This is a genomic window from Paenibacillus canaveralius (assembly GCF_047238265.1).
In the GTDB taxonomy this organism is placed as follows: Bacteria; Bacillota; Bacilli; order Paenibacillales; family NBRC-103111; genus Paenibacillus_F.
In genome coordinates this window covers 4056686-4287371 of the sequence record NZ_JBDFMM010000001.1, presented here as the reverse complement: position 1 = coordinate 4287371, position 230686 = coordinate 4056686, and the positions used below count along the sequence as shown (strand labels likewise).

General features: G+C 55.5%; 198 protein-coding genes and 4 pseudogenes (2 of these 202 cut by a window edge). 176 read left to right on the top strand and 26 right to left on the bottom strand.

Features of this window, described 5'->3' with window-relative positions; translation table 11 throughout:
- On the top strand, window positions 1-497 hold the 3' portion of the coding sequence (locus ABC395_RS19300) for a hypothetical protein (protein ID WP_413005547.1). The gene continues 172 nt to the left of window position 1, outside the view; 497 of the gene's 669 nt are visible here — the last part of the coding sequence; its start codon lies off the left edge, out of view; the stop codon is at window positions 495-497.
- A 102-nt stretch (window positions 498-599) separates the two neighbouring features.
- Here the strand turns inward: ABC395_RS19300 and ABC395_RS19295 are convergent, their stop codons facing one another.
- Window positions 600-992, bottom strand: coding sequence for a TIGR04086 family membrane protein (locus ABC395_RS19295; RefSeq protein ID WP_413005546.1), 393 nt, complete (start codon window positions 990-992; stop codon window positions 600-602).
- A gap of 119 nt (window positions 993-1111) precedes the next feature.
- Here ABC395_RS19295 and ABC395_RS19290 point away from each other — a divergent pair, with 119 nt between their 5' ends.
- Entirely contained in the window at window positions 1112-2440 is a 1329-nt protein-coding gene (locus ABC395_RS19290) for an ArsB/NhaD family transporter (protein ID WP_413005545.1), read from the top strand.
- An 83-nt stretch (window positions 2441-2523) separates the two neighbouring features.
- Window positions 2524-3213, top strand: a complete 690-nt coding sequence (locus ABC395_RS19285; RefSeq protein ID WP_413005544.1) for a DUF421 domain-containing protein — start codon at window positions 2524-2526, stop codon at window positions 3211-3213.
- A gap of 125 nt (window positions 3214-3338) precedes the next feature.
- Here ABC395_RS19285 and spoVB read toward each other — a convergent pair whose 3' ends face one another.
- Window positions 3339-4910 carry a stage V sporulation protein B gene (gene spoVB, locus ABC395_RS19280; protein ID WP_413005543.1) on the bottom strand — a complete coding sequence of 524 codons (1572 nt, stop codon included), beginning with the start codon at window positions 4908-4910 and terminating at the stop codon, window positions 3339-3341.
- A 182-nt stretch (window positions 4911-5092) separates the two neighbouring features.
- Here spoVB and ABC395_RS19275 point away from each other — a divergent pair, with 182 nt between their 5' ends.
- The 6 genes from ABC395_RS19275 (at window position 5093) to ABC395_RS19250 (ending at window position 12128) form a co-directional block, all read left to right on the top strand.
- Entirely contained in the window at window positions 5093-5788 is a 696-nt protein-coding gene (locus ABC395_RS19275) for a post-transcriptional regulator (RefSeq protein WP_413005542.1), read from the top strand.
- Window positions 5789-5900: 112 nt separating this feature from the next.
- Window positions 5901-7133, top strand: a complete 1233-nt coding sequence (secD, locus tag ABC395_RS19270) for a protein translocase subunit SecD (RefSeq protein WP_413005541.1) — start codon at window positions 5901-5903, stop codon at window positions 7131-7133.
- Window positions 7123-8043 carry a protein translocase subunit SecF gene (gene secF / locus ABC395_RS19265; protein ID WP_413005540.1) on the top strand — a complete coding sequence of 307 codons (921 nt, stop codon included), beginning with the start codon at window positions 7123-7125 and terminating at the stop codon, window positions 8041-8043. The genes secD and secF overlap by 11 nt, the downstream gene beginning before the upstream one ends.
- A gap of 91 nt (window positions 8044-8134) precedes the next feature.
- Window positions 8135-9088: a cation diffusion facilitator family transporter gene (locus tag ABC395_RS19260; RefSeq protein ID WP_413005539.1), complete on the top strand. Its 954-nt coding sequence runs from the start codon at window positions 8135-8137 to the stop codon at window positions 9086-9088.
- Window positions 9089-9135: 47 nt separating this feature from the next.
- A complete protein-coding gene (gene recJ, locus ABC395_RS19255) occupies window positions 9136-11598 on the top strand; it encodes a single-stranded-DNA-specific exonuclease RecJ (protein ID WP_413005538.1) in 2463 nt (820 codons plus the stop codon).
- Window positions 11599-11612: 14 nt separating this feature from the next.
- Window positions 11613-12128 carry an adenine phosphoribosyltransferase gene (locus ABC395_RS19250; protein ID WP_413005537.1) on the top strand — a complete coding sequence of 172 codons (516 nt, stop codon included), beginning with the start codon at window positions 11613-11615 and terminating at the stop codon, window positions 12126-12128.
- A gap of 91 nt (window positions 12129-12219) precedes the next feature.
- Here the strand turns inward: ABC395_RS19250 and uraA are convergent, their stop codons facing one another.
- Window positions 12220-13476, bottom strand: coding sequence for a uracil permease (uraA, locus tag ABC395_RS19245; RefSeq protein WP_413005536.1), 1257 nt, complete (start codon window positions 13474-13476; stop codon window positions 12220-12222).
- Between the two features lie 236 nt (window positions 13477-13712).
- Between uraA and ABC395_RS19240 the strand changes: the two genes are divergently transcribed.
- The 4 genes from ABC395_RS19240 to ABC395_RS19225 all read left to right on the top strand — a co-directional run bounded on the left by ABC395_RS19240 (window position 13713) and on the right by ABC395_RS19225 (window position 19098).
- A complete protein-coding gene (locus ABC395_RS19240; RefSeq protein ID WP_103993357.1) occupies window positions 13713-15899 on the top strand; it encodes a RelA/SpoT family protein in 2187 nt (728 codons plus the stop codon).
- A gap of 39 nt (window positions 15900-15938) precedes the next feature.
- The gene (gene dtd / locus ABC395_RS19235) at window positions 15939-16382 is read left to right on the top strand and encodes a D-aminoacyl-tRNA deacylase (RefSeq protein WP_413005535.1); all 444 of its coding nucleotides are present in this window, start codon (window positions 15939-15941) and stop codon (window positions 16380-16382) included.
- A 130-nt stretch (window positions 16383-16512) separates the two neighbouring features.
- A complete protein-coding gene (locus ABC395_RS19230; RefSeq protein ID WP_413005534.1) occupies window positions 16513-16686 on the top strand; it encodes a hypothetical protein in 174 nt (57 codons plus the stop codon).
- 429 nt (window positions 16687-17115) lie between these two features.
- Window positions 17116-19098 carry an FAD-dependent oxidoreductase gene (locus tag ABC395_RS19225; RefSeq protein ID WP_413005533.1) on the top strand — a complete coding sequence of 661 codons (1983 nt, stop codon included), beginning with the start codon at window positions 17116-17118 and terminating at the stop codon, window positions 19096-19098.
- 171 nt (window positions 19099-19269) lie between these two features.
- On the opposite strand, the gene ABC395_RS19220 is transcribed toward ABC395_RS19225, so the two are convergent.
- Window positions 19270-20055 (bottom strand): phosphodiester glycosidase family protein, encoded by a 786-nt coding sequence (locus tag ABC395_RS19220; protein ID WP_413005532.1) that lies wholly within the window; start codon window positions 20053-20055, stop codon window positions 19270-19272.
- Window positions 20056-20293: 238 nt separating this feature from the next.
- Between ABC395_RS19220 and ABC395_RS19215 the strand changes: the two genes are divergently transcribed.
- From ABC395_RS19215 to ABC395_RS19195, 5 genes are all read left to right on the top strand, one after another.
- Window positions 20294-20599: a winged helix-turn-helix transcriptional regulator gene (locus tag ABC395_RS19215; RefSeq protein ID WP_009674280.1), complete on the top strand. Its 306-nt coding sequence runs from the start codon at window positions 20294-20296 to the stop codon at window positions 20597-20599.
- Between the two features lie 482 nt (window positions 20600-21081).
- Entirely contained in the window at window positions 21082-22371 is a 1290-nt protein-coding gene (hisS, locus tag ABC395_RS19210; RefSeq protein ID WP_413006771.1) for a histidine--tRNA ligase, read from the top strand.
- A complete protein-coding gene (gene aspS, locus ABC395_RS19205) occupies window positions 22368-24152 on the top strand; it encodes an aspartate--tRNA ligase (RefSeq protein WP_413005531.1) in 1785 nt (594 codons plus the stop codon). The genes hisS and aspS overlap by 4 nt, the downstream gene beginning before the upstream one ends.
- Window positions 24153-24356: 204 nt before the next feature.
- On the top strand, window positions 24357-25112 hold the full coding sequence (locus tag ABC395_RS19200; RefSeq protein WP_413005530.1) for a tRNA threonylcarbamoyladenosine dehydratase: 756 nt from the start codon (window positions 24357-24359) through the stop codon (window positions 25110-25112).
- Window positions 25113-25156: 44 nt separating this feature from the next.
- Window positions 25157-26719 carry an S-layer homology domain-containing protein gene (locus ABC395_RS19195; RefSeq protein WP_413005529.1) on the top strand — a complete coding sequence of 521 codons (1563 nt, stop codon included), beginning with the start codon at window positions 25157-25159 and terminating at the stop codon, window positions 26717-26719.
- 149 nt (window positions 26720-26868) lie between these two features.
- Here ABC395_RS19195 and ABC395_RS19190 read toward each other — a convergent pair whose 3' ends face one another.
- From ABC395_RS19190 to ABC395_RS19175, 4 genes are all read right to left on the bottom strand, one after another.
- Window positions 26869-28065, bottom strand: a complete 1197-nt coding sequence (locus ABC395_RS19190; protein ID WP_413005528.1) for an MFS transporter — start codon at window positions 28063-28065, stop codon at window positions 26869-26871.
- A gap of 35 nt (window positions 28066-28100) precedes the next feature.
- On the bottom strand, window positions 28101-29156 hold the full coding sequence (locus ABC395_RS19185) for a Gfo/Idh/MocA family protein (RefSeq protein WP_413005527.1): 1056 nt from the start codon (window positions 29154-29156) through the stop codon (window positions 28101-28103).
- A gap of 61 nt (window positions 29157-29217) precedes the next feature.
- Window positions 29218-30075, bottom strand: coding sequence for an HAD-IIB family hydrolase (locus ABC395_RS19180; RefSeq protein WP_413005526.1), 858 nt, complete (start codon window positions 30073-30075; stop codon window positions 29218-29220).
- Window positions 30059-31390, bottom strand: coding sequence for a DegT/DnrJ/EryC1/StrS family aminotransferase (locus tag ABC395_RS19175; protein WP_413005525.1), 1332 nt, complete (start codon window positions 31388-31390; stop codon window positions 30059-30061). The genes ABC395_RS19180 and ABC395_RS19175 overlap by 17 nt, the downstream gene beginning before the upstream one ends.
- A 103-nt stretch (window positions 31391-31493) precedes the next feature.
- Here ABC395_RS19175 and ABC395_RS19170 point away from each other — a divergent pair, with 103 nt between their 5' ends.
- From ABC395_RS19170 to ABC395_RS19145, 6 genes are all read left to right on the top strand, one after another.
- Window positions 31494-32483 carry a LacI family DNA-binding transcriptional regulator gene (locus ABC395_RS19170; RefSeq protein ID WP_413005524.1) on the top strand — a complete coding sequence of 330 codons (990 nt, stop codon included), beginning with the start codon at window positions 31494-31496 and terminating at the stop codon, window positions 32481-32483.
- A 325-nt stretch (window positions 32484-32808) separates the two neighbouring features.
- Window positions 32809-34170, top strand: a complete 1362-nt coding sequence (locus ABC395_RS19165; protein ID WP_413005523.1) for a spore germination protein — start codon at window positions 32809-32811, stop codon at window positions 34168-34170.
- Window positions 34157-35245, top strand: coding sequence for a GerAB/ArcD/ProY family transporter (locus tag ABC395_RS19160; protein ID WP_413005522.1), 1089 nt, complete (start codon window positions 34157-34159; stop codon window positions 35243-35245). Before ABC395_RS19165 ends, ABC395_RS19160 begins: the two co-directional genes overlap by 14 nt.
- Window positions 35242-36345: a Ger(x)C family spore germination protein gene (locus ABC395_RS19155; RefSeq protein WP_413005521.1), complete on the top strand. Its 1104-nt coding sequence runs from the start codon at window positions 35242-35244 to the stop codon at window positions 36343-36345. The genes ABC395_RS19160 and ABC395_RS19155 overlap by 4 nt, the downstream gene beginning before the upstream one ends.
- Window positions 36346-36437: 92 nt before the next feature.
- Window positions 36438-37742, top strand: coding sequence for a replication-associated recombination protein A (locus tag ABC395_RS19150; RefSeq protein WP_413006770.1), 1305 nt, complete (start codon window positions 36438-36440; stop codon window positions 37740-37742).
- A gap of 60 nt (window positions 37743-37802) precedes the next feature.
- Window positions 37803-39284 carry a potassium/proton antiporter gene (locus ABC395_RS19145; protein WP_413005520.1) on the top strand — a complete coding sequence of 494 codons (1482 nt, stop codon included), beginning with the start codon at window positions 37803-37805 and terminating at the stop codon, window positions 39282-39284.
- Between the two features lie 406 nt (window positions 39285-39690).
- Here the strand turns inward: ABC395_RS19145 and mnmA are convergent, their stop codons facing one another.
- On the bottom strand, window positions 39691-40773 hold the full coding sequence (mnmA, locus tag ABC395_RS19140; RefSeq protein ID WP_413005519.1) for a tRNA 2-thiouridine(34) synthase MnmA: 1083 nt from the start codon (window positions 40771-40773) through the stop codon (window positions 39691-39693).
- Between the two features lie 249 nt (window positions 40774-41022).
- On the opposite strand from mnmA, the gene cymR reads away from it, so the two are divergent.
- The 20 genes and pseudogenes from cymR (at window position 41023) to ABC395_RS19040 (ending at window position 60451) form a co-directional block, all read left to right on the top strand.
- Window positions 41023-41442 (top strand): cysteine metabolism transcriptional regulator CymR, encoded by a 420-nt coding sequence (cymR, locus tag ABC395_RS19135; protein WP_009676580.1) that lies wholly within the window; start codon window positions 41023-41025, stop codon window positions 41440-41442.
- Window positions 41443-41458: 16 nt separating this feature from the next.
- Window positions 41459-42601, top strand: coding sequence for a cysteine desulfurase family protein (locus ABC395_RS19130; RefSeq protein ID WP_413005518.1), 1143 nt, complete (start codon window positions 41459-41461; stop codon window positions 42599-42601).
- 56 nt (window positions 42602-42657) lie between these two features.
- A complete protein-coding gene (locus tag ABC395_RS19125; RefSeq protein ID WP_413005517.1) occupies window positions 42658-43185 on the top strand; it encodes a PRC-barrel domain-containing protein in 528 nt (175 codons plus the stop codon).
- Between the two features lie 14 nt (window positions 43186-43199).
- Window positions 43200-43397 (top strand): hypothetical protein, encoded by a 198-nt coding sequence (locus tag ABC395_RS19120; protein ID WP_009676575.1) that lies wholly within the window; start codon window positions 43200-43202, stop codon window positions 43395-43397.
- Between the two features lie 57 nt (window positions 43398-43454).
- Window positions 43455-43592, top strand: coding sequence for a hypothetical protein (locus ABC395_RS19115; RefSeq protein WP_413005516.1), 138 nt, complete (start codon window positions 43455-43457; stop codon window positions 43590-43592).
- Between the two features lie 49 nt (window positions 43593-43641).
- On the top strand, window positions 43642-44712 hold the full coding sequence (locus tag ABC395_RS19110; protein ID WP_413005515.1) for an AI-2E family transporter: 1071 nt from the start codon (window positions 43642-43644) through the stop codon (window positions 44710-44712).
- A 408-nt stretch (window positions 44713-45120) separates the two neighbouring features.
- A complete protein-coding gene (locus tag ABC395_RS19105) occupies window positions 45121-47370 on the top strand; it encodes an ABC transporter ATP-binding protein (protein ID WP_413005513.1) in 2250 nt (749 codons plus the stop codon).
- The gene (locus tag ABC395_RS19100; protein ID WP_413005511.1) at window positions 47354-47887 is read left to right on the top strand and encodes a DUF1854 domain-containing protein; all 534 of its coding nucleotides are present in this window, start codon (window positions 47354-47356) and stop codon (window positions 47885-47887) included. The genes ABC395_RS19105 and ABC395_RS19100 overlap by 17 nt, the downstream gene beginning before the upstream one ends.
- 611 nt (window positions 47888-48498) lie before the next feature.
- Entirely contained in the window at window positions 48499-51126 is a 2628-nt protein-coding gene (alaS, locus tag ABC395_RS19095) for an alanine--tRNA ligase (RefSeq protein WP_413005509.1), read from the top strand.
- Between the two features lie 114 nt (window positions 51127-51240).
- On the top strand, window positions 51241-51501 hold the full coding sequence (locus ABC395_RS19090; RefSeq protein ID WP_009676594.1) for an IreB family regulatory phosphoprotein: 261 nt from the start codon (window positions 51241-51243) through the stop codon (window positions 51499-51501).
- Window positions 51502-51553: 52 nt separating this feature from the next.
- On the top strand, window positions 51554-51964 hold the full coding sequence (gene ruvX, locus ABC395_RS19085) for a Holliday junction resolvase RuvX (RefSeq protein ID WP_103993380.1): 411 nt from the start codon (window positions 51554-51556) through the stop codon (window positions 51962-51964).
- A gap of 12 nt (window positions 51965-51976) precedes the next feature.
- Window positions 51977-52279, top strand: coding sequence for a DUF1292 domain-containing protein (locus ABC395_RS19080; protein WP_103993381.1), 303 nt, complete (start codon window positions 51977-51979; stop codon window positions 52277-52279).
- Window positions 52276-52572, top strand: coding sequence for a DUF1292 domain-containing protein (locus ABC395_RS19075; protein WP_413005506.1), 297 nt, complete (start codon window positions 52276-52278; stop codon window positions 52570-52572). The genes ABC395_RS19080 and ABC395_RS19075 overlap by 4 nt, the downstream gene beginning before the upstream one ends.
- An 84-nt stretch (window positions 52573-52656) precedes the next feature.
- Window positions 52657-53178, top strand: coding sequence for an endolytic transglycosylase MltG (locus ABC395_RS19070; protein ID WP_413005504.1), 522 nt, complete (start codon window positions 52657-52659; stop codon window positions 53176-53178).
- A complete protein-coding gene (mltG, locus tag ABC395_RS19065) occupies window positions 53069-53737 on the top strand; it encodes an endolytic transglycosylase MltG (protein ID WP_413006769.1) in 669 nt (222 codons plus the stop codon). Before ABC395_RS19070 ends, mltG begins: the two co-directional genes overlap by 110 nt.
- A gap of 13 nt (window positions 53738-53750) precedes the next feature.
- Window positions 53751-54683: a peptidase U32 family protein gene (locus tag ABC395_RS19060; RefSeq protein ID WP_413005503.1), complete on the top strand. Its 933-nt coding sequence runs from the start codon at window positions 53751-53753 to the stop codon at window positions 54681-54683.
- A gap of 11 nt (window positions 54684-54694) precedes the next feature.
- Complete coding sequence (locus ABC395_RS19055; RefSeq protein ID WP_413005501.1) at window positions 54695-56035, top strand: peptidase U32 family protein; 1341 nt, start codon at window positions 54695-54697, stop codon at window positions 56033-56035.
- Window positions 56036-56196: 161 nt separating this feature from the next.
- Window positions 56197-58347: a methyl-accepting chemotaxis protein gene (locus ABC395_RS19050; RefSeq protein ID WP_413005499.1), complete on the top strand. Its 2151-nt coding sequence runs from the start codon at window positions 56197-56199 to the stop codon at window positions 58345-58347.
- Window positions 58348-58479: 132 nt separating this feature from the next.
- Window positions 58480-60168 (top strand): annotated as a pseudogene (locus ABC395_RS19045) (penicillin-binding transpeptidase domain-containing protein); the annotation flags it as partial.
- A 34-nt stretch (window positions 60169-60202) separates the two neighbouring features.
- Window positions 60203-60451, top strand: a complete 249-nt coding sequence (locus tag ABC395_RS19040; RefSeq protein WP_413006768.1) for a penicillin-binding transpeptidase domain-containing protein — start codon at window positions 60203-60205, stop codon at window positions 60449-60451.
- On the opposite strand, the gene ABC395_RS19035 is transcribed toward ABC395_RS19040, so the two are convergent.
- Complete coding sequence (locus tag ABC395_RS19035; RefSeq protein WP_413005497.1) at window positions 60439-61743, bottom strand: ATP-binding protein; 1305 nt, start codon at window positions 61741-61743, stop codon at window positions 60439-60441. The two genes, ABC395_RS19040 and ABC395_RS19035, sit on opposite strands and share 13 nt — an antisense overlap.
- Before the next feature lie 293 nt (window positions 61744-62036).
- Between ABC395_RS19035 and ABC395_RS19030 the strand changes: the two genes are divergently transcribed.
- Window positions 62037-62861, top strand: a complete 825-nt coding sequence (locus ABC395_RS19030) for a lipoate--protein ligase family protein (protein WP_413005495.1) — start codon at window positions 62037-62039, stop codon at window positions 62859-62861.
- Window positions 62862-63306: 445 nt separating this feature from the next.
- Here ABC395_RS19030 and ABC395_RS19025 read toward each other — a convergent pair whose 3' ends face one another.
- Entirely contained in the window at window positions 63307-64035 is a 729-nt protein-coding gene (locus ABC395_RS19025; protein WP_413005493.1) for an alpha/beta hydrolase, read from the bottom strand.
- 227 nt (window positions 64036-64262) lie between these two features.
- Here ABC395_RS19025 and pdhA point away from each other — a divergent pair, with 227 nt between their 5' ends.
- The 5 genes from pdhA to ABC395_RS19000 all read left to right on the top strand — a co-directional run bounded on the left by pdhA (window position 64263) and on the right by ABC395_RS19000 (window position 70495).
- A complete protein-coding gene (gene pdhA, locus ABC395_RS19020) occupies window positions 64263-65330 on the top strand; it encodes a pyruvate dehydrogenase (acetyl-transferring) E1 component subunit alpha (protein WP_413005491.1) in 1068 nt (355 codons plus the stop codon).
- A gap of 140 nt (window positions 65331-65470) precedes the next feature.
- Window positions 65471-66451 carry an alpha-ketoacid dehydrogenase subunit beta gene (locus ABC395_RS19015; protein ID WP_009673352.1) on the top strand — a complete coding sequence of 327 codons (981 nt, stop codon included), beginning with the start codon at window positions 65471-65473 and terminating at the stop codon, window positions 66449-66451.
- 51 nt (window positions 66452-66502) lie between these two features.
- Complete coding sequence (locus tag ABC395_RS19010; protein WP_413005488.1) at window positions 66503-67840, top strand: dihydrolipoamide acetyltransferase family protein; 1338 nt, start codon at window positions 66503-66505, stop codon at window positions 67838-67840.
- Window positions 67841-67844: 4 nt separating this feature from the next.
- On the top strand, window positions 67845-69260 hold the full coding sequence (gene lpdA / locus ABC395_RS19005) for a dihydrolipoyl dehydrogenase (protein WP_103993394.1): 1416 nt from the start codon (window positions 67845-67847) through the stop codon (window positions 69258-69260).
- Between the two features lie 254 nt (window positions 69261-69514).
- Window positions 69515-70495, top strand: coding sequence for a diguanylate cyclase (locus ABC395_RS19000; protein WP_413005486.1), 981 nt, complete (start codon window positions 69515-69517; stop codon window positions 70493-70495).
- Between the two features lie 114 nt (window positions 70496-70609).
- Here the strand turns inward: ABC395_RS19000 and ABC395_RS18995 are convergent, their stop codons facing one another.
- Genes ABC395_RS18995 through ABC395_RS18985 form a run of 3 tightly spaced genes read right to left on the bottom strand, consistent with a single transcriptional unit; the run spans window position 70610 to window position 73801 of the window.
- Window positions 70610-71995, bottom strand: a complete 1386-nt coding sequence (locus ABC395_RS18995; protein WP_413005484.1) for an ABC transporter substrate-binding protein — start codon at window positions 71993-71995, stop codon at window positions 70610-70612.
- A gap of 43 nt (window positions 71996-72038) precedes the next feature.
- Complete coding sequence (locus ABC395_RS18990; protein WP_413005482.1) at window positions 72039-72860, bottom strand: carbohydrate ABC transporter permease; 822 nt, start codon at window positions 72858-72860, stop codon at window positions 72039-72041.
- The gene (locus tag ABC395_RS18985; protein ID WP_413005480.1) at window positions 72857-73801 is read right to left on the bottom strand and encodes a carbohydrate ABC transporter permease; all 945 of its coding nucleotides are present in this window, start codon (window positions 73799-73801) and stop codon (window positions 72857-72859) included. Before ABC395_RS18985 ends, ABC395_RS18990 begins: the two co-directional genes overlap by 4 nt.
- A 365-nt stretch (window positions 73802-74166) precedes the next feature.
- Here ABC395_RS18985 and ABC395_RS18980 point away from each other — a divergent pair, with 365 nt between their 5' ends.
- The 8 genes from ABC395_RS18980 (at window position 74167) to ABC395_RS18945 (ending at window position 82901) form a co-directional block, all read left to right on the top strand.
- Entirely contained in the window at window positions 74167-75498 is a 1332-nt protein-coding gene (locus tag ABC395_RS18980) for an ABC transporter substrate-binding protein (RefSeq protein ID WP_413005478.1), read from the top strand.
- Between the two features lie 100 nt (window positions 75499-75598).
- A complete protein-coding gene (locus ABC395_RS18975; RefSeq protein ID WP_413005476.1) occupies window positions 75599-76486 on the top strand; it encodes a carbohydrate ABC transporter permease in 888 nt (295 codons plus the stop codon).
- A gap of 1 nt (window position 76487) precedes the next feature.
- Window positions 76488-77330 carry a carbohydrate ABC transporter permease gene (locus ABC395_RS18970; RefSeq protein WP_009673303.1) on the top strand — a complete coding sequence of 281 codons (843 nt, stop codon included), beginning with the start codon at window positions 76488-76490 and terminating at the stop codon, window positions 77328-77330.
- A 20-nt stretch (window positions 77331-77350) separates the two neighbouring features.
- Window positions 77351-79129, top strand: coding sequence for a cache domain-containing sensor histidine kinase (locus tag ABC395_RS18965; RefSeq protein ID WP_413005474.1), 1779 nt, complete (start codon window positions 77351-77353; stop codon window positions 79127-79129).
- A complete protein-coding gene (locus ABC395_RS18960; protein ID WP_413005472.1) occupies window positions 79099-80520 on the top strand; it encodes a response regulator in 1422 nt (473 codons plus the stop codon). The genes ABC395_RS18965 and ABC395_RS18960 overlap by 31 nt, the downstream gene beginning before the upstream one ends.
- Window positions 80411-80725 (top strand): helix-turn-helix transcriptional regulator, encoded by a 315-nt coding sequence (locus tag ABC395_RS18955; protein ID WP_413005470.1) that lies wholly within the window; start codon window positions 80411-80413, stop codon window positions 80723-80725. The genes ABC395_RS18960 and ABC395_RS18955 overlap by 110 nt, the downstream gene beginning before the upstream one ends.
- A 23-nt stretch (window positions 80726-80748) precedes the next feature.
- On the top strand, window positions 80749-82386 hold the full coding sequence (nagZ, locus tag ABC395_RS18950; protein ID WP_413005468.1) for a beta-N-acetylhexosaminidase: 1638 nt from the start codon (window positions 80749-80751) through the stop codon (window positions 82384-82386).
- A 236-nt stretch (window positions 82387-82622) separates the two neighbouring features.
- Window positions 82623-82901, top strand: coding sequence for a hypothetical protein (locus tag ABC395_RS18945; protein WP_413005467.1), 279 nt, complete (start codon window positions 82623-82625; stop codon window positions 82899-82901).
- Window positions 82902-82922: 21 nt separating this feature from the next.
- On the opposite strand, the gene sda is transcribed toward ABC395_RS18945, so the two are convergent.
- Window positions 82923-83060: a sporulation histidine kinase inhibitor Sda gene (gene sda, locus ABC395_RS18940; RefSeq protein ID WP_009673311.1), complete on the bottom strand. Its 138-nt coding sequence runs from the start codon at window positions 83058-83060 to the stop codon at window positions 82923-82925.
- Between the two features lie 399 nt (window positions 83061-83459).
- Between sda and ABC395_RS18935 the strand changes: the two genes are divergently transcribed.
- The 4 genes and pseudogenes from ABC395_RS18935 (at window position 83460) to ABC395_RS18920 (ending at window position 86916) form a co-directional block, all read left to right on the top strand.
- A complete protein-coding gene (locus tag ABC395_RS18935; protein ID WP_413005465.1) occupies window positions 83460-84233 on the top strand; it encodes a sporulation protein in 774 nt (257 codons plus the stop codon).
- 29 nt (window positions 84234-84262) lie between these two features.
- Window positions 84263-84688 (top strand): hypothetical protein, encoded by a 426-nt coding sequence (locus tag ABC395_RS18930; protein WP_413005463.1) that lies wholly within the window; start codon window positions 84263-84265, stop codon window positions 84686-84688.
- 179 nt (window positions 84689-84867) lie between these two features.
- Window positions 84868-85420, top strand: a pseudogene (locus ABC395_RS18925) (cysteine hydrolase family protein).
- Window positions 85421-85467: 47 nt separating this feature from the next.
- Window positions 85468-86916 carry a nicotinate phosphoribosyltransferase gene (locus ABC395_RS18920; protein WP_413005461.1) on the top strand — a complete coding sequence of 483 codons (1449 nt, stop codon included), beginning with the start codon at window positions 85468-85470 and terminating at the stop codon, window positions 86914-86916.
- Between the two features lie 108 nt (window positions 86917-87024).
- Here the strand turns inward: ABC395_RS18920 and ABC395_RS18915 are convergent, their stop codons facing one another.
- A complete protein-coding gene (locus ABC395_RS18915; protein WP_413005459.1) occupies window positions 87025-88350 on the bottom strand; it encodes an MFS transporter in 1326 nt (441 codons plus the stop codon).
- A 236-nt stretch (window positions 88351-88586) separates the two neighbouring features.
- Between ABC395_RS18915 and ABC395_RS18910 the strand changes: the two genes are divergently transcribed.
- Both ABC395_RS18910 and ABC395_RS18905 read left to right on the top strand, forming a co-directional pair.
- Window positions 88587-89348: an NAD-dependent protein deacylase gene (locus ABC395_RS18910; protein WP_413005457.1), complete on the top strand. Its 762-nt coding sequence runs from the start codon at window positions 88587-88589 to the stop codon at window positions 89346-89348.
- A gap of 139 nt (window positions 89349-89487) precedes the next feature.
- Complete coding sequence (locus tag ABC395_RS18905; protein ID WP_413005455.1) at window positions 89488-91110, top strand: phosphodiester glycosidase family protein; 1623 nt, start codon at window positions 89488-89490, stop codon at window positions 91108-91110.
- Between the two features lie 419 nt (window positions 91111-91529).
- On the opposite strand, the gene namA is transcribed toward ABC395_RS18905, so the two are convergent.
- The 4 genes from namA to ABC395_RS18885 form a co-directional block, all read right to left on the bottom strand.
- The gene (namA, locus tag ABC395_RS18900; protein ID WP_413005454.1) at window positions 91530-92540 is read right to left on the bottom strand and encodes an NADPH dehydrogenase NamA; all 1011 of its coding nucleotides are present in this window, start codon (window positions 92538-92540) and stop codon (window positions 91530-91532) included.
- Between the two features lie 88 nt (window positions 92541-92628).
- Window positions 92629-93375: an amino acid ABC transporter ATP-binding protein gene (locus tag ABC395_RS18895; RefSeq protein WP_413005452.1), complete on the bottom strand. Its 747-nt coding sequence runs from the start codon at window positions 93373-93375 to the stop codon at window positions 92629-92631.
- 9 nt (window positions 93376-93384) lie between these two features.
- Window positions 93385-94062, bottom strand: a complete 678-nt coding sequence (locus tag ABC395_RS18890) for an amino acid ABC transporter permease (protein ID WP_103993414.1) — start codon at window positions 94060-94062, stop codon at window positions 93385-93387.
- A 31-nt stretch (window positions 94063-94093) separates the two neighbouring features.
- The gene (locus ABC395_RS18885; RefSeq protein ID WP_413005450.1) at window positions 94094-94936 is read right to left on the bottom strand and encodes an amino acid ABC transporter substrate-binding protein; all 843 of its coding nucleotides are present in this window, start codon (window positions 94934-94936) and stop codon (window positions 94094-94096) included.
- A 101-nt stretch (window positions 94937-95037) separates the two neighbouring features.
- On the opposite strand from ABC395_RS18885, the gene ABC395_RS18880 reads away from it, so the two are divergent.
- The 17 genes and pseudogenes from ABC395_RS18880 (at window position 95038) to ABC395_RS18800 (ending at window position 122600) form a co-directional block, all read left to right on the top strand.
- Window positions 95038-95433: a YvaD family protein gene (locus ABC395_RS18880; protein ID WP_413005449.1), complete on the top strand. Its 396-nt coding sequence runs from the start codon at window positions 95038-95040 to the stop codon at window positions 95431-95433.
- Window positions 95434-95897: 464 nt separating this feature from the next.
- Window positions 95898-96914: an NAD-dependent epimerase/dehydratase family protein gene (locus ABC395_RS18875; RefSeq protein ID WP_413005447.1), complete on the top strand. Its 1017-nt coding sequence runs from the start codon at window positions 95898-95900 to the stop codon at window positions 96912-96914.
- A gap of 2 nt (window positions 96915-96916) precedes the next feature.
- Window positions 96917-97987, top strand: coding sequence for a dihydrodipicolinate synthase family protein (locus ABC395_RS18870; RefSeq protein WP_413005446.1), 1071 nt, complete (start codon window positions 96917-96919; stop codon window positions 97985-97987).
- Window positions 97988-98681: 694 nt separating this feature from the next.
- Window positions 98682-99362: an L-serine ammonia-lyase, iron-sulfur-dependent subunit beta gene (sdaAB, locus tag ABC395_RS18865; RefSeq protein ID WP_413005444.1), complete on the top strand. Its 681-nt coding sequence runs from the start codon at window positions 98682-98684 to the stop codon at window positions 99360-99362.
- Window positions 99359-100246, top strand: a complete 888-nt coding sequence (gene sdaAA, locus ABC395_RS18860) for an L-serine ammonia-lyase, iron-sulfur-dependent, subunit alpha (protein WP_413005442.1) — start codon at window positions 99359-99361, stop codon at window positions 100244-100246. Before sdaAB ends, sdaAA begins: the two co-directional genes overlap by 4 nt.
- A 468-nt stretch (window positions 100247-100714) precedes the next feature.
- Complete coding sequence (locus ABC395_RS18855) at window positions 100715-101644, top strand: ADP-ribosylglycohydrolase family protein (RefSeq protein WP_413005440.1); 930 nt, start codon at window positions 100715-100717, stop codon at window positions 101642-101644.
- Window positions 101645-101864: 220 nt separating this feature from the next.
- Window positions 101865-102578 carry a hypothetical protein gene (locus ABC395_RS18850; RefSeq protein ID WP_413005439.1) on the top strand — a complete coding sequence of 238 codons (714 nt, stop codon included), beginning with the start codon at window positions 101865-101867 and terminating at the stop codon, window positions 102576-102578.
- A 119-nt stretch (window positions 102579-102697) separates the two neighbouring features.
- A pseudogene (locus tag ABC395_RS18845) lies at window positions 102698-102901 on the top strand (SRPBCC domain-containing protein); the annotation flags it as partial.
- Window positions 102902-103049: 148 nt separating this feature from the next.
- Window positions 103050-103649 carry an excalibur calcium-binding domain-containing protein gene (locus ABC395_RS18840; RefSeq protein WP_413005437.1) on the top strand — a complete coding sequence of 200 codons (600 nt, stop codon included), beginning with the start codon at window positions 103050-103052 and terminating at the stop codon, window positions 103647-103649.
- 571 nt (window positions 103650-104220) lie between these two features.
- On the top strand, window positions 104221-104922 hold the full coding sequence (gene sigK, locus ABC395_RS18835; RefSeq protein WP_103993426.1) for an RNA polymerase sporulation sigma factor SigK: 702 nt from the start codon (window positions 104221-104223) through the stop codon (window positions 104920-104922).
- A 154-nt stretch (window positions 104923-105076) separates the two neighbouring features.
- On the top strand, window positions 105077-105595 hold the full coding sequence (locus ABC395_RS18830) for a DUF2569 domain-containing protein (protein WP_413005435.1): 519 nt from the start codon (window positions 105077-105079) through the stop codon (window positions 105593-105595).
- Between the two features lie 246 nt (window positions 105596-105841).
- Complete coding sequence (locus ABC395_RS18825) at window positions 105842-107278, top strand: exonuclease/endonuclease/phosphatase family protein (protein ID WP_413005433.1); 1437 nt, start codon at window positions 105842-105844, stop codon at window positions 107276-107278.
- 69 nt (window positions 107279-107347) lie between these two features.
- Window positions 107348-112186, top strand: coding sequence for a DUF6603 domain-containing protein (locus ABC395_RS18820; RefSeq protein WP_413005432.1), 4839 nt, complete (start codon window positions 107348-107350; stop codon window positions 112184-112186).
- On the top strand, window positions 112186-114552 hold the full coding sequence (locus ABC395_RS18815) for a hypothetical protein (protein WP_413005430.1): 2367 nt from the start codon (window positions 112186-112188) through the stop codon (window positions 114550-114552). Before ABC395_RS18820 ends, ABC395_RS18815 begins: the two co-directional genes overlap by 1 nt.
- A 29-nt stretch (window positions 114553-114581) precedes the next feature.
- Window positions 114582-118550, top strand: a complete 3969-nt coding sequence (locus tag ABC395_RS18810; protein ID WP_413005428.1) for a hypothetical protein — start codon at window positions 114582-114584, stop codon at window positions 118548-118550.
- Between the two features lie 36 nt (window positions 118551-118586).
- Complete coding sequence (locus ABC395_RS18805) at window positions 118587-120236, top strand: hypothetical protein (protein WP_413005426.1); 1650 nt, start codon at window positions 118587-118589, stop codon at window positions 120234-120236.
- A gap of 306 nt (window positions 120237-120542) precedes the next feature.
- Window positions 120543-122600, top strand: a complete 2058-nt coding sequence (locus ABC395_RS18800; protein WP_413005425.1) for a methyl-accepting chemotaxis protein — start codon at window positions 120543-120545, stop codon at window positions 122598-122600.
- Between the two features lie 510 nt (window positions 122601-123110).
- On the opposite strand, the gene ABC395_RS18795 is transcribed toward ABC395_RS18800, so the two are convergent.
- Window positions 123111-124922 carry a cache domain-containing sensor histidine kinase gene (locus ABC395_RS18795; RefSeq protein WP_413005423.1) on the bottom strand — a complete coding sequence of 604 codons (1812 nt, stop codon included), beginning with the start codon at window positions 124920-124922 and terminating at the stop codon, window positions 123111-123113.
- A 5-nt stretch (window positions 124923-124927) separates the two neighbouring features.
- Window positions 124928-126571, bottom strand: coding sequence for a response regulator transcription factor (locus ABC395_RS18790; protein WP_413005422.1), 1644 nt, complete (start codon window positions 126569-126571; stop codon window positions 124928-124930).
- A 207-nt stretch (window positions 126572-126778) separates the two neighbouring features.
- Between ABC395_RS18790 and ABC395_RS18785 the strand changes: the two genes are divergently transcribed.
- The 35 genes and pseudogenes from ABC395_RS18785 to ABC395_RS18615 all read left to right on the top strand — a co-directional run bounded on the left by ABC395_RS18785 (window position 126779) and on the right by ABC395_RS18615 (window position 158049).
- Complete coding sequence (locus tag ABC395_RS18785; protein WP_413005420.1) at window positions 126779-128152, top strand: ABC transporter substrate-binding protein; 1374 nt, start codon at window positions 126779-126781, stop codon at window positions 128150-128152.
- Window positions 128153-128227: 75 nt separating this feature from the next.
- The gene (locus ABC395_RS18780) at window positions 128228-129124 is read left to right on the top strand and encodes a carbohydrate ABC transporter permease (protein ID WP_413005418.1); all 897 of its coding nucleotides are present in this window, start codon (window positions 128228-128230) and stop codon (window positions 129122-129124) included.
- Between the two features lie 10 nt (window positions 129125-129134).
- A complete protein-coding gene (locus ABC395_RS18775; protein ID WP_413005416.1) occupies window positions 129135-130016 on the top strand; it encodes a carbohydrate ABC transporter permease in 882 nt (293 codons plus the stop codon).
- Window positions 130017-130150: 134 nt separating this feature from the next.
- A complete protein-coding gene (locus ABC395_RS18770; protein WP_413005414.1) occupies window positions 130151-131077 on the top strand; it encodes a dihydrodipicolinate synthase family protein in 927 nt (308 codons plus the stop codon).
- Window positions 131078-131147: 70 nt separating this feature from the next.
- Entirely contained in the window at window positions 131148-131825 is a 678-nt protein-coding gene (locus ABC395_RS18765) for an N-acetylmannosamine-6-phosphate 2-epimerase (RefSeq protein ID WP_413006767.1), read from the top strand.
- Between the two features lie 13 nt (window positions 131826-131838).
- Window positions 131839-132816 (top strand): ROK family protein, encoded by a 978-nt coding sequence (locus tag ABC395_RS18760; RefSeq protein ID WP_413005412.1) that lies wholly within the window; start codon window positions 131839-131841, stop codon window positions 132814-132816.
- 418 nt (window positions 132817-133234) lie between these two features.
- Window positions 133235-135883, top strand: a complete 2649-nt coding sequence (locus tag ABC395_RS18755) for an exo-alpha-sialidase (RefSeq protein ID WP_413005410.1) — start codon at window positions 133235-133237, stop codon at window positions 135881-135883.
- A gap of 185 nt (window positions 135884-136068) precedes the next feature.
- A complete protein-coding gene (locus tag ABC395_RS18750; RefSeq protein ID WP_413005408.1) occupies window positions 136069-137850 on the top strand; it encodes a sensor histidine kinase in 1782 nt (593 codons plus the stop codon).
- Window positions 137847-138506 (top strand): response regulator, encoded by a 660-nt coding sequence (locus ABC395_RS18745; RefSeq protein WP_413005406.1) that lies wholly within the window; start codon window positions 137847-137849, stop codon window positions 138504-138506. The genes ABC395_RS18750 and ABC395_RS18745 overlap by 4 nt, the downstream gene beginning before the upstream one ends.
- Window positions 138445-139707 (top strand): helix-turn-helix domain-containing protein, encoded by a 1263-nt coding sequence (locus ABC395_RS18740; RefSeq protein ID WP_413006766.1) that lies wholly within the window; start codon window positions 138445-138447, stop codon window positions 139705-139707. The genes ABC395_RS18745 and ABC395_RS18740 overlap by 62 nt, the downstream gene beginning before the upstream one ends.
- 200 nt (window positions 139708-139907) lie before the next feature.
- On the top strand, window positions 139908-140801 hold the full coding sequence (locus ABC395_RS18735) for a carbohydrate ABC transporter permease (RefSeq protein WP_413005404.1): 894 nt from the start codon (window positions 139908-139910) through the stop codon (window positions 140799-140801).
- 16 nt (window positions 140802-140817) lie between these two features.
- A complete protein-coding gene (locus ABC395_RS18730) occupies window positions 140818-141648 on the top strand; it encodes a carbohydrate ABC transporter permease (protein ID WP_103993443.1) in 831 nt (276 codons plus the stop codon).
- Between the two features lie 98 nt (window positions 141649-141746).
- Window positions 141747-143078, top strand: a complete 1332-nt coding sequence (locus ABC395_RS18725; RefSeq protein ID WP_413005402.1) for an ABC transporter substrate-binding protein — start codon at window positions 141747-141749, stop codon at window positions 143076-143078.
- Between the two features lie 92 nt (window positions 143079-143170).
- Window positions 143171-143656 carry a NanQ anomerase/TabA/YiaL family protein gene (locus ABC395_RS18720; protein ID WP_413005400.1) on the top strand — a complete coding sequence of 162 codons (486 nt, stop codon included), beginning with the start codon at window positions 143171-143173 and terminating at the stop codon, window positions 143654-143656.
- Between the two features lie 171 nt (window positions 143657-143827).
- Window positions 143828-144559 (top strand): metallophosphoesterase family protein, encoded by a 732-nt coding sequence (locus tag ABC395_RS18715; protein WP_413005398.1) that lies wholly within the window; start codon window positions 143828-143830, stop codon window positions 144557-144559.
- Between the two features lie 114 nt (window positions 144560-144673).
- Window positions 144674-145204 carry an HXXEE domain-containing protein gene (locus ABC395_RS18710; protein WP_413005396.1) on the top strand — a complete coding sequence of 177 codons (531 nt, stop codon included), beginning with the start codon at window positions 144674-144676 and terminating at the stop codon, window positions 145202-145204.
- A gap of 69 nt (window positions 145205-145273) precedes the next feature.
- Entirely contained in the window at window positions 145274-145624 is a 351-nt protein-coding gene (locus tag ABC395_RS18705) for a VOC family protein (protein ID WP_413005395.1), read from the top strand.
- A complete protein-coding gene (locus ABC395_RS18700) occupies window positions 145621-146355 on the top strand; it encodes a YdcF family protein (protein WP_413005394.1) in 735 nt (244 codons plus the stop codon). Before ABC395_RS18705 ends, ABC395_RS18700 begins: the two co-directional genes overlap by 4 nt.
- A 23-nt stretch (window positions 146356-146378) precedes the next feature.
- Window positions 146379-147425, top strand: coding sequence for a hypothetical protein (locus tag ABC395_RS18695; RefSeq protein WP_413005392.1), 1047 nt, complete (start codon window positions 146379-146381; stop codon window positions 147423-147425).
- A gap of 20 nt (window positions 147426-147445) precedes the next feature.
- Window positions 147446-147802, top strand: coding sequence for a glyoxalase superfamily protein (locus tag ABC395_RS18690; protein ID WP_413005390.1), 357 nt, complete (start codon window positions 147446-147448; stop codon window positions 147800-147802).
- A 106-nt stretch (window positions 147803-147908) separates the two neighbouring features.
- Window positions 147909-148988, top strand: coding sequence for a DUF418 domain-containing protein (locus ABC395_RS18685; RefSeq protein ID WP_413005388.1), 1080 nt, complete (start codon window positions 147909-147911; stop codon window positions 148986-148988).
- A 177-nt stretch (window positions 148989-149165) separates the two neighbouring features.
- Window positions 149166-149864, top strand: a complete 699-nt coding sequence (locus tag ABC395_RS18680; protein WP_413005386.1) for a cysteine hydrolase family protein — start codon at window positions 149166-149168, stop codon at window positions 149862-149864.
- Between the two features lie 302 nt (window positions 149865-150166).
- Window positions 150167-150748, top strand: a complete 582-nt coding sequence (locus ABC395_RS18675) for a DJ-1/PfpI family protein (RefSeq protein ID WP_413005384.1) — start codon at window positions 150167-150169, stop codon at window positions 150746-150748.
- A gap of 140 nt (window positions 150749-150888) precedes the next feature.
- Window positions 150889-151611: a stalk domain-containing protein gene (locus ABC395_RS18670; protein ID WP_413005382.1), complete on the top strand. Its 723-nt coding sequence runs from the start codon at window positions 150889-150891 to the stop codon at window positions 151609-151611.
- A 106-nt stretch (window positions 151612-151717) separates the two neighbouring features.
- Entirely contained in the window at window positions 151718-151894 is a 177-nt protein-coding gene (locus ABC395_RS18665) for a YHYH domain-containing protein (protein WP_231392012.1), read from the top strand.
- 165 nt (window positions 151895-152059) lie between these two features.
- Entirely contained in the window at window positions 152060-152401 is a 342-nt protein-coding gene (locus ABC395_RS18660; protein WP_413005380.1) for a hypothetical protein, read from the top strand.
- Window positions 152402-152484: 83 nt separating this feature from the next.
- Window positions 152485-152919: a transporter gene (locus ABC395_RS18655; RefSeq protein ID WP_413005378.1), complete on the top strand. Its 435-nt coding sequence runs from the start codon at window positions 152485-152487 to the stop codon at window positions 152917-152919.
- A 166-nt stretch (window positions 152920-153085) separates the two neighbouring features.
- Window positions 153086-154087: a phosphotransferase enzyme family protein gene (locus tag ABC395_RS18650; protein WP_413005376.1), complete on the top strand. Its 1002-nt coding sequence runs from the start codon at window positions 153086-153088 to the stop codon at window positions 154085-154087.
- Window positions 154088-154155: 68 nt separating this feature from the next.
- Entirely contained in the window at window positions 154156-154665 is a 510-nt protein-coding gene (locus ABC395_RS18645) for a GNAT family N-acetyltransferase (protein ID WP_413005375.1), read from the top strand.
- Between the two features lie 78 nt (window positions 154666-154743).
- A complete protein-coding gene (locus tag ABC395_RS18640; RefSeq protein ID WP_413005373.1) occupies window positions 154744-155157 on the top strand; it encodes a GNAT family N-acetyltransferase in 414 nt (137 codons plus the stop codon).
- A 36-nt stretch (window positions 155158-155193) separates the two neighbouring features.
- Window positions 155194-155676 (top strand): annotated as a pseudogene (locus ABC395_RS18635) (tetratricopeptide repeat protein).
- 15 nt (window positions 155677-155691) lie between these two features.
- Window positions 155692-155931: a hypothetical protein gene (locus ABC395_RS18630; protein WP_413005371.1), complete on the top strand. Its 240-nt coding sequence runs from the start codon at window positions 155692-155694 to the stop codon at window positions 155929-155931.
- Between the two features lie 154 nt (window positions 155932-156085).
- Complete coding sequence (locus ABC395_RS18625) at window positions 156086-156607, top strand: DinB family protein (RefSeq protein WP_413005369.1); 522 nt, start codon at window positions 156086-156088, stop codon at window positions 156605-156607.
- A 260-nt stretch (window positions 156608-156867) separates the two neighbouring features.
- Entirely contained in the window at window positions 156868-157440 is a 573-nt protein-coding gene (locus ABC395_RS18620; protein ID WP_413005367.1) for a histidine phosphatase family protein, read from the top strand.
- 39 nt (window positions 157441-157479) lie between these two features.
- A complete protein-coding gene (locus ABC395_RS18615) occupies window positions 157480-158049 on the top strand; it encodes a GNAT family N-acetyltransferase (RefSeq protein ID WP_413005365.1) in 570 nt (189 codons plus the stop codon).
- Window positions 158050-158252: 203 nt separating this feature from the next.
- On the opposite strand, the gene ABC395_RS18610 is transcribed toward ABC395_RS18615, so the two are convergent.
- Window positions 158253-159092, bottom strand: coding sequence for a helix-turn-helix domain-containing protein (locus ABC395_RS18610; protein WP_413005363.1), 840 nt, complete (start codon window positions 159090-159092; stop codon window positions 158253-158255).
- 227 nt (window positions 159093-159319) lie between these two features.
- Here ABC395_RS18610 and ABC395_RS18605 point away from each other — a divergent pair, with 227 nt between their 5' ends.
- From ABC395_RS18605 to ABC395_RS18505, 21 genes are all read left to right on the top strand, one after another.
- Window positions 159320-160951, top strand: a complete 1632-nt coding sequence (locus ABC395_RS18605) for an alkaline phosphatase (protein WP_413005361.1) — start codon at window positions 159320-159322, stop codon at window positions 160949-160951.
- Between the two features lie 217 nt (window positions 160952-161168).
- Window positions 161169-163928 (top strand): hypothetical protein, encoded by a 2760-nt coding sequence (locus ABC395_RS18600; protein WP_413005359.1) that lies wholly within the window; start codon window positions 161169-161171, stop codon window positions 163926-163928.
- A 217-nt stretch (window positions 163929-164145) separates the two neighbouring features.
- Window positions 164146-164475, top strand: a complete 330-nt coding sequence (locus tag ABC395_RS18595) for an Mpo1-like protein (RefSeq protein ID WP_413005358.1) — start codon at window positions 164146-164148, stop codon at window positions 164473-164475.
- 93 nt (window positions 164476-164568) lie between these two features.
- Window positions 164569-164985 (top strand): GNAT family N-acetyltransferase, encoded by a 417-nt coding sequence (locus ABC395_RS18590; RefSeq protein ID WP_413005357.1) that lies wholly within the window; start codon window positions 164569-164571, stop codon window positions 164983-164985.
- Window positions 164975-165499: a GrpB family protein gene (locus tag ABC395_RS18585; RefSeq protein WP_413005355.1), complete on the top strand. Its 525-nt coding sequence runs from the start codon at window positions 164975-164977 to the stop codon at window positions 165497-165499. Before ABC395_RS18590 ends, ABC395_RS18585 begins: the two co-directional genes overlap by 11 nt.
- Window positions 165500-165749: 250 nt before the next feature.
- Window positions 165750-166346, top strand: a complete 597-nt coding sequence (locus ABC395_RS18580; protein ID WP_413005354.1) for a DUF1572 family protein — start codon at window positions 165750-165752, stop codon at window positions 166344-166346.
- A 58-nt stretch (window positions 166347-166404) separates the two neighbouring features.
- Window positions 166405-167181: a GNAT family N-acetyltransferase gene (locus ABC395_RS18575; protein WP_413005352.1), complete on the top strand. Its 777-nt coding sequence runs from the start codon at window positions 166405-166407 to the stop codon at window positions 167179-167181.
- Window positions 167182-167223: 42 nt separating this feature from the next.
- Window positions 167224-167910 carry a DUF1361 domain-containing protein gene (locus tag ABC395_RS18570; protein ID WP_413005350.1) on the top strand — a complete coding sequence of 229 codons (687 nt, stop codon included), beginning with the start codon at window positions 167224-167226 and terminating at the stop codon, window positions 167908-167910.
- A gap of 48 nt (window positions 167911-167958) precedes the next feature.
- Window positions 167959-168531, top strand: coding sequence for a hypothetical protein (locus ABC395_RS18565; RefSeq protein ID WP_413005348.1), 573 nt, complete (start codon window positions 167959-167961; stop codon window positions 168529-168531).
- A gap of 149 nt (window positions 168532-168680) precedes the next feature.
- Complete coding sequence (locus ABC395_RS18560) at window positions 168681-169091, top strand: RidA family protein (protein ID WP_413005347.1); 411 nt, start codon at window positions 168681-168683, stop codon at window positions 169089-169091.
- A gap of 108 nt (window positions 169092-169199) precedes the next feature.
- Entirely contained in the window at window positions 169200-169649 is a 450-nt protein-coding gene (locus ABC395_RS18555; protein ID WP_413005345.1) for a hypothetical protein, read from the top strand.
- A 194-nt stretch (window positions 169650-169843) separates the two neighbouring features.
- Window positions 169844-170338 carry a GNAT family N-acetyltransferase gene (locus tag ABC395_RS18550; protein WP_413005343.1) on the top strand — a complete coding sequence of 165 codons (495 nt, stop codon included), beginning with the start codon at window positions 169844-169846 and terminating at the stop codon, window positions 170336-170338.
- A 78-nt stretch (window positions 170339-170416) separates the two neighbouring features.
- Window positions 170417-171106 carry a VOC family protein gene (locus ABC395_RS18545; RefSeq protein ID WP_413005342.1) on the top strand — a complete coding sequence of 230 codons (690 nt, stop codon included), beginning with the start codon at window positions 170417-170419 and terminating at the stop codon, window positions 171104-171106.
- Between the two features lie 169 nt (window positions 171107-171275).
- Window positions 171276-172265: a zinc-dependent alcohol dehydrogenase family protein gene (locus ABC395_RS18540; protein ID WP_413005340.1), complete on the top strand. Its 990-nt coding sequence runs from the start codon at window positions 171276-171278 to the stop codon at window positions 172263-172265.
- A 196-nt stretch (window positions 172266-172461) separates the two neighbouring features.
- Entirely contained in the window at window positions 172462-173817 is a 1356-nt protein-coding gene (locus ABC395_RS18535; RefSeq protein WP_413005339.1) for a TrkH family potassium uptake protein, read from the top strand.
- A gap of 247 nt (window positions 173818-174064) precedes the next feature.
- Window positions 174065-175015, top strand: coding sequence for an amidohydrolase family protein (locus ABC395_RS18530; protein ID WP_413005337.1), 951 nt, complete (start codon window positions 174065-174067; stop codon window positions 175013-175015).
- Entirely contained in the window at window positions 175012-176385 is a 1374-nt protein-coding gene (locus ABC395_RS18525) for a sugar ABC transporter substrate-binding protein (protein ID WP_413005335.1), read from the top strand. The genes ABC395_RS18530 and ABC395_RS18525 overlap by 4 nt, the downstream gene beginning before the upstream one ends.
- Window positions 176382-177251, top strand: a complete 870-nt coding sequence (locus ABC395_RS18520; protein WP_413005334.1) for a carbohydrate ABC transporter permease — start codon at window positions 176382-176384, stop codon at window positions 177249-177251. Before ABC395_RS18525 ends, ABC395_RS18520 begins: the two co-directional genes overlap by 4 nt.
- Before the next feature lie 11 nt (window positions 177252-177262).
- Entirely contained in the window at window positions 177263-178168 is a 906-nt protein-coding gene (locus ABC395_RS18515) for a carbohydrate ABC transporter permease (RefSeq protein WP_413005332.1), read from the top strand.
- Between the two features lie 246 nt (window positions 178169-178414).
- On the top strand, window positions 178415-178705 hold the full coding sequence (locus tag ABC395_RS18510; RefSeq protein ID WP_413005330.1) for a hypothetical protein: 291 nt from the start codon (window positions 178415-178417) through the stop codon (window positions 178703-178705).
- Between the two features lie 201 nt (window positions 178706-178906).
- Window positions 178907-179893 carry a cation diffusion facilitator family transporter gene (locus ABC395_RS18505; RefSeq protein ID WP_413005329.1) on the top strand — a complete coding sequence of 329 codons (987 nt, stop codon included), beginning with the start codon at window positions 178907-178909 and terminating at the stop codon, window positions 179891-179893.
- Between the two features lie 83 nt (window positions 179894-179976).
- Here ABC395_RS18505 and ABC395_RS18500 read toward each other — a convergent pair whose 3' ends face one another.
- Window positions 179977-185688 (bottom strand): carboxypeptidase regulatory-like domain-containing protein, encoded by a 5712-nt coding sequence (locus ABC395_RS18500; protein WP_413005327.1) that lies wholly within the window; start codon window positions 185686-185688, stop codon window positions 179977-179979.
- Window positions 185689-186108: 420 nt separating this feature from the next.
- Here ABC395_RS18500 and ABC395_RS18495 point away from each other — a divergent pair, with 420 nt between their 5' ends.
- From ABC395_RS18495 to leuS, 17 genes are all read left to right on the top strand, one after another.
- Window positions 186109-186984, top strand: coding sequence for a DUF421 domain-containing protein (locus ABC395_RS18495; RefSeq protein WP_413005325.1), 876 nt, complete (start codon window positions 186109-186111; stop codon window positions 186982-186984).
- Window positions 186985-187001: 17 nt separating this feature from the next.
- Entirely contained in the window at window positions 187002-187478 is a 477-nt protein-coding gene (gene spoVAC, locus ABC395_RS18490) for a stage V sporulation protein AC (protein WP_103993486.1), read from the top strand.
- A complete protein-coding gene (gene spoVAD, locus ABC395_RS18485) occupies window positions 187478-188494 on the top strand; it encodes a stage V sporulation protein AD (protein ID WP_413006765.1) in 1017 nt (338 codons plus the stop codon). Before spoVAC ends, spoVAD begins: the two co-directional genes overlap by 1 nt.
- Window positions 188495-188496: 2 nt before the next feature.
- Window positions 188497-188847, top strand: coding sequence for a stage V sporulation protein AE (gene spoVAE, locus ABC395_RS18480; protein ID WP_103993488.1), 351 nt, complete (start codon window positions 188497-188499; stop codon window positions 188845-188847).
- Window positions 188848-189288: 441 nt separating this feature from the next.
- Window positions 189289-190254 carry an AAA family ATPase gene (locus ABC395_RS18475; RefSeq protein ID WP_413005322.1) on the top strand — a complete coding sequence of 322 codons (966 nt, stop codon included), beginning with the start codon at window positions 189289-189291 and terminating at the stop codon, window positions 190252-190254.
- Window positions 190251-191498, top strand: coding sequence for a DUF58 domain-containing protein (locus ABC395_RS18470; RefSeq protein ID WP_413005320.1), 1248 nt, complete (start codon window positions 190251-190253; stop codon window positions 191496-191498). The genes ABC395_RS18475 and ABC395_RS18470 overlap by 4 nt, the downstream gene beginning before the upstream one ends.
- Window positions 191491-193758 (top strand): DUF4129 domain-containing transglutaminase family protein, encoded by a 2268-nt coding sequence (locus ABC395_RS18465; protein ID WP_413005318.1) that lies wholly within the window; start codon window positions 191491-191493, stop codon window positions 193756-193758. The genes ABC395_RS18470 and ABC395_RS18465 overlap by 8 nt, the downstream gene beginning before the upstream one ends.
- A gap of 264 nt (window positions 193759-194022) precedes the next feature.
- Window positions 194023-194523, top strand: a complete 501-nt coding sequence (locus ABC395_RS18460; protein ID WP_103994247.1) for a YqeG family HAD IIIA-type phosphatase — start codon at window positions 194023-194025, stop codon at window positions 194521-194523.
- 88 nt (window positions 194524-194611) lie between these two features.
- On the top strand, window positions 194612-195727 hold the full coding sequence (gene yqeH, locus ABC395_RS18455) for a ribosome biogenesis GTPase YqeH (RefSeq protein WP_413005316.1): 1116 nt from the start codon (window positions 194612-194614) through the stop codon (window positions 195725-195727).
- Window positions 195728-195803: 76 nt separating this feature from the next.
- Window positions 195804-196673, top strand: coding sequence for a shikimate dehydrogenase (gene aroE, locus ABC395_RS18450; RefSeq protein WP_413005314.1), 870 nt, complete (start codon window positions 195804-195806; stop codon window positions 196671-196673).
- A 14-nt stretch (window positions 196674-196687) separates the two neighbouring features.
- A complete protein-coding gene (gene yhbY / locus ABC395_RS18445; RefSeq protein ID WP_413005312.1) occupies window positions 196688-196984 on the top strand; it encodes a ribosome assembly RNA-binding protein YhbY in 297 nt (98 codons plus the stop codon).
- Between the two features lie 134 nt (window positions 196985-197118).
- Entirely contained in the window at window positions 197119-197706 is a 588-nt protein-coding gene (gene nadD, locus ABC395_RS18440; protein ID WP_413005310.1) for a nicotinate-nucleotide adenylyltransferase, read from the top strand.
- The gene (gene yqeK, locus ABC395_RS18435; protein ID WP_413005308.1) at window positions 197696-198262 is read left to right on the top strand and encodes a bis(5'-nucleosyl)-tetraphosphatase (symmetrical) YqeK; all 567 of its coding nucleotides are present in this window, start codon (window positions 197696-197698) and stop codon (window positions 198260-198262) included. The genes nadD and yqeK overlap by 11 nt, the downstream gene beginning before the upstream one ends.
- A gap of 145 nt (window positions 198263-198407) precedes the next feature.
- Window positions 198408-198755 (top strand): ribosome silencing factor, encoded by a 348-nt coding sequence (rsfS, locus tag ABC395_RS18430; protein ID WP_413005306.1) that lies wholly within the window; start codon window positions 198408-198410, stop codon window positions 198753-198755.
- Complete coding sequence (locus ABC395_RS18425; protein ID WP_413005304.1) at window positions 198752-199636, top strand: CvfB family protein; 885 nt, start codon at window positions 198752-198754, stop codon at window positions 199634-199636. The genes rsfS and ABC395_RS18425 overlap by 4 nt, the downstream gene beginning before the upstream one ends.
- Before the next feature lies 1 nt (window position 199637).
- Complete coding sequence (locus ABC395_RS18420) at window positions 199638-200426, top strand: class I SAM-dependent DNA methyltransferase (protein WP_413005302.1); 789 nt, start codon at window positions 199638-199640, stop codon at window positions 200424-200426.
- 425 nt (window positions 200427-200851) lie between these two features.
- The gene (gene leuS / locus ABC395_RS18415; protein ID WP_413005300.1) at window positions 200852-203299 is read left to right on the top strand and encodes a leucine--tRNA ligase; all 2448 of its coding nucleotides are present in this window, start codon (window positions 200852-200854) and stop codon (window positions 203297-203299) included.
- 322 nt (window positions 203300-203621) lie between these two features.
- Here the strand turns inward: leuS and comER are convergent, their stop codons facing one another.
- Window positions 203622-204452, bottom strand: coding sequence for a late competence protein ComER (gene comER, locus ABC395_RS18410; RefSeq protein ID WP_413005298.1), 831 nt, complete (start codon window positions 204450-204452; stop codon window positions 203622-203624).
- Window positions 204453-204694: 242 nt separating this feature from the next.
- On the opposite strand from comER, the gene ABC395_RS18405 reads away from it, so the two are divergent.
- The 7 genes from ABC395_RS18405 (at window position 204695) to holA (ending at window position 213924) form a co-directional block, all read left to right on the top strand.
- Complete coding sequence (locus ABC395_RS18405; RefSeq protein ID WP_413005296.1) at window positions 204695-205417, top strand: ComEA family DNA-binding protein; 723 nt, start codon at window positions 204695-204697, stop codon at window positions 205415-205417.
- A gap of 130 nt (window positions 205418-205547) precedes the next feature.
- Window positions 205548-206873, top strand: a complete 1326-nt coding sequence (locus ABC395_RS18400) for a homocysteine synthase (RefSeq protein ID WP_413005294.1) — start codon at window positions 205548-205550, stop codon at window positions 206871-206873.
- A gap of 8 nt (window positions 206874-206881) precedes the next feature.
- Window positions 206882-207394 carry a deoxycytidylate deaminase gene (locus ABC395_RS18395; RefSeq protein WP_413005293.1) on the top strand — a complete coding sequence of 171 codons (513 nt, stop codon included), beginning with the start codon at window positions 206882-206884 and terminating at the stop codon, window positions 207392-207394.
- Window positions 207395-207586: 192 nt separating this feature from the next.
- On the top strand, window positions 207587-210469 hold the full coding sequence (locus ABC395_RS18390) for a ComEC/Rec2 family competence protein (protein WP_413005291.1): 2883 nt from the start codon (window positions 207587-207589) through the stop codon (window positions 210467-210469).
- Window positions 210470-210846: 377 nt separating this feature from the next.
- Complete coding sequence (locus ABC395_RS18385) at window positions 210847-211380, top strand: RNA polymerase sigma factor (protein ID WP_254634720.1); 534 nt, start codon at window positions 210847-210849, stop codon at window positions 211378-211380.
- Window positions 211377-212387 (top strand): anti-sigma factor family protein, encoded by a 1011-nt coding sequence (locus ABC395_RS18380; protein WP_413005289.1) that lies wholly within the window; start codon window positions 211377-211379, stop codon window positions 212385-212387. The genes ABC395_RS18385 and ABC395_RS18380 overlap by 4 nt, the downstream gene beginning before the upstream one ends.
- Window positions 212388-212904: 517 nt before the next feature.
- Window positions 212905-213924 (top strand): DNA polymerase III subunit delta, encoded by a 1020-nt coding sequence (gene holA, locus ABC395_RS18375; protein WP_413005287.1) that lies wholly within the window; start codon window positions 212905-212907, stop codon window positions 213922-213924.
- 355 nt (window positions 213925-214279) lie between these two features.
- Here holA and rpsT read toward each other — a convergent pair whose 3' ends face one another.
- Window positions 214280-214552 (bottom strand): 30S ribosomal protein S20, encoded by a 273-nt coding sequence (gene rpsT / locus ABC395_RS18370; RefSeq protein WP_009675361.1) that lies wholly within the window; start codon window positions 214550-214552, stop codon window positions 214280-214282.
- A gap of 214 nt (window positions 214553-214766) precedes the next feature.
- Here rpsT and gpr point away from each other — a divergent pair, with 214 nt between their 5' ends.
- The 15 genes from gpr to ABC395_RS18295 all read left to right on the top strand — a co-directional run.
- Window positions 214767-215768 carry a GPR endopeptidase gene (gene gpr, locus ABC395_RS18365; RefSeq protein WP_413005285.1) on the top strand — a complete coding sequence of 334 codons (1002 nt, stop codon included), beginning with the start codon at window positions 214767-214769 and terminating at the stop codon, window positions 215766-215768.
- Between the two features lie 263 nt (window positions 215769-216031).
- Complete coding sequence (spoIIP, locus tag ABC395_RS18360; protein WP_413005283.1) at window positions 216032-217243, top strand: stage II sporulation protein P; 1212 nt, start codon at window positions 216032-216034, stop codon at window positions 217241-217243.
- Window positions 217244-217329: 86 nt separating this feature from the next.
- Complete coding sequence (locus tag ABC395_RS18355) at window positions 217330-217830, top strand: hypothetical protein (RefSeq protein WP_413005281.1); 501 nt, start codon at window positions 217330-217332, stop codon at window positions 217828-217830.
- Between the two features lie 91 nt (window positions 217831-217921).
- Window positions 217922-219739 (top strand): translation elongation factor 4, encoded by a 1818-nt coding sequence (gene lepA / locus ABC395_RS18350; RefSeq protein ID WP_413005279.1) that lies wholly within the window; start codon window positions 217922-217924, stop codon window positions 219737-219739.
- A 129-nt stretch (window positions 219740-219868) separates the two neighbouring features.
- On the top strand, window positions 219869-221020 hold the full coding sequence (hemW, locus tag ABC395_RS18345) for a radical SAM family heme chaperone HemW (RefSeq protein ID WP_413005277.1): 1152 nt from the start codon (window positions 219869-219871) through the stop codon (window positions 221018-221020).
- Between the two features lie 211 nt (window positions 221021-221231).
- The gene (locus ABC395_RS18340) at window positions 221232-221693 is read left to right on the top strand and encodes an N-acetyltransferase (RefSeq protein WP_413005275.1); all 462 of its coding nucleotides are present in this window, start codon (window positions 221232-221234) and stop codon (window positions 221691-221693) included.
- 136 nt (window positions 221694-221829) lie between these two features.
- Window positions 221830-222855, top strand: coding sequence for a heat-inducible transcriptional repressor HrcA (hrcA, locus tag ABC395_RS18335; RefSeq protein WP_103993514.1), 1026 nt, complete (start codon window positions 221830-221832; stop codon window positions 222853-222855).
- A 117-nt stretch (window positions 222856-222972) separates the two neighbouring features.
- Window positions 222973-223557, top strand: coding sequence for a nucleotide exchange factor GrpE (gene grpE, locus ABC395_RS18330; protein WP_413005273.1), 585 nt, complete (start codon window positions 222973-222975; stop codon window positions 223555-223557).
- 68 nt (window positions 223558-223625) lie between these two features.
- Complete coding sequence (gene dnaK / locus ABC395_RS18325; protein WP_413005271.1) at window positions 223626-225470, top strand: molecular chaperone DnaK; 1845 nt, start codon at window positions 223626-223628, stop codon at window positions 225468-225470.
- Between the two features lie 128 nt (window positions 225471-225598).
- Entirely contained in the window at window positions 225599-226723 is a 1125-nt protein-coding gene (dnaJ, locus tag ABC395_RS18320) for a molecular chaperone DnaJ (protein ID WP_009675385.1), read from the top strand.
- 201 nt (window positions 226724-226924) lie between these two features.
- A complete protein-coding gene (locus tag ABC395_RS18315) occupies window positions 226925-228268 on the top strand; it encodes an APC family permease (RefSeq protein WP_413005268.1) in 1344 nt (447 codons plus the stop codon).
- A 301-nt stretch (window positions 228269-228569) separates the two neighbouring features.
- Complete coding sequence (locus tag ABC395_RS18310; RefSeq protein ID WP_413005266.1) at window positions 228570-228743, top strand: YfhD family protein; 174 nt, start codon at window positions 228570-228572, stop codon at window positions 228741-228743.
- Window positions 228740-229111, top strand: a complete 372-nt coding sequence (locus ABC395_RS18305) for a hypothetical protein (RefSeq protein WP_413005264.1) — start codon at window positions 228740-228742, stop codon at window positions 229109-229111. Before ABC395_RS18310 ends, ABC395_RS18305 begins: the two co-directional genes overlap by 4 nt.
- 283 nt (window positions 229112-229394) lie before the next feature.
- Window positions 229395-230369, top strand: coding sequence for a 50S ribosomal protein L11 methyltransferase (gene prmA, locus ABC395_RS18300; protein ID WP_413005262.1), 975 nt, complete (start codon window positions 229395-229397; stop codon window positions 230367-230369).
- 8 nt (window positions 230370-230377) lie between these two features.
- A protein-coding gene (locus ABC395_RS18295; RefSeq protein ID WP_103993521.1) for a site-2 protease family protein crosses the window boundary here: on the top strand, window positions 230378-230686 show its beginning. 396 nt of this gene lie beyond the right edge of the window; the window shows 309 of its 705 coding nt (coding positions 1-309); its start codon is at window positions 230378-230380; the stop codon falls past the right edge of the window.

The window sequence follows — 230686 nt, the reverse complement described above, 5'->3', positions numbered from 1 at the left end:
AGCAGCTTGACGTTCGGATGGAACGCCCACACTTCCTGAACGGGAAAGAACAGGTAGAACGGAATGGCGATGATGTAGTTAATCATGACCGTATAGCAGAGCGCGTAGAAAAGGCTGTATTTTTTCTGATACGTATAAATCAGGATCGACACGATCATGAGGCAGGGAAATACGATCACATAAAAAATACTCGTAACCAGAGTGACGGTGTTGTTATAGAACAAGTGCTGGAAACCCGCGACGAAGTCTCCTTCGAGCCCATGTATTTTTGCCGTGAAATCGGCCGTGTAGTGCATTTTGGATTCAATCCAAAGCTCGACTTTATTGAAAAAGAGAATCGCCATGACCGCCGCAAAATGAAGGAAAAACTTCCGCTTTGTGAAAAAGTCCTGTACGAATGCTCCTGCAACGAGAAACGGATTTTTCCGCAGCGACAAATACAGGAGAACGTAGATGGAAATCACAATATATACGGTTGCGTGGGTCATGGATTGTAACGGATACATTGCATTTCCCCCTAAAATTGTAAAAGGTATAAGAGAACTAAGATATTATATCATAGTCGGAGTAGTAGGTGTGCAATTTCAGGGGCCGCTCCATTATTTACTGCCGGAATTCACGCCGATAACACCGCCCAGGGCGCCGGCAGCGAAAGCGAACCCGGCCAGGGTGAGCGTTTTCAGATCGAATGCGGTATCAACCGCAAGAAAACCGATAATCCAGACGATCAGCGCATAGAAAATACCCAGCATGCCGCCGTAATACCAGCCTTTGCGCCCCGCGCGTTTTCCCGCCACCCAGCCTCCGATAAAAACGGAAAGACCGTGTGTGATATAAGCCAGAGTAGAAAGCGAAGACTCCTGTGTCCGGCTGAGAAGCAGGATCAGCGAGGTTATTACGGTTCCCGCAACCAGCATAACGAACGCATAGAGAAGACCGGAAAGAAATGGTGATGATAAACGCACCTGGCTCACCTTATTAATCGGAATCATGACAGTATCCTCCCTTTCCCTTAGGAACATTTCGGTATCATCATTCTATGGGCCTGTTCATAAGAATAGTACAGGTTCCGCTTGTACGGCGGCCCGCGGGAAAGGGGGACGGGAACAAGATGCGTGAAATTTTGCAGGATGCCGGCTGGCAAGCCGCCGCCACCGTTGCCGCTGCCGTTGTCGCCCTGACGGTAGTCCTTCTGAGTCTGAAGTTTGTCCGCTTCCGTGCCTGGTTTCCGCTGGCTGGGGCAGCTGTCTTGTTGGCGGCCGGAATAGCCGGTTCTCCTGCCGCTGCGGTAGAGGCGGTCCCGTGGCGGGCACTTGCGCTTGCGCTGACTATGGGGATAATCGCCACAGCAGCCGAAGAAGCGGGCTGGCTCCAGCTGACGGCCGTAAGGTTTTACCGGCTCACTTCGGCGAATCCGCGGAAGATGCTGGCCGTGTCCATGATACTGGCAGCCTCGGCCTCGGCCCTTCTGGACGCTTTGACGGCCATGGCGGCTCTTCTGCCGCTTATGCTGGCTTTTACGAGAGCCTGGAGAATAACGCCTTCTCCGTTCGTTATCGGCTTGATGTTGGCCTGCAACCTCGGAAGCGGCCTCTCCGTTGCCGGAACCATGCCGGCCAGACTGATCGGAACAGCCGGCGGGCTTGGCCTGCCGGACGTCTGGCTCGTGCTTGGCCCTCTCCATGCCGTCCTGCTGGCTCTCGCTTATCTGATGATCCGGACGGTGTACGCCGATAAGCTGAATCTAGGCCCGGTAAGGCTGCGGGAGCTTCAAACCGCGGTTTCCGGCATGTCAGGAAACAGGGGAGACGCGCGGAATCCGGCCATCGCCCTGGGACTGATCCTGCTCGGTTATCTTTGTGCCGATCTGACAGGGATCGACCTGATATGGATTTCGGGAGCCGGAGCGGCCCTCGTAGTCCAATCGCTAATAAAACGAGAGGAAAGCCGCAAAAGTTTCGCGGCGGGCTTCGCTCCTCTGCTGGCGCTCACGGCCGGCTGGCTTCTTATCGCCGGCGTTTTCGTACGGACGGGCGTGCTCGATGCCGCGGCCGGCTGGCTGATGGCGCTAAGCTCGGGAGACGGGCAGTGGGCCGTGCTGTCCGTTCTGTGGATGTCCGCGGCCGGAGCCGCTTTATCGGACGGGACGGCCTGGACCGCTTTCGCCGTTCCCGTCGTTCAGAGTCTCGGCGGACAGCTGCAGGAAGTGTCTACGGAACACACGGGGAGACTCTGGTATGTCCTGCTTTCGGGCATCCACTTGGGCGCCAATGCGACAAGCTTCAGCTCTTTTTCCAGTCTGCTGGCCTTCGGAGTCGCCGCCGTGAGGAAGAACGGGCTGAGCTTCCGGGAATATGCAAGGATCGGCGTGCCGTTTTCTCTATTTTCACTTACCCTGGCATCCTTGTATTTAGTCGGATTCTGGTTTGGGAACAATTGAGTGGCCTCCACCCCGCATGAAGGGGAAGGGCGACGGTCAGACTACCGGGTAAACTCCGAGAACGAACGGTCCAGGAGGATACCATGGAACTGCTGACGATTTTTTTGCGCACCGTTATGATTTATTTTGTCGTTTTCGTCATGCTCCGCATTATGGGGAAGCGTGAAATCGGCAAGCTTTCGGTTTTCGATCTCGTGATTTCGATTATGATCGCGGAGATCGCCGTATTTGTACTGGAAGATGTGCGGATGCCCATGTCGAACGGAATCGTGCCGATGATTACACTCGTGCTCATTCAACTGCTGATGGCATTCATCACGCTCAAAAGCCAGCGTTTCCGCACATTATTCGAAGGCCGTCCCAGCGTCCTGATCGAACACGGGAAGCTGAACCGCGAAGAGATGCGCAAACAGCGCTATAACCTTGACGATTTGATGATGCAGCTCCGGCAGCATAAGGTCATGAACGTGGCCGATGTCGAATTCGCCATCCTGGAGCCGTCCGGCAAGCTGAGTGTGGTTGAAAAATACCATCCCAGCCGCAAGCCTGAAATGGGGCCGGTCGAGAGCGGACGCATCCGTTATGCGGGGCTGCCCGTAGCTCTGGTCATGGACGGCAAAGTCCAGGAGGACAATCTGCAAAAAGTGGGCCAGACCCGTTTCTGGCTCAAGAGCGAGCTTAAGAAGAAGGGAATATCCGACTTCAAGGAAGTTTTCTTCTGTTCTGTCGATCACCGGGGCTATTTGTACGTGGATAAAAAGGACCGGGTTTAAACGATGAAAAGCCGGACTGCACAACGATTTGTGCGTACCGGCTTTTCTCTTTTCCTCACCGCGCGAAGCTGCCAGCGCGCGGTGCTCGGCGTCACATGACGGTGGTCAACCGTGAAACGGGCGGGTCAAGATTTGCGGATGATCTTGCGGCCGAGCGTCAGCAGCCGGGACAAGTCGGACTTGTTGACGATTTTCAGAACCGTTACGGCGGCCAGATACGCGGTTAAGGCGGCAGCCGAGGCGAGCAGGAAACCGATGCCGGCCGGCTGGCTCGCAATGGCCCGGTAAACGGCGTAGCAGCATAAGGAGGCGATTCCCATGGCTGCGGACACTTTGGCCACGTCGCTGCCGCGCAGAGTAAACTTCAGATGACGCAGCACGCTTAGCCCGTGAAGGAAGGTGACCAGCACAATGTTCACACAGCTGGCCATAACGGCACCGAGTATGCCGAATTCCGGCTTGCTCGCCAGCCATACGATGAGCAGGAGCTTGACGAGGGAGCCGATCAGTGTGTTGACGAGAGCGCTGCCGGGTTTGTCCAAAGCCTGCAGGGCGGCCTGCAGAGGTGCCTGCAGGTAAATGAAAATCGCGACGGGCGCCAGCATTTTAAGCATTACGGCGATGTCCTTCTGCCCGTACATGATGAGACATAGAGGCTCGGCAAGCACGTACATGATGACGGCGAAGGGAGCGCCGGTTACTAACGCCAGCCGGAGCGACTGGTGCATGCGCTTGTGAATGGTTTTCAAATCCTTGCGTGCCGCCGCCTCGCTGAGCGAAGGAACGAGCGAAACCGAAAGCGAGGAGGTTAAAGCGCTCGGCAGCAGGATGATCGGGATAATCATCCCTTGAAGGGCGCCGTACTGCGCGGTCGCCAGTGCCGTAGCGATACCTGCGGCCGCAAGACTGTGGGCGATGAGAATAGATTCAAGCAGGTAGGAGCCCGCTCCCACAAGGCGGCTGGCCGTGATCGGCAGGGAAAGCGTCAGCAGACGGCGCAGCTGGGTCAACCGGCCTTGCGCGGCACTGGTGCCGATCTGCACCTTGTTTACCGGCCTGTTTTTGTTCCGCTGCAGCCTGTAATGAATGAGGAGAACGAGCATGCCCGCGATTTCACCGATGGTTACGCCGATCATGGCACCGGCGGCTGCCCAGGAAATTCCGTAGGGAAGCAGGGCGAAGGAGCAGAGCAGCACCATGACGATGCGTACCAGCGTTTCTATAGTTTGAGAAGTCGCCGTGGGGATCATGTCCTGCTTTCCTTGAAAATAGCCCCGCAGAACGGAGGATACCGCAATAATCGGTATAATCGGGCTCATGCAGAGAAAAGTAAAATAGACGCGTTCGTCCGTCAGCAGATGGGAAGTTATCCAGCGCGCTCCGAGAATGCAGACCGCGGTAAAAATTCCCGAAATGCCGACGGAAAGCGTGAGAGCGAGCTTGAGAATGCGCGACGAACGGCGGTAATTATGCTCCGCTTCCGCCTCGGCCACGAGTTTGGAGACGGCAAGGGGGATGCCTCCCGTAACGATCGTAAGAATAACGATCAGGAACGGCCAGCCCATCTGATAGAGGCCGACGCCTTCGGCGCCTATTACCCGGGGAAGCGTGATCCGCGGGATGAAACCGAGAATCCGGTTTACGATGCCTGCGGCCAGCAAAATCATCGTCCCTTTTAGAAAAGATTGCTTGGTCAACGTTAACTCCCTCTTCCGTAACGGGTTCTGTTAGAGGATATGCGGGCAATGGCCAAGCTCATGCCAAACTTTTTGGGGAGACGGGACCGGCCATGCAGGAAAACCTGTTTTTGTAAGCGAATATAGCAGGTAAGGAACAGAACGTGTACGTTGCCGTTACAGCAACTAAGGGGGGATAAGTTATGAATTCGGAAACGGACAAATTGGAGTCGGCACCTGCCGCAACGGAGCAATCCGGGGCCATGGAGGATGCCAAAGAACAAACGGGAGCCCCGCTATTGCCGGAAGGACTTCTGGAAGCGGAAGCGCTGGCCGAAGCGGAGCCCCCGGAAACGATGCTGAATCCCGAAGAGACAGATGTAGAAATAGAAGCGAACGACCCGGACGCACGTACAGAAAGCGGCGAAGCGGCGGAATATGACTTTGAAGCCGGAACAGACCCCGCGGGGGAAACGTCAACGGTTGTCGAAATCAGTACCGCGGAGGAAACGTCAGCGGCAGCAGAACCGGTGCAAGCGGTTGTGATCGACCCTGCGGATTCGTTTGCTGTGGAAGCGGAACCGGCATTCGACATGGCAGCCGAAAGCGAATTTCATACCGGGGATGCCCCAGGTATCAAGGAGGAAGAAGCCGAGCCCGAGCGCCTGAACGATCGGGAACTCAACGAGATGATCGAAGGCTTATGCCTGAGCAAGGCGGAGGAGTTCCAGATGATCGGTTACGAGCATGTCACCGGGGAAGAAATCTGGGAGTGCATAAACGACCGGTACAAGAAGAAAGGGACGCCGCCTCTTCATCAGGTTGTCAACGATATTTTGTCGCTTAAACCCAATCAGTTTATGAATTATTTGACGTTAAGCATGTATCGAAGGTCCTGATCGGCTTTTCGGGGCCTTTTTTTGTTTGGCGTGGTAAAAAACGTCAAATTGACTCGTTTTTCGCGTGTGGGTATAATAGGAATATTGAGTTGGGAAGGGAGATTATCAAGGCATGAATGTAAAACGGATCTCGGCGTTTTTCATAACCGTCATTGTCACGCTGGCCGTGATCGCAACGACGAGTCCCGGGCTTCTTGGCAAGATCAAGCTCGGTTTGGATTTAAAAGGAGGGTTTGAGATCCTCTACGTGGCTGAGCCGTTTACGGCCGGTCAGAAAGTAACCCCCGCAACGTTGAAAAAAGCGGCGGAAAGCATCGCGCAGCGCGCGGACAAACTCGGCGTAACGGAACCTGAAGTTCTCGCCGAAGGCGAAAACCGCATCCGCGTCCGTCTGGCAGGCGTCAAGAACGAAGATGAAGTACGCCAGAAAATTGGCAAACCGTCTTCCCTTACGTTCCGCGATCCGGAAGGCAACAACATGCTGATCGGTACGGATTTTGTCGAAGGCGGAGCCTCGGTCGGCTACGATCAGGCGAACCAGCCGGTGGTACAAATTAAGATGAAAGACCGCAGCAAGTTTAAAGAAGTGACTACAAAAATGGTAGGAAAGCCCCTGTCGATTTTCCTCGACGAGGAAAAGCTCTCCTCCCCGATGGTTAACACTCCGATCGATAGCGACGTAGCTACGATTACAGGAAGTTTCACTTTCGAAGAAGCGCAAAAACTGGCCGACACCATCAACCTCGGTGCCCTCCCTCTGAAACTGACGGAGAAATACACGCAGGTAGTCGGCGCCTCCCTCGGACTAATGTCTCTGGAGCAAACGGTCCGCGCGGGTATTATCGCATCCGTTATCATTCTGGTCTTTATGATTCTTCTTTACCGTCTGCCGGGTATTATCGCGGCCTTTACGCTTATCACGTATACTTGGCTGCTTCTCGTGCTGTTTGACTGGATCAACGCGACACTGACCCTTCCGGGGATTGCGGCGCTCGTGCTTGGGATCGGGATGGCGGTCGACGCCAACATTATTACGTACGAACGGATCAAAGAAGAAATCCGCAGCGGCAAGAGCATTCCTTCTTCGCTTAAAGCGGGTTCCAAAGCCTCTTTCCGTACGATTATGGACGCGAATATCACCAATATCATTTCCAGCCTTGTGCTCTACTATATCGGCAACGGGGCTATCAAAGGCTTTGCATTGACCACGATGCTCAGTATTATCGTGAGTATCTTGACGAACGTGTTCTTCTCGAGATTCCTCATTCACCTGCTCATTAAGGGCAATGTCTTTAAAAAGCCCGGCTATTTTGGCGTGAAGGAGGCGGAAATCCGTGAACTATAGTAACAAATTCAATTTTGTCAAACACCGGAACATCTTCTTCGCGATTTCCGGGGTACTCATACTGGCCGGTATCGTGACACTCCTGCTGTTCCAAATGAATTACGGCGTCGACTTTAAAGCGGGTACTTCCATCGACGTATCGGTGGGACAAGCGATCACCAAAGAAAAGGCGCAGGAAATTTACAAAGGCGCGGGCTTTGATCAGACGGTAACGATCGGCGGAGCCAACGGCGACCGCGTTTCCACCCGTTTCGATGAAATTTTGGGCAAAGAACAGGTCGATAAAATCAAGGCGGCTTTCGAAGCCCCTTATAAAGATAAGGTGTCCATGGAAGTCAACACCGTATCACCGGACATTGCCAAGGAACTTGCCATTAAAGCGATCATCGGTATTCTCATCGCAAGTGTGGCGATCAGCATCTACGTGAGTATCCGGTTCGAATGGAGATTCGCGTTAGCCGCCATTATTTCCATTCTTCACGATGCGTTTATCGTCGTCGCCATGTTTGCCATCTTCCGTTTCCAGGTCGATTTGCCGTTCGTGGCCGCCGTACTGACTACCGTCGGTTACTCCATCAACGATAAGATCGTTATTTTCGACCGGATTCGTGAAAACCTTCGTTTCGCCAAGCTGAAAACGCCGGAAGATTTGGAGAAGCTTGTCCATGACAGCACATGGCAAACGATGGCCCGGAACATCAACACGGTTCTTACCGTATTGATCGCAGCCGTCTGCCTCTTTATTTTCGGCAGCGAATCTATTAAATTATTCGCCCTGGCGAAAATTATCGGTCTGACAAGCGGAGCTTACTCTTCCATCTGTATCGCGAGCCCGCTGTGGTACCTGCTCAAAAGAAATTCGCTCGGCAACAAGCGCAAAGCCGCTCCAGCCGCAGCCGCAAAAGAATAAGCTCACTGCCGCGTGAATTCTTGTTCCCGCGGCTTTTCCTTGACATGAGATAGAAGCGTCACCCAGCAAACTATTCATTAGGAGAGTCGAAATGTCAGACGAACGATTTCAGAAAGCCGAAGTCGCCGCATGGATCGGAATAGGAGGCAATATCGGCCTTACGGTTCTTAAGGGTGTGGTCGGCGTGATGGCGGGAAGCCGCAGCCTTCTGGCGGACGCCGTTCATTCCGCTTCGGATACGGCGGGTTCATTCGCTTCGCTGCGGTGTCTGAAAGCGCCGGGAATTCCCGTCGACCATGGCCGCTCCTACGGCCGTGATAAAGCGGAATCCATAGCCGCTATTCTGATTGCGGTTATCATGACGATCATATCCGTGGAAATCAGCATGAATGCGGTGAAGGATATGGTCTCCGGTGTGCATAACGCGCCCCAAAGCTACGCGCTTATCGCCGTTATCCTTTCCCTTGTTTGCAAAGAAGTCATGTTCCGGTACAATTACTGGGTCGGGAAAAAGCTGGGCTTGCGCGATTTAGTGACGGGCACATGGGAACACCGTTCCGGCGTGTATTCTTCGATTATGACACTGGCCGGGGTAGGAGGCGCCCTGATCGGAGAAAAAATGGGCTGGGGTTTTATGTACTATCTGGACCCTGCGGCGGCTGTCGCCGTCACGCTTCTTATCGTTAAAAACAGCTACGGGGTGATTACCGACGCGCTGCAGAAAACGATGGACCGGGCCCTGCATCAGGAAGATGCGCGGGATATGATCGACGCCGTACAAGGCGTAAAGGGTGTTATTTCCGTAGAAGATCTTCGTGCCCGGGAGCACGGGCATTATGTTATTGTGGAGCTCAGGATCAGCGTGAACCCGCGCATTTCCGTTCTGGAAGGAAACGATATCGCCAGGTCGGTCAAATATCAGCTCATGAAAAAGTTTATTCATCTTTCGGATGTCACGATTCACGTATTTCCTTACGATTCGGGTTATCCCTACAAACAAGGTATCGATGCCGCCGCAACTGACAGCGCGCAGATGCTTCACTAACGAATACGTCAGCAAAAAAATCATTATGCAAGTTTAGGAGGAACAACGTGCTGGAATCCAAAGCAAGATGGCGGTTGGGCGCTGGAGACGAGGCCGTTGCCGGGCAGCTTTGCGATGCTCTCGGGATCGATCCGCTGCTTGCCAGGCTGCTTGTGCTGCGTGGAGTTAGCAGCGTTCCCGAAGCCGAACAGTTTCTCAGCGGGGGAAGCGGTCATTTTCACGATCCCTTCCTGATGGAAGGGATGGAAACGGCGGTCGGCCGGATCCGGTCCGCCCTCAACAGCGGAGAAAAAATTCGTGTCTACGGCGATTACGATGCGGACGGGGTCAGCTCGACGGCGCTTATGGCTCACCTGCTGCGCGGGCTCGGCGCCAATTTCGACACCTATATTCCGCATCGCGTCAAAGAAGGCTACGGTTTGAATAAAGGGGCCGTCGATCTCGCCAAAGAGCAGGGAGTGTCCCTCATTATTACGGTCGATACCGGCGTAAGCGCGGTAGAGGAAGTCGCTTATATTCAGGAACTCGGCATGGACGTCATCGTGACGGATCATCACGAACCGCCCGGCACGCTTCCCGAGCCGCTTGCCCTGATCAATCCCAAGAAAGAAACCTGCCCCTATCCGTTTAAGGGGCTTGCGGGTGTTGGGGTGGCTTTAAAGCTGGCCCAAGGGCTGCTGGGGCATCTCCCCGAAGAACTGCTGGAAATTGCCGCAATCGGTACGGTAGCGGATTTAATGCCGCTTCATGACGAGAACCGGCTTATCGTTAAGCTCGGATTGGAGAGAATGAGGAAGTCGGCTTATCCCGGACTGCGTGCCTTGATGGACGTCTCCGGTGTCGAGCGAGATACGGTAAATGCTACGCATATCGGATTCAGCCTCGCGCCCAGAATCAACGCCAGCGGCAGGCTGGAGCATGCCTCGACGGCACTGAAGCTTCTGGTGACGGAAGACGAAGCCGAAGCGGTATCGATCGCGGAAGAGCTTGATCTGCTGAACAAAGAAAGACAGTTCATTGTAGACGAGCTGACGGGACTTGCCAAGGCCGCCGTTCAAGAAGAACAGGACGGGGCTTTAAAGCGGGGAGAAACGCCCAAAAACTTTCTCGTCGTATCCGGCGAAAAATGGAATGTCGGCGTTGTCGGTATCGTGGCTTCGCGTCTGGTCGACACTTATTACCGTCCGACCATCGTGCTCAGCATAGATCCCGATACCGGGATGGCCAAAGGCTCCGCCAGATCCATTGCGGGTTTCGATATGTATCAGGCGCTGACGCACTGCGCCGATCTATTGGATCATTACGGCGGGCATCAGGCCGCTGCCGGCATGTCGCTTCGCAGGGAGAACATCGCCGAGTTTGAACGAAGGCTGAACGCGCTTGCCGGCGAATGGCTCAGCGCGGAAGATTTTATCCCGCTGCTTGCCGTCGATGCGGAATGCAGCCTCAGCGAGGTGCCCCTCGAATGCATCGAGGAGCTGGAGAAACTGGCTCCTTTCGGAGTAGGCAACCCGGCGCCGAAAATTTTGTTCAGCGGCCTCCGCCTCGATGAAATCAGGCTGATGGGCCGGGAGCGCCAGCATCTCAAGCTGGTTCTCACGGATGCCGCCGCCGAGATTGCGGCCGGAGTCGAGGCCGTGGGCTTCGGCAAGGGCTGGCTCGGCAGCCTGATGACGCCGCAGGCGCCCGTTGACATTGTCGGAGAACTCTCCGTCAATGAGTGGAACGGCGTGCGCAAGCCGCAGCTTATGCTGCAGGACTTGCGCATCCCCGCTCTCCAGGTCTTCGACTGGAGAGGCAAACCCGCCGCGCGCGTCGGCGAAGAGCTGGCCGCTCTTGGCGAGCGGCTCGCCGCCCTTCCGGGGCGCGGCTCCGCGCGGCCGCCGGCCCTTGTCCTCTTCGGGGAAGAGGACAGGGCCCCCGGCGCCGGCGGGCGTCCGGCAGGCCCCGTGTGGCGGTGCCTGCCGGACGGGAGCCTGGCGGCGGACAATGAAGCGGCCCGGGAACTTCAGTTCCCGGAGATGACCGACATTGTCCTCTGCACGGCTCCCCGCTCGCTCCCGCAGCTGGAGCGGGCGCTTGCGCAGGCGGACGGCTTACGCCGGTGCTATGCCGTCTTCGCCGATCCCGCGCCGCAGGACGGCGGCGCGATGCCGACGCGTGACCAGTTTAAAGCGGTCTACGCGTCGGTCAGGCAGCAGGGCATGTGGGATATGCGCAATCCCGCCCTGCTGCAATCGTTCAGCCGCCGGTCGGGCTTGTCGGCCGCGATGATCTCTTTCGTCCTCGATGTATTCGAGGAGCTTGGCTTCATCGAGAAAGCCGGAGGCGTCGTCCGGCCCGTAGCGGCTCCGTCCAAGCGAGACCTGACGACCTCAAGGAAATACCAGGAACGTCTGTCGCGCGCGGAAGTCGACCGCGTCTGCGTGTATACGTCCGCCAAAGAATTAAGCGACTGGATTGCAGGCTGCCGTTCACCGCGGCAGCTGTCATCCGCGCAACCCACATAAATGGAGGAATCCCCATGAATTTCAAAGAGTATATCCGCGTCATCGAAGATTTCCCGCAGCCGGGCATCCGTTTCAAAGACATCACGACCCTGCTGCAAAATGGGGCTGTATACAAAGAAGCGATCGACGAGATCGCCCGTTTCGTCAAAGACAAGCAAATCGATCTGATCGCCGGTCCGGAAGCACGCGGATTCGTCGTGGGTGCTCCTCTTGCCTACGCGCTCGGTGTAGGCTTCGTGCCCATCCGCAAGAGCGGCAAGCTGCCGGGCAAAACGATTGAGGCGGACTACTCCCTGGAGTACGGCAAAGACAAGCTGGCGGTTCATGACAATGCGATCAAGCCCGGCCAGCGCGTGCTGATTGCCGACGATCTGCTCGCCACGGGTGGCACTATCAAAACTTGCGTCAATCTGATTGAACAACTGGGCGGAGAAGTCGTAGGTTCGGCCTTCCTGATCGAGCTGACTTACTTGAACGGCCGCGACCAGCTGCCTGAGGGCAAAGATGTCTTCACATTGATCCAGTACTAAGCTTATGTTCCGATACAAAAAAAGCCTGCTCTCCGCAAGGAGAACAGGCTTTTTATAATGGACTGTATATCTTTGAAGCAGAGGCACGAATCTAGTCGTTTGAAAGCTTCAGCACCTCGACCAGTTTGAAGAAAAGACTGAGCACAATAGCGCAGACGGTCGCCAGAGCCATACCTTTCAGCTCAAAGGAACCGATTTTTAGCATCGCTCCGCTCAGACCGATGATCAGTACGATGGATGTCAAAATCAGATTAGTCGCCTTGGAATAATCGACTTTGCTTTCGACCAGCATGCGGATACCGGATGCGCCGATAACACCGAAGAGCAGGAGCGAGACGCCGCCCATAACCGGAGTCGGGATCGTCATGATCAGAGCGGCAAGTTTTCCGGAGAAGGAGAGCACGATGGCGAACAAGGCCGCGCCGCCGATGACCCAGGTCGAGTATACACGGGTGAGCGCCAGTACCCCGATATTTTCACCATAGGTCGTATTCGGTGTAGAACCGACGAAACCGGACAGGATAGTAGAGATCCCGTTCCCGAGCAGCGAGCGGTCAAGTCCCGGATCTTTGGACAAGTCCTTGCCGACGATATTGCCGGTTACGACGAGATGCCCGATATGCTCGGCGATCACGACAAGGGCCGCAGGCAGGATGAGCACGATGGAAGTCAGGTCGAACTGCGGGGTGTATACCTGCGGCAGAGCGAACCAGTTCGCTTCCGAAACCTTGGAGAAATCCACGATTCCTACGATGGCGGCCAGAACGTACCCGGCAATGATCGAAACGAGAATCGGAATGATTTTCATAAATCCGCGGAACAGGACGTTGCCCAGCAGAGCGATCAGCAGGGTAACGATGGAGACGAGCAGCGCTTTGCCGTCGAGGGGAGCGCCGTCCTTCGGCAGAAACCCTGCCATGCCTGCGGCGGTCGGGGCCAGTTCAAGTCCGATAACGGCGATGATGGCACCCATGGCGGCCGGAGGGAAGACGACGTCGATCCATTTCGTCCCGACCAGTCTGACCAGCAGGGCGACAAGGACGAAGACGATCCCGACGATGATGAAGCCGCCCAGCGCCGAATTGTAGCTTTTGGTGGCGAGCACGCCGAGCACCGGCGAAATAAAGGCGAAGCTGGAGCCCAGATAGGCCGGAATTTTTCCTTTACACAGAAAGATGTAGAGAAGTGTTCCGATCCCGTTCATCAGAAGTACGATGGCGGGGTTTACTTGAAACAGCGCGGGAACGAGAACAGTGGAGCCAAACATGGCGAACAAATGCTGAAGACTCAGCGGAATTGTTTTGCCCAGGGATGGCCGTTCATCAACCCCAATGGTACGGTTACTCATGTCCGAACATTTCCTCCTTTATCGCGTTTAAGCGATGATAGCTAGAGTTCCATCGACAAGTGTAGCAGATTTTCGGGATTCGTCTATAGCTTTTTTCGGACCGGAGGGAGATTTTGCGGAAAAAGGTCGCCATTTCCCGAATTTTCTTGTTTTGAGCGGGCTTGACAGTTGACGCAAGGCGCACAATTTAGGCATAATGAATAGAAATATCCATGTTTCGTAGAAAGGGTTTATTCATGGGAATAGAGCAGTTGCTGGAAAAGGCGGCACAGTATTTTAAAGAGACAGAACTCAACCGAATCAGAGAGGCGTACGAGTTCGCGGAACATGCTCATCACGGGCAGGTGCGCAAATCCGGAGAGCCTTATATTTTACATCCTCTGGCCGTTGCCGACATTCTGGTCGACATGCAGATGGACGTGACGTCCATTATTGCGGCTCTGCTTCATGATGTCGTGGAAGACACTACGGTTTCGCTCGAGGCCGTCCAAGATAAATTCGGCAGAACCTGTGCCATGCTGGTAGACGGATTGACCAAGCTGGAACGGATCAAATTTAAAACCAAAGAAGAGCAGCAGAACGAGAATTATCGCAAAATGTTCGTGGCGATGGCGCAGGATATCCGCGTCATTCTTATTAAGCTGGCCGACCGGCTGCATAATATGCGCACCCTGAAGTATCAGTCCGAAGAAAGCCAGCGCCGGATTGCCGACGAAACGCTCGAAATCTTCTGTCCGATCGCCCACCGGCTCGGTATTTCCGCCATCAAATGGGAAATGGAAGATATCGCGCTCCGTTATCTGAATCCCCAGCAGTATTACCGGATCGTCAATCTTATGCAGAAGAAGCGGACGGAGCGGGAGCAGTATATCGAGGACGTGATCCGCAATATCCAGGACAAGCTCCGCGAAATGGGCATCGAAGGCGATATTTCCGGCAGGCCCAAGCATATTTATTCGATTTACAAAAAAATGTCTTCACGCAACAAGCAGTTTAACGAGATCTACGATCTGATGGCCCTGCGCGTCATCGTGGACAACATTAAAGATTGCTACGCCGCGCTCGGAATTATCCACACGCTGTGGAAGCCGATGCCTGGGCGTTTCAAAGACTATATCGCCATGCCGAAGCCGAACATGTACCAGTCGCTTCATACGACGGTGATCGGCCCGAAGGGCGAGCCTCTCGAAGTCCAGATCCGGACCTGGGAGATGCACCAGACCGCCGAATACGGAATCGCGGCCCACTGGGCCTACAAAGAAGGCAACGGGTCCCCCGAGGGAACGTTCAGTGACAAGATGCAGTGGTTCCGTGAAATTCTCGAGCTGCAGAAAGAAACAGACAACGCGTCGGAATTTATGGAATCCATGAAGATGGATTTCTTTACCGATCTCGTTTTTGTGTTTACCCCCAAAGGGGAGGTTATCGAGCTTCCGGCGGGTGCGGTTCCGCTTGATTTTGCTTACCGCATTCATACGGAAGTCGGCAACCGCACCATCGGAGCCAAGATCAACGGCCGTATCGTGCCGCTGGACCACAAGCTCAAAACGGGCGATATCGTGGAAATCCTGACGTCCAAGCATTCCTACGGACCCAGCCAGGATTGGGTGAAAATCGCCCAGTCCTCGCACGCGCGCAGCAAAATCAAGCAGTGGTTCAAGAAAGAGAAGCGCGAGGAGAACGTGGCCAAAGGGCGCGAAGCCATCGAACGCGAGCTGAAGCGGCTGTCTTTCGACCCGCAGGCGCTTATGACGGACGAGAAGCTGCTGGAAGCGGCCAAGAAATTCGCTTTTAACGATATCGAAGATATGATGTCGGCTATCGGATTCGGCGGAATCACCGCCGCTCAGATTTGTACGAAGCTTACGGAGAAGCTCCGCAAAGAGAAGGAAGCGGAAGAAGCCCAGGCGATGGAACTGACCAACGAGGTCAAGGAAGTCAAGGCGGCTCCGCCCGAGAAGAAAAGCAGACCGGTCAGCGGCGTAAGGGTCAAAGGGGTGGACAACCTGCTGATCCGCTTCGCGAGATGCTGCAACCCGGTGCCGGGCGACGACATTATCGGCTACATCACGCGAGGCCGCGGGGTGTCGGTGCACCGGACGGACTGCACGAACATACCGGGTGAAAACACAGAGGAAGGAAACCGCGTCATCGAGGTGGAGTGGGCGGATTCCGTGGAATCGAATTTCCACGTGGAAATCGAAATCACGGGCCATGACCGCCGCGGCCTGCTGAACGAAGTGCTTCAGGTCGTTTCGGAAAGCAAAACGATGATTTCGGCGGTTTCCGGCCGTTCCGACAAGAACAAAATGGCCATGATTCACATGACCATCCTGATCCGCAACATCGAGCACCTTCATGCTGTCGTGGAGAAAATCAAGCGCGTGGAGGATGTATATTCCGTTCAGCGGATCATGCAGTAAACATACGGGCAAGGCACGTTCGGCAAGGAGAGTGGAATCATGAAAGTCGTGGTACAGCGCAGCAAGGAAGCGCAGGTTACGGTAGACGGGGAAATTGTCGGCCGCATCGACCGGGGGTTGATGCTTCTGGTGGGTGTAGGCCATGAAGATACGGAAGAGGACGCCAAATATTTGGCGGACAAGATCGCGGGCCTGCGCATTTTCGAGGATGAACAGGAGAAGATGAACTTTTCGGTGAAGGACATCGGCGGCAGCATTCTTTCCGTATCCCAGTTTACCCTGTACGGGGACTGCCGGAAGGGCAGAAGGCCGAATTTTATGGGAGCGGCCCGTCCGGAGCAGGCAGAAGCTTTGTACGATACATTCAACGATCTTCTCCGCGCTCAGGGGCTTCATGTGGAAACGGGCGCTTTCGGAAAAATGATGGACGTCGCCTTCACGAACTGGGGACCGGTTACACTTATTCTCGAAAGCAAAGCCTGATCCGGCACGGGGCCGGCATAATCCGTCAGCTCCCGGGACAGGCTAAAAGTCGAAGCCGTCGGCCGCAGGGGTGTCTTTTAGAGATAAATCTTCGCCGGCGTGCCACTAGACAGAGGAGCCTTCCTAAACCATGCGCCGATCCTTTAAAGAAAAGCAAATGACCCAGCCGGAGAGCCAGTTCGCTCATTCCGCTTATTCCGAAAGAATACGCGCCGGAGCGGAGCTGTCCGGGATGGAAGCGAGCGGGGAAATCGCCCCCGTGCAAGGAAGATTCAAACGGACGGCCAAAGTGCCGCCCCGTTAACGAGACCGGCCTCCCAGCGGAAGGCCGGTTTTCATTTTGCACGGATAAGAAGACCGCGGCGGCGCACCCGGCCATAAGCCTTTGTCCCCCTTGCAAAATATGTTACACTAGTCATGGTCATTTTTAGGAGGAAAAGAAGCTTTTTGCCGTTAAACGGAGACCGTTCGGCTTCATTCCCGTATAAGAAGAAGCGGTGCTTGAACTTTCCGCGGTTCCGGGGGGTTCAAATAAGTTCGCGGCCCTACAAAACCGATAGGTACACCAAGGCGGATAACGGGTTCAACTCCCCTACTCTCCGCTGTCCCTGGCGTAATCATATTAGTTCGGCAAAGCCGGAGAAGCTCCGGAACAAATCCATGCACAGAGGACTACATGGCCGGGACGCAAGCAGAAACGTAAGCAGTTGGAATACAATGAGGAAGGTGCCCCATGACAAAGAGTAAGAGCAATAATTCGAAGCATGCCGCATCAAAATCCTGGATCGTCTGGATGTGCCTGCTGATCGTGCTGACCGTAATCGCAGCCGCGGCCGCACTTTACTGGCAGTACCGCCATCACAACAAACCGAAGCCGATCGCTCAGCATACGCTGTCCGAAGTGAAGTCGGCGGCGAATCTGCAAAAGCAGTATGACGTGATCGTCGTCGGGACGGACCCCGAAGGCATAACGGCAGCGGTGTCCGCCGCCCGCAACGGGCAGAAGACCCTGCTGGTGGACGGGCACGACCGGGAAATTCTCGGCGGCCTGATGACGCTCGGATGGCTGAACAGCATCGACATGAACTATGTGCCGAACCCGTCCGTGCTCAATCCGCACGATGTGCTGAACAAAGGCCTTTTTTCCGAATGGTACAGTAAAATCGAAGGCGATTCCTTCAGCATTAACACGGCGGCGAACGCTTTCTACGATATGGTGCGCGGCGAGAAGAATATCGATCTGATGCTTAAACTTAAATCCATCGAGCCGCTCTTATCCAATCAGGGACAGCAAACCCGCGTAGAAGGCATCACCCTTACAAAAGAAGACGGAACGAAGCAGGAAATCCGTGCGAATGCGGTGATCGATGCGACCCAAGACGGCGATATCGCCGCTGCGGCGGGAGTACCTTTTACATACGGTCTGGAAGACCTCGGCAACAAAAACGCCAAAATGGCGGTTACGCTCGTATTCAAGCTGAAAAATGTGACCCCGGACGTCTGGTCCCAGATCAGCAAGCATTTGAAAACGGACGACGATCCGATGTCCGATGCGAACGAAGTCAGCGCATGGGGCTATAAGGAACTTTACAATTACCCGGCTCTCAACCCCGAACGCGTGAAGATGCGCGGTTTGAATATCGGCCGCCAGGACGGCGACATGGTTCTGATCAATGCGCTGCAAATTTTCAATATCGACGGTCTGGACGCGAAGTCGCGGGCCGAGGCATTTGAAATCGCGAAGAAAGAAATCCCGAACGTGGTCGCTTTCCTGAAAAAGAACTATCCCGAATTCGCGGGTGTCGAACTGGCGGGAACGGCTCCCGAGCTGTACGTGAGGGAAACGCGCCATATTCAAGGGGAGTACCGCCTGAATATTATCGACCTGCTGGAAAACCGCGACCAGTGGGACCGGATCGCTTTCGGTTCGTATCCGGTCGACATTCAGCGTCTGGCTCCGACGGACACCGGAATGGTCGTCACGCAGCCGGAGCAGTACGCGATTCCTTTCCGGAGCATCGTGCCCAAGAAGGTGGACGGGCTGCTCGTCATCGGGCGGGCCGCTTCTTACGACACGCTTCCGCACGGCAGCGCCCGTGTCATCCCGGTCGGCATGGCCGAGGGTGAAGCGGCAGGCGCCGCGGCCAAGCTCGCCAAGGATGCGGGCCTGAGCTTCCGCGAGCTCGCCGCTTCGAAGGAAAACGTGGCGAAGCTTCAGGAAATGCTGAACAAGCAGGGCATGGATCTGAAGCCGTTCAGCATGAAGCCGCAGCCTTTTATGACCCACAAGCAGTATGAAGGCCTTAAATCGGCCGTATCCATGTCCCTCGTGGGCGGCGGATATAAGAACGAGTTTGAGCTGGACAAAGTTTCAAACCCCCAGCGCATGGTGAACTACATCACCCGGATGAAGAAAATCATTCCGTCGGCTTACGGCGGCGACCCGAGCGGCTCGCTGAAAGGAATCGACGAGGAAGCGCGCAAGAAGTCCGCGCTGACGCTCGATCAGGCCGCGTATACGATGACGCAGGGACTGGGCATCGCCGTTCCGAAGGAAAGCGCCCTGGCCGAGCTTTCCAAACGAGGAATCGTGCAGGAATTGTCGCTCGCGACAATCAAGGACAAGCAGAACCTGACCAACGGCGATACCTTTATGCTGATCATGGATCTGCATAAATACGCCGAAAGCAAAGGCGCGAAACCTGCGGCGCAATAAGCGGGTCCGACATTGTAACGAAATTGTAACTTGATTTTCATCTGGGATTAATGTTCGCACCCTATACTAAATATCGACCCCCTTTACGATATAGATATCCATGGACAGTCTGCAGCTTCGTGCTGCAGGCTCTTTTCTTTTTTAGGCCGGGTTTCTCTTAAAAACGGATCGTTAATGCAGGGCGATCATCTGATAGATTTGCCGCTTGTCGCCGGGCAGGGAGGCCTGCGCCACCTTCAACTGCGAGGAGCCGTTGCCGTCGAGGAATACGCCGTCGACGAGTCCGCTTCTGCCCAGCGATCCCGCGATTGCGGCGCGGAACTGCTCGCCGGTGCACGGTGTAGGCGTTACGACGAGCCAGACGGCATTGCTCTTGTCGTACACCACGCCGGTCCGCATGCGGGCTTCGTTCAGCGCCGGCATATTCTCCTCCTTGGCGAGCTTGCGCCAATCGGCTTCGTTCTGCAGGCTCATGGAGATCCCGCCTTGGGCCCAGTAGCGGGTGCGGTCCGTCACCTGCAGCTCGGCCGCGTCGGACGCCTGCTGAACCGTAAACCGCCGGGCTGCGCCGTCCCAGACGAGGGTTCCCCGCTTATGACCGGTATTGAACCAGCCCGAGCCGTATTCGCCCTGCGCCCCCTTGACCGGGCGGTCGTTCATGACGGCGATGCTGAGCAGATTGCCCTGCCAGAAAAAGCCGCCGTTGATCCCGAACTCGGGCACCTCCATGATGTTGCCTTTCACGGCTTTAAGCGCGATCCGTTCGGGCTTCGTTTTCGCCACATGCAGCTCCACTCCGTTGGGCGCCGTTATTTGCGCATAGGCGTAAGCGGGAGGCGGAGGGCCTTGTTCTCCGGACTGATGGGCGAAGAGCAGGGTGACGGCAAAACTGGCCGCCGCGACGGCGCCGTAAATGACAAGCAGCTTGTCTAATCGGGCAAAAAAACGGGGAAGCATAGCCAACCCTCCTTCTGTTCGGCTCTACGATTCTTTTACTCTATGATCCTATTCTATGAGGGGGCCGCTAGAGTAGAACACGCATTTTTCAAATGCCTGAAAAAGGTGTAAATAAAAGACGGTCCGGCAGCGATTACACGGGTTCGGGACTGTAGGAGCCCGTCCGCGGGATATTAGCCGTATAGACTTACTTTTGACAAGTGACTATGGTAAGATGTTACTAAGGAGATGATGTCGCATGGCAGATTTTCATTTGTGTCCCAAATTCGAGAACGCGTTTGAGCTGCTTGGAAAACGTTGGACGGGATTGATCATCCGGGTCCTTTTGAGCGGTCCCAAACGTTTTAAAGATATATCCGATATGATACCGAGCATGAGCGACAGAATGCTGTCCGAGCGCTTTAAAGAGCTGGAGGCGGCGGGCATTCTGATCCGGCACGTATACCCCGAGACGCCTGTGCGGATCGAATACGAACTGACCGAGAAAGGCAAGGGCCTGGAGCCGGTCATGGACGAGCTGCAGAAATGGGCGGAAACTTGGTAAGGGAAAAGCTTGACTTTACCGGATGAGCCGATTACAATCATTTCTAACACAACCCTGAAAAACTTTGATCCGCTGAAGGGATGAAGTCGTTCGACTCCACGTACTCAGAGAGGGAAGCCCTGGCTGCAAGCTTCCTTATGATGGCCGAGCGTAAGACCTCCCGGAGGACAGTCGGTGAACAGAGGGCTGCTTGAGCTTGTTCCCTGGAACGTGCCGTGCAGACCGTTTCCCATTAGCCGATATGCGTAGACGGGCGTTAACCGTATGAAGCGAAAATCAGCCCGGCCGGACTTTCCGCGCCGCAGGCCGCCGATTTTCGGAATGTGGGTGGCACCACGGGTGATGGTTAGTTACTAACGTCTCTCGTCCCTTTGACCGTTTTGCGGTTTTAGGGATGGGGGACTTTTTTAATGGCAAAAAAAGCAGCATCGCAGACGCAGGACAATGGGGAAGTCGACAAGGAAGACAAGGAGGAAGCTCAAATGAGCATACAAAAGCCGAAGGGCACCCAGGATATTATGCCGGGTACCGTAGAAAAGTGGCAGGCGCTGGAAAGCAAAGCCCGCGACCTGTGCGGCCGGTTCCGCTACCGGGAAATCCGTACGCCGATTTTCGAACACACCGAGCTATTCTCCAGAGGTGTCGGAGAGACGACGGATATCGTAGAGAAAGAAATGTACACGTTCCAGGACAAAGGAAACCGCAGTATTTCGCTCCGTCCCGAAGGAACGGCCGGCGTCGTACGCGCGTATGTGGAAAATAAACTGTACGGGGAACCCGATATCAGCAAGCTCTTCTACATCGGTCCGATGTTCCGGTATGAACAGCCTCAGGCCGGACGCTACCGGCAGTTTCACCAGTTCGGGATCGAAGCTTTCGGCGGGGAGGATCCTTCGCTGGATGCCGAAGTCATCGCGTTCGGCTATACGTTTTACCGCGAACTGGGGATGACGGGCGTGTCCGTCGAGATTAACTCGGTCGGAACACCGGAGATCCGCGGGAATTACAAGCAAAGACTGCAGGCGTTCCTGGAGCCTCTCAAGGATAAGCTCTGCAAGGACTGCCAATCGCGGTTCGACCGCAATCCGATGCGGATTCTGGACTGTAAAGTCGATCAGAAGTATTTCGAAGGGGCGCCCGAGCTTCTGGACGATCTGGACGAAGCGTGCCGGACGCACTTCGAAGCGGTAAAACGCCATCTGACGGCGATGGAGATTCCGTTTACGATCAATCCCCGCCTCGTACGCGGGCTTGATTATTACACGCACACCGCTTTCGAATATAAAGCGGCGGGCATCGGCTCCATCGATACGATCGGCGGCGGGGGCCGCTACAACGGCCTCGTCTCCGAGATCGGCGGACAAGACCAGCCCGGCGTCGGCTTCGGCCTCGGCCTGGAGCGCGTTCTGCTCGTCCTGGAATCGCAGGGCGTGCAGCTTCCTCAGCCTCCGGGGCTGGACGTGTACCTGATCGGACTCGGTCAGGCGGCCGAAGACGAGATCGTGAAGCGGCTCTACGAGCTGCGTACGCACGGCATCCTGGCGGAGAAGGATTACCAGGGCCGTAAAATGAAAACGCAGATGAAATCGGCTGACCGCTCCGCAGCGCGTTTTGTCGCAATCCTGGGAGACGACGAGCTGGAACGCGGGGAAATAACGGTTAAAACAATGGCCACCGGCGAGCAGGAAACGATCAAGCTGGAGGAGTTTGCGGAAGTTATTTTGAAACGGACAAAGTCCGGAAACGAAAATGGAGGGGTTCAGTCATTATGATGCTCAAAACACATCATTGCGGGCAATTAACGAAAGCGAACATCGGAGAAACGGTTATTCTAAACGGTTGGGTACAGCGCCGCCGCGACCTGGGGGGCGTCTTGTTCATCGACCTGCGCGACCGCAGCGGACTCGTGCAAATCGTCTTCAATCCGGACTTCTCGGGCGAAGCGCTGGCAATCGGCGACCGCGCACGCAACGAATACGTGCTGGCGGTAAAAGGAACCGTCGTTGAACGTGACGCCGAAACGGTAAACACCAACCTGCAGACCGGCGAGATCGAAGTCCGGATCACGGAAATCGAAATTATGAACGCGGCTAAAAATCCCCCGTTTTTCATCGAAGACGGGATCGAAATCGACGAAACGCTGCGCCTGAAGCACCGCTATCTGGACCTTCGCCGTCCGGAAATGCAGCAGACACTCATGCTGCGTGCCAAAGCGGCCCGGATTTTCCGCAGCTTCCTCGACGAGAACGGCTTCCTCGATATCGAGACGCCGATCCTTACGGGCAGCACGCCGGAAGGCGCGCGCGATTACCTCGTGCCCAGCCGTGTGCATCCGGGCGAATTCTTCGCGCTGCCGCAGTCCCCGCAGCTGTACAAACAACTGCTGATGGTGAGCGGCCTGGAGCGGTATTACCAGATCGCGCGCTGTTTCCGCGACGAGGATCTTCGGGCGGACCGTCAGCCGGAGTTCACGCAGGTGGACATCGAGACGTCCTTCCTTTCCCAGGACCAGCTCCTGGACATGATGGAGCAGCTGCTCGTGCGTCTGTTCCGCGAAACGGTCGGTGCGGAAATCCAGACGCCGTTCCAGCGTCTGACGTATGCGGAAGCGATGGACAAATACGGCTCCGACAAGCCGGATCTGCGCTTCGGTCTGGAGCTGTCCACGGTGACCGATATCGTGGCGGACAGCGACGTAAAAGTGTTTAACATGGTCGCCAAAAACGGCGGCATCGTGAAGGCCTTGAACGCCAAGGGCTGCGGCGCGACGTGGAGCCGCAAAGAACTTGACGATCTCCAGCCGTTCGCATCCCGTTACGGCGGCAAGGGCTTGGCCTGGATCACCGTGAAGGAAGGCGAGTGGAAAGGGCCGATCGTCAAATTCTTCAAAGAAGAAGAGATCGCCGCTTTGACCGAGCGCCTCAACGTGGAAGAGGGCGACCTGCTCGTCTTCTCCGCCGACAAACCGAAAGTCGTGTACGACGTGCTGGGCAACCTTCGTCTGAAGGTCGGCCGCGATCTGGGTCTGATCGACGACAAAGCCTACAAATTCCTGTGGGTCGTCGATTTCCCGATGTTCGAGTATGACGAAGAAGAGAAGCGTTATGTCGCCATGCACCACCCGTTCACCCGTCCGAAGGACGAAGATCTGCACCTCTTCGAAACGGACCCGGGCCAAATGCGCGCCCAGGCTTACGATATCGTTCTCAACGGCTACGAAGTAGGCGGCGGCTCCATGCGGATTTACCAGCGCGACGTGCAGGAAAAAATGTTCGCGGCGCTCGGATTCACGCTTGAAAAAGCGAAAGAAAAATTCGGCTTCCTGCTTGAAGCGTTTGAATACGGAACGCCTCCGCACGGCGGAATGGCTTACGGCTTCGACCGTCTCGTGATGCTGCTTGCGGGACGCACGAACCTGCGTGAAACGATCGCCTTCCCGAAAACGGCGAGCGCGTCCGATCCGCTTACCGATGCGCCGAGTGCAGTCGACGAGAAGCAGCTTGAGCAGCTTTCCATCCGCATCGCGTTGAAACAACCGGCCGCCAAGGCTTAAAATTCCGGCAGCCGCGACGCTCTCCCGGCCGCGAAAAATTTTACAGGCCGCAGGGCAGTATAGAGGAAACAGGGAGGGACCTTCGGGTCCCTTTTTTCGGGCCGCACAGATAAAACCAAGCGCCCGACTTGACATTGACCATCGAATCAGGTCAAACTTAGCGTAAACCTATCATTTTGCAGCTGACAGAGGAGGAAATTCCGAATGCTTCATCAATTCTCCCGGACGGAACTTGCCATCGGACCCGAGGGGCTCCAGGTTATGAAAGGCAGCACGGTTGCCGTGCTCGGGATCGGCGGAGTCGGTTCCATAGCGGCGGAAGCCCTGGCCCGGACCGGAGTCGGACGAATTATACTGATCGATAAAGATGTGGTGGATATTACGAATGTGAACCGTCAGATTCATGCCCTTACGACGACGGTAGGTCAGCCTAAGGCCGAGCTTATGCAGGAGCGGATCAAGCTGATTAATCCCGAATGCGACGCCATCGCGCTGCGGATGTTCTACACGGAGGAAACGTATGAGCAGCTGTTTGACTACAAGCCGGACTACGTTCTGGACGCTTCGGATACCATTTCCTATAAGATTCATCTCATCAAACAGTGCCTGGAGCGCAAAATTCCGATGATCTCCAGCATGGGCGCGGCGAATAAAATGGACCCGACCAAGTTTCAGGTTGCGGATATTTCCAAAACGACGATGGACCCCATTGCCCGTGTTATCCGGACGAAGCTCCGCAAGGAAGGCATCAAAAAAGGCGTGAAAGTGGTGTTCTCCACGGAAGAGCCTAAGAAGCCGCGCGAAGATGTGACTCAGCGTATCGTTCCGGAGAATGCGCCGGAAATCCGTAAAGCGCAGCAGCCTCCGGCGAGCAACGCTTTTGTGCCGCCCGTTGCCGGTCTGATCATGGTCAGCGTATGTGTGAAAGATCTGCTGCATAATGCCGGTATCGACGTTTAAACGGCTTTCGAAGTCACAATCGCACCTAGAGAGGCAGGAAAGATATGGCTTGGAAAAAGGTTTTCCTCACTCTATCCGCATCGGCCGTGCTGACTTCGGCAGCGGGGCTTAGCCTGACGGCACAGGGACTGGCTGCGGAGGCGGATCGAGCCGGCGGGAAGAGGGCTGAAGTGCCGCAGGCGGGACAGGCTGCCGCAGTGGCGGAAGCGCAAGCGGCAGCCGCTCAGGCTGCGGCGCAATCAGGCGCTGCGATTGCTGCCGCTCAGCGGCCGGTTCCGGCCGCAGGCGGGGTCTTGGCAGCGCAGATACGACCGCAGGGCGCTGAAGCCCCGGCGCTGCCGGTGGTTCCCGCGGGTCAGGAAGGCCATGCAGCGGGGCCCCTGACGGCAGGTGCCGGTTCGGGTGTCCCCGGCATGGCGGCGCCCCAAGCTGCGGTCAGCGGCTCCGCGGAGCGGCCGGCCGCAGGCCGCCTCTACGCCGATGTGGCCCCGGATGACCGCAACGCGGACGCGATTGCGGATTTGGCTGCGCGGGGCCTCATCGAAGGAACGGCACCCGGCCGGTTCGACCCGGCCGGGGCGCTGACCCGCGAGCAGTTTGCCAAGCTGCTCGCATCCGCCTTCGGACTCGGAACGTCCGAAGGGCCGACCCCATTCGTCGACCTCGTGTCCTCGTGGTCGACGCCGTATATTTCGGCTGCCTATGCGGCAGGGCTTGTTGACGGCGTAACCGCCGTCAAGTTCATGCCCGCGCAGCCGGTAACCCGCCAGGCCGCCGCCGCGATGGTGTGGCGCTGGCTGGAGGCCCGGGGCATCGAGGCCCCGGCGGATGCGGCGGCCCGGAACGCCGGTGATGCGGACGTGTGGGCGCAGGCGTCCGTGCAGAACATCATGACGCTGGGGCTGCGCAGCGATTCGGGCGCCGGCTACGAACCGAAGCGCGTCATGACCCGCGGGGATGCGGCAACGCTTGTTTCGCGGGCGCTCGCTCTGCTGGAGAGAACGGCCGAGGAACGGGCGGCCAAAGCGGCTCGGCCGCTGACGGCAGACAAGGCGGCGAGCCTGATCCGGTACAACGAGCAGAAGACGTCGGAGCTGCTGCTGAGCCTCTTTGAGCATGAACTGGCTTCCCGCACGAAGCCGCCCTTTGAAGCGATCCAGCCTGCCCTCAGCCGGTATTATGCGGACCCGGGAAGCTGGAAAGCGTTCTATGAACGTCATCTGGGCGGGATTTACGAAGCCGTTGCCCTTTTTCCCGCCGCATCGATGCCGGGGCCTTCGTTTAAAATCGTCAGCGTGACGGACGACCGGGTCAAAGTACGGGGCAAGAGACCGGAAGGGGCTTACACGGATTCGGCCTTTCTGACTTATACGCTGCTCAAACGAAACGGGGGCTGGGTCATCGGCGGGCGCGAGGAAGAGAAGCTGACGGAGCCGTTTACCCGTGAAGAGGCGGAAGGAATTGTGGCCCGGTATTACAGAACGGGCGCAAGTCTGTTCGAACGGGAAGAGAGCGACCGTTATCTGTTTACCGTAACGGACAAAGGGGAGAAGCTGCGGTTATCCGTCAGCAAGTCCAAAGGAATTCTGGCGCTGGAAGAAAGCTGAATAACTCGCCGGCAGCCCCGCTTTTGGCAAATAAATTCGAATACATTTGTTAGAGATTGAATGTTAGAAGCCTTCATTCCGTTTTACGGCGGAGTGAGGGCTTTTTTTGCGCCGACCGAGTCTTTCCGGCAAGACGAAGAGCACGGACCTTACCGGTCCATGCTCTTGCCTGCGGGTTTATAGAAGCTGCTGCCCGTGTCTTTCAGCCGGAAGGAAATGAACCAGAGCAGCAGGGCCAGCCCGGCGAACAGAAACAGCGTAACCGGGAGTTCTTCCAGAGTCAGACTCCAGCCGACCAGAAGTGAAATAAGCGCCCCGCCCAGACTCGCGGCGGCGATAAAGTAGCTCGTTACCTCATCCACATGCCCCCGGCTAACGGAGGCCGCAAATGTAATCGCAACCGGAAACAGGGGAGCTGCCGCAATGCCTGTCAGAAAAATGACCGCCAGCACCAGGATGGCATCATGGAGAAAGGGGAACACGCCTAAAAATAAAATCAGACTCAGAGCGGAAATCTGCAGCATCGGCAGAGGGGGAATATTTTTCCCTTTGACGGCAAGCAATGTCCGGCCGACAACCATCGACGCCCAGAATACGGAAACTCCGATCAGGCTGTACGGTTCATATCCGCCGGCAATCATCAGCGAAGGCAGAAAGTTCGCATAGCTGGTTTCGATTCCGGCATATACGAAAGCGAACACAATGAGCAGCCCCAAGCTGCGCTTCTCCCTGATGGATGTGTTTCCCGGGAAAAACTCTTCCGTGCCGCTTATGGTTCTTTCGGGCCGGGGAAATCTCTGCTTCGGCCGGGCGACTGAAGTCAAGAACACCCATACCGCCAGCAGCACCATGATTGTAACGAGCAGGGAGGACAGGACCACAGGAAGCACGTCCTCGCCGGCCAGCAGATGGATAAGAATGGGGAAGAGCAGGGCGCCGAAGCCGAAGAACACCTCCAGCTTCGCCATCCCTGACTTGCCGCTTTCCCCTTGTCCTATAATCAGAGCTCCTACCGTCGTCTCCAGCGTGCCCGCCCCGTATCCGATGAGGAACCCGGTCAGAGAGAGCAGCTCCCACCTGTCGATCCACAGATAGCCGGCCAACGCGGCCCCGACCATACACAGACCGATCGTAATGACGCCGAACGGACCGAGCTTCTTGGAAAGAACGGGAGAGAACAGGACGCCGATGAGAAAACCGATAAACTGTACGGACAAGATCACAGAGATTTCCCGGGCCCCGATTCCGTATCTTGCAAAAAGATGAGGGGACAAACTGCCGATAAACACATGAACGACGCCAACCAGAAAATAAAAGGCGCAGCCCATCCAAAGGACGATTCGCATCGTCGGCCTCCTATCTGCGGAAGGCATTCAGGGGATTAGGCCTGCATCACAAGCGTGCCTGAAAGATCCTTCGCGTGTGTTTCGAAGAACAGATTCAGCGCAGCTTGAGAACGGTGTCCGTCCGCAAAGCTTGGCAGGCCTACCCGGCTATTCCGGAGAATGGCGTCCACCCATGCCATCTGTTCGATCCGGAAGGAATCCGCCCAGCCGTGAAACTCGCCCGCCGGGTCCGTCAACAAGGCGGGAGGGAGGTCGAAGCTTGTGGACGAGATTCCTTCCGTGATGGTATAGCTCAGTGGATCGCGTGTGTGGTAACGGAAATTTTTTTGGTGTCCGATCACCTCAATCCCAAACCCGCAGTCTTCCGGGGCCGTGCTCTTGGAGGTAATCATATGAATGAACACCTGATTACGGAGTTGTCCCAGGATTTCCGAATAGTCATCGACCTGGACTTCCCTGTTTTCTTTTTCCTTCACATTGGTGGCCATTTTGACGCGGATCGATTCGGGGCGGAACTCCGAACGGAACAGATGCCAGATCATATCGATCAGGTGTATGCCGAGATCGCCGAGTGCGCCGCTAGTCTGCTTGCTGGCTTCGCTGTCTCTCCAGGTGAAGGCTTTTTTTCTCAGCGCGCTGTCTTTCTTAAAAGAAATATTAAACGAAATGATGCCGCCGTGCTCGCCGCTGCGGATAAATTCCGTCAGGATGTGGACGAACGACAAATACCGGTAATTGAATCCCATCATGGCGATGGCATTGGCTTTCTCCGTAAAGTCCCGCATCGTCTGGGCTTCTTCAAGAGTGATGGCCATCGGTTTTTCGCACAAGACATGCTTGCCGGCAGCCAAGGCCTGCAGGGCATGATCCTTATGTTTGAAGTTAGGGGAGGCGACAATTATGCCGTCCGAGGAATCCAGCAGATCTTCGATCCGTTCGAAAGCTCGTCCGCCGAAGGTGGCTGCGAACCGCTCGCCTGCCGGCTGATTTATATCGTGAACGCCTGTAAGGACAGCTTCCTTGACCGTTGACAAAGCTTTGGCATGCGTCTTGGCAATATTTCCGGCTCCGATAATCCCAATTTTGATCATTTTGATTTCCTCTCCCTTATCCGTGGATATTCTCTCTGATCAAACACAGCGTTTCGAATCGTCAGCCTTCCGCCTGCAAGTGTTCTTGAAGCACATGAAGAATGCCTTTCACATAAGCCCCTTCGGAGACCAGGGGATGCAGGCCCTTGGCTTCCTCCGTCGCATTGTGAACCAGGTAGCCGTGCCGGACAGCCTGAAGCATAAGGAGATCGTTCCCGCTGTCGCCGAAAGCAAACGCACGCTCGGGCCCGACGCCGTACCGCTCCAGCATGAATCGCACGATCTCCGCCTTCCCGGTTCCAAGGGGAATGAAGTCCACGTCATAGCAGTCTTCCGGATCGCCCGCCAGAGGATTGCACCGGTTGATGTTGACGTCCAGCCGGTAACGGCCGGCCAAATGGCGGATATACTCGACCGCATGCCGGTCTGTTACGGGATCTTTTTGCCTATAGTAAAAATTCCATTTGAAGCGGGAACTGCCCAGTTGGGTCTGAGGAGTTAATTCCACGCCGTGTTCATGAAACAACCGCCGGACAACGGTGCTAACCGATTCTTCGGAGAACCCGCTGTTTGTGAGCCGGCTGTCCCACTGTTCGTCCCTCGTGCCGTAACGTTCCCGAGTCATATAGGTAAGTTCCGTCCCGAGGTCGCTTGCGATAAAGTGAGGAAAAATCCGGAATTTTCCTTTGTTCATTTTGTTTAAAATATCTTCCAGTTTACTGCCGCTTACCCAGCCGATCATCAATTCTCCTTCACGGCTTTTCCGTTCGATGAACGTTTCAAGCTCCTCGAGTTCCCTGCGGTGCTCTTCCAGCAAAACGTGCGGAAAATAAGTTTCGTCAAAGTCACAGAACACGAGGTGCTTCGGTTTCAGGGGATGTTCCAGCCGGACGAAGCTGTCTTTATACTCCAATAACACGTCGCAGTCCCTCCATCAGATGGTCTTGTTCTTCCCAGGTCAAATGCGGATACATCGGCAGATGCAGCAGCCGGCTGTGCGCCTGCTCCGTTTGCGGAAGCCGCGCATCCGTATAGCGGGTATTCACGAACGTGGTATTCTGCCTGTGGGACAAGACGGGATAGTAGATATCGGTTTCGGCCGAATACTTGTCCTTCAGCTCGCGCCGTACAAAGTCACGGTCTGCGCCCAGGATTTGAATGGGGAAGTGGTGCCAGACGTGGTCGTCCGACATGTCGGGCAGCCGGATTTTCTGGCTGTCGGCCAGCGGCTGCAAGCCTTGGCGGTACCGGTCGGCCAGAACCGTCCGTTTGAAGTTGTTCAAGGAAAGATGCTTTATCCGCTCGATCCCGATGGCGGCCTGCAGGTTATCCATCCGGCTGTTGTATCCGAAGTCTCTTACTTTGCGGTTCTTGACGTTGACCTCAAAGCCGTGATAACTGAACTGCAGGCACCGCTGCGCCGCTTCTTCATTGTCCAGAGCTATCGCGCCGCCTTTTCCGCATACGCCTACGTTCTTATAGGGATTAAAGCTCAGAATGAGGGCATCTCCCTCGCGTCCGAGTCCCGTTATGCCGATGGCTTGGCAGGCGTCTTCGACAATCAGCAGAGAGTACCGGTCCGCAAGTTCGCGGAGCCTTGCCATATCAGCCTTCTTCCCGTACAAATGCACCGGAAGGATAAACCGGCTCCGGGGCGTAATGGCTTCTTCCGTGCTTGCCGGATCGAGCGTATACGTGTGCGGGTCGATATCGGCAAAGACGGGGACGCCGCCTACGGCAAGCACGGCATTCTCGGTTGCGGCAAAGCTGTTGGCCGGCATAATAACTTCATCTCCGGGGCGGAGGCCCAAAGCGAGCAGAGCCACCATGGCCGCATCCGTTCCGCTGGAGGTGGCCACGATATATTTTTTTTGCAGGTAGCTGGAGAGGATTTCTTCAAAGCGATTGACATACGGTCCGCTGGTGAACTGCCCGGTCGGGAGCACCTCTTTCATGACCGCCAGGATCGCTTCCACTTCTTCTTCGGAAATCAGCCTGTTCAGAGGCAGGAAATCGACTTTTCCGGGAAATTGGGGAAGAGCGGAAAATAAAGATCGAATCCAAGTATGAATTGTAATTTTATTACCTGAATTGTATAATTTTTCTATTATCTTCTTGTTTACCAAATGATTCTCAAAGCAATCGGGCTCTACGTCACGTCCTGTTTGGATACGATTCATCAGATGAAGAAGGTCTTTGCTTGTTCCCTGATATTTATTTTTGGTGATCAGCATGGTTTTTTCCTCCGTTTCCTGAATTTATTATCAATTCCTATCCGTAATCATCGTAAATTATGAAATCGATGACAGGTCAAGACATTTTTTTGGAGGAAAATTTATGCCTACGATACAAGAAATCGCCAAGCTCAGCAAAGTATCGACATCCACGGTGTCGAGAGTCTTGAACAATCATCCGTACGTCTCCGAGAGAAAACGGAAGGAAGTACTGCGGGTTATTGAAGAAATGAACTACACGCCGCATTCCCTGGCCAGGGGGCTGCGTACCAACAGCTCCAAATTGATCGCCGTCTCCGTCCCCAAGGCGGATCATCCCTTTTTCGCCGGCCTGATCAAGGGAATCTCACTGCAAGCGCTGGAATTCGGCTACAAGGTGTGTGTATTTCAAACTTTTTACTGCAAAGAAAACGAGTTTCAGCTGATGAAGCTTCTTAAGAATAGGGAAGTGGACGGAATCATTCTTGGCGCACTGGAGAACATGTGGGACGATATCGCCCCTTACTTGAAGGGGGGCCCTATCCTCATGTGCAACGAATTTCATGAAACCGCATCGGTCCCGATTCTGTGCTATGACGAATTCAAAGCCGGTTATACCGCAGTGCGGCATTTAATCGACAGGGGCTACCGGGATATCGGCTTTTGCTTCGATACGGCCAACAGCGAAGCGCAGAATATGCGGAAAAAGGGATATTTGGCCGCCCTGTCGGACCGCAGCCTGCCTTATCATGAGGAATGGATCTTTGAAGGGGCCTTCTCGATCCTGGACGGCATCCGTATTATGGATGAGATTCATCTGCTGGAGAAGAAGCCGGCCGCCCTTTTCTCAGGCAGCGATCAAGTGGCGGCAGGGCTGATCAAACAGGCTGTAAATCTGGGATACGGCGTGCCGGGCGACTTGGCCGTTATCGGATACGACAATCAGCCGATTTGCCGGGTAACGACGCCGACCATTACGAGCATCGATATTCCGGTGGAGCAGCTTGGGCGGGAAGCCGTTCAGAAGCTTCTTGCCTGTTTGCAGGAGGAGCTCCCTTTGAAGCGGGAAGTCACCCTGTTTCCGACTGCCTTGGTCGTACGGGAATCGACATGAGACCCTATATGTGAACCTGCATGTGAACCTGCATGGGCCGGGACCTATCGGTAAAACACGAATTTACAGAACCATCGTACCCCGAATTAAAAAGGATGCCCCGATAGCGGGAGGCATCTTTTTTTCGATTCTTTTTGTATCCCGCCTGTTCTGGAACCGCGCTTTTCCGCAGAGAGGTTCAAATTTCAGCACACCTCGGCGTAACGGGGTCCCGGCTTGTACGGCACGCTGCAAATGCGAAGCTTTGGAATGACATGGAAGCAAGCTGGGCAACGTAAACCAAAGAACCGTTACGGATAAGAGAACGAAGGGAGGGGAACGGCGGATGACCGGCAATAAAGCGACGACAGAGCAGATCGAACAATGGCTGGCCGAGAAGCTGGCGCTTTCCGCCGATTTGGAAAATTGCGAGCTGACTTCGGACGGCAGAACCATGCGGCTGATCTATATGAAAAGCTTGTGCGATTCGAAAATGATCCGGAGATTTTTTATCGCCCCGTTTTTTGAAATCGGGTCCATGGACCTCTATATTCAGTATATTTCGTCCCTGCCCAGCGGCATGGAGTTTACGAATGTGGTCAGAGCGCTCGATTTGATTCTGTCGGGTTCGGTGGCGCTTTTTGTCGACGGGAAAATATACCTGCTGGAAGCTTTGCAGGACGTGAAGAGCAGTGTGGGGGACGCCACCGTGGAAGCGATCGTGCAGGGGCCCCAAGACGCTTTTACGGAATCAGTTTTTACGAACCTGAACCTGGTCCGCCGCCGTTATAAATCTTCCAATCTCAAAATCGAAAATTCAACGATCGGCTATTTGTCCCAAACCGCCATCTCGCTCGTTTACGACGACCGGAAAGTCGACAAGGGAATCCTTAAGGACGTTAAAGACAAATTTTCACAGCTGAAGGTGGACAAAATCCAATCTTCCGGCGAACTGGAAAAAGCGCTAAGTCCGGAAGGCTTCCGGCTGGTGCCTACGATGATGACGACGGAACGTCCCGACCGGGTCATCGATAATTTGAGCGAAGGCAAAATTGTCATACTGATCGATACGAGTCCTTTTGCGCTTATTCTGCCGTCCACCTTTTTTGATTTTTTTACGGCCATGGACGATAAAGTGCAGCTTCCGTTCGTCGGTTTTTTTCTGCTCATTCTCCGTTATGTGGGCCTGTTTATGACCTTGACCCTGCCTGCGCTCTACGTGGCCTTTACTTCCTACAACCCCGAAATTTTGAAAATGAACCTGACACTGCTCATCGCGGGGAGCCGGGCGAGCGTGCCGTACCCCTCTTTTGTCGAGGTACTGATTATGCTCGTCATGATGGAATTTCTGATCGAAGCGAGCTTGCGGCTGCCCAAAGCGATCGGACCGACGGCGACGACGGTAGGGGGTCTGATTTTGGGAACGGCTTCCACGGAAGCGGGGCTGGTCGGCAGCATCATGATTATTCTCGTGGCCGCGGTTGCCATTTCCAACTTCGTTATTCCGATCAACATGATGAGCTTTTCGGTCCGCTTCGCGAAGTATTGGTTCGTTCTGCTGGCCGCCATTTTCGGCCTGCTCGGCGTCGTCGTCGGGGTGATCGGCAGTATTTTATACCTGTGCAATCTTCGCAGCTTCGGACGCCCTTATATGCGGCTGTTTCATATACGCGAGCAGCGCGGAGGAGGTACGGATGGTCACCAATAGATATGTGTACTATCTGATCGCGATTAACGCCTTAATCAGCCTCATCATTTATGTGCCGAGAATTTTGCTGCAGCACCGCTTCGAAGGGGCATGGACTTCGATTCTCCTTTCGGTCGTTATCAGCTCTCTGCTTATAAGAGGGTTTACGAAAATGCTGGTTCCTTTCACCCGGCAGGGGTTTCCGGAATTGATGGAGCGGTCTCTCCCCAAATGGCTGAATATCGCCGTCCAGCTGCTTATGATCGCGCTTTGGTTTTTTGTCGGCGCCGTTACGCTGCTGTCCTTCGTGGATATCACGCTTCGTTACATAAGCCCCGACGTTCCCGCTTTTCTGGTTATGCTCGGCTATTTGATCGTCGTATGCTGGGCTTGTACGCTCAATCCCGCCTCGATTTTGTTTGGCCTGGAAATTCTGCTCGTGCTGAACTGTCCGATTGTCGCGTTTTTCATTATCCGGGCCATCACGTCTCCGATGTTCGATTGGGACGCCGTGCTCCAAACGTTCACTTTCAGTCTGCAGTGGCCCTCGTTCCAAGCGGTGGCGGCGGCGACTTTTCTTTTTACCGGCTATATCAATCTGGTCGTATTTAACCGGGTATTCGAAAAGTTTCATATGAGAGGCTATCTGCTCATTTCGCTGTCGGGCCTGCTCCTGCTGCTGCTCACGATGATCGTACCGATCGGAATGCACGGCACCATGGGGGTATCGACCTACGTCTACCCCTGGTTTTCACTGGCGGATGCCATACGGATCGATATGTTTCTCGTCGAACGTCTCGTCTTCGTCTTTTATCTGGTGTACATTTCCCTGTTTCTGATCAGTACGGTCGTCCATTGGCATGTGGCGCAAAGTCTCACCCGGGGGCTGATCCGTCTGCCCGCCGCTTCGCGGAGCGCTAAATTCCTTCCGCTGGGAGTCGTTCTCGTTTTCGCGGCAGCCTGCCTGGTGATGCTCAAATTCAATCAGGAAGGGCTCATAAGAGCCGGTGAGCTCTTTCTTGAAGTCAGGATCGTAGCAGAAATTTTTTTCGTGCTGCTGATTTTCTATATGTATAGGAAGGAGAAGAAAAAGTGAGGGTAAGGCTGCTGCTGTTCGTTCCGTTTCTGCTGCTCCCGCTTCTGCTGGGCGGCTGCAACTTCAAAGATATCGACAAACGCATTTTTGTAATCTCGATGGGAATAGACAAGGTGGATGACCAGGAAAACAAACTTCGGGTCAGTCTGAAGCTGGCCATTCCCCAAGGGAACCCGAAAGAAGGGACCGAGCAATTCGACGTTATCGTAGAAGAGACCAAGACCGTGGCGGACGCGGTGAGGAAAGCGAAGTCCAAAGTGGACAAAGAGCTGGATTTCGGTCATATGAAGGTATTTCTAATCGGGGAGAAAATGGCCCGCGACGATATTTATCAAATCATCAACTGGGGGGTGCGCCGCCGGGATATCCAGCTCGTTACCCTTCTGGCCATCGCTAAGCCTACGGCTTATGACGTTCAGAAAGTGAAGCCTTTGTCCGAACGTATCCCTTCCAACGCTCTCATCCTCGCTCTTTCCAAAAGCGGAACGGAATCGCCCTACATCGTGACGGAGTACTTATTCGATTACCAGCGGCGGCTAGAGGAGAGAGGGATCGATCCTATTCTGCCGATCGTCAAAGCGGAAGGGGATCATTTTATTATCGATCAGCTCGCTCTGATGAAAAAACACCGCATCGGCGTAGAGCTCAATCCCAACGAAACTAAATTGTACAATCTGCTTACCACCAAAAATCTGAAAACGAATATGAGCGGCAAATCGGACGGAATCCTATATGAATTGAATCTGGAAAACTCCCGGGCCACGTACAAAATAACCGGTAAGCCGGGAGAAGAGCCTCTGCTTACGTACCGGATTCGTATCAAAGGAACGCTGGAAGAAAACGAGAGCCAGGAGAAAATGACCCGGCCCGTTCTGGATAGGCTGGAGGAAGCGACGGAAAAAGAAATAAACGAGCAGGTGGAACGTTTCCTGAGAAAGCTTCAGAAACAGGAAACGGATCCGATCGGCTTCGGACTGCATTACATGTCCCGGCGCTGGAACAATGCATCGGAATGGGAGGACTGGCAAAAAATATATCCCGAGCTGAAATTCAAGGTCGATACCCACGTCCGTATTCATTCTGCGGGAACGGCGCATTAGCATAGCAGGCGGCACTTCGACAAACAAGAGGCGTCAACAGTATAATAGACAGATACTTTATATGCTGTTGAAAGGCGGAATTGCAGATGGAAATGGACTTATTCAGTGCCGCTGCCGAGAACGATTCCCGCGGAAAGCTTCTCGCGGACCGGATGCGGCCGCGCACTCTCGATGAATATATCGGCCAGGAGCACATTGTAGGTCCCGGCAAGCTGCTGCGCCGGGCGATCGAGGCCGACCAGATCACGTCGATCGTGCTGTACGGCCCTCCCGGCTGCGGTAAAACGACGCTCGCGCACATTATATCGGAGAAGACGTCCGGCGATTTCGTGAGGCTGAACGCCGTGGACGCATCGGTCAAGGACGTGCGCGAGGTGATCGAGCAGGCCAAGTCTGCCAAAGCGCTGTACGGCCGGCGGACGATTCTGTTCCTCGACGAGGTGCACCGCTTCAACTCGGCCCGCCAGGACGCCCTGCTGCCCGCCGTGGAGCAGGGCACGATCGTGTTCATCGGAGCGACGACCGAGAACCCGTTCCACTATGTGAACGGGGCCCTGCTCTCCCGCTCCACGCTGTTCCAGCTTCACGGCTTGACCGAGAAGCATGCCCGCATCGCGATGGAGCGCGCCCTCGCCGATGAAGAGCGCGGCCTCGGCTTCCTTAACATCGAAGCCGAAGAAGAGGCGCTTGCGCATATCGCGTTCATGGCGGGCGGCGATATCCGCCGCGCGCTCAATGCGCTGGAAATCGCCGCGCTGACAACCTCGGCGGATGCGGACGGCGTTGTCCGCATCTCGCTGGACATCGCGGAGGAGTCTATCCGCCGCCCGACCGTCAAAGCGGACGAGTCGACGCAGTATGACGTTCTCTCCGCGTTCCACAAGAGCGTGCGGGGGTCGTCCGACGCGGCTCTCTTCTGGTTCCTGTACGCCGTGGAGAAACTCGGCATGGACCCGATGACGTTCATCCGCCGTCTGACCGTCGCATGCAGTGAGGACATCGGCCTGGCGAACCCGCAGGCTATGGTTCAGGCGGTTTCGGCGATGGAAGCTTACCATAAAATCGGCTGGCCGGAGGCTAAGTATATCGTCTGCCAGGCGATTCTGTTTGCCGTGGAAAGCCCGAAATCCAACTCCATCCCGCTTGCCATCGGACGAGCCATGTCCGCCATGGACAAAATCGGTCAGGCGGAAGTGCCGCTGCATCTGAGGGATACCCACTACAAGGGTGCGGACAAATTAGGGCATAAAGGCTACATGTATCCCCACAATTATCCGGGCCATTACGTGAAACAAGCGTATTTGCCGGAACAATTGGAGGGAGAGGTGTTTTTTAATGCCACCGAACAGGGTATGGAAGAGAAGATGAAAATAAATCAGCAGCGCCGGAACCGATGACCCTTCTATAAGAGCCTGCGGCTTCCGGCAGGAACTGCAGGTAGCTGAAGGAGACCGATTATGACGGAGAAATATATTTTTCTCATTGCCGTCCTGCTGTTCGCCGGTGTGCTTATGTCCAAGTTTTCGTCCCGGTTCGGACTTCCGGCACTCGTTTTTTTTATGCTGGTGGGCATGGGGCTCAACCGCTTTATTTATTTCGACAACGCCCAGTTGACGCAGTGGTTCGGTTTGATGGCTCTTATCGTCATTTTGTTCGATGGCGGCATGCACACGAAGTGGCCGCACGTGAAGGAAGTGATCCGCCCTTCCCTGATGCTCGCTACGGTAGGCGTCCTGCTGACTACGGCTATCGTGGGGCTGAGCGCCTACTGGATTTTGCAGGTATCGCTTAAGGAAGGGCTTCTCCTCGGTGCCATTGTCGGGTCTACGGACGCCGCGGCGGTATTTGCCGTTCTGGGAAATCAGAACGTGAAAAGAAGGCTCACTTCGACGCTGGAAGCGGAATCCGGCACGAACGATCCGATGGCGGTGTTTCTGACCGTGTCGCTGATCGAACTTATTCAAATGCCGGACACAAGCATCCTTCTTCTGATCGGAAGTTTCTTATGGGAGATGGGGTTGGGGCTCGTGCTGGGTCTGGTCATCGGCCGCCTGGCCGTCTGGAGCCTGAACAAAATCGATTTGGATTCCTCCGGGCTATATCCCGTGCTGGCGCTTGCTTTTGCGATCTTCACCTACGGGGCTACGGCGCTGCTTCACGGAAGCGGACTGCTGGCCGTCTATGTGATGGCACTGCGGCTCGGCAACGCGGATTTTGCCTACCGGTTCTCGATCACGCGGTTTCACGAAGGGTTTGCCTGGATGATGCAGATCCTGATGTTTATGCTGCTCGGACTGCTGGCGTTCCCGGACGATCTTATCAGCATTGCCTGGCAGGGAGTCGTTCTTGCCCTGATTCTGATGTTCGTCGCGAGGCCTATAGGGGTATTCGGAAGCATGCTCGGGACGGGATTCCAATACCGGGAAAAGCTGCTGATCTCATGGGCCGGTCTGAGAGGGGCCGTTCCGATCGTACTCGCCACCTATCCGCTGATTGCGGGATTGGAGCACGGGCGCATGTTTTTTAACATCGTCTTCTTCATCGTGCTTCTGTCGACGCTGGTTCAGGGTTCCACCATTTCCGTCCTGTCCAAAAAGCTCGGTCTTACCGAAGGTTCGGCCAAGAACGATACTCACACCCTTGAGCTTCTCGCTCTCGGGAAAGCGAATGCGGAAATTATCGAAATCAAAGTGACGGAAAGCGGACCGGTCAACAACAGGCTGATCAGCGACCTGGAGCTTCCGGAAGAAGTTCTGATTACAGCCATCGTCCGAAAAGGTAAAATTATAACTCCGCACGGGAATACGGAGCTTATTGAAGGCGACCTTCTGTATACGCTTGTTTCGAAGCCGATGAGGGAGAAGGTCAAGAAAATCTTTTATGATGAGGAGACTCCCGCCATAAAACCGGCTGATCTTGAACCTGAAAACGGATTGTGATCGTAATTGGAAGCCGCGACAGCTAACGGGGTAAATTATTTCCCAGGTAATCAATCGCGGTTTCATCGTAAGTATCCGGAAACCTTTTATATACTTACAAAAAGAACGCTAATCCTCTTGAGGATTAGCGTTCTTTTTTTACGGCTGCCGAGCAGACCGTCCGCTCGGACTGAAGCAGCCGAGCAGACCGTCCGCTCGGACCGAAGCAGCCGAGCAGACCGACAGCTTCGGTCCGGTTCAAGCCGGGACGGCCGTAGTGCAGGAGCCGAAGCCGCCCGCGCGAATATTCCAGCGGATATGCTGCGTCTCTATTCCGCGTAAGCCGCCGCTCTCCGGATCGATGTCCGTCAGGCGGTACACGGCCACGCGGCCGCTTTTATGAGCCCGGAGACCGGGACGGTTTATTTCAGCGGTGAACCTTATCGATGATTCCGCCGCCCAGGCAAATTTCCCCGTCATACAAAACGACGGACTGGCCAGGCGTGATGGCTTTCTGCGGCTCGTGGAACACGACTTCCGCCGTTCCGTCCTCGCCGAGCGTTACCGTAACGCCCTGATCGGGCTGGCGGTAGCGGAATTTCGCCGTACAGGTAAATTCCCCTTGCGGCTTCCGCGTGCTGATCCAGTTCACGTCCGTGGCGGACAGGCCCTTGCTGTAAAGGCGCGGATGCTTGTCTCCCTGCACGACATACAAAATGTTGCGCTCCAGGTCTTTGTCCGCAACGAACCATGGCTCGCCGGTACCCGAACCGCCGATTCCGAGTCCCTGGCGCTGGCCGAGCGTGTAATACATCAGGCCGTCGTGGCGGCCCTTTACTTCGCCGTCCAGCGTCTGAATGTCCCCCGGCTGGGCGGGAAGGTACTGGCTCAGGAATTCCTTGAAATTCCGTTCGCCGATAAAACAGACGCCGGTGCTGTCCTTCTTCTTGGCGGTCGCAAGGCCCGCGGCGGCCGCGATTTCACGTACCTGCGGCTTCGGCATGTGCCCGATAGGAAACATGGCTTTCGAAAGCTGGTACTGGTTCAGCGCGTGCAGGAAGTAGGTCTGATCCTTGTTCGAATCGTTTCCGCGGAGCAGAACGAACTCGCCGTCGCGTTCTTCCAGGCGGGCATAGTGGCCGGTCGCGATATAATCGGCGCCGAGATCCAGACCCTTCTGCAGGAACTCGCCGAACTTGATTTCACGGTTGCACATAACGTCCGGGTTCGGGGTGCGCCCGCTTTTGTATTCATCCAGGAAGTATTGAAACACCTTCTCGGAGTACTCTTTTTCAAAATTAACCGTATAAAACGGAATGTCGATCTGGTCGCAGACTCTCCGTACGTCTTCCGCGTCTTCCTCGGCGGTACAATGGCCGAACTCGTCGGTATCGTCCCAGTTTTTCATAAAGACGCCGATAACGTCATAGCCCTGCTCTTTAAGCTGCAGAGCCGCTACGGAAGAATCTACCCCGCCCGACATACCGAGAATGACTCTCTGTTTGCTCATGGCCGGTTCGTTTTCCTTTCTTGCCAAAATTGGCTGTGACACCTGACGTAAGCTTCAGGGTTCTACCCATTATAGCGCGCTTTTCGCAAAGTGAAAATATTTCATCAAGATGTCATGGTTTTGTAACCAAATTAATCGGAATTGTGATAACATAGTAAAGAACATGCCTAAATGGAATGAATTATAGAGAAATAGGATACCCTAGAGCTAGTAATCCTACACATAAGCAGGGGTAGAAGAGGTGTTAATTTGAAAATTTCAACAAAGGGCCGTTACGGTCTCACTATAATGATGGAACTGGCCGCAAGATTCGGGGAAGGGCCGACCTCGCTGAAAAGTATCGCAGAGAAACACCAACTATCCGAACATTACCTGGAGCAGCTCGTGGCTCCTCTTAGAAACGCAGGTCTTGTTAAAAGTATCCGCGGTGCCTACGGCGGTTATATCCTTTCGAAAAACGCGGAAGAAATTACCGCGGGTGAAGTGATCCGCGTCCTGGAGGGACCGATTTCACCGGTCGATTTTACGGAAGAAGACGATCCGGCCAAGCGGGATTTGTGGATACGTATCCGGGACAGCATCGCGGAAGTTCTGGATTCCACAACTCTGGCTTCTTTGATTTCGTATCAAGAAGAAGGCAAACGCGACAGCTATATGTTCTATATTTGATTGCAGGGTGACCACTATGGGAATATATCTTGATCATGCCGCTACCACCCCCCTCCATCCGGAGGTGCTGGAAGCCATGATGCCTTACTATACGGACTATTTCGGCAACCCTTCAAGCATCCACAGCTACGGCCGGGCCGCCAAGACGGCGCTCGACCGTTCCAGGAGCGCTTTCTCGGCGGCAATCGGCTGTTCACCGGCCGATCTGCTTTTTACGAGCGGAGGAACCGAAAGCAACAATACGGCTTTGTACGGGATCGTCGATACCTTCGGGGGCAGGCGGGCTCATGTGATTACGACACAGATCGAGCATCATGCGGTGCTGCATCCGGCAGAGCGTCTGGCGCGAATGGGCTGCGACGTTACATTTCTGCCAGTAGATATGACCGGTCTTATCCGAATGAAGGATCTGGAGGAGGCCATCCGCCCCGAAACGGTTCTGATCAGCGTGATGTATGTGAACAATGAGGTAGGCACCATCCAGCCGATCGAAGAAATCGGAAAGCTGGCCAGAAGCCGCGGCATCGCTTTTCATGTGGATGCGGTTCAGGCGCTGGGCAAGCTTCCGATCGATCTTTCCGTGCTGCCCGTAGACCTCATGAGCTTCTCGGCTCATAAAATCAACGGACCCAAAGGGATAGGCGCTTTATTCGCTTCCCGTAAGCTTCAACTGGCTCCTCAAGTATTGGGAGGGTCTCAGGAACGTAAAAAAAGAGCCGGCACGGAAAATGTAGCCGGGATAGTCGGTTTCACGAAAGCACTGGAATTATATAGAAATAATTACAAAGAATACAATAAACAAACTTCCGAGTACCGCCGACATATGGAGCGGATTTTCTTAGAGGAACTGGGGCCGGACGGTTTTGTGGTCAACGGCAATCCGGATGCTTCCGCTCCCCATATTTTTAACGTGAGCTTTCCGGGGACTCATACGGAAACCCTGCTCATGAATCTCGATCTGGAAGGTATTGCGGCCGCAAGCGGTTCCGCCTGCTCGTCGGGTTCTCTTGAACTTTCTCACGTCCTGCGGGCTATGGACCTTCCAGAAACTGTGTGCAAGTCGGCTGTCCGTTTTAGTTTCGGTTTTGGGAATTCTATAGACCAAATTGAGACGGCGGCCCGTAAAACCGCAACCATCGTGAAGCGGATTCGTAGATAAGAGAAGGGTGCGTCCACGGCGGCCGCCAGCTGTCACGAGGAGGTTGAATATTCCCCTTGCGTAAAGCCCGCGACATTATCGGATTGCCTGTTTTCTGTTTAGCCACAGGTAAACGTGCCGGAACTGTGAGAGACGTTCTTTTGGACAACGAATGGACGATACTCGGAATTATGCTTGACGCGCAGCATTGGTATTCTTCTTGCCGGTATATTCCTGCCGGCGGCATTACGGCTTGCGGACAAGACGCTGTCATCATTGCCGACATGAAAGCCGTGCGAAGTTATGCGGAGGCCGAGAGTCTGGGATTGATCCCGCTGAACGGCGGCAAGCACAAGCTCAAAGAACTCCCCGTTATTACGGCAAACGGTCAGCAATTGGGAACGATCGAGGACGTTTATTTGCTTGAGAAATTGGGTACAAAGATAATAGGTTTTGAACTGTCCGAAGGTTTCGTGTCCGATTTGACGGAAGGTCGCAAGTGGCTCCCAATGCCGGTATCGGTAACCATTGGTGAGGATGCGGTGATTGTTCCGCTTAACTCACGGCTTGAGGCGGAGGAAATCTTCGTATCTAAAGAAGAATAGGGTGAAAATTGCACATGATGCGCTGTCCAAATTGCAGTTCCAAGGATATCGGCAAAATCGGATCCCATCAATTTTATTGCTGGGGCTGCTTCATTGAACTCGCTGTGAACGGAGAGAAAATGTCCGTTTACCAAGTGGAGGAAGACGGTACGCTGAGCTCGCTCGACGATCTGTTTTTCGAGGAAGAAATGCCGCAAATTCATGCCCAATAAGGGTTTACAACTTGATTAGCTGAAATGCCCCCCATAAATAAGAGGCGCCGCCTCTGTATGGACAAGCTTAACCGCTTGAGCCCTGCAGGAGCGGCGTTTTTTGGTTTGCGCGGAGTTTGGGCGACGGAGGAAGCCGGGCCGGAGGCGAACGGATTTGGATTAATTGCCAAGGTTGTACATATACTGAAGAAATGAAGCGGGACGTTTGTATACCGGTCTGAAAGTGCCAACAGGAGGGATCGCCATGAATTCGATTTTTAAAAACGGCTGGTTTGCGGGCCTTATTTATACGCTGCTCGGTCTGCTGGTTCTTTTTTTCCTGCTGCAAATAAGGCCGATTCTGGGAAGTGTCCTTCATTTTTTGAATGCAGTGCTTACCCCTTTTCTGATCGCGATGATTATTTCCTATGTGCTCAACCCCGTCGTCAATCTGCTGAGTACGCGTAAGGTTCCCCGGACGTTTGCCGTTCTGCTCATTTATGCGGTATTTCTGACCTCGCTGACGGTTGTTTTTATGAATGTGACGCCGATGCTCGTCAATCAGCTTGGGGAACTGAACGAACATATGCCGGAAATGACGCTCAAAGCCCAGTCGCTCGTGGACGGCATGAAAAACAGCCAGCTTCTTCCGGATACCGTCCGTTCGGGCATTCACGATGCGATTTTTAAACTGCAAAAAAATTTATCGCTCAAAATCTCGGACACGATTCACGGCATCGGAGGCACCATCAATATGCTTCTGACGGCTTTCATCGTTCCTTTTCTCGCTTTTTATATGCTCAAGGATTTTCAATTGATCGAAAAAACCGTGCTGACCATTGTTCCGAAATCGCGGCGCAGGCAGGTGGTCAAAGTGCTGGTCGATATCGACACGGCGCTGGGCAACTACATCCGGGGACAATTCCTTGTGTGCGTCATTGTGGGGGTTCTGGCCTATATCGGCTATTGGGCCATCGGCATGCCGTATGCGCTGCTGCTGGCCGGTCTGGTGGCGGTGTTCAACATTATTCCTTACCTGGGCCCGTTCTTCGGGGCGGCTCCGGCTGTCATTATGGCGGCGACGGTTTCGGTAAAAATGGTTCTGCTCGTTATCGTCGTCAATACGATCGTGCAGATCCTCGAAGGCAATGTAGTATCTCCGCAGGTTGTCGGACGGACTCTTCATATGCATCCGCTGCTTATTATTTTTGCGCTGCTGGTCGGCGGAGAAGTTGCGGGAATACCGGGGCTGATTTTGGCCGTTCCTTTTTTTGCCGTGCTGAAAGTGGTGCTCCAGCATCTGTTTCTCTATTACATTCACCGGCGTACGGTGTAGGCGAGAGTTCAGGAGCCGTTGCCGGAGGGAAATGCCGCTGCCGTACGGGAGGCGGAATGCAGGTGCCGAATGTCTGCTCTGCATAACAAGAGCAAGTCTGCGAGGCGGGACCCGGCCGTTAGTCTGCAGCAGAGCGTGCGGGTAGAGGGGAGCAGGAAAGAGCGGACTAAAGAAGAATGCACTGTAAACAGGTAAGTTTGCGGCTGCTCCGGTAAAGGGAGGACTCTGGGAATTACGTGTGAAAGGCAACCGCCACTCCTTACGATATAAAGAGCCTTAGGTTTAGTGGTCCCCATAAGCAGAATCGCCAAAGTGATCCCGGCCGTTCTCTTGCGCTTGCAGGAGGCGTGCGTTACGATCAGACTAACGATTCTGCCGCCACAGATAAGGCGGCACAAGGAGGTTGCCATGGCACTCAAGGAGCGGCATGCGGCAGGAGAAGAACTGCCGTCCGAACTTCTCCGCAGTCTGGGAGCAAAGCCTGCGGCAGCCGCCCGCACGGACGTGGACGAGAACGGCCGCCCGGATGACCGCTGGCTGATTGCGGACGCCGGGCATATCGGCGTCTACACTTCCGGCGGCCACTGCCTGCGCAATTTCGCGCCGGGAGAGGTCCGGAGCCTGCGGACCCAGGATGCTCCGCAGGGCGGAGGAAGCCTCATCGCCGATACGCAGGCGGGGCCGGTCGTGCTCGTCCGCTACACGGGCGCCTGCGCCAAAGGGTTGGAGGCGGCGGTGCACAAGGCCGGGATGATGCTGGAAGCCGGCGGCTTTGACCGTAGTGGCGTCTCCGAAGGCGCCGATGCCGGACTGTGCGCGCTGTGCGGAGAAGCGGCAGGCGAGGACCACGCGTGTCCGGCCGAAGATCCGACGCCGCGGAGCGGCCCGGGACGCCGTCGGGTGATGACGCGGCTGCTGGGCTACACGCGCCCGTACCGGGGCAGAATGTTCCTGGCCGCGCTGTTTTTGATCATCGCGGTTTTGCTGGAACTGGCGCCGCCGCTGGTGACCAAGATTATTGTCGACGACGTGCTGCATCCGGGAGGGATGGCCGAGACCTTGCTGATATGGGTAGCCGCTCTGCTCGGGGCCCGGTTGGTCTTGTCTGCGCTGCAGATTGCCCGGGGCTTTATCGGGGTCAAGGTCGGAGCGGCCATGATGAACGATATCCGCCGCGAAACGTTCGAGGCGCTGACCGAGCAGTCACTCGGCTTCTACGACCGCCGCCAGACGTCCCAGTTCATCGGCCGGCTCAATCAGGACACCGACTCCATGAGACAGTTCCTCACGGAAGGCGTCATCTGGGTGGCCAGCCAGGTGCTGACCGTCGTTGCCATTTTGTCGATGATGCTTGCCCTCAGTTGGAAGCTCACCTTGGCCGTGCTTCTGCCGACTCCGCTGCTGCTTGCCGGAGTCTGGATTTTGTGGCCGAAGGTCCGCCGGCTTTGGTACAAGCAGTGGAGAGCGCTGAATACGCTTCAGACACTGGTCGGCGATTCCCTGCAGGGGATTCGCGTGGTCAAGGCATTCGGACGGGAAAAAAGCGAACAGGCCCGGTACGGGGAAGCGAACCGGGAAATGATGACGCAAACCGTACGGATGGAAGGGCTGTGGCAGGCTGCGACCCCTTTGTTTATGCTCGTCACGGGTGCAGGCGGGATTATCGTCTGGTATTACGGCGGCCTGCAGGTGCTGGACGGAGGCTTGACGCTGGGCACTCTGATGGCCTTTACCGTGTATCTCACGATGTTTTTCGGTCCTTTGCAGTGGTTTACGCAGGCAATAAGCTGGACGAACCGGGCCGTCTCGGCCGCGGAGCGCGTTTTTGAAATTATGGATACGCCCCGCGAAGTGGCCGATACGGCGGATGCGGTTGCTCCCGGCCGGCTACAGGGCTCCGTCTCGCTGGAACGGGTCACGTACGGTTACGAGAAGCATAAGCCGGTCCTGAAAGATATTTCACTCGAAGTGAAGCCCGGTGAAATGATCGGATTTGTCGGACATTCGGGCGCCGGTAAGTCCACGCTGATTCATCTGATTTGCCGGTTTTACGATCCGGACCGGGGGCGGATTTTAATGGACGGAATTCCGCTGAAGAAGCTGAGCCAGGAAAGCCTGCGTGCCCAGATCGGAGTCGTGCTCCAGGAAACGTTCCTTTTTGACGGGACGATTGCCGAGAATATCGCCTATGCGAAGCCGGAAGCGTCGCCGCTTGATATTATGCGGGCCGCGAAAATCGCCAACGCCCACGACTTTATCGTGGGGATGAGCGACGGCTACGACACGCGGGTGGGCGAGCGCGGCCACCGGCTGTCTGGCGGGGAGAAGCAGCGCATCGCCATTGCCCGTGCCATTCTGCACGATCCCCGCATCCTTATTCTGGACGAAGCTACCGCTTCCGTGGATACGGAAACGGAGCGTCTCATCCAGGAGGCGATTTCCAGGCTTGTCCGGGGAAGAACGACCTTTGCGATCGCCCACCGCCTGTCCACTCTGCGCAGCGCGGATCGTCTCGTGGTGATCGATAAAGGACGGATAGCCGAAACGGGGACTCACGAGCAGCTGATGGAACTGGAAGGTATCTATTGGAAGCTTGTGAAGGCCCAGAACGAAACAGCGTTGATCAGGGAGCGTGATACCAGTGCCGAACCCGTATAAATACGCCGGTTCTCCGGAAGGCGGGGAGTCCTTCGATATCTTCCTGCTTCAAGCGGACAAATGCCGGATCGAACGCACGGAAGGCGGCCTGCTTTCGCTGGCCTGCGCCGGACGGGTTCACGAGGAAATTCTCGTGTTCCGGACGTTCCCCTTTACCGAGCCGGACCGGTACATCTCCATCCGTACGAAGGAGGGGGAAGAGATCGGTATTATCGCCGAGATGGAGCAACTGGACGACGCTTCCCGGAGGGAACTGGAGCAAGAGCTGCATGTAAGATACCTGCTTCCCCGTATCGAAGCTATCCGCAGCATCAAGCAGAACATTTCCGGCTGGCAGTGGGACATCGTTACCCAGTTCGGCCCCGAGCGGCTCAGTCTGCCCAATCTGCACGATCACGTATTCCGGCAGGGGGAGGATCGTCTCCTCCTGGTGGACACCGGGGACCGGAGACTGGAAGTGGCCAGCATCAAGGGACTCGATCCCGCAAGCTTTAAGCAGCTGCGGAAGGTTTTTTGAGCTTAGGCGCTAACGGCTCTTCCGCTCGAAACAGTGGCCGGGCGCAGTTGACCGCGTCAATGTGACGCCGCGCTCCGCGCGCTGGGAGCTTCGAACAAGTGCGGCATCAGTCACAGCCGAACGGGCCCGTTCTCTGTCAGCCTGTAAGAAGAACGTGTACCCGGCAGGGAGGGGCTTTAATCCGCGCCCGTCAGGTTGACATCGTTTCCAGATATGAACTATAATTTTCGGTAACTGAGTCAAACTCGATAAACAAAGCGCTGAAGAAATCCAGTACGCCATAGCCCATTGGCAGAGAGAAGGTTCCTTCTTCTATAGAAGAAGGCTGCGAGAACCTTTCATGAAGGATGGCCGAACGCTCATTTCGGAGTGTGGGTGACAAGTCACATAAGCCCAACGGCAAGCGGATCCGTTATCGTCCGCAACGAGGAGATTGGATGAAACGGAAGGCACCCGCCTGCACGTCATCCGATAACCAGGGTGGTACCGCGAATTTTTTCGTCCCTGTTGATAACAGGGGCGTTTTTTGTTTCCTGTAGAGAGGGCCGAAGGAGCAGCAGCCCATGCCTATCAACCCCAAACCATTCCAACAAACGGAGGCTCGAAACGCAATGAAAGCAAGTGAAATTCGTTCCAAGTGGCTGGAATTCTTCGCCAGCAAAGGACACAAAATCGAGCCGAGCTCCTCGCTCGTGCCTCACAACGACCCTTCTCTTTTATGGATCAATGCCGGAATGGCTCCGCTCAAACCTTACTTTGACGGCCGTGTCGTCCCGGAGAATCCGAGAATCGTTAACGCGCAGAAGTGCATCCGTACAAACGACATTGAAAATGTCGGCAAAACCCGCCGGCACCATACCTTTTTCGAAATGCTCGGAAACTTCTCCATCGGCGACTACTTTAAAGAAGAAGCCATTACGTGGGCTTGGGAGTTTCTGACGGACCCGAAATGGATCGGATTCGATCCGGAACGCCTGTCGGTCACCGTGTACCCGGAGGATACGGAAGCTTTCGAATTCTGGAATAAAAAAATCGGTTTGCCGGAAGCCCGCATTTACAAGCTCGACGAGAATTTCTGGGATATCGGTGAAGGCCCATGCGGACCCTGTACGGAAATTTTCTACGACCGCGGCGGCAAGTACGGCGATCTCAACGATCCGGAATGCTGGCCCGGCGGCGAAAACGAGCGTTTCCTTGAAGTGTGGAACCTCGTGTTTTCCCAGTTCAATCATAATAAAGACGGCAGCTACACGCCTCTTCCGAACAAAAATATCGATACGGGCGCGGGGCTGGAGCGTTTCGCTTCGATTTTGCAGGATGTGGACTCCAACTTCGATACGGATTTGTTCCAGCCGATTATTGAAGCGACCTGCCGCATCGCGGGCGTAAAGTACAAGGAGAACGAAGAGTTTGACGTGGCTCTGAAGGTCATTGCCGACCACGTCCGTACCGTCGCTTTTGCGGTGGGAGACGGCGTACTGCCTACTAACGAAGGCCGCGGCTATGTGATCCGCAGACTTCTGCGCCGTGCCGTCCGCTACGGCAAAGTACTCGGAATGGATAAGCCGTTCATGTACCGGCTCGTACCGGTCGTAGGCGAAATCATGGGCGTTTACTACAACGAAGTCGTCGAGAAGCGCGAATTCATCGAGAAGATCATCCGCATCGAGGAAGAGCGTTTCCACGAGACGTTGTCCGACGGTCTCGCTATTCTTGCCGGCATGGTTGAAAGCACGCGTGCGGCCGGCGGCCGTGCCATCAGCGGGCCGGATGCGTTCAAGCTGTACGACACGTACGGATTCCCGGTCGATTTGACGGAGGATTTCGCGAACGAGCAGGGACTGGCCGTGGACCGCGAAGGCTTCGAAGCGGCGATGGAAGAACAGCGCCAGCGTGCGCGCAGCAACCGGAGCAAGTCCGGCAGCATGAACGTGCAGGGCGGAGCGCTCTCCGAGTTTACGGATAAAAGTGAATTTGTTGGATACACTGAATTGGTAGTTCCAGCCAAAGTGCTGGCTATCGTGCATGACAACGAGTTTGTGGATGCGGCGGGAACCGGCGAAACGTGCCAGGTCATACTCGACCGGACGCCGTTCTACGCTGAAAGCGGCGGACAGGTAGCCGACCGCGGCGTCATCGCGGGCGACGGCGTACGCGCGGCCGTACTCGAAGTCGGCAAAGCGCCGCACGGCCAGCACGTTCACAGCGTGACCGTCGAGCAGGGCATCCTGCGCACAGGCGATTCGGTTACGGCTCAAGTCTCCGCCGAGCTTCGCGGAGAGACCGTAAAGAATCATACGGCCACTCACCTGCTGCATAAAGCGTTGAAGGAAGTGCTCGGCACGCACGTTAACCAGGCGGGCTCCCTCGTTGAGCCGGACCGCCTGCGCTTCGACTTCTCCCACTTCGGCAGCATTACGACGGAAGAGCTGCAAGAGGTCGAACGCCGCGTGAACGCCCAAATTTGGGCGAATACGGCGGTGGACATTTCCCTGCGCGGCATCGATGAAGCGAAAGCGATGGGCGCCATGGCGCTGTTCGGCGAGAAATACGGCGACATCGTCCGCGTCGTCCGCGTCGGCGATTACAGCCTGGAGCTTTGCGGAGGCTGCCACGTACAGAGTACGGGCGAGATCGGCTTGTTCAAGATCGTAAGCGAATCCGGAATCGGTTCCGGTATCCGCCGCATCGAAGCGGTAACAAGCCGTCAGGCCTACGAGTACGTGGACGGCCAACTGCAGCTGCTGAAGGATGCGGCCGGCGTTCTCAAGGCGAACACCGCGGACGTGCCGAAGCGCCTGGACTCCACGCTCCAGCAGATGAAAGAACTGGCGCGCGAGAACGAATCGCTGCGGGCCAAGCTGGGCCGCATTGAAGCGGGCGCGCTGGAAGGCCGCCTGAAAGAAGTGGCGGGCGTACCGGTCCTGGCCGCCCAGGTGAGCGCATCCGACATGGATTCCCTGCGGGGCATCGTGGATGAGATGAAGGCGAAGCTGGGCTCGGCCGTGATCGTGCTCGGCGCCGCAGCAGGCGACAAGGTCAACCTCGTCGCCGCCGTTACGCCGGATCTGGTTGCCAAAGGGCTTCATGCCGGCAAGCTGATCAAAGAAACCGCGGCCAAATGCGGCGGCGGCGGCGGTGGACGCCCCGACATGGCCCAGGCCGGAGGCAAGGACCCGTCCAAGCTCCAGGAGGCGCTGGACGACGTGGAAGCGCTGGTGGCCGGACAGATTTCTTAAATTTTCCTGCGGGAACAGGAATTTTCCGTCCCGCAGAGAATATATGACAATAGCGGGATCAGCGGCAATTGCAGCCGATAGAATTTGAAAAAGCAAACATTGGAGGTGCCTTTCATGGATTTTATGGATAAAACGGTGAAATTCAATGTCAAAGCCGATGAGATCGAAACATCCCCCAAAGAAGTGCTATTAACTGTCTATGACGCTCTGCAGGAGAAAGGCTACAATCCGATCAATCAAATCGTCGGTTACTTGCTTTCCGGGGACCCGGCTTACATTCCCCGGCACAATAACGCCCGGAGCCTTATTCGCAAACGGGAACGCGACGAACTGATCGAAGAATTGGTACGCTCTTATCTCAAAGAGCATAAATAAACGGGCCTGCGCCGATTCCCGGCAGACGGGTCCGGCTTAGGAGTTCACACGTATGAGAACGATGGGCCTAGACTATGGCGACAAAACAATCGGCGTTGCCGTAAGCGACCTTCTCGGGCTTACCGCCCAAGGGATCGAGGTTATACGCAGAGCCAGTCCGCAACACGATTTAGACCACTTGCGGCGGTTAATCGGGGAGTACGAAGTAACGGAGATCGTGGTCGGCCTCCCCAAAAATATGAACGGCTCGATCGGGCCGCGCGGCGAGCTTTGCCAGGAATTCGCCGCACAGTTAACCGAGACGTTTAATCTGCCCGTACGCTTGTGGGACGAACGATTGACTACGGTATCCGCGACCCGCACTCTTTTAGAGGCGGACGTTAGCCGGAAGAAGCGCAAGCAGGTGGTCGACAAGATCGCCGCTGTGCTGATTCTGCAGGGATATATGGACTCTAAACGATGAGGTGATGGAACCATGGCTAAAGAAGAGGATTTTCAGCAAGAGGAAGCGGAAATTATTTATATCCCCGATGATGAGGGCAACGAAGAAGAATTCGAAGTCGTCATGAAATTCGAAGTGGATGGTTCCGACAAAAAGTACATGATGGTCGTGCCGGTTGAAGACGACGAGGAATCCGACGAAGTGTACGCATTTCGTTACGAGGAAGACGAAAACGGCGACGATCTGAAGCTTTACACCATCGAGGACGAGGAAGAATGGAATATCGTTGAAGAAACGTTTAATACACTAATTGCCGAAGAGGAAGAAGAAGCATGAGTGTGAACCAGACGAACGAGTTGCGGAGTTCTTTCGGAGATGATATTATTTTATTCGACGAACAGGACGAATCCACCGTCTACCGCATCCTGACGGAGATTCTACATGAAGACCGCCACTACGCCGTTCTGCAATCCGAAGAGATGAAGAAAGAAGGCGAAGTGTCCGTATTCCGGGTATCCCGGGATTCGGAAGGAACTCTGGAGCTGGAAACCATCGAAGATGACGAGGAGTGGGAAACCGTCTCCGAATTGTACGACGAGCTCACGTTTCCGGAACACGACGAACCTTAAGAAATCTAAAGCAAACCAGAGCGGAGTCAAATCCGCTCTTTTTCATGCAGATGATTGGCCAAGATGACCATTGTGGAGGAACTTATGCATCGTCCTAAATCACGATTCAAACGCTTGATGACCGGGCTGCTGGTCATTGTCCTGCTCATAGCCGGCTGCGCTGCGGCCGCGGCTTATTATATACGGGGAGAGCTTCAGCCGGCCGCCGCTTCCGACCAGGAGAAGAAGGTCGAGATCGTTTCCGGCGACGGCGTGAAAAATATCGCTTCCAAGCTTGAGAAGGAAGGTCTTATCCGCAACGCCTCCGTGTTTATGTATTACTTGAAATGGAAAAACGAAGGCGGCCGTTTCCAGGCCGGCGAGTATGCGATGAAGCCCGGCATCGGAACGGACGAAATCATCGCGATACTGAATAGCGGGCAGACGGCAAAAGCGAATCGCCTGACTATCCCCGAAGGATACACGGTCACGCAGATTGCCGACAAAGTCGGACAGCATAAGGGACTGGAAGCGTCTGCCTTCGTCAAGGCGGCGGAAGCTTACAAACCTGCGCAAGGGGAAGAGACTGCTTGCCGGAATTCCGGCGGATGCCAAACTCAAGCATAAGCTGGAAGGGTACCTTTTTCCGGACACGTACGATATTCCCAAAGATGCTACCGAACAGAAGCTGATCACCCTTATGGTCGATCAGCTGGACAAGCGTCTGCAAAACCTGCCTGCGGATTGGAAGGACAAGCTGAAAGCAAGCGGGCTGACCTTCCATCAGATGATGACGATCGCTTCCCTGATCGAGCGTGAGGTGGTTGTGGACGAAGAACGTCCGCTAGTGGCAAGCGTCATTTATAACCGGCTGAAAATCAAACAGCCCCTGCAGATCGATGCGACCGTTCAGTATGCGCTGGGCAAACAGAAGGAAAGATTGCTGGAGAGCGATCTGAAGATCGAGAGCCCTTATAATACGTACAAAAATCCGGGATTGCCTCCGGGTCCCATCGCGAGTCCGAGCCTGGCGTCCATCAAGGCGGCGCTGTATCCGGCGGAATCGAAATATTTTTATTACGTAACCAAAAAAGACGGAAGCCAGGGGCACTTGTTCGGGGAAACCTACGCCCAGCATCTGGCCAACATCGAGAAAAGCAAGCAAACCGAGAAAAACGCGAAATAAGAAGGTGACGAGGTTGATTCCAAAACCCGAGCTGCTTATAACGGCAGGAACGATAGAAGAAGCGAAGCGGTTCATACAAGCCGGAGCGGACGCCATACTGGTCGGCGAAGCGGCATTCGGCGTGCGGCTTCCGGGCGACATCACGATTCAAGAACTGAAGGAACTGGTTCCTTACGTTCATGAACAAGGCGCTAAAATCTATGCGGCCGTCAACAACGTGTTCGATAATGAGGCGCTGCCGGAGGTAGAGAAATATCTCGCGGCTATCGCCGGAATCGGAGTCGACGGGGCCGTATACGGAGACCCCGCCGTACTGCGCATGGTGAATAAGGGGGAGCTTGGCCTCTCCCTTCACTGGAATGCGGAAATGACGACGACGAATTACGCAACGGCGAATTACTGGGCCTCCCGCGGAGCCGTGCGCGCGGTTCTGGCCAGGGAATTGAATCTCGAGGAAACGCTTGAATTCAAGCGTCACGCGAAACTGGAAGTCCAGGTTCAAGTACACGGAATGACGAATATTTACCATTCCCGCCGCAGCCTGGTCGCCAATTACGTGGAGCATCTGGGGAAAGAGGCGGACAGCCTCGACCGCTCCATGGACAACGGACTTTTTCTGATAGAGCAGGAACGGCAGGAGGAACGGTACCCGATTTATGAGGACAGCAACGGAACCCACGTGATGAGTTCCGACGATATCTGTATGCTGGAAGATCTTCATGAGCTGATCAAGGGGAATATAGACAGTCTCAAGATTGAAGGACTGCTGAAGTCCGCCGAGTATAACGAAACCGTGGTGAGGGCATACCGGCAAGTGATTGACGCCTGCTGCGCCGATCCGGATTCTTACAAATTTGATGAAGAAATGCTGGAACCCATCCGCCGCCTGCAGGACCCCGACAGGGAACTGTCTTTCGGCTTTTTCTACAAAGAACAAGTATATTGAGGTGAACCACCATGAGTATTGCCGCAGCTGTTAACGAGCGTGCACGCGGCAGACGCGTTCGTCTGGATAAGCCGGAGCTTCTTGCCCCGGCGGGTAGTCTGGAGAAGCTGAAGTTTGCCGTACATTACGGGGCGGATGCCGTGTATATCGGCGGCCAGAAGTATGGCCTGCGCTCCAATGCCGACAATTTTACCTTCGAAGAAATGCGAGAAGGCGTTGAGTTCGCTAAACGATACGGCGCAAAAGTTTTCGTGGCGACGAATATTTATGCCCACAATGAGGACATCGAGGGAATCGAAGACTACCTGAGAGAGCTCCAGGAAGCCGGTATTTCGGCTATCATTGCCGCCGATCCGATTATTATGGATACCGCCAGACGCGTCGCTCCCAAGCTTGAAGTGCATTTGAGCACCCAGCAGTCGGTGATGAACTGGCAGACCGTGCAGTTCTGGAAAGAAGAAGGGATTGAGAGGGTGGTTCTCGCCCGCGAAGTGAGCATGAGCGATATTGACGAGATCAAACGCCATGTCGATATCGAAATCGAGGCGTTTATACACGGGGCGATGTGCAGCTCCTATTCGGGACGCTGCGTCCTTTCCAATCATTTTACGGACCGCGATTCCAACCGGGGAGGATGCTGCCAGTCCTGCCGCTGGAAGTACGACCTGTACGCCAACGGAGCTCCCCTGTCCGACCCGCTCGCGCCGGATTTTCCCCTTTACGGTGAAGAGGAAGACGCGTTTATGATGAGCGCCAAGGACTTGTGCATGATCGAGCATATACCCGATATGATCGAGTCCGGCGTGGACAGCTTCAAAATCGAAGGCAGAATGAAAAGCATTCATTATGTGGCTACGGTTGTAAATGCTTATCGCCAGGCCATCGACAGCTATTTTGAAAATCCGGAGGCTTATGAGGTTAAGCCGCTCTGGCGCGACGAAATCAATAAAGCGGCTAACCGTCCGCTGAATACCGGATTTTTCTATGAAGCGCCCGGTCCCGAAGATCATATTTTTGGCCCCGAGGATAAAGCGGCAAGCTACGATTTCGTCGGCATAGTCATGGAATATGACGAGAAGACGCGGACGGCGGTCATTCAGCAGCGCAACTACTTTAAACCGGGTACGGATGTGGAATTTTTCGGCCCGGGAGGCACGCATTTCAAGCAGCGGGTAGACATTATCCGCGATGAGGAAGGTGCGGAGTCTCGATGCCGCGCGTCATCCGCTTCAGCTCATCCGGATTGTAACCGAACTGCCGGTGAAACCGCTGGATATGATGCGCAAACGGACCCGTTAATGGATATTAATACCGACTGGCTTAAGCCGGGCGGTATTTTTTTTTATTTCTAGGTCTGTGTAATCAAAAAAAGATGTTTTTTATAGGAAAAAGGGCACAAATCAAAGAGGAAAAACACAAATCGTCGTCGAACATTAAAACAAAAGTAGAAAATACTGGGGATAATAAGTTTTTGCATAAGACTTTCTTCCTAAAAAAGTGGATGGTGGTGCGCATGAACAAAAAACTCACACAGACAGCAGCCCAGTTAAGAGAGCGTTTTCAAAAGAAGCAAGCTCCTTCAGGGGGCGCTCCGGAGCCGGGACAACCGGGGGGAGGCTTTCTTTCTTCCTCCATGGGGTTGACCAACCCGGCAAAGTCCGTAGGCATGAAGTTGTTTCTTATTTTTATCGTCAGTATTTTGTTTTTTGTTCTGACCGTGGGAATTACCTCGTACCAGCTTTCGAAGAGCGTCGTGCGTGACAAAGTAAGCGAAGCGTCGAAGCAGACCATGATCCAGGCGAGCCAGAAGCTTGATCTTCTTTTCGGCGGATTTGAAGATTTAACGATGCAGATGATGCTCGATGCCGACTTGCAGCGCCTGCTGGATATCCGCAACGAGGTCAAAGAAGGTACATATGAGCAGCTCGAAGTTACCCGTAAAATTACGGAAAAAGTAAACTCGTATTTATTTTCCAACAAATCGATCAAAAGCTTGACGCTGCTCAAGACAGATGGTCAAATGATCAATTCAAACGGATCTTCCCTGAACGCTTCGACGGACGAAATTACAAAAACGGACTGGTTCCAGGCAATCGCCAAAACCAGCGGACAACCGCTGTGGCTGGAAACGAAACCGAAAGGTTATTTCAGCGGTGAACCGACTGTCGCTATGGGCCGCTACCTGAACTCGACGAGCACTTCCACGCCGATCGCGATGCTGCTGATGGAAATTCCTACGTCGATTCTGGAAAAAGAGCTTGGACTTATCCAGCTCGGCGATAACAGCACGATGTACATCTCGGATGCGTCCAACAAGCTGATTTACGCGAAAGAACAGGAACTCCTTGCCAAACCTTCTCCGGTTACAATCAGCGAGGAGCGGCAAAAGACGGCTTCCGGGGACTTTCTCTCGGAGGATAAACAGACGCAGAACGTCTACTCGAAGTTCGCAGGCACAGGCTGGTTCCTCGTTGGCAGCATGCCCGTCGGAGAATTGGTAAAGGATGCGAACGTCATCTTTAACCTGACGCTGGTAATTGCTCTTGCAGCGGCCGTTATCGCCGCTTTGATCGGCATTTTCGTGGCGAGAATGATCGGAAGGCCGCTGGCCGGACTGGCCGGGCTTATGAAGCAGGGCGCCCAGGGCAATCTGAAGGTCCGGGCGAATCTGAAAAGCCGGGACGAGATCGGCATGCTTGGTGAGAATTTCGACAGGATGATGGAGCAGATTACGACGCTGGTCCGCCAGACGAACGAATCCGCCCAGGAAGTGCTGAACACGGCATCCGAAGTGGCGAACGCCTCCAAGATTACCGCGACTTCCGCGAAGGAAATCGCCGTGGCAACCGACGAGATTTCGGGAGGAGCGGCAGGGCTTGCCTCCGAATCCGAACGCGGGAACGAGCTGACGCATCATATCGGCGAGAAAATGAAGCAGGTAATGTCCGCTAACCTGGAGATGGGAACGGCTGCCTCGGACGTCCGGAGCTCGGGCGAGCAGGGCACGAAATACATGGAAGAGCTTAGGGACAAAACCGGCCAGACGGAAGTGATGACCCGCTCCATGGTGGAGAAGGTCGACAATCTGAAAGAAAGCACCCGGTCCATCCGCAAAATATTGGAGATGCTGCACAACCTGACGAAACAGACGAACATCCTTTCCCTTAACGCGACGATTGAGGCGGCAAGAGCCGGTACGGCCGGCAGAGGATTTATGGTGGTCGCGGATGAAATCCGTAAACTCGCGGATCAGTCCAAGCAGTCCATTGACGTTGTGGCTCAGATTACGGAAACGATTCAGCGCGAGATTGATGAAACCGTCCAGGTGCTTCATCAAGCCTATCCGCTTTTCAATCAGCAAATCGGTGCCGTGAAAGAAGCGGACGGAATTTTTGCCGAGGTACAGAACCATATGAGTCAATTTATCGAACGATTGAACGCGGTAACGGAATCGATAAGCGAGCTGGACCAGTCACAAGCCGTTCTGTCCGATGCAATGACGAATGTAAGCGCGGTGGCGGAAGAGTCCCTGGCCACTTCGGAAGAAGTTGCTTCCCTCAGCTCCGAGCAGCTTAGTATCAGTCAAAATCTGGTGAAGCTGTCCGACAAACTGGAGAACCTCTCGAACTCCCTGAAAGACACCTTGTCCAAATTTACATTGTGAGTCCTAAAACGTCCCTTTTCCGGAAATCCGGAAGGGGCGTTTTCATTTTGCGGCTTCGCAGAGGCAGGTTTGGGTGAATCCCCCCTTGTCTATACTGGAAACAAAAGCAGCGGACACGGGAGCGGTGAATGTATGGGCAAAGAAATACCCGGGAATGCCGGTAATGAAAAAACAGATGCCGGAACGGGGACCTCGCTTGGGGGCGGTGTCAGCAGCAACGCCGGCAGTGCTATCAGCTGTCTTAACGGCAGCAAAACGGACCCGCGCCGCAAGCTCCTGCTGCTGCTCGGGTTAACCGGCGTTTTGGCGCTTCTGGCCGCCCGCTTATTCTGGATTCAAGTGCTGAGACCCCACGGGCTTTCGTCTAACGAAGTAGACTACGTCAAAAATTCCGTTTTGCAGCGTCAGAAAAGCATTGTGCTTGATACGGGAAGAGGAGACATTTACGACCGGAATCTGAAGCCTTTGACCGGCAAAACAATCAGGACCGCCATTATATTTCCGGTTCATCCCGATTATATGGGATCTGCGGAGCAGCTTCGGAACATCAGCAAAGCTTTCGGGGTGAAAGCGGAGGACTGGAAATCTTTTATTCAAGAGGTAAAAGAGCCGCTTTTATGGACGGGAAGCCTGACGTCTCCGGGAAGCGGCGGAAAGAACGGCGGCAAACCGGCTTCTCCCAAAACCGGCGAGCCAGCAAAAGAGCCGCTGGAATTAACCCCTGCCCAGATCGCTCTGCTTGAGGGAAGCGGGCTTTCTTACGTAAAGGTGACGGATTATAAAATCCGTTATACGGATCATCCCGCCGCCGCGCAGGTGATCGGCTATATCGGCCAGAACCCCGAACGCATCTCAGGCATGTACGCACGCGAACTTGCGGCGGGACATTTGACGCTCACGAGCGAGATCGGGGCCGCCGGACTGGAGAAAACGTTCGAATCCCGGCTTCGGGGCATCGGAGAACGTTCTTTATCCGTGTTTACGGATGCGGGAAAACGGCCGCTGGACGCTCTGAGCGCCAGACTGATCTCTCCGGATCAGTCCCGCTATCCCCTGAAGCTGGTGACTACACTGGATTCGGATATTCAGCGGAGCATCGAGGAACGGATGACGAGACGGGGAATAGCCAAAGGGGCGGTCGTCGTTCTGGACGCCGCCAATGCGGATATCGTGGCGATGGCGTCCAAGCCGTCTTTTCATCCGGGGGAAATCAACGGGGTCGATGGAGACTGGGCCAATCTCGGTGTCAAGGCCGCCGCGCCGGGTTCGATTTTCAAAACAGTTGTTGCCGCAGCCGCTCTTGAAAAAGGCGTTGTCAAACCGGATGAGACTTTTGACTGTCACGGGGCCTGGGGCAAATACGGGTTTACCTGCTGGAAGAAGGAGGGGCATGGAAAGCTTACGTTCGAAGAAGGATTTGCTGGGTCGTGCAATATTGTTTTCGGCGAAGTGATGCGGCGTCTGGATTCGGAGGAGCTGGAAACCTATGCGCGGAATCTGGGGCTGCTGGATCCCGTAGGATGGACAGGGAACCTAACGGGCGGGAGCGCGCTCTCTCAAATCGACGGGGAGGAAGGCGGGCGTATTTTCGGGGCGCAAACGCCGAGAAACGATGAAGGGGTGCGGCTGCAGACCGCGATCGGACAGAGGGACGTCCAAATGACGCCCCTGCAGGCCGCGAATCTGGTCGTCACCCTTCTGCACGGGGGAAAAGCGCGTGCCCCGCGCCTCGTTAAAGAAGTCCGGTTCAGGGACGGGTTGACGCTCGACTCGTTTGCCCCCAAATTTCTTCCGGGCGCGAAACAATTTCTCTCTCCTTCTACCAGAAACGAACTCCTCCGGGAGATGAGGCTCGTTGTACGAAGCGGAACGGCCAGGCAGTCTGGAAGAGGCGAAATGGCCGCTGGCCGGAAAGACAGGCACGGCGCAGGTTCAATCGGGGCTGCGCGAAACCGTGAACCAGTGGTTTATCGGCTACGGTCCCGTCGACTCTCCACGGTATGCCGTGGCAGTCGTCATTCGCGGGGTTGCGCCGGAAGCGCCTTCACAAGCGGTTCCGCTGGCTCGCGAGATCATGGATATGTTGGCGGATCAGCCCAATTGATCCTGCATGGAAGCGAGCTGGGATGGGGCCGCCGCTTGAGGGAGTGTGATCAGCACCCGGGTTCCCCGGCCGGGGACGCTCGTTACCTGGACTTTGCCGCTGAACGTTTCGATGATACGGAATGCCACCATGACACTAAGTCCCGTCCCCTTTTGTTTCGTGGAATAAAAAGGAGAGCCGAGCCGGGCGATTTCTTCCGCATTCATCCCGATTCCGGTATCTTCAATGGAAATGCAGACGCTTTTGGTCTCGGGATAAGCTTCTATTCTTAGCCGTCCTCCATCCGGCATCGCTTCGATTCCGTTCCGCGACAGATTCACAAGGCACTGGATTAATTTTTCCGCGTTTGCCGTAACCCATAAGGATGGGGGAGAGTGCGTTTCAAGCTGGACCCTGCCGCTGCCGGCGTATCCTTGAATGCGCTGAACCAGGCTGACTATAACGCCGTTTACGGACAAAGGCTCGGTTATTTCGGCCTGGGGTTTGGCAAAGGCGAGATAGCTGGTAATAATCTGCTGGACGCGGTCCATTTCCTCGATAGCCATGGTGGTATAAATTTTTTTCTTTTCTTCGCTCACTTCGGTCTGCGATAAGATTTGCAGAAAGCCTCTGGCAACCGTCATCGGATTGCGGATTTCGTGCGCCACGGAAGCGGCCAGCTCGCTGACGACGTCTAGCTTTTCAGCCCGCTGCGATTCCATCCGGCTGAGCCGGCTTTCCCGGATAAATCCCGACAAATAAATGACGATGGCCATGGAAACACAGTGCAATAAAATAGAGAACGCGTGAAAGGAATAAAAATCGGAAGGAAGAGACAACTGGTGCTTGCGATGGAAGTACATTTGAAAAGCCATAAACGTAAAGCCCAGGCCGCCGGACAGCAGGACGGGACATAAAAAGGAGGATAACCGTCCGTTTTTTTTGCAAAATTTAAGGTACAGGCCGCCAAAACAGGCGCAAATCAGCAAAAAGACGGCGTCCGTCGGAAGAGAGGCCGGAAAAACGAATCCGTGGAGAAGCAGGAGGCTGGCCGTGACGGCCAATGCCGGCAGAAGCCCCCCGTAAAGAAAGCTGCTGGCGAGGGGAATCATGAACAAGCTCTGCTTGATACCGCTGCCGGAGCTGTAGGGATATGTGGCGCACACGAGTGCGGCCAGAATGCTGACGAGCGTCATCATAGGTTTATACGATTTTTTGCTTAACGGATTACTTTCATCGAAGAAAGGGGAGACGATGACAGGTGAACACGATATCAGGACGTTAAACAATACCTCATGAAAACTGATCGACATACGGCTCGCCTACTATCTTTAGAAGTTTATAGGAAATCCGTCCCATATCTTGGCTGAGGTTAGGACAGCATACCTAGGAAGTATTTTCCACAATTGTTGGGCTGTGTATTACTTCGATAGACTTATACAAATTTCCTACTTGCAAAATGCCATACCTCACATCCTGACGGGGGAAAATGAACCTGACCTTGCGGCATGAGCCCGGTTTCCCCTACAATAAACAAATAAACACGGCTTTAAGCCGTGCCGAACCGCAGCAGAGGATGGACCGATAGACAGAAGGAGATTAACGAATGGACTCATTGCCGTTTTTACCCGAAAAGATTACGCTCATTGACCGCTCCGGGGATCTGGAGGCGGATTTGCTGTTTCCGTTTGCCCTCGAAGAACTGCTCATCCGCAAAGTGGGGGAAGGAGCGGACCCCATCGTTCATTTGTGGAGACATCCTGGAGGGCTTGTGCTCGGTCTCAGGGACAGCCGGCTGCCCTCTGCCCCGCAAGCGGCGGCCAGAATCGGCCGGGAAGGAAGAGCGGTGATTGTGCGCAATTCCGGAGGAGCCGCCGTGCCGCTGGACCCGGGAGTGGTGAACGTAACTCTGATTACCCCCAAGCCGGTGGGAAAAATAGATTTTCATGACGATTTTGAAACGATGTACCGTTTTTTGGGCGGAGTCCTGGCTGACTGGAACACGGGTGTCGCCAAAGGGGAAATCGCCGGCTCTTATTGTCCCGGCGATTTCGATTTGAGCGTAGGCGGCCGCAAGTTCTGCGGCATCGCCCAGCGCAGGCAGGCGCGCGCGCTGTCCGTGCAGGCTTTCGTCGTCGTCGAAGGCACCGGGGCGGAGAAAGCCGCCGTGGCTCGCTCGTTTTACGACGAGGCGGGGCAGGGCGCGGCGCCGGACAGCTACCCGGACGTGGAGCCCGGGCGGATGACGAGCCTCGCCGAGTACGCGGGCGCCGGGCTCACTTCGTCCGCGTTTTGCCGCTTGACGGAGGAGTGGCTCTCCCGTCAGTCGCAGGTGCGGGCAGCGGATTACCGTGAATTCGCTGCGGACGAAGACATCGCGGCGATGATGCGCACGATGCGGGAGCGCTACGGCTTCAAAGCCGCGGACTAGCGGCTGCGCTGTCAGCCCGGCCGGTGCGGCTTTGCGCCGCCGGAAGACCGGCTGTGCGCGGCAAGCGGGGGCGGTCCTGGGCGCGCAAAGGTGAGGTGCAGCCGATGCTCCGGCCGGTGACCGGGCGCAGGGGCGGGAAGGCATCTTCGCCTTCGCTCTACCGTGCACATCTCCGGCACGCCGGGCTCCGGCTGTTTTCCGCATGGGCCGCAAGCTGCCGCGCTGTTCTCGGGACTCGTTAGCCTCGCAGAAGCGGGGCCGCACGTAAGGCCAGCGCGATGCAGCGGGCTGGCGCTAGTCTCCAGCGGGTGCAACTTCGCACGGCAGGCGGCCCTGAGAACACAATGGCGCGGTGCGGCCATGCTCGCTTTCTTCGCAATCAAAAAAACCTCCATTCCTTGTAATCCGTGGAATGGAGGTTTTTTTGATTGTATCGCGCGGCCGATCAGCCGAAAAACTTTTCTAAAATCGCGGGAAGCTCTTTCTGCCAGAATCCCCACACGTGCTTGCCCGGCTTTTCTTCATAGAAGAGCCGGACGTTTTTTTGCTCGAGAAGAGCTTTCGAAAGCCGGTTCGCCTCCACGAAGTCAAAGGTGCCGCGCTCGGTCTTGACCTCTTCCTCGTCCAATCCGATCAGCATGTACAGCTCCAGCCAGGACAGATCGCCCTCGGACTGAAGACGGCTGCGTGTGGGTTCCAAAAAAGCGCCGGAAAGGGATATAACTCTCGCAAAGAGGTGAGGATAAGTTAGGGCAAGATGCAGGGAAACCGTGCCTCCGAGGGAATCGCCGGCAAGCACGCGTTCGCTTTTGTCCGTGCGCACGGCATACTTGGACTCGACGAAGGGAAGCATTTCTTCCGCGAAAAAACGGATATAGGCTTCATGCTTTTCACCGTCCGGGGAATATTCCGACGTCCGGATTTTGACGTTTACATCGACGCCGACGATGATGGCCGGTTCCCAGCCGTGATCGAGAATGCCTGCGGTCATGGTGGTCGCTATCCGGCCGAAATTGAAAAATTCTTCTCCGTCCTGACAGTAAATGACCGGATACGACAGGACTTCGTTATAACCCGGGGGCAGAAAAATACGCAGGGATCTTGTCGAATTAAGGTGCTTGGAGCTGATTTCCTCTTTTACAATGGTTCTTTTATAAAGCCTGGAATCGGTCATAACGGGTATCCTTTCTTTACTCCTCTAAAGGAGGTTGTATTATAATAGTGTAAAGGTTTTGTTGATCTGTATTATATATATAAAACAGCTGTACTATCCCGAATTGATAAAGGGGCGCTAATGTACCAAGTTACCTGTTGATATTCCATACGAAACAGGTTTATAATAATTAGTATAACAGAAAGTCTTTTTCCTGGCATGAAAATCATAGATGAGGTGACAATCACATGAGCAAGCCGCAGTATGAAGTAAGTTCCGAGCAAGTACAGCCCTTGACCATTATCGGGCCCGACGGAACCGTGATAAACGAAGAGAAAATGCCGAAACTTAGTGACGACCAATTAAAAGAACTTATGCGCCGTATGGTGTTCACCCGCGTTTGGGACGAACGCGCGATCAATCTGGGACGTCAAGGCCGCCTCGGCTTCTATGCGCCGGTTTCCGGACAAGAAGCATCCATGATCGGCAGCGAATTCGCCCTGAACAAAGAAGACTTCATTTGCCCGGGCTACCGTGATATGCCGCAAATCGTGTGGCACGGTCTGCCGATGTACCAGGCGTTCCTGTACTCCCGCGGTCATCAGCACGGCGGCCAGGTGCCTGAGGATGTGAACGTCCTGATGCCGCAAATCATCATCGGCGCTCAAATCCTGCACGCTACCGGTATCGGTATGGCGTTCAAGAAGAAAGGCGAGAAGCGCGTTGCCATTACGTACACCGGTGACGGCGGCAGCTCCGAGGGTGATTTCTACGAAGGTCTTAACTTCGGCGGAGCGTTCAAGCTTCCGGTTATTTACATGGTACAGAACAACGGTTACGCGATTACGACTCCGTTCTCCAAGCAGACCGCAGCGCAATCCATCGCCCACAAGGCGCTGGCGGCGGGTATCCGCGGCGTACAGGTTGACGGCATGGACGTTCTTGCGGTTTACGCGGCCGTATCCGAAGCGGCTGAAATCGCCCGCAACGGCGGAGGCCCTACGCTGATCGAATCCCTTACTTACCGTTTCAAACCGCACTCCATGGCGGACGACACGACGAAATACCGTACGAAGGACGAAGAAGGCGAATGGGCGCCTAAGGATCCGATCGTGCGCTTCCGTGCTTATCTGACGCAGAAGGGCCTCTGGAGCGAGGAAGAAGAAGCGAAAGTGAAAGAAGAAGCGAAAGCGACTGTTGCGGAGCAGATCAAAAAAGCCGAGCAAACCGAGAAAATGACGGTAGCCGGGCTTATCGATTCCATGTTCGAAACGACTCCGAAGCACCTCGAAGAGCAAAAAGCGCAGTTCTCCTAAGAGAAACCGCTTGAAGAAACCAAACCAGCAAATGGTCAGCGGCCTCTTTAGACGGCCGCCAACCTTTTTACACCAAATAATCCGGTCTAGGGCCGTGTTCTCTGACAGATAGAAGAACGATATGGGAGGCAGTAGATGTCATGGCACAAATGACGATGATTCAGGCGATTCAAGACGCTATGCGCGTAGAGCTTGCAAGAGATAAGAACGTTGTGTTGTTCGGTGAAGACGTAGGCCACGTGGGCGGCGTATTCCGTGCAACGGAAGGACTCCAGAAAGAATTCGGCGAGGATCGGGTATTCGATACTCCGCTGGCCGAATCCGCTATCGGCGGTCTGGCGGTAGGTATGGCGACTCAGGGCTTCCGTCCGATCGCGGAAATCCAGTTCGTGGGCTTCATTTATGAAGCGCTGGACCAGATGGCCGTACAGGCAGCCCGTATGCGCTACCGTTCCGGCGGCAGCTACCAGGCGCCGATCGTATTCCGTACGCCTTTCGGCGGCGGCGTTAAGGCAGCCGAGCTTCACACGGATTCCCTGGAAGGTTTGATGATCCAGACACCGGGTATTAAAGTAGTAATTCCTTCTAACCCGTACGATGCGAAAGGTCTTATGATCGCGGCAATCCGCGACAACGATCCGGTATTCTTCATGGAACACCTGAACTTGTACCGTTCTTTCCGTCAGGAAGTTCCGGAAGGCGAGTACACGGTAGAGCTGGGCAAAGCGAACGTCGTTCGCGAAGGCTCCGACGCTACGATCATCACTTACGGCGCTATGGTTCACACTTCCCTGAAAGCTGCGGAAGAGATCGAGAAAACCCGCGGCGTGAAAGTGGAAGTCATCGACGTCCGTACGCTGATGCCTCTGGACATCGACACGATTGTCGAATCCATCAAGAAAACCAACCGTGCCATTGTGGTGCAGGAAGCACAGAAAACATCGGGTGCTGCTGCTGAAATTATCGCACAAATCAACGAAAAGGCTATTCTGCATCTGGAGGCGCCGGTTCTCCGCGTGGCCGCTCCGGATACGGTTTATCCGTTTGCTCAAATCGAAGATCAGTGGCTTCCGACACCTGCCCGCATTATCGACGGGCTGAACCAAGTGCTGGATTTCTAATCCTGCCTGCGGCTCCACGAATCTACTACTCAATATAGGAGGTTGTTCTTCTTGGCACGTTTTGAATATAAGTTCCCGGAACTTGGCGAAGGCATTCATGAAGGCGAGATTGTCAAAGTCAATGTTAAAGCGGGCGACAAGGTTGATGACGATACGATTCTGATGGAAGTTCAGAACGACAAAGCTGTCGTGGAAGTTCCTTGCCCGGTTAACGGTCAGATTCAGGAAGTGCTCATCAAGGAAGGCCAAGTTTGCCACGTCGGCGAAGTGGTCATGATCATTGATGCGGAAGGTGAGATTCCGGAATCGGAAACTTCCGCCGCGGCTCCTTCACCGGAAGCGGCTGCACCGGCTCCTTCCAACGCACCTTCGACTGAACTTCCTAAGAAGGAAGACCAAGGCGCACCGACCGCTCCGGCTCCGGAAGAAACGAAGAAATCCGAAGGCGGCAAGCCGTCGGCGGCACCTAAAGACATTCTGGCCACCCCTAGCGTCCGCAAATTTGCGCGCGAGAAGGGCATTAACATCGCGGAAGTTTCCGGCACAGGCAAGAACGGCCGCATTACCCGCGAAGACATCGAAGGCTTTGTATCCGGCGGCGGCGCTCCCGCGGCTGAGTCCGGACAGCCTGCACAGGAGAAAGCGGCTCCTTCCAAAGCGGCCTCCGCACCTGCGGTACAAGGCGATCTGGAAGAAGAGCGCATTCCGTTCAAAGGCATCCGCAAAGTGATCGCCAATGCCATGGTTAAATCCAAGCATACGGCTCCTCACGTAACGCTTATGGACGAAGTCGACGTAACACAACTCGTGGCGCTCCGTACCAAAGCGAAGCCGCTTGCCGAGAAGAAAGGCGTTAAGCTTACTTACCTGCCGTTTATCGTTAAAGCGCTCGTGGCGGCCACCCGCCAGTTCCCGGTCATGAATGCCATGATCGACGAAGAAAAGCAGGAAATCGTCTACAAGAAGTACTATAACGTTGGTATCGCGACGGATACGGATAACGGTCTACTCGTACCTGTCATTCATCATGCGGACCGTCAAAATGTCTGGATGATTGCGGATTCCATTCGTGATCTGGCCACACGCGGCCGCGACGGCAAGCTGACTCCGCACGAAATGAAAGGCAGCACGATTACGATCACCAACATCGGTTCCGCCGGCGGCATGTTCTTCACACCGGTCATCAACTATCCGGAAGTCGCCATTCTGGGCACCGGCCGTATTTCCGAGAAGCCTGTCGTGAAGAACGGCGAAATTGTCATTGCTCCGGTAATGGCTCTGTCTCTCAGCTTCGACCACCGTCTGGTTGACGGCGCAACAGCTCAAAATTTCATGAACTATATCAAGCAGCTGCTTAACGATCCCGAGCTGCTCGTGATGGAGGTATAAAGCGATGGTAGTAGGAGATGCTTCTTTAGATATTGACGTTCTGGTAATTGGTGCGGGTCCCGGCGGCTATGTGGCTGCCATCCGCGCTGCACAGCTTGGCAAAAGCGTTCTGATCGTGGATAAATCCGAATGGGGCGGCGTCTGCCTGAACCGCGGCTGTATCCCTTCCAAGGCTCTGATTTCCGCGGCGCACCAGTACGAGGCGGCCCAGCATTCCGAAGTAATGGGAGTAAGCGTGGAGAACGTTAAGCTGGACTACGCGAAAACCCAAGAGTGGAAAGCTTCCGTTGTGAAAAAGCTGACCAGCGGCGTTGCCGGTCTGCTCAAAGGCAACAAAGTGCAAATGTTCCAGGGCGAAGTCATGTTCATCAACGAAAACGAAGCACGTGTTTTCAATGAGCAGGAAGCTCCGCGCTACCGTTTCAAGCACTGCATCATCGCGACGGGTTCCCGTCCGATCGAGCTGAAGCCGTTCCCGTTCGGCGGGCGTATTCTTTCCTCGACCGAAGCTCTGGAACTGAAAGAAATTCCGAAAAGCATGGTCGTAATCGGCGGCGGATACATCGGTATCGAGCTGGGTCAAACCTTCGCGAAATTCGGTACGAAAGTAACGGTTCTTGAAGGTTCCGATACGGTTCTTCCGGGCTTCGAGAAAGAAATGACGCGCCTGGTTGCCAAAAACCTGGGCAAGCTGAACGTGGAAGTGTTCACGGAAGCTCTCGCTCAAAGCTCCGAGCAAACCGAGAACGACGTAACCGTAACGTTCACGGTTAAAGGCGAAGAGAAGAAAGTAACGGCCGATTACGTACTCGTAACCGTCGGACGCCGTCCGAACACGGACGGTGAGCTTGGCCTCGACCTGATCAACGTGAAACTGACCGACCGCGGTCTGATTGAAGTTGACGAGCAGGGCCGCACAAGCATTCCGCACATCTTCGCTATCGGCGATATCGTTCCGGGCCTGGCTCTGGCGCACAAAGCTTCTTACGAAGGTAAAGTGGCGGCGGAAGCTATTGCCGGACAGCCTAGCGTTGTCGATTACAAGGCTATCCCGGCCGTTGTATTCTCCGATCCGGAGATCGCTTCGGTAGGCCTTAATGAAACCGAAGCCAAAGAGAAAGGCATGAACGTTTCCGTAGGCAAGTTCCCTTATGCCGCTAACGGCCGTGCTCTTTCCCTGAACGCAACCGAAGGTTTCGTCAAAATCGTAGCGAACAAGGATACCGGTCTTGTTGTCGGTTCCCAAATCGTAGGACCGGAAGCATCGAACCTGATTGCCGAAATCGGTCTGGCAATCGAAATGGGCGCTACGCTGGAAGATATCGCGCTTACGATCCATGCTCACCCGACGCTTGGTGAGATCGTAGCCGAAGCCGCCGAAGGCGCGCTTGGTCACCCGATCCACATGCTGGGCAAGTAATTTCCATTCATTCTTCTTAAAATAGACACAATTAGACATGCGGCGGAGATAATTCTCTGACGCATGTCTTTTTTTACAGGAATTTGAACTAGGTCCGCAGTATTAAAGAAATAACAAATCATAGGTACACTGGCTTATATAGTCGAGTTAAACCTCTATGGAGGTGCCTCTGCATCGTAAAGGAACTCATCGTCAATTTTGCTCTCCTGCTTGCTTTTCTTTTCGCTGTCAGTCAGCTATACAAAGATGAACGTTTGGATTTCACCAAGCCATGGACACGCATAAAAACCGGTCTGGCAACCGGTGCATTCGGAATCGTCTTGATGTTTTTCAGTATTCCGATCGCTCCCCACACCATTGTAGATTTCCGCGGGTATGCCGTTCTGCTGGCGCTGCATTTCGGAGGCATCTATTCCGGTTTTATTGCCGCCGTCCTTATTGCCGCGGCGCGCATCGCCTTGTTGGGCGGTCCTAACTTGTCTGCATTCATCGGCGCGGCGAATGTACTTCTTATCGCTCTCGCCGGAGGACTCGTGTTAAGAAGTGCGGACAAGCGTTATTGGCCGCGCTGGACGAAAATGATGGCGGTCCTCCTGGTCACGACCGGAGCCTCTATATTTTCCGCCGTAGGCACGACGAGCCTGCCTATCATGCCGGTTATTCTCGGTACGCTGGCGGTAGGCGGATTTTTTATCGGATATATGGTCAATTATATCGTGAGAGCGCACCAGCTTTTTCTGCTGATGAAAGAAGCGTCTCATGTCGATTTTTTGACGGGGCTGAACAATCACCGCTCCTTTGACAGGCTCTTTAACGAGCTCGTTCAAACGGCGGAGCGGAAACAGGAGGAACTGTCCCTGCTGACGCTGGATATCGATTATTTTAAAAAAATAAACGATACGTACGGTCATCCTGCAGGGGATGCGGTTCTCCAGCAGATCGGAGTTCTGCTTAGAGATTCATCCCGCAGGATGGACGAAGTGTGCCGGACCGGAGGGGAAGAATTTGCCGTCCTGCTTCCGGACTGCGGGCGTAAAGAAGCTCTCCACTATGCGGAGCAGATCCGCTCCAGAGTAGAGCGCAATTCCTTCCTGCTAGCGGACGGCAAAGCGATCCGCCTGACGATCTCGATCGGGGCGGCTACTTTTCCGCAGGTTTCGCCCGATCTTCTGATCGAGGAAGCGGATAAAGCGCTGTACCGCGCGAAGCATAACGGGCGCAATCAGGTTTGCTGAGCAGAGCGGCACTGAAGCGGGAGTACAAAAAGAGCACGGCCCCTGGGGCTGTGCTCTTTTGCCGGTACGGGAGGTTCGTCTGGTCATCCTCACCGCTCCGATAGCTGTTTTAAACTATTTAACCGTCTGATTATATTTGACGATTTTCTCCGTAATTGACTTGGCGGCTTCATCGAGAGCGGCCTGAGGCGTTTTCTTGCCGTTCAGAGCCTCTTCAATGGCGCCCTCGACGATTTGTCTGGCTTCGGGGAATACGCCCATTACAGCGCCCCCGGTGGCCGTATTCGGCTTGCTTTCATGCAGCTGGTCGATGGCCGTTTTGAACTGCGGGTATTTGACGAGGTTATCTTTCACGATTTGTTCGTCATAGGCTTTTTTGGTGATCGGGAAGTAGCCGGTGTTCACATGCCAGTAAGCCTGGGATTGCGGGGAAGTCAGGAATTTGATGAACTCCCAAGCCCCTTTCTGCTCGGCTTCCGATTTATTGTTCGTAATATAAAGGCTGGCGCCCCCTACGATAACTCCGCCGTCTTTGGCGTCCGCCGGTTTGGGCAGGGGAGCCGTGCCTACCTGGAACTTGCCTTCCGCCGTAGAGACGATGCCTTTCAGGGAAGCGGTGGAATCGAGCATCATGGCGATCTGTCCCGCCGCGAAGGCTTTTTTGGTGTCGTCGGTTTTGCGTCCGAGGTTAAGCGCGGTTTTATTGTCGACCATGGATTTCCACCACGTTAAAGCTTTGAGGCCGGCTTCTTTATTTACCAGGGATTCCGTCGCGGGAGCCGTGCGTCCGTTGCCGTTATTGACATATTCCGCTCCCTGCTTGGCGAAGAACTGCTCCATAAACCAGCCGTATATAGCGAACGACGCGCCCGCTTTGCCGTCCTTGGACAGAGCCTGCGCCGCTTTGGTGACTTCATCGAACGTGACGGGGGGCTTCTCGGGATCAAGACCGGCAGCTTTGAACATATCTTTGTTGTAATAAAGAATCGGATTGGACGTATTGAACGGCATGGAATTCAGCTTGCCGCCGATGGTGTAGTACTGGGTAATGTTTTCCTCAAGCTGGGAGAGATCGTATTTATCGGCGTCTATGAACGTTTGTACGGGGGTAATGGCTTTCGAATCGATCATGTAACGGCTGCCGATTTCATAAACTTGAATGAGCGACGGTCCGCTTTTGGAATCCATGGACGCTTTCATTTTGTTCAGGCTTTCGTCGTAAGTTCCCTGAAAAATGCCTTCAACCTGAACGTTCTTCTGGGAAGCGTTAAAGTCGGAGATCAGCTTGTCCGTCACTTTCCCGAGCTCGCCGCTCATGGAGTGCCAGAAGGTAATTTTCACCGGTGACGCGGTGTTTTCTTTAGAGGCGGCCGAACCTGTTGCTTCTTTGCCGGAAGTTTGTGCAGTGTCGCTTGCGCCGCCGCAGGCCTGCATAAGCAGAGCGGAAGCCAGTAGCATAGCCGTTACGGAAGTGCGGCGGGACGGTTTGTACGTAAACATGTGTTTGTCTCTCCTTTTTATCAATCAAAATGGTGGATAAACGTCAGCCTTTGACGGCTCCTACCGTGAGGCCGCGGACGAGCTGCTTAAGCCCGAGCACAAGCAGAAGCAGAGAGGGAAGCAGAACGAGCGCCACTCCGGCAAGCACCAGGTTCCAAGAGGTAAACTCCTCAAACTGGAGCATGGAGATGCCGATTTGCACGGTGCGTTTCGCGGGATCGTTCGTGACGAGCAGCGGCCAGAGATAGCTGTTCCAGGCGCTGAGGAAACTGTATACGCCCAAGGTTGCCAGACCGGGCTTTGACAGCGGAAACGCGATGGAGAAAAAACAGCGGATATGCCCGCAGCCGTCGATTTTGGCGGCCTCAAACAGCTCGCCCGGCAGCTGCATGAAAAACTGCCGCAGCATAAACGTTCCGAAACCCGTCGTAAGGAAGGGGACGACAAGCGCCGCATAAGTGTCGGTCCATCCCCAGCTGCGGATCGTCAAGTAATTGGGAATCATCGTCACTTCCCAGGGAATCATCATAGTGCTCAGAAACAGCAGGAACACGAACTTTTTTCCCGGAAAACGGACGAAAGCGAAAGCGTATGCGGCCAGGCTTGCCGTAAACAGCTGCCCCGCCATAATTAGCAGAGAGACGGTAAAGCTGTTGGTCAGAAAGGCTCCGATCGGCACAAGCTCCATTACCTTCGTGAGATTGCCCAGGTACAGGCTTTCGGGAAGGAGCGGCGGCGGAAACCGGCCGGCTTCACCCGCCGTCATGAATGTGGACGCATAGGTAAAGAAAAGCGGGTAGAGAACGAGTGCGGCAGCCGCGGTCAGAAAGATGTAGACGGCGGTTTTTTGCAGGGAACGGATCATGAGTAGTGCACTTTCCTTTCCAGAACGCCGAACTGCACGAAAGTGAAGAACAGGACGATCACGAATAAAAGGACGGCCTGCGCGCTGCCGGAGCCGAAGCGGAAGTTGACAAACGCTTCCTGGTAAAGGGAATAGACCATGACATTAGTCGTATCCATGGGACCGCCCTTGGTCAGAATCTGGATCTGGCCGAAAGACTGAAAAGCCCCGATCAGGGATACCACTCCGACAAAAAACAAAGTGGGCGAAACGAGCGGCAGGACGATTTTGAAGAATGTCCGCATAGGACCCGCACCGTCGATTTTGGCGCTGTCGTACATATCTTCGGGGACGCTCTGCAGACCGCTGAGCAGAACGATGTAAGCGAAGCCCAGATTCATCCATATCGTCATCAGAGAGACGGAGACGAGCGCCCAGCTCGGGTCGGAAAGCCAGGCGACGGGTGCCTGTCCAAGCAGGCCGAGCCAGTAGTTGAGCATTCCGGCGGTCGGATGGAAGAGAAGCGCCCAGATTACGGAAGCGGTGCCGACCGATAGGGCCATCGGCAGGGAGAAAATGAACTGATAGACTCTCTTGCCCTTCAGCCCTCTGTGTGACAGCGCGGCAAGGAGCAGAGCCGCGGCGATCGTCGTCGGGATGGTAAGCAGAGCGAACTGGGCCGTAACGCCCAGGCTATGATAAAATTTCTCCGAGGTAAGCAGTTCCCGGTAATTATCGAAGCCGACATATTCGGCGATTTTTCCCCGGAGATTCGTGCTGTGTACGCTTAAATACAAGGACTGGAAGAACGGGTAAAACAAAAAAATCCCGAACCCCGCCAGTGACGGCAGCAGGAACAAATAGCCGATCCCCGCTTCGCGGACACGGTTCCACCAGGAGGCGGTCCGGATGCCTCTCGCGTTTGCGACCCGGATTGGTAACGATTCATCGACGGTATTCATCGATTTTTATCCCCCTTTCGTTCAGGGTTAAGTGTACGTACGGACTATTTTGCTCAGATCAATTGGGCTTGAAGGTTTTGTAAAACCGGCCGGAAAGCGCTAAACCTGTCGAATCAAGGGGAGGATTAGGAAAGGAGCAGGGGGGTAAATACCCAGAGTTTCAGTTGGATTACTTCCTAAGAAAATGTAAAACGAATCCTTAATTTCTATAAATAGGATCAAGGACTAAGGGCCCACTATTTTACCCCTCAAGTGAGAGGATTTTATCCCTGTATTGTTGAAATGAGGACCTGCCGTAAGAAGCGCAACGTCCCTATAATCAAACTTGTAAGACACAAATTCAAACGTTTTGGGGAGGTCTACAAATGAAAAAGAAACTGGCGACAATCATGGCCGTAGCCGTGGGACTGACAACCGTTCTTTCCGCTTGCGGCAAAGATGAAGGTGGCGCTAGCAGCACAACATCTCCTAGTGGAAGCGCAGCACCGAAAGAATTTACCGTTTCTTTCCGTCATACGCAAATCAAAGACACAGCCAAGAAAAGAAAGGCTATGTTCGAGGATGCTCTTAAAGAAGTTGAAGCTAACATTCCCGGCCTGAAATTCGAATCCGAAGGCGTGGACGAAATTGTTAACCGCGATACAAAGCTGAAAGCCGAGATGGCCGCCGGTAACCCTCCTAAAATTTTCGAACTTTTCGGTGGTACCGATACAAAGAACTATGCGAAAACAAACAACCTGCTTGACCTGACGCCGATCCTTGACGAACTTGGCCTGAAAGACAAATTCGTTGACCTTTCCGAGTTCACGTATGACGGCAAAGTTTACGGTCTTCCGATCGCCGGTTACCTGGAAGGCATGTTCTACAACAAGAAGATCTTCAAAGATAACGGTGTAGAAGTTCCGAAAACGTACGAAGAGTTCCTGAAAGCTTGCGAAACGTTTAAAGCCAAAGGCATCACTCCGATGGCACTTGGCGGCAACGAAGCTTGGGTACTGAACATGCTTCCTAACACCCTGTACGTACGCGTAGGCGGCCAATCCGTCGTAGACGGCCTCCAGTCCGGTCAAAGCAAATGGACGGACGAAGCTTACGTCAAAGGTCACACCATGTTTAAAGACCTGATTGACAAAGGCTACTTCAACAAAGATGCTCTTGCTCTGAAATATGCTCAAACGCAAGACCGTTTCGCTAACGGCGAAACCGCTATGATCTTCGACGGAGGCTGGGCGAACCAGAAGTACTCCAACCCGGATCAATCCAAAATGGCTGCTGACCTCGGCTTCTTCAACTTCCCGACTGTAGAAGGCGGCAAAGGTAACGATCTGATCAACGGTTCGTACTCCAACGGCTTCGGTTTCTCCGCTAAGCTGAACGAAAACGAGAAAAAAGCGGTAAAAGAATTCATCAAAGTCTTCTTCACCGAAAAATATCAACTTCGTCAGCTGAAAGAAGAAGGATTCTTCCCTTCCATGAAGCTTAGCTCCACTGGCGACAAGCCGATCATTGCCGAAATGCTGAAAGCATCCGAAGGCAAGAAAACATTCCCGGCTTTCGACTCCCTGATCCAGCCTAAAGTTAAGCTTGATCTTGAATCCGGAATCCAAGCTTTCGTAGGCGGTAAGAAATCCGTTCAGGACCTGCTGGCTGATGTTCAAAAGTCCCAAGAAACAGAAAACAAAAAGACTGCAAAGTAAGATTAGTAACGTAATCTAAAATAAGCAGATAAAAAAATAACGGGTATCACACCACGTGGTACCCGTTCTTATTCGCATAGTGTGAAGGATGGAGGCTGCTATGAACAAGGTTTATCGAAATCCTCTAGCATACCTGGTGTTCATTATTCCAACCCTGTTTTTCTACTTGACATTTTATATGTTCCCGCTTCTTACAACATTCAGATACGGGTTTACTAGCTGGGATGGTCTGACTGCACCTGTTTTCAACGGATTGGATAATTTTAAAGAAGCTTTTAATGATGAGTTTTTCTGGATCTCAGTCAAAAATAACCTTTACTTTATTTTGTTTTCCGTCTTTATTCAAGTTCCGGTTATCGTCATTTTTTCGGTTTTGATCTCGGAAGTCAGAAAATTACGCGGTTTTTATAAAACGACCGTTTTCTTGCCGAGTATTTTGTCGACTGCCGTCGTAGGGGTACTTTGGACTGTTGTCGTATTTGACCCGACAGTAGGTTTGCTGAACAAGCTGCTCGAAACGATCGGGTTGGATAAATTTATCCATCTGTGGCTGGCTGACGAAAGCACAGCTATGCTTTCCATTCTTCTGACGAATGCCTGGCAGTGGACCGGATTTTATATCGTTCTCGTCCTGGCTGCAATCTTCGGAATTTCCAAAGAAGTCTACGAGGCTGCCGAAATCGATGGAGCCACCGGGTTTCAACGAGCGCTTCTCATTACGGTTCCTTTGATCCGTCCGATCCTCGCCGTTATCGTCCTGCTGTCTATCACGGGTGCGATGAAAGCGATGGATATCGTCATGGTTATGACCAAAGGCGGGCCGTACGGAAGCACGGAAGTTATGGCCTCTTACATGTATAAAGTGGGTATGACGACAGGAAATTACGGTTACGCGAATACAATCGCGATCCTGATCTTCGTCTTCACCTTAATTATTACGCTGTTCAGCAACCTGCTTACAAAAAAATTAGAGGATGTGGAGAACTGATATGTCCAAATTGAAAAATGGATTTCTCCATGCCTTTCTTTTACTATACGTTTTTGTAACCTTGTATCCTTTGTTCTGGGGTTTTCAAAACTCGTTCAAAAGGCATGTTGATATCGTCGCGAATCCCTTCGCTTTAATCAAAAACTTCACGCTGGATAACTATGTGAACGCATGGACCAGCGCCAACATCGGCCGGTATTTTGTCAACAGCTTATATATTTCCGTACTGGCCAGTGTCGTGACGATTGTGCTCGCAAGCATGACGGCTTACGCGCTGACGCGGATGTACTTCCCGAAAATGAACAAATTCGTTACCGGGGTATTTCTTCTGGCTATCATGATACCGGCGGGTTCCCTGCTTATACCGCTGTACCGTTTCATTTTGAACGTTACAAACGTCCTGCACATTCCGCTTTACGATACACACCTTGCGTTGATCCTGCCTTACATCGCATTCGGTTTGTCACTCTCCATTATCATTATCATGGCTTTCATCAAATCTCTTCCGAGAGAGCTTGAAGAAGCGGGAGTTATGGACGGACTTACGATTTACGGATTGTTCTGGAAAATCGTTCTGCCGCTCATGACGCCTGCCATCGTGACCGTGTTTATCATCAACTTCCTGGGTCACTGGAACGAGTACGTTCTCGCTAACGTGATGCTGTCCAAAGAGGCGCTGAGAACGCTGCCTGTAGCGATGGCGGCGATGAATAACGGTATGGCGATGAACTACGGAGCTCTACTGGCGGCTACTATGTTTAGTATCGTGCCGGTTGTTGTGATCTATGCTATACTACAAGAAAAGATTATCGAAGGCTTGGCTGCCGGAAGCGTCAAGGGTTAAGTTGAAAGGACATGGGAGTAATGATGAATTTACGAAAAAAAGTATTTCTGGCTTTCATGGGATTCATCATTATTCCCTTATTATCTATTTCGATTTTTACCTATATGATTTTCCAGGATATCACCCAAGAGAAATACATGGAGCAGTCCGAGCTGACCATTAAGTCGATCGGCCGTAACATTGCAAGCCTTTTTAAAGAAGCCAACTATTATTCGGATTATTGGATGCTGGGGGACAATTTACAGTCCCAGCTCGTTGAATTGAACGAGAACCCGCCGTCCGATGAACAACTGAATAACGTAACGAATAGCTTAAGAAAAATATTTCTTACCTATGAGCCGCTTGGGACTTTTTCCGTATATAATTTATATGGGGAAAACTATTCAAGCGGTGTTATTCCATATACGCCGATTCCTTTTAAAACGTTAAGAGATCATCCGATTTATGAGGAAGTTAAGAATTTGAACGGATTTCCCCGATGGATCGGGCCTTATGAAAATCCGGAGTTGACCGGAGATAACAATTTGTTCAGCCAGGTTCGCACAGTCAATTATTATGAAACACCCGGTTCGGGTAGAATCGGAACTATGTTCCTTCAGTTTGACTTCAAAGAAATGGATAAAATTTTCAACTTTTATAATCAAAAGAACAGCCACTTTCTGTTAGTAAATCAGCAAGGGGTTATTTTGTACGACAACCGTAAGCTTACAAATGGCTCCAATTTAAATAAATTTTTATCTCAAAAAGTGGATTTGACGGAAAGTTACGCCACTTCCAGAGTCAAATTTGACGGTATAGAGAGTCTCGTGACGGTATATGATATAGGGCTGGAAAAATACGGAACCCCCAAATGGGCGCTCGTCTCCGTGACCCCGTGGGATTATATCTCCGGCGAAATGTCCGTTATTCTGAAATGGGTCGGAACAATCATGTTCCTGTTCCTTATTTCCGCCCTCCTCTTCAACCTGCTGTTTGTCAACCGGTATATCCGGGCGATTATCCGGATCGTCAGCTCCATGAAACAAGTGGAACGGGGAGATTTGGACGTGCGGGTCAAAGTACAGGGGAATGATGAAATGACCGTTCTTGCCAGAGGCTTCAACAGCCTTGTGTCCCGTATTCATGACCTCGTGGAAGAGGTCAAGCAGGAGCAGGAGCACAAAAACAAAGCGGAGCTTTCTCTGCTGCAGGCACAAATTAAGCCGCATTTCCTGTTTAATACGCTGGAGTCGATCAATGCGCTGGCCGTGCAAAATCAAGGCAAAAAAGTGAGCCAGCTCGTTTACAGGCTGGGCACGATATTAAGAATTTCGTTCCATCACAAAGAAGAAATCGCTCTGGGCCTGGAAATCGACTATTTGAAAAATTACATGGAAATTCAGAAATACCGGTTTGAAGAACTTTTCGATTTTGAGATTGAACTCCCCCGAGAGCTGGAGAATCACTCCATTCTTAAACTGACGCTGCAGCCGCTTGTTGAAAACAGTATTCAGCACGGATTCGAAGGAATTACGTACCAGGGGATTATTACCATTCGTGTCGAAGACGGCGGGGATCACATCGTTTTGTGGGTTGAAGATAACGGCATCGGCATCCCTGAAGACGTTCTTGCCAGGTTCCAATACCGGAAAAAGAATTCTAACCTCGATACGAATGAGCCAAGGGTAGGATTAGGTGTACTTAATGTGGCCGACCGTCTGCGCATTCATTACGGAAACAGCTACGGGCTCTATATTTGCAGCGAGCCGAACAAAGGTACACGGATCAAATGTATAATTCCCAAAACGACAGCAAGGTGATGATGATGAATTTAAAAGCTTTATTGGTGGATGATGAGATCAATATTTTGCGCAATCTGCAAACCGTCATACCGTGGGAGAAGCACGACATTGAAGTCGTTGCGCTCGCATCGAACGGAGTCAAAGCTCTGGAAATGGTCCAGGAGCACCAGCCGGATCTTATCTTAAGCGATATCCGCATGCCATTGATGGACGGCATCGCGCTGCTGGAGCAGGTTAACAAGCTGGAAAGGGATATCCAGGTTATTCTGCTGACGGGGTTTCAGGAATTTGAATATGCGCGGTCGGCATTAAAATACGGGGCCAAGGATTATATCCTCAAGCCCATCAATTACGAAGAGCTGGAAGCGGTTGTGGAACGTGTCGCCTTTGATATCCGGGAGAAGCGCAAGGCGGAGCTTGACGAGCAGAAAAGATGGAGCCGGGTCAGGCACTTGGCGTACGAGAAGTTTTTGTTCGATATTCTGCTGGATTATACGAACGTGACGACCCGGCATTTTTTCGAGGATGAAAACAGTCTGGAAGAGACCGAGTTTACCCTTCTGCTCATCGACCTGGACAATTATTCCCAGCTTTCGCGTTCATGGAACGAGAAAGAACGCAAGCTCAAAAATTTCGCGGTGCGGAATGTGCTGCAGGATGCGCTGGAGCCGTATGAGCTCCTGTACTCGGTTTTACAGACCCGCGAAGGGGAATGGTGCGTGCTTATCCGCCATCAAAGGGAGACGCCCTTCAATCTGGGCACGGCGAAAGGATGGAGCGAAGCGCTCCAGCTGGCGGTGAAGCAGCACGTTAAACTGACGGTCAGCCTGGGGATTTATCCCGAGCACATGTCCGTTCTCCAGCTTGCAGACGCTTACAAGAAACTTCAGCGCGCGCTTCAGTTGTCTCCCAACATCGAGCAGATTCTGCTTCTGGAGGAAGTGCATCCCAGCCGGAACGAATGGAACAACTCCATGTGGGAACTGGTGGAAGAAATCGTATCCAGCCTGAAACGGCGGGATAAAGCGCAAATGGAACAAACCTTTGAAAAACTCAATCAGAGCCTGCGGGTTATTTCCGAGCAATCCTATGTGCGTGTGGAACAAATTTTGCATTTTCTGATCCTTCACCTCATCCGGGAGATGCGGGAGATTAACATCATGTCCGATGAGGAAGAAAGAGGCCTCTGGTCCAATCTGGAGCGCAGCGTAGGTGTCAAGGATCTGCTTGCGACGATCCATCAGCTTATTCAAGACTGCATGAATGCGGGGATGAACCGGAAGCCGAGCAGAGCTGCTTATGGTGAATGCCAAAGAATACATTGCCAAGAATTTGTCCAACGATTTCGGCGTGGAGGAAATTGCCGATCATCTCGGGATCAGCTGCAGCTACTTCAGTCTGCTGTTTAAGCAGCATTTCGGGGAGACCTTCCTGGAAAATTTGACCCGCCAGCGGATCGAACTGGCCAAGTCTCTTCTTCGCATGAGCGATAAGAGCATTACCCAGATCGGCAAGCAGGTGGGATATGCGGAACGCCGGTATTTTACCCGGGTGTTCTATAAATTTACCGGCATGACGCCTTCCGAATACCGCGAACAGATTACAAACGCTTAAATTACCGATAGGGGATGAGTAGAATGAAACAACGGTCAGAAATGAACCTCCGGCAAAAAATCGGACAAATGATGATGTGCGGCTTTTCCACATCGAATGAATTTGATTCGGCGATGAAGCCTAACAAGAAAATTATCGACCTGATTCAGAAGCACGAAATCGGCGGCGTTATCCTGTTCCGCCGCAATCTGGACAATCCGAAGCAGGTGAGCGAGCTCAATCACGAGCTGCAAGTGTTGGCCAAGGATTCGGCGGGAGGCCCCCTTCTGATCAGCATCGACCAGGAAGGCGGAATGGTGGCCCGTATCCACGAGGGCATCGCCTGCATGCCGGGCAGCATGGCAATCGGGGCGACGAGAGACGCCCAGGCGGCCTATGAAACAGCGCGGATCAGCGGGGTGGAGCTTCGTGCGATGGGGATCAACCTGAACTTCGCGCCATGCCTCGACATCAACAACAACCCGATGAATCCGGTTATCGGTGTCCGTTCTTTCGGCGAAACCGCGGAAATCGTCGGCGAGCTGGGGGCAGCGGCCGTGAAGGGCTATCAGGCGGCCGGCGTGGCTCCGACCATCAAGCATTTCCCGGGACACGGAGACACTCACTCGGACTCCCATCATGCTCTGCCGACGATTCCCCACAGCCTGGAACGGCTGCGGGAGCTGGAATTCGCTCCGTTCGTGAAAGCGATTCAGGAAGGAGCCGACGTGCTGATGTCGGCGCACGTTATTTTCCCGGCGCTGGAGCCCGATGGACTTCCTTCCACTTTGTCCAAGCGTGTTCTGACCGATTTACTGCGCGGTGAGCTCGGTTACAATGGCGTCATCGTGACAGATTGTCTGGAGATGAAAGCGATCGCCGATCATTACGGAACGGCTGAAGGAGCGGTAATGGCAGTAGAAGCGGGCACCGATTTGCTGCTGGTCAGCCATACTTACGATACCCAGGTTCAAACGATTGAACGTCTCGTGGAAGCGGTGGAATCCGGCCGCATCAGCGAAGAACGGATCAACGAGTCGGTGGACCGCATTCTCGCCTTGAAACAAGGGCTGAATATTACGGTGGGCGCTGCGGCCGGCGATATCTCTTCCGTGGGATCCCCTGAGCATATCGAGCTTGTGCGCGAAACCTACAAGAAGAGCGTAACGCTTGTTAAAGACGAGGGTCAGCTTCCGCTTGCGAAAGACAAGAGAACGTTCGTCATCTGGACCGAAGTCCGGGAGTGGACCCAAATCGACGAAGTGGTGGAACAGAAGGAAACACTCGGAGCCTTCCTAGCGGAAACCGTTCATGAGGTAACGGAAGAAAGAATCCACACGAATCCTTCCGAAGAGGAAGTGGCGCGTGTTCTCAAGGCCAGTCAAGGATACGACCAGGTCATCGTGGTCACGTATAATGCAAGCTTTTCGCCCAACCAGGTACGCATCGTAAAAGAACTGGCTGCCAGAGACAGCAAGCTCGTCGTCGTGGCCGGCCGCAATCCGTTTGACTATAAAGAGTTCCCGGAAGTAAAAACATTCCTGGCGAGCTACGAAAACCGTCCTCATGCCATGAACGCGGTTGCCGGGGTATTGACCGGGCAGTTCGAGGCGGGCGGCAAACTGCCTGTTACGGTAGCGCCTGAATACCCTTATGGCTGGTCAGCTTCTTCGCGGAGCTAGCCGCTTATAATCGAAAAGCCCCGTAAGCGAACTTCCGTTTGCTTACAGGGCTTTTTTAGCTTCATCTTTAAAATGTATTTTTTTTCGGATTTCCAGTTGGGCCAAGGTAATTTCCTCCTGTATAGCAGCTTCTCTATAAACGTATGAAATGTGAATCTTGGCGCATATAGTGATAATGGTCTTCACTTAGCCGAAGACCCGGCGCTCGTCATTTTTGGTTATTAAGGAGGAGAGGTATGGGATCGAACAGGTTGGCCGGAATACGTAAATTCATTACCAATGAAAAAGAAAGGACATTATCGAACATCCGGAATGGAACAATCGGTAAAGAACAGGCAACCGGAAGCCTCAATACCTTGTATCAGCTGGCTGCGGATATTCACGATATTCACTACATGAAGGACATAAGCAGTACCATCGCGCTGCTTCGCTCCGCTTCCGACAATTGGCACAGACAGGGAGCCTTACTCAGTCAAACGATAGACTCTGCGGCGTATCGGCCCGGTATTAAATAAACGAGGCCGGCAAGCCGCCGATTAATATAAATTGCGGCGTCTAATCTCGGAGGCAAGTTGTTGAAGAAATTCGGCACCCAACTTCATTTGTAGGGCTTGTACGAAACAGTCAAGCAGCTGATAATCACTAAGCAGCTCTACAGCTGATTTTTTTAACATGACATTCATCCTTTATGAATAAAATGGTAAACGTGGGTACAATCCTATAATAAAAGATTCAAATCGTTTCGTCAGCGCAAATTGATTACGCAATTGCGCGTTTATCATTACACTTTCATGCACATTATTCTTCCAAAAAACAATAAAAATGACCTGTTCCTTTCCATCTGATAGAGGCTTTCGTCCTACTGTTAAAAGAAGGGGTGTCCCGAAACAGGGTAGAAGGTCCGAGATTTCAGTCAGAAAGCAAGTAAAATCGGCATTTCCGTAGGTTCCGGCTCCTTTCGCAAGGAGCCTTTTTTTGCGTTCGCGTGGAATTGTTCCGGAGACACGATTGTTTAAATCGTGTATAATTTCCTCAAAGATTTCTATTTTTTAGCAGGTGCAGGAGGATGAAGAATGACTTTTTTTCAACGGATGCTGGCCAGTATCGGTTTCGGTTCCGCTCAAGTGGACACACGCCTCAGCAAGAATGCCTATTACCCGGGCGAAGAGGTTGAAGGTGTCGTTCATATCCGCGGAGGCCAAGTTGAGCAGCATATTGAGGAGATCTATATTTCTCTGGTCACCGAATACAAACGCGAAGTCAATAACGGGCACGTAAAGGAAACGAGAGAAATTGCGAAATATCTCGTTTCGGACCCGTTTACGCTCGGACCCAACGAAGAGATGGAGGTTCCGTTCCGGTTCAGGCTGGCCGAGCATACGCCGCTTACGCTCGGGCATACTCCGGTCTGGTTCTCGACGGGGCTGGATATCGCCAGCGCAGTCGACCCGAGCGATTCCGACCGGATCGAGGTCGTTCCTTCCCCGGACATGCAAGTGGTGTTCGATGCCGCGGACCAGCTCGGCTTCCGGCTCCGGGAGGCGGAAGTGAAGCAGTCGCCGAGATTCGGCGGCCGGGTCGGCCTGCTGCAGGAATTCGAATTTGTCCCGGCGGGCCGTTTCCGCGGCGAACTGGATGAGCTGGAGATCAGTTTCCTGCCGGCAGCGGAAGGGCTGGAGCTGCTGCTGCAGATCGACCGCAAAGCAAGAGGTTTGGCGGGCTTTCTCGCCGAGGCGGTGGACGCGGACGAAACGCTCCTCCGGCTCCGTATTCATCCGGCCGATCTCGGCAGAGGTTCTTCCTACATGGCCGGCGTGCTGGCCGAGCTGATCCAGGATCATTTGTAAACTTAACCTTTTACGAAGGAGGAGAACCCATGCCTGCCGGAAACAAAGCGAAGATGACACTATTTCTGAGCCTTATTTTCCCGTTGTATGCGGGAGCCGGCCTGTGGGCCGCGGATGTGCTGGCAGGCACCCGGGCAACATCGCCGGAAGGGAGTCTGCTGGGGGGCTTTTTCCTTCTGCTCGGAATTCTCACGGCATTTCCGTTTTATTTTATTTCGTTCTTTCCGCTCGGCAAACTGCTTGGATACATGGGCTCCACACGGCCGGTCAAAGCGCTGGCCTATGCGGCTGCGGGAGGGCTGGGCGGCTACTTGCTTTTAGCCCGGCAATACGGAGGATTCCAGGAAGGACAACAAGGCTTGGGTCCGGCAGCCGGAGTCCTTGTGTTTGCCGCTCTCGGTCTTTTGCTCGCTTGGACGGAAAATTATCTGGAAAAGAAATCCGCGGCTGCGTAAGATCATACGGCCAAATAGCAAGGCAGCGAAGGATAATAGAATCAGGACTGCCGCGCATGAGGCGCAGCGGTCTTTTTTGTCGTCCGGAAGGGGCGCGGAACGTTTGATTTTAAAGGGTTGGAGTGATATGATCGTTACAAACTTTTAAGCCTAAGATTCGGGGGAGGGGTTATCGGGTTATGAAAGCTTTGATCGTGATTGACTATACGTACGATTTTGTCGAAGGCAAGCTTCCGGTCGGAGATCCCGCCATTGCCATTGAGGAAAGAATTACGGCGCTTACGGAGGAATTTCTGGAACAGGGCGGATTTGTCGTTATGGCGGTTGATTTTCATCGTTTGAACGAGCCTTTTCATCCGGAAACGAAGCTGTTTCCGCCTCACAATATTGAGGGCACGAGCGGACGCGAGCTGTACGGCCGTTTAAATGCCTTGTACCGGGAAAAGGAAGGCCAGATCTTATGGCTGGACAAAACGCGGTACAGCGCGTTCTGCGGCACGGATCTGGAGCTGCAGACTGCGTGCGCGGGGGATCGGTGAAGTTCATCTGGCCGGCGTCTGCACGGACATCTGCGTTCTGCATACGGCCGTGGATGCCTACAACAAGGCATTCGAGCTGATTATCCACGAGGATGCCGTGGCAAGCTTTAACCCGGACGGGCACACGTTTGCCCTGAATCATTTCCGTACTTCGCTGGGCGCTCAAGTCGTGAGAGGCAGCGAACCGGTCTAACAGCAGGATTAACCATTACATCGTCAAGGAACAGGTGAGAGAAATTCATGAGCAGCATACCGAATTTAACCTTACATACGGATAAATATCAGATCAACATGATGTACGCCCACTGGAAAAACGGTACCCACCGCCAGAAAGCGGTGTTCGAAGCGTTCTTCCGGAAGCTTCCGTTCGGGAACGGGTACGCGGTTTTTGCGGGCCTGCAGCGCCTCATCGATTACGTGCATAACCTGAAATTCGACGAGCCGGCTCTGCGTTATTTGAGCGAGCAGGAAGAGAATTACGACGAAGGATTTCTGGAAGAATTAAAAGCGTTCCGTTTCGGGGGTTCGATCTACTCGATGGAGGAAGGAACGCTCGTTTTCGCGAACGAGCCGCTCGTGCGGGTAGAAGGCACGATTTTTGAAACCCAGCTGATCGAAACCGCGCTGCTTAATTTTATCAATTACCAGACGCTGATCGCGACCAAAGCTTCCCGCATCAAAAATGTGTCTCCGGAAGACACTTTCCTGGAATTCGGCACACGTCGGGCCCAAGAGGCGGACGCCGCGGTATGGGGAGCGCGGGCCTCGTATATCGCCGGCTTCGATGCCACTTCGAACGTGCTGGCGGGCATGATGTTCGGCATTCCTTCCAAGGGTACCCATGCCCATTCCTGGGTGCAGGGCCACGCTTCGGAGCAGGAAGCGTTCGATAAATTCGCCGAGGCGCTGCCGAATCAGGTAACGCTGCTTGTGGACACGTATCACACGCTGAAAAGCGGCGTGCCGCATGCGATCCGCACCGCGAAGAAGATGGAAGAGCAGGGAAAACGGATGCAGGCGATCCGTCTTGACAGCGGTGACCTGGCTTACCTGTCCATCCAGGCCCGCAAAATGCTCGACGAAGCGGGGCTGGAGTATGTGAAAATCGTGGCGTCGAACGACCTCGACGAGAACACGATTCTGAACCTGAAGGCGCAGGGAGCCCGGATCGACACGTGGGGAGTGGGCACTCAATTGATCACCGCGGCCGACCAGCCTTCACTCGGCGGGGTGTACAAGCTTGTGGCGATCGAGGAAAACGGCGTTATGGTGCCGAAGATCAAAATTTCCGGCAATCCCGAGAAAGTTTCGACACCCGGCTGGAAAGATGTTTACCGGATTATCGGCTCCGATACGGGCAAAGCAATCGCCGACTATATCGTGCTGCATGACGAGACGGACGTCCAGGAAGGCAGAAAGATCAAGCTTTTCGATCCCGTTCATCCGTATATTTATAAATATGTGGACGATTATCAGGCGGTTCAGCTGCTGAAACCTGTGTTCGAAGACGGCAGGCAGGTATACGAGGTGCCTTCTCTGGAAGAGATGAGAGCTCATCACCGGAAACAGCTCAATCAGTTCTGGCCGGAATATCTCCGCAAGCTGAATCCCGAGAAATATGCCGTCGATCTCAGCACCATGACGTGGGAAATGAAAATGAAAATGATTGAAAACTTCAATTTCAGCTGATTTGTCAAAAGCCCCGTACCGGGGGACGAGTGTTTTGTCCGCCGGGTACGGGGCTGCTTTTTGCATAAGGGCAGGATTGAAAAAGAGTGAAGCGGGCCTGCCGTCCGGTCAGACTGTTTCGTGCCTCTCCGGAATGCGCTTGTGCACGACAAGGCCGATGACGACCATAACGAGAAGGGAACCGAGTGCGATCCGGCTGGCCAACGTCCCCTGATCCTGGAGGAGGAAGGTAATCGTCCCGTACAGGACCGGTCCCACAATCGAGGACACTTTGCCGGAGAAGGCGAAAAGGCCGAAAAACTGGCCGCGTTTGTCCGGAGGCGACAGCTCGACGATCAAGGTTCGCGAGGTTACCCACATGGAGCCCATGGAAATCCCGTAGATGACCCCGGCCGCCCAGAACATCGGCTCGTTGACGGCTGTCGTTCCCAGGCCGATGGCGACGATCAGGAGCAGGGCGACATAGACGACCGCGCGCTTGGCCCCGTATTTACGCGTCAGGTAGCCGAAGACGAAGGAACCGAAGATGCTCGATACGGTCGCCACGAGATACAGGATGAGAAACCTGGCGGTCGTAAAGCCGACTACGGTTTTGGCGTACACGGCCATCACGGAGATGGCGGTCTGCAGCGCGTCGTTGAAGAAAAAGTAGGCCACCATGAACAGGAAAATAGGCCGGTATTTCTTCATTTCTTTGAAGGTGGCCGCGATTTCCTTGTAGCCGCTTAAAAATCCGGACTGCCTGCCGGAACGGGGAGCCGGGGCCGCTTCTTTGTAGAAGAGCATAAGCGGCAGCGCAAACAGCAGGTAAAGCAGCGCACTGGGCAGAAAGGTCTGCTCGTACTGCTGTCCGCTGGCCAGCGGATATACGGAAAGCCCGATCAGGGTTCCGATATAACCGAGCGCGACGCCGAACCCCGAAATGAGAGGGATTTCCCTGGAATTTCCGAGATCGGAAATCATCGCGTCATAGAACACGACCGACGAACTGAAAAAAAACTTGGCGATGACGAAAAAGAACAGAACGCCCGCCACGGCAAGGGGAAGCCCCATAAACGAGGCGCTGCCCTGCCAGTTGGCCGATAATGCCATGAGCAGCGTAAAACCGATCGCGAGCAGCGTGAACGGGACCATAAGTCCTTTCTTGTGGCCGGTACGGTCCATCCACACGCCATAAAGCGGGCTGAGCAGAACGATGAGCAGTCCCGAGAGGGCGTTGGTGTACGTAATAAACGTGCTGGCCACCTGATCCATCCGTGCATCCCCGCCGATCACCTGAGTCAAGTAGAACGGGAAGAACAACGTGACGATATTGGAGGAGAAAATCGTGTTTGCCACATCGTTTAATCCCCAGGATAGAACGGGCCTTGACAGAAAAAGCTTGCGTCCTTTCGCGGGGAGTGGCGCCGGTGTGACCGGGTTTGTTTGAGGCATGAGGCACCTTCCTTTTTTTACGGGTTAAAAAATGTTAAGCCTTTACTTTAATCGAATTTATTTCATGTACACACTTATTCGCCCGGCTTTACCGGAATTCCTTTCCTTTTACCTAATATTTGCAATCGCTTTCTGGAAGGTGTCTGAAATAAGGTACAATAAGGAGAAAGCTTTCACAATTCCCGGGGATTGCAAACGGCCGGGGGTATTTTATTCCAGTTCAGGGAGGGCTCACAATGGGCGATCTGCCATCGATTGAAAATCCTGCGGAACATCTCCGTCGTCTGATAGAGGACAGCGAGCGCATCGTATTTTTCGGCGGCGCGGGTACTTCTACGGAAAGCGGCATCCCGGATTTCCGTTCCTCAAGCGGCTTGTACAACAGCGGGGCGGAGTACGATTATCCGCCGGAAGTTATGCTGAGCCGCAGCTTTTTTATCCGCGAGCCGGAGAAGTTCTACGCCTTCTACAGGGGAGAGATGCTTCACCCCGCGGCCAGGCCGAACCCGGCCCATCTGGCGCTTGCGGAACTGGAGCGCAGCGGCAAGCTTACCGCCGTCATTACGCAAAATATCGACGGGCTCCATCAGCTTGCCGGAAGCAGGCACGTTCTGGAACTGCACGGCTCCGTGCTCCGGAACAAATGCCTCGCCTGCGGCGAGAGCTACGGCCTGGATGCGGTCATGGAAAGCATCGAGACGGTTCCCCGCTGCACGGCGTGCGGGGGCATCATCAAGCCTGACGTCGTCCTCTATGAGGAAGGGCTGGATGCGGATGTTCTGGGCGAAGCGGCCGACCGAATCGCCGCGGCCGATTTGCTCATCGTCGGCGGCACTTCGCTGACGGTTCAGCCCGCCGCAGGCATGGTAGGCCGCTTCCGGGGAGGCCGTCTGGCCCTGATCAACCTGGACCCGACTCCATACGATTCGTACGCTTCCTGCATTATCCGGGAGCCGATCGGAAAAGTGCTTGCTCCTTTTGCCGGTAAAGGGTTATGAAGGCTTTTTCGCGGGGAGAAGGGCTGATTCGGGGAGGAATCCGGCGGGTCCGGCGGCGAATTTAATTCGGCAGGAGCGGACGCTGGTTGACGGTTCAACCAGACGGGGCCGGAATCCAAAGTCAAAGGAGACATGCAGCATGAGACGCGGTCTGTATATAGGGGGATACGCTTTTTCGCGGTTAGGCGGGCGCAAAAGTTTAACGAAAAGCGCCGGTAAACGGAATGAGCTTCGTACAACTAGTGCCGGAGCGGAAGTAATGAATGAGGGGGACCGCCGGAAGGGGCTTTGGCTGAAAGCCGTGTATGCTGGAGCCGGAGGAGCTCTGCGGACCGGAGCGGCTGCGCTGCTGATCGGAGGCGTATTGCTTGCGGCGGGTCCCGTCCGCCAAGCTCTTGCCGACGATGCGGTTACAAGCGGAAGCAGGCAAATCAGCGCCGGAGGGAAAAGCTTCGCCGTGAAATGGGTGCGCGTCGATGTGACGGACCCTTACCTGGAGGTTGTGCCCGTTACGGCCTCACGCGGCATCGGGTATGACGAGAGCTTCTCGTCGATGATCGCAAGAACGGGAGCGGTCGCCGCGGTGAACGGGACTTTTTTCAACGCCTATGAAAAAGACGCCTCCATCCGGTACCCGAACGGCCTTATGCTGAAGGACGGGGAATTGCTGCATTCCGGGGAGAATCAGTCCCTGATTGTCGATGCGGACAAAACGGTGGATATCCGGAAACTCAAGATGTCCTATACGATTACGGCGACTCACGGCGGGAAGGACTATACGTTTTCTCCGTGGGGAACGAATAAGGATTACGGCGATTCCCAGCCCGATCAAGTGGTCTGGTTTACGCCCGAATACAAAGCCGCCGTCAGCAAAAGCGGGACGACGAAAGTGGTTGTGCGGGACGGCGTAATTACGGCCATTACAACCGGCGCCGTTTATGTGCCGTATGACGGGTACGTTTGTCTGATCGGCAACAGTTCCAACAACAGAAACAATCTGCTTCCTCACCTAAATGTGGGCGACACCGTCAAAGCGAAGCTGGAAGTGACGGAGAACGGCCAGCGCGTTCAGGGAGCGGATCTCTGGCAGAGCGCCACGGGGGTCGGCCCCAAGCTCGTAACCGGCGGCAGAGTGGATATCGACCCCGCGCGGGACGGATTTTCCGATCCGAAAATTACGAAGAGTGCGGCCATGCGCAGTTTTGTAGGCGCGGATGCCCAGGGCAGGCTCGTCATGGGAACGGTAAACGGCGCCACCATGAACGATCTCGCACAGATCGCGCTTGCGATGGGCTTGACCGATGCGATGAACATGGACGGCGGGGCCAGCTCGGGTCTGTACGCCAACGGAAGCATGCTGACGACCCCGGGACGGGCTCTGAGCAACGCGCTTGTGGTGAAGAGACACTCGACCCCGCAGGTGCAGGTGGCGGTAAACGGGCAGCTTTCGGCCGGCTTCAAGGGCTTTATCGGCGGGGAGACCACGATGGTTCCCATGCGTCCGCTGCTGAACGCGATGAATACCGAATACAAGTGGGACAACGCCGCGCATTCCCTGACGCTGAAAAAGGGGACCGTGGAGATGGTGATGACCGTCGGCAGCTACTATATCCGAGTCAACGGGACGGATCATTGGGTGCCTGCGGCGCCGCAGCTGCTGGATAATTACTTGTACGTGCCTTTGCGTTTTACGGCCGAGAAGATCGGGGCGGAGGTCAAGTGGAATCAGAGCTTGTACCGGGCCGATATTGTGCTGCCTTGAGGCTGTAAGATGAGGTCCCTGCCGGGAGGCGGGGGCTTTTGTTTGTGGCTTCACCCGGGCGGTTCGCCGGAATTCGGGTTGCCGCGGCAGGTCGGGTGGAAGGAGTCGAAGGCAGCGTAGAGGGAGCGGGAGGCGTCCGTGGGGATGCGCGGAGAGCGCAGATGCAGCACAACGGATGCTCCGTGGGCAAATGGATAGTGTATTGCGGCGATAGAGCCCGTGGACGTGGGGGCAGCATGAGGCGACCGTGGGATGCACGGGCAACGCAGTGCAGTGGCAGCATTCGTGGGCATGCAGGTAGCGTAAGCGCAGCGTTAGCGGTAGTGAGCGTGGGGGATGCGCAGCGCGCTCGCACACAAAAAAGCCGGCCCGGCAGACGGACTCGTATGAGTCCCCCTGCCGGGCCGGCTTATGTGGCCTTACCAGGCGCGCGCGTACTGCTTCGGGGTAAACGCAGGCTCGATTCCGAGCTCGCGTGCCGCCGTGCGGGGCCAGTACGGATCTCTCAGCAGTTCACGGCCGATAAAGATGAGATCGGCCTGTCCGCGCTGGAGAATATCCTCGGCCTGCTTGCCGCCCGTAATAAGACCCACGGCCCCTGTCGGAATGACGGCCGTGTTCTTGATCTGGTCGGCCAGGGTCACCTGATAGCCCGGGTAGACGTCGATCTTGGCGGGAACGATGCCGCCGGAGGAGCAGTCGATCAGATCAACGCCCTGCTCCTTCATGAGGGAGGCAAAGAACGCGTAATCCTGAATGGTATTCCCGTTCGGATCATACTCTTCCGCCGAGACGCGGACGAAGAGCGGGCCGTCCCACTGCTCCTTGACGGCGTTAATGATCTCCTGCAGGAAGCGGTAGCGGTTCTGTCTGCTTCCGCCATATTCATCGGTCCGGTGATTGCACAGGGGCGAAAGGAATTCGCTGATGAGGTAGCCGTGAGCGCCGTGAATCTCAATCACGTCGAACCCGGCCGTTTTCGCTCTCCGGGCCGCGTCGGCAAACGCCCGGACAGTCTCTGAAATCTGCGCCGTCGTCATTTCTTCGGGCGTCTTGGAGCCGGGAAAAGCGATGGCGGACGGAGCGACGATCGGCCCGTCCAGCTCCGCTTTGCGCCCGGCATGTGCGATCTGGATGCCCGCCTTCGATCCGTGGCTGTGGATAAGCCCTGCGAGCTCGCGCAGTCCCTCGACGTGGCTGTCGCTCCAGATGCCGAGATCCTGGGGGGAGATGCGGCCCTGCTCCGTGACGGCGGAAGCTTCGAGAACGAGGAGACCGACGCCTCCGACCGCTCTGGAAGAGTAATGGGTCCGGTGCCAGTCGGTCACTTTGCCGTCCCGGTTTTCGCAAGAATACATGCACATCGGCGACATGACGATCCGGTTGGGAAGGGTAACGTTCCCGATAGTAAACGGTTCGAACAATTTCATGAGAAATCCCGCCTTTCCGACAAATTTATGTACGCTGCTCGTTCCATTATACGCCTCCATGCACGCTCCGATCAAAAAACAGCGGAGGCTAGCCTCCGGAAATGCGGTGCAGAAAGCGCTGAGTCCGCTCATGGGACGGCGAGTCCAGCACCTGCGCGGGAGGACCTTCCTCGACAATGATCCCGCCGTCCACGAACACGATACGGTCCGCCACGTCGCGGGCGAACTTCATTTCGTGGGTGACGATAACCATCGTCATTCCGTCCCGGGCGAGCTGCCGGATGACCTCAAGGACGTCTCCCACGAGCTCGGGATCGAGCGCCGAGGTCGGCTCGTCGAACAGCAGGACGAGCGGGTTCATTGCCATGGCTCGGGCGATTCCGACGCGCTGCTGCTGGCCGCCGGACAGCTGATGGGGATAAAGCCCCGCCTTATCGCCAAGCCCTACCTTGGCGAGCAACTCCTGCGCCTTATCCCGCGCTTCGGCGGCCCGCTTGCCCTGTACCGTGACGGGTCCCTCCATAACGTTAGCCAGCGCGGTCATATGGGGGAACAGCTCGTACGACTGGAACACCATGCCCGTCTGCCTGCGCAGGGTCAGGATGTCCTGAGAAGACGGCTTCCCGCCGCCGGTAAAGTCAAGTCCGGCATCGCCGATCCGAAGCGAACCCGCATCCGGCACTTCCAGGAGGTTGATGCAGCGGAGAAGTGTCGTCTTGCCCGAACCTGACGGGCCGATAACGACGACCGTTTCGCCCCGGGCTATGTTCAGGCTGATGCCGCGAAGCACTTCCTGAGACTGAAACTGTTTTTTCAGGTGGGAGAGTTCGATCATAAGGGCCTCCTATCTGGCGGCGTAACGGTCGAAGCGCCGTTCCAGCAGCCGCTGGGCATACGTGAGTACCGTGCTGAACAGCAAATACAGCAGTGCCGCCTCGCAGTAGAGCAGCATAGGCTCGTAATATACCGCCGTCCTCTGCTGGGCGATCTGGAACAGCTCCGTCAGCGTAATCGTGGCCGCAAGCGACGTGTCCTTCACCAGGGAAATGAAGGAATTGGACAACGGGGGAACCGAAACTCTTGCGGCCTGGGGCAGAACAATCCGGCGCAAAGCCTGCCTGCGGGTCATGCCGATGGAATAGGCGGCTTCCCATTGTCCTCTGGAAATGGACAAAATGGCCGCGCGGATAATTTCGGAGCTGTACGCGCCGACGCTAAGCGTGAAAGCGAACACGGCGGCCGGGAACGCATCGATGGTCCAGCCGAGGCTGGGCAGGCCGTAATAGATGATGAACAGCTGCACGAGAAGCGGGGTTCCACGGATGATCCAGACATAGAATGCCGCGATGCCCGCCAGGAGCCTCCAGCGCGAGAGCCTTGCCAAGGCTGTCGCGAACGCGAGGGCCAGACCGAGCGCAAAGGAGATCAGCGTCAAGGTGACCGTGTACTGCAGTCCCGCTTTCAGCATCGGCCAAAGAGATTCCATAAAAATTTGAAGCAGCCGTTCGCTGCGCTCGGACATACGTTCTCAACCCCGTTTCGTCATGTGCTTGTTACTTGGACACGTCCGTTCCGAACCATTTGTTCGAAATGTTCAGGTAAGTGCCGTCCTGCTTCATGGAAGCAAGCGCTTCGTTGACCGCCTTCACCAGATCGGTATTGTTTTTGTTAAAAAGGAAAGCGCTTTGGGACGCTTCCGTCGTTTCCGCGACAACCTTGATCGGCGCATCGGGCTTTTGCTTTTTGAAATCGAGGTAGGACAGGTTATCATTGATGGTCGCGTCGATACGTTTGGAAATGAGGAGCTCGATCGCCTGGTTGAATCCTTCGATCGTGACGATTTCCGCACCGTTCTTCCTGGCGATATCCGCGAGGTTGCTGGTGAGGGACTGTCCGGACTTTTTGCCTTTCAGGTCCGCGAGTTTCGTAATGTCCTTGTTGTCTTCGCGCACGATAAGAACCGCTTTGGAGACGATGTAGGGATCTGAAAAATCGTATTTTTCTTTGCGGTCCTCGCGGATAGAAACCTCATTGGCTACGAGGTCGAAGCGTTTGGCATCCAGTCCGGCCAGCATGCCGTTCCAGTTCGTTTCCTGAAACTCCGCCCGGACGCCGAGTCTTTTCGCCACTTCTTCCGCGAGTTCCACGTCAAATCCGGTCAGTTTGCCGGACTTGTCATGGAACGTGAAAGGCGCGTAAGTCCCTTCCGTGCCGATGCGGATTTTTCCGCTCGATTTGACCGCGTCCAACGCGCCAGCTCCGGCGGAAGGAGTGGCGGCGCCGGGCGAAGCGGATGGAGACGGTGCGGGGGAAGCGGTTTTGCCGCATCCGCCGAGCAGCAGGGTACAGGCGAATAGGGCGGTAAGAGCGAAGCCGCCTTTGCGCAGAGATTTCATTTGTCTATGCCTCCAGTAACTTGTTATATTTTGTATAGGTTTCCTTAACCGCTCGGAATTATGAATGAGATTTCCAAAAGTTTCGTCACGGAGGTTGCATCATGAAAGGACTTAAGCCGTTTTTTTTCGTTACGGATATCGGATTTATCGTGTATTGGCTGGTTACGTTTTTCCATCTGCTTCCGGACAGCATGCTGTTCAAAGATTATGACAATCCCGTCATCACCGCCTGGAACTGGTCATTTTTTCCTCTGGATCTTCTTATTTCGTTCACGGGGCTGCTCAGTTTGTATCTTCAGAAGAAAAAGAGGGCGGCATGGCGCAGCTGGGCGCTCATTTCTCTGGTCCTGACGTTCTGCTCGGGTTTACAGGCGATCGCATTCTGGGGATTCAGCGGCGATTTCGACGCGGCATGGTGGGCCTTCAACTTGTATTTGATGATTTATCCGCTGTTCTTTCTGCGGTGCTTTATCGCGCGGGAGCCGTCTTCGGCGTAAGCGGGCGGTAAAGAATGAAGCAGACATGGCAAAGCCCCCGGATCTTAGCCGGAGGGCTTTTTTTGGCTGTCGATAAGGAAGACGTTAAAAAGCGGATACGGAAAGAGGAAGCTTTTCTGTACCTTCAAAAAAAGAATTATTCAGGCCGGTGCCGGCAACGAATTTGGGACGTATTCGAGGCGGATTTTTAGACCGATGCGGAATGGTATGTCTTTAAATGGCAGATATAGTTTTCTGATCTAATTGGGTGTAAATCCCCGGTTATGGCTCCTCAATAGCTGAAAATGTTGGTTTATGCAGGCTTTAAAATTTTTTGATCCGGTTCGCTCTCCCGAAGCATGCACATTTCGGTTAATGATTTAAAGACAAATTATCGTATGTATTAGACGTTTTAAAGACCTTGTCTTTATATCGTGTGCCATGAAATACTTGAATTATCTTGGAAAGCAAAAGGGGAGACTTCTATGAAAACCGTTCAAGACCTGGAAGCAAAACTGGCGCAGCCGTCGAAGGCGCTTATCAACGATATCGCGAAGCTGGACGGGGACATCATGCTCCTCGGTATCGGGGGGAAGATGGGACCGAGCCTGGCGAGACTGGCGATGAATGCCATTAAAGAAGCGGGAGTGGACAAAAAAGTATTCGGAGCTTCCCGGTTCTCCTCCGGAGGCTTGCGTGAAGAACTGGAAGCGGACGGGGTCAAAACGTTTGCCGCGGACCTTCTTGACGACGAACAGCTCCGGGGACTTCCGGACGTGAAAAATATCATTTACATGGCGGGCAACAAATTCGGAACGACAGGCAACGAGCATTTTACGTGGGCGATGAATTCGTATTTGCCTGGGCGCGTAGCCGAGAAGTACCGGGATTCGAGATTCGTCGTGTTTTCTACGGGGAACGTTTATCCGATTACCCCGGTTCATCTGGGGGGCGCCACGGAAAGCACACCGCCCGCATCCGTCGGGGAATACGGTCAGTCCAGTCTGGGACGCGAGCGGGTGTTCACGTACTTTTCGCACAAATACAACATTCCGATGGCGATCTACCGGTTGAATTACGCCATTGATATGCGCTACGGGGTGCTGCTGGAAATCGCCAAATCCGTCAAAGCGGGCAAGCCGATCGACATTACGATGGGGCACGCCAACGTGATCTGGCAGGGAGACGCGAACGAAATCGCTATCCGCTGCCTCCATCATTGCAGCACGCCGCCGCAGGTGTTTAACGTCACGGGGCCCGAGACGCTGTCGCTGCGCTGGGTCGCAAACGAATTCGGCAGCAGGCTCGGAGTCGAGCCGATTTTTGAGGGAAGCGAATCGGATACGGCGCTGCTGAGCAATTCATCGAAAGCGAGCCAAACGTTCGGTTATCCGAAAGTGTCTGTTCTGCAAATGATCGACTGGATTGCGGAATGGGTTGAGGCGGACGGCCATACGTGGAACAAACCGACCCATTTTCAGGAGAGAGAGGGGAAATTCTGATCATGGCAGCCCGTAAAAACTTAAGTCCCGAAATGCTGGCCGCGCTGCATGACGGCGTGGCGATTCCCGCCCATCCTCTCGCGCTCGACGAGAACAGACAGTTCGATGAAAAGCATCAACGGGCGCTGACCCGCTACTATATCGCATCGGGCGCGGGCGGAATCGCCGTCGGCGTCCATTCCACCCAGTTCGAGATCCGCGACAAGGAGGTCGGCCTGTTGGAGCCGGTTCTGCGTCTTGCGGCCGAGGAGGTGGAGAAGGCGGAGCTCCGGCGTCCTTTTTTCAAAATCGCGGGAATCTGCGGTCCCACGGAACTGGCGGTCCGGGAGGCGGAGCTTGCCGTAAAGCTTGGTTATGATATCGGATTGCTGAGCATGGGCGGCTTGACCGGATACGACGAAGCTCAAATTCTGGAGCGGACCCGCGCTGTCGCCGAGCTTATTCCGGTGTTCGGGTTTTATCTTCAGCCGTCGGTCGGCGGGCGGATTTTCAGCTTCGATTTCTGGAGGCGGTTCGTGGACATTCCCGGCGTTGTGGCGATCAAAATGGCTCCGTTCAACCGTTATCAGACGATTGACGTCGTACGGGCGGTCTGCTGCTCGGAGCGTAGGGACGAGATCGCGCTGTATACGGGCAACGACGACAACATCGTCGCGGACCTGCTGACGACTTACCGCTTTCAGGTGGACGGAATGCCGGTGGAGAAAAAAATCGTCGGCGGATTGCTGGGGCACTGGGCCGTCTGGACGCATAAAGCGGTAGAGCTGCTGGAAGCGGTCAAAAAAGTGCGGGACAACCGCGATATTCCGGCGGAATGGCTGACGCGTAACCTGGAGGTGACGGATGCGAACGCGGCGTTTTTCGATCCCGCCCATCATTTCGAAGGCTGTATTCCGGGTATCCACGAGGTGCTGCGGAGACAGGGGCTTTTGCAGGGCCGCTGGTGCCTTAACCCGCGTGAAGAGCTCTCTCCGGGACAAATGGAGGAAATCGACCGCGTTTACCGGGATTATCCTCATTTGAACGACGACGCGTTCGTAAAGGCGCATCTTAGCGAGTGGCTCGCCGACTAAGGGGAGCAGGAGGCGGATGCCCGGAGGCCGAGCTGGCCGGTCGGACCGGACGGACCGCTCGGCAGAAACTGCAGAAGTAGCAGAACTGCAGAAACCGGAACAACCGGAACAACCGGAAAAACCGGAAAACGGGAAAAACCGGAAAAACCGGAAAAACCGGAAAAACCGGAAAACCGAAAAAACCGAAAAACCGCAGAAACCGGAAAAACCGGAACAACCGCAGAAATACTAGGCGCTTTCCCGGTATATAAAAGCATGAATAGGCACATGTCTATAAGCGGGTGAACGTGATCCGGGCTTCCGTATGCTTCTGACAATTACCCGGCTGCGTCCTTGCTTTATATGGCCGTTCCTCCCGCCGCATCCCGCACTTTCTTCCGCGTCCTTCCGCCGGTGTGCGGGCAGCTCTGTCATAGGAAGGTTACCAGCCGGATTCCGGGAAAGCTATCGGCCAGGTAATCTTCCGGACCATCATCTCCGCAAACGGTTCAACCATCCCCCTTAGGCCAACAGCTACCCGGGATTGCAAAATGTGCGGCCCGTTACAGGATCCGGCAGTTGAATAGAGACGAGAATCGCAATAGAATAGGAATTAGGTGCTGGTCAATTAATTTGCCGGATCAGCCCTGCCGAGCGGAAAGGCGTGTAAACGCTACCGCCCTGCTAAAATGATGACGACAGGGAGGAATACCGGGTGCGGTTTAAAGATGTTTTTTCGATTATCGGACCTTCGATGATCGGCCCATCAAGCTCCCATACGGCCGGAGCCATCCGCCTTGGGCGTGTGGCCAGGCAGCTATTCGGTCAGCAGCCGGAGAAAGCCGAGCTGACTTTTTACGGGTCTTTTGCCGATACGTACCGCGGCCACGGGACAGATCTGGCGATTGTCGGCGGCCTGCTGGATTATGAAACGGACAACAGCCGGATTCCGGATTCGCTGGAGGATGCGGAAGCGGCGGGAGTCGAAATCGTTTTTCATACAAGCAAAGGGCTGACCGTTCATCCGAATACAGCGAAAATCGTTCTCTATGCCGGAGGCCAGGAAATGAGCATGGTCGGGGCATCGATAGGCGGGGGCAATATCGAAATACTCGGGATTAACCAATTCGACCTGAAATTTACGGGGGAATTTCCGACGCTGGTCGTTTCTCACCATGACCGGCCCGGAATGATCGCCGATATAACCGCCGTTTTGCAGAAACACCGCATAAATATCGGATATATGGATCTGGACCGCAAAGGCCGCGACGGCGACGCCATGACGGTGATTGAAGCGGATTCCGTGATTACGGATGAGCTGATCGGAGAGATTTTGCAGCTGAGCGAAGTAGACGGAGTGAAGATCGTGGATCTGAAGGAAAGAGGGCAATCATGAGATTTCGGACGCTAAAAGAACTGGCGGAAATCTGCACGGCCGAGAACAAATCGATTTCCGAGTTTATGCTGGAGGAACAGGCGAAAGAATCCGGCCGCAGCACGGAGCAGGAATTCGGCAAGATGGCCGATTACTACAAGATTATGAAGGAAGCTGTGCAAAAAGGTCTCACCGAGGACACGACGTCCCGCAGCGGACTGACCGGCATGGACGCCCAGCGCGTCATGAGCTATATGTCCGGTTCCGTTCCGTCCGTGGGCGAGGAAGCGTGCCGGGCGATGGCCTATGCGCTTGCGGTGTCCGAAGTGAACGCGTCCATGGGCCGCGTTATCGCGACACCGACCGCAGGCTCCTGCGGCATCATCCCCGGCGTGTTCGTCAGCGCCCAGCAGCGGTTCGGCTGGGAAGACGACCACCTGGTGATGGGCCTCTTCAGCGCCGGCGCCATCGGCTACATCATCGCGAACAACTCGTTCGTGTCCGGCGCCGAGGGAGGCTGCCAGGCCGAGGTCGGTTCCGCCATCGGAATGGCGGCGGGCGCGATGGTCGAGCTGCGTGGCGGAACGCCCGCACAGGCGGTGCACGCAGTCGGCCTGGCGCTGAAAAACACGCTCGGGCTCATCTGCGATCCCGTCGGCGGCCTCGTGGAGATTCCATGCATCGTCCGCAACGGCTTCGGCGCCGTCAATGCGCTGGCCGCTGCGGACATGGCCCTTGCCGGCGTGCGCAGCGCGATTCCGTCCGACGAAGTCATCCAGGTGATGTACGAGGCCGGGTCCGCTATGCCCGAGAAGTACAGGGAAACGGCCAAGGGCGGTCTGGCCCAGACGCCGACCGGCAAGAAAATGATGCAGGAGCTGAAGCTCAGCCGCAAACGTACTTAGTGAGCGCTGAGAGGGGCGTAAGTCCTGTTTCAATAGAGGCTCGTCAAGCACGGAGCCGTCTCTGCCTACAGGGGACGAAAGTAGTACACTTCGCGCATGGCGGATCACTGTAATGCCGGGTCTCGCCGCACGCTGGAGACTCGTATGGTTGCGGCACAGACGCGCCCGGACTGCCGGGCGCGTCTTTTTTATATATGTGCGGAAGCGAAAATGAGCATCGTCCTGTCTTCTCCACCGTGGTGCCGCAAGACGTTGGTTACCCGCATTGGAACTGTGTGCAATACGCTGCAAGACGGCGGCTACCCGCACCGGAACTGCGCGCGATGTGCGGCAAGACGGCGGTAGCCCGCACCGGAACTGCACGCGATGCGCCGCGTTCCACAGGGCTTGTTTTAGGGTGTAGAAAGGAAAACAGCCGCCCGCTGAAGAATTTTAATACATACAACTATGCTGGGAGGCTGAAACGTTATGGAACTAACCCTGGATCGTTATCACGGCTGTCTGGCCGGTCTCGCCGCGGGCGATGCGCTGGGGACGGCTGTGGAATTCAGCAGGCCGGGGTCGTTCAAACCCCTTCTCGATATGGTCGGCGGTGGAGTTTTCGGCTTGCAGCCGGGTCAATGGACCGACGATACGTCGATGGCGCTGTGTCTGGCGGAAAGCCTGCTGGCGGCAGGCGGTTTCGACCCCGCCGACCAGATGAGCCGCTATGTAAGGTGGTTCAGAGAAGGATACATGAGCAGCACGGGCTCGTGCTTCGATATCGGAAACGCGACGCGGGAAGCGCTGCTGCTCTTCGAGCGCACGGGCGAGCCCTTCAGCGGCTCGCTCGACCCATACTCCGCCGGCAACGGCTCCATTATGAGGCTGGCTCCCGTGCCGATGTTCTATGCCGCCGATCCGGCGGCTGCCGTCCGCTTCGCGGTGCAGAGCTCCCGCACGACCCACGGCACGGCGGAATGCCTGCAGGCGTGCGGGCTGCTCGCCTGCTATCTCCTCGGGGGCCTGCACGGCCGGAGCAAAGCGGAGCTCCTGGAGCCGGGCGCTTACCGCGAATGGCTGGAGGCGGCCGGGCTGGAGCTGTCCGGCGGCATCGCCGAAATTCTCGGCGGCTCTTACCGGCGTAAGGAGCCGCCGGAGATCAAGGGCTCCGGCTATGTCGTCCAGTCGCTGGAAGCCGCCTTGTGGGCTTTTGACAAGTCCTCAAGCTTTGAGGAGGGCGCGCTTCTGGCCGTTAATCTCGGTGACGACGCCGATACGACGGGAGCCGTTTACGGGCAGATTGCCGGAGCCTATTACGGCTATGGCGGCATACCGGAATCGTGGCGGGAAAAGCTGACCATGCGCGGGAAGATCGAAGAGATCGCGCGGAATTTGCACGGTTTGCAGCGTGCTTAACGCCTGCTTTTGTGTCCATAAGCGGACGCGGATGAACCCTGAGCGCAGCACCGGTATCAACCGAATTTGACAAGGTAAAAAAAGAAGCCGTTCCGGGCTTCTTTTCTTTTTCCCGATGCGCGAAAAGAATGGACGATCCGTGCAAAATTTTTCCTCTAAAACGAACCGGATTCTGCTATACTAAGGGTCTTGAAACTACACGGGAGGCTGTATCTTTTTTATGTGGAATTCGATTGGGATGGTAAGTTTACTCGGTTGTGTCGCTTTGTTTGTATGGGCCGTTGTCGCCGTTATCCGGCAAAACGGCAAAGCCAAAAAGATTTTTATGGGATCCGGAGCCTGTTTCGTGCTGATGATCGTGGGCGCGGTAAATGCCGGACCCGAGAAGCCTTTGAACGTGCCGGTATCGACGCCTGCCGGTGCCAAAGCGCCGTCAGCGGATCAGGATCCCGTTACCACTCCCGGCCAGGGAACGCAGCAGGGCGGATCGCTTGCCGATGAAGAACGGGAAGACGATGCCGATGGAGATACTACGGTTATCGTACCGTATAAGACGGCAAAGCCGACCATGACGCCCAGACCGACCTTGACACCTAAGCCGACAGCAAAAACATCGCCTGCACCGACCGTATCGCCGACGATTAAACCGGGGGCATCGAATACGCCGAAACCGACGGCTACGAACACGTCAAAACCGACGGCGCCGCCAACGGCAAAACCGGGAGCCACGCTCTCGCCCAAGCCGGCCGCCTCTCCTTCGTCTAAGCCTGGGGTTTCCGCATCGCCGAAACCGACGACCGCGCCGAAGCCGACGGTAAAGCGGACTGCAAAGCCGGAAACGACCGCCAAGCCGACTCCGACGCCCGCGACCAAACCGTCAACACCTTCGCCGCCTTCTACGCCGAAACCGACTCCCAAGACTTCCAAGGGGTGAAGATGGCATTATTGGGACATCAGCGGGGGCAAGAGGACTGACTTTTCTATGAAACTCTCTCTTTTTATTGAGGGAGTTTTTAATTTATTTTCTACAGGAATCTTCGTAAACAATGCGTGTCAGAATCCCGGCATATTACGAAATGGTCCTTTGCTTCTGATGACTGGCATGCACCCAAAGCGGAAAATGATTTAAGAGTCGGCGGAAAATTTGTCACAAGAATGGAAGCCAAAGATGGAAGCTTCGGATTTGAATTCGGCGGAGAATATGATGAAATTAGAATAAATGAACACATTTCGTACACGCTCGAAGACGGTTTAAAAAATAATGGTACAAGTTAACGATCAATGAAGTCCCTTCATAATAAGGAGGGTCTTTTTTTATTAATCCTTTATATTTTAACTGGTAGGAAAATAGTGGTAAGGGGCATATAATGGATCTTATGAACTTTAAGGGGGAAACAAGAGAGTTATGTGGGATGCACTTGGCGTCATTGGTTTATTGGGTTTTGTCGTTATGTTCGTATGGGCGGTCGTCTCGTTGTTCAAAAGAAATGGCAAGGCTAAAAAGTTGTTCACAGGCTCGCTTGCGCTGTTTATCGTTATGATTATCGGGGCAGGAAATACGGGGAGCACGAAGCAGCCTCTTTCAGGCCCTCAGTCTACTCCTGCATCTGTAGCAGTGACTCCTACACCTGCAGCGACCGTGGTGCCTACGATTATACCAGCTGCTACAGCGACACCGGAACCGACACCAGCAGCTACTGCAACACCGGTACCGACGGCAACACCGTCACCTACGCCGGAGCCGACACCTGAGCCTGTCAAAGCTGCGCCGGCCCCTACACCTGAACCGGTCAAAGCTGCACCGAAGCCAACATCGGCCCCGACACCTAAGCCGGCAACACCGAAACCGACTGCAAAGCCTAAGGCAGAGCCCAAGCAGAGCAGCGTGTACTTTAAAAACTGTTCGGAAGCAAAAGCGGCCGGAGCGGCGCCGATTTATGAGGGAGAGCCGGGTTACAGTTCGAAATTAGACCGCGATGGTGACGGAGTCGCTTGCGAGAGATAGAAGAAAGGGTCCTCGATGAGGACCCTTTTTTAACCTTGTTTTAGGAAGGGAGTTCGCTCTCTTCCTCCAGATTTTCTCTTATAAGGGTTTCGAAAAATTGAGTTTCCGTGAGTCTCCCGTTATGGAAAGCTCGAGCATTCTCTGTTGTTCCCGCTATGGATTGATTAAGCATATCACCGAAAATGAAATCAGTAGTTCCCAGAGAAATTGCTTGCTTTGCTAGGGTATAACCTCATTTAAGCGTATTTTTCCAGTCCGCGAAATAGTGTTATTTTGTCGAAAACGGATAGCAATACGAATCTTCCGGTTAGCTGCACTACTGTCATAAATATTGAGAACCTCATGCACTACGCTACAATCAATGGGTTTGGAGACAATTTTTCCAACAGACAAGGAAGGCAATGAGTTTACTTGTATAGGATAGACATAGACTAACGGTTTCCACCCCTCTAAAACCTTCCCCCTCAATTCCGCCCGTACAGGCACAATTAGGCACCTGCCCTCATACAATGAGAAGACCGCAGCCGTTAATCCATGGTTGGTACGGGAATTGGAGCAGGAGGTGTCCTCTTTGCCAGGATTGTTTAGCGCCATTGCCTTTTTCATCAAAGAACTGACTCTACTGGTGTCGTATGTCAAAAACAACGCGTTCCCGCAGCCCCTCACCGAGGCGGATGAGAGCAAGTATTTGCAAAAAATGGCGGAAGGCGACGCCCACGCCCGCAATTTGCTCATCGAACATAATCTTCGGCTTGTTGCACATATCGTCAAGAAGTTTGACAACACCGGTGAGGATCTGGAAGATCTCATTTCGATCGGAACGATCGGCCTCATCAAAGCGATCGAGAGCTTTTCCCCGACCAAAGGGACGAAGCTGGCGACATTTGCGGCGAGATGTATAGAGAACGAGATCCTGATGCATTTACGTTCCCTGAAAAAGACAAGAAAAGACGTTTCTCTACACGATCCGATAGGAACCGACAAGGAAGGTAACGAAATTACATTAATCGATATACTCGGTACGGAAGCGGACGACGTGGTCGATAAGGTGCAGTTGAAGATCGAGAAAAGCAAGATTTACCGGAACCTGGATATTTTGGACGAACGTGAAAAAGAAGTGGTGGTCGGACGCTTCGGTCTGGAACATGGCGGTGAAGAGCGGACTCAGCGGGAAATTGCAAAGGAATTGGGTATATCACGGAGCTATGTGTCACGCATCGAGAAGCGTGCGCTGATGAAGCTGTATCACGAGTTTTACAAAGCGAAGCGGTAAAAGGAAGTTATCCGTCCCAAAACCCCCCTCAATTTGAGGGTTTTTTTATTTCGATTTCTTTATCGTTTTCGACAAAATAGGCCCTTACTCAATGAACACAAAATATGCTTGAATGAACGGGGAAGCAAATTTCAGGAAAAGAGCGGATCGAAATATGGAGCCTTTTGTCAGAGAGTTAAACGTCAATAACGAAAAAGAAGTTTACGAGGGCGATTATGGGGGAGCGGGGATATCGGGATTTGGCGGTTGGCTGATTGTGTTTTCGATCGGATTAATTCTTACGTTTATTTCCGCCGTCTACAGCTTAGTCGATTACCTCTGGCCTATGTACGAGTCGGGCGAAGCGGCCGTTTATTTCAGTGACTATCCCGCACTGGGGGCGGCCATCTTGGTGGAGACGGTTTCGCATCTGTTCTATGCGGTAGTTCCGGTCGTTCTGGGCTATTTATGTTACAAACGGAAGCGGCTTTTCAAAACGATGTCCATCACTTTTTTGCTGGCGAGCCTGGGGCTTTCGGGCCTTGCTTATCTCGCTTACTCATTCGTCTCTGAAGCGGCTCCCGATTTTATGGACGGGGCTTTGAGGGATTTAATAAAGACCGGGATCACCTGTGTGATATGGACGTTGTATTTTGTGAAATCGGAGCGTGTGAGAAATACATATACCGTTTAACAGACCCAACGAAATTTCATCCCATATTTATGGCCGTGTATGACCCCTGACAATTTGTCAGGGGGTTTTTGTTTTCGTTTCCGAATCGCGGCAATTTTACGTATCTATACGTAAACCTTTTCCCCAAAATCTTTCCAAATTCCAGTTCACTCACAGGAGGAAAATGGAACATTTAGTAGAAAAAGATAAATGATCGTATTCCCTGCTTTCTTCACGAAGCGGGATTCAAGACGGGAGGCATGAGCAGTGCCAGGTTCACTCAAGCTTTTATCGTGGAACATTCAAAAATTCGGGGAGGACAAGATGAACGACACGTCGTTTATCGAGTACGTCGCCCGGGTCATTCAATTGACCGAATCGGATGTCGTCGGAATTATGGAGCTGGTCGGCTGGCTCGGCAACGAAATCCGGGATACGCTCGTCACCTGCCTTAACAACCTGGAGAAGAAAAAGAACGGCGGTAAGGGCAGCGGCATCACTTGGACCGGAGAAGCGAGTGAAATGACGCCGGCGCGTCCCAATGAGCAGTATGTTTTTCTATGGAAAAGCGGGCTGTTCAGCAGACAGGCAAGCTTACTTTGGAACGTCGTAGGCGAGACCATGTTCGACACGTATTTCAAAACCTACAAAGTGAAGCAAAGCGATCAGGATTTGTTTTGGAAAAGCCTGTTCAAAAACGGATGGCTCGATGCGGCCTTTATGATTCCTTACAAAAAGTTCGAGCTGCTGCTGAAAGATTACAAACAGCTGGATCTGACGAAGAAAGCCCCCACGATCGCCTTGACTGACGCCCAGAAAAAAGACATCGTCGATCTGCTCCTGGCCGAAACGCCGGAAGCGTTCCCGCTTCGCGGTTCCCGCCCCCCTTTCGTGCTGCGTGCCCTGACGAGCGGAACGAATGTCGACCTCACCCTCGTCCTTTACCACGCACCCGGACCCGGAGACAGCCTGCCGATTATCGCCAGCAACCAATTGAATCCCACCGTAGAGAACGCGGCCGTCGGCGTTATTATGGGCGATTTTAACGTAAACGCGACGGACGCGGCCAAACAATGGGCGCTCAATTATTTTGACATGAGCCTCGGCAGGCTCCAGTATGTGCGCGATGCCCAGAACGCCTACATCTATGCCCACCCTTTTCAGCGCATCACGGGCCCCGATTTCCCCAAACCCGCCAGCAATCCGGCCTTATCCACCGTACTCAATTACGGAAAAAGGCTGTGGAGCAGCAAAACGAGCCTCACTTCAACCCTTGTGAATCCCTCCACCACAGTTGCAAGTCCCACCAATATCGAAAGTGTACTGTCCAGCGAGTACGACAAATTTTTTGTAAAAGCCCCCAAAGCCGATCCTTCGGCCGCTTTTGTCGTCAACCTGATGGACGTGATGATCCCCAAAAGCGTACAAACCGGCGTTCAGCAGGACGGCACCCCCATTATGGTTACCCGCTCCACCACAACGGCTTCCTACTCCCCGGAACTGGGAAGTCTGGCCCAAACGATCTACAACAACTGGTGGGACCGCCAAAACGCGAAGAAGCGCAAATCGAAAGCGGTTACCGACATGCTCAATGCCGCGCCTAAACTGGGCGGACCGCCGGCTTCGATGTTCGAAGCGCATTACGTGTACCATCATGCCATCAGCGATCATTTGCCGATCCGGATGGAGCTTCAATATGTATAAGGCTGGCTTGAGTCGCTTGAACTCCAGGGTGTATTGGAACTTGTGTAAAAAAGGAAAGGAGGAGTGCGCTTGAGCTTTCTATCCGATCTTCAAACTATGTACGCAGCGGGAAGCGGGACGCTGACGCTGGATACGGCGAAGCTGGGCCCGACGGGCGAGACGCTCCGGCAGTTGACGGGAAGCGGCACGCTGACCGTGACCGGGTTACAGGCGGCTCCTGCGGAATCGGGAGGGATTATTACCTTTGAAGGCGCGGGTCTTCAACTGGCCGGCAGCCCGGCGAGGATGTTTTTTCCGCCGAAAAAGACGGTTTCGATCCGCGGCGCCGTATACGGGGCGGACTCGGAACCGGTGCTCGTGCTCTCGGTTTTCGTAACGCCGGACTGGCGCTTCGGGGATGCGCTGCCTTGGCTGACGAACACGTTCTGGCAGGACCTGGCGCTTAAACCCGGTACGGACGGAACATCTCCGAGATGGCTGATCGCCGCCGGAAAAGCCGCAGAGCCGGAGCTGGGCCTTGAATTGAACGGTGCCGTGTATTTCTATGGCGTGCTCGACGGAACCAAAGGGCTGCTGCTGGAAGCGGACTGGGTGGTCGGTGAAAGTCCGCTGGCGTTCGGCCCCGTCGTTTTGCGGGATGCAGGCGCACCGGGCTTGTCGCTCGACCTGAAGCTGCCGGATGACGGCGGCGGGTTATCCGGGCTTTTTCAAGCGATGAAAGTGCCCGTCGACGCCAGACTCGTCCACGATCCTGCGGCAGCCCATGCGCCGTCCGGACTGGAAATCACGGCTACGATCCAGTGGAACGGACAGCCGGTACGGATTACCTCGCTTATTTCGCCTGCGGGGGGAGGGATTGCCGAGCTTTCCCTGGAAGGCCCGGTGGATCTTCCTTCACCTGACGACATCGCCCATTGGTTCGGCGGCGTCAGCATCACGGAGTATCTTCCTCCGTCGTTTGAAAGCATGCTTGAGTCCGTCAAGATCGGACGTTTGGCGCTGGGTATAGGCCTCGGCTCCAGAAGCGTGGAGTACGTCAGGGTGACGCTTACCGCACTTGAGGACAAGCCGCTGACGATCGTCCCCGAATGGGTCGAAATCAGCGATATTGAGGCGGCCGTGGCCGTCCGGAACCCGTTCGATCACCCGAGCGCTTCCTACAAAATGTCCGGTATTCTGGACATCGGCGGCGTTGATCTTCTCGTTTCGGCTAATCTGGTGCCCTCGCCGCGGATTCCCGATTTGTCGGTCGTCGTGCGGATGGAGCCGTGGAGCGAAATCGACCTCACGATGATCGCCGCCAAATTCGGGTTGCCGACGGGCGCATACAAAATAGCGGTGGAGGAGTTCCAGATGGGCGGCTCTACCGGGGGAACATACTTTATCCGCGCCGGATTGGCCCAGCATCCGCTCGGAACGGGCCCGAACACGTTTGTGATGAACAATCTCGTGTTCGAACTGGATTACGACGGCCAGCCGAGCTTCAGTCTGGAGGGGACGATGACCATCGCCGGAGTGGACGCCCGTCTGGCGCTGGAGGCCGGTTCCGATGGTACTTCGGGCGGCTCTTCCGACGGCACGTCCCCGGGAGGCTGGTCCATCGTGGTAGAAGCGGGGGAAGAGAACCCGATCCTGATGGGGGAGCTGCTGGACGATCTCGCGGCCAAATTCGATGTGGGCATCCCTGCAGCCATACGCGGGATGAAGTTAAGAAATCTGGAGCTGAAGTACGCTTCCTCCGCTTCCGCGAGCAGCTTCTTTTTTACGGTTGAGAGCGATTTTAAAGTGAATTCCGTGCCGGTTGCCGTAACCTTAAGCATCCGCGTCGATTCGAAGAAGGACGGAGCGGTTGAGCCGGATCAAGCCGGGTACGAGGCGCTGTTCGGCGGTCAAATCGTTATCGGATCGCTGGAATTCGATCTTTTGTTCGACCGGAAGGATCTGACGACGCAAACCTTCATAGCGACGTACAGCCGCAAAACCGGCTCTCCGCCCGCGGTTTCCATCCGCGATTTGGTTGCGTCCCTGTCACCGGAGCTGGCGGCGGAAATCCCGCAGAGCCTGGCGATCGATCTCCGGGATGTGAAATTCATTTTTTACAAGGATGAGAAAGAGAGCAAGTTTGCCCTCGGGCTTGACCTCGATGCGCATGTAAGCTTGACCGATCTGCCCCTTATCGGAAAAGAGCTTCCTGCCGACGATACGATTGCCGTTCAGCAGCTCCAAATTTTGTACGCATCCGCCCCGTTTACGCCGGTCCAGGCGGGACAGATCAACAAGCTGCTGCCGGAAGCGGTCCATCCGCTGCCGTCCGGAGTGGAGGCGGGTCTGACCGCGGGCGCGGATCTCCGTTTCGGCGGGACGCCGCAAACGTTGTCTTTCGCGCTTATACCGGGGGGAGGGCAGAAACCGCCCGCTCTCCGGGAGTCCTTGGCCGCGGAAGCGTCCGGGCAGCAGGACGCGGCCAATCCGGATGCGCTCCCGCCGTCTGCGGCATACGAGGCGTCTGCTGCTCCCGGGGGTCCACCCGCTCCATTCGTCCGGTCCGTGACGTCCGTATCCCCCTCTTCATCGGCCAAATGGTTCCTCGTGCAAAAAACGTTCGGCCCCGTGTCGTTAAACCGGCTTGGCATCGGGTACGCGGACGGGACTCTCTGGTTTATGCTGGACGGCTCTTTAACCGTATCGGGTCTGACGATCAGCCTGACGGGCATGGGTTTCGGTTCTCCGCTTGATCGTTTCGAACTTAAATTCCAGCTGCTCGGCATCGGCGTCGACTACGTCCAGGCGCCGCTGGAGATCGGCGGCAGCTTTATGGAAGTCGTGCCCCCGCCGGAGGGTGCACGGTTTATGTATGACGGCGCCGCCGTCATACGGACCGCCGATTTTGCCCTCGAAGCGCTCGGCTCCTACGCGCAAATGCTGGACGGGCAGCCGTCGCTCTTCGTATTCGCGAATATCGATATGCCGCTCGGCGGACCGCCCGCTCTGTTTGTGACGGGCTTATCCGCGGGCTTCGGCTACAACCGAGACGTGGATATGCCGGCACCGGAGGAAGTATTTGAATTTCCGCTGCTTGCCCTGACCCGCGACTCGGGCCCGAGGCCGTCGATAAACGAAGTGATGGCCCAACTGGAGGGGACCGAGGAATACGCGCCAGGCAAGAAGAAGGCGTGGATCCGGCCGCAAACCGGCGAGTACTGGCTGGCCGTGGGCGTCGACTTCTGGTCGTACGAGCTGCTGCATACCCGCGCCCTGCTGATCGCGAAGTTCGGCAGAGAGCTGGAGCTCGCGCTGCTCGGGCTTTCCTCCATTCGTCTGCCCCAGGCGGGAAACACCATGTACGCTTACGCGGAGCTTCAGCTGGAAGCGGATTGGAAGCCTTCCGCCGGCTTCTTCGGCTTGACGGCTCTTTTGACGCCGAATTCGTTCCTGATCGATCCGAACTGCCATTTGACGGGCGGCTTCGCTTTCTACCTGTGGTACGAAGGGGAGAGGGAAGGGCAGTTCGTCGTCACTTTCGGCGGCTACCATCCGAGGTTCAAGCCTCCGTCCTTTTACCCCGCCGTACCGCGGATCGGCTTCAACTGGGCCATCAGCGACAAAGTGAATATTCACGGCGAAGCCTATTTCGCCCTCACTCCGGCAGCCGTTATGGCGGGCGGCGGCTTGGAGGTTCTTTTCCACGACGGGGATTTGAAAGCCTGGTTTACCGCCCACGCGGATCTGCTGATTACCTTCCATCCGTTCCACTTTGAGGCGGAGATCGGGGTGAGCATCGGAGCCTCTTACCGTCTGGACCTGCTGTTCGTAACCAAAACGATCAGCGTCGAGCTGGGAGCATCCGTAGAGCTGTGGGGACCGCCGACGGGCGGGAAGGCCCATGTGCACTGGTGGGTCATCTCGTTCACGGTCGGATTCGGAGCCGACCGCTCGGAAGGGGACGAAAGCCCGATCGAGTGGGGCGAGTTCAAATCGCTGCTGCCGACTTTGGACAATGTGTGCAAAATTACGGCCGTGGGCGGTCTGACAGGTTCACTCACTCCCGGCGTCTCGGACACGGTTCTAAAATCAGGCAGCGAAAATGCCGCGGGGAGCCGCGAGGGGGACACGGCGGCACCGCCGGTCGGGACGGCCGGACCGTCTGAGCTGCGTGAAGTGTCCCGGTCAACCCGAACATCTGAACTGCCCCGGTCATCCGAACCGTCTTCCCTGTCTGAACAACCGGGGCCGGATATTTGGCTAGTTCGTGCGGGCTCCTTCAGTTTTACGACGCAGACGGCGATTCCGGCCAGTCATTTCACGGCGGGCCATGCGATGAACCCGGTGACGGACCCGCAATATCCGGATGCCTACCCCGTACAAATCCGGACGATGAACAAAACGAACGTCTCGTCCGAGCACCATTTGACTGTCGAAAAAGACGGCTCGGACCACGATATTTCCGGATGGCAGCTCGTTCCGTATTACCGGAACATGCCGACGGCGCTGTGGGGAGAGCCGCTGAAGGATGCGGACGGCCGGTTTAGGCGCAACCCGCAAGTGCCGGGCAGCGATACGACCCGGGATACGCCGGCAGGCTTAACGGTAACTCCCCCGGCATCGAAGCTGGGCTATTCGGCCGCAGGGATCGCGTCGGAGCTTCTCGCTTACGACGACGTGGTGCCGCAGGGACGGCTCCCGTTCGAGCCCGGAGGGGCCGCGAATACCGATTATATGCCCGTTCCGGCGGACGTGTCGCCGGGCGACATTGCGGACATTATGGGCCCATCCGCGGCCAACCGGGCCGCCATTTTTACGGCGCTGCAAAACATGAAGGTATACGGCGGCACGAACGGGTCTTTGGCCCGTCTTGCCGAAGAAGCGGGCGATTCGTTTACCGATTCGCCTTTGGAGGTGAAGCCGTGATGGGAGCGGAAAACATGAAGGACGAACCGCAGCAGGGCCATATCCGGTTTTATGATCACGACTTACCCGGCTTACCTGCCGGAAATTACAAGGTAACCGTCAAGCAGACCGTGAAGGATATCGGGATGACGGGGCAGGAACAGGCACTTCTGACGGCCGAGCAGCCGTTTATCGTGCACGCTCCGCAGTTCGCGATCGATCCTTCGGAGATACACAGCCTGGTGCCGCCCGCAGGCAGCACCGGCAAGTTTGCCGACGAGCTTCCGCATCTGGTGCTGAATACACGGGGGCTGCCGTGGGAGCGTGAGATGAGCGGGCCGAACATCCCCTGGCTGGCCCTGCTTCTTTTTCAGGAAGGGGAGCTTCTTGCGGGCCCCGAAGACCGGACGGACGCCGAAACGCTGGCCATCCGCTCGACGGCAGGCGAATTTATGGGGCTGAAAAACAGCCCCGACGTATATGTCCCCCAAGCTCTGGTCCGGGAGGCAGACGTAACAGACAGTCAGACCTGTTTTTACATTCAAATGGATGCCGGCGTGTTCGGGACGATAGTCCCTCAGCGCAGCGAGCTGCCTTATTTGGCCCATGTCCGGCAACTAAGCACGGAAGATAAAGCGGCCGGATCGGACGAAGACGGATGGTACGGCATTGTGACGGCCAACCGGTTTCCTTATGCGCAGGAGTCGGATGAGGGCGGTTCGAAAAACATCGTTCATCTTGTGTCGCTGGAAAAGTTCGACGACCTCCTGGAGCCCGGCGCAAAGCCGCCTAAAGCTAAAGTCGCCCTTTTGTCTCTGGCCAGGTGGACGTTCCATTGCCGCCCCGACGGCAAGGAAGATTTCGTCGGCCTTATGCACCGCCTGGTGGCCGAGGAGATGTCCGGCTCCGCTTACGACCCGGAAGCCCTTTGGCTCCGGCTGCCGGCAGCGACGCCGGACGGCGCGGGAGAACCGGCGGCACCGGAAGACGCGGCCGCGGCCGAAGCGGGCAAGCGGCTGCGCCGCGGCTACGTGCCTCTTCCGTTCCATATCCGGAGCGGGGAGGACACGTTCGCCTGGTACCGCGGGCCGCTCGCTCCGGTCCGGCCGGCTCCACTGAAGCTTGCGGAGCCGCTGCTCACAGCGGACGCGGCCCTCATTTACGACAAGGCGAACGGCTTGTTCGACGCGTCTCTGGCGGCCGCCTGGCAAATCGGGCGCAGCCTTGCCTTGTCCGACGCCACGTTCGGCTCGCTGCTTCTGGACTACCGCACCCGCTGTCACCGGCTCACGGACCTGCTGTATCACCGGCTGGAGGCTTTGGGGCTGACGGATGCCGCCGATTTGAAGGAGCTGGCGCAGTCCGGCTTGATGCAGCAAGCGCTGCTCGACGCGGTGAAAGGGGATTTGCTTGAGCAAATCCCCAAGCCCCCTCTCACGGGATTGACGCGGGACGAGGATGAACCTCCGGGGAAAACCTACGGCCGGCGGCTGACCACGGGCGGCACCGGAGCCAGCCCTGTTGCCGCGCTGCAGCAGTTTTTGGCCGGTGATGAGGTTAAAGAGACGATTGCGGAGCTGACGCACGACGATCTGAAGCCGATCGCGGACTGGCTTGCACACAAGCTTTTGCTTTTCGATGTGCCTTTCTATTATCTGGTGCCGGAGGAGCGGATGCTGCCGTCCGAATCCATCCGTTTTTTCTATCTGGATCCGAACTGGCTCGACGCCATGCTGGACGGGATGCTGGCCGTCGCCGTGCATTCCAGCCGCGATTCGTTTACGTACGGCATGACCAAGGGAACGATCCGGGCCGCGGCCGAAGCGGCCGTGCAAGCCATCCGCAGCCGTCCGGGGGCTCAAGCTGCCGGAACATCCGGCGGGGAGTCTCCGCCCCTGGCAGGTTTCCTGCTGCGGTCCGCGGCGGTTGCGGGGTGGCCTGGACTTGCGGTGCGCGCCTTCGACGCCAAGGACCAGCCGCTCGGGATCGCCCGTCTGGAGCGGCTCTCGTCCGGCGTGCTGATCGCCTTGTTCCGCGGCATCCCGGACCGGATCGAGCTGAGCGAGCCTCAGGAGGGATTCCAGTTCGGGCTGAACGAGGAGGGGGAGATCAACTTGCGCAGCGTGCTGACGGACCGTTCCGATCTCCCCTTCGGTTCGGAGCTGAGCGTTCATCTGCAGGTCCGCGCCAGTCATCTGAGAACGGGACGCGTTCTGGACCTGCGGCCCGACCACGAGGACGGACTTGTGCGGCAGTCGGCTGATGCGATCAAACAAGCGTTGAAATCGGAGCAATTGACGCTGAATCCTTCCGATTTCGCCCTGCAGCTCGTCAAATCTCCGGAACGCATCGTGTTTCAGCCGGGCACGCCGGCCAATCCGCAGTAGACAATCCGCAGTAGAGAGGAGGAAGAGTCATGGATGATTATATTCTTTTGGTTCCCGTCGAGGTCAGCGCTCTTGCGGTAAACGCGTATGTATGGGCCAACCAGCCATTTCGCCGATGGGAGCACAATTATACGAATGTCAAAAGCTTCGGAAGCTCTGAGCCCGATCCGACGGACCGGGGCGGGGGCTTCGCGGGAAATCCGGAAGATCATACCGGTGTTTATGTCCACTGGACGCTTCCGGACGCGTTAAAGCACGGCATTCAAGACCCGGTCACACGGCGCGTTGAGTTTCCCCTGGTCCCGAACCGCTGGCTCATCGTTCGCTTCGCCGGAGCTTCCGCGGAGGGACGCGCATCCAAAGCGTACCTCGTGGAAAGCGACGCGCCCGGAGGCGCCGGTTCCGCGGCTTATGTTTTTGATCCGGCCGTTATAGAAGCGTGGAAAGGGAGCAAGGACCCTTTGCGCCGTCAGGCCGGCGAACGGTTAGGCGGCGAAGGACGGCAAATCGCGGACGTGCTCGGACAAGTTTTCGATCTGGGCGGCTGGTCGGAAAAAGGCATCGAGCAATTGTTCGTCAAGGCCGTGGCCCCCGGCAATCCGCTTTTCAGCGTTTTTCAAAGCCACTGCAGCAAGGTGTTTTCGTTCCGGGACCCGCTGGACGATACCGAGCCGGAATGTACGGTCAGCTATCTGGTAACAGGCTGGTATTCCAACCATGCGGAAGATCCCCTGCAGAAATGCCAAAGCGCCAAGCCTTCCGGCAGCTCTCCGGCCGACGCTTACAAGCGGCAGCTTGACGCGTTCTCGTGGAAGGTCCCGGACAATGCTTCGCCAGGCAAAGGGCCGGCAGGCGACACTTCCCCCGGCGATGCTTCCGCCGGAGACGGCAAGGCCGTGCGGGACGGCGCCATTCCGCAGGCCAGCTTGTATCACGGTATGGCGCTTGGCGTGAACTGGAGCCGCACGGGCGCGCTGCCGACAGTTAAGGACAAATACAAAGACCCCGCCGGCAAGGGGATACACGTGGCGGTCGGCAACACGTCGGCCGACGCTTTTAAGGCCATGATCGACCGCCAATTGAACGACCGTGCCAAGAACGGCGACGCTAAAGCGCAGCAGCTTCTTGCGAAGCTGCCCGACGTGCCCGCGCTGCTCGAAGCGTTTCAATACGATATGCTTCATGTGCTTGATCAGCCGAGCGGATGGGACCTGCTGGATCTCCGTATCCGGCAGGAATGGTTCGGATCGAAGCCGGGCGGATACCGGTGGACGGTGGTGGATGCGGAGTCGGAACGGCCGGACAGCCTGGCGGAACGGCCGCCGGAAGAATGGCTGACGGCGCTGAACGGTACGCAGGCCGCGCTGGACGAAAAGCTTGGCGAATTGAGGGCTGCCCGGAGACGGCTTTACGACACGTGGTGGAAGCGGGGGAAATTCGAATCTTATCCGGTGTTCGCGCGGCCCGACGGCTTGTCGGAAGACCAGTTCGCCAAGGCGCTTTCCGCCGAAAACGACCCGTCCTACGATCCGTCGAAGCCGGAGGGGCCGGACAACATCGCCAGCCTGCCGAGGAAAATTATGAATCTCATGGACGAGATCGCTTCAATCGCGCGTCAAGGCGTGCCCCTTCCGGTGGAAGGGGACGGGCGGACGCCCGAAGAGGCACTGGCAGCGGGAATCGAGGCTTTCGAGCGGGCGAAGCGGGCCCAAGGGGAGCTTGCGGACGATAGAAAGCTCAAGCCGGTGGCGGGACCCCGCTACTGGCGGGCCGGCGACCCCGTCGTTTTCATCAGCGGGGCGGGCAATACGGGCCGGATAAACGGGCCGGACCGGCCGTTGTACTGCCGTCTGCCGGCGCAGGTCGTCGGCGGCATCGTCAGCGGTGACGACCGCGTGAGGGCGGATGAGCTGGCGGCCGCGCTGCCCAAGCTGCCGCTGACTCCTTCGGAGCTGGCTTCCGCCCTCCAAGGGGATTACATCCCGCCGGAAACGGCCGCCGGGCTGGCCGGCGCGATCGGGCTGCTTCTGGCCGAGTTTTTCCTGCTCGATCCGGCTAACGCCCCGGCCATTTCCGCAGCTCACCCCGCGTTCACACGGGAGCTGATTGCGGGACACAATCCCGCCAATTTTCTAGGTACGCTTCCCGTCTTCGTTCCCGGAGAATGGGGCCAGCCCTGGAACCCGTTCATGCTGAAATGGGTGGCGGACTGGTATCCGATCGGGCATGCGAACTGGACGTTCGACGGAACGGACTACCGGTACGACGGCAAGGCCGCAGGATCGAAAGACCGGCAGATCGGGGGCGACATTCTGCTTACGCCACAGACAAGCTTTATTTTCCGGGACCGGTTGGAAAAGCTCGTCCGTACCCGCCCAAGCGGACCGGAAGACACGGACGAAGCGCTGCTGGATCAGCTCGACGGCTTGATCGAGGATATCGACAGCTGGGATTTTATCTCGCAATCGCTTGGAGGGTTCGGCAGCCAGCTGGCTGTACGCGATACGCGTGTAAACCGGTCGCCGGATGCGGGCTTGACCTTTACGTTCAAGGACGGCGGACAAAAAACGCTGGCGGATCTCGTCGGAGACGAATATCATGATCTCCCTTATATCCGCTCGACCGGGGATACGATTGACTTTCAGGGAGTGCGGCAGGGACAGTTCTTTTTTGCCTATTTGGCTTTATATGATACGTTCGGGCAAGTGCTGGAGGTGGTCGGCGATTCGGGGCTCAGCCGCTCCGACGTATTCGAACCGATTTTGGCGGAAGGGCTTGTACCGGACACTCCCATACTGGAGCAAAATGCCAAGCGGTTCATTCAGGTGCCTCCGAGGCCGAACCAGCACCTGCGTCTGGAATTCCGTCTCGTGGATGCACGGGATCGGGGAAAGTTCATCGACCTGGATACCGGAGCGAATCCCGTCGCGGGCTGGCTGCTGCCGAATCATCTCAACGGCTCGGTCGCCGTATACGACCCGCAGGGCGGCGCAATCGGAGACGTGGGCCTGATCACGGGGAAAGACGGCGTCAAGCGGGTTCACTTGTTTTATGCGCCGGCGGGAGCTTACGGAAGTTTTGCGGATATCGAGAAGGAGGCACCCGAGCTGGCCAAAATGCTGCAAAGCCTGGCAGGCGTGGACAAAGACGCCTTCAGCCGGTTCCTGGAAGCGATCGACGCCTCCTTATGGACGATCGATCCTTATGCCGCAAGCGGCGACCGGAGCGCGTCGGTGCTTGCCGGAAGACCGCTGGCGCTCGTGCGCGCGAGTTTGAAGCTTGCGCTTGACGGTCCGGCGGTAAGAGATACCGGATGGGGAGCCACCTTTAACCCGCCCGCTTCCGATTTTACCGGCAACGATTACGAGGTGCGGCTGGGCGACACGGAAATCCGCAAAGACGGCTTGATCGGCTACTTTCTGAACGGCCGCTATGACCGGTTTAACAGCGTTCATCCGCCCGATGCGGGAGAGGCGGGAGCCGGTTACGTGCAGCCAGTCGGACCCGGCAATTATTTCTCCCTCCGTTTTGACGGAACCCTTCAGGCCGAGGTGTTGATGCTGCTCGATCCGCGGGCATCGGTTCATGCGTTAACGGGTATCGCTCCGGTGCAGGCACTGGAGCTGCCGGGCCGTTTTGTCGACCCCGCACTGAGTGCGTTGAATCTGCAATTCCGGACGGGCCCGGTTTTGACCGAGCTTCAGCTGGGTCCGGGAGAGACGGCCGAAGGGAAAGGCGGACCGTCTGCCGTAATAACGCTCCCCATCCCCACGGGTAACGAAGGGCGGTGGGAATGGCTGGAGCGGCAGGCACGTGAGGACGGTTCATCCGTTTATTTGACGTATGCGCTGGCCCAAATCGGCCAGCAGGCCCGGATGAGCTCCAGGTCCGTGTCGCTGCGCGAAGGAACGCTTCAATTCCGGATCGGGTCCGGTCCGGATTCGGGTGCCGACGCTCCTGAATCCGGCAAAGGATACGCGTCCGGAAACAAAAATTAAACCGCAAAGACATTTTAACCCATGGAGGTTTAAACGATGAGCAAAGCTGATCTTCCCGCACTTTTGAATTACAGCGTTTTGACGTCACCGAGTCCCCTGCAGGCAAGTACGCAGACATCTTCCGCTTCGGGCACCGTAACACTGGTCGTGAGCCCTCCTTCCGGGAAGGAAGTTTATTGTAAGGAAATCGATCTGTATATTCCTTCGGGGGTGCTTAGCCAGAAGGATATCTTTGACCCGGGGGTCAATACGGATAAGTGGCAGTACACGGTCGGAAAGGTCGTCGAAGGCAGCGAGGTGGGTCTTGCCGTCGGCATATCCTACATTCCGCTTAAATTCACGGCCAAGTCGTCGCAGGATTACCTGATCGACTATCCGCTGATCCTGACGGTCGGCGTCGGCTCCGTCTCCGCTGCCTTCGGCGACATCCGGAACCTGCATATCCTGGAGACATCTTCACCGTTCTCGGGTGATTATCAGCAGCGCGATCTGCCGTTCGGCTTGACGATCGGGCTTCCGGAATTTTTCGTCCGGAATTTTGTGGCGGGCGCCTATGACAGCTCCAAACCGGACATCGTGCCGGGCGGCGGCTTTGCAAACGGTCAGGGGGTCAAGCTGAGCTGGGAGGGCAACGCCAGCCAGTACCAGATTGTAACGACGGCAGGGGCGGCTCCGCTTTACAGCGGGACGGACAACTCCTTCGTTCTGACGAAGGGCCTCACTCAGACGACGACCTTCATCCTCATCGCAAGCCGGACCGACAAGACGCGCGGCGAATCGCTGTATCTGTACGAAGCGGTGACCGTGCATATTACGAATCCGGACGAGACGCCGAACACGGTGTCCGCGGCGGGAAACATTACGACGGCCGCCGGACTGAACGGCAAGACGCTGCAGGTGTCGGGCTCCGCTGCTTTGAATGGCGGCGCGGATATAACCGGCACGCTGAATGTGAACGGTGCGCTGAACGCAAAGAGCGGGCTGAACGTAACCGGCACCGCAACAATGTCCGGCGGGACGGTTACGGGCCCGCTTACGGTTCAAGGCTCCGCATCGCTCGGAAGCTCTTCCGTGCAGGGGGCACTGTCGGTCGGCGGCGGGTCAAGCCTGTCCGATACCACGGTCAAAGGAGCTTTGAGCGCCGCGGGCAGCGTAGGGATGCTCGGCTACAATCAGCGGATCAGCACCGGTACGCATATGGCGGGAACGGACGGCTTTGTGATCGGTTATGTTTTCCTTCCCTGGCAGCTCGCTTTATCCGTGGGCTGGATTTACGGAGGGACCGACGGATATATGGTGCAGACCACGGGCGGAAATACGGGAGGCTTTACGAGCGGCTGGACAAAGTACAATTATTCGAATCCGAACACGTTTATGTTTCCCGTACGAAGGGGAGCGAGTTACTGGGTAGGAGAAAGCTTTTTTAAAGACAATCAGGTGAACCCGAGTACGGTTTATTATTTTGTTCCCTTGGGAAGCGGTTCGAGCGGGGAGGAGGCAAGCGTCAAGATTTCCGATGAAATTCCGGACGATATCGTTCTGCCGCACGGCGGACTGGAGAAAATAAACGGAGCGGAACAGACGGAGCGGGCGGAGCAATTGACCCGGCTGCTGGAGGAAATTTTGGATAAACCTGTTCCGGAAGACAAGAAGAAAGCTCTGCTCGACGTGCTGGGAGCTCTTTAGCCGAACGGACGGGGTTTACCTTTTCGCTGTGAAAAAGATAGTCCGGGTTTGAGTGTCTTTCGGAATATCGGATCTATCCATATGACCCATTAAACAAAAACAGCCTCTTTTTAAAGAGGCTGTTTCTTTTGTCCTATATACAATAGGTCCATAGAAATAAAATACTATAAATAGTTGTCGAATTGTATAAAATTACTATCAACATTTTGTCTCTTTTTGTCGATAAAGTAGATATCTATTTTTGGCGTACGCCGCTATACGAGGGGGAGCATGATGTTAAAGGGCAAGACAAAACGGGTAAGAAGTATGTTAGGCAAAATGAACCTGACCGGGTTATTCGCGAAGATCATGCTGATATCGGTCGCTTGTATGACCATTCCGATGCTTATCGCGTTGTGGTTTGCAGGCAGTTCTTCAGCCGATTCGCTTGAAGCCGAAGCGAAACAGTCGATGACGAATATCGTGTCGGAGAAGGTGAACCAGATGGATTTGGCTTTCACCAACTTATCGTTAAGTTCTTCGACGATCGCGAACAATCCTTTTCTGATCAACACATTCAAGGAAATTAAAAAAACCGGCAATCCGAAATCGGAAAACGCTGCCGCCGCATCCGCTTATCTGGGTAAGCTTATTACGGACGCGAACGGCTTGTATGAAAATATTTACGCCGCGTACAACAGCTCGATCGTGTCCGACGGCATCGGCGGGCAATCCGTAGGCATCGATATCGGCGTGGCCGAACTGGACAAGTCCCTGCTCGAAGGGATGAAAAAAGGTCCGGTCCTGTACGGACCTGTCGAGTCTCCGGTAACCGGCGGTCCTATCATGGCGCTGCTGGCGCACATACCGGACGGAAGTCCGGATACGGTGCCGTCCATCGTAGGGACGGCTGTCGATCTGACCAAGCTTTCCGCAAACATTGTCCGGCCCACGCAGGAAGGCGATGTGAAGACGTTTATGGTCAACGCGGCGGGAGTTCTCGTCGCTTCAGAAAGCGGCAAGGAAGTGCTGAAATACGACATGACCAAAGCCGAAGGGGACGTTCCCGCCTTTTTCAAGGAAGTGACCGCGAACAAGAAGGGAATCGGGTATTTTACGCTGAACGAAAAGGAGCAAATCGCTTCCTACGCAAAGTCAGAGCTGCAGGACATGTACATTATTTCGTTCAAGCCGGTCGATGAGTACAGACAGAACGTGACAAGCCTGCAAAAAGGTCTGGGCATCGTGATCATCGGCAGTATTCTGGTGTTCGCGGTTATTCTCGTGCTGCTGTCGTACCGGATTACGACGCCGATCAAGGTCGCATCCGAACACCTGAAAATTATCGCGGGCGGGGACTTCTCGCATCCGGTTCCGCAGAAATATATGAAATCGAAGGACGAGACGGGCGTCCTGCTCAAGTCCATGCATACAATGCAGTCGTCGATCAGCGAAACGATCCGTACGGTAGTGGAAGAGTCGGACAAGCTCGGCGGCTCCGTAACGATGGTGAGCAGTCACTTGACGGATTTGAACGGCCAGATCCAGAACGTGTCCGGCACGACGCAGCAAATGGCCGCCGCCATGGAAGAGACGGCCGCGTCGACGGAGGAAATGAACCATTCGTCCGCGAGTATCCGCCAGTCCGTAGACCGGATCGCGGATCAGGCGAAGCAGGGCGAAGAAGCTTCGAAGGAAGTCAGCAAGCGGGCCGAGGATTTGCGCGAAACGGCGGTCGCTTCGTCCGAGAGGGCCGTCGAAATCGGCCGGCAAATGCGGGAGAAGCTGGAAAGCGCCATCGAGCAGTCCAAGGCCGTCGAGCAGATCCAGGTATTGGCGAATTCCATTCTGGAGATTACAGCGCAGACCAATCTCCTCGCCCTGAACGCCAACATCGAGGCGGCGAGAGCGGGGGAAGCGGGCCGAGGCTTTGCCGTCGTGGCCGGAGAAATCCGCAAGCTGGCTGAGGTATCCGGACAATCCGCGAACAAAATTCGCGAGGTCGTTCAAATCGTCACCTCTTCGGTGCAGAATTTGAAGGCGAACTCCGAAAGCATGCTCGCCTTTATTGACACGGCTGTAATCAACGATTACAACGCGATGGTTGAGACGGGACAGCAGTATTACCGGGATGCGGAGTTTTACGAAAATCTGCTGGGCAGCTTCAACGCGACCGCGCATGAGCTGAGCCGGGCGATCGAGGATATGGCGCTCATGATCAACGAAATTTCGATCGCCAACAACGAATCGGCCGCCGGCACGGGAAGTATTTCCGATCAAGCGAGCGTTGCGATGGACAGCTCGGACAAGGTACTGGAAATTGTGGAAGGAACACGCGAAAGCGCCGAGCAGTTGAAGCAAACGATCGCCAATTTCAAAATCTGATGACGGGAGAGCCGGAAGCGGGCTCTCACCGTACACGTCAAAAAGCCTGCCGGGACCGGCAGGCTTTTTTTGCGCGTAGCGTATATGCCGTCGGGAAAGGAGCGGACGAGGCTGTCGTGTGCGGTGCGGACCGGCGCATGACGGACGCCCGCGCGATTCTCGGTGCTGGGCATTCCGGCGCAAGCGTTCGGGCGCGCCCTCGCCGGAGTTCGTTCACCGGCTGTAAGGCATGCGGCACAGCGGAACCGATTTGCGGCAGAGGGGATACGGCACGTACATCTGTCACGGCGTTTCACCCGCAGCGCCGGCATAAGACGACGGACACCCGCACGATCAGCCGCGCCGGCCAAGCAGCGGTAACCGTGGCAGCCCGGTAACTGCCACCGCCCGACGGCCGCTCGACGTACACTCTTGTCCGCGCATAATGCGTACGCCGGGAAACGGCCCCCCGGCTGCCGTGAGCTTCCTTCCGGACACGTGCATATGCTCGGTGACGGCCGCGCCGCCTGCTCACTTCCCGGACGGAAGCCGGATGCTGACGACCGTGCCTTCGCCGGGAGCGCTGTCCACGGCCAGGCCGTACATTTCGCCGAAATAGAACTGGATGCGGTCGTGCACGTTTTTGATCCCGATGTGCCGCTGGTCCAGCGTGTCCGAAGGCTGCTTCAGCCGTTCGCGCAGCTTCGCCAGCTCCCCGGCTTCCATACCCGCACCGTCATCCCGCACGGTAATAATCAGCTCGTGCCCGGTGAACGAGGAGCCGATCTCCAGCAGCCCGGGGCCCGTTTTGCGCTCAAGCCCGTGAACGACGGCATTTTCGATCAGCGGCTGGAGCGAGAAGTGCATCACTTCCACGGACTCGCTGCCCGGGGCGAGATTTTCCTCATACCGGATTTTGTCGCCGAAGCGCATCTGCTGCACCCGGACGTAGAGCCGGATATGATCCAGCTCTTCCCGCAGGGAGACGGTCTCTTTGCCCGTCTGGATATGAATGCGGAACAGCTTGCCGAGAAGGCCGACCATTTCCGAAATGTCCCGCTGGCCGTTGATAATGGCTTTCATCTGGACCGTTTCCAGGGCGTTGGCGAGAAAATGGGGGTTGATCTGGCTTTTCAGCGCCCCGTACTGGGCGATTTTCTGCTGGGCTTTCGCCATGGAAGAGCGCTCGATGTAATTTTGGAGCTCCTCCACCATTTTATGAATGCCTTGAAAAAGCACTCCGAATTCGTCCTGCCGTCTGCTGCTCAGATTCACGTCGAAGCGGCCCATGCCGACCAGCTTGACCTGGCGGGTAAGCCGGATAATGGGCTTCGTGACCCGGTTGTACAGGATGAACATGAACAGGACGGCGGTTCCGAGCGAGGCCAGCGCCAGCCCCAAAATGAGATTGCCGAGCAGGCCGGCGGGCTTTGTCATTTCTTTTTCCTCGATGGATTGAATGACCTTCCAGCCCGAATAGGGGGACGTAAGGAAATTGATGTACGATTTTTTGCCCGAGATAGGCGCGTAGAAGCTGCCCGTTCGTTCTCTCAGCACCGTATCGATAGTACCCGCGTCCAGCTTGTAGGAACTTCCCGGGTCCATCTGGCTGCCCGCCGAGGAATAGACGATCCCGCCGCCGCTGTCGATGATGACGAAGTTGCGCATGCTCGTCTCCGACAGCTTCAAAATCTCCCGCAGGGAATCAAGACGGATGTCGACAAGCATAACGCCGAGCTGCTGCTTGCTCCCGACCTTGTTGATGACCCGGGCGATGGAGATAACGGGATCATGGACGTCCGTCCGCTGAAAAGGGGGATGAGTCCCGAACAGAACGACCCCGCCGCCCTGCTGAACGGTCCGGATATACCACGGCTCCTTCGTGAAATCGCCGCCCGAATAATCGGCCCGGTTGAAATCGGCGGAGTAGAACACGCGGTCTCCCGCATAAATGCGGATGCTGTCCACATTCTTGATCGTCATTTCAATGGAGGTGATGAACGTTTCGATGACGTTCCGGTACTGGATTTTCAAATCCTCGCCGTTGTCTTCCATGTGGTAGCTGTACTTTTCCAGGGCGTTCTGAAGCTGAGCGTCGAGCTGGGCGTTGAGCGTTCCTTTCTCGATACTCTGTAAATACTGGTCGATGTTGAAGGAAAGGTTGTTCAAGATCAGATTGGCGCTCGTCTGATACTCCGTCTTCACCGCTTTGATGGAGAACATATAGATAATGCCCGACATCAGGAGCAGGGGCAGGGTGATGGTCAGAATGACAAGCAGAAAAATCTGGTGATTCACATGTCTCATCCGGTAAAATTTCACATTCGGCTTCCATTTCTTCACGGCGGTCACAACCCTATTTGTTTTCGGTATTCGGTCGGAGTCAGCCCGGTGATCTTCTTGAAGGTTTTCACGAAGTGCTTGTAGCTTTTGTACCCGCACATCTGGCAGACGTCCGTCACGAGATATTCGGGTTTGTGCAGGCAGTCCATCGCATGGGAAATGCGGATTTCGGACACGAACGTCATATAGTTTTTGTTTAATTTAAGCTTGAACAGCCGGCTGAGATAGGAGGGGTTGTAGAAAAAGCGGTCCGCCACCATCTGCAGGGTCACGTCCTGGTCGAGATGCTGCCGGAGATAGGCTTCGATCCCTTTGAAAATAAGTCCGTCCCCCGAACCGCTCGTCTGGGACGAGGCTTTGTAGATGCGGTTCAGGTGAAGCATCCATTCGCCGAGCCAGCCGAGAAGCGCCTCCGGCGTCCGGAAGTCGTCCACGCAGCTCAGCGTGAGCAGCTTGTCGCTGTAGACGCCTTCGACGGGAATGCCGTGCCTGTGGGCGAAGCGCAGCGTGACCGAGACGAGGTCCTGCAGGAAGCCGAGCAGACTGCCGTAAGCGGCTCCGGGCGTGCCCGCCAGCTTCTCCCCGACGAGCCTCGCCATAAGTGCCCGGACCGCGTCCGCGTCGCCGCTCTCCAGGTTCCGCTCGACCTCGGACTTGTCGGCGTCGTCGAGCCGGACGAGCGGGTCTGCGGCACCTGCCGCCGCGGGAACGCCGGACCCGGCGGGCTCGAACAGGCACCGCTCCGGCTGGAAAAAGCGCCGGTACAGCGCCTTCTCGGCCTGCCGGAGGGAAGCGCCGGCGCCGGCCGGGTCCGCGGCGGGCGTGCCGAGCGCCGCGCAGAACGCGGCTTGTTCGCGTCCCGCCCGGCGGACCAGCTCCCCGAGGCGGGCAAAGGCGGGCTCGGCCGCTTCCGGCCAGGAGACTTCTCCGTGCAAGACTGCAAGCGCATACATTTTGGCGTGATCAAAATAGATGAGCACCTGCACGCGATCGGCTTCTTCGGCGCGGGAACGGGCAAGCTCTTCCGCCAGCTCTTCCGCCCGGTTTCTCAGACGCCGTCTGGCCGGATAGCTCAGAGGCTGCTCCGCGAACCAGGTGACGACGATCGGCACATACATGTAAGGCGCGTCGTCAAGCCCATAGGAGGACAGAGGCACCTCTCCGGGCTCGTGCTCCTCCAGGAGAAGCTTCACCAGCTGGCTACGCTTCAGCTTCATCGTTTCTCCGGCTTCCCGTTCGAGCAGGTTGTGGCGGCTCTGCGCCAGCTTTTTCTGCTTCAGCGTGTCCAGGCACTGCATCAGGGTAGACAGGCTTTCGTCGTACTCCAGAGGCTTAAGCAGGAACGCGTGCACACCGCCGAGCCGGATGGCCCTCTGGGCATAGGCGAAATCGTTATACCCCGTTAAAATGATAAAAACGGTATCGGGCAGCATAGGACGCAGCTCTTCGATCATCTGGAGCCCGTCCATTTCGGGCATGCGGATGTCCGTGATGATCATGTCGGGCTTCTCCCCGAGCGCCATATGGAAGCCTTCCTTGCCGTTCTCCGCTTCCAGAATGGTTTCGAATCCGAGCTCCTGCCATGCAAAATAATGTTTCAACCCCGTGCGGATCAAAGGCTCGTCTTCGACAATCATCAATTTGTACATGGATGTCCTCCGATAGTTAATCATGCTGATAGTTAGATGTAAAACTAGTATACTAAACACCGGACACAGAGGACAGTTCCAAATCCGAACAGGTCAAAATACGCCCATGAAGGTAAAATCTAAGGGATTCTTTAGCCGGCGGATATGTTCTATGCTTAACGCAGGAAATGAAAGCGATTCATTTTTAACTACAGAGGGGGATAAGAAATGAGATCTTGGAAAAAAGGACTCATGACCGCAGCAAGCATTGCCCTTATCGGAACACAGCTCGCCGGTTGCGGCAGCGATCAGACACAGGGCGACCAAAATGCAAGCGCTTCATCCGGCCAGGCGTCAACCAAACCGGTGGAAATTACCTGGTGGAACTTTCCTAACTTCCAGCCGCTTGACGGCGAAGTGGGCAAATATGAGAAGCAAATCATCGCCGCGTTTAACAAAAAGTATCCGGATATCAAAGTAAATCTGGAGATGATTACGTACGAAGGCGGACCCCAGAAGCTTAACGTGGCGATTGCTTCCAATACAGCTCCCGACGTAATTTACGACGCTCCGGGGCGCATCATCGACTGGGGCAAGAAGAACCTGCTCGCTCCGCTCAACGATATGGTATCCGAAGAAGTGAAGAAAGACATTTCTCCGGCGCTTTGGAAGCAGTCGAGTGTCGGAGACCAGATTTACATGTACCCGATCAATACCGCTCCTTTCATGATGGCGGTCAACAAGAGCGTATTCGATAAAATCGGCGCGACGAACCTGCTTCCGCTGGACCGGCCGGACCGGACGTGGACGGTGGCCGAGTATGAGAAGGCGCTGCAGGCGGTCAAGGAGAAAGCGCCGGAAATTATCCCGTCCGGATTTTACGCCAAGAGCACGGCGGGCGATCAGGGAACGCGCGCTTATATCGCTAACATGGGCGTTTCCAGATTCCTCAGCGAGGACAACGGCAAAGCCGCCATCAACACCGACAATGCGGCTAAAGCGCTGGACTGGATCGTAAAAGGAAGCAAAGAGAAGCTTGTCGTTCCGGGTGCGGTTTCCCTTGCGGCAGCCGACGTGAACGATCTGTTCCTGCAGGGTAAGCTTGCGTTCACGATCAACTACTCCGCGGTGCTGAAAGCTCAGAACGAGCCGAACAAAAAGGTGAAGTTCGACGACGTGCTGCTTCCGTTCCCGACGCTGGACGGTTCCAAGCCCAAGCTTGAACCGTATCTCGGAGGAATGGCGATTTTCAACAACGGGGACAAAGACAAGATTGCGGCTTCGAAGAAGCTCATCGACTTTATCGCGAGCGATCCGGAAATGGCCAAGAAGAACCTGATCCAGACCGGCGGTTTGTCCGCGCGTACTTCGGTTACGGGACTGTATGACAATTCGGAATACAAATACGCCGAGCTGGCGCGTGACTTTATTACCGATCCGCCGACGATTGCCGACGGGTTCGCCGAAATCCGCACGTTCTGGTTTCCGGAACTGCAGCGTGCCCTGACGGGCCAGGCAACGGCGAAGGAAGCGCTTGACGCTTTTGCCGCCAAAGCGAACGAAGCCATTACGAAAGCGAAATCGCAAAGCCAAACCAAGTAAGCAGGCGAAGCGTGGGAGCGGGGTGCGCGTGTACTCCGCTCTTTTCACAACCAATAGAGAAAGCGGGGATAGGGGATGGAAGCAGCGGTTCGCAAGTCCAGAAGAACAGTGCGGCGCGATTGGCTGATGAGTTACCTGTTTTTACTGCCGGCGCTCGGATTTTTCCTGCTTTTTGTGGCATATCCGATGATTAAGGGCATCTATATCAGTTTCTTCGATTATTCACTGAGGCATTTCGAATTTACGGGGCTGGACAACTATATTTCTTTGCTCAAAAACGATACGTTCCTCAAGTCCATGAGAAATACACTGCTGCTGGTCGTCATTGCCGTGCCGATCGTAATCGTGTTTTCGATTTTCGTGGCGGTCAATATTTACAAAATGAAGGAATTTTCCCGGTCCTTCTTCCGGGGAGTCTTCTACCTGCCGGCCGTATCTTCGGTCGTCAGCATTACCGTCGTGTGGGGCTGGATTTATCACCCGAACTACGGGATTTTGAACTATTTGACGGGTCTGGCCGGGGCCGAGCCGGTATTCTGGCTGGGAGATACCCGCACCGCACTGCTTGCGATCATTGCCGTGCTGATCACGACATCGGTCGGGCAGCCGATTATTCTCTACGTCGCGTCCCTGGGCAACATTCCGACCTCCTACATCGAAGCCGCCCAGATCGACCGGGCCACGCCGTGGCAGATTTTCCGCAAAATCATCTGGCCCATGCTGATGCCGACGAATTTGTACATTATCGTCATTACGACGATCAACACGTTCCAGTGCTTCGCCCTCATTCAGCTTCTTACCGCGGGCGGTCCGGTTTACAGCACGTCTACCGTTATGTACGGCGTTTATGAACAGGCGTTCGTGCTCGGCAATTTCGGGATCGCTTCGGCGATGGGAATTTTGCTGGCGATCGTGATCGGCATCATCTCGGTCATCCAGTTCAAATACTTCGGCAGCGATGTAGAGTACTAGGAGGGATACTATGAACGCTTCACTGGAATTGAGTCAAGGGACTGCAGGTGCGGTCCGCAAAAAAAGCCGGTTGAAGGAGATCTCGCCCGTTAAAGTGCTCTCTCTCATCCTGCTTCTGCTGGCTACCGTCTTTTTTATTTTCCCGTTCTACTGGATCATCACCGGTGCCTTTAAAATCCAGACGGTCGCGACCGCGATTCCGCCGGAATGGTTTCCGCTGAAACCGACGCTGCAGAACTGGACGGACTTGTTCAAAAACCCCGTCTGGCGCTGGACGTTCAACAGCTTCCTGATCGCCTTCTGCGAAATGATCGCGGTCTGCATCGTTTCGTCGCTGGCCGGATACGTTCTTGCCAAAAAGGTATTTCCGGGACGAAGGGCGATCTTCACGCTGTTCGTGGCCGCCATGGCGCTGCCGAAGCAGGTCATTCTCGTTCCCTTGTTTACGATGCTGGCGGATTTCGGCTGGGTGAATACATACTGGGGACTCATTCTTCCGGCAATCGGCTGGCCGTTCGGCGTCTTCCTCATGAAGCAGTTCGCGCAGACGATTCCGGGTGAGCTGATGGAAGCGGCGAAGATGGACGGCTGCTCGGAGATCCGCCTGTTCGCCACGATCATTTTACCGCTGCTTAAACCGGCGCTCGGCGCACTGGCCATCTTTACATTCATCGCTTCGTGGAACGATTATTTCAGCCAGTTGATCATGACGCGTTCCACTTCGATGATGACCCTTCCGCTCGGGGTCGCGACCATGCAGGGCGAGTACACGACGAACTACGGGGTCATGATGGCGGGAGCGGCTCTTGCGTCCGTGCCGATGATCGCGATTTTCCTCCTGTTCCAAAAATCGTTTACCCAGGGCATTACGATGGGCGCGGTAAAAGGGTAGTCCGGGATAGACTGTTCTGCGGTGCTGAGGACACAGTGAAAATCGTAATGCGAATAAAAAAAAGGCACATATTTACACGATTTAGGTGAAAATATCCACCATATTAACTATATAAAAACGGAGGTTGTTATCAAATGAGAACGGTTGATCTGGAACGTTTTAAAGGTATCACGATTGCGATGTATTCCTGCTATGACGATAACGGGGAAGTATCCGCCGAAGCGGCCCGCAAGCTGGCCCGCCATTATGCGAACACGGGGGTGAACGGGCTGTACGTCGGAGGCAGCTCCGGCGAAGGCATGCTGCAATCCGTGGAAGAGCGCAAAAAGACGCTGGAAGCCGTTATTGCTGAGGTCGGGCAGGAGCTCACCATTATCGCTCATGTCGGAGCGCCGTCCACACGTGACAGCGTAGAGCTCGCCAAGCATGCGGAAGAAGCGGGCGCTCATGCCGTATCCGCCGTGCCCGCCATCTATTACCGTCTTTCGGAAGCGAGCGTGGAGCATCACTGGCAGTCGATCGTGGACAGCACATCGCTGCCGTTTATCATCTATCATATTCCGCAGACGACAGGCTTCCATCTGTCGAAGCCCCTGTTGAGCAAGCTGATCATGCAGGACAAAATTATCGGGGTGAAAATTTCCGCCGAAAGTACGTTCGAGCTTCAGCAGTTCAAGGCGGCGGGCGGAGACGACATTCTCGTGCTGAACGGCCCGGACGAGCAGTATCTGGCGGGGCGCAGCATCGGAGCGGACGGCGGAATCGGCGGAACGTACGGCGTGATGCCCGAGCTTTTCCTCGAAATCGAAAGATGTTTTAAGGAAGGGAAGCTGGCCGAAGCGCAGAAATGGCAGTTTATCGTCAACGAGCTGATCTCCGAACTGCTGACGTTCCCGTCCCTCTACGGGGCCTGCAAAGCGATCCTGAAGCTGCGCGGACTCGACTCCGGGGAGCCGAGACTGCCTCTGCTGCCTGTCCGTGAAGCCGATATGGAGCGCATCGGGGCGCTGAACGATAAAATGCTGGACCGCATCGCCCAGGCGGAGGCGTCCCGGCCGTAATAAGCAGGTATTGGAAGCACGGATTCCCCACTAACTTGAAGACTGACATAGAGGAGCGAACGCGATGAATATGCACGATATTTTTCCTTCCAGGGGACTGATCGTATCCTGCCAAGCCTTGGAGGACGAACCGCTGCACGGCGGGGACACGATGGCCAAAATGGCCCGGGCTGCGGTACGCTCCGGCGCGATCGGCATCCGCACCAACGGCGCCCACGATATTGCGGCGATCAAAAAGACGGTGGACGTGCCCGTAATCGGCCTGATCAAGCGGGACATCCCGGGCTCGGACGTATTTATCACGCCGACGATGGAGGAAGTAAAAGCCATCGTGGAGGCGGGAGCGGACATCGTCGCGCTGGACGTGACCGACCGGGAAGACCGGCTGGAGCGGGTGAAGCCTCTCATTGAGTATGTTCATTCGATGAACAGACTCGTGATGGCGGACATTTCCACGCTGGAAGAGGGGCTAGCGGCCGAAAGCCTGGGCGCCGATTTCATCGGGACTACCCTTTCGGGGTATACCCCTTACAGCACTCAGCAGGAGGAGCCGGACTTCGGACTGCTGCGCGGACTGTGCGAGCGTGTGAAGGTACCCGTCATTGCCGAGGGGCGCATCTGGACCCCGGAAGACGCGGCGCGGGCGCTGGACACGGGAGCTTCCTACGTAGTGGTAGGCAGCGCGATCACCCGTCCGCAGCTCATCACCGCCCGTTACGTGGACGCGCTGAGCAGCCGTCTGGGCTAAGGGGGCTGAGACGGTGACGATCACGAACGCGGCAAGCGCCGCAGGCGGCGACATCGCCATCGGTGTCGATATCGGCGGCACGAAGATCAACGCGGGGCTCGTTACGCGCGAGGGCGGCGTGCTGCACACGGTCAGCCTGGGCACGATGGCCGGGACGGCCCGCACGGAAGACCGCGTCTTGCAGGCGGTCGAGACCCTCATGGCCGAGGCAAGCGCGGCGTCTGCCGGCAGAGCCTGCGCCGGAATCGGCGTCGGCAGCGCCGGTCAGATCGACTGGGCGGCCGGAAGTGTCAGGTCCGCCTCCGATCTGATCCCCGGCTATGCCGGCACCCCGCTCAGGCGCATCCTGGAGCAGCGCTTCGGCCTCCCCGTTGTCGTCGACAACGATGTGAACGTGCTCGCGCTGACCGAGAGACTGCTGGGAGCGGGACGCGGCTCCTCCAGCTTCGTCTGCCTGGCGCTCGGCACGGGCGTCGGCGGCGCGGTCGTCGCGGACGGACGGCTGCTGCACGGCGCCTGGGGCGGAGGCGGGGAGCTGGGCCACCTTTCCGTCGACTTCAACGGCCCCGCCTGCCTGTGCGGCGGCAGGGGGTGCCTGGAGCAGTACGCGTCCGGGACGAGCATCGCCCGCCGGATGCGGGAGAAGCTTGCCGGATACGGCCTGCCGGACGAAGGGATCGATACCCGGGAGGTGTTCGCCCGCTGGAAATCCGGGGACGCGGTCGCCGCCGAGGTCATGGAAGAGACGCTGGCCGCCCTCGGCTCCGCCGTGGCTTCCCTGATCCACGCGCTCAATCCCGAGCTGATCGTCATCGGCGGCGGCGTAGCCGAGGCGGGTGACGATCTCTTCGAGGGCGTGCGCAGAGAAGCCGCGCAGAGGACGATGCCTTCCATGTGGAAGGGCGTCCGGATCGAGCCGGCTTACCGGGGCAACTGGAGCGGCATGATCGGCGCGGCCCTTCAGGTTTGGGAGTATGCCGGGAGCGAATAAAGTCTGAAACCGCCGGAATTAAGTCGCCCGGCGAAAGGTATATCCATAAAAAACAAGTACGCCGATTATGTCCGAAAACATGATCGGTGTATTTTTTTACAAACACCCCCCCTGTTTTTCGAACGATTTCTGTATCCCAAGATCCGGCCGAAACCAAAACCGAAACCAAAACCGAAACCAAAACCAAAACCGAAGCCGAAACGATATTTCTTTGTAAACGGCAAGCGGGTCGAAAGAACATGAACTTGAGGGAAATAAACGGGATGATTAATGAAGCAAACGGCTTAAACGCGGGGATTGTACCTCGAACAGGTCAAAATACGACCCCGTAAAGTAAAGAGTAAGGGATTTCAAGCGTGTCCGGCAGGGCCTAAAATGAAGACAGCTTCAAAAACATGTACCCGAGGAGGTCGTTTTATTGAAGAAAAAAAGAATGTTTTCGCCGGTTGTTCAAGTGTTATCGCTTGCTCTTGCCTTATGGCTGCTGGGTTCGGGCCTGACAGCGGAACTCGCCTCGGCTGCCCTGCCGGGTGCGCCCGTCCTGGACTATCCGGTGAACAAAACGTTTAACGGAACTACGGATTTCACGGATATAACGGCAGATATTTCAAAAGTATCCGGTCTCGCACAGGGCTCGATTGCCGCCAAGGTAAGAACGTCCAGCGGCGCGGCCGTGAAAACGATTTTCAGCCTTTCGGATACAAAAGATCCTTCCAGCAACATGTCGCTGACGATGAACGGCGGCACGCTGTATTTCGAAAACCGGGAAAACGGCGTGTACGCCACCCGGCTGAGCGCACCGGCTTCCTCCGTTTCCAATGACGGAAACTGGCATACGGTCGTGCTGACCGCCGGAAGCGGCGGAACGGCGATGTATATCGACGGCGCACTGAGCGCTTCGGACTCGTCGGCGAGCTTTTTCCCGAACGTGAAAACGCCGGACGGCATGTGGATCGGCCGCAACGCGGATGACGGGGGAGGCCAGTGGTATTATGCGGGCGACATCGCTTTCGTCCAGGTCTACGACAAGGCGCTGTCCGCGGACGAAGCGCTGGCCGTCAGCACGGACCGCGCGCTCGCGCAAAGCGCCATGACCGCTTCCGCGTCGAGCTTCCAGACCGGCGACGAGCCGGCCAAAGCGCTGGACCGGAATACGGCCACGATGTGGCACACCTTCTGGAACGGCACGGATACGACCCGGGAAATCACGCTTAACCTGGGCGGTGCATACAGTCTCTCCAAGCTGACTTATCTGCCCAGACAGGACAGCTCATCGAACGGAACGATCACAAGCTACGAGATTTACACGAGCGCGGACGGGACGGCTTTCACCAAAGCGGTTTCCGGAACCTGGGCCAACGACAAGACGCTGAAGACAGCGGTATTCGCGGCAAACGGTGCCCGTTACGTGAAGTTGAAAGCGCTCGCAGGAGCAGGGGGCTTCGCTTCCGCCGCCGAAATCGGCGTTTACGCGCTGGGCGGAGACGGTACGCCTCCGGTTCCGGCGGGCTTGAGCGCCAAAGCGACGAAGGCGTCCGAGGTGTATCTGAGCTGGAACGACTCTCCCGGTGCGGCCGGCTACGATCTGGAAGCGGACGGGACCGTCATCGGCGGCGTAAGCTCGCCTTACCTGCATACGGGCCTTGCGGCGGGTTCCACGCATTCTTATAAAATCCGTGCCCGCAACAGCCGCGGCGCGGGCCAGTGGAGCGCTCCGGTTACAGCGGTCACCTTCATGGGCAGCGCGTTCAAAACCGTTCCGGCCGCGCTTTTCGGTCCGAATATGTTCGGCTCCGCGGGCTACCGCATTCCGTCCCTGCTCACCACAAGTAAGGGAACGCTGATCGCGGGCATAGACCAGCGCATCCCGGGCAATGCGGACAGCCCGAACGACATCAACTTCGCCATCCGCAGAAGCACGGACGGGGGGCAGACCTGGAACAGCATCCAGGTGCTGGTCGACTATCCCGGCTCGGGTGCGAACGGGGCGTCCGTGATCGACTCCGAGCTTCTGCAGGACCCGGCGACGGGCACGCTTTTCGCGCTGATCGACCATTTCCCGGGCGGATACGGGTTCGGGCAGGCGAAGGCGGGAACCGGCTCCGATGCAAACGGCTACAAGATTCTTACCGACAATGCCGGCGGAACTTACACGCTGAGAGGAAACGGCGCCGTCTACAACAGCGCGGGAGCCGTTACGGCCTATACCGTCCGCGATAACGGAGACGTGTACAACGGTACGGCATATGCGGGCAACATTTATCTTAAGATGGGTATCGCTCCGGAAAGTCTGCACGAGTACGGCACGTCCTACCTTCAGCTTATTCAAAGCACCGACGACGGCCTGACATGGTCCGCACCGGTCGACCTTAACGCGCAGGTCAAAGCCGGCTGGATGAAGTTTATGGGCACGGGTCCCGGAAACGGCATTGCGATCGGTTCGGGTCCTTACGCGGGACGGCTCGTGTTCCCGGTTTATTACACGAACACCGGAGGTTTCCAGTCCAGTGCGGTCATCTACAGCGACGATCACGGCAAGACCTGGAAAAGAGGAGAGTCGCCGAACGACGGCCGGGTCTTCAACGGGGCCGTTCTGAACGCGCAGACGCTTAACGTCGGCACGGCTCAACTCACGGAGGATGCGGTCATCGAGCTTCCCGGCGGAGGATTGAAGATGTTCATGCGCAACACCGCCGGCGAAAAGCGGGTGGCGGTAGCGACAAGCACGGACGGCGGAGCCACATGGGACAACAATGTCACCTTCGACGCCGCTCTGCCGGAACCGTACTGCCAGCTTACGGCCGTGAACTTCCCCGACCTCGGAGACGGCAAACGCCGCGTCCTGTTCGCCAATCCCGCCAGCACGGGCAGCCGGACCAACGGCACGGTGCGGTTGAGCGAGGACGGGGGCTCCACCTGGTCCTACTCCAAGGTCTTAACCCCAGGCAGCTACGCATATTCATCCATGACGGTGCTGCCGGACAAGAGCATCGGCCTCCTTTACGAAGGAGAGTCCGGTCAGATCATGTTCACCCGTTTTAATCTGGATTGGATTAAAAATCCGTAAACCCGCTACAGGCGGATGGAAGACGCGGTACTTTTCCGCTTCAAGGGAAGGAGGGATTGTACTTTTTACGTTACCCGCAGGGTTGGTTCCGGTTCTTTCAAGCCGTTGATTGTGACGGTTTGAAAGAATCTTTTTTTCCTCCGTCTACTTATCCGGCCTTCAACGGCCTTACGCAGGGGGTTCCCATGAAAAATACATCACGGCTGCTGCAGAAGTGGAATTCCCTTCATAATCAGTTTCTGCTCGTGATCGCGCTCGTTCTGATTTTTCCGCTTCTGCTCAGCTCCTATTGGATCGATAAGCCGCTGGAAACCGTAATCGAAACCAAAATCGGCAATTCCGCCCAGGAAGCGCTCAATCAGGCCAACGGCAATCTGGAACTGTTTTTTCAGGACGTGCTGAAAGCCGCCGTGGATTTATCGCTGAACCCCGGGATCACCGCCATGCTGAAACAGCCGGAAGCGACGACGTACTACGACAAGCTGCGGATAACCGACAGTGTGCTGGACAAGCTGCATACTCCCTTTTTTACGGAAACCTATGTCACCCTGCTGGACAGGCACGGCAGTTGGATGAGCACGAAGTATGTGGGACCCGATTTGTATGAAACATATCTGAAGTCCGACTGGTACCGGCAAACGCTCCAAGAGCCTTACGGAATCAAATGGCTGGTGAACGACCGGGATCATTATCTCTACTATGACAAAAGCAGGCTGCTCACGCTCGTCAAAACGGTTACCGACGCCAACCGAAATATCGGCACTCTGCTGCTCAGCGTCAAGGACAGCGATTTGCAGAAAATGCTGGCCAAGCTGGAAGGCGAGGTCGTACTGCTGGACCAGACCGGCCGTATTATTTCCAGTTCGGTACCCCCGGGCATGGAAGAAATCTCGCTGCGTCCCGAATCGCTGCAAACGATTCAGACGTCCTCCAAAGGTCAGCTCATCATGGAAATCGGGGACAAAAAATGGATAGCGGGTTACGCGACGGTCGGCCTGACGGGATGGAAGCTCGTCCAATATATTCCCCATGAGACGGTATTCAGCGAAATTTATGAGCTCCGGCGGACAAACCGGCTTACGGTCGCGGGCATCGGGCTCGTGTTTATGCTCCTTGCCGTCACCGTTACCCACCGGGTCACCCGTCCGCTAAAATTGCTCAACAAAAAAATGAGCGAAATCGAGAAAAACGATTTCAACAGCTCTCTGCATGAAGCGGGACCGGCCGAAATTTCGACCTTGATCGCCACCTATAACGGCATGTCCGCGCAAATCCGCGATCTGCTTCGGCGCCTGAAAGAGGAATACCGGAAGAAGGAGGAAATGCGCTTCCGGGCGTTGCAGGCGCAGATTAATCCCCATTTTATATTGAACACGCTCAACAATATCAAATGGATGGCTTATATCCGCGAGGACCGGGAAGTGGGTGAAATGCTGTCCAGTCTCGGAAGCATGATGGAGGCGAGTATAGGAAGAGGGGAAACCCTGATTCCGCTGAAAGAAGAGCTGGACTATATCGGACATTACGTGACCTTGATGAAGCTGCGTTTTTCCGAAAAGCTGACGCTGCACGTGGATGTGCCTCCGGATTGCGGAGACCAGGAGATGATCAAATTGCTGCTTCAGCCCTTGGTTGAAAACAGCATCCGCCACGGCATCGAGCTTCTCGACCGCCCGGGCGTCATTGCGATCGGGGCGGAGGTCAGGCGGGAGCGGGGCCTCATGATCCTTACCGTGGCGGATAACGGCTGCGGCATAAGCGGGCTTAAGCTGGAGGCTTTGCGGAAGGAACTGGCGGTCCCGGACGGCTCCTCCCCGGGTGTCGGGCTGCGTAACGTGCAGGAGCGGATTCGCCTGCACTACGGGGGCGGTTACGGACTGGAAGTGGACAGCGAGGCGGGGGCGGGGACTACGGTCACCCTTAAGTTTCCGCTCAGACAGACAGGAGAAAGGAGAGACGGAACATGAAAATTATGCTGGTAGACGACGAGTTTCTCGTCCGGTTGGGGATCAAATCGCTGATCGACTGGGAGCGGCACGGATTCACGTATGCGGGCGATGCCCAGGACGGCCGGGAAGCATTGGCTCTTATCGGGGAAGTCAAGCCGGATATCGTGCTTACCGATATCGTAATGCCCCGGATGGACGGAATCGAGTTGATCGGGCACGTGAAGCGGGACTATCCGCACATTCATATGATCGTGCTCAGCAGCCATACGGATTACGATTACGTGCGGCAGGCGATGAAGCTGGGCGTGGAGGACTATATTCTCAAAGCTTCGCTGAAGCCGGAGGAGCTGGTGGACATGCTTGCCGGGGTAGCGGCCAAAATAAGGGCGGTCTCAGGGCTCCCCGGCTCCGGAGGAAGTATCGGGCGCCGAGGTTCGGCTTCGGCGGTACAATCCGGCCGGAGACGGTACGGGCAGCGGCGCCGGTACCCCGGGCGTGCTCCCGCTGCTGGATTTGGCAGCGCCGGAGTACGCTCCCGGAGCGGCTCGCGGGGAACGGCCCCCGGCCGGCTCCGGCGGAGGAACGGCAAGCGGCGGGGCGGCGGCAGAAGCTCTGGCGGAGCGGCACGGCGCGAGCGGCGCAGGCCGGAGCGAGCGGCCTGCGGCGGGCTCTAGGGGGGCAGCGGCAGCCGGCAGCCCGGCCGAAGATGCCCTGCCTGCCGCAAGTGCCGCCGGCGGGGAAGCCCCGCCCGGCTCCCTGCCCGCGGACGCCGCCCCGCCGCAGCCGGACCCGTTCGCGGATCGGCTGCGGCTGCTTGCCGTCCGCCCGGAGCCGATGTCCGGCGCTTCCGCGGCGCTGCACGACCGGCTGGCTCACCTCGTCCGGCTCCAGTTCGGCGGCCGGTTTGGGACGATGTTCCAGCCGGCCGGCACCGGCGACATCGCGCTGCTGATCCCCGCCTCCGGCACGGACGACGGCTCCGCGGAGGAAGCGAAGCGGCTCGGCGAAGAGCTCGCCGCGGCCGCGCGCCGCTTCCTGAACCTTGCCGTCGCCGGCGGTGTCAGCGGAGCGTTCAGCGGCCGGTCCGGGCTTGCGGGCGCCTACCGGGAAGCGGCGGCTTCGCTGGAGCGGTGCTTCTACGATGCCCGGCCCGGCATCCATGTGTATACGCCCCGGGGTATTCAGCGGGAGGGAGCGCCTCTTCTTACGCCGGAAGACGAGCGGCAACTGCGGGCCGCCGTCAGGCAGATGCATGCGGCGGGAGCGAAGGATCTTCTGCAACTGCTGTTCGACCGGATTCTGGAGTGGGCGGGTCCGGTCGAACAGTTCATGCCGTGGTGCCTCCGCCTCCTGCACACGATCCAGCAGGCGCTGGAACCGCATCACGCCGGAATGCTGGAGCCGCTTGAGCGTGAACTGCCCCTGTACAAGCAGGTGCTGGGTTTCCGTCATGTATCGGAGGCCAGGGACTGGTTCGGGCAGTTGATCGATTACGGCTGCGGACAGGGGGAAATTGTCGTGCCGGGCAGCTTCCGCGACGAAATACGGCAGTTGATCGGGTACGTCAATGTCCACTATGCGGAAGAACTGTCGCTGCGGCGGGCGGCGTCCATGGTCGCGATGAGCGAGAATTATTTAAGCTCCCTGTTCAAGAAAGAGACGCGGGTCGGTTTTACCGACTATGTGAACGGAATCCGCATCGAGAAGGCCGCCGAGCTGCTTGCGGGAACGAGACTGCCGGTGTATCAGATTGCGGAGAAAGTTGGCTTCGGGAATTTCAATTACTTCGGGCGGCTTTTCAAAAAAATAAAAGGGGAAAGCCCCCAGCAGTACCGCTCGAAATACTTGTGCGGAGGAATGCCCCGGACCGTCTGATCAGGCATGCGCCCTCGTGACGGCAGCGTAACCGGGGTTCTTTTTTCTTAATAAAATGAACATTTTCCGTAGAGGAGTGAACAGTGCGGCAAAGTCCGTAACAGAGTGAACATTTTAAAGGGAAGCGTTCCTGTCGGCGCAAGCCCGACCCTTCTATAATCAAAGATGTAAACGCAATCATGGAGAATGGAGGGGTGGTCTTGGCAGCTAAAACGATTCGCTCGGCCCGCTCGCTGAAGGGCAATTTCTGGGGTCTCTTTTTTATCGCGCCGTACGCGATCCTGTTCGTCTTATTCGAGATTTATCCCATTATAAAAGCGTTCTATCTCAGCTTTTTCGATTACGGGCTCGGCAAGCAGACATGGATCGGCGTGGAGAATTACACGAAGCTTTTTACCGACAGCGTGTTTCTGCGCTCGATCGCCAACACGTTCGGTTTTGTCCTCGGCACGGTGCCGCTGACGTTTCTGTTCGCCGTATTCGCAGCGGTTACGATTTACGGCAAGCATAAGCATCTGGCTTCTTTTTTCAGGGGTGCTTTTTATTTGCCCGTTATTACGTCGCAGGTCATTCTTTCGCTCATCTGGGCCTGGATTTACAGCCCGGTGAACGGCATCGCCAACTACACGCTGTCGCTGATCGGCATGCAGCCGGTCATGTGGCTGTCGGACGAAAGATTCGCGCTTCTCGCGCTCATTTTCGTCGTCGTGACCTTCAACGTCGGGCAGCCGATCATTCTGATCCTGGCCGCGCTGGGGAACATTTCCCCGGACTATTACGAGGCGGCCGATTTGGACGGCGCTTCCTCGTTCCGGAAGTTCTGGCACATCACGATGCCGCTGCTCAAGCCGACCTCGCTGTATATTATCGTCATGTCGACGATCTGGGCTTTCCAGACGTTCGTTGTGGTCCAGATGCTGACGGGCGGCGGTCCCAACTACGCGACGTCGACGATCATGTACCTGCTGTACGACACCGCTTTCGTATACGGGCAGCTGGGACTGGCTTCCGCGATGGGAATCGTCATTACGGCGCTCATTTCGGTCGTGGCTATCGCGCAGTTCAAGCTGATGAAGTCCGACGTGGATTTTTAAGAAAGGGAGGACCGTTATGGCAAAATCCGTTTACTGGGCGTACAAGCTCCTGTCCAACATCCTGCTTTATGCACTGGCCGCCGTATTCCTGTTCCCGCTGTACTGGATGGTCACCGGCGCTTTTAAAAACCAGTCGTCAACGGTAAAAATACCGCCGGACTGGTTCCCGACCTCTCCGACGCTGGTCAATTTCAAAAGCCTGTTCGAAGACGGCTCCGTGTTCTACTGGCTCTCCAACAGCGTGATCATCTCGGTCGTTTCGACCGTCGGCGTCTGCCTCGTCGCTTCGATGGCAGGCTACGCGCTGACCAAGCGGAAGTTCAAGGGCGCGGGGATCGTGTTCACCGTCATTCTCATCGCGATGTTCATCCCGCGGCAGATCACGCTCGTTCCGCTCTTTACGATGATGCGCGATCTGGGGCTCGTCAACAACCTGCTCAGCGTCATCCTGCCGGTGCTGACGATCCCGTTCGCCGTCTTCATGATGAAGCAGTTCAGCGATTCCGTTCCGACGGAGCTGCTGGAGGCGGGGCGGATCGACGGCTGCTCGGAGCTCGGCATCTTCTTCCGGCTGTTTCTGCCGATTGTGAAACCGGCCATCGGGGCCTTGGCGATTTTCGCCTTCACCTACGCCTGGAACGACTATTTGTGGCAGCTCATCATGCTCAGCGATAACACCAAAATGACCATGAACGTCGGCATCGCCACACTCGTTTCGGAATATGTCGCGAACTATGGCATGCAGATGGCGGCAGCCACGATCGGGTTCGTACCGGTGCTCGCGGTGTTCGTCCTCTTCCAGGGCTATTTTGTCAAAGGAATTACGCTGGGCGGCGTGAAAGGCTGACCGCCTTCCTCCGCCCGGTACAATGAGTTCCTGCGCGTGACCATCACGCGGATGGATGAATCCTGCATCAATCACTATGAACATATGGGGGAATTCTTTTGAAAAAGTTAGCGCTCACTCTGCTTACGTCCGCGCTTGTCGTCACTGCAGCCGCCGGCTGCGCCAAGTCCGGGGACAGCTCCGGCGCCCAAGGGTCGTCAGGCGGTGACGCCGGCGGTTCCAAAGAAAAGGTCGAGCTGACCTGGTGGGTCGATACCCGCGGCGACGTTCAGGCTGCCTACGACGAGATCAAGAAAGGCTTCGAAGAGGCGAATCCAAACGTCAAGATCAACATGGTCCGCACGCCGGACGACAAAATCAACGAACGGATTTCGATTGCGGCCAACACGAACGAAATTCCGGACATCCAGCAGGGCTCCTTTTTCTGGCCGCTCTCCTATGCGAAAAAAGGACTGCTCGTGCCGCTCGACGACATTATCGACAAGGCGGATTTTGAAGAAAAGACGCTCCAAAGCGTCTCCGTCGACGGCAAAGCGTACATCTATCCGAACAGCACGGTAGCGATCGGGCTCCTGGTGAACAAGGACTTGTTCAAGGAAAAAGGCGCGCTCGACCTGCTGCCGCAAAATATGCAGCCGTGGACGTACGACCAGTTTATGAAAGCGGCCAAAGCGGTGACGGACCCCGCCAAGCAGGTATACGGCTATGGCCTTTATGCCGGGGATACGGGCGGGGACCAGGGCAACCATTCGTTCCTGTGGGGATTCGGCGCGAAATCGTGGAATGAAGACAACAGCAAAGCGGTTCTCAACTCGCCGGAAGGGGCCAAAGGCGTCGAATTCATGACGAAGATGGTCGACGAAGGCGTTGTGCCTCCGGGAGCGGCCGGCCTCAAGGCAAGCACCGAATTCAGCGATATGTTCGTGCAGGGCAAGCTCGGCATGATGTTCGGCAATATCGGCAACCTGCCGGTGCTCAATAAAGCGTTTACCGAAGGCAACGCCAAGAAGTTCGAGGTCGACCTCGTGCCTTATCCGTCTCTCGACGGCCAAAGCTCCAACACCGTTCTGTTCGGGTATGGAACCTGGGCATGGAACACGAAGAACGAAACGAAGATGAAGTGGTCGAAAGAATTCGTCAAGTATATGAACACGCCGGAAAATATGGCCAAGATGGCCAAGGCGGAATCGGTCATCGGCGCCCGCAAATCCATGGCGTCGAACTACGCGGAAGGTACGCTTCAGAACAAAACCATCGGCCTGTTTAAATACGCGGGCAACATCGGTCTGTCCGTACCGGGCTACCCGGAAACGCGAAGCGCATTCTATCCGGAGCTGCAGGCGGCTTTCACGAAGAAGAAAACGGCCCAGCAGGCGCTGGACGATTGGGCCCGCAAAGCGAACGAAATTATCGCCCACACGTCCAAGTAGACTAAGGTCCGGCGGTGATTTCCGCCATGCGGAGCCAGACTGTGCGCGGGGAGCCGTGCACGGAATTTGATAAGCGAAGGTGCGAGAACGACATGATACTGGGAAGCCTCAACAACTGGAAGCAGGACCGCAAGTTTGCCCATCCCGCGCTGGCGGATGTCGTGGACCGGCTGGAAAAAATTCCGTTCCGGGAACTGGAGAACGGCAGGCATCCGGTCCGGGGAGAAGATATTTTCTTCACGATTATGGAACTGGAATCCAAAGATCCTGCGGAAGCAAAAGCGGAGAAGCACGAGCGCTACATCGACGTTCATTTCCTACTGGAAGGGATGGAGACTATCGGATGGTCGGCGGATAACGGAAAGAGCGCCGTAACGGAGCGCAGTCCGGAGCAGGATTACACCTTGTTCGAGCCCGCCGCGGAAGAAGAACGGCTCCGGCTGACTCCGGGGATGTATGCGGTTTTTTTTCCGGAGGATATCCACCGGCCCGGTTTAGGAAGCGAAGGCGGGGAAGCTCCTTCCCCGATTCGCAAAGCGGTGTTCAAAATCAGTACGGCCTTATTTGAAAAAGCTTAAAGGAAGAGACTGCGATGAGTCATCATTGCAGTCTTTTTTTCGTATATTTCGTCTAAGGAGTGGAAGATTGTTTGGGAGGGAAAAGAAGGAAGCCGCCTCGGACGGATCGAAAGTAGATACAACCCAATACAGAGAGCAGGTTAACCTGCCGGACTTACGGAGGACAAACGTGTGGACAAAATAGCGATCCTGTCAGACATTCATGGAAATATACCGGCTCTGGAAGCCGTGCTGGAGGATATCCGGCGCAAAGACATCACGAGAATTTTTTGCCTGGGCGATCTGATAGGCAAAGGACCGGATTCCGACCGTGCGGTCGATCTGATCCGCGAGTACTGCGAGGAGGTCGTCAGCGGCAACTGGGACGATTTCATCACCCGGGAAACGGAGATCGAGGACCTGAAGTGGCATCAGAACGTGCTCGGGAAAGAACGGCTGGAATACTTATCGGGGCTGCCTTTTTCGCTCGAATTTTATATGAGCGGCAAATACGTCCGGCTGTTCCATGCTTCGCCCCGCAGCCTGTACGAGCGCGTGCAGCCGTGGGACGAGCTGGAGAAGCGGCTATCTCTTTTCGAATCCTCCGATAAATGCCGGGAGGAGATTCCGGCCGATATCGCCGGCTACGGCGATATTCACAACGCGTACCTCCAGCATTTGTACGGCAAAGTGCTGTTTAATGCCGGAAGCGTCGGAAATCCGCTCGATCTGACCCAGGCTTCCTACGTCATTCTGGAGGGAAGCTTCGAGTCCCGGACGCCTGCTCCGCTCGAAATCCGGTTCGTCCGGGTTCCTTACGACATCGAACGCTCCGTCAGTCTGGCGGTGAATTCCGGGATGCCTGCGTTGGAAGCTTATATCAAGGAACTTCGTACCGCGAAATACCGGGGCATCAAAGACTAGAGGGCACAGATGCGGGAAGCGGGACGGAAGTCTTGTCTCCGATACGGAGCGGGGACAAGGGCTCCGCATTCCCGTCTCCACGGTCCCGGGCAAGAAAGAAGGAGACGTACATGTATGCTCATAGATGACTATATCTCGCTGAACTCGGTCGTTTGGCTGTTTCTTGCGGCGTTTATGATTCACGATTTCGAGGAAATCATTTTTGTGGAGCCGTGGATGAAAAAAAATTACAAGCGGCTCCGGCCGAGAGTTCCGGGACCTTGGCAGAGGCTGTTTCAGGAGATGTCGGGCGTCACATCATCGCAGTTTGCGGTGGCCGTGTTTGTTGAATTTATTCTTTTCGTGCCGGTTGCGTATTTGGCGGCGGAGCGGGGGATTTGGGCCCTGTTTATCGGGTTCAACGCGCTTTTGTTCATTCACGTGTTTACCCATCTGGGCCAGTCGGTTCTGCTGAGAGCCTACACACCCGGCGTGGTGACGGCCGTAATGGTTGTCCTGCCGTATTCGGTTTATTTGTTCTACAGGCTGCTCCGAGACGGGGCGGCCACCTGGCAGGATCTGCTCGTCTGCGCGCCTTCGGGACTGCTTCTGCTGCCGGTCGTGCTGGCCGGGCATAAGCTCGGGAAGAAGGTCGTGCCGGCCTAGAGCCCGCCCGGTTTCGGGAAGCGGCCGTCACCCGTCATCGCAATGCTTGATCGAACAGGAGGTAGGAGGATGGATAGTCCCATTCACAACAAAATTCGCACCGTCTTTATTCCGGTAAGCGATATCGGACAAGCGGCGGCCTGGTATAGCGGCATACTGGGTCTGCCTCCGGACGGAGAGGTGCTGTTTGGCCATCTGTATGTGCTGCCTATGCAGGGGGCCGGCATTGTGCTGGACAGCAAAATTTACTCGCCGGAGGCGATTTTTAAAACGCCCGTCGTTCAATTCGCGACCGGGGATATCGAGCGGTCCTACGCATACTTGAAAAGCCGTGGCGTCCGGCTGGTCACGGGGATCGAGAACGGACACTGGTTTACTTTTGCGGACCCCGACGGGAACCTGCTGATGGTCTGCCGATGAAGCGCCGGTTCGGAAAACCGAAAGCCGCGGACGTGCTGCTCGCACTGACCGTTTTGAGCGCTCCCTTTTTGTTCAGAGGGCGGTTCGGGATGTTGCTCTTCTGCGCCGCAGTCGTTCTTTTGCTGATTATCCGGAAGATTGATTTCAAGAAGTACGCCAAGCTCCGGAAAACGCTGTGGGCGGGTTCGCTGCTGATCGGCCTTTCTTTCGTCGCCGTAGAATCGTTCGTGATCTCGCAAATGGGTGCCGACGAAGCCGAATCATCGGGAGCGGACACCGTTGTCATTTTGGGATCGGGGCTGAAAGGATACGAGCTGTCGCTCACGCTTCAGCAGAGGCTGGATGCGGCGCTTCCTTACATCTCCGGGAAAAAGGACGCTGCCGTGGTCGTTTCGGGCGGGCAGGGCCCTGGCGAGAATGTGCCGGAAGCGGTGGCCATGAGGGACTACCTGGTGAAGAAAGGGATTGCGGAAAACCGGATTTTTCTCGAAAGCGTATCGACAAGCACCAGTGAGAATTTGAGGTTCACCAAAACCGTTTTGAAAGAAAAAGGCGTCACGGATCCGAAAATCCTCATCGTCACTAGCGACTATCACATGTACCGGGCCAAGCTGCTGGCGAAACGGGAAGGCTATGAAGCGTACGGTCTTTCGAGCCCGTCACCGGCGCATCTCAAACCGGTCAATATGATCCGGGAGTACTTCGCCATGATCAAGACGTGGATAAGTTGATCCGGGGGAAAGTGGGGGTCTACATGTTTGAAGTCCAAACCAAGAAGCTCGGCTCGCGTCCGGATGGACGTCCGGTTGATACAAAGCCGCTGATACGGTCGAATAAATTTATAACCGTTACGGAAAAAGGAGATCTGTATACGCTGGATACCGCGACGGATGCGGTGGAAAAGCTCTGTTCCATCGAATGCCCGGAAATAGATTTCGGGGAAAGTGTGACGATTGAGATTTCGGTACAAGAAGATTTCCTCTCGGTCGTCAACACGTATGGCAAGCACGGAGTACTGGTCGATTTGGCGCGAAAAAGAATAGTGCGTGCTTTTGAAAGGGACGACTATCATTTCAAGCAGTCGAAGTTTCCTACCGCTTTTCTGGAACATAATAAACGCACCTTGTTTGTGCACGGTACGGCATGGAATCGTCTCGATATTACGGACGTTCATACCGGAGAATCCGTGATCCCGCGACCGGATGCGGAATTCGATGCGGATGAGAACGGCTCCGGGGAAGCCGGGCATTACCTGGATTATTTTCACGGACAACTTCTCGTATCGCCCGGAGGTGACTGGATAGCAGATAACGGCTGGATATGGCATCCTGCGGGTTCCGTTACGGCGTGGAATGTACGGAATTGGTTAACGGAAAATGTTTGGGAATCCGAGGATGGGGAAAGCAGAAAAACGCTTTGGTGGGGCAAATACGACTGGAACGAACCTATCTGCTGGGTCGGAAAAACAAAAATCGGAATCATCGGGCGTTATGATCCCGGGCTGTTGGCGGATGAGGAAGAAATGCCGCTTTCTGAGGATTTTCTTTTGAGAATTATGGATGTACGTGACGGGCTGGAGTCAGTCTCTTTCAAAATCGTTCCCGGTGAGCTCTATTACGACGACTATATCTACTGCTCATCTCCGGATAAAGGATTAACAGTTTATGATCCAGGTTCGGGAAAAGAATTGTACGCCAATGCGGGCTTAACCGCAGCTGCCTATCACCCGGGATCCAAGCAATTTTTGACTGTGAACGAATACGATCTTACCGTTTTTACGGTTACACGAAATCCTGAATAACATCTCCGGAGGTGCCGAGAATGTCTTTAACGGATATTACCCCTATTTTGCGCATATTCGATGAACATAAGGCCAAACAATTTTATATGGAGTTTCTGGAGTTCACGCTGGATTGGGAGCATCGTTTCGAGCCCGGCATGCCCTTGTACATGCAGATTTCCAAGGATAAAATCATCCTTCACCTCAGTGAGCATCACGGGGATTGCAGTCCCGGGGCGACGCTGCGCATCGGAGTTTCCGGCGTTGAAGACTTGCAGAGGACGCTGGCCGGCAAAAATTATCCCTACGCCAGGCCCGGGATCGTGCGCACGCCTTGGGAAACAACTGAATGCACGGTGACCGACCCGTTCGGAAACAAGCTGATTTTTTTCGAGTAAAAAAAGGCTGCCGTGCCCTCTCAAAAAACGTCCGGTTGCAGACCGGTCTTTTTTTGGCTATTATTTTACTTACCGGTAAGTAAAATAATAGCCAAGGAGGATTTTTATGCTGGCTGTAAAAAAAGAATCGCGAGTTGAAGGACTGGATTTGGCCCGGGCTTTATCCATCTTCGGAATGATCGTGGTGAACTACAAGATCGCGATGATGGCGGACGGAAGCGGACCCTCGTGGCTGGCCGCATTCGCGGGCTTGTTCGAAGGGAGAGCCTCCGCGGTTTTTGTCGTGCTGGCGGGGATCGGCATTTCCCTGATGACCCGAAAAGCGCGGCGGGGCGATGAGTCCGAGCTGGCGAAACAGAAACTGATCATCCGCAAAAGGTCCGCCTATTTGCTTGCGCTCGGACTGTTTCTGCTTGCAGCGGGATGGACGGCCGATATTTTGCACTACTATGCCTTGTTTTTGTTTGCGGCATCTTTCTTCCTCCGTTCATCCGGCCGCTTCCTTGCGGGCACGGCCGCTTCCGCCGTAGTGGCGGGTCAATGCGCGCAGCTCGCGTTTGATTACAGGGCGGGATGGGATGCCTCTTTTCATGCGTATACGGATTTTTGGACGGCCGGGGGTTTTATCCGGAATCTGTTCTTTAACGGGTTCCACCCGGCGCTTCCCTGGTTTGCTTTTTTTGTAACGGGGATGCTGATCGGACGGCTGGATCTTACCGATTCTTCTATGCGTATCAAGCGGATGACCGCCTCCCTGATCCTTTTCGCCGGAAGCGAACTGATCTCGCGGCTCGCCATACAGATGAGTGCAACTTCCATAGGGGACGAGGGAGCACGCTATCTTTTTGAGACGAAGCCGATGCCGCCCAATCTGCTGTATATGGTTTCCGCAGCGAGTTCGGCCCTGCTGATCATTCTTTTTTGTAATTATATGATGGAGAAGATGCCCGGGCGGCGGGTGATTACGGCTCTTGTCCAAACCGGACAGATGGCGCTGAGCCACTATGTTTTGCATGTCCTTGCGGGCTTGGGTCTTCTGGAGGCGCTGGGGGTGCTGGAGAACGGCTCTCTGCCTTTCTCGGTCTCGTATTCTATCGGCTATTTTGCCGCTGCGGTCGGGGTGAGTTTTCTCTGGAGACGCAAATTTTCGAGAGGGCCGCTGGAAGCCTTGATGAGAAAGCTGTAAGGAAAGGGACTTATATTAGACGAAGGATGAAACTGAATGTATAATTGTGGAAAATAGAGGCGGAAGAAGCAGTTCTGGCTGTATTTATGCAGAAACGTGCTCAGGAGCTTGTAAGGGCTGCCGTTGTTTCCGGCAAGCTGCCAAACATTACAGTGGAAATTAGGGGGATGAGCAGGAATGAGCAGGTATATCCAGCCGAATTTAGCGGCATGCGCGTTATTGACGATCGATACCCAGAATGATTTCAGCCTTCCCGGAGTTCCGGCCGAGATTCCCGGCACGATTGAGGTGCTGCCCGTTATGAGCCGGATCCTTGAACAGTGCCGGGCCAGTGGCATTCCGGTTATTCACGTGATCCGGATCTACGAACGCGACGGCTCGAATGCGGATTTGTGCCGCAAAGAAAGGATCGAGGCCGGAGCGGCTGTCGCTGCGCCGGGGACAAGGGGCGCGGATCTCGCGGATGCGATAAAGCCGCCTCAATCGGAGGAGCTTCAGTTCGATGCGCTGCTCGGCGGAGAGATCCAGGAGATCGGGGAGCGGGAGTGGGTTGTATACAAACCCCGCTGGGGAGCTTTTTACAACACAAAATTGGAAGAGTTTCTGAAGGAGCGGGGCATCGACACGCTTATTTTCACGGGCTGCAATTTTCCGAACTGTCCCCGGACGAGCATGTACGAGGCGAGCGAACGTGATTTCAAAGCGATCATGGTGGAGGACGCCATTTCGGGCGTGTACGAGAAGGGGAAGGAGGAAATCCGCAATATCGGAATTTCGGTTTACGATTCGGCTTCCTTAATCCGGGATCTCGGCCAAGCTTTCGCGCAAAATACGAATCGTACTGCGTCTGATCGGACAGCTTCTTCCTCATCCTGAAACGGCACAGTTTTCGATGAGCCGGAGCGTTTTTCCGTGCCTAGCGGAGCAAGTTCCTTACCTGCATAAAGCTAAAAGATGGCGGGATTCACAGCCATCTGCACGTTTTTTGGAAGAAATAATTCTGCCTATGATACATTGATTCGGATTTCTTTCGTACTAAATCGGCATCAAATGAGTACTTGGATTGCATTATACCTGCAAACGACGCTGCGCTTCTGTATATCCGGGATGAATAGATAATAGATCCGGGAAGTCAGTCGACTGTTCTCATCAGCTTTCAAGCCGCAAGGAGGTTGGAAATGAAAATCGCATTTATCGTGTTTGACGGGATCACTTTTCTGGATTTTATCGGCTTCTACGATGTTGTCAACCGGCTCCGCCTGTTTGACGAGACGAAAGGAACGACATGGGATATTTGCGCGCTTGCGCCGGAGGTAAAGGATGAGCAGGGCTTGACGATCCGTGCCGGCAAAATAAAACCGGACCTGTCGGAATATGACCTGCTGTTTGTTCCGGGCGGTCTCGGGACGAGAAAGCTCAGGTTCCGAAGCGAATTCGTGGACTGGCTTAGGCAGGCGATTGAAGTCAAACATGTGGTTTCGGTATGCACGGGTTCGCTTTTGCTCGGGGCGGCGGGATTTCTGGAGAACAGGAAAGCAACCACGCATCCGAAAGCTTATGAGCTGCTGGAACCGTACTGCAAGGAAGTGGTCCGGGCCAGAATCGTTAAGGACGGACATATCGTCACGGGTGCAGGGGTATCGGCATCCATCGATCTGGGGCTCTATGTAGTCGAAATGCTTGCCGGGCGTGAAGCTTCGGACCAAGTGAAGGAACAGATCGATTATCCGTACGAGCGAAGCGGGATGGTAGAGGTTTAAGAGCGCTGTTTAAGGACTGATTTTGGACAGTTTAATTAACAAATTTGTTAAAAATAAACAGTATTTATGTGCTACACTTATTTCCGTACTGTTCCTAAGGAAGTGGTATTGATTTCAGAAAACAAGGAGAAGGAGAGAAGATGATGAAAAAGAAGTACATGACCCTGTTGGGTGCATGCGGTTTGGCCGCAGCGTTGGGAGCGACGAGTTACGCTGCCGGCGGAGTAGAGAAAATCGAAGCTTATCTCAACCACGATATCAAAATCACGCTCGACAATGAAGCCTGGACCGCGAAAAACGGGGAAGGAAAAACGCTGGCCCCGGTCATTATCGACGGCACTTCCTATGTTCCGGCCAAAGCGGTCGTGGAAGCGATGGGTGGTCAAGTCCAGTGGAACAATGACGCGAAAACGATCGCGATCACGTCCGTTCCCGGCAAAGACGCACCTGTTTCTCCTCCGCAATCCGGCGAGACGGACAGAGACAAGCAGATCGCGCAAAAAATTGCCGAGATCAAAGAGAAGTTGAAGCCGAGTCTGACCCGGGAAGAAGCGGCGGACCGGCTCCAAGTCAAACTTGAAGATGCCACCGACAACGGAGATGTTGAAAATGGCAGCGATTCTTTCTCCAAAGTTTATTACTTCAAAGAGGCCGGCTACGAACGCCCTGAGGGGACTCCGGATCATGTAATTGATTTCGAAGGCTTGAATAACAAAAAAATCGGAGCGAGTTTATTTATCGGCTGGAAAAACGATAAACTGCACTTTTACTCCATCTCCTACGTGAACCCGGCCGACAATAAGGTATACTTATTTTCGGTGGGTCCGGACGGAACATCGGATGACAGTCCCGCCACCAACTGAATCTAAAAAGTTGATAAATTGTAGGGCCAAATCGTATCCCGATTTTCGAAACTGGGTTAGAATGGGATAGAATTCCATTAAGCCCTGCGAATAGGGTATGTCCAAGGTGAGAACATTGAAAAAAACCGTTATTTTTATCGTCGCTATCGTGGTCGTTATGGCTACATCCGCTTCGGCTTACGCACATCCCGGAAGATTGGACAAAAACGGGGGCCACAACTGCTCCGCGAAATCTAAACAAAAAGGGTTATGCAGCGGGTATCACTACCACAAAAAGAAGTAACAACAGGCCTGCTTCGGAGACAAAACAAGATCTTTCATGAAGGCCGGTCCCTACGAAGTAAACCGACCCCAAAAATCATGCCAAACGAGCTGTCCCTTATGGGGTCAGCTTGTTTGGTTTATATGGCAGGGACGGACACTGCCCTGCCTATGGAACGGGATGCAGATGCTCCCTCGTCCGGTATGGGAGCGGACCGCCGAAATCATCAGTCCGGAAGGGCTTGGGGATTCTCAGCCCCGAAACGGTTTTTTCTGGTTCGTACAGGACCGTCCGCGCTCCTTGACGGAATTGGAGCCCGAGCTTCCTGCGGGTTCTTATCAATCTCTCGGAAGCACGGGCTGCGCCTGCCTCGTTATCCCGGAGAAGGAAGCCGTTGCGGTCCGCATGTATAACCAGACAGGGCCGAATCCCGGCGGATATAGCTATCTGGATGACATACGGACGTTCGGAAACATCGTGTATGGCTGCCTGAATGGTATCAACCTGTGGGCAGACCGGTCTCCGTAAATTTATCCGCATCCGCCCAGTCCCCGGCATCCGTCCCGGCATACAGTATAGGAGCCTACTTAAGGAAGAGGAGTGAATGCAGCATGGGATTTTTCTTCCCTCAAGGATCGTTTACACAGCCGCAAGGAAGTCAGGGGTTTCAAGGCGGCCAGGGACCGTTCTTTCCGCCGGGAGGAGGACTGGGCCAAGGTTCGTTCTTCCCGTTTCCCGGCCAGGGACCGGGAACGCCTCCCCCGCCGGGAATTCCGGGATTTCCCGGGGGCAGCCCGGGCCAGCAGGCGCCGACGGCGCCTCCTCCGCAGTTCGAGCCGCAGGTGACTCCCTTTGCGGTTGATCCGGGCGCCATCTCCGGCTGCCTGTTCCGCAATACATTCATCTGGCTGGACAACGGCAGCCGGTTCTGGTACTTCCCGACCTTTGTCGGCCGCACTTCGGTAGCCGGTTTCCGCTGGACGGGGTTCAGATGGGTCTTCTTCGGAATCGATCTCCGGCGGATCAGCTCGTTCACCTGTTTCTAAAAACAGGCGGCCGGCTCTGACAGGCCTGCACATTTATGAAGGATATCCGAACTTTAGTGTTCCGGATATCCTCTTTTTATGAACCGGAAAGAGGAAGGCGCACGTGCATATCGAAGGTATATATGGAAGGGACATACAGAAGAACCGAGGAGGAGGGAGAACAGCCATGAATGATAAGGGCCTCCTGTCCGGTATTCTGGCCGCTTACCCGGTCCGCGAGCCGTCCGTACGGTTTATCCGGCACAATGAAAACAGGACCTACCGGGTAACGGACGGAATCACGGGGCAATCTTACCTGCTCCGGATACATAAGCCGGTTACGGACAAGCTGTACGGGCTGCAGCATACACTCGAAGGGCTGCAGGCGGAAATGCAGTGGCTGGCCGATCTTGGCGCCGGTACGGGGATGCGGGTACAGAAGCCGGTCGCAAGCCATGCGGGCGAATGGGTGACGTCTGTAAACCTTGAAGGGGAATCCGGATCGCAATCCGCCGTATTTTGTACTCTTCTCGAATGGATCGAAGGCCGGGATGTCGGTCATGGTGAATCTTTTTCCCGGGAGAGGGTAAGAGAGCTTGGCCGGCAGCTCGGTATCATGCACGAGTTCTCGCAAACCTACGCCGGGGCCGCCGAATTGAAGAGACCCCGCTACGCGGATGCGGAACAGAACGAGGAGATGCTCGCACGAATCCGGTCGGGGCTTTCTATGGGTCTTTTCAGGGAAGAGGACCTGGAGATCGCCGGCCTGACTTTTGCGCGCATAGCGGACAAGCTTGAGCGGCACAGCCGGTCCGGGAGTACTTGGGGACTGATTCACGCCGATATCAATAAAGGCAATCTCATTGTGACGGAGCATGGCTTTGCGTTCATCGATTTCTGCCTGTTCGGACACGGGTATTACGGATATGATCTGGCGGGCTGCTCGCTCACCGTACAAGCGGAATCGAGAGATTCCGTGCTGGAGGGGTACTCGCTTATCCGGCCAGGTGCCGCCGGGGAGCGGCCGGATCTGCTGGAGGGGTTTATGCTCCTGTCGATTTTCGGTTTTTATTCGTTCCATTTACATAATCCCGATAAGCATCCGTGGATGAAAGAAAGGATGCCTGCTTTCTGTAAAAATTACTGTGTGCCTTTTCTTGAGGACCGCAGCCTATTTTATACCTTTTGAAAGAAACGAAATTATCCCTGCATCACGCAAAAAATATTAGGCCGCAGGCCGCAAGGAGGTTAACGACCATGACTCAAGGAGTGACGATTCATGAACTGGAATCGATGGATGGGAATGTTCTGAACGATTTGACGGAGTTGCTGATCCGGGTAGTGGAGGATGGGGCTTCGATCGGATTTTTGCCGCCGGTAAGCTGGGAAGACGCGAACACTTACTGGAAAAAAGTGATTGAGCCGGGCGTATTGGCCTGGAACGCCGTATGCGACGGCAAAATCGTCGGCACCGTCCAGCTTCACCTGGCGATGAAAAGAAATGCCACGCACCGGGCGGAAGTCGTCAAGCTGATGGTTCATCCCGAATACCGGCGAAAGGGCATCGCTCATATGCTGATGAAAGCTTTGGAGGAAACGGCGGCGGAGGAGGGAAGGTCGCTTCTTGTGCTGGATACCCGTGAAGGAGACGCGTCCAACAAACTGTACAAATCTTTCGGTTATATGGAGGCGGGCCGCATCCCGCATTTCGCCAAATCGTCCGACGGGAGTCTGCACACGACGATCTTTTATTACAAGCTGATCTAGGAGAAACCTACATGACCGAACCTGATGATTTTGTAATCAACAGCGGGGACGTTATCTACCGAAAAGCGGTGGTCCCGGATGCTCCCGGAATGGCCCGGCTGTCCGTTCAGCTTGGTTATCCCGCCAGTGAAAACCGGCTTGCGGAGAGGCTCGAATACATTCTCAGTCTCCCCCGATCACGTCGTACTTACGGCGGAATACGAAGGAGAGATCATCGGCTGGATTCACGTCCATGCCCGCTGTTTGCTGGAATCCGAGCCCTTTGCCGAAATCGCCGGATTAATCGTGGAGCGCAAATTCAGAGGTCAGGGAATCGGGCGGACACTCGTAAAACGATGCGGGGAATGGACAAGCTCAGCCGCACTCGGCAAGCTGCGCGTCAGGATGAACGTAAACCGGCAGGACGCGGTTTCGTTCTATGAGCAGATGGGATTTGAGCCGGTCAAAACCCAGCGCGTTTTCGATAAAAGCATCCGGCCCCGTTTTAAATAGCCGGCCTGTTCAAACCGTAACCGGAGGAAGTGGATCATGACAAAGCTGGAAGAAGCCATTCGGCTGAGAGAATCGGGACGGCATGAGGAAGCACGGGCTTTACTGCTGGAACTTGTCAGGGAGGAGCCGCTTGTTCCTTCCAACTGGTACCAGTGCGCCTGGATTCATGACGCCATGGAGCTGGAAAAGGAGGCCGCGCCTTTCTATGTGAAAGCGCTGGAGCTGGGCCTGGCGGGTGAAGAGAGACGGGGCGCCTGGCTCGGTCTGGGCAGCACGTACCGGGCGCTGGGTGAGTAAGAGTCGGCCCGGACATGTTTTCTTCAGGCGATCCGGGAATATCCGGAAGCCCGGGAATTTCGGGTTTTTTATGCGATGACGCTGTACAACCTTGGCGAACATGCGAAGGCTATGGAGCTGGTGCTCCGGCAGTTGGGCGAAACGAGCGGGGACGAAGGAATCGCTTCTTACAAAAAAGCCATTCTTTTTTATGCCGACAAATTAGATGGGATCTGGAAGTGAAACGCGAATTGCCAAATGGAAGGTTCAAATAACGGAAAGGAGCTGGCAGCTCTGACGAACAACGTCATCCATACCGTTCTTGCCGTCGTGCTGGCCATCGTCTCTTTTTTTACCGGGGAAGTCGTAACGTTCATTATGCTCGGGTTTATTCTGATGAGCCTGATCACGATTACGGCCTATCTGCGCAAAATTTACGAGACGCTGAATCGTATGGCTTCGGAGAAAGATCGCCCGCCCGGTCCTCCCGGGCAATAAAAGGGCGAGCCGCCGCCAGATCATTTGACGGAATTGCTGGCCGCAGCGAAACAAATGCCGCAGATTTGCGTACGATCCTAGTACGGGGATGAGGCAACCGGCTTCCGATTTGTCAAACATTTGACCGGGCCGGAGTACATAAAGGAGTGAGTTCATGCTTACAAAACCGCCGCACGAAGAATATCCCGCTTATTACGAAGCGTACGTTAAGCTGGTTCAGGAAGGAAATCTCGCCGAAATTCTGGTCGAACAGCTTCAAACCACGACTGAGCTGGTGCAGTCCCTTACGGAAGAAACGGGGGATTACAGATACGCTCCGGGCAAGTGGAGCATCAAAGAAGTACTGGGCCATGTGGCCGATACGGAACGGATCATGGCCTACCGCATGCTCTGTATCGCTAGAGGGGACCGGACGCCGCTTCCGGGTTATGACGAGAACGAATATGTGGCGGGAGCGTCTTTTGCTGAAAGCGGCCTGTCCGACATTCTCAAGGATTATTCCGCCGTCCGCTGTTCCACGCTGACCTTGCTGCGGGGTATAACGGAAGAGGCTTGGCTCCGGACCGGAACGGCCAATAACGGCCTCATATCCGCCAGAGCGCTCGCCGCGATCATAGCCGGACACGAGCGGCATCATATCGGGATTATTCACGAGAGATACCTTCGGGCCGAGTAAGGCTATTTACGGCAGATTTTTCCGGATCGCATGACCGAAGGCCTTTGCAGGCAAAGACCGGACGACAAAACCTAAGACACGGCAGGTTTTCTCGTCTTTTTTATTCCCGGCGGGCCGGAGAGCGGAGGGGCTTAACGGACGAACATGTCAACCTGCGCCGGCAAGCGGCAAGGCAGGCCTTTATCAGCGATCACGAGGCTGCCAAGACAGGGCTGATCCGGGAAAGACAGTTTGTTAAACCGGGAAAGGAAGCGGTATACATGACGACAATCGCCTTTATAAGGCACGGCAGCACGCACTGGAACAAAGAAGGAAGAGCGCAGGGAAGCTCCGATATTCCGCTCGATGAGGAAGGGCTGGCCGACGCGGAAAAGCTGGCGGAACGGATCGGGCCGGAGCAATGGGACTATATTTACTGCAGCCCGTTGCTCCGCGCCAAACAGACGGCGGACAAGATCGGCGGACGTGCCGGGATTCCGGTGTGGAGCGACGAAAGAATCCGTGAAGCCGGCGGAGGGGAAATCGAAGGCACAACCGAGCAGGAACGTATCGCGAAATGGGGTGCGGGCTGGAGAGAGCTCGATCTGGGCATGGAAAAGCCGGAACACGTCATAGCCCGTGGCGGTTCTTTTCTGGAAGAGGTATTGAGCAGACATAAAGGCAAAAAGATAGTAATCGTCAGTCACGGCTCTTTTATCCGGACGATGCTGAAACATGTGCTGCCCGATTCCGGATACGACGGGCATTTATCGAACACATCGGTCACGACTCTGGTTCTGGATGACCGGGACTGGACCTGCGGATTGTACAACTGTACGAAGCATCTGGAATAAAACAGGACAAGAAGCGATGGAAAAAGAAAGGGTGGGGGCATGAATATTTTAGTGAAGCCGCTCGACAGCGAAGAGCTTAAAGTGATCTGGATGCAGGCTTTCGGCAAGCACGGGCTGGACCGGGAGGCCGCCTACTACGATCAATGCCTTCATGAAAATGTGCTGGGTACCCGTGTCACCCTTCTCGCTTTCGTGGAAGAGATTCTGGTCGGCTGCGGACACTTGAAGGTGGAATCGGAGTATGCGTATTTCCGGGAGCGGCGGATTCCGGAGATCAATGATTTGAATGTTTTTCCCGACTACCGCCGCAACGGAATCGCAACCAAACTGCTGGAGCAGTTCGAGGCGCTGGCAAGCGAAGATTTTCACCGGATCGGGCTGGGGGTCGGGCTTTACAAAGACTACGGGGCGGCGCAGAGGATTTACTGCCGGAGAGGTTACGTGCCGGACGGCAACGGCCTTATGTCGGGCAACCGGGAGGCGGCCGCCGGTGAGATGGTGCGTGTGGACGATGACCTCCTCCTGTATCTCGTCAAGGACCTGCGGCTGGATTCGTTCTATAATCTGCACGCCGGGAAGGCGGAAATCCAGCCTTTTTTGAATCACTGATCCGTTCTGTAAAACGGCCCCGCCCGTTGCCGCATGGCGCCGACTTCCGGTCCGCCGGGGTTCTCTGCGGATTATTGGCCGTGACCGGCCGTCTCCGCCGTGGCCGCCCGGAAGCGCCGAACCGCCGAACCGCCGCCGCGCGGGCCGTCCCCAATCCGCCGTTATCCCGGCGGATTATTTGCGTTCCGCGCCCGTCTCGCCGCTCACGGCTGCCTGCGGCGGTAACGGACGGGGGAGCAGCCGGTCATCTGCTTGAAGGTCCGCCCGAAATGAGTCAGGCTGTCGAACCCGACGCGCTCGCAGATCTCAAGCACCTTCCAGCTGGTCTCCCTGAGCAGGGCGCACGCTTTTTTGATCCGGACGTTATTGATGTATTCGATTGCGGTATAGCCGGTCACTTCTTTAAAAGTGCGGCTGAGATGGGAAGGGCTGATTGCGAACGTCTGCGAGAGATCTTCCAGCGTAAGCCGCTCGTAAAAGCGGTTGTTGATGTACTCCACGAGGGCGTAAATTTTTTTGTGGGTGGGCGATGCGCCGCTCCCGGCCTGCTCCCCTTCCGCTGCGCGCACCTTGCGGTTCATAAACAGCAGCAGCTCCATCAGCAGCACTTTCTGATACTGCTCGAACCCGATCTGTTTGCGGACGCCTTCATGGAGCATTTTATGAAAAAGCTCCTCCGTAAACGTCTGCTCATATCCGGAAAGGTTGACGGCATGAAAGTCCGCAGAGAAAAAGGACAGAAGCTCCCCGCCGTCTTGCAGACGGAAAAAATCGTGAAGAAATTCCTCTTTGAAAAGCAGCGTAACGCGCTCAAAGACGGCGTCGCCCGCGTTAACCAGCTGATGAGGCACGTTGGCGTTGATGAACAGAAGCACGCCGCCTACGACTTGGTACGTTTTGTCCCCGATAAAGTAATACAATTGACCGGATACGAGATACATCATCTCGAAAGCGTCGTGGGTATGGCGCGACGGCATACTCGTGTATGCGAGCTCCTTGCGGCTGATATGCAGAGAACCGCAGTCATAACAGACGTTTTTCAATTGAACTCCTCCTCGCCCGTGGGTGTCTCTATTCAGTGTAGCGCGTCCTCCGGCTTCTTTATAACCCTATCGCCCCAAATCACATAAAAAAACAAAAAAGGTAATAAAAAAGAACAGCAAAATAAGGTGTCTTTTTCTTCTTACTGGAGGATATGTGCAGAAAACGGAAACCTATTCGCTTATAATAAAGGAGTGATATTTCTACATAACGGTTTAGGAGGAAAAATATGGTTAAAAAAATATTCGGTATGCTGTTGACTTCGGCACTGGTGTGCGGCAGTCTGGGAGCCGGTACGGGACACGCGCAGTCAGAACGCGCTTTGCCGGCGGAGAAGAAGGAAGTCAAAAACGTGATTTTGTTTATTACGGACGGAATGAGCTTGTCGGACGTGAATTTGACGAGGTGGGTGCAGGGCGGCAAACCGCTGGAAATGGACGCTTATTTCAAAGGGCTCGTCCGGACGTACGCGTCGGATTCGCTGACGACGGACTCGGCCGCGGGGGCCTCCGCTTACGCGACCGGTCATAAAGTGAAGAGCGAGACGGTATCGATCACGCCGGACAAGGTCACGATGCCGTTCATCGACAAGCGGAGCGAACAGGAGGCGGCCAAGCCTCTGCCGACTCTCCTGGAAGCGGCCCGCCTGAAGGGCAAGGGAACGGGGCTCGTCTTCACATGCGAGCTCACGGACGCTACGCCGGCGGTCTTCGCCAGCCATGCCGAAAGCCGGGACAACGCCCATTCCATCGCGGAGCAGATGGTGTACAGCGGCGTCGATCTCGTGCTGGGAGGCGGGTCGGGCTATCTCGTGCCGGGCGTCGATGAAATCAACCGCAAGGACGGGGAAGACCTCACGAAAGTGCTGAAAGCAAACGGTTACGAGTATGCAACGAGCCGGATCGATCTGCTCAGTTCGCAGACGAACAAGATTTGGGGGCTTTTTAACGAGGGGGCTCTGGACGCCGACCTGGACCTGGACCCGCAGAAGCAGCCGACTCTGGCTGAAATGACGACCATCGCGGCGAACAAGCTTTCTTCCAATGAGAACGGGTTCTTCCTGATGGTGGAATCGAGCCAGATCGACTGGTTCGGACACGACAACGATCCGGTAGGCATCGTCACCGAGACGCAGGCCTTCGACCGTGCGCTGAAAGCGGCGATCGATTTTGCCAAAAAAGACGGAAACACCGCGGTTATTTCCGTATCCGACCATGCCACGGGCGGAGTTAATATGACGAACTATGACACGATGAAGGATCTTCAGCCTATCTTTACGAAAGCCAAGCACACGAGCTACGGGCTGGAGGGCCGAATTAACGAATCCAACTACAAGAAGATGCTGGAAGAGGAATACGGACTTTCCGACCTGACGAAGGAACAAGAAGAAGCCGTCAAAAAAGGGCTGAAAGACAATCTTTCCCCGGTGATCGGAAGCCTATTGGGAGAGCGGGCAGGCGTTTCGTTCTCCACCGGTGACCATACCTCGGAAGAGGTCGGACTGTTCGCTTACCATCCGAACAATTTCCTTCCGACGGATTACGCCAAAAGCGGCGTGGTCGAGAACACGGACGTCGGAAAATACCTCCAGCTGATCCTGGGGCTGGACCTGCCCGTGCTGGAAAATACCCTTTTCCTTCCCGCCAGTGACCTGGAAGCCAAAGGCGCCAAAGTCAGCCTGGACAAATCGGATAAGGAAAACCCCGTAGTCGTGGTGACGAAAGGGACGAAGACGATCAAGCTCCCGGTAGACAAAAACACCGCCCTGTCGGACGGCAAGACGATCAAACTGGGCACGCCGACCCTGCACATCAAAAATAAAATTTGGGTGTCCAAGGACGCGGCGGCTTTGATTCAATAACCGGACATAGTTAATGATGATAATCGGCCTTTTAGGTCGATTATTTTTTTGTTTAGAGAGAGTTATATAAGAGTCATTTCCTGAATAATAACGGCATATCTCTATTTCGTGCGGTATCCGGGAGCTATTCACGTCTGAAGAACAAGTTTATTTTCCTTCTAAAACGGTATAGTACAAAAGATCGCTGCCATAGGAATAGGGAAGGAAATTTATTCCTATGGAGGTGCTATCGTTGCCGTTTGATCCAAATCTTCAAATTTTTAAATCAGAAACATCAACGCAAAGCTGGGGGAATATAAAAGGCCAGAGCATTCTGACGGCTAAGAGCGAACAGCGCAGAGGAGGGGACTATGCACTAGGTGCCGGATTCAGGACTCAAATCAATGAACTTCTCAACAAATGGGCTCAATTGAAAATACTTGCCGAGGCTAAAGTTTCTGCAATTGCGCAGGTAAAAATTCAAACACCACTCGATTTGTTTAACGAAGCAGGCTTGGCCGCCAAGCTGCAAATTGTTTTGGAGGCGGCAGTCGCCGCCGGGCTGAATATGGGTTTAACAATGGGACAGCTGGCGGAAATTTTGAAAACAAGATCTGAGGGGAGGGGCTTGTCGGGTCAATTATTAGACCTTTTATTAAATGAAACCAGACTTGAGGCCGCATTATTCGGTCAATATGCAATCGGCTTCATGGCATACGCCAATTTTGTCACGGTTGGTTCTCTGCGCAAAAATGAAGAATTTCCCGAGCCAAGCTTTCAATTCTTATATGAAGCAGGCATGGGCTTTATCGTTGGAGGAGGGTACCGGAGCTATATCCAAATGAAAATACCGGATCCAAGGCATTTGGTACAAATTTTCAGTGATTTATTGATCGATGGGGTCGTCCAAAAGGTCATCACTACACAGCAAGATCAGGCTATTATGTTGGGAGCGATGCTCAAAATTGCAGTAAAAGCGTCCTATGAGGTAAGTGATCGATTGAGTATCGAAACGAATCCGAATAATGATGAAATAGCCCGAAAAGTGCTCCTAATCATATGGGACCAATTTCAAAAAGTCGTTTTTCTGCAGTTGGGTTTGTTCTACCGGGCACAAGTTGTTGATATGCTGAATCGGTCCAACCTTTCAAGCGACCAGACCGCTGCACTCATCCAAAAGCTTCAAGCCGTCAATGCGAATCGATTTCTAACCTATTCGGATGAAATATTCAGTTCATTGTCTTTGATTATCACTTCTTTTCAGGATGAACCTACAAAAAAGAAATTTGTCGAGGCATTGTCTGTTTTGTGGGTGTCCTCTTATTTTATTAGATTTCCTTACGCATCATCACCGACAGATGATTTTCATCAATTTATGGGCTCGTTGCCTTTCCAATTCCATCCTGAAATTAAAAATTGGATCAATACCAGCTTAAAAAGAGACAAGGACGCTAATTTAAACGTGGAAGAGATCTTGAGATTCTTGCTGGATAGGCCGGTGGCAAGTGCTATTCACGGTACTGAAAACCTCAGGCATGTCGGAAGAATACTTTCACCTACACTTGGGAATGACCTGCATTTGGTTATACAAAAGCTTTTTCGTCCGCAAGAAGTGATTGCCTCAATGGGAAGTTTTAAATCGATTCTTAGTGCCATAAGCCAATCCTTCGACGATTATGTGGATCGGGAAATCAGCGGCAGATCTGCGGCGATCTCAAACACCCTATCTGACGAACAGGAGATTGCTATATTGTTTAACCGAGCGCTTGTTCCGTCCATTCAAATCGTTTCGGATATTTTGATCCCCGAGACAGTCAACGGGTTTCAAAATTTTGACCAGAAAACGATGATGGAAATACTCTCCAGTCCGCTCTTAACGATGCTTGGCAGAAGTGCCGTTCATATTGTAAGTACCGTATCTTCCGTCGTAAATAATCAGATTGAGGGCATCTTGCGAGACGGAGTACAAAATGTAACAAACGCTCTGAAGCCTTTGGGTGCTCAAGAGATCGTTAAAAAACCGCTTGAGGAAGCCGCCAAGGCCATTGCGGATCTAGTGGCTCCCTTACCTGCTGATGTACAGAACGAACTTTTCGGCAGAGCCGCTAATTTGATGTCTCCGATCGAAGGTAATGCCGTGGATTATGCGACGCGTTTGAAAAATAATGTTCTAACCATGCCTCAAGGGGATGAGATCGAGGAAATCGCCAAACTTCTGCTTAAACACCTTTGGGGAAAGATGATTGATTTTGCAGGTAAGATCATTCCGGCTTTGTTTCAGGCTTTAATTGAAGATCTGTTAAAAAAGATCGATGATTTTCTAGAAGTGCTTGAGGGACTCCTCAAGACAATTATTAATTCCATTAAGCAAATCGTTGCGGATAAGATAGCAGCTCAGCTTGTCGGCCCCTTCCTTGATATTGCCAAGAAGAAGGCTACTGACACATTAAACTTTAATGTCTTAGGTGGTATTGGAGTAGAAGTGGTCGAAAAAGCCGTTTTTAACGCATTGGACGGGGTTGTAAAAAACGCTGTCGGAACTCTACTGCCTATCATTTTACTACCGTTTGAAGAATTAAAAATAGCTCCGCTGAAGGTTGTTGAGGTATTTAAGGGAGTAACCGATTTTTCTTTTGGTCATTTTCAACGTCTGTTTACTAACCACCTTTTTGACGAGATTCAAACGCAGGTTGGCAAATCACTCAGAATGAAAAAAATAGGTTTTGATCTCGAAGTACCCGTCTCTTTCAAAATCGATTCGCCCTACCCACTACCGGATATTACAAAGTCTTATACATTCGGGCTTAATGATTTGTTTTTGCCTTCTTCTACCGTTCTGGATTTAATAATGAAGGTTATCCGCGACAATTTCCGGTTGAGCGATGATGAACCTTACTATCGGCTTGTGAGTGTGATTTGGCAGGTTCTCAAGCTGCAGGAGCAGATTGTTCAGCTGCAGCAGGATAAGCTTCAGGCCCTGCAAAAATACGTTGGCTAACTACACACATCGTAAAATTGATGAAATCCGCACCCGCTGCGGATTTTTCTTTTTGCCTTCCGATTTAGGCAAGGGGGAAGGCGGACAGGCGTACTGGCGGATAGGCGGACAGGCCGCAAAGGAAAATATACCTAACGGGACCGTTCAATGGTAAAGTAGAAACACAGGGAGAGGGAGCGGCAGCGGAGAAACCTGGGGTATTGGGGATGATCGCGGGATGAGCATGGGGCGCATTAGACGGGATTTGAAGGGTTATTTGGAAGAGCACCGGAATCCGGTGAACCGGACGCTGCATTATTTCGCGTTCCTGGCGGCCTTTCTGGCCTGGATTTTTCTGTGGTTCGACATCCGGCTCACTTTGGCGTTTGCCGTTCTTCATTATGTGTTAGCCTGGACGGGACACTTTTATTTCGAAGGCAACAAGCCGGCGTCTTTCCGTTATCCGCTCGTCGGTTTTTACGCGGGATTTCTCTGGTTTTTTCTGAGAACGGCGGAAGTGGTGACCCGGACCGATCTTGTCGGCGCGTGGGTGAGAGAGCGCGAATGAGCATGGGACAGCGGAATAGCGAAATAGCGAATAGACCTTCTTCGCGAGCACAGCGAAAGAGAATAGCCGGACGGCCGGTTTAGGAGGGAAATCATGAACATTGTGTATTCGGATGAACTTCCTTCCGGTGAAGCGATATACGACCTGTATGATCAATTCGGCTGGAATGAATTCCTTAAGCTGTCCGCACAGCAGCTTTATGATACGTTGCGGGGCAGCTGGTACGTGGCGAACGCTTATGACGGGAACCGGTTGATCGGTACGGGCAGAGTCGTATCGGACGGCGTGATGAACGCGTTTATATGCGGCCTTGTCGTTCACCCGGACTATCAGAAACAGGGAATCGGGAGCGAGCTGATGAAGCGTCTTATGAACAGGTGCAGCGACCGTCAATTACATATGGAGCTTTTTTGCGGGGCCCCGGAAATCGGTTATTATGAAAAATTCGGTTTCGAGGTGTTTGCCAGCGGTATGAAATACATAAAGAAGGAGGTTCCAAGTGAGGAATAAGACGAAAGAAGTCCGCGTGGTGCCTTATGATCCCGCGTGGAAAGCCGCTTTCGAGAGCATAAGAGCCGAACTCGAAAAGCATATCGGCGATCTCGTTCTCGCCATCGAACACGTCGGCAGTACGTCGATCGAAGGCTTGGGAGCCAAGCCGGTCATAGACATCGATGTCGTGATGGACAGCTACGAAGTGTTTCCCGCCATTGTGGAACGTCTGGGGAATGCGGGCTTCCGGCATGAGGGGAATCTCGGCGTGGAAGGCAGGGAGGCGTTCAAACGGGCGTATGAGGACGGTTTTATGGCTTATCACCTCTACGTTTGTCCCAAGGACGGACGCGGATATCTGGAGCATATCGCTTTTCGCGATTATTTGCGTGCCCATCCGGATGCCCGTGAGGCTTATCAGCGTCTTAAGGAAGATTTGGCGGCCGAATTCCGGTATGATAGAGATACTTACTGTGACAAAAAAACCGGGTTTGTGCGGGACGTTTTAAGCAAGACCCTCTATAAGGTTTGAACCCAAGGCGCATCGGCGGCATCCGGGGAACCGGCGGAAGAAGAGCGGAGAAGCGGAAGGCTGGCGAGACGACGGAATCTTCGGAAGAGGTTGCCTGTATCTTGTTTGGGGTATAGCTGTTCTTAGGGTTTTCGCTTCGTTTGCCGGGAGGACGGTGAGGACGGTTACGATTCCGCGTATCTTCGCGATTCTTCCGGTCGTACCGGCTTTCAGGAAGCGTCGAAAAAAATGAATAACCGGGGTGACAGAAATGAGTGCGAATCAGACTTATCTGGAAAGTGTCCGCAAGCAGTTTCTCTACTACAAAACACTTGGGGAGAAAGCGATGGACCAGCTGGAGCCGGAGCAGTTGTTTACGGCTTACAACGAAGATACGAACAGCATTGCAGCGGTAGTGTCTCATCTGGCCGGGAATATGCTGTCCCGCTGGACTGATTTTCTTACGACGGACGGCGAAAAAGACTGGCGCGACCGCGACGCTGAATTCGCCCGCAGTCTATCGGACCAAGAGCAGCTGCTGGAGAAGTGGAACGAAGGCTGGAACTGCTTATTCCATGCGCTGGATTCCTTGAATCCCGATCAGTTGGAGCAGATTGTCTACATCCGTAATGAAGGGCATACCGTTATCGAAGCCATTAACCGGCAGCTGGCCCACTACCCTTATCATGTCGGTCAAATCGTTTATGCGGCCAAGCTGCTCAAAAAAGAAGAATGGAACAGCTTGTCCATTCCGAGAAACAAATCCGCTCAATTCAACAGCGAGAAATTCGCCAAAGAGAAATCCGCCGGCAATTTTACCGACGAAGAAATGAAAAAGTTGTCCGAAGGCACGGACAGCATGCAGTAAGACGGCTCCGGATGCCGGAGCGGCATCACGACGGACACAGACGGGAGACATTCAAGACATGTACACGATGACACAAGTAAACGGCGCCATCAGGCCGCATCTGACCAAACTGTTTGAAGAAGTCCGCCGGGTGGACGTCTGTATAGACAGCGTGCTGGAAGGTCAGGCCGGCGGAGAGATTCAAATCTTCGTCGATTCCTTGACGGAGCCTTCGAGCGTGCAGATCAATCAGGGGAGCTTCGCTTATTTCGCCGGCGATTCCGCGGGTGCCTCCGCCAAACGGTGGCTGGAGGAGCTTCCCGCCCACTGTTACATAATGCCTTCGTCACCCGGATGGGTGGAGAGAGCCAAGAGCATCCACGGCGCTAGGCTGATCCGCGGCGAGCGGTACATGTTTTCCCCGGAGGCCCTGCAGCCCCGACTCTTGAAGGAGCTGACGGAGCACTCGGATTACAAAGTGGAGCAGATTACGCTGGAGCTGGCCCGGGATATGATCCGCGACCCGTTACAGCATTATCACTTCGTAAATTATGACACGGCGGAGCAATTTATGGAGACCGGGTTCGGCTACTGCATCCGTGCGGAAAATGAAATCGCGGCCGCCTGCACAACCGCGATGGTATGCCGTACGGGCGTGGAAATCGGCATTATGACACACCCGGACTACCGCAAGTTCGGTCTGGCGACCCGGGTTGCGGCGGCTTTCCTGCTGCACTGCCTGGAACATGATCTGTATCCGAGCTGGGATGCGGCAAATTTGAAATCCAAGGGGCTTGCGGAGAAATTGGGCCTAGTCTACGCCGGACCTTATGAGGTTTTCTCCCTGCAGGATTAGAGGACGATAGCGCCGCCTGTCCCCGCGGAAGAAGGAGCATGAATGATAAACCTGTCTGCGTGGAGGTCGGCCGTGTTTCTGGCGTTTTTGTCGGCACTTTCACTGCTGGTCTATTCCGTTTTCCGGAACAAGACGTATTACGATTTTTTGACGTGGAATTTATTTCTCGCCTGGGTCCCGTTCGTTTTCTCCTTTATCGCTTATGAGACCGGACGACGGGTACGGGGCCGGATGAGAGCCGTCATCCTCGTCGTTCTGGGGGCATGCTGGCTGCTGTTCTATCCGAACGCCCCTTATATCGTGACGGACTTGGTCCATTTAACCGCGATGAAGGGGCTCTATGCCTCCGATCTAGGAACGTTTGCGTTCCGGTACTGGTACGATCTGCTCGTGGTCGTCTTATTCGCGTGGAACGGCCTGCTGCTCTGCGTGTTTTCCCTGTACCAGATCCACTCGCTTATCCGGCTTGCGGCAGGCCCCCTGCTCGGCTGGGGTTTTGCGGCGGGGGCGGCGCTGCTGGGCGGCTACGGCGTACTGCTGGGCAGAGTGTACCGGCTTAACAGCTGGGATGTCTTGACGGACATTCACCTCATTGGACAAATTGTTGAGGAGAGCCTTCATACCCGGGGGCTGCTTTTCAGCCTGTTATTCGGTCTTATGATCGGGATTGTTTATGTTTCGTTTTATTTTGCTATTCACCAGGCGGGCCGTGCGGGACAACGCGCCTAAGAGATTTCGCAGGCGGTTATTTTGAGCCGAGAGGAGGGAGAAGGATTCATGTTATTTTCCAAAAAAGATCCGGCCGATCCAAGGACGGACTTCGAGCGGGATCTGCTTCTACAGGCCAGAAAGCTGCTTCCCGGGGATCCGCCGCCGCCGTGGCAGCTGCAGACGGTTATCGGCGCCGCGGGAGTGACGGCCGGCGGCTGGGACGGCGGCGGCCGGATCGTCCTGATCAGCGGAAGCGGCTGCAGCGTCACGGATGCTTGGACCGGGGAGCGGCTTGTCAGAGAACGCGACGCGGAGAAAACCGAGCGGCATCTCACCGGCGGCGGGTTAAGATTCACCGTGCCGGATACCGGGGAAGAGATAGGCGTCTTCGGGCCCGACGGGGGAGACGGCATCGGGATGAGCGCGGACGGCTGGCGGCTGGAGGTCATTTATCCTTGGTGGCCGAGAGCTTCCGTGATCCTGGAGAACGTTTTCTCCAGGGAGTACCGGTATTTGGCCGGGGCCGCTATGCTTGAGATTCCGCGGCTCGACGGCTGGCTGAAGGCGGGCTTTTCTCCGTCCGGTGAGGCGTTTATGGTGCTCGGATCGGGCGGAGCGGCCGTTTTTGCCAAAGGCTGAACGCGGGTTTTCGAAAGGATAAGGGGCCGTGAGCGCCGCGATTTTCATGACCGCAAACAGGGAGAAAGCCGGTCTGGAGATAAGCGGCCGCGGCCCCCGGTAGAATAAAGGAAGGCAATCATAGTTATCGGAGAGGAAGAGAGAAAACCATGACCAAAAGAAAGAATATCTCATCCGGTTCGCCGTGGGAGCCTGTCGTCGGATACAGCAGGGCGGTACGGGTCGGCAATATCGTGGAAGTGGCGGGAACGACCGCCATGAAAGACGGGAAAGTCGTGGGCGCAGGAGACGCTTACGCCCAGACGAAATGCGCACTGGACATTATCGAAGACGCGCTTAACCGTGCGGGGGCCAAACTTGCCGACGTCGTAAGGACGCGCATGTTCGTGACCGATATCGGCCGTTGGGAAGAGATCGGCAAAGCCCACGGGGAGTTTTTCAAAGATATTCGTCCGGCATCCACGATGGTGGAGGTTCGGGCGTTAATCGATCCCGAGCTGCTGGTGGAGATCGAAGTTCAGGCCATCGTGAAGGAAACTTCCTCCGGATTCGGCGATTGACCGCCTCCGGGCCTCCTCTCAGGGGGCCTTTTTCAGTTGCGGCGCGGATAGAGGCGTATGGTATAATCAGGAAAAATAACGGCTGTGAGGCAAAAGGAAGGAACACGGGTGAACGTTTTTCTCAAATTGAACGGAATCAGTGCAGGATATGCGTTTATCTGTCTCGTGTTCGGACAATGTCTGCTTTACGGAATGAGCGTTGTCAAGCCTTTGGGTTTGTCCCACTCCGCTTCGTCGAAGATCGTGGTCGGAGGTGCGCTCTTTTTAGCCGGCCTGCTCACTTTGCTGTGTATGCGGATGACCAAGAAGTGGATGAAAGGGCGTATGCTTGCCTTCTGGGCGGTGGTCCTGTGGTTTCCTTACTGGATGTTGTTCAGCGCTGTTATGGAAGCTTTGTTTCCGGGAGAGGATCATGCTTACTTGGTTTACGTGATGACGTTGCTATTAACGCCCTTTTACCCGATTTTCACGGCTACAACGATCGGAATCAGCGCCTTGTGGCATGAATCGGCTGAAAAAAAGCTGAACCGGCGGACAGCCGGTAATGAGATTCCGTAAGGCAGAAGCTGTCACCACGGATGACTGCGTGCCCGGCGGTTGTTGGGAGAGACGGGACGACCGGTCGTCTATGAACCTTGAAATACGGCGGGCAGAGCACTTGCACCTGTATAGCCCAAGACGTTCTCTTTGTATGACACCGGGTCTTCACTTGCCGACGGCGCAAACTCACGATTAACGGGAGGTATTGTTTAATGATCCGGATTTGTACCGAACATGACACCCGTGATATTTACGACATAATTAACGATGCGGCCGCCGCTTACAAAGGCATTATACCGGCCGACCGGTTTCACGAGCCTTACATGACGATGGAGGAGCTGCAAAACGAAATCCGGAGCGGTGTGGTGTTCTGGGGGTACGAGGACGGAGGCCGTCTGATCGGGGTAATGGGCATCCAGGACAAAGGCGACGTTTCCCTTATCCGGCACGCCTATGTGAGGACAGACCAGCGCAAGGGCGGCATCGGCAGCCGGCTACTGGCTCATTTGACGGACCTGACGGACAAACCGTTCCTGATCGGTACGTGGGCGGACGCTTCGTGGGCTATCGCCTTTTACCTCAAAAACGGCTTCGCTCTCATTCCGGAGGAAGAGAAGGAGCGCCTGCTGCGCACGTACTGGACCATACCGGACCGTCAGATCGAAACGTCCGTCGTATTGGGAGACCGCAGACACAAAGCGGTTTAGGGGAATAGTGCTTTCTAAATAATAGTAAATGACGAATTTTTTCGCCATTTTGTTTATTCATTTTAAGGAGCTGACATCATGAAAATTTTGGAGCTTACCCTCTACGCCGCAAATATAACGGAATTAAAACAATTTTACGGAGAGCGGCTGGGGCTTCCTGTCACCGAAGAGAACGGCGACTCCTTTTCCTTCCGGGCCGGGATCACGAACGTGACGTTCATCCGGGCGGCTGAGGCCGGAGATAACTTCTATCACTTCGCTTTCAACATTCCCGAGAATAAAATCGAAGAAGCGGCCGGCTGGCTCGGGGAAAGGGTTGAACTGCTCAGCCGGGAGGGAACGCCTATCGTTCATTTTGAGAGCTGGAATGCCCACGCCGTCTATTTCAAAGACCCCGCCGGCAATATCGTCGAGCTGATTGCGCGGCATAATCTGGAGAATACGTCGCAGAAACCGTTCAGCGAGGAAGATATTGCGTGCGTCAGCGAAATCGGAATGCCGGTAGACGATGTCTCCGCCGCTTTGCTCGCTTTGAAGCGGGAGGCGGGTCTGGAGGCATGGATGACACCGGGTGACACGTTCGCGCCGGTCGGCGACGAGCAGGGGCTTTTTATCGTGGTGAAAAAAGGCCGGGTCTGGTTTGCGGGCGAAAGAAACTCTTATCCTTACCCGCTGGCCGTCCGGACGGACAGAGGTCCGGTACGGCTGGACGCGAAGGCAGGGATCTCGTTCGGAGAGCCCGGGGAGAACATGCGCGGAACGCCGTAAACAGGGCGCGGCTGTAGAGGGATGACCGGTACCGGCATACGGCGGCCCAAGCGCCGCAGCAAGCGCCGCACGGGGCAGAAGCCTCCTCCTCACATTTGCCGCAGTTCCTTTTTACCATGCGCCGCCCCTGGACGGGCTGGGAAAAATTTACACAACGGGAGAGGACAGCATGCTGAACAAAAGCGTCTATTACAGCCGGTTCGGCCCGCCGGCAGAAGTGCTGGAGATCCGCAGCGCCCCCGCCGTGCCGCCGGGACCGGGGGAGATCCGGGTACGGATGCTGGCCCGGCCCGTCAACCCCTCGGACCTGATTCCGGTGCGGGGAGCCTACGCCCACCGGATTGCGCTTCCCGCCGTACCCGGCTATGAAGGCGTGGGCATCGTCGAGGAGACGGGCCCTTCCGTGCCGGCGGAGCTGCTCGGCAAACGCGTGCTGCCGCTGCGGGGCGAGGGGACTTGGCAGGAATCCGTCCTTGCGCCCGCCGGGCTGGCCATCCCGGTTCCGGCGGACATTCCCGACGAGACGGCGGCCCAGCTCTATATCAACCCCGTCACCGCCTGGGCGGTATGCGAGTCCCTTCGCCTGGGATACAGCGATACGCTCGTCGTCAACGCATGCGGCTCGGCGATCGGCCGGGTGTTCGCGCAGCTGGCGGCGGTTTTCAACTATGAGCTGATTGCGGTTACCCGCAGCGGAGCCCATACGGAGGAGCTGCTGCGTCTCGGCGCGTCTCATGTCATCGACAGGCCCGATACGCCGCTTCGCGAGGCGGTGCTGTCCCGGACCGGCGGCCGGGGTGCGACCGCGGCCGTGGACAGCATAGGCGGCCTGGACGGAGCCGCTCTCGCCGGCTGCGTGAGGCCCGGCGGCACCGTGTTCAGCCTCGGGCTGTTGTCCGGGGTGCCGGTGGACTGGGCGCAGATGTCCCGGCTGTACCGGGTGGACGCGCGGCCGTTCTGGCTGCGGCACTGGATCCGCCATGTTTCCGCCGAGAAGTGGCGGGGGACGTTCGGGGAGATCATGGAGCTCGTCCGCGATGAAAGACTGCGTCTGGCGAAGATCGCCGCCCGCTGCGGGCTGGACGAGGTTCATGCCGCCGTGGCGGCTTTCGAGTCCGGTCTGCCCGGGAAGGTCTTGCTGACCGGAAGCAGGCAATAAGGCCTTAGGCGGATAGAGTGATAGAATACGTCCGCGAATACATAGCGGCTCCATAGGGGCCATAAGAAAAAGGCCGATGGGCCGGTAGAGACCCCCGCCTTTTCATCTCGGGAAAGATCACCTGTTCATGGTGGCTTTCCTTTTCTTTTTTGGGTAGGATAGAAAGGAATGTGTCAGTGAGAAGGAGATTAGAAACATGAGTAAACAAAGAAGGATTCTGATCCGGTTTACGCCGCCGCAAACTTTGGCGCTCGGAATCCTGGCTATTATTTTAATAGGATCGGTGCTGCTTTCGCTGCCTGCCGCCTCCGCCTCCGGAGAGCCGATCTCTTACTTGGACGCTTTTTTTATGGCGACTTCGGCGGCTTGTGTGACGGGGCTGTCCGTGCTGAACGCGGGCGTGCATTTCTCCTTGTTCGGCCAGATCGTCATCCTTATGCTGGTGCAGACAGGCGGGCTGGGGTTTATGACGATGGCCACGCTAATCGCGCTCGTGCTGCGCAAGCGGATCACGCTCAAGGAGCGGCTGCTTCTGCAGGAAGCGATGAATCAAGGATCTGTGGAAGGAATCGTGCGGCTGATCCGCAAGGTGCTGACTTACGCGCTTGCCATCGAGCTGGCGGGGGCTTTCCTTCTGAGCGTGCGCTGGGCTTTCGACATGCCGCTCGGACAAGCCGTTTACTTTGGCATTTTTCATAGTATTTCCATCTTCAACAACGCGGGGTTCGATTTGTTCAGCAGTCTGCCCGGCGCCCAGGGAAGCTTAATGGCGTATGTCAACGATCCTTACGTGAATATTGTGGTGATCGGGCTTATGATTCTGGGAGGCATCGGGTTTATCGTCATAGCGGACGTACTCGAATTCAAGCGGACCCGGCAGCTCACACTCCACTCCAAGGTGGTGCTTTCGGCAACGGGGCTGCTCATTCTGCTCGGTTCCCTCGTGATCTTCATCTTCGAGTACACGAACCCGCTCACCATGCAGCCGCTCAGCCTGCCGGGCAAAGTCTTCGCCGCCTTCTTCCAGTCGGCGACGACCCGGTCGACGGGCATGAACACGATCGATATCGAATCGTTCCGCCAGGCGACCCAGTTCTTTGTGATTATCCTCATGTTCATCGGAGCGGCGCCGGGTTCGGCGGGCGGAGGGATCAAAATTACGACGTTCGCGATTCTCATCGGCGCGGTCATTACCATGGTCCGGGGCAAGGAGGATATCGTATTTTTCCGCAAAAGACTCCCGGAGGAACGCATTTATAAGGCGACGACGCTGACGCTGATGTCCCTTATTCTGGTCGTAACGGGAACGATGATTCTTTCGGTTCTCCAGGACGGGCCGTTTATCAAAATCCTGTTCGAGGTCACGTCCGCTTTCGGTACGGCCGGCATCTCCCTGGGGCTGACGCCCGATCTTACCCCGCCCAGCAAAATTTTGATGTCGCTGCTAATGTTTGTCGGCCGGCTGGGCCCGCTGACACTTGCCTATGCGCTGACGCCGAAAGGGACGAAAGAGCTGTACCGGTACCCGGAAGGAAAAATTACAATCGGGTAAAAGGCCGCGTCTCCGTCTGAAACTGAAAAAAGGGTTTGACAGTTTTTCGGCGGCGTTTTATAATTCCTAGTATTCCAATTGGATAAAAGAATACCTTGTTGACCAGACCACTGGAGACACTATTCCGTTTAACGCGGATAGTGTCTTTTTTATTTGCCGGGCACCTGCTCTGACGGGAAAATCCCGGTTTCCGACGGGACGGATGAGAACCCGGCGAGCAAGCGGAGCAGCAGGAGGAGGAACGGACATGTTCAAAGACGGGTTCAAAGTCTTCGATATTCACGGGCACCTGCCTTACGCGCAGCAGTTTGTCAAACACGATGTAGTGATCGACGGCGCGCAGGCCAGGCGGGCAGAGCGGATGCGGCTCACTTGGGATTTTCCGTCGGGACCGGACGCCGGACCGGATGCGGAGCGGCCGGTTATCGACCGCTGGGCCGACGAGCTGGATAAGTACGGAATCGGGGGATTGAATTTCCTTACGGCCCGGGGGAACGACGATTTGAGAGAGCAAATCTCCAGGTATCCCGGCAAATTTACGGGCTTCGCCCATCATTCCATCGAAGCGCCGGACGCGGTGGAAGAGCTGCAGAGGGCCGTAGACGAGCTGGGGCTCAGGGGATACAAATTGTTCGGCCCGCTTATTCAGACATCGCTCGACGATCCGTTGCTGCGGCCCGTCTGGAGTTTTCTGGCGGAGCGCAAGCTGCCCGTACTGATTCATTTCGGGTTATTGGGACATACGGGCGGCATCGTGCAGCACCGGAACATCAATCCCTTGGCTATTTTTAACGTAGCCCGGGAATTTACGGATATTCCGATCCTTATTCCGCACTTCGGAGCGGGGTACTACCAGGAGCTGCTGCACCTGTGCTGGGGATGCCCGAATGTGCTCGTCGACACGTCCGGCTCCAACCAGTGGATGCGGTGGATGCCTTACGACCTGACACTGGAAACCCTGTTCCGCAAAACCGTAGAGCTGATCGGGCCCGAACGCGTCGTGTACGGATCGGATTCCAGTGGGTTTCCCCGCGGGTACGTGTACCGCTATTTGCAGGACCAGGTCCGCGTATGCAGGGAACTTCGTTTCAGCGAAACGGACATCCGGAGCATTTTCGGCAATAACGCAAGAAGGCTGCTCCGTATACCGGAAACCGCCGCAAGCGTTCAAGAACCTAGAGGGGTGGAAATCCTATGAGCCAAAGGATCACGGACAAAAGAGAAAATGACAAGCCGCGAAGGGGGACTTTCCGTCTTGCGGCATTAACGCTGGCCGCCGCGATGAGCGCGGGCCTTGCAGCCGGCTGCTCGGGGAGCGGCTCAAAGGACGCTTCGGGAAAGGAGACCGGGGGCGCGGGGCAGGACGGGAAAGTGACGATCGAGTACTGGCAGTACCAGTATCCCGTCAAGGTGGAACTCATTCATTCACTTATTCAGGAATTCGAGAAGACTCATCCGAACATTACCGTCAAACAAACCAATTTTCCTTACGACCAGTATAACGAAAAAGTGGCGACGCTGATTCCGGCCGGCAAAGGGCCCGATGTAATCAACCTGTATTACGGCTGGCTTCCGAAGTATACGGCCTCGGGTTATTTGCAGCCTTTACCGAAGGAATCGTTCCCTGATTCGAAGATCAAGGAAGAATTTTTCCCGTTCGTTGAAGCGGCCAAAATCGGCGACAGCTACTACGCGATTCCGACGGCTGTCCGGACGCTGGGTTTGTATTACAACAAGGATTTGTTTACCAAAGTAGGTCTGGACCCGGCTAAACCCCCCGCGACATGGGAGGAGCTCGTGGATTATTCGAAGAAACTGACCGTGAAGGACGCCAACGGCGAATTTATCGTCGAAGGCATGGCCTGGCAGCCGAATTCCCAGCTGCACCACTGGTACCGGGATGCGCTCGTTTATCAGGCCGGAGGCAAGGATATCAGCGAAGACCGCAAGCGCGTCCTGTGGAACGAAACTCCCGCGGGGCTTGAAGCGTTCCGGTATCTGCTTGATTTTGCCACCGTACATAAAGTCGGAACGAAGGATTTTTACAACGATGATATCACGGCATTCAAAGGCGGCCACGCCGCGATGAATATCGACGGCTCGTTCCAGCTCGGGGGAATCAAGAAAGACGCCCCGAATCTGAATTTCGCCGTGGCTCCGCTGCCTGCCTACAAAGGAAAGGCCACGCAAGCTTCTTTCTGGGCCAACGGAATCACCAAAAACGCCAAAGGCAAAAAGCTGGAGGCGGCCACCGAATTTCTCAAGTTTTTGACGAGCAAAGAAGTGCAGGAACAGTGGGTGGAAAAAGTCGGAGAGCTGCCGGCGTCAAAGGCTGTGGCTCTTCAGGATAAATACGCCAAGGACGAGAAACTCGGTCCCTTCATCCGCCAGCTCGGCGACGCCAACGCCCATTTCTTCGTGGACGAAAAGCTGGAGCGGGACTATTTCGTCCAGGCCGCGGACAGCGTCGTGCTGAACAAGGTTCCCGTCGAGAAAGCTTTCGAGGAGCTGGTGGCGAAAACCCAGAAGCTGTACGACGACTATTGGGCGAAGCAGGCTAAAAAATGAAGCGGCAGCGGCTCTTTTTCGTCTACGCGTGCCTGCTTGTTCCGCTGCTGTTCTTCATCGGCGTCCGGATCATTCCCATCGTGTATTCCTTTCTGGTCGGTTTCCGCGAATGGGATCTGCTGTCCGAGGAGAAGCCGTTCGTCGGTTTCTCCAATTACCTGGCCTTATACCACGACCCGGTGTTCCTGATTTCGCTCAAAAACACGGCTCTTTATGTCCTGATCGGAGTACCCGGGCAGCTTGCGGCAGGACTTGCCGTCGCCCTGCTTCTTCAGCGGATTATCCGGTTCAGAAGTTTGTTCCGGACCGTGTATTTTCTGCCTTACGTCACCAGTGTCGTTGCGGTAAGCTGGGTGTTCCGCTGGATTTTTATGAAGAACGGCATCGTTAACGGCCTTTTGCTCAAAATGGGCCTGTCTTCCCAGCTTTTTCTGGGCTCGCCGGACCAGGCTATTTTTATCGTCACTGCCGCGATGATCTGGCAGAACCTCGGCTTCCAAATGCTGATTTTCCTCACGGGTCTGGAAAATATCCCGAAAGAATACGAGGAAGCGGCCGCCATCGACGGGGCCGGCGCATGGCAGCGGTTCGTGCATGTCACGCTTCCCCTGCTGAACCCGGTCCTGCTGTTTTCCGTCATTATCGCCAGCATTTCGTATCTGCAGTCTTTCAGCCAGATTGTAAACATGACGTCAGGGGGCGGACCGCTTAACTCCACGAAATCCGTGGCGGTTTATATATACGAGCTGGCGTTCAAGCAGTTCAATATGGGCCAGGCGGCCGCGGCGACCGTCGTCCTGTTCTTCTTTATTCTTCTCTTGTCGCTTCTCCAGCTCAAAACGCTAAACCGCAAAGTCGAATCTTAAGGAGGACGGCCATGAACAAATATGATTGGGCTGCGGAGCATGCGGGAATCCGGAGGCGGGACGGCGGCAAGACCGACAGGAGCACCGCCCGGACCGGCATTCGTATCCGCCCCTCCGCCTTTCCGGCCTATTTCCTGCTGGGCGCGGGTGCGGCCGTCATGGTGTTCCCTTTTCTGTGGATGATCGCCACCACGCTGAAAACGCCGCAGGATGTGTTTTCGCTGAGCCTGATTCCCCCGGAGGCGACTTTGGACAATATCCGGACGCTTTTCACGGAAACGCTGTATACGGCCTGGATCGTCAATAGTCTGATCGTAGCCGTCATTACGACGGTCTCCGTCTGCTTTTTCGATACCGTGGTCGGATACATTCTGGCGAAATTCACGTTTCCGGGTAAAACCGTCATTTTCGTCGGAATTTTGAGCACGCTGATGGTTCCGACGGAAATGCTGATCATCCCGTGGTATCTGCTTGCGGCCAAGCTGGAGCTGGTCGATACGTACCTGGGTGTTCTTTTTCCTGGCCTCATTTCCGCGTTCGGCATTTTTCTCATGAAGCAGTTCATGGAATCCGTTCCGCGCGATCTGCTCGACGCGGCCCGCATCGACGGGATGGGCGAGTGGGGCATCCTGCTCCGCGTGGTCGTTCCGCTGGTCAAACCGGCGCTGGCAACGCTGTGCATATTAACGTTTCTGGGCAGCTGGAACGCGTTTATCTGGCCCCTGATCGTTACGCAGACGCCGGAGCAGCTGACGATTCCCGTCGGGCTTGCGTTCTTCTCCAGCGAGTCGGGCGACAGCGGGAACTGGACGCTTATCATGGCCGGAGCCGCCGTCTCCATTCTGCCTCTCCTTGCGGTATTTCTGCTGTTTCAGAAGCAGATCTTCCGCGGCATCACCATGACCGGCTTCAAATAAAGCGGGGGAGGGAGGCATGGTTGACCACTGTCATTTGACGCCGGGCATCACGCGCCGGGAGCTTCGCGCGGCGCGAAAAAGGGGGGTGCGAGGCGGACAGTCGGCGTCACACGCCGGTGGTCATATGGTGCCGGGGCACCCAACGCCGGGAGCTTCGCGGGAGTAGCATTGTCCGCAGCCGGGAAACCTATCACCGGGAACCTTTTCCGTGAGAACAGCGACGACGATGACAAGGAGGAATGCCCAGTGAACAGGGAGACCGAAAGCAGCAGGCAAGCGGACACGCGGGCAAAAGCGGGACCCGGAGCCGAAGGCTTGACCGATACCCGGGGCGGTGAAATCCGGCAGTCCGCTTTTGAAGATGTAACGACAGGCGGCAAGTCCGCAGACGACACGGTTCCGCTCAAAATATTCGAGGATGTCAGCGCCCACGAACGGTTCGGACTGCGGGCCGACGATTCGGCGGCCGACGGTGAAGTGGATCTGGACCCGTCGGGCGCGATTCAATCCAAGGAAAGACAGAACGTCTGGAGCTGACCGGCCGGACGCAGGTTATCCCCTTTCTATTGCACGGCTGCCGGCAAGGTCCACTTGTCCGAAGCGCCGCAAAACGAAAGGGGATTTTTTCCTTTGAAAATGAAACCGCTCTTAACCGTTCCGCGTAAGGATGATTTGGCGGAATGGTTTCGTGGTAACCTATCCCTAACTACCTTTTTACTTAGGAGGATTCATTTTCTTATGAGCCCGGATGGTGAGCGTACGAATTGGCTGGAACTGATCAAGAAAGGAAATATGTCTTCGGCTACGGCGGCCCTCGGAAATACGATTATTGCGATCGTAAAAGGAGTTGCGGCATCACTGACGGGGAGCGGCGCCATGTTCGCGTCTACGATGCACTCCATTGCGGACGCCGTTAACCAGATGTTCGTGTTTACGGGCAGCGTGCTTGCGGAGAAAAAGGCGACCCGCCGCTTTCCGACGGGCTTCGGCCGCGTCATCAACATCTTCTGCATGATTGCGGTACTCGTCGTCACCTTTATGGCCTATGAAACGATAAGAGAAGGATTGCACCTGCTGCAGCATCCGGCCGAATCCCACGGATTTTGGCTGAATCTTTCGGTTCTCGTCCTTTCGATCGTGATTGACGGCTATGTGCTGTACAAAGCGATGAAGGAAGTTATCAAGGAATCGAGAGCGGAAGCTTCCGGCTTCGGAATCGTCAAAGCTTCCTTCAAGCACGTGAAACGTGCGGCGCCTCCGACGCGGCTCGTTTTCTACGAAGATCTGGTTGCGACAACGGGCGCTCTGCTGGCCCTCATTGCGGTGGTCGTTACTTCGCTTACGAACTTCAGCGCCCTTGACGGACTGATGACGATTTTGATCGGCTTGCTGATGATATTCGTCGCATTCCGCGTCGGCTACGACAATATGGTCGGTCTCATCGGCGTATCCGCGCCTCCGGATGTGGAGGACAAGGTATCCGGAATTATTTTTTCCGAAACGCTTGTGACGGACATTTATCAGCTGCGTGTTCTTCAGGAAGGCCGCTACTATCATGTGGAAGGCTTGATCGAGCTGAAACCGGGCCTCACGCTTGCCGAAGCGGACGATGTCAAATTCCGCGTGCGGGACAAGCTGCTTGGAGATCCCGATATCGCGGACGTGACGCTGGGGATTCTCGAAGACAACGGAGTAAAGGACTGGGTCCCCGCTGCCAACAGATAGCGTCTTCCAACTTCTTAACTTTTTATGCCGTGAAAAAGAACGCAAAAAATCCCGCCGGATCCATCGGCGGGATTTTTTGGCTTTTATTCTTCCGAATCGTCATCCAGAACGACATTGAGAAAGGTCGTTTCATTTGCGGCGATGATTAAAGTGCGCACGGCCGGCTGTTTATCTTCCAGCGTGAAGCGGGCGGTGTAGAAGCCTGGAGCCAGGTTGGTGACCGTATAGACGCCTCGGCTGCTTGTCGTCACGCTTCTCAGGAAAAGTCCGGAAGGATCGAAGATCTGGACGAACACGCCGGATAAGAGCCGTCCGTTCCGGTCCGTCACGGTGCCCGTCAAGGTGCCGAATACCGGGTTTAGCGCCACGGTTACCGGGGAAGCCGGGATTCCGGCAGCCAGGGAAACCGCGGCGGCTTTCGAGCCGAAGAGCTCGCTGGACACCGTAATCGTGTAGCTTCCGGCGCGCAGGCTGTTCAGCAGGAACAGGCCTGTTCCGTCGGTAAGCGTCCGCCCGACCGGCGTCAAGTTCTCGTTCAGGATCTGAACCGAAGCGCCCGGAACCGGATTGCCGGTCGATTCGTCCGTCACGGTGCCCGTAACGGTCAGGGCAGGGGTTCCCGGAGCGAGAACGATATTCGGCGTGAAGCCGGGAACCACCGTTACAACCTGCTGGCTGTACGACAGGCCGGGCTTCTGCACGACGACCGTGTAGTCGCCGGCGGCTATCCCGTCAGCCGTGAATTGTCCCGACGGGTCCGTCGGAACCGTCACGACCGGCGTGTTCCGGTCGTCGTAGACGTCCGCTACCAGGGGAGGCGGGAACACGGGAACGGTTGGCGGAGTCACGACCGTCCCGTTTAAATCGTTCGACGTCGGGGACAACCGGGCGTCCACAATCGTATTTTGCCCCGGTGCGGCGCTAAAGGCGTCCGTCTGCTGGCCGAAGCCGGAAAGGCTGAACACGGCCGTGTAATTGCCCGCCGGGAGGCCGGACAGCGTATAACGGCCTTCTGCATCGGTCGTCGTATCCGTCAGGACGGTGCCGTACGTGTTAAGCTGCCGGACCTCGACGAGCACACCGGCAAGCGGTCTGGCCCCGGCGGCGCTGATTACCGTGCCGGACAGAGAAGCGGACAGCGGGCTCAAGGCGAAGCTGTAGTCGGTATTCCGTCCCGGCGCTACGGGAGCTCCGCCGTTTTGCGAACTGAAACCGGCCGCTTCGGCGGTCACTTTATAATCTCCGGAACTGAGATTATTGAAGAGGTAGAAGCCGCTGCTGTCGGTTTGAACCGTATTGACCGGCACGCCTGCCGCATCTTCGATCGTGATGTCCGCTCCGGCCAGAGGCGCAGAAGTGGTGCGGTCGATGACGAAGCCGCTGACGCTGCCGGGTGACGGATCCAGCGGAACGGTGACGGCAGTCGTTTGACCCGGCCGGAGCGTGACGCCGAGGGAAGTGCTGCCGAACCCGTCGCCGGTAACGGTCAGCGTGTAGACACCCGCGGTTACGTTCTCGACCGCAAAATTTCCGCTTAAATCGGTAACCGATTGATCCACGGTCTGCCCGGCCTCGTTAAGAAGCGTGACGATGCTTCCGGGCACCGGAGCGGAACCGTTCCGGTTAATGACATTGCCGGTCAGGAGCGCATTTTGCGGAATCAATACGAGTGTGACCGAGCCTGCCGTACCGGCCGCAACCGTAACGAGCTCGGAAGCGGAAGCGAAGCCGGGGGCGGATGCCGTAAGGACGTACCTGCCGGGAGCCAGCTCGGGCGTTACGAAACGTCCGTCCGCACCGGCCAGGTAAGCGAACAGGAGCAGTCCCGCTTCGCTGAAGATTTTGATCTGGGTTTCCGAGCCGGTCAGGATTGTGCCGGAGCGGTCCGTGACGGTACCCGTCACAGTGCCGCTCAGTGGCCGGAGAGCGAGACTGGCGGCGGTCTCCTGATCGCTGATTACGATGGCACCGGAAGTTCCTGCCGCAAACCCTTCGGCTTCGGCCACTACCGTATAAGCGCCGGGAGCCAGCCCGCTTACAAAGAAGTTGCCGAACAGAGAAGTGGTGGCCGTCGCGATCAGTATATTGCTGACGTCCGCACTGCGGATCAGGACGGTGGCGGAAGGCAGGGGACTTCCGTCCGAAACGTTCGTTATTTGCCCGCTGACGGCGCCCGGATTAGGAACCAGGGAGATATCGATTCCCGCCGAATCTTCACCCGGAAGCGTTGCGACACCGACGATAACGGTCGAGAAGCCGGGCGCCGTTACGACCAGGAAATGATTGCCCGCAGGAATGTTATCGACGACATATAAGCCGTTTGCGTCGGAATGACCGGTTCCCAGCAAGGTTTCATTGCCGTCAAGAACTCGGATAACGGCCGTGTTTACCGGGCTGCCGGCGGTATCCGTGACACGGCCCGAGAGGACCGACAACAATGGGGAGAGTGTGAGCGACACGTTCGATTCCAATCCGGCCTCCACGATCGTTCCCGCTTTCGCTACGGCGTAGCCCGGCGGCGTTGCCGTCACGATATAGGCGCCGGGCGCGAGCGAATCGAACCGGAAGGTTCCGTTCCCCGTATTGACCAGCTCTTCATTAATCAGGAGGTTATTCCGGTCGTAAATCTGGATGACGGTCCCGTCCACGACGGGTGAAATCACGCCGCTTACCGAACCGGGAAGCGGGAGAAGGCTGAGGGCGGTCGTCGCCGTTTGCCCGGCACTTACGATCGCTCCGACGCTGCCCTGCTGGAAACCCGTCTGGGAAGCCGTAACGATGTACGTATCGGGAGCGAGACCTTCGGCCCGGAAATAACCGCTGCTGTCGGCCAGCACGGTAGCGATCAGCGTCCCCGTGTAGTTGCTGATCCGGATGGAGGCGCCCGAAATTCCCGTGCCCGTGTCGGCTGCGGTTACGGTCCCGCTGATTTGTCCGGGGTTCGGAATCAGGCTTGCGCTGACGGTTGTCGTCTGTCCGGCCGTGATCAGGAAGCTGGCGAGATTCGTCTGAAAGTCGGTCGAGGAGAATATCGCCGTATAGCTGCCCGGTGCCAGGTTAGGCGCCGTAAATGCGCCGAACTGGTCCGTAAACAAACTCTGGATCACCAGTCCGTTCGTGTCCACGATGCGTACCGCAACGGGAATGTCCGCAAGGATCAGCCCGGTGGAGGCGTTGAGCACAACTCCCGACAGAATACCCGGCAAGGGCTCCAGGTTATAGGAGACGGTCGTCGTCTGGCCGGGAGTAATGCTGAATCCTTTGATCTGCGTCTGCAGCCCGTCGGCAAAAACGGCGGCCGTATAAGTTCCCGGCGCAAGCTCCTCCAGTACGAAGGTGCCGTCGGAGGAAGTGATCGTCCGTCCGATTACGCTGTTGTCCGTCTGGCGGACCACGAGGACCGCCCCCTGCACGGGCGCCCCTCCGCTTGTAACGGTTCCCGTTAGAGCGCCGGGCTGAGGAGCCAGGGCAAAACCGACCTCGACCGTTTCTCCGGGCTCAATGAAGGCGCCGATAAGCTGGCGCTGGTAACCCGGTGTTTCGGCACGGACCATGTAGGAACCGGGAGCAAGCCCGTGGATGTCAAAGCGTCCGTTCTGATCGGTATTCAGCGTGGCGACGACAAAACTGTTCATAAAAATGCGTACGACCGCATTTTCCAAAGGATTCCCGTTAAGGTCCGTCACAAGGCCCGTAATGGAACCCGATAACTGGTTAAGCGCGATATTCAGCACGCTTTGAGTGCCGGGCGAGATCGAGACGCCGGTCGTCTGGCTGGCATACGCCGTTTCGTTGAACGTGACCGTATAATTGACCGGCTGCAAACTGTTAATGACATAAGTTCCGGAAGCATCCGTAACCGCGGTTGCCGCAGTGATTCCTTCAACCGTCACGACACGGACGACGGTGCCGCTCAGCGGCTGACCCGAGGAGGCGTCCGTTACCTGGCCGGTAAGCGTGCCCGGAGCGGGATTCAAACCGATATTGACGGTCGTCGTCTGTCCCGCTCGCACCGATGCGCCGGCTATTTCCGTCGTGAATCCGGCTTCGCTGGCGCGGATACGGTAATTCCCCGGCGCAAGACTGTTAATGAGATACGAACCGTCATTGGCGCTGACGGCGGTAGCGATTTGCTGGCCCCGTTCGTTCAAGGCTTCCACCAGAGCTCCGGGGAGGGGAGTACCCGTGCCGGCGACGGTGATCACACCGCTTACGGTTCCGGGCAGAGCCGCGAGACTAAACGACGCGGACACGCTTTGGGCCGGCTGGAGCTGCAGCGTGCGGACTTCGGACTGGAAGCCGTCCGCGGCCGCGATCACCGTATACGTTCCCGCGGGAACCGAGAGCTGGTATTGTCCCGCCGCGTTTGCGGTCGTTTCGGCAATGATGGCGCCGAACGGGGATTTGACGCGGACGACGGCTCCGGGAAGAACGTTCCCCGCCTGATCGGAGACCGTGCCGCTGAGTGAAGCGGGCTGTGGACGCAGGGTAATGTCCAGCGGAGTCACGGTCCCGGCGCTAATCGTAACCGGTACGGTTTGGGACACGAAACTGTCAAAAGAAACCGTGAGATTGTACGTTCCCGGCACCAGATTCGAGAAGCCGTACGCCCCTCCGGTTCCGCTTGTTTGGGTGACCGGCACCTGAGTCTGGGCGTTTGTAAGCTGCACCGATGCGCCGGCAAGAGGCAATCCGGTCATCCCGTTGAAGATGGTGCCTGTTACGCCGCCGGCCGTTATGACGGCTATAGAAGCCGTTGCCGGCCCGGCTGTAATCACCTGGCCGGTCAGACTGTCGAATCCGGTTCCCGTGGCCGTATTCAGGACGCGGCTGCCGCTTCCGGCAGTCAGGAAAGCACCCTGCACGGTAAAGGTCAGGGTCACGGTCTGGCCGGGGGCCAGATTCCCCGCGTTCCAGCTGATGGATCTGCCGAGCAGATTAACCGTCGAAAGACCCTGGGTTACGGAAGAAACCGCCAGCGAGGACACCGTATCGAGTCCGAACGCATCCGTCACCAGCACGGCGTTGGCCTGGCTTTTTCCCACGTTCGATATCGAAAGGGTCCCCGTATAGGACGCCACCTGCCCGGCCAGGACGCTTGCTCCCGGGGCAGAGGTCAAGGCTTTCTCCAGGACAAGTTTTGCCTGGGCGTTAAAGTCCTGCGGCGGATCGGGATCGCTGAAACCTCCCGTAAATGTGCTGCCTGGCGTAATCAGAATGTCTTTGTTGAAGTTATTACTGTTTGTAGAAGTGAAAAAAATAAACTGCAGGGGCGTCTGATTCGTGATCCCGAGCGTTCCGAACAGAACGGACACCGGAATGAAAAAATCCAGAAAATAATCCTCATTCCCGCCGAAACGGGAACCGTCACCGGTCGGTTTAACCCGCGCGATGTCAAAGTTAATGATGGGCCGCGTATAAGACGGGGTTCCTTTTCCGTCAATGCCTTCGGCGGGATCGTTGAACGTGTTCGGCACTTTAATTCTGTTTTCGATAAGTTCCAGGGTGGAGTTCAGGCCGTTGACGGCAAGCACCCACTCGTAGGTGGACGGGTTGCCGTCCGTGTTAAAAAGAACCCCCCAGGCAAAATTGTCAAACCCGGTTTTAGTCCGGGGATCTCCGTTCAGCCTCAGACGGAAGTAGACAAAATTCGTATCGTAGGAAACGTAGGCGGCCGGAAACTGGGCGTTTCCGACGATGTCCGTGCTGGCCGGACTCTCATCCCCGACGGGATCTCCAACGGGAACGCCGTTTATAGTGACGGGAAAAAACTGACTGTCGCTGGGAAAAGACAAGAGGAGCCTCCTCCTTCTGATTTTGGATATTCGCCCTTTATCCTATGTGCGTTTGTATGTTTGCGCAGGGGCCAATAGTCCATTTTTATAAAATAGGCGGAACGGCCATCCCCTTACGAACAATCATCTGCTGCGCTAGACGCATATAATGGGGCATTCCTGAAGGTCCATGTTCCCATGTTCGAATTCCGCTTGGAGGAGAAACGGCTATGAACCCCGACATGCTGATTGTACTCGTTTTGTTTTTACTGCTTGTGGCGATCTTGTTCCTTTTCGGATAACGGATACAAACGGAAAACAGCTTCGAACGAAGCTGTTTTTTTGTTTTCCATCGTCTTCCTTTCATACCTGTTCCCGCTGCGGACATGCTATGGAGAATCATGCAAGTCAACTGCTCTGGTTAAGTGAGGAGGTTAAGCCGTGGAAGGAATTGGAGTCATTATGCTGCGGTCGCTCGGTGCGGTCGCCATTCTTTTTGCCATTACCCGTTTTTTGGGGAAAAAACAAATTTCCCAGCTTTCTTTTTTCGAATACGTAACGGGCATTACGCTAGGGGAACTCGCGGGCTTTCTGTCAACCGATATCGAAGCTCACTATCTGCACGGCATCGCGGCTTTGGCGGTCTGGTTTCTCGTGCCGTTCTTTCTGGAGATCACGACGCTGAAAAGCAAATGGCTCCGCCATTTTTTTGAAGGAAAAGGTACGGTCGTTATCCGCAACGGGCGCATACTGGAAAATGAGCTGAAGAGGGAGCGGTACACCGCGGACGAACTCATGGAACAGCTCCGCACGAAGAGCGTTTTTCAGGTGGCGGACGTCGAATTCGCCATGCTGGAGGCCAGCGGAGACCTCAGCGTTCTCCTCAAGAAAGAGAAACAGCCGCTTACGCCCGGCGATCTTGGACTCAAAACGGGTCCCGACAAGCTTCCGCATACGGTCATCGTGGACGGGGTCGTCGATAATGACGAGCTGGCCGCCTCCTCCCTTACAAGGGAATGGCTGACTAAACAATTGGCTAAAATAAACGCGACCGCGGACAATGTTTTTCTCGCTCAGATAGGGGATCAAAATAAGCTGTACGTCGATTTGTACGACGATTCAAGAGGAATCAGTCCGGAGAAACCCCAGGTGGAGCTGCTCTCCACACTTCGCCAATGCACGGCGGATTTGGATTCGTTTGCGCATTCCGCGACCGATCTCAATGCCCGCATCAAGTACGAGCAGACGGCATCGGCCCTGCGGGGGGTGCTCAAGCAGCTCTCCGGCGGCGGGAAAAGCACGAACGGAACGGAATAAGAAGAGGAGGATGGGCAGTGGCCAATCAGAAAAAGAAAAACGCGACATTAACCCAGCAGCAGTACCAGGCTATAGCGAAAAAAAACGAACCGAAAAGACCGGTCGTCGCCAACTGTATCCGCGCCTTCATTGTGGGCGGTTTTATATGTATCATCGGGCAGGCGCTCATGATGCTGTTTGAGAAAGTGTTCGGCTTCAGCAAGGAAGCCGCTTCGAATCCGACGGTGGCGGTCCTGATCCTCCTTTCCGTCATTCTGACCTCCCTCGGCGTGTACGACAAAATCGCCCAGTGGGCCGGGGCGGGAACGGCCGTGCCGGTCACGGGCTTCGCCAACTCGATGTGTTCGGCCGCCATCGAGCACCGTAGTGAAGGGCTTATTCTCGGCACCGCCAGCAACATGTTCAAGCTGGCCGGTTCCGTCATCGTGTTCGGCGTCGTGGCGGCTTTCTTCGTGGGCATCTTCATTCTGATATTCGGAGGCGGGGCGCATTGATTATTCGCAAAGGGCAATCCTGGGAATTCCGCAAGCCTCCCGTCCTGATCTCTACCGCCACGGTTGTCGGTCCGGATGAGGGCAAAGGCCCGCTCGCCAACGACTTCGACCTGATCCATCAGGATAATACGCTGAAGCAGAAGAGCTGGGAAAAAGCGGAGAAAGCGCTGATGGAAGACGCGGCCAACCTCGCGATCAAGAAAGCGGGACTCCAGAAGGATCAGATCCAGTTCTATGTCGGCGGCGATCTCATGAACCAGATTATTTCCAGCAGCTTCGCCGCCCGGACGCTGGCCATTCCTTACCTGGGCGTGTTCGGCGCCTGCTCCACGTCGATGGAAAGCCTCGCCGTATCCTCGCTGATCGTCGCCTCGGGGGGCGGGGACTACGTTCTGAGCGGTACTTGCAGCCACAACTGCACCGTAGAGAAGCAGTTCCGCTACCCGACGGAATACGGCTCCCAAAAGCCCCCTACGGCGCAGTATACCGTCACCGGAGCCGGAGCCTCCGTCGTGGCCGCGAAAGGTACGGGGCCCATCGTTACGTCCGCCACGATCGGCAAGGTAATCGACATGGGCATTACGGACCCGTTCAACATGGGGGCCGCGATGGCGCCGGCCGCGGCCGACACGCTCACCGCTCACTTCCGGGATATGAAACGCTCTCCCGACTACTACGATATGATCGTCACGGGCGACCTCGCCACCGTGGGCTTTCAGATCGTAAACGAGCTGCTGAAGGAGCAGCGGATCGCCATGAACAGCACCACGTTCAGCGATTGCGGCCTCATGATCTACGATATCGAAAAGCAGGGCGTGCAGGCCGGAGGAAGCGGCTGCGGCTGCTCGGCCGTCGTCACTTACGGCCACCTGCTGAAAAGAATGGAGCAGGGAGAAATCCGCCGCCTGCTTGTCGTCGCCACCGGGGCCCTGCTGTCCCCGCTGTCGTATCAGCAGGGGGAATCCATTCCCTGCATTGCCCATGCGGTCGCGATAGAAAGACAGGAGGGACTTTAATCATGCAGTTTTTATGGGCATTTCTCGTCGGCGGAGCGATCTGCGTCATCGGCCAGCTCCTGCTGGACCTCGGCAAATTGACGCCGGCTCATACGATGACGACGCTCGTCGTGGCCGGAGCGATTCTGGACGGCTTCGGCCTGTACGAGCCCCTCGTCCGTTTTGCGGGCGCCGGCGCCAGCGTGCCGATCACAAGCTTCGGCAACGCGCTGGTCCACGGCGCCATCAGCGAAATCCAGACAAGCGGCTGGATCGGCATCGTGACGGGGATATTCAAAGTGACGAGCGCCGGCATTTCGGCGGCGATCATCTTTTCGTTCCTCGCCGCATTGTTCGTCCGTCCCAAAGGCTGATGCGCAGCCGTAAAACAAGCACTCCGTTTTCTCGGGAAACGGGGTGCTTATTTGCGTTATTCCGGACGCTCCTTTATCACTGCTCTAGCACTGCTTTAGCTGCTCTATTATCGCTCTTTCACAGCTCTATCATTTCTCTATCATTTCTCTATCACTGCTCTATCACAGCTCTAACATTTGTCTTTCACTGCTTCTTTCACTGCTTACTCATTATTCGTTCCTCTGTCATTCCTTCGTCATACGTTCGTAATCCCCGCGTTACCTCACGGTTACCCTCCCGTAACAAAACCCGCGGGCGTTTGCTCCTTTTAGCTTCTTTTCCACCAACTGTCGGTTTTTTAATAAATTTAGAAGGGGTTTTGTTGTACTCGCTTTCTACTTTCCTGTAATATAAAAAATAGGACTTCAAACCCTGTTTATCCGAAGGAGGATTCGTACCGAATGGCTGCCGTGTCCCAACCTCATATGAGTGAGATTTCCAGAATCAGATCCAATTTGGATTCATGTATATTAGGCAAAAGCGAAGAAATCATGCTGCTGTTAACCGCACTTCTTGCCGGCGGTCACGTGCTTCTCGAAGATGTGCCCGGGACGGGGAAGACGGTGCTCGTCAAATCCCTCGCCCGCTCCATACAAGGCCAATTCCGCAGGATCCAGTGCAATCCGGACCTGCTGCCGACCGATATTACCGGCGTTTCGATCTATCATCCGAAGAACGAAGCTTTCTTTTTCCGCCCCGGTCCCGTTATGGCCAACATCCTGCTTGTGGACGAAATCAACCGCGCCACTACCAAAACACAGTCGGCTCTTCTGGAAGCGATGGAAGAGCATCACGTGACGGTAGACGGAGAAATGTACCCGCTTCCGCGTCCGTTTATGCTTCTCGCGACTCAGAATCCCATCGATTTCGAAGGCACGTATCTGCTCCCGGAAGCCCAGCTTGACCGTTTTATGATCAAATTCAGCCTCGGGTACCCCGACAGCGCGACGGAGCTTCAGATGATCGCGTCGCAAAGCAAAGAGCACCCGATGGAGCAGCTTCACGAGGTTGTCGATACGGAGCAGATTCTAAGCATGCAGGAAGAGGTGCGGTCGGTCTACCTCGACGACGGTATCGCGAAATACCTGGTGGACATTACACGCGGCACCCGGGAGCACCCGGCCGTCGAGCTGGGGGCGAGCCCGCGCGCTACGCTGGCGCTCGTTCAGGCGTCGAAAGCTTACGCCTACTTGAACGGCCGCGACTATGTGCTGCCCGACGATGTGAAATATTTGGCCCCTTACGTGCTGGGGCACAGAATTATTCTATCTTCTGAAGCCCGGATGGAAGGAGAAACCTCCCGTTCCGTCTTCGCTTCGATACTGGCGCATACGAAAGTGCCCGTCAGGCTGGAGAAGGCGAAATGAAGTTTTTCAAACCTACCGCCGCTCAGAAGGGAAGACAGGCTACCCTGATATTATCCTTCCTGTTCTTTGCCAGCCTGATGTTTCTGCTGTTTCAGGGCGGTAAGCTCGCTTCCACACTGTTTGCCGTCGTGTGCCTGCTCTCCGCGTATCTCGTGCTCGGAAAATGGAGCGGTATCCGCCAGACGCAGGCGGTGCGCGAAATATCGGCGGCGGACGGAACCGGCAAGGTCCAGGCGGGGCAGTCCCTCCAGATCAAGCTTAAAATTCAGGTTCCCGGCGTCTGGCCTATCCCGTACCTTCTCATCGAAGACGAACTGGTGCGGAGCAGCGGGGAACGGACCGTGATGAAGGGGTCCGTCGTCCTCAACTGGATGCGCAAGGGAGAGTTCGTATACAAAACGCCGCCCCTGCGCCGGGGTCATTACTCCCTGGAGCGCGCGGAATTCGCGACAGAAGACGTCTTCGGGCTCTATGAACATAAAGGCAGCGTCCAGCTTCCTTACGGCTTTGTCGTGATGCCCCAAATGATCGAGATCCGTCACTGGGCGCAATTTTCCCAGTCCCCGCGCGGGGCGAGGCACCATTCCGTAACCGCCCGGATGCAGCGGGAAACGACGCAGATCAACGGCGTGAGGGAGTATATTCACGGGGACAAGCTTTCACGTGTCCACTGGAACGCCACGGCGCGCACGGGCACGTGGAAGTCGAAGGAATTCGAGCGGGAAACGCTCCCGAAGATGGTCATCGTGCTCGACCGGAGCAAGCAGAATTACGGCAGTGCGGCCGAATTCGAGCTGGCGGTTTCCGTCGCCGCTTCCCTGCTGCATTTCGGCACGCAGAGAAACATCGCGGTGGGGCTCGTTTCTTCCGGCCGCGAATCCCTGGTGGCCGTGCCCAAGACCGGCTCACGCAATGAGGACGTCCTGATGGATCACCTGGTGGAAGTGGAGCCGGACGGCTTCCGTCCGCTGCAGCAGGTGGTCAACAATGCGGACGGCATGTTCTCGCCGGGAGCGCTGGTCGTGTATATCACGCCGGCCAAAAACCCCGATCTCCTGTCGCTGCTCCACTGGACCGACAAGCAGCGCATGCTCGCCTGTCATCTGTGCGTCTGCGGTGCCAAGGGAGGCTCCACGGACGTGTGGATCCGCCGCCTCCACAGCCTGGGCTTTATGGGCTACGGCGTACACACGCTGGCGGAGCTGCCGGCTGTGCTGGGAGGGGGGACGAAGATCTATGCGTAGCATCTGGAACGTTTTCCGGTTCATGGCCGGCGAAGACGGAACGAAGAAGTGGATGGCCCTCTTCGTCCTGCTGTTTTTATTCCAGTTCACCGGATGGATTTCCCGCGAGGACGGATTATGGCTGCCCGAAACTTTGAAAGCCGTAAACTGGACGCTGATTGCGGTCTGCGCGACGTTCTTCATCCCGCGGATTCACCATCTGGTCCGGGAACTTTTGCAGATCGTCCTGGTGCTTGTCGTTCACGCGGTTGTGCTTCAATACCGGTTTGTCCCCATGTCCCAGATGAACGGTCCGATGGAGTGGTTTCAAGCCAACGTTTCGCAATTATTCCCTTATTTATGGTTCGGGCTGGCCGCCTGGTGGGTGTTCTTGATGGCCATGTGGGCATCCCGTTCCAAACTGTGGATTTCGTTTATCGTCATTTTGGCCATTTTGTTTTTCGGCGTCCGCGATTCGTTCAGCACTTTGCAGTTATGGCCGCAGGTTGCGGCGGTCATTTTCAGCGGATTGTGTATGCTCGTCGTGCGGCATTTATCCCAGCTTAAAAATAAAGCGCCCGAAAGCTGGAAACGGCTTTCGGACAATCCCGGCCCTCTGATCGTGCCGGTCGTGCTGATTATCGCCCTGACGCTCACCCTGGGAGCGCTCGTGCCGGCGGTCGATCCGGTTCTTACCGATCCGTACACGGCCTGGCGGCAGTATAACGGCGAGAGCGTAACCTTCCTGCCCAGCAGCGACGATTCCGGCCGGACGCTGGTCCAGGACCCGAACGATCCGCTGCTGAAGTCGTCCGGTTACAGCCGCAACGACGCGCAGCTTGGCGGCCAGTTCCAGTACGATTACACGCCGGTTTTCACCGTTGATACGACCAGCCGCACGTATTACCGCGGAGAGACGCGGGCTTTGTACACCGGCAGCGGCTGGGAAGCCAGCCCGGCGGACAGACGGGCCCGCCAAAGCTCCGTGGACTCCAGCGGCAAGCTGCCCGCGGATACCGGCATCGACACGTCCAAGCTGAAGACCGAAGAGGTGAAGCAGACGGTCAAAATGCGCAGCGCCGAAGTTTACCCGGTGCTGTTCGGGGCTTATCCGATGTCGAAGGTGGACATTCGGGAGGAGGGTCCCGACGGAACCCGCTCCGATCCCGATCAGCTCGGATCGCTCCGGTGGTCCGCCCGTCAGGCGGAGCTCCGGTTTAACGCGAAATCAAACTATCCGAAGCAGTACGAGCTCGTGTCCAATATCCCGCTGCTCGATTTAAGCGGGCTCAAGAAAGTCGATATGAGCAGGCTGAACCGGTCCGAATGGAACGATTATCTCCAGCTTCCCGACCGGCTGCCCGAGAGGGTGACGGAGCTAGCCAGAGAAGTGACGAAGGAAGCTCCGACCGCCTACGAGAAAGTGCACGAGCTGGAACTATACTTGTCCAGCAAGTATCCGTATACGAACACCCCCGACGTATCCAAGGGGAAAAGCAAGGATTTTGTAGACCGCTTCCTGTTCGAAATCCAGGAAGGCTACTGCGACTATTATTCGTCGGCGATGGTCGTCATGACCCGGTCGCTCGGCATTCCGGCCCGCTGGGTCAAAGGCTACGCATCCGGTTCTTCCGATAACGGCCGTCCCGCCGGTCTCGGAACCTTCACGGGCGGTATGTCCGACCCCGACGCGGAGGGCACCTACACCGTCCGTAATTCCGATGCCCACTCCTGGGTCGAGGTTTATTTCGAGGGCTACGGCTGGCTGCCGTTCGAGCCGACCGCCGGATTTTCCCTGCCCCAGTCATATGCGCCCGAATCGTCGGCGGCAACGGAGATGCCGACTCCGGCACCCGCCGCGACTAAGACGGAGCAGACGCAAACCGGCGCCGCTCCCTGGGTCCGTTATGTGCTGTATACGCTCAGCGGCCTCGTTCTGCTTACCGCCGTTGTCGTATCGGCGATCCGGCTGAGCGGCGGCAAGAAACTTCTTCCTCCGTTCGGCCGGGACCCCAAAGCGGCCAATTACGCGCAGGGGGTCATCCAGGAGGTCAACCGGCTTTTGCGGTACGGAAGACGCAAAGGATACGAACGGTTCGAGCATGAAACGTTCCGGGAAGCCGCTTCCCGCTGGATGGCCCAGAGCTACTGGCTGTCGGGCGAGCTTTCGCCGGTTCTCGCCATGTTCGAGAAGGCCAAGTACAGCCGGGCATCCGTAACCGAGCAGGATTTGGAGGCCGTTCAGGGTCATGTGAAACGACTGCGCGAGCAGATGAAATAGAACCGGCACGCACCTGCCGGCCGGTTGTGAAACGCAAGAGAAAGGCCGTTTTCCGTTAACCGGAAGACGGCCTTTTTCAGTCCTGCGGGAAGAATCCGGGGCGCGCGGCGGCACGTGAATGGAACGGGCGGCCGCAAGGGAATGCTGAGAATACGGGAATTTCCCGTCCGGGCACGGCCTGAAACGCTTCCTTTTTCTTTTTGCAAGGAATTGGGCATGTATGGTATAGTTCCTATAGATTCGAAAGAGGTTGGGGTGACGCTGTTGTTTAAAAAACTGGTGCCGAAACAATTCGTGCAGACGATTTACGATATCAATCTGGAGGAGCTTTGGCAGAGCGGAATCCGCGGGATCATCACGGATCTCGACAACACGCTTGTCGGTGCCAAGGTGGCCGATGCCACACCGGAGCTCGTGAATTGGCTCGGGCATGTGAAGCAGCTCGGTTTCAAGGTCGTCATCGTATCGAACAACCAGGAAACAAGGGTATCCGCATTTGCCCTGCCGCTGTCTATCCCGTTCATTCATGCCGCGCGCAAACCGACGAACACGGCCTTTCGCAAAGCATTGGCACTGATGGATACAACTGCAGAGCAGACGGTTGTGATCGGTGATCAGATGCTGACAGACGTGCTGGGAGGGAACCGGCTCGGTTTATATACCATTCTTGTTGCGCCTATCTCCATCCATGATGAAGGTTTCTTTACACGAATCAACCGGCGCATCGAGAAGCTGGCCAACAATTACATCTCGAAGAATAAATAAAGCTTTCCTTCACGGGAAAGCTTCACTTTGCTTGCGGGAGAACAACGCTTGACGGGAAGCTCCCGCCGTTTAATTTTAAGGAGGATTCATGACCCAGGAAGAAGTTATCCATTGCGGAGGCTGCGGTGTCAAGCTTCAGCTCGAAGATCCTCAGGCGCTCGGGTACATCCCCGCGCAGGCTCTCGAGAAGGAACCGGTTATTTGCCAGCGCTGTTTCCGCATCAAGAACTATAATGAAGCATCGAGCATTACGCTCAACCAGGACGATTTTCTGAAGCTGCTCGGGCATGTGGGGCACAAAGAAGCGCTCGTCATCAATATCGTCGATATTTTCGACTTCGAAGGCAGTTTGATCAGCGGTCTGGCCCGTTTCGTCGGAGGCAATCCGATCGTGCTGGTCGTCAACAAAATCGATCTGCTTCCGAAAGTGACCAACTGGAACCGGATCGTGAACTGGGTCCGCAAGCAGGCCAAGGAACAAGGCTTGAAGGTTGTGGAGGTTGTCCTTTGCAGCGCCAAGAAGAACATGGGATTCGACCGGGTTCTTCAGGCGGTGGACGAGCACCGTAACGGCAAAGATGTCTACGTCGTCGGAGCGACCAACGTGGGCAAATCCACGCTCATCAACCGGCTTATTTCCGATTACAGCGATCTGGATTCGGAGCTCACCACTTCCCAATATCCCGGCACGACACTTGATATGGTCGAAATTCCGCTCGATGACGGACATTTTATTATCGATACCCCGGGAATCGTGTACAAGCACCGGCTGACGGAGCTTGTCTCCAAGAAAGATCTGGGCAAGCTGATGCCGAACAAGCCGCTTAAGCCCATGGTGTATCAATTGAACGAAGGACAAACCCTGTTTTTCGGATCGCTGGCCCGGTTTGATTTTGTCCGCGGCGAGCGCCAGTCCTTTACGATCTACTCTTCGGGAGCCGTTCCCATCCATCGCACCAAATTGGAAAAAGCGGACGAGCTGTACGCGAACCACAAAGGGACTCTACTTGTCCCGCCTGCGGCGAAAGATCTGGAAGAGCTTCCTCCGCTCGTCAAACAGACGATTCACATTTCGAAAGGCAAAAAGCTCGATGTGCTGATCTCCGGCCTCGGCTGGATCAAAATCAACAGCGAAGCGGGCGCGGAACTGGCCGTTCATGTGCCGAAAGGCGTAAAAATCGTCCAGCGCGATTCGCTTATTTAACGGACCCGACAAGGTTCAGGGACTTTTCGTCTGTAAAAGTCGGGCATATAAACATTGCACGGGGGAGAGACCGACCATGGGTAACAAGCCGTCTTTGGACAGCGGTACGATTCTGTACGGAGTATTCGGAGATCCCGTGAGGCACTCCCGCTCTCCGGTTATGATGAACCGGGCCTTCGGCGAAACGGGCATCAACGGGGCGTACACCGCATTTCACGTGCTGCCGGGGCAGCTGGAGGAGGCCGTTGCCGGCATACGCGCGCTCGGTTTCGGCGGAGTCAACGTAACGATTCCGCATAAAGTCAACGTGATGCAGTACCTCGATGAGATTGATGCGGACGCACAAGCCCTGGGCGCCGTCAACACCGTCGTCAACCGCGGCGGCAAACTGATCGGCTACAACACGGACGGGATCGGGTATGTCCGTTCGCTTAAAGAAGAAACGGGCCTGGATCTCCGCGGCAAAAAAGTGCTGCTGATCGGCGCGGGCGGAGCGGCCCGGGGGATTTCCTATGCGCTGGCGAAGGAAGGCATTTCGTTTATCGCGATCGCCAACCGGACGGCGGAGAAAGCCGGGGAGCTCGCCGCTGCCGTCCGCTCCGAAACGAGTGCCGTCGGCATGGGCCTTGACGAATTAGGAAACATTATCAGTGACGCGGATCTGATCATCAACTCGACTTCTTCGGGCATGTACCCGAATATCGAAGAGATGCCTCTGGATCTGGACGGTCACCGGCTCCGGGAAGGCGCGATTGTCAGCGATCTCGTTTACAACCCGCTGGAAACCCGGTTTTTAAAAGAAGCCAAAGCGAGAGGGGCCGTCACACACGGCGGACTCGGCATGTTTATTTATCAGGGGGCCTACGCGTTCGAATACTGGACCGGCGTCCCTGCGCCTGCAGCGGCGATGCGGCAGGCCGTAGAGCAATCATTTATCGGGAATTGAGGGAATCAGAAGTTATGCTAACAGGAAAACAAAAGAGACATCTGCGCTCACTGGCGCACCATTTGAACCCGGTCTTCCAAGTAGGCAAAGGCGGAGTGAACGAGCACTTGATCCAGCACATCGTGGAAGCGATCGAGGTTCGCGAATTAATGAAAATCTCGGTACTCAACAACTATGAGGCCGACTGCAAGGAAGTTGCCAGAGAACTGGCGGAAGGCGCGGACGCCGAAGTGGTTCAGGTTATCGGCCGCACGATAGTGCTTTATAAAGAATCGCGCGATAACAAACAGATCGAGCTGCCGAAGTCCTAAACGACGGGTACAACCGGTAAAAATACCGGACCGGACCGGCTGCCGGCTTTAAAATGAATTTACGGGACGGCAGCAGCCCTTATGGCACCGGACCCGGTGAAAAATCACGGCGGACCGCCGGAGGAGGTGGCGACATGCGGATAGGAATCATGGGCGGGACCTTCGATCCGGTGCATACCGGCCACCTGGTTGCGGGCGAATGCGCCCGTGCCGCCTGCGGGCTGGATGAAGTGTGGTATATGCCCGCCAACGTGCCGCCGCATAAACCGAACGCTCCCAAGGCTTCGGCCGGGCAGCGCTGGGAGATGGTATGCCGCGCCGTGTCGGACAATCCCGCTTTCCGTCCGTTCGATCATGAGCTCCGGAAAGGCGGGGTTTCATACTCAGTCGATACGATCCGGGAGCTGAAAGTTCTTTACCCGGAGCACGAATTTTACTACATCATCGGAGCCGATATGGTCGAGTATTTGCCCAAGTGGCGTGATATCGGAGAGATCATGAAGATGATCGGTTTCATCGGTCTTCAAAGGCCGGGCTTCGAGCTTCATCCGGATGCGCTGCCGGAGTTCATCCGGGAGGGTGTCCGTCTGGCTCCGATGCCGCTGCTCGATATTTCCTCCACGGATATCCGGAACCGGAGGCGGGAAGGCCGTACCGTCCGCTATCTCGTCACGGCTCCCGTACACGATTATATCGAAGGGATGGGTTTGTATGAATCGTGAAGAGATGATGAAGACTGTAAAAGAGGAAATGCCCGAAAAACGGTGGCGGCATACTCTCGGCGTCATGGAAACCGCCGTTATCCTGGCCCGCCGGTTCGGCGCGGATGAGGAAAAAGCGGATACGGCCGCGATTTTGCACGATGTGTGCAAATACTGGCCCGTAGAGAAGCAGGCCGGCGCGATTCGCGAAAGCGGGTTTCAGACGGACGTCTTGTCCTTCGACAAAGAGATGTGGCATGCTCATGCCGGAGCTTGGATCGCTTCCACCCGGTTCGGCGTGAAGGATGAAGATGTGCTGAATGCGATCCGCTACCATACTTCCGGCAGGGAAAACATGTCCGTCCTGGAGAAGGTCGTGTGCCTGGCCGATTACATGGAGCCCGGTAGAGATTTTCCAGGTGTGGATAAAATCCGCGAACTGGCGGAAACGAGTCTGGAGCGGGCTCTGCTGGCCGGTTTCGACTCTACGCTTTCGTTTCTTCTGCAGAAGGGCAAGCGTATTTACCCGCTCACCGTGCTGACGCGCAACCGTTTAGTCCTCGAATTAGACGTGTAATACTGGGTAATAAGTCCTTTTGACATTTGATTGGATGAACGGAATTAACGAACAAAATGATACCGAACGGAATTTAATAGAGGATGTACATGCTGGCTAACGTGATCGGTCTCAAAAACCGTCCAGCGAGAAGGAGGATGATGGGATGAAAGTAAATCCGGAACAATTGATGAATCTGGTTGTGGATGCGGCGGAAGACAAGAAAGCCATTAACGTGGTGGCTCTGGACCTTCAGGAAATTTCCCTGGTGGCCGATTATTTCGTGATTTGCAACGGGAACTCGGAAACACAGGTACAGGCCATCGCTACGGAAATCCGCAAAAAAGCGGATGAGCACGGCGTTACCGTCCGCGGTCTTGAAGGTTACGATACCGCACGCTGGATACTTGTGGATCTGGGGGATGTCGTTGTCCACGTATTCCACAGGGACGACCGTGAATATTACAATATCGAGCGTCTCTGGTCGGACGCAAGGGTTGTGGAACGCGTATGAGTCTGGAAGCGGGAACTCTCGTCACGCTTGACGTAACGAGAGAAGTATCGCCGTACGGTTATTTCGTAACCGACGGAGAACGGGAAGTACTGCTCCCGTACGCGGAAACGAACCGGAAACTGAAAGCCGGCCAGCAGGCCGAGGTTTTCATCTATTACGACACGGAAGACCGCATGGCGGCCACGATGAACCGGCCGATGCTGCTTCTGGGAGAGCTGGCTCTGCTTGAGGTTGTGGACCTTCATCCGCGCTTCGGGGCCTTTCTGGAAATGGGAATCGGCCGGAATCTTCTTCTGCCGTTCAAGGAAATGCCGGAGCTTGACGAGCTCCGCCCTCAAGTGGGAGACAAAGTCTTCGTGACGATGGACCACGACCGCCAGGGAAGACTGGTTGCCCGGCTTGCGGGAGAAGACGTTCTCTCTGAAAAATGTTTTCCGGCCCCGCAGGCGTGGAGAAACCAGTGGCTGGACGCGCGCGTGTACAAACCGCTGCAAATGGGAACGTTCGTCGTTTGCGACGGCGGAGTCGTCGGCTTCGGCGTCATCGGACTGATTCCCTCTGCGGAGCGCTCGCGCCTGCTCAGAGTCGGTGAGGAAGTCAGCGTACGCGTCACGTATATCCGTGAAGACGGACGCGTGAATTTGTCGATGCGGCAGCCGAAGGAAAAAGGACGGGACGAAGACGCCGAGCGGGTGCTGGCGGTTCTGCGCGAACGTCCGGGCGGCGCCATGCCTTATTCGGACCAGACCGAGGCGGATTTGATCAAATCCAAGTTCGGCATCAGCAAGTCCGCTTTCAAACGCGCGCTCGGCAAGCTGATGAAGGATGGCCTGGTGTACCAAGAAGAAAACTGGACGTATCTCAAGCAAGAGGAGAACTGACATGTCGTACCGTGATTTTGCTTATACGTACGACCGGCTGATGGAGGACATGCCGTACGAGGCATGGATTTCCTACGCCCGGCAGGCCTGGGAGGCTTACGGCCTCCGTCCGGAAACCGTTGTCGATCTCGGCTGCGGCACGGGAAACATTGCCGTGCCGCTCGCGAAGCTCGGCTGCAAAGTCGTCGGAATCGACTTGTCTGACGATATGCTGGCCGTCGCCCGGCACAAAGCCGAAGAAGAGGCCGCTAACGGCGCGAAGCCGGACATCCTTTGGCTGCAGCAGGACATGCGCGACTGGGAACTGCCCGAGCAGGCGGACGCGGTCATCTCCTTCTGCGACTGCTTCAATTATCTCCTCGAAGAAGAGGAGATAATTGAAGCCCTGGAGCAGGCTTACCGGGGGCTGCGGGGCGGCGGCGTCCTGCTGTTCGATGTCCACAGCCCGGCCCAGTTCGAAGAGTACGCTTCCCTGCAGCCTTTCGTCTTCGACGAAGAGGATGTGGCGTACTTGTGGACCTGCGAGCTCGACGAGGAACGGACGGAAATCGAGCACGCGCTGACGATTTTCGTCCGTGAGGACGCTTCGTCCACACGAGGCGGGGAGCCGCTTTTCCGGCGCATCGAAGAGACTCACAGACAGCGTGCGTACGACCCGCGCTGGCTGACGGAAAGGCTGAAGGCGGCAGGCTTCGCGGACATCCGGATTTCCGCTGATTTTGAGTGGAATGCGGAGATTTCGCCGGATTCCCGCCGGTTTTTTTACGCGGCCCGCAAGCCTCTGGCCTAAAAAGGGCGCTTTACTTGACAAAGAGCTTCGATATTGCCTATAATCATTACAAATTTGTGTAATCGCACCAGCTATGAAGAGGATCATCCCTTTGCACGCATGTTTACAGAGAACCGGCGGTCGGTGGAAGCCGGTACATGATGAAGGCGAGCTCACCTCCGAGCCGGAAGGCGAACCGCAGTACGGCCGTTTCCTTGCAGCTGTGCCTGTCATCCGGCAGGAAGCCGGACGGAAGCGAAGATGTACTGCCCAGTAACCGGACCGTTTAGCCCGCGTTAAGGGACTTGAGTGAACAACCGGCAAAGCATGCCGCTTGTTAACTAGGGTGGTACCACGGGGAATATACAACCTCTCGTCCCTAGCCGTAAGAGCTAGAGACGGGAGGTTTTTTGGTTGCGATGATAACGTCAGGAGGACCTACACACATGGCACATGAAAAAGAACAACAGGGCTACAACCCACAGGTAATCGAGCCTAAATGGCAAAAATACTGGGACGACAACCAAACCTTCCGGACATCGGACGAAGCGGGTAAACCGAAATTTTACGCGCTCGATATGTTTCCTTATCCGTCCGGCGCAGGTCTTCACGTAGGCCACCCGGAAGGATACACGGCTACCGACATCGTTTCCCGCTTTAAGCGCATGCGCGGCTTTAACGTGCTTCATCCGATGGGCTGGGATGCTTTCGGCCTGCCGGCCGAGCAGTACGCCCTCGATACGGGCAACGACCCGCGTGAATTTACGAAGCAGAATATCGAGAATTTCCGCCGCCAGATCAAGTCGCTTGGTTTCTCGTACGATTGGGAGCGCGAAATTTCCACAACGGACCCCGAGTATTACAAGTGGACCCAATGGATTTTTATCCAGCTGTACAAAAAGGGCCTCGCTTACGTGGACGAAGTCCCCGTAAACTGGTGTCCCGCGCTCGGAACCGTTCTGGCCAACGAAGAAGTGATCGACGGCAAGAGCGAACGCGGAAACCATCCCGTCATCCGGAAGCCGATGCGTCAATGGGTGCTGCGGATTACCGAGTATGCCGAGCGGCTTTTGGAAGATCTGGAGGAGCTGGACTGGTCCGAAAGCATCAAGGATATGCAGCGCAACTGGATCGGCAAATCCAAGGGGGCGGAAGTCACTTTCGCTATCGACGGGCATGAAGGCGACAGTCTGACGGTCTTTACGACCCGTCCGGATACGCTTTTCGGAGCGACCTACTGCGTGCTGGCACCGGAGCATGACCTGGTTTCCAAAATTACGACGTCCGGTCAGAGCGCCGACGTGACGGCGTACCAGGAAAAAGCCGCACGCAAAAGCGACCTTGAGCGTACGGATCTGGCCAAGGAAAAGTCCGGCGTGTTTACCGGTGCTTATGCCGTTAACCCCGTAAACGGCGCCAAGCTGCCGATCTGGATCGCGGACTACGTGCTGGCCGGTTACGGCACAGGCGCCATCATGGCTGTACCGGGACACGACGAACGTGACTGGGAGTTCGCCAAGCAGTACGACCTGCCGATCGTCGAAGTCGTACAGGGCGGCAGCGTGCAGGAAGCCGCTTATGACGGAGACGGACCGCACGTGAATTCGGGCTTTATCGACGGAATGGGCAAGGAAGAGGCTATCGCGTCCATGATCACGTGGCTGGAAGAGAACGGCAAGGGCAAAGGCAAAGTCACGTACCGCCTGCGCGACTGGCTGTTCAGCCGTCAGCGCTATTGGGGCGAACCGATTCCGATCCTCCATCTCGAAGACGGAACGATGAAAACCGTGCCGGAAGATCAGCTGCCGCTTCTGCTTCCGCAGGTCGAGCACATCAAGCCATCCGGAACCGGCGAATCTCCGCTGGCCAACGTGGAAGACTGGGTAAACACGGTCGATCCCGAAACGGGCATGAAAGCCCGCCGCGAGACGAATACGATGCCGCAGTGGGCGGGAAGCTGCTGGTATTACCTGCGCTTTATCGATCCGCGCAACAACGATGAAATCTGCTCTCCCGAGAAGCAGAAAGAGTGGTTGCCGGTCGATCTTTATATCGGCGGAGCGGAGCATGCGGTTCTTCATCTGCTCTACGCGCGCTTCTGGCACAAAGTGCTTTACGATCTCGGAGTGGTCGAGACGAAAGAGCCGTTCCACAAGCTCGTCAACCAAGGGATGATTCTCGGCGAGAATATGGAGAAAATGTCCAAATCGCGCGGCAACGTGGTGAATCCCGACGATATCGTCAATGAATTCGGTGCCGACACTCTGCGTATGTACGAAATGTTCATGGGGCCGCTTGAAGCGACGAAGCCTTGGAATACCAACGGCGTGGAAGGCTCTTACCGCTTCCTTAACCGCGTATGGCGTCTGTTCGTAGACGAGAACGGGGCACTCAGCGGCAAAATTTCCGATGACGAGAATGCCGGCGGAGACGCGTTTAAACGCACGTGGCACCGGACCGTCAAGAAAATTACGGAAGATTTCGAAGCTCTCCGTTTCAATACCGCTATCAGCCAACTGATGATTTTCGTCAATGAAGCTTATAAGACAGAAGCGCTGCCGAAAACGGCCGTGAAGCATTTTGTCCAAATGCTTTCTCCGCTCGCTCCGCACATTGCGGAAGAACTGTGGCAGAAGCTTGGCGGAACCGGATCCATCACGTATGAAGCGTGGCCGGTATACGAGGAGGCTTGGACGGTGGACGACGAGGTGGAAATTGTCGTTCAAGTGAACGGCAAAATCGCCGACCGCATAAAAGTCGCCAAAGACCTCGACGAAGCGGGCATGCAGGAGCTCGCGCTTGGCCTCGACAAAGTAAAAGAGCTGAGCGCCGGCAAAACCGTCCGTAAAATCATCGCCGTAAAAGGCAAGCTCGTCAACATCGTAGTCGGATAAACAGCCTGGTATTCAGGGATTCCCTCAGGTTTACTCTTCCTCAGGAAGACATAATCAGAGGGGAGCTCTCCGGACAGCCCGAAACGGCGGAACCGCCTTTCTTTTTAGAAAAGCGGCCTCCGCCGTCGGACGGCCCCGGAAAACCGGCCATCTCTCCAATTTGCTTACTTCGCATGTATTTCCGCAATACTTCCCACTAGGAATTACCCCGATCCGCTAAATCACCTTTTTTTCAAACTTACGAAGTTCTATAAACGTGAATGTCCGATCTTCCGGAACTCCACTTTCTATCCTCTTCCATTTTACCTCTTTTTTCCACTCCCTATTGTTTTTTTGTCGTAAATACGGCTTCCACTTTTTCCAGATCCTCTTCGTATTTCGCATGCGTAATTCCGATTAACCGGTTAAACATCCCGTCCAGATCCTGCTCCATCAGACGCAATCCTTCAGCCGTAATTCCTCCCGGAACGCGTACTCTTTTTTGAAGCGAAACCGGATCGAAACCGCCCGTCGTCAAGAGCTTGCCCGTCCCCAGCGTCATTTCCGAAGCGAGTATGGTCGCTTCTTCGGCAGATATCCCCGTCTCCGCCACTGCGGCTTCGATATACTTTTCGAGAAAAAATGAGAGGAACGCGGGCGCGCAGCTCGACAAGTCGGAACTGATCCGGGTATATGCCTCGGAAACTCTGACAGGTGTGGAGATGTGAGTCAGAAGATTTTCGATCCATTCTTTATCCTCGGGATGCATGCGCTCTCCGTGAATGCACAAAGTTGACCCGCTGAGCACGTAATTGGTGATACTCGGGATGATCTTCGTCACCTTGCAGGGAAGCTGGTTTTCCAGATGCTTCAGCAGGACCGGGCTCGTGATGGATACGACGATTTGGGCCGGCTCCAGAACCGGTCGGATTTCGTCAATGACTCTCTTATAATCAAGGGGCTTCACGCATAGAAAAACGACATCACGGCCCGCTGCGGCTTCCGCATTGCTGGAGGCGGCGGTTAGTCCGGCGTAGGTTTCCGCCAAACGTTGTACTTTGCCGGGAGTGCGGTTTGCGGCCCAGATTTGCTCAGGATTGAGCGCTCCCGAATGGATGAGCGCTTCGATCAGAATACTTCCCATGCTGCCTGTACCGATAAAACCCGCTTTCATCGACAACCCTCCTCATGAAATAGTCGGACAGGTCTCCTTCCGGCAGTAAGACCGGTGCCTTATACCGGAACGGATTCATTACACCCGACCCATAACAGAAGCGGGCGCCGACATGTTTACCTCGTTGTGTATGGACTCAAAAAATCAGGAACGTTTTCTTAACGGTATGAACATTCTCACACAATTATGACGGTTTCCTGTAGTGTACATTCGCTTATTCAAAATCAAAGGAGTGTTTTATATTGAACTGGAATTTTCAGAGCTGGAAGAACCGGGGCGTTCTTACTGTTTTCGCCGCCGTGATCGCAGCAGGAGTGATCATCTGGCTGCTTGTCAGCCCGAGAGGCACCGTACCGCAGGGTTTTACGGCGTTAAACGCCTCCATGGCGCAAACGATAGAAGGAACCAAGCCTGTATTGCCTGCAGAGAAGCCACCGTCTTCGTCATCGTCAACGTTAACGTCAGGCAAAGCGGAGGCGAAAGAAGAAGCCGGCGCCTGGAGTAAGCAGGCCGGGGCGGAGGAATTCGCGGCAGGCGCTGCCGGAAGCGGCCAGGAGCAGGCACCGGCTTCAGCCCGGAAAGAGGAGGCAGCTGATGACCAGCCTGCGCAGGCGAATCAACGGCAGCCTGCCGCCGGAGGGAACGGATCGGCTCCGGGGCCGCAGGAATCCGGAAAAGCCGGGGGAAGGGCGGCCGTGCCGGTTCCGGAAACAAGTACGGGTGGAGGGGCAAAAGCGCCCGCAGCAGACAAGAAAATCCCCGCCGGTCCGTTAGTCGATATTAATACGGCCAATTTGCAGCAATTGATGGAACTGCCCGGAATCGGCGAAAGCAAGGGGAAAGCGATCCTTGCATACCGGGAACGGCACGGTAAGTTCAAACGGGCCGAGCAACTCCTGGATATAAAGGGAATCGGCGAAAAAATGCTCGCGAAGATGAAGCCTTATCTGCAAATCAGCCCTTGACTGGCTTAGAGAAGAGAGTAAGAAGGAAAGAAAGGAAAGTAAAAATGTCGGAATTGAGAAAATCTACTAAACTTTCTTTCATTTTACGAGGAAATATGAGAAAATAGGCCCAATCAAACAGATTCACTCATTGCCACATAAATGCGATAAGGAGGAAAGAACCATGTCCGAACAACGTCCATATTCTTTGGAAACTCTGGCCGTCCATGCCGGCCAGCAAATCGATCCGACCACGCTTTCCCGCGCGGTGCCTATTTATCAGACGACCTCTTACGGGTTCCGTGACGCGGATCATGCCGCAGATCTGTTCGCCCTGAAAGAATTCGGCAACATTTATACCCGCATCATGAACCCGACGAGCGATGTTTTCGAGCAGCGGATAGCCGCGCTTGAAGGTGGAGCGGGAGCGCTCGCTACCGCATCCGGTCAGGCAGCCATTACATACTCGATCCTCAACATAGCCGGAGCCGGTGACGAGATCGTTTCCGCTTCCAGCTTGTACGGGGGAACCTACAATTTGTTCTCGACGACGCTGGCGAAACTGGGTATCCAGGTGAAATTCGTCGATCCTTCGGATCCGGAAAATTTCCGCAAAGCGATTACGGATAAAACAAAAGCTCTCTACGCCGAGACGGTAGGCAACCCGCGCGGGGACCTGCTCGATATTGAAGCCGTAGCCGCGATTGCGCATGAGAACGGACTGCCGCTCATCGTCGACAATACGTTCCCGACGCCTTACCTGCTCCGCCCCATCGAGCACGGTGCCGACATTGTCGTGCATTCCGCGACGAAGTTTATCGGCGGACACGGCACTTCCATCGGCGGTGTGATCGTTGACGGCGGTAAGTTCGACTGGAAAGCCAGCGGCAAGTTCCCCGGGCTTACGGAGCCGGACCCGAGCTACCACGGCGTCGTTTACGCCGATGCCGTAGGGCCGATCGCTTATATCATCAAGGCGCGCGTCCAGCTTCTCCGCGATATGGGAGCTTCCATTTCGCCGTTTAACTCTTTCATGCTTCTGCAGGGCCTGGAGACGCTTCACCTGCGCATGGAGCGCCACAGCTCGAACGCGCTTGCGGTGGCGCGTTATCTCGAAGCCCATGAATCGGTCGAATGGGTCAGCTACGCCGGTCTGGAAAGCCACAGCTCCTACCAATTGGCGCAAAAATATTTGCCTAAGGGCCAGGGCGCGATCCTTACCTTCGGCATCAAAGGCGGCCTCGAAGCCGGCCGCAAAGTGATCGAAGAAGTTAAGCTGTTCTCTCATCTTGCCAACGTCGGCGATTCCAAATCCCTGATCATTCATCCGGCAAGCACGACCCATCAGCAGCTCAGCGAAGAAGAACAGCTCAGTGCGGGCGTTACGCCGGGCATGATCCGTCTGTCGATCGGTACGGAAGCGATCGACGATATCCTGCATGATCTGGAGCAGGCCATCCGGGCCAGCCAGCAGTAGGTGCCGGCATGACGGGACGTAAAGACTGGGACACTTACTTCATGGATATCGCCTACATGGCTTCAACGCGCTCGCAGTGCAGCCGCCGGCATGTCGGGGCTGTGCTCGTGCAGGGCAAGAAGCTTCTCGGCACGGCGTACAACGGGGCCCCGATGGGTGTCCCGGACTGTTCCGAAGAAGGATGCATGCTTGTCGAAGAGTATGAACTGCACGTGGTGGACGGTAAGGAAGAAATGATCCGCAAGCAGCGCTGTATCCGTACGATTCATGCGGAGCAGAACCTGCTCCTGTTCACCGACCGCGAAGACCGTGAAGGCTCCAGCGTCTACGTGACGGACCAGCCGTGCTGGACCTGCTCGAATATGCTGGCCAACAGCGGCGTGCGGGAGATCGTGTTTCACCGTCCTTATCCGAAAGACAGCGACAAGGTGAATGCCTTGATGGCTGCGAGGGGAATCGCTTTCCGCCAAATACAGGGATACGAGCCGCCCGAAGGAACGGACCACCGGATTGTTAATTGAATGAAGTTCAGCGGACGGCTTGCTGCCTGAGAGGGAATGCAATCAGATCAAGTCGTTTCACGGAACAATCACAAATAGCGTGAGGAAGAACCTCCGCTGCTCCAGATGAGCAGCGGAGGTTCTTTTTGTTGTCCCGCGGAGAAATCAGCTGCGGGGTAAGGCAAACGAATATCGAATGCAGGGGGATACGACATGCGTTTAAACCGCAATGATATAACAGGTCTGTCGGTTTTGTGGGTTATCGGCTATGCTGCGGCCATCTACGCCTCCAAACCGTGGATGACGCTTTGGAGCGGCGCGGCTTTCGCCGCCGCGGCCGCCGGCGTCATGGCGCTTCGCCTGCCGAAGCGCCGGTGGATCGCTGCGGCGCTCGTCGCCGCCGCAGCCTGCTGCTATTACGCCGATACGGACCGGCGTAACAGCACCGCTCTGCCCGCCGCATCCGCGGCTGCCGCCAGCGGCAGCCAGGTGAGCGTGGCGGGCACGCTGGCCTCTCCTGTCGCCGTAGACGGCGACAGAGCTTCCTTCGAGCTGCGCGTTTCGCAGCTCGGGGAAAGCGGCGGCAGCGGTACGTCCGCTGCCGGAGGGGCTCCGCCGGAGGAGCGGGTGCAGGTGTCCCTGCGCCTGCTGAGTCCGGCGGAGCAGACCGCCGCCGCATCCTGGCGGCGGGGAGACCGGCTCGCCATGCGTGGCGAGCTGCAGGAGCCCGCTGCCGCGCGGAACTTCGGCGGATTCGACTACCGCCGCTACTTGCGCCAGCAGGGCAAACACTGGCTGCTGGTCGTCAAAGGCGCCCAGCAGGTGCAGCACGGCCCGCCGGCGTCCTTATCCGCCGTTTTCGCAAGTCCGCGGCTGGCGGCCGACCGCCTTCTGCGGACGACGGATGCCCTCCGCGGCTATCTGGGAAGCCGCATCGACCGGATTTTTACGCCGGAGCAGGCGGGCTTTATGAAAAGTATGCTTATCGGATTAACCGATGATATGGACCCGGACCGCTACGGTCAATTTTCCAATCTCGGACTGACTCATATTCTCGCGATTTCGGGACTGAACGTGGCTGTTTTTCTGGGCGTTCTGATCTGGGTGCTGAAAAGGCTCGGTCTGCCCAAGGAGACGTATCTGCTCGTTGCCGTCTTTCTCCTTCCCCTCTACATTCTTCTGACCGGAGCTTCCCCGTCTATCGTAAGGGCGGGTCTTATGACCATGATCGGCCTGCTTGCGGTCCGTAAAAACCGGATCAAAGATATTTTGCAGATCGCTTGTCTGGTCGGGCTTGGGCTTCTGATTTGGAATCCCTATTATTTGCTGGATGTCAGCTTTCAGCTTTCTTTTCTGGTGACGATCGGCTTGATCGTGGGCGTTCCCCGCGTTACCGCCCTTTTGCCCCTTAAGAACGGCATGCTCCGGAATACCGCCGCCATCACCCTCGTGTCCCAGCTTGTCTCATTTCCCGTCTCTATTTATTATTTCAATCAATTTTCGCTGCTTTCCTGGCTGGCAAACGCTGCACTCGTGCCGGTCTTCAGTCTGCTTATTTTCCCCGCGGGTTTAATCGCCACTTTTCTCGGACTTTTGTATGTTCCGCTCGGCCGTTTGGGAGCTTGGATAACCGAAACCGGGACAAGCTTCGTTTTCCGTGTCGTAGAGTGGCTGGACCGGTGGGAGGGATTCCGGACCCTATGGCCGTCCCCCTCGTTTTTCTGGATTGCCGCCTATTATCTCCTGCTTGCCGGTATTTGCCTCGTACTCGAACGTCTGGTTCTTAACCGCCGTGTTCAAGAAGCGGAGGAAGGGCCCCGGCTCGATGTGCCCGCTTCCGGTCAAGGCGGGTTATACAGGCTCAGTACATCTCCCGCAGCTGTTATTACGCTCGGTTTTTGCTGGATCGGACTCCTTTACTACGGGTACACGCCGGACCGCTGGAGCTCGGAGGCTTATGTGGATATGATCGACGTGGGGCAGGGAGACAGTATCCTCATCCGGACCCCGGCCCGTAAATACATCCTGGTAGACGGAGGCGGGACCGTAACTTTCCGCAAGCCCGGAGAGGAATGGAAGCTGCGCAGGGACCCTTATGAGGTCGGAAGGAAAACGCTGGTTCCCCTGCTGAAAAAAAGAGGGGTCCACAAGCTGGATGCCGTTATCCTGACTCATGAAGACGCCGACCACAGCGGAGGGCTCCAGGCTGTTTTGGAGGACTTTCCGGTGGAGACGTTTATTTTCAACGGCACTTACAAGTCCGGCCCTCAAGTGGAAAAACTGTTTCGTACCGTTGTGGATAAGAAAATACCGCTTATTTCCGCCGCTTACGGAAAAACACTCCGGATGGACAGCCGGACACGGCTCGATTTTCTTGCCCCGCAGCCGGTGAACGCGCCGCTTTCCGCCGGAACGGACTCGCCTGCGGACATATCGGGCCCTGGAGAAGTCACATTTTCTGCGGGTACAAGCTCGTCCCCGGACGCATCCGAGTCTGGAACATCCGCCTTTCCCGCTCGGCGGGCGGAAGGAAAGACGGAAGCCCCGCCCGCAAGCGATGCTTCCGGTTCCGCCGGCAGCCCCATTGTGCTGGAAAACGAGCAAAACGGCGTTTCCGTCGTTTTTCTGCTGGAAATGGACGGGACGAGGTGGCTTTTTACCGGGGATATGGATGTTAAAGCGGAGCGCCGCGTCTTGGAGCTTTTGCAGACCGGGAACTTCGCGGGAAAAATGCATGAAACGAAGTCTCCGCAGTCTGGCAGCGGCATAGATGAACCGGACCGCACGGAAAACGGATCCTCGGCGCCTGCAGGGATCGATGTTCTCAAAGTGGCCCACCACGGCAGCAAAACGTCTACCGGAAGCGACTGGCTCGGCTATTGGAAGCCCCGTACCGCTCTAATTTCCGCAGGGGTTAAAAATATGTACCGGCATCCTTCGCCGGACGTGGTCGCCAGACTGGAAAGAAACGATATCCGGGTTCTCCGGACGGATTTACTGGGTGAGATCCGGCTTCTTGTAAAAGGGGGGAAGATTTACGTGCGTTCGATGCTATCCGTAAATTCTTCCGTTCCAGTGGCTAACGGACCGTTCTGACGGAAGTTTGAAGTTCTCATGAGCCATCACCGCCGGCCCCGGCGGCAGAACGATTATGTGCACAGGATGTTTCTTCCGGACTGGAGTCGATTTTCTGGTTGTTTTCAGCCAAAAGAAACATTTTAGCAACATTCTTGTGCTATTGTTAAGAGACGGGGTGTGAATCCGGACCGCTCCTTCGGAGCTGGGAATTGTTCGCTTATTACGCGTACTTTCCCCGTTTTGTTAATTATCTCCGCCAAAAGTGTACCTCCGGAAAAATTTTTGATATTCTAGTAGAATGAAAGTCCTAAATTTGATGATAAGTTGCAACATTCGTGAACATAGATGCGTCTGTATAGTTGCAAGAGAGGGGGATTCTTGTGGTAGCGCCCGAAATGGTAAAAGCGGCACAATCGGGTGACCGGGAAGCGCTAGTTACCTTATTAAGACAAATTGAAACCCATGTCTACCGCACGGCTTATTACCTGCTGGGTAATGAGCAGGATGCCCTCGATGCCTCGCAAGAAGCGCTTATTCGTATTTATACGAAAATCCAGTCTTATGAAGAGAAAGCTCTTTTTAAAACGTGGGTTCAGCGTATTGTGACCAATATTTGCATCGACAAATTCCGCAAGACGAAGCCGACCGTATCCATCGAAGAACACGAACTTACGTTCACCACCCCCAAGGACGTTGAGGACGAAGTGATGATCGGTTACTTGGCGCAGGATATTCAAGAGGCTATCGAGAAACTGCCCGAGCATCACCGATCGGTCGTTGTTTTGCGGTATTTGCAGGATTTCTCCTATCACGAGATTGCGGATTGCCTGGGGCTTCCGCTGAATACGGTTAAATCCTATCTTTTTCGGGCGAGGCAGCAGCTGCAAGGGTTACTTCATGAATATCAGAAAGGAGGTGTTCGGGGATGAATTGCAGAGAGGTGAAAGAGCTGATGCAGAGAGATCTCGACGGAGATTTGAACGATCTGGAGCGGCAGCGTCTCAACCAGCATGTTCAGCAGTGTTCGGAATGCGGCACGATGCTGCAGCGGCTGCGCATGCTGTCCAAGGAATTGGAAAACCTTCCGAAAGTCATGCCGCCGTTCAGCATCGTCGATTCAATTCTTCCGCAGCTTGAGCGGCTGGATGAAGAAAAGTCCAACCATCGCGAAGAAGCTGCAGGTCTGTCTCGCGCAGTCGGCCGTTCCCCGCGTCCCCCGGAACAGCTTCCTTGGACTCGCCGCATCGCTGCGCATGTTTCCTGGAAAACAGTCAGCGGCGTAGTGGCTGCCGGCTTTGTACTCGGATTTTTCGCGTTCAACATGGACCGGCCGGCTCAATCGGGTCCGGCGGGCATGTTTTCGGCCTTAACCGGAGCTAAGACGGAGAATACGGAGCCGGTGGCAAAATCGGTACAGCCGACAACTACAGCGGATGCGAATGGATCGCTCCAGCAGGGCGGCGGTACACCGACGCAGCCGCCCGCGTCCCAGTCACCGGGAGATTCCAAAAGCGCCGGCAAACCGCAGGCGGATTCGAACGGCGAAGGGAACCAGACGGACCGTTCCGCATCGGCCGGAGATACAGGCAAGGGAACCGATTCAGGGCAGCAGCAGAAACCGGGTTCGGATTCTCCGAAAGAGGAAGGTTCCCGCAAGGAACAGCCGGGAACGGCTTCTACTCCGCAGCCGGATAAACAGTCCGATGCTTCTTCGAACGAAAGCAAGGGAGCCGGCGGTACCGGCAATCCTCCCGCAGCCGGCGGAGTATCCCCCGGACCGGGCGATACAAGCGGCGGTACTTCGGGATCGGCAGACGGAGAGACGGGCGGCAAGATCGCCACGACCGATCCGGAGAAGAAAGATACCCACAGCACGTTCACTGCCGCAGGAACCGACGGAGACTTCTCCCGACGGCAAGCTGAACGCGAAGATTGAAGATCGCAAGCTTACGATTGTCAAAACGGACGGCAGTTCCGTATACGTATCCGCCAAGCAGTGGAAAGAAACCGATACGCTGCGGCTTGTCGGCTGGAACGGCAACGACGAGCTCGTCTACGAAGTAAGCAGCGGCAGCACGAAGCAGGAATATGTCGTCTCCTTAAAAACGAAACAGGAGCGTGCCAAATAAGGCATGCTTCTTTTTGTGTCTGACACGCACATTCGGCGGGTTGGCGCGTATGCTGTATTAACAATCGGTTGATGAAAAGTCACCGCAAAACTGAGGAGAACGACAGGAGAAAACGCGGGTTTACTGTCACTCGGTCAAGAGTTTCTAGAGCTCTTTTCCGGTGTTTAAATAGATGCTGCTCGCATGGGCAACGTGCGGTGGCAGCGTATTCTCTTTCTGCTCGGGCAAAGGGATTACGGCAAGACGGTGAGATTCCGTTTTGACGTAATCCCTTTGTCATTGGTAAGATAGGGAACAGGGATTTAACCGGAGGGGAACGAACGAATGGATTACAAACAAGCGATGAAAAGCATAGAGGAAGAACGATTCGCTCCGGTCTATGTCAGCTACGGAAGCGAGTCTTATTTAATTGAACAGTTTATCAAGAAACTTACCGATAAAATGATTGAACCCGAGCATGTGGATTTTGCCGTTAGCAAATACGATTTGAATGAGGTGCCGGTGCAGAACGTCATTGCCGACGCCGAGACGCTGCCGTTTATGGTGCCCCGCAAACTGATTATAGCCGGAAATGCCCAGTTTCTAACAGGCAGCCGCGACAGCGGGAAGGTCGACCACCAGTTGGATCGTTTAACCGAGTATTTAGGGGCTCCCGTCGATTTTACCGTCCTTGTTTTTACGGTTCCCGTGGACAAGCTGGACGAGCGGAAAAAGCTGGTGAAGCAGCTCAAGGAAAAAAATGCGCTCGTGCCCTGCCTGCCGCTGACGGCCGAAGAACTGCAAAGCTGGGTACGGCGCCAGGCGAAAAAGGAATCTTTCGATCTGGCGGACGGAGTCGCGGACCAGCTCGTGCTGTACACGGGCGGGCATCTTCAGTCGCTGGCCGCGGAGATCGAGAAGCTCTCCCTCAACGTCGGGCGTGGAGGGACGGCGACCCCCGAGCTGGTCGATTCTCTCGTCGTCCGCAGTACGGAGCAGAATGTATTCATTCTGATCGAGCAGGTGGTTCAGCTGCGCCTGGACCGGGCATTTGCGCTTCTGGAGGAACTTCTCAAGCAGAAAGAAGAGCCGATCAAGATCGTGATGCTGATGGCCCGCCAGTTCCGGATCATGCTCCAGGTCAAGGAACTGTCCAAGCAGAGCTACTCGCACCAGCAGATCGCGGGCCAGCTCGGTCTGCATCCGTACGCCGTCAAGGTGGCGGAAGGACAAGCCCGGGCTTATGATATCGCGAAGCTGAGCCGGATCGTATCGCAGCTGGCGGATCTTGATTTTAAAATGAAAACCGGCGGCATCGACAAGGTGCTCGGCCTTGAACTCTTTCTTCTCGGTCTGGCGGCTTAAAGCCTTCCGGGAAACGGGGTTTTCAGCGGTGCATAACCGGGCCGAAGAATGGCAGCGGGAGGCCTGCTGCCCAGGCGGGGCCGCAATCCGGATCCGCTTCCCGGGCCGGGCGTTGAGGACGTTTGTTTTGTACGGCCGGTCAGGCAAATAACGCCGGCCCTTGCGAAGAGCCGGATCTGCATGGCGAGGCGGCATAGGATACGCCGGGCACCGCGCGAAGATCCCGGCGCGGTGCCCGGCGTCACATGACGGTGGTCAACCGCTTTGCCGGCCCGACTGCTTAGCGATATGTACAAAAAAAGACCGGAGCCAGGGGCTCCGGTCTTTTTTATCACCTATGTGTAGGTCCTGCTTATTAGCCTTGTGCGGAAAGAGCGTTAAGCTTCTTCGCTAAACGGGACTTCTTGCGGCTAGCTGCATTTTTATGGATTAATCCTTTAGAAGCTGCTTTGTCCAATTTTTTGGTAGCGTTGATCAGAGCTTCTTTAGCGGAATCTACGTTATTGCTGGCAACCGTTGTTTCGAAAGCTTTAACAGCTGTACGAAGAGCGGACTTCTCGGAAGCGTTGCGCAGGCGACGTTTTTCACTTACTTTCACTCTTTTGATCGCGGATTTGATGTTTGGCATTGACATTCACCTCCTACTTCAGGTACACAATCGAACGTTTTCCATGATTGTTGACAACTCTAAGTATTCTACCACGCTGACTTTTAAAAATCAATACCTGTCAGGGAGCTTTCCGAACCCGTTTTCCGGGAACGTTTAGCGGTATAAACTCCGTATAAATTAGGGTGGCTGTCCGCAAACTAGGATCATTCATGATGGACAGGAGGAGATCTTTTTGGCAGATCTTAGCGCGTATACGGTCCGGACCGATCTTGCGCTTGAGGCGAGAGAACTGGCGTCGGAAGCGAGAAAAAGCCCCGAAATTCCGGGGGTGGTTTCGGATATATGGGAAGAGAACGGCATGCGCATTACCCAGATTCAGGTGCTGAACGATGAAGGGGCGCAGGCCATCGGCAAAATGCCGGGGCAGTATATGACGATCGAAGTGCCCGATTTGAGAAAAAAAGATACGCAGCTCCAGGACCGCGTAGCTACAAAGTTCGCCCAGGTGTTCGAGCAGTATTTGCAGAAAGCGGGAGTCGGCAAAGACTCCAAGGTGCTCATTGTCGGGCTCGGCAACTGGAATGTGACGCCCGATGCGCTCGGTCCGCTCGTAGTCGAAAATATCCTCGTGACGCGGCACTATTTCGAATTGATGCCGGGTCAGGTCAGCCCCGGCTACCGTCCCGTCAGCGCGGTTGCTCCGGGCGTGCTGGGCACGACGGGCATTGAGAGCAGCGAAATCGTCGAGGGAATTGTCGAGAAGTCGAAGCCCGATCTCGTTATCGCCGTGGATGCTCTTGCTTCGCGCGCGCTGGAGAGGGTGAATACGACGATTCAGATCGCCGACACGGGCATCAACCCCGGTTCGGGGATCGGCAACAAACGCCGCGGCCTAACGCTGGAGACACTTGGCGTGCCGGTCATCGCAATCGGCGTGCCGACGGTCGTATACGCATCCACGATCGTGAATTCGTGCATAGACATGATGCAGCACCATTTCCGCACCCAGACGTCCAACACGCATGAAATACTCGGAATGCTGGACGATCTGCCGGAGCAGGAACGTTTGTCGCTTGTCCGCGAGGTGCTGAATCCGCTGGGGCACGATCTGCTCGTCACCCCGAAGGAAATTGACGAATTTATCGAAGATATCGCGAATATCATCGCTTCGGGGCTGAATGCGTCTCTGCACGAGGCGGTAGATTCGGCTAACGTGGCCGCCTATACGCATTAAGCGGCGTGGCTGACAGGCCGGTTCCTCAAGGAACCGGTTTTTTTTGCGCGTTGCCGGGCGGCTCCCAGGCTCTCAGGCTCCCGTTCGACTTCAAAGCGGCGCCCGTTTGATCGGCCCGGCAGGGCGGCGGCCGGAGATTTTTTTACTGAGAGTTCTATCGATAGAGCGGTGTTCATAGATTGGGAGTAGATAGATTCGCCGCCGTGAGGCGCGAGCCGCCTGAATCCGGACATGTTCAAGCCCATTCGCTAGGAGGAACTCTCATGAAAAGGAATGCCGTCACCTTCAATCTCAGCAAAATCCGCCACACGTTCCAGACCGCCGGAGTCATCGGGAAGACCACGATATCGCTCAGTTTGTTTACTCTCTGCCTGTTTATTCTGCTTGGAGTCGGGAGCATCCTGCAGTCAAGGCTGTCTACCTCTCCCGTATCGTCTATGAAAGGGCTGGCGGCTTCGGTCTCCAATCAGTTTTTTCTCGACATGCTCGGTCTGGAAGTTCCTCATTTGAGAAATGATACCCGTAAGTTTACTTTTTCCCAGCAAAATATGATGAGCTTTGCCGTACGGTTTCTGACCGATGTGAACCCCGGCGATCCGAAAAGCCTCATTGCCCAGGAGGTGCCCGGCCTGAAAGCGGACAAGAGCACCGTGCTGCGCGCGGGCAAAGACGGCGATGGGAGCGGTCCGGTCGAATACACACCCGCGGAAGGAGCGGTGAACGGGACAACGGGCGGCGCAGTCCCGGAAGCGACTCCGGCCCCGTCTCCGGCGCCGAGCCAGGCGCCTGCGGACCAGAAGCCCAAAGGGCCCGGGCGGAATATCGCCTTCATTTATCAGTCTCACAGCAACGAATCGTTCCTGCCCGAGCTCAAAGGCGTTACCGATCCGGATAAAGCCTACGACGCCAAAACGAATATCATCATGGTCGGCAAGAAGCTGGCGGAAGCGCTGGAGAAAGAAGGGGTCGGGGCCGTCCATTCGGATGCCATTTACCCGAACACCATTAAAGATTTCAAATATGCTTATTCTTATAAATATTCTCTCCAGACGCTCGAAGCCGCCGCGAACGCGCACCCGGACCTGAAGTTTTTCTTTGACATCCACCGGGATTCCCAGGAGCGCAAGCGGACGACGGTTACGCTGAACGGCAAAGATTACGCGCAGGTGTATTTTATCCTGGGGGGAGACAACCCGAAGTGGAAAGAAAACGAAGCTTTCGCGGGTAAAATCCACGATGCGTTGGAAGCGAAGGCGCCGGGCGTATCCAAGGGCATTCACGCGAAAACGGGGCACGAAGTAAACGGCGTCTATAACCAGAACTTCTCGCCGAACAGCGTGCTGATAGAAGTGGGCGGCCCTTACAACTCTTTGGAGGAGTGCTACCGGACGGTGGAGTTGCTGGCAAAAGCGGTGTCGGAAGTGATTCTCGATGCGGAGAAAGTAACGGCGCCCGCGGAAGGCAAAAAGTCGTAAGCCGCTTACGGGTTAAAGCTGGAAGCGGAACGGACGACGGGAGATTCAAAGAAGCGAATTCAACTAACGAACCGGAGGGACCCTAAATGCCGCGCTGGTACTGGAAGCTGTTCGTATACGGAATTATTCTTTGCTTCTGCACGATGTTCGGGGTGGACCTTGCCTCGCGCGGCATGAACCGCATCGAAGGGCCGGGAAGCGTCTCCGGAGGGGCGGCGCAAACGGGCGGGAGCGGTCCCGCCGCGACCGGTTCCCTGCCGGAGGAGACTTCCATCCGGACCGGAGGAGGCCGGAGCGCAGAGCGGCAGCCTGCCGTGCCAAGCGGTGCGCCGTCGGAGGCTGCCCAGCCGGTTCCGGCGGCAGGCCCCGATGCGGCGGCCGGTAAGGCCCGGGCAGCCGAAGGCGCGAACCGGGCCGCCGAAACGCCGGCGCCGCCGAAACCGTCCCCCCGTCCGCTCGGGACGGGAGATCCGCTTGAAGCCGGGTCGATGAACCACCTCGGCAACAAGCTGGGAGATCTGCTGCAAATGACCGCTCAAAGCGGAATGGACGGCGTGGTTTCGATGTTCGAATGGGTCGTCAAATAAGGTAAAACGACCCATAACGGTTTAGCATTGCCGCAGCCCCGCCGGACTGATATAATAAAAGGTACTGTATGTAACTGTGTGGGGGTTAGGCATGACTGACATTCGGCAAAGACAAAAGCAAATTCGAAACTTTTCGATTATCGCACATATTGATCACGGTAAATCTACGCTCGCGGACCGCATTCTTGAATTTACAGGGGCGCTTTCGTCCCGTGAAATGCAGGAACAGGTACTCGACCAGATGGACCTTGAGCGGGAACGCGGTATCACCATCAAGCTTCAGGCCGTGCGCCTGAACTATAAGGCCGATGACGGTCAGGAATATATCCTGAACCTGATCGATACTCCCGGACACGTCGACTTTACGTACGAGGTTTCGCGGAGTATGGCGGCCTGCGAAGGCGCGCTGCTCGTCGTGGACGCGGCCCAGGGGATTGAAGCCCAGACGCTGGCCAACGTATATCTGGCTCTGGACAACAATCTGGAGATTCTCCCGGTCATCAACAAGATCGACCTGCCGAGTGCCGATCCGGAACGCGTCAAGCAGGAAGTGGAAGACGTGATCGGACTGGATGCGAGCGAAGCGGTTCTGGCCTCGGCCAAAGCCGGCATCGGCATCAAGGAGATTTTGGAGCAGGTGTGCCAGAAGGTACCCGCACCGCAGGGCGACCCGGACGAGCCGCTTAAAGCGCTCATCTTCGATTCGCATTACGACCCGTACAAAGGCGTTATCGTGTACGTGCGTGTCGTGGACGGCGCTATCAAGGCCGGCACGAAAATCAAGTTCATGGCGACGGGCAAAGTATTCGACGTGATCGAAGTCGGCGCCTTCAAGCCGCGCATGTCTATCGTGGACGAGCTGAACGTCGGCGATGTCGGCTTTGTCGTGGCCGGGATCAAGAACGTCGGCGACACCCGCGTCGGGGATACGATCACGAACGCCGTTAAACCCGCGGCGGAACCGCTGCCCGGCTACCGCAAAATCAATCCGATGGTATTCTGCGGGCTGTACCCGATCGAAACATCGGATTACAACGATCTGCGTGAAGCGCTCGAGAAGCTGGAGCTTAACGACGCGTCGCTCACGTACGAGCCGGAGACTTCCTCCGCACTCGGCTTCGGTTTCCGCTGCGGATTCCTGGGCCTTCTCCATATGGAGATCATCCAGGAACGCATCGAGCGCGAATTCAACATTCCGCTTATTACGACGGCGCCAAGCGTTATTTACCGCATCACGATGACGAACGGCGAGATCATCGAAATCGACAACCCGTCGAACTACCCGGATCCGCAGCGGATCGACTTCGTTGAGGAGCCTTACGTGAAGGCGTCGGTCATCGTGCCGAACGACTTTGTCGGCGCGATCATGGAGCTCTGCCAAGGCAAGCGCGGCGAGTTCATCAACATGGAGTACCTGGACACGAACCGGGTGACGCTGTCTTACGACATTCCGCTTGCGGAAATCGTGTACGACTTCTTCGATCTGCTGAAATCCCGGACGAAGGGCTACGCTTCGTTCGATTATGAAATTTCCGGGTACAAGAAATCCAACCTGGTCAAAATGGACATTATGCTGAACGGCGAGCAGGTGGATGCCTTGTCCTTCATCGTTCACCGGGACGGCGCCTACAACCGGGGCCGCATTATTTGCGAGAAGCTCAAAGAGCTTATCCCGCGGCAAATGTTCGAAGTGCCGATTCAAGCCGCAATCGGACAGAAAATCATTTCACGCGAAACCGTCAAGGCGATGCGGAAGAACGTTCTGGCCAAATGTTACGGCGGCGACATCTCGCGGAAACGGAAACTGCTCGAGAAGCAGAAGGAAGGCAAGAAGCGGATGAAGCAGGTCGGCAGCGTGGAAGTGCCGCAGGAAGCGTTTATGGCGGTACTCCGTATCGACGACAACTAATTACAAGGAACGACCGAGAAATAGGAGCCGCGTGCTCCTATTTTTATTGCCTTCGATCTTTTCCGCTTTTCATAGTACAATGAAGGAATGGCCGTAAGGCCGACCCTTTCTGGAAAGGAACTACCCGCAATGAACACACGTTATACCGCTCCCGAGGCGGTTTATATCCATATTCCTTTTTGCACGAACAAATGCTTTTACTGCGATTTCAACTCCTACGTCCTTAAAGGGCAACCCGTCATGGACTATCTCGATGCTCTAGAGCGTGAGATGGAACGTACGGTGCAGGCGCAGCCGCCCGGCAAGATCGCGACGATCTTCGTGGGCGGAGGCACGCCGACGGTGCTGCTGCCGGATCAGATGGCGCATTTTCTGAAACTGGTGAAAACTTATTTCCCGGATCAGCACGGGGATCTTGAATTTTCGATGGAAGCCAACCCCGGAACAACGGACCTCGAAAAGCTGGCGGCGATGAAAGAGGGCGGCGTCAACCGGATTTCGTTCGGTGTCCAGTCGTTCGACAACGGCCTGCTGGAGACGATCGGTCGTATTCATAATACGGACGACGTTTACCGGAGCCTGGAAAATGCGGCAAAAGTGGGCTTCGACAACATGTCGATCGACCTGATGTTCGGGCTGCCCAACCAGACGCCGGAGATTATGGAGAAAACGCTGAACGAAGCGCTTGCCCTCGATCTCAAGCATTATTCGATCTACAGTCTGAAAGTGGAGGAAAATACCCTTTTCCACACCATGTATCACAAAAACCAGCTCCCGCTTCCGAGCGAGGATGACGAGCTGGACATGTATCTGCTCATTATGCGCCGGTTGAAAGAAGCGGGCTATGGCCAGTACGAAATCAGCAATTTCGCGCGTCCCGGTTACGAAAGCCGGCATAACACGACCTACTGGCGCAACCGGCCTTATTACGGCCTTGGAGCGGGTGCTCACGGCTATGCCGAAGGACATCGCCACGTCAATGTCAAAGGAGTTCAGCCGTACATTGACCGCACGAAGGAAGGCCTTCCGCATTTGGAAAGATTCCCCGTCACGCAGCAGGAGGCGATGGAGGACTTCATGATGGTCGGCCTGCGCCTCCTGGAAGGAATCAGCGGAGACGATTTTAAAGCGCAATTCGGTATTCCGATGGAGGAGAAGTTCGGCGGAATTCTGGACAGTCTGATCCAACGCGGGCTTCTGGAACGTGCCGGAAACAAGATCCGTTTGTCGGAACAAGGAATTTTGTTCGGCAACGACGTATTTGCTTCGTTCCTCGAATAGGTAAGCGAGGGCGCGTCCCAGGCACGGGAATGCCCCTTATTTAAAGCGGCAAGGCTCCATTCAAAATTTTACAAAAAGCCACTTGTGCGATTATGCATGCTGATGTATATTTATTCAATATACGTTTGCGTGTAAATATCGCACAAATGGCTTTTTTTGTTTTTCTCCGGTTTTTTCATACATTTTCAGCAGGCGAATGGTGGGATGCGAGATGACAGTGGCTTGCCGCAGAGCAACGGAAGACGATATAGAAGAACTCGTACATATTATACAAGGATATGCACGCCAGGGGATTATGCTTCCCCGGGACCGCGAGATGGTCTCGCGGCATTTGGATACCTTTGTCGTGGCGGTAGATGAAGACGCGCTGATCGGCTGCGGGTCCCTTACGAGACTGGGGGAGAATCTGGTGGAAATCCGCTCGCTGGGCGTTTCCGAGGATTACAAAGGCCAGGGAGTCGGAACCAGACTGGTGGATTTCCTGCTGGAGGAGGCGCGCCGTCTGAATATTACGAAGGTGATGGCCCTCACGTACGAGGTGAAATTTTTTCAGAAAAACGGCTTTAGAATCGTGCCGAAACATATCTTTCCGGAAAAAGTGTGGACCGACTGCATCCATTGCAAAAAACAGTACTGCTGCGACGAGATTGCGGTACTCCGGGAGTTGGATTGAACTTGACAACAGGCCGAAAGGTCTGTTATTTTTGTAATAGGAATTAGCACTCGTTAAGGTTGAGTGCTAACGAAGCGGATTGTGCACGAGCGGCGCATTCATGCGGCGGTTACCTGTATGTAAAGGAGGAGTTAGTATGTTGACGGAGCGTCAGCGGATGATTTTGAATGCCATTGTAGATGATTATATTCGTTCCGCGGAGCCGATCGGTTCCAGAAGCATTTCCAAACGGGGCGATGTCGGGTTCAGCCCGGCCACGATCCGCAACGAAATGTCGGATCTCGAAGAATTGGGCTTTCTGGAGCAGCCGCATACGTCAGCAGGCCGTATTCCTTCTCATAAAGGGTACCGTTATTATGTAGATCACCTGGTGCGGCACGGTACGCTGGATGCTCACGAGCTGGAGACGGTCAAACTGTTCTTCGCGGAGAAGGTCCAGGAGATGGAAGAGGTCATTCAGCACACCGCGAATATGCTGTCGGGTCTGACCAATTACACATCGATTGTACTCGGGCCCGAGGTTTTTACGAACACGCTGAAGCACCTGCAGATTATTCCGCTGAACGATAAGACCGCCGTCGCGATTATCGTGACGAACACGGGACATGTCGAGAATAAAACCGTTGCGATCCCGCCGGGATTGCCGATGAACGAAATCGAGAAAGTCGTCAACCTGCTCAACGCACGCCTTCAGGGGGTGCCGCTGCTGCAGTTCAAGTCGAAGCTCTATACGGAAGTGGCCGGTGAGCTGAATAAGTACGCCGAGGGCTACCACGAGCTTTTCACCATGGTCGAAAGCGTGCTTGAGAATGACGAGAAAGACCGCATTTTCCTGGGCGGCACGACCAATATGCTGACACAGCCCGAATTTAAAGATGTGGATAAAGTTAAAAATATTTTGGATCTGCTGGAGCAAACTCCGGTTTTATTCAAATTGGTGACTTCGTCGCCCACAGGTCTCCAAATCAAGATCGGTTCGGAGAACAGTCTGGCCGCCATGAACGATTGCAGCCTGATTACGGCGACCTATTCGTATGACGATCAGCCGCTTGGAACGATCGGTATACTCGGACCCACGCGGATGGAATATGCCAAAGTGATCCGGCTTCTCGAGCACTTGTCCGCCAATATGGAAGTTCTTCTGTCCAGGTGGTACAAATAACGAGACAGGCTTACAACAAGAGTTTGCACCAAGTTTAAGCGGGATTAGCTGGGGCAAACTTAAACGTGGCCGGCTGACGCCGGCCCGTCCACTCTTTCAAGGAGGTGAACACGACAAGTGAGTACCGAAGAAACAAAGAACATCAACCCGGATACGAACACCGCGGAAGCAGAAGAAGCTACATACGACGCGGAACAAGCGGAAGCAGCCGAAGCGGCGGCTCCTGAAGCGGAAGGCGCGGCCTCCGGCCGGAACGCGGAACTGGATGAACTTCGTAAAGCGGCTGAGGAGAGCCAGCAGCGTTTGCTGCGCGCCCAGGCCGATTTCGACAATTTCCGCCGCCGCACCCGCCAGGAGAAAGAAGAGTTTGCGAAGTACGCTTCTCTTAAGCTGATCGAACAAATGCTGCCGGTCATCGACAATTTCGACCGTGCACTGGTTTCCAGCCGCGAGACGCAGGATTTCGAAGCTCTCACCAAAGGGATCGAAATGGTGTACAGACAGCTCGAGCAGCTGATGACCCAGGAGGGTCTGACGCCGATCGAAGCGGTTGGCCAGCCCTTTAACCCTGAATTCCACCAGGCGATCATGCAGGTGGAATCGGATGAGCATGAAGAAGGCATCGTTGTGGAAGAAGTCCAGAAGGGCTACATGCTGAAGGATAAAGTAATCCGTCCTTCGATGGTTAAAGTGAGCATGTAAGCCGGAAGGGCATTCGGGCCCGGCGAATTCATATATACGCACCCCTAATAAGGAGGAAATAGATTATTATGAGTAAAGTAATCGGTATTGACTTAGGAACCACCAACTCCTGCGTAGCCGTAATGGAAGGCGGCGAAGCCGTCGTTATCCCTAACGCCGAAGGAAACCGCACCACTCCTTCCGTAGTGGGCTTCAAGAAAGACGGGGAGCGTGTTGTGGGCGAGACGGCAAAACGCCAGTCCATCACGAACCCGGACCGTACGATTATCTCCATCAAGCGTCACATCGGTACGAACCACAAGGAATCCATTGACGGCAAAGACTACACGCCGCAAGAGATTTCCGCGATCATTCTGCAAAAGCTGAAAGCTGACGCCGAGGCTTACCTGGGCTCCCCGGTAACGCAGGCGGTTATCACCGTTCCGGCTTACTTCAACGACAGCCAGCGTCAAGCGACCAAAGACGCCGGTAAAATCGCGGGCCTCGAAGTGCTCCGTATCGTCAACGAGCCTACCGCGGCCGCACTTGCTTACGGTCTGGAGAAATCCGAAGATCAGACGATCCTCGTGTATGACCTTGGCGGCGGTACGTTTGACGTATCCATCCTTGAACTCGGCGACGGCTTCTTCGAAGTTAAAGCGACAAGCGGCGACAACAAGCTGGGCGGCGACGACTTCGACCAAGTGATCATCGATCACCTGACGGCTGAATTCAAGAAAGAGCACGGAATTGATCTGAGCAAGGACAAAGCGGCTGTGCAGCGTCTGAAAGATGCGGCCGAGAAAGCGAAGAAAGAGCTTTCCAGCGTCCTGACAACGACGGTTTCCCTGCCGTTCATCACGGTAGTTGACGGAGTGCCTCAGCACTTGGAGCTTAACCTGACCCGCGCCAAGTTCGAAGAGCTTTCCGCACATCTGGTAGAAAGAACACTCGGCCCGACTCGCCAGGCTCTGAGCGATGCAGGCTTGTCCCCAAGCCAAATCGACAAAGTCGTACTGGTCGGCGGATCGACTCGTATTCCGGCAGTTGTCGAAGAAATCAAAAAGCTGATCGGCAAAGATCCGCACAAAGGCGTTAACCCGGACGAAGTGGTTGCTCTGGGCGCCGCCGTACAAGCGGGCGTGCTGACCGGCGACGTGAAAGATGTGGTCCTTCTGGACGTAACTCCGCTGTCCCTCGGTATCGAGACGGCCGGCGGCGTGTTCACCAAAATGATCGACCGCAACACGACGATCCCTACAAGCAAATCCCAGGTGTACACGACTTACGCGGACAACCAGACGAGCGTGGAAATTCACGTTCTGCAAGGCGAGCGCGCAATGGCTAACGATAACAAAACACTCGGACGCTTCATGCTGGGAGATATTCCTCCGGCGCCGCGCGGTGTTCCGCAAGTCGAAGTTACCTTCGATATCGATGCGAACGGCATCGTAAACGTATCGGCTCTCGATAAAGGAACAGGCAAAAGCCAGAAGATTACGATCACTTCTTCCAGCGGTCTGAGCGATGAAGAAATCGATAAAATGATGAAGGACGCGGAGGCTCACGCCGAAGAAGACCGCAACCGCAAAGAACTCGTTGAAGTCCGCAACCAGGCTGACCAGCTTGTGTACAGCACGGACAAAACGATCAAAGATCTGGGCGACAAAGTCGACCAGGCCGAGATCGACAAAGCGAACGCCGCGAAAGAAAAAGTGAAGCAGGCGCTCGAAGGCAACGACCTGGCTGCAATCAAAGCGGCTACGGAAGAGCTGACCGAAGTGGTTCAGCAGCTTTCCGTGAAGCTCTACGAGCAGGCGGCCCAGCAGCAAGGCGCGGGCGAAGCGGCTGGAGAAGCATCCGACGCGGGCAAGAAAGACAACGTAGTCGATGCGGATTACGAAGTGGTTGACGAGGACAAAGACAAGAAATAAGGGAATTTCACACCGGGAATTGTCAGACACAAAGAGAAGTCAAAGCCGTCCGAAAACGGCTTTGACTTTCCCTATGTTGCGAGGAGAGTGTCCGGTTGAGGTTGCCGCAAAGCAGCGGGGGTGGAGCGATGAGTAAACGGGACTATTATGAAGTGCTGGGTGTCGGCAAAGACGCGTCCGCGGAGGATGTCAAAAAAGCGTACCGGAAACTGGCGCGCCAATATCATCCGGATGTGAACAAGGCGGACGATGCCGAAACGAAGTTTAAAGAGGCCAAAGAAGCGTACGACGTACTGAGCGACGATCAGAAGCGCTCGACGTACGACCGTTTCGGGCATGTCGATCCGAATCAGGGAATGGGCGGCGGAGGCATGGGCGGCGCCGATTTCGGAGGATTCGGAGATATTTTCGATATGTTCTTCGGGGGCGGAGGCGGCGGCCGGCGCAATCCGAACGCGCCGCAGCGCGGCAGCGATCTGCAGTATAACCTGCAAATCGAATTCAAGGAAGCGGTATTCGGCAAGGAACTGGATCTGCAGATTCCGCGTACGGAAAACTGCGACAAGTGCTCGGGTTCGGGCGCCAAACCGGGCACACACCCGGAGACCTGTACCACCTGTCAAGGTTCGGGACAGCAGGAAGTGGTTCAGAATACGCCGTTCGGCCGTATCGTGAACCGCCGTCCCTGCTCGACCTGTAACGGCCAAGGCAAAATTATCCGTCACAAGTGCGGAGAATGCGGCGGTTCCGGCAAGGTCAAGAAGCAGCGTAAGATACACATCAAAATCCCAGCCGGCGTAGACGACGGCGCTCAGCTCCGCGTCAGCGGAGAGGGCGAAAGCGGTACGCGCGGAGGCCCGGCGGGTGACCTGTACGTCGTTATTCACGTGAAGGCGCACGAGTATTTCGAGCGCAGAGACGACGATATTTATCTGGATATGCCGCTGACCTTCGTTCAGGCGGCGCTCGGCGCGGAAGTGGAAGTGCCGACCCTGACGGAGAAAGTGAAGCTGAAGATTCCGGCAGGCACGGATACGGGAACGTATTTCCGTCTGCGCGGCAAAGGCGTGCCGAAGCTTCGCGGTTACGGACAGGGCGACCAGCATGTGCGCGTCGTGATCGTGACGCCGAAAAACATGACCGACGAGCAGAAGGATCTGCTCCGCGAGTTCGCGAAAGTGAGCGGAGAAGATACGAAAGAGCACGAGGAGTCTTTCTTCGACCGGATGCGCAAGGCGTTCCGCGGAGACTGATTCCCGGAACATAACCGCATGGCGCATGCCTGCGAAGCGAGCACCTTTCCCTGGGGGAAAGGTGCTTTTTCTTTTGCGGATGGGTAAAATTTCGGGCTGGAACATCATGCAATTTGCTGTATAATAATTCGTTGTGCCCCTACAGGGACGCTCCCGCACGGGAGCGCGGACGGCAATTTTCAACGCAAAGGAGAGTCTTACTTGAAACCCAACATGGAATTGCGGCGGACGCTGAAGCTTTGGCATATCGTGGTCATCGGCCTCGGTTATATGGCTCCCATGGCCGTCTTCGACACATATGGTATCGTTTCGAAGGAAACGGGAGGGCACGTCCCGGCCGCTTACGCGCTGACTCTGCTGGCGATTCTTTTCACGGCGTCCAGCTACGGCAAAATGGTGAAAGTATACCCGACCGCGGGCTCGGCTTACGCGTACGCACGGAACACGATTCATCCGTATGCGGGCTTTCTGGTCGGTTGGGCGGCGCTGCTGGACTACTTGTTCCTGCCCATGATCAACGCCCTGCTGACGGGCATTTATTTGTCCGCGGTTTTCCCGGAGATTCCGGCCTGGATCTGGATCGTCGGTTTTGTCCTCTTTATAACGGTGCTGAACCTGCTGAAGGTAAAAATAACGGCTTCGGTCAACACGTTTCTCGTGCTGTTCCAGATCGTCGTCGTGGTCCTGTTCGCCGCTCTCGCCGTAAAAGGCCTTATGAACGGGCAAGGAGTCGGAGAAGTATTTACCGCCCAGCCTTTCTACGCCCCGGATATGTCTATCCCGGCCCTGCTCGTGGGCGCCTCGATCCTGTGCTTCGCTTTCCTCGGATTCGATGCGGTATCGACTTTGACCGAAGAGACGGTGGACCCGGAAAAGAACACGCCGCGGGCCATCATTCTCGTCGCGATGATCGGGGGGCTCCTGTTTATGACGGCTTCCTACTTTACCCAATCGCTCTTCCCGGACGTTTCCGTGTTTGAGGACCCGGAAGGAGCCTCGCCGGAAATCGCCTTGTTTATCGGGGGCAAAGTGTTTCAGCTCGTGTTCCTGGCCGCGGCGCTTTCGTCTACACTGGCCTCGGGCCTTGTTTCGCTGACGAGCGTTACCCGCCTTTTGTACGCCATGGGCCGTGACAGCTATCTGCCGAAAAAGTTTTTCGGGTATGTACATCCAAAATCGGGGACGCCGGTTTATAACGTCCTGTTTATCGGCTGTATTTCGCTGATCGCGTTAAAGCTCGATCTCGTTACGGCCACTTCGTTTATTAACTTCGGGGCGCTGATCGCATTCACGTTTGTAAACCTTTCGGTCATCATTCATTATATGTTTAAAAAGAAGCAGAGAAGTTTCGGCGATTATATGCGTTATCTCGTCGCCCCCTTGATCGGAGCGGCGTTTGTGGCTTACATCTGGACGCATTTGGACCGCCACTCGATGACACTGGGATTAATCTGGACGTCAGTCGGAGTCATTTACCTGATCTATCTGGTGGGGGTCGCGAAAAGAGACGTGAAAAAAATCCGAATGGACGATTCGGGGAGTTAAAGGGAAACCTCGGATAAGCTCGATAGGCTCAATGGCCGTGCAGCGGGTTGCGCCGTAACTCCTCCGCTGTTTTTGCCGGTGGTAAGAAGGCCCTTGTCCCAATCCGTGAGCCCGGCCGTATCGGGGTCGAATTCGGATGCAAACGGACGAGAGGCTTGCCGCCGGCCTCCGTCGTGGGAGTAGAGACTGCGCCGCGGGCCTCGCGGGGGGAAGCCGGGCTGGAGGAGCACGCCCCCTGCTGCATAAAAAATGCTTCTGTAAAGCATGCTAATTTTTAGCTTGCATAAAGGAGGCATATACGATGAGCGAAAACCGGAACGAACAGGAAGAAATCTCCGAAGAAATCTCCCAGCTGATTCCGATCGGCAAAAACGAGGATGTGGAATTCAGTTCGGAAGCGGCCGACGCGGAGGATCTGGAAGCCCTGCAGCGCGCGAATGCCGCGGACAGCCGTCAGGAGCGGCAGGGTTCATGAGCGAGAAGAGCATACTCGCGACTTTCCGCTCCCCCGAGGAAGCCGAGGGGGCGTCAGCCAAGCTGAAAGCGCTGCGGGTGATCGATATGCAGATCGCCCGCTTCGACCGCTTTCAGGGAGAAGACGTTCAGCGGCAGATGAATCCGCTGACCGGCGATTTCGCCAGCCTCGGCAACTTGACGCAGAGTGCCGAGTGGTATTCGCACGACGCGGGAATTCTCGCGGCGGCGGATCCTACCGCCAGCGGAATGAGCGACGGCGGGTCGGGGATGCCGACCGGCCGCGATATTCTGCTGACGGTCGTGGTGGACGAGAGCGTGCATCATCAGGCGATGCGCGTGATCCGCGAATGCGGGGGCGAGATCTGACGGCCTGCCCGAGGTAACGGGCCGGACGAAGGGCAGGCGCCCCGCATAGCGGCAGACCGCCGCGGCTCGTACACGGCGGATGGCGGTCAAAGCCCGCAGCGGCGGCGGCAAAGCTCTCACCTCCGGGTTTCCCAGCGGAGAGTGAGGGCTTTTTTGCATGCTCCGCAAGGGAGGGCGGCGCGGCCGGGGCAGACGGTTTTACCGGGCTTGTAAAGTATAGTACAATAACAAGATATGTGAGCGGATAAGCAAGGCTAAAATCCGCAAGGGGGAACAAGTTGCGATGCGTTGGCATGAAATTACGGTAAACACGACGGAACAAGCCGTTGAAATGATTTCTAATTTTCTTCATGAATTTGGAGCCGGAGGGGTTTCTATCGAAGAATCCGGCACGTTGAATAAGAAGCGGGATACTTCGCTCGGACAGTGGTACGAGCTGCCTTTTAACGATATTCCGGAAGGCCGTGCCGTGATCAAAGGATATTTTTCCGAAGGAACCGAGCCGGAATCCATCATGAGTACGCTGAAGCAATCGGTTGAAGGACTGGCCGAATTCGGCATCGATACGGGCAATCCGACTTACGAGCTGCGCGAGGTGGACGACGAAGACTGGGCGAACGCCTGGAAGCAGTATTTTAAACCCGTCCGTATCACCGAGCGTCTGACGATCAAACCGACATGGGAACAATATGAGGCATCGGAAGGCGAGATCATTCTGGAGCTTGATCCGGGAATGGCTTTCGGAACGGGAACCCATGCCACCACATCGCTTTGCCTCAAGACGCTGGAAGAGGTCATCAAGGGCGGCGAAGATGTGATCGACGTGGGCACGGGTTCCGGCATCCTGTCGATTGCGGCGGCCAAACTCGGAGCCCGCAGCGTTCTTGCGGTCGATCTTGACCCGGTGGCGGTTTCGAGCGCGACCGATAACGTCAAGCTTAACGGCCTGGAGAACAAAATCAGCGTGAAGCTGAGCGATCTCCTGGGCGTTTTCAAAGAAAGCGAAGCGGGCGGAGGCGCCGATCTCGGCGTAAAGCTCCCCGTTCAGGTGGTCGTGGCGAACATTTTGGCGGAAATTATTCTGCTTTTCCTTGACGATGTGTACAAAGTACTGGCACCGGGCGGATGTTACGTCGTTTCCGGCGTCATCCTAAGCAAGCAGAAAGATGTGGAAAACGGTCTTCTCGCAGCGGGCTTCGAAGTTGAGGACGTGCGCCGCGACGGAGAGTGGGTCGTGCTGATCGCGCGGAAACGGTAGGCGGCGGCATGGGGGATTTCAACGCCATTTTGCAGCTCCTGCCGTTCACGCTGCTCGTGCTCATCATCGCCTTTACGGTGCATGAGTTCGCGCACGCCTACTCGGCTTACAAATTCGGGGACCCTACCGCTTACAAGGAGGGCCGGGTGACGCTGAATCCCCGCGTCCATCTCGATGTGCTGGGGACGCTGCTGTTCGTCATCGCCGGATTCGGCTGGGCGAAGCCCGTTCCCGTCCGGCGCTCGAATTTCAAAAAGCCCCGCCTCATGGGCGTAATCGTCAGCTTCGCCGGGCCTTTCAGCAATCTGGTGCTCGGT

Excerpts from the sequence above, each read along its gene's own strand:
- ABC395_RS18720 (WP_413005400.1), top strand. The coding sequence starts at position 143,171 with ATGATACTGGGAAGCCTCAACAACTGGAAGCAGGACCGCAAGTTTGCC.
- yhbY (WP_413005312.1), top strand. The coding sequence starts at position 196,688 with ATGCTAACAGGAAAACAAAAGAGACATCTGCGCTCACTGGCGCACCAT.
- ABC395_RS18815 (WP_413005430.1), top strand. The coding sequence starts at position 112,186 with ATGGGAGCGGAAAACATGAAGGACGAACCGCAGCAGGGCCATATCCGG.
- ABC395_RS18630 (WP_413005371.1), top strand. The coding sequence starts at position 155,692 with ATGGAAGGTTCAAATAACGGAAAGGAGCTGGCAGCTCTGACGAACAAC.
- hisS (WP_413006771.1), top strand. The coding sequence starts at position 21,082 with ATGAGCATACAAAAGCCGAAGGGCACCCAGGATATTATGCCGGGTACC.
- ABC395_RS18540 (WP_413005340.1), top strand. The coding sequence starts at position 171,276 with ATGCTGAACAAAAGCGTCTATTACAGCCGGTTCGGCCCGCCGGCAGAA.
- yqeK (WP_413005308.1), top strand. The coding sequence starts at position 197,696 with ATGAATCGTGAAGAGATGATGAAGACTGTAAAAGAGGAAATGCCCGAA.
- mnmA (WP_413005519.1), bottom strand. The coding sequence starts at position 40,773 with ATGAGCAAACAGAGAGTCATTCTCGGTATGTCGGGCGGGGTAGATTCT.
- ABC395_RS19090 (WP_009676594.1), top strand. The coding sequence starts at position 51,241 with ATGGATTTTATGGATAAAACGGTGAAATTCAATGTCAAAGCCGATGAG.
- ABC395_RS18730 (WP_103993443.1), top strand. The coding sequence starts at position 140,818 with ATGGCAAAATCCGTTTACTGGGCGTACAAGCTCCTGTCCAACATCCTG.
- aspS (WP_413005531.1), top strand. The coding sequence starts at position 22,368 with ATGATGCTCAAAACACATCATTGCGGGCAATTAACGAAAGCGAACATC.
- ABC395_RS19110 (WP_413005515.1), top strand. The coding sequence starts at position 43,642 with ATGAATTCGATTTTTAAAAACGGCTGGTTTGCGGGCCTTATTTATACG.
- ABC395_RS18945 (WP_413005467.1), top strand. The coding sequence starts at position 82,623 with ATGGGATCGAACAGGTTGGCCGGAATACGTAAATTCATTACCAATGAA.
- ABC395_RS18935 (WP_413005465.1), top strand. The coding sequence starts at position 83,460 with ATGACTTTTTTTCAACGGATGCTGGCCAGTATCGGTTTCGGTTCCGCT.
- rsfS (WP_413005306.1), top strand. The coding sequence starts at position 198,408 with ATGAAAGTAAATCCGGAACAATTGATGAATCTGGTTGTGGATGCGGCG.
- ABC395_RS18340 (WP_413005275.1), top strand. The coding sequence starts at position 221,232 with ATGACAGTGGCTTGCCGCAGAGCAACGGAAGACGATATAGAAGAACTC.
- ABC395_RS18880 (WP_413005449.1), top strand. The coding sequence starts at position 95,038 with ATGAAAGGACTTAAGCCGTTTTTTTTCGTTACGGATATCGGATTTATC.
- ABC395_RS19290 (WP_413005545.1), top strand. The coding sequence starts at position 1,112 with ATGCGTGAAATTTTGCAGGATGCCGGCTGGCAAGCCGCCGCCACCGTT.
- ABC395_RS18700 (WP_413005394.1), top strand. The coding sequence starts at position 145,621 with ATGAAGCGCCGGTTCGGAAAACCGAAAGCCGCGGACGTGCTGCTCGCA.
- ABC395_RS19275 (WP_413005542.1), top strand. The coding sequence starts at position 5,093 with ATGAATTCGGAAACGGACAAATTGGAGTCGGCACCTGCCGCAACGGAG.
- ABC395_RS18660 (WP_413005380.1), top strand. The coding sequence starts at position 152,060 with ATGCTCCCTCGTCCGGTATGGGAGCGGACCGCCGAAATCATCAGTCCG.
- lepA (WP_413005279.1), top strand. The coding sequence starts at position 217,922 with ATGACTGACATTCGGCAAAGACAAAAGCAAATTCGAAACTTTTCGATT.
- ABC395_RS18780 (WP_413005418.1), top strand. The coding sequence starts at position 128,228 with ATGGAAGCAGCGGTTCGCAAGTCCAGAAGAACAGTGCGGCGCGATTGG.
- nagZ (WP_413005468.1), top strand. The coding sequence starts at position 80,749 with ATGAAACAACGGTCAGAAATGAACCTCCGGCAAAAAATCGGACAAATG.
- ABC395_RS19120 (WP_009676575.1), top strand. The coding sequence starts at position 43,200 with ATGATGCGCTGTCCAAATTGCAGTTCCAAGGATATCGGCAAAATCGGA.
- ABC395_RS19295 (WP_413005546.1), bottom strand. The coding sequence starts at position 992 with ATGATTCCGATTAATAAGGTGAGCCAGGTGCGTTTATCATCACCATTT.
- ABC395_RS18580 (WP_413005354.1), top strand. The coding sequence starts at position 165,750 with ATGAGTGCGAATCAGACTTATCTGGAAAGTGTCCGCAAGCAGTTTCTC.
- lpdA (WP_103993394.1), top strand. The coding sequence starts at position 67,845 with ATGGTAGTAGGAGATGCTTCTTTAGATATTGACGTTCTGGTAATTGGT.
- spoVAE (WP_103993488.1), top strand. The coding sequence starts at position 188,497 with ATGCAGTTTTTATGGGCATTTCTCGTCGGCGGAGCGATCTGCGTCATC.
- yqeH (WP_413005316.1), top strand. The coding sequence starts at position 194,612 with ATGACCCAGGAAGAAGTTATCCATTGCGGAGGCTGCGGTGTCAAGCTT.
- ABC395_RS18745 (WP_413005406.1), top strand. The coding sequence starts at position 137,847 with ATGAAAATTATGCTGGTAGACGACGAGTTTCTCGTCCGGTTGGGGATC.
- ABC395_RS18905 (WP_413005455.1), top strand. The coding sequence starts at position 89,488 with ATGAGACGCGGTCTGTATATAGGGGGATACGCTTTTTCGCGGTTAGGC.
- alaS (WP_413005509.1), top strand. The coding sequence starts at position 48,499 with ATGAAAGCAAGTGAAATTCGTTCCAAGTGGCTGGAATTCTTCGCCAGC.
- ABC395_RS18465 (WP_413005318.1), top strand. The coding sequence starts at position 191,491 with ATGCGTAGCATCTGGAACGTTTTCCGGTTCATGGCCGGCGAAGACGGA.
- ABC395_RS18310 (WP_413005266.1), top strand. The coding sequence starts at position 228,570 with ATGAGCGAAAACCGGAACGAACAGGAAGAAATCTCCGAAGAAATCTCC.
- uraA (WP_413005536.1), bottom strand. The coding sequence starts at position 13,476 with ATGAGTAACCGTACCATTGGGGTTGATGAACGGCCATCCCTGGGCAAA.
- ABC395_RS19145 (WP_413005520.1), top strand. The coding sequence starts at position 37,803 with ATGACGGAGAAATATATTTTTCTCATTGCCGTCCTGCTGTTCGCCGGT.
- ABC395_RS18855 (WP_413005440.1), top strand. The coding sequence starts at position 100,715 with ATGGAACTAACCCTGGATCGTTATCACGGCTGTCTGGCCGGTCTCGCC.
- ABC395_RS18535 (WP_413005339.1), top strand. The coding sequence starts at position 172,462 with ATGAGTAAACAAAGAAGGATTCTGATCCGGTTTACGCCGCCGCAAACT.
- ABC395_RS18710 (WP_413005396.1), top strand. The coding sequence starts at position 144,674 with ATGCTCATAGATGACTATATCTCGCTGAACTCGGTCGTTTGGCTGTTT.
- secD (WP_413005541.1), top strand. The coding sequence starts at position 5,901 with ATGAATGTAAAACGGATCTCGGCGTTTTTCATAACCGTCATTGTCACG.
- ABC395_RS18875 (WP_413005447.1), top strand. The coding sequence starts at position 95,898 with ATGAAAACCGTTCAAGACCTGGAAGCAAAACTGGCGCAGCCGTCGAAG.
- ABC395_RS18960 (WP_413005472.1), top strand. The coding sequence starts at position 79,099 with ATGTATAATTCCCAAAACGACAGCAAGGTGATGATGATGAATTTAAAA.
- ABC395_RS18565 (WP_413005348.1), top strand. The coding sequence starts at position 167,959 with ATGTTATTTTCCAAAAAAGATCCGGCCGATCCAAGGACGGACTTCGAG.
- ABC395_RS19080 (WP_103993381.1), top strand. The coding sequence starts at position 51,977 with ATGGCTAAAGAAGAGGATTTTCAGCAAGAGGAAGCGGAAATTATTTAT.
- ABC395_RS18355 (WP_413005281.1), top strand. The coding sequence starts at position 217,330 with ATGCCGCGCTGGTACTGGAAGCTGTTCGTATACGGAATTATTCTTTGC.
- ABC395_RS18830 (WP_413005435.1), top strand. The coding sequence starts at position 105,077 with ATGGAGCCTTTTGTCAGAGAGTTAAACGTCAATAACGAAAAAGAAGTT.
- ABC395_RS18380 (WP_413005289.1), top strand. The coding sequence starts at position 211,377 with ATGAATTGCAGAGAGGTGAAAGAGCTGATGCAGAGAGATCTCGACGGA.
- ABC395_RS19160 (WP_413005522.1), top strand. The coding sequence starts at position 34,157 with ATGGTCACCAATAGATATGTGTACTATCTGATCGCGATTAACGCCTTA.
- ABC395_RS19165 (WP_413005523.1), top strand. The coding sequence starts at position 32,809 with ATGACCGGCAATAAAGCGACGACAGAGCAGATCGAACAATGGCTGGCC.
- ABC395_RS19230 (WP_413005534.1), top strand. The coding sequence starts at position 16,513 with ATGCGCCGATCCTTTAAAGAAAAGCAAATGACCCAGCCGGAGAGCCAG.
- ABC395_RS19250 (WP_413005537.1), top strand. The coding sequence starts at position 11,613 with ATGAATTTCAAAGAGTATATCCGCGTCATCGAAGATTTCCCGCAGCCG.
- ABC395_RS19175 (WP_413005525.1), bottom strand. The coding sequence starts at position 31,390 with ATGCTGATCACCAAAAATAAATATCAGGGAACAAGCAAAGACCTTCTT.
- ABC395_RS18395 (WP_413005293.1), top strand. The coding sequence starts at position 206,882 with ATGACGGGACGTAAAGACTGGGACACTTACTTCATGGATATCGCCTAC.
- ABC395_RS18425 (WP_413005304.1), top strand. The coding sequence starts at position 198,752 with ATGAGTCTGGAAGCGGGAACTCTCGTCACGCTTGACGTAACGAGAGAA.
- holA (WP_413005287.1), top strand. The coding sequence starts at position 212,905 with ATGGATTACAAACAAGCGATGAAAAGCATAGAGGAAGAACGATTCGCT.
- ABC395_RS18595 (WP_413005358.1), top strand. The coding sequence starts at position 164,146 with ATGAGCATGGGGCGCATTAGACGGGATTTGAAGGGTTATTTGGAAGAG.
- ABC395_RS18475 (WP_413005322.1), top strand. The coding sequence starts at position 189,289 with ATGGCTGCCGTGTCCCAACCTCATATGAGTGAGATTTCCAGAATCAGA.
- ABC395_RS19150 (WP_413006770.1), top strand. The coding sequence starts at position 36,438 with ATGGACTTATTCAGTGCCGCTGCCGAGAACGATTCCCGCGGAAAGCTT.
- ABC395_RS18675 (WP_413005384.1), top strand. The coding sequence starts at position 150,167 with ATGAAAATCGCATTTATCGTGTTTGACGGGATCACTTTTCTGGATTTT.
- hrcA (WP_103993514.1), top strand. The coding sequence starts at position 221,830 with ATGTTGACGGAGCGTCAGCGGATGATTTTGAATGCCATTGTAGATGAT.
- hemW (WP_413005277.1), top strand. The coding sequence starts at position 219,869 with ATGAACACACGTTATACCGCTCCCGAGGCGGTTTATATCCATATTCCT.
- ABC395_RS18970 (WP_009673303.1), top strand. The coding sequence starts at position 76,488 with ATGTCCAAATTGAAAAATGGATTTCTCCATGCCTTTCTTTTACTATAC.
- sda (WP_009673311.1), bottom strand. The coding sequence starts at position 83,060 with ATGTTAAAAAAATCAGCTGTAGAGCTGCTTAGTGATTATCAGCTGCTT.
- ABC395_RS19215 (WP_009674280.1), top strand. The coding sequence starts at position 20,294 with ATGGCAGATTTTCATTTGTGTCCCAAATTCGAGAACGCGTTTGAGCTG.
- ABC395_RS18890 (WP_103993414.1), bottom strand. The coding sequence starts at position 94,062 with ATGTCCGAGCGCAGCGAACGGCTGCTTCAAATTTTTATGGAATCTCTT.
- rpsT (WP_009675361.1), bottom strand. The coding sequence starts at position 214,552 with ATGCCAAACATCAAATCCGCGATCAAAAGAGTGAAAGTAAGTGAAAAA.
- pdhA (WP_413005491.1), top strand. The coding sequence starts at position 64,263 with ATGAGCAAGCCGCAGTATGAAGTAAGTTCCGAGCAAGTACAGCCCTTG.
- nadD (WP_413005310.1), top strand. The coding sequence starts at position 197,119 with ATGCGGATAGGAATCATGGGCGGGACCTTCGATCCGGTGCATACCGGC.
- ABC395_RS18895 (WP_413005452.1), bottom strand. The coding sequence starts at position 93,375 with ATGATCGAACTCTCCCACCTGAAAAAACAGTTTCAGTCTCAGGAAGTG.
- aroE (WP_413005314.1), top strand. The coding sequence starts at position 195,804 with ATGGGTAACAAGCCGTCTTTGGACAGCGGTACGATTCTGTACGGAGTA.
- ABC395_RS18910 (WP_413005457.1), top strand. The coding sequence starts at position 88,587 with ATGGGCGATCTGCCATCGATTGAAAATCCTGCGGAACATCTCCGTCGT.
- ABC395_RS18695 (WP_413005392.1), top strand. The coding sequence starts at position 146,379 with ATGTTTGAAGTCCAAACCAAGAAGCTCGGCTCGCGTCCGGATGGACGT.
- ABC395_RS18650 (WP_413005376.1), top strand. The coding sequence starts at position 153,086 with ATGAATGATAAGGGCCTCCTGTCCGGTATTCTGGCCGCTTACCCGGTC.
- ABC395_RS18590 (WP_413005357.1), top strand. The coding sequence starts at position 164,569 with ATGAACATTGTGTATTCGGATGAACTTCCTTCCGGTGAAGCGATATAC.
- ABC395_RS18790 (WP_413005422.1), bottom strand. The coding sequence starts at position 126,571 with ATGTACAAATTGATGATTGTCGAAGACGAGCCTTTGATCCGCACGGGG.
- ABC395_RS19195 (WP_413005529.1), top strand. The coding sequence starts at position 25,157 with ATGGCTTGGAAAAAGGTTTTCCTCACTCTATCCGCATCGGCCGTGCTG.
- ABC395_RS18750 (WP_413005408.1), top strand. The coding sequence starts at position 136,069 with ATGAAAAATACATCACGGCTGCTGCAGAAGTGGAATTCCCTTCATAAT.
- ABC395_RS19225 (WP_413005533.1), top strand. The coding sequence starts at position 17,116 with ATGACAAAGAGTAAGAGCAATAATTCGAAGCATGCCGCATCAAAATCC.
- sdaAA (WP_413005442.1), top strand. The coding sequence starts at position 99,359 with ATGAGATTTCGGACGCTAAAAGAACTGGCGGAAATCTGCACGGCCGAG.
- dnaK (WP_413005271.1), top strand. The coding sequence starts at position 223,626 with ATGAGTAAAGTAATCGGTATTGACTTAGGAACCACCAACTCCTGCGTA.
- ABC395_RS18620 (WP_413005367.1), top strand. The coding sequence starts at position 156,868 with ATGACGACAATCGCCTTTATAAGGCACGGCAGCACGCACTGGAACAAA.
- ABC395_RS18850 (WP_413005439.1), top strand. The coding sequence starts at position 101,865 with ATGTGGAATTCGATTGGGATGGTAAGTTTACTCGGTTGTGTCGCTTTG.
- ABC395_RS18685 (WP_413005388.1), top strand. The coding sequence starts at position 147,909 with ATGCTGGCTGTAAAAAAAGAATCGCGAGTTGAAGGACTGGATTTGGCC.
- ABC395_RS19025 (WP_413005493.1), bottom strand. The coding sequence starts at position 64,035 with ATGACCGATTCCAGGCTTTATAAAAGAACCATTGTAAAAGAGGAAATC.
- ABC395_RS19130 (WP_413005518.1), top strand. The coding sequence starts at position 41,459 with ATGGGAATATATCTTGATCATGCCGCTACCACCCCCCTCCATCCGGAG.
- ABC395_RS18990 (WP_413005482.1), bottom strand. The coding sequence starts at position 72,860 with ATGATCCGTTCCCTGCAAAAAACCGCCGTCTACATCTTTCTGACCGCG.
- ABC395_RS18785 (WP_413005420.1), top strand. The coding sequence starts at position 126,779 with ATGAGATCTTGGAAAAAAGGACTCATGACCGCAGCAAGCATTGCCCTT.
- ABC395_RS18520 (WP_413005334.1), top strand. The coding sequence starts at position 176,382 with ATGAAGCGGCAGCGGCTCTTTTTCGTCTACGCGTGCCTGCTTGTTCCG.
- ABC395_RS18680 (WP_413005386.1), top strand. The coding sequence starts at position 149,166 with ATGAGCAGGTATATCCAGCCGAATTTAGCGGCATGCGCGTTATTGACG.
- ABC395_RS18560 (WP_413005347.1), top strand. The coding sequence starts at position 168,681 with ATGACCAAAAGAAAGAATATCTCATCCGGTTCGCCGTGGGAGCCTGTC.
- ABC395_RS18545 (WP_413005342.1), top strand. The coding sequence starts at position 170,417 with ATGAAAATTTTGGAGCTTACCCTCTACGCCGCAAATATAACGGAATTA.
- ABC395_RS18640 (WP_413005373.1), top strand. The coding sequence starts at position 154,744 with ATGCTCCCGGAATGGCCCGGCTGTCCGTTCAGCTTGGTTATCCCGCCA.
- dnaJ (WP_009675385.1), top strand. The coding sequence starts at position 225,599 with ATGAGTAAACGGGACTATTATGAAGTGCTGGGTGTCGGCAAAGACGCG.
- ABC395_RS19185 (WP_413005527.1), bottom strand. The coding sequence starts at position 29,156 with ATGATCAAAATTGGGATTATCGGAGCCGGAAATATTGCCAAGACGCAT.
- ABC395_RS18800 (WP_413005425.1), top strand. The coding sequence starts at position 120,543 with ATGTTAGGCAAAATGAACCTGACCGGGTTATTCGCGAAGATCATGCTG.
- ABC395_RS18645 (WP_413005375.1), top strand. The coding sequence starts at position 154,156 with ATGACTCAAGGAGTGACGATTCATGAACTGGAATCGATGGATGGGAAT.
- ABC395_RS18985 (WP_413005480.1), bottom strand. The coding sequence starts at position 73,801 with ATGAATACCGTCGATGAATCGTTACCAATCCGGGTCGCAAACGCGAGA.
- prmA (WP_413005262.1), top strand. The coding sequence starts at position 229,395 with ATGCGTTGGCATGAAATTACGGTAAACACGACGGAACAAGCCGTTGAA.
- ABC395_RS18690 (WP_413005390.1), top strand. The coding sequence starts at position 147,446 with ATGTCTTTAACGGATATTACCCCTATTTTGCGCATATTCGATGAACAT.
- ABC395_RS18550 (WP_413005343.1), top strand. The coding sequence starts at position 169,844 with ATGATCCGGATTTGTACCGAACATGACACCCGTGATATTTACGACATA.
- ABC395_RS19070 (WP_413005504.1), top strand. The coding sequence starts at position 52,657 with ATGCATCGTCCTAAATCACGATTCAAACGCTTGATGACCGGGCTGCTG.
- ABC395_RS18615 (WP_413005365.1), top strand. The coding sequence starts at position 157,480 with ATGAATATTTTAGTGAAGCCGCTCGACAGCGAAGAGCTTAAAGTGATC.
- ABC395_RS18930 (WP_413005463.1), top strand. The coding sequence starts at position 84,263 with ATGCCTGCCGGAAACAAAGCGAAGATGACACTATTTCTGAGCCTTATT.
- ABC395_RS18305 (WP_413005264.1), top strand. The coding sequence starts at position 228,740 with ATGAGCGAGAAGAGCATACTCGCGACTTTCCGCTCCCCCGAGGAAGCC.
- ABC395_RS18885 (WP_413005450.1), bottom strand. The coding sequence starts at position 94,936 with ATGAAATCTCTGCGCAAAGGCGGCTTCGCTCTTACCGCCCTATTCGCC.
- ABC395_RS18505 (WP_413005329.1), top strand. The coding sequence starts at position 178,907 with ATGAGCCCGGATGGTGAGCGTACGAATTGGCTGGAACTGATCAAGAAA.
- spoIIP (WP_413005283.1), top strand. The coding sequence starts at position 216,032 with ATGAAAAGGAATGCCGTCACCTTCAATCTCAGCAAAATCCGCCACACG.
- ABC395_RS18920 (WP_413005461.1), top strand. The coding sequence starts at position 85,468 with ATGAGCAGCATACCGAATTTAACCTTACATACGGATAAATATCAGATC.
- ABC395_RS19240 (WP_103993357.1), top strand. The coding sequence starts at position 13,713 with ATGGGAATAGAGCAGTTGCTGGAAAAGGCGGCACAGTATTTTAAAGAG.
- ABC395_RS18530 (WP_413005337.1), top strand. The coding sequence starts at position 174,065 with ATGTTCAAAGACGGGTTCAAAGTCTTCGATATTCACGGGCACCTGCCT.
- namA (WP_413005454.1), bottom strand. The coding sequence starts at position 92,540 with ATGAAATTGTTCGAACCGTTTACTATCGGGAACGTTACCCTTCCCAAC.
- ABC395_RS18420 (WP_413005302.1), top strand. The coding sequence starts at position 199,638 with ATGTCGTACCGTGATTTTGCTTATACGTACGACCGGCTGATGGAGGAC.
- ABC395_RS18775 (WP_413005416.1), top strand. The coding sequence starts at position 129,135 with ATGAACGCTTCACTGGAATTGAGTCAAGGGACTGCAGGTGCGGTCCGC.
- ABC395_RS18965 (WP_413005474.1), top strand. The coding sequence starts at position 77,351 with ATGATGAATTTACGAAAAAAAGTATTTCTGGCTTTCATGGGATTCATC.
- ABC395_RS19030 (WP_413005495.1), top strand. The coding sequence starts at position 62,037 with ATGGACTCATTGCCGTTTTTACCCGAAAAGATTACGCTCATTGACCGC.
- dtd (WP_413005535.1), top strand. The coding sequence starts at position 15,939 with ATGAAAGTCGTGGTACAGCGCAGCAAGGAAGCGCAGGTTACGGTAGAC.
- ABC395_RS18515 (WP_413005332.1), top strand. The coding sequence starts at position 177,263 with ATGAACAAATATGATTGGGCTGCGGAGCATGCGGGAATCCGGAGGCGG.
- ABC395_RS18805 (WP_413005426.1), top strand. The coding sequence starts at position 118,587 with ATGAGCAAAGCTGATCTTCCCGCACTTTTGAATTACAGCGTTTTGACG.
- ABC395_RS18600 (WP_413005359.1), top strand. The coding sequence starts at position 161,169 with ATGGAGGTGCTATCGTTGCCGTTTGATCCAAATCTTCAAATTTTTAAA.
- leuS (WP_413005300.1), top strand. The coding sequence starts at position 200,852 with ATGGCACATGAAAAAGAACAACAGGGCTACAACCCACAGGTAATCGAG.
- comER (WP_413005298.1), bottom strand. The coding sequence starts at position 204,452 with ATGAAAGCGGGTTTTATCGGTACAGGCAGCATGGGAAGTATTCTGATC.
- ABC395_RS19220 (WP_413005532.1), bottom strand. The coding sequence starts at position 20,055 with ATGCTTCCCCGTTTTTTTGCCCGATTAGACAAGCTGCTTGTCATTTAC.
- ABC395_RS19260 (WP_413005539.1), top strand. The coding sequence starts at position 8,135 with ATGTCAGACGAACGATTTCAGAAAGCCGAAGTCGCCGCATGGATCGGA.
- ABC395_RS18840 (WP_413005437.1), top strand. The coding sequence starts at position 103,050 with ATGTGGGATGCACTTGGCGTCATTGGTTTATTGGGTTTTGTCGTTATG.
- ABC395_RS18390 (WP_413005291.1), top strand. The coding sequence starts at position 207,587 with ATGCGTTTAAACCGCAATGATATAACAGGTCTGTCGGTTTTGTGGGTT.
- ABC395_RS18975 (WP_413005476.1), top strand. The coding sequence starts at position 75,599 with ATGAACAAGGTTTATCGAAATCCTCTAGCATACCTGGTGTTCATTATT.
- ABC395_RS18625 (WP_413005369.1), top strand. The coding sequence starts at position 156,086 with ATGCTTACAAAACCGCCGCACGAAGAATATCCCGCTTATTACGAAGCG.
- ABC395_RS18655 (WP_413005378.1), top strand. The coding sequence starts at position 152,485 with ATGGGATTTTTCTTCCCTCAAGGATCGTTTACACAGCCGCAAGGAAGT.
- ABC395_RS18470 (WP_413005320.1), top strand. The coding sequence starts at position 190,251 with ATGAAGTTTTTCAAACCTACCGCCGCTCAGAAGGGAAGACAGGCTACC.
- ABC395_RS19105 (WP_413005513.1), top strand. The coding sequence starts at position 45,121 with ATGGCACTCAAGGAGCGGCATGCGGCAGGAGAAGAACTGCCGTCCGAA.
- ABC395_RS19200 (WP_413005530.1), top strand. The coding sequence starts at position 24,357 with ATGCTTCATCAATTCTCCCGGACGGAACTTGCCATCGGACCCGAGGGG.
- ABC395_RS18765 (WP_413006767.1), top strand. The coding sequence starts at position 131,148 with ATGCACGATATTTTTCCTTCCAGGGGACTGATCGTATCCTGCCAAGCC.
- ABC395_RS18705 (WP_413005395.1), top strand. The coding sequence starts at position 145,274 with ATGGATAGTCCCATTCACAACAAAATTCGCACCGTCTTTATTCCGGTA.
- ABC395_RS19035 (WP_413005497.1), bottom strand. The coding sequence starts at position 61,743 with ATGTCGATCAGTTTTCATGAGGTATTGTTTAACGTCCTGATATCGTGT.
- ABC395_RS19055 (WP_413005501.1), top strand. The coding sequence starts at position 54,695 with ATGAGTATTGCCGCAGCTGTTAACGAGCGTGCACGCGGCAGACGCGTT.
- ABC395_RS18605 (WP_413005361.1), top strand. The coding sequence starts at position 159,320 with ATGGTTAAAAAAATATTCGGTATGCTGTTGACTTCGGCACTGGTGTGC.
- ABC395_RS19015 (WP_009673352.1), top strand. The coding sequence starts at position 65,471 with ATGGCACAAATGACGATGATTCAGGCGATTCAAGACGCTATGCGCGTA.
- ABC395_RS19075 (WP_413005506.1), top strand. The coding sequence starts at position 52,276 with ATGAGTGTGAACCAGACGAACGAGTTGCGGAGTTCTTTCGGAGATGAT.
- ABC395_RS18810 (WP_413005428.1), top strand. The coding sequence starts at position 114,582 with ATGGATGATTATATTCTTTTGGTTCCCGTCGAGGTCAGCGCTCTTGCG.
- ABC395_RS18575 (WP_413005352.1), top strand. The coding sequence starts at position 166,405 with ATGTACACGATGACACAAGTAAACGGCGCCATCAGGCCGCATCTGACC.
- ABC395_RS18570 (WP_413005350.1), top strand. The coding sequence starts at position 167,224 with ATGATAAACCTGTCTGCGTGGAGGTCGGCCGTGTTTCTGGCGTTTTTG.
- ABC395_RS18525 (WP_413005335.1), top strand. The coding sequence starts at position 175,012 with ATGAGCCAAAGGATCACGGACAAAAGAGAAAATGACAAGCCGCGAAGG.
- ABC395_RS18995 (WP_413005484.1), bottom strand. The coding sequence starts at position 71,995 with ATGTTTACGTACAAACCGTCCCGCCGCACTTCCGTAACGGCTATGCTA.
- ABC395_RS19050 (WP_413005499.1), top strand. The coding sequence starts at position 56,197 with ATGAACAAAAAACTCACACAGACAGCAGCCCAGTTAAGAGAGCGTTTT.
- ABC395_RS19170 (WP_413005524.1), top strand. The coding sequence starts at position 31,494 with ATGCCTACGATACAAGAAATCGCCAAGCTCAGCAAAGTATCGACATCC.
- ABC395_RS18385 (WP_254634720.1), top strand. The coding sequence starts at position 210,847 with ATGGTAAAAGCGGCACAATCGGGTGACCGGGAAGCGCTAGTTACCTTA.
- ruvX (WP_103993380.1), top strand. The coding sequence starts at position 51,554 with ATGAGAACGATGGGCCTAGACTATGGCGACAAAACAATCGGCGTTGCC.
- ABC395_RS18980 (WP_413005478.1), top strand. The coding sequence starts at position 74,167 with ATGAAAAAGAAACTGGCGACAATCATGGCCGTAGCCGTGGGACTGACA.
- ABC395_RS18870 (WP_413005446.1), top strand. The coding sequence starts at position 96,917 with ATGGCAGCCCGTAAAAACTTAAGTCCCGAAATGCTGGCCGCGCTGCAT.
- ABC395_RS18770 (WP_413005414.1), top strand. The coding sequence starts at position 130,151 with ATGAGAACGGTTGATCTGGAACGTTTTAAAGGTATCACGATTGCGATG.
- ABC395_RS19115 (WP_413005516.1), top strand. The coding sequence starts at position 43,455 with ATGGACAAGCTTAACCGCTTGAGCCCTGCAGGAGCGGCGTTTTTTGGT.
- ABC395_RS19190 (WP_413005528.1), bottom strand. The coding sequence starts at position 28,065 with ATGCGAATCGTCCTTTGGATGGGCTGCGCCTTTTATTTTCTGGTTGGC.
- ABC395_RS18955 (WP_413005470.1), top strand. The coding sequence starts at position 80,411 with ATGGTGAATGCCAAAGAATACATTGCCAAGAATTTGTCCAACGATTTC.
- ABC395_RS19285 (WP_413005544.1), top strand. The coding sequence starts at position 2,524 with ATGGAACTGCTGACGATTTTTTTGCGCACCGTTATGATTTATTTTGTC.
- ABC395_RS18915 (WP_413005459.1), bottom strand. The coding sequence starts at position 88,350 with ATGCCTCAAACAAACCCGGTCACACCGGCGCCACTCCCCGCGAAAGGA.
- ABC395_RS18670 (WP_413005382.1), top strand. The coding sequence starts at position 150,889 with ATGATGAAAAAGAAGTACATGACCCTGTTGGGTGCATGCGGTTTGGCC.